This is a genomic window from Pantoea sp. SYBGC1 (assembly GCF_057197005.1).
Genome location: NZ_JBXUNM010000002.1, coordinates 172,302 through 372,607 on the forward strand (window position 1 = coordinate 172,302; position 200,306 = coordinate 372,607).

The 200,306-nt window shown below is 54.5% G+C and carries 195 protein-coding genes, 4 pseudogenes and 1 riboswitch (1 of these 200 only partly in view); of the genes and pseudogenes, 110 read left to right on the forward strand and 89 right to left on the reverse strand.

What is annotated here, in order from left to right; genetic code table 11:
• The 7 genes from AC2CF9_RS06270 to AC2CF9_RS06300 all read right to left on the reverse strand — a co-directional run.
• A protein-coding gene (locus AC2CF9_RS06270; RefSeq protein ID WP_150017069.1) for a HesA/MoeB/ThiF family protein crosses the window boundary here: on the reverse strand, window positions 1-85 show its beginning. Its footprint begins 884 nt before the window's first position; only the first 85 of its 969 coding nucleotides appear in the window; its start codon is at window positions 83-85; the stop codon falls past the left edge of the window.
• A gap of 10 nt (window positions 86-95) precedes the next feature.
• Entirely contained in the window at window positions 96-854 is a 759-nt protein-coding gene (locus AC2CF9_RS06275) for a thiazole synthase (protein ID WP_484556521.1), read from the reverse strand.
• Between the two features lie 3 nt (window positions 855-857).
• Window positions 858-1,055 carry a sulfur carrier protein ThiS gene (gene thiS / locus AC2CF9_RS06280; RefSeq protein ID WP_040113622.1) on the reverse strand — a complete coding sequence of 66 codons (198 nt, stop codon included), beginning with the start codon at window positions 1,053-1,055 and terminating at the stop codon, window positions 858-860.
• The gene (locus tag AC2CF9_RS06285) at window positions 1,039-1,983 is read right to left on the reverse strand and encodes an FAD-dependent oxidoreductase (RefSeq protein ID WP_484556522.1); all 945 of its coding nucleotides are present in this window, start codon (window positions 1,981-1,983) and stop codon (window positions 1,039-1,041) included. Before AC2CF9_RS06285 ends, thiS begins: the two co-directional genes overlap by 17 nt.
• A gap of 122 nt (window positions 1,984-2,105) precedes the next feature.
• Window positions 2,106-2,226, reverse strand: a riboswitch (TPP riboswitch).
• A gap of 261 nt (window positions 2,227-2,487) precedes the next feature.
• A complete protein-coding gene (locus tag AC2CF9_RS06290) occupies window positions 2,488-2,610 on the reverse strand; it encodes a hypothetical protein (protein WP_484556523.1) in 123 nt (40 codons plus the stop codon).
• 45 nt (window positions 2,611-2,655) lie between these two features.
• Window positions 2,656-3,087 (reverse strand): type II toxin-antitoxin system VapC family toxin, encoded by a 432-nt coding sequence (locus tag AC2CF9_RS06295; RefSeq protein WP_484556524.1) that lies wholly within the window; start codon window positions 3,085-3,087, stop codon window positions 2,656-2,658.
• The gene (locus AC2CF9_RS06300) at window positions 3,080-3,325 is read right to left on the reverse strand and encodes a type II toxin-antitoxin system Phd/YefM family antitoxin (protein WP_150017066.1); all 246 of its coding nucleotides are present in this window, start codon (window positions 3,323-3,325) and stop codon (window positions 3,080-3,082) included. The genes AC2CF9_RS06295 and AC2CF9_RS06300 overlap by 8 nt, the downstream gene beginning before the upstream one ends.
• Before the next feature lie 464 nt (window positions 3,326-3,789).
• Here AC2CF9_RS06300 and AC2CF9_RS06305 point away from each other — a divergent pair, with 464 nt between their 5' ends.
• Entirely contained in the window at window positions 3,790-4,227 is a 438-nt protein-coding gene (locus AC2CF9_RS06305; protein ID WP_484556525.1) for a 6,7-dimethyl-8-ribityllumazine synthase, read from the forward strand.
• Between the two features lie 116 nt (window positions 4,228-4,343).
• Here the strand turns inward: AC2CF9_RS06305 and AC2CF9_RS06310 are convergent, their stop codons facing one another.
• Window positions 4,344-4,556 carry a glycine zipper 2TM domain-containing protein gene (locus AC2CF9_RS06310; RefSeq protein WP_040113630.1) on the reverse strand — a complete coding sequence of 71 codons (213 nt, stop codon included), beginning with the start codon at window positions 4,554-4,556 and terminating at the stop codon, window positions 4,344-4,346.
• Window positions 4,557-4,822: 266 nt separating this feature from the next.
• Complete coding sequence (locus tag AC2CF9_RS06315) at window positions 4,823-5,548, reverse strand: pirin family protein (RefSeq protein ID WP_484556526.1); 726 nt, start codon at window positions 5,546-5,548, stop codon at window positions 4,823-4,825.
• A gap of 120 nt (window positions 5,549-5,668) precedes the next feature.
• Here AC2CF9_RS06315 and AC2CF9_RS06320 point away from each other — a divergent pair, with 120 nt between their 5' ends.
• Entirely contained in the window at window positions 5,669-6,550 is an 882-nt protein-coding gene (locus tag AC2CF9_RS06320) for a LysR family transcriptional regulator (RefSeq protein ID WP_484556527.1), read from the forward strand.
• Here AC2CF9_RS06320 and AC2CF9_RS06325 read toward each other — a convergent pair.
• Together AC2CF9_RS06325 and AC2CF9_RS06330 are read right to left on the reverse strand one after the other, a co-directional pair.
• Window positions 6,544-7,479 (reverse strand): ROK family protein, encoded by a 936-nt coding sequence (locus AC2CF9_RS06325; RefSeq protein WP_484556528.1) that lies wholly within the window; start codon window positions 7,477-7,479, stop codon window positions 6,544-6,546. The genes AC2CF9_RS06320 and AC2CF9_RS06325 overlap by 7 nt on opposite strands.
• 162 nt (window positions 7,480-7,641) lie before the next feature.
• Window positions 7,642-8,811, reverse strand: coding sequence for an ROK family transcriptional regulator (locus AC2CF9_RS06330; protein WP_484556529.1), 1,170 nt, complete (start codon window positions 8,809-8,811; stop codon window positions 7,642-7,644).
• A gap of 255 nt (window positions 8,812-9,066) precedes the next feature.
• Here AC2CF9_RS06330 and AC2CF9_RS06335 point away from each other — a divergent pair, with 255 nt between their 5' ends.
• The 5 genes from AC2CF9_RS06335 to AC2CF9_RS06355 are packed head-to-tail and all read left to right on the forward strand — an operon-like array spanning window position 9,067 to window position 14,085.
• Window positions 9,067-10,302: an extracellular solute-binding protein gene (locus tag AC2CF9_RS06335; RefSeq protein WP_484556530.1), complete on the forward strand. Its 1,236-nt coding sequence runs from the start codon at window positions 9,067-9,069 to the stop codon at window positions 10,300-10,302.
• A gap of 9 nt (window positions 10,303-10,311) precedes the next feature.
• Window positions 10,312-11,220, forward strand: a complete 909-nt coding sequence (locus AC2CF9_RS06340) for a carbohydrate ABC transporter permease (RefSeq protein WP_113655311.1) — start codon at window positions 10,312-10,314, stop codon at window positions 11,218-11,220.
• Entirely contained in the window at window positions 11,210-12,049 is an 840-nt protein-coding gene (locus AC2CF9_RS06345) for a carbohydrate ABC transporter permease (protein ID WP_484556531.1), read from the forward strand. Before AC2CF9_RS06340 ends, AC2CF9_RS06345 begins: the two co-directional genes overlap by 11 nt.
• Window positions 12,046-12,993, forward strand: coding sequence for a carbohydrate kinase family protein (locus AC2CF9_RS06350; protein ID WP_484556532.1), 948 nt, complete (start codon window positions 12,046-12,048; stop codon window positions 12,991-12,993). Before AC2CF9_RS06345 ends, AC2CF9_RS06350 begins: the two co-directional genes overlap by 4 nt.
• A 3-nt stretch (window positions 12,994-12,996) precedes the next feature.
• On the forward strand, window positions 12,997-14,085 hold the full coding sequence (locus AC2CF9_RS06355) for an ABC transporter ATP-binding protein (protein WP_484556533.1): 1,089 nt from the start codon (window positions 12,997-12,999) through the stop codon (window positions 14,083-14,085).
• A gap of 3 nt (window positions 14,086-14,088) precedes the next feature.
• On the opposite strand, the gene AC2CF9_RS06360 is transcribed toward AC2CF9_RS06355, so the two are convergent.
• Window positions 14,089-15,498, reverse strand: coding sequence for an MFS transporter (locus AC2CF9_RS06360; RefSeq protein WP_484556641.1), 1,410 nt, complete (start codon window positions 15,496-15,498; stop codon window positions 14,089-14,091).
• 117 nt (window positions 15,499-15,615) lie between these two features.
• Between AC2CF9_RS06360 and AC2CF9_RS06365 the strand changes: the two genes are divergently transcribed.
• The 3 genes from AC2CF9_RS06365 to AC2CF9_RS06375 are packed head-to-tail and all read left to right on the forward strand — an operon-like array spanning window position 15,616 to window position 17,088.
• Window positions 15,616-16,509, forward strand: coding sequence for a helix-turn-helix transcriptional regulator (locus AC2CF9_RS06365; protein ID WP_484556534.1), 894 nt, complete (start codon window positions 15,616-15,618; stop codon window positions 16,507-16,509).
• A gap of 36 nt (window positions 16,510-16,545) precedes the next feature.
• A complete protein-coding gene (locus tag AC2CF9_RS06370; RefSeq protein WP_190314939.1) occupies window positions 16,546-16,719 on the forward strand; it encodes a hypothetical protein in 174 nt (57 codons plus the stop codon).
• A gap of 21 nt (window positions 16,720-16,740) precedes the next feature.
• Window positions 16,741-17,088 (forward strand): hypothetical protein, encoded by a 348-nt coding sequence (locus tag AC2CF9_RS06375; RefSeq protein WP_071668401.1) that lies wholly within the window; start codon window positions 16,741-16,743, stop codon window positions 17,086-17,088.
• 41 nt (window positions 17,089-17,129) lie between these two features.
• Here the strand turns inward: AC2CF9_RS06375 and AC2CF9_RS06380 are convergent, their stop codons facing one another.
• The gene (locus AC2CF9_RS06380; RefSeq protein WP_484556535.1) at window positions 17,130-18,323 is read right to left on the reverse strand and encodes a zinc-dependent alcohol dehydrogenase; all 1,194 of its coding nucleotides are present in this window, start codon (window positions 18,321-18,323) and stop codon (window positions 17,130-17,132) included.
• Window positions 18,324-18,587: 264 nt separating this feature from the next.
• Between AC2CF9_RS06380 and AC2CF9_RS06385 the strand changes: the two genes are divergently transcribed.
• Complete coding sequence (locus AC2CF9_RS06385; RefSeq protein ID WP_071668402.1) at window positions 18,588-19,295, forward strand: phage antirepressor KilAC domain-containing protein; 708 nt, start codon at window positions 18,588-18,590, stop codon at window positions 19,293-19,295.
• Window positions 19,296-19,333: 38 nt separating this feature from the next.
• Here the strand turns inward: AC2CF9_RS06385 and AC2CF9_RS06390 are convergent, their stop codons facing one another.
• The gene (locus tag AC2CF9_RS06390) at window positions 19,334-19,546 is read right to left on the reverse strand and encodes a hypothetical protein (RefSeq protein WP_484556536.1); all 213 of its coding nucleotides are present in this window, start codon (window positions 19,544-19,546) and stop codon (window positions 19,334-19,336) included.
• Window positions 19,547-19,875: 329 nt separating this feature from the next.
• Between AC2CF9_RS06390 and AC2CF9_RS06395 the strand changes: the two genes are divergently transcribed.
• Genes AC2CF9_RS06395 through crtB form a run of 5 tightly spaced genes read left to right on the forward strand, consistent with a single transcriptional unit; the run spans window position 19,876 to window position 25,647 of the window.
• A complete protein-coding gene (locus AC2CF9_RS06395) occupies window positions 19,876-20,781 on the forward strand; it encodes a polyprenyl synthetase family protein (RefSeq protein WP_150017053.1) in 906 nt (301 codons plus the stop codon).
• Between the two features lie 12 nt (window positions 20,782-20,793).
• The gene (locus tag AC2CF9_RS06400; RefSeq protein WP_484556537.1) at window positions 20,794-22,071 is read left to right on the forward strand and encodes a glycosyltransferase; all 1,278 of its coding nucleotides are present in this window, start codon (window positions 20,794-20,796) and stop codon (window positions 22,069-22,071) included.
• Window positions 22,071-23,243 carry a lycopene beta-cyclase CrtY gene (crtY, locus tag AC2CF9_RS06405; RefSeq protein WP_484556538.1) on the forward strand — a complete coding sequence of 391 codons (1,173 nt, stop codon included), beginning with the start codon at window positions 22,071-22,073 and terminating at the stop codon, window positions 23,241-23,243. The genes AC2CF9_RS06400 and crtY overlap by 1 nt, the downstream gene beginning before the upstream one ends.
• Window positions 23,240-24,721: a phytoene desaturase gene (locus tag AC2CF9_RS06410; RefSeq protein ID WP_484556539.1), complete on the forward strand. Its 1,482-nt coding sequence runs from the start codon at window positions 23,240-23,242 to the stop codon at window positions 24,719-24,721. Before crtY ends, AC2CF9_RS06410 begins: the two co-directional genes overlap by 4 nt.
• On the forward strand, window positions 24,718-25,647 hold the full coding sequence (crtB, locus tag AC2CF9_RS06415; RefSeq protein ID WP_484556540.1) for a 15-cis-phytoene synthase CrtB: 930 nt from the start codon (window positions 24,718-24,720) through the stop codon (window positions 25,645-25,647). The genes AC2CF9_RS06410 and crtB overlap by 4 nt, the downstream gene beginning before the upstream one ends.
• Here crtB and AC2CF9_RS06420 read toward each other — a convergent pair.
• Together AC2CF9_RS06420 and clcA are read right to left on the reverse strand one after the other, a co-directional pair.
• Window positions 25,586-26,119: a sterol desaturase family protein gene (locus AC2CF9_RS06420; RefSeq protein WP_065647494.1), complete on the reverse strand. Its 534-nt coding sequence runs from the start codon at window positions 26,117-26,119 to the stop codon at window positions 25,586-25,588. The genes crtB and AC2CF9_RS06420 overlap by 62 nt on opposite strands.
• 113 nt (window positions 26,120-26,232) lie before the next feature.
• Window positions 26,233-27,633 (reverse strand): H(+)/Cl(-) exchange transporter ClcA, encoded by a 1,401-nt coding sequence (gene clcA, locus AC2CF9_RS06425; protein ID WP_484556541.1) that lies wholly within the window; start codon window positions 27,631-27,633, stop codon window positions 26,233-26,235.
• 266 nt (window positions 27,634-27,899) lie between these two features.
• Here clcA and glsB point away from each other — a divergent pair, with 266 nt between their 5' ends.
• Window positions 27,900-28,823, forward strand: coding sequence for a glutaminase B (gene glsB / locus AC2CF9_RS06430; RefSeq protein WP_150017047.1), 924 nt, complete (start codon window positions 27,900-27,902; stop codon window positions 28,821-28,823).
• Window positions 28,824-28,826: 3 nt separating this feature from the next.
• Here the strand turns inward: glsB and AC2CF9_RS06435 are convergent, their stop codons facing one another.
• Complete coding sequence (locus AC2CF9_RS06435) at window positions 28,827-29,768, reverse strand: D-2-hydroxyacid dehydrogenase (protein WP_484556542.1); 942 nt, start codon at window positions 29,766-29,768, stop codon at window positions 28,827-28,829.
• Window positions 29,769-29,954: 186 nt separating this feature from the next.
• Between AC2CF9_RS06435 and AC2CF9_RS06440 the strand changes: the two genes are divergently transcribed.
• Together AC2CF9_RS06440 and AC2CF9_RS06445 are read left to right on the forward strand one after the other, a co-directional pair.
• Window positions 29,955-30,353 carry a DUF2946 domain-containing protein gene (locus tag AC2CF9_RS06440; protein ID WP_484556543.1) on the forward strand — a complete coding sequence of 133 codons (399 nt, stop codon included), beginning with the start codon at window positions 29,955-29,957 and terminating at the stop codon, window positions 30,351-30,353.
• Between the two features lie 74 nt (window positions 30,354-30,427).
• Complete coding sequence (locus tag AC2CF9_RS06445) at window positions 30,428-32,158, forward strand: DUF2534 family protein (protein WP_484556544.1); 1,731 nt, start codon at window positions 30,428-30,430, stop codon at window positions 32,156-32,158.
• Window positions 32,159-32,196: 38 nt separating this feature from the next.
• Here AC2CF9_RS06445 and ahr read toward each other — a convergent pair whose 3' ends face one another.
• The 3 genes from ahr to AC2CF9_RS06460 form a co-directional block, all read right to left on the reverse strand.
• The gene (gene ahr / locus AC2CF9_RS06450) at window positions 32,197-33,213 is read right to left on the reverse strand and encodes an NADPH-dependent aldehyde reductase Ahr (RefSeq protein WP_484556545.1); all 1,017 of its coding nucleotides are present in this window, start codon (window positions 33,211-33,213) and stop codon (window positions 32,197-32,199) included.
• A 186-nt stretch (window positions 33,214-33,399) separates the two neighbouring features.
• The gene (locus AC2CF9_RS06455; protein ID WP_150017042.1) at window positions 33,400-33,786 is read right to left on the reverse strand and encodes a cupin domain-containing protein; all 387 of its coding nucleotides are present in this window, start codon (window positions 33,784-33,786) and stop codon (window positions 33,400-33,402) included.
• A 74-nt stretch (window positions 33,787-33,860) separates the two neighbouring features.
• Window positions 33,861-34,739, reverse strand: a complete 879-nt coding sequence (locus tag AC2CF9_RS06460; protein WP_150017041.1) for a LysR family transcriptional regulator — start codon at window positions 34,737-34,739, stop codon at window positions 33,861-33,863.
• Window positions 34,740-34,870: 131 nt separating this feature from the next.
• Here AC2CF9_RS06460 and AC2CF9_RS06465 point away from each other — a divergent pair, with 131 nt between their 5' ends.
• Window positions 34,871-36,046, forward strand: coding sequence for an MFS transporter (locus AC2CF9_RS06465; RefSeq protein WP_484556546.1), 1,176 nt, complete (start codon window positions 34,871-34,873; stop codon window positions 36,044-36,046).
• Here the strand turns inward: AC2CF9_RS06465 and AC2CF9_RS06470 are convergent.
• A complete protein-coding gene (locus AC2CF9_RS06470) occupies window positions 36,043-36,978 on the reverse strand; it encodes a LysR family transcriptional regulator (protein ID WP_484556642.1) in 936 nt (311 codons plus the stop codon). The genes AC2CF9_RS06465 and AC2CF9_RS06470 overlap by 4 nt on opposite strands.
• A gap of 123 nt (window positions 36,979-37,101) precedes the next feature.
• Between AC2CF9_RS06470 and AC2CF9_RS06475 the strand changes: the two genes are divergently transcribed.
• On the forward strand, window positions 37,102-37,365 hold the full coding sequence (locus AC2CF9_RS06475; protein ID WP_040113687.1) for a DUF2798 domain-containing protein: 264 nt from the start codon (window positions 37,102-37,104) through the stop codon (window positions 37,363-37,365).
• 24 nt (window positions 37,366-37,389) lie between these two features.
• Here the strand turns inward: AC2CF9_RS06475 and AC2CF9_RS06480 are convergent, their stop codons facing one another.
• From AC2CF9_RS06480 to AC2CF9_RS06490, 3 genes are all read right to left on the reverse strand, one after another.
• Window positions 37,390-38,349, reverse strand: a complete 960-nt coding sequence (locus AC2CF9_RS06480) for a sensor domain-containing diguanylate cyclase (RefSeq protein ID WP_484556547.1) — start codon at window positions 38,347-38,349, stop codon at window positions 37,390-37,392.
• 27 nt (window positions 38,350-38,376) lie between these two features.
• Window positions 38,377-39,057 carry a hypothetical protein gene (locus AC2CF9_RS06485; protein ID WP_484556548.1) on the reverse strand — a complete coding sequence of 227 codons (681 nt, stop codon included), beginning with the start codon at window positions 39,055-39,057 and terminating at the stop codon, window positions 38,377-38,379.
• A 154-nt stretch (window positions 39,058-39,211) separates the two neighbouring features.
• Entirely contained in the window at window positions 39,212-39,982 is a 771-nt protein-coding gene (locus AC2CF9_RS06490; protein ID WP_484556549.1) for a DeoR/GlpR family DNA-binding transcription regulator, read from the reverse strand.
• Window positions 39,983-40,114: 132 nt separating this feature from the next.
• Between AC2CF9_RS06490 and AC2CF9_RS06495 the strand changes: the two genes are divergently transcribed.
• Entirely contained in the window at window positions 40,115-41,278 is a 1,164-nt protein-coding gene (locus AC2CF9_RS06495) for an MFS transporter (protein ID WP_484556550.1), read from the forward strand.
• Window positions 41,275-41,658 (forward strand): VOC family protein, encoded by a 384-nt coding sequence (locus AC2CF9_RS06500; protein WP_484556551.1) that lies wholly within the window; start codon window positions 41,275-41,277, stop codon window positions 41,656-41,658. The genes AC2CF9_RS06495 and AC2CF9_RS06500 overlap by 4 nt, the downstream gene beginning before the upstream one ends.
• A 129-nt stretch (window positions 41,659-41,787) precedes the next feature.
• Here AC2CF9_RS06500 and AC2CF9_RS06505 read toward each other — a convergent pair whose 3' ends face one another.
• Window positions 41,788-42,468 (reverse strand): DUF2268 domain-containing putative Zn-dependent protease, encoded by a 681-nt coding sequence (locus AC2CF9_RS06505; protein WP_484556552.1) that lies wholly within the window; start codon window positions 42,466-42,468, stop codon window positions 41,788-41,790.
• A gap of 453 nt (window positions 42,469-42,921) precedes the next feature.
• On the opposite strand from AC2CF9_RS06505, the gene AC2CF9_RS06510 reads away from it, so the two are divergent.
• The 3 genes from AC2CF9_RS06510 (at window position 42,922) to AC2CF9_RS06520 (ending at window position 44,810) form a co-directional block, all read left to right on the forward strand.
• Entirely contained in the window at window positions 42,922-43,464 is a 543-nt protein-coding gene (locus tag AC2CF9_RS06510) for an isochorismatase family protein (RefSeq protein WP_484556643.1), read from the forward strand.
• A 708-nt stretch (window positions 43,465-44,172) separates the two neighbouring features.
• Window positions 44,173-44,445 (forward strand): AbrB/MazE/SpoVT family DNA-binding domain-containing protein, encoded by a 273-nt coding sequence (locus tag AC2CF9_RS06515; protein ID WP_484556553.1) that lies wholly within the window; start codon window positions 44,173-44,175, stop codon window positions 44,443-44,445.
• Window positions 44,445-44,810 (forward strand): type II toxin-antitoxin system PemK/MazF family toxin, encoded by a 366-nt coding sequence (locus AC2CF9_RS06520; RefSeq protein ID WP_150017031.1) that lies wholly within the window; start codon window positions 44,445-44,447, stop codon window positions 44,808-44,810. Before AC2CF9_RS06515 ends, AC2CF9_RS06520 begins: the two co-directional genes overlap by 1 nt.
• A 689-nt stretch (window positions 44,811-45,499) precedes the next feature.
• On the opposite strand, the gene AC2CF9_RS06525 is transcribed toward AC2CF9_RS06520, so the two are convergent.
• Window positions 45,500-46,195 (reverse strand): B3/B4 domain-containing protein, encoded by a 696-nt coding sequence (locus AC2CF9_RS06525; RefSeq protein WP_484556554.1) that lies wholly within the window; start codon window positions 46,193-46,195, stop codon window positions 45,500-45,502.
• 43 nt (window positions 46,196-46,238) lie between these two features.
• On the opposite strand from AC2CF9_RS06525, the gene AC2CF9_RS06530 reads away from it, so the two are divergent.
• The 5 genes from AC2CF9_RS06530 to AC2CF9_RS06550 all read left to right on the forward strand — a co-directional run bounded on the left by AC2CF9_RS06530 (window position 46,239) and on the right by AC2CF9_RS06550 (window position 50,801).
• On the forward strand, window positions 46,239-46,847 hold the full coding sequence (locus tag AC2CF9_RS06530; RefSeq protein ID WP_150017029.1) for a helix-turn-helix domain-containing protein: 609 nt from the start codon (window positions 46,239-46,241) through the stop codon (window positions 46,845-46,847).
• A 79-nt stretch (window positions 46,848-46,926) separates the two neighbouring features.
• A complete protein-coding gene (locus AC2CF9_RS06535) occupies window positions 46,927-47,364 on the forward strand; it encodes a VOC family protein (protein WP_484556555.1) in 438 nt (145 codons plus the stop codon).
• 288 nt (window positions 47,365-47,652) lie between these two features.
• Entirely contained in the window at window positions 47,653-48,573 is a 921-nt protein-coding gene (gene iolE / locus AC2CF9_RS06540; RefSeq protein ID WP_484556644.1) for a myo-inosose-2 dehydratase, read from the forward strand.
• Window positions 48,570-49,757: a Gfo/Idh/MocA family protein gene (locus AC2CF9_RS06545; protein ID WP_150017026.1), complete on the forward strand. Its 1,188-nt coding sequence runs from the start codon at window positions 48,570-48,572 to the stop codon at window positions 49,755-49,757. Before iolE ends, AC2CF9_RS06545 begins: the two co-directional genes overlap by 4 nt.
• A gap of 12 nt (window positions 49,758-49,769) precedes the next feature.
• Window positions 49,770-50,801 carry a Gfo/Idh/MocA family protein gene (locus AC2CF9_RS06550; RefSeq protein WP_484556556.1) on the forward strand — a complete coding sequence of 344 codons (1,032 nt, stop codon included), beginning with the start codon at window positions 49,770-49,772 and terminating at the stop codon, window positions 50,799-50,801.
• A gap of 74 nt (window positions 50,802-50,875) precedes the next feature.
• Here the strand turns inward: AC2CF9_RS06550 and AC2CF9_RS06555 are convergent, their stop codons facing one another.
• Entirely contained in the window at window positions 50,876-51,886 is a 1,011-nt protein-coding gene (locus AC2CF9_RS06555; protein ID WP_150017024.1) for a Gfo/Idh/MocA family oxidoreductase, read from the reverse strand.
• Window positions 51,887-52,662: 776 nt separating this feature from the next.
• Here AC2CF9_RS06555 and AC2CF9_RS06560 point away from each other — a divergent pair.
• Complete coding sequence (locus AC2CF9_RS06560) at window positions 52,663-53,190, forward strand: hypothetical protein (protein WP_484556557.1); 528 nt, start codon at window positions 52,663-52,665, stop codon at window positions 53,188-53,190.
• A complete protein-coding gene (locus tag AC2CF9_RS06565) occupies window positions 53,181-53,597 on the forward strand; it encodes a type II toxin-antitoxin system YafO family toxin (RefSeq protein ID WP_484556558.1) in 417 nt (138 codons plus the stop codon). Before AC2CF9_RS06560 ends, AC2CF9_RS06565 begins: the two co-directional genes overlap by 10 nt.
• 145 nt (window positions 53,598-53,742) lie before the next feature.
• Here the strand turns inward: AC2CF9_RS06565 and AC2CF9_RS06570 are convergent, their stop codons facing one another.
• Complete coding sequence (locus AC2CF9_RS06570) at window positions 53,743-54,195, reverse strand: acyltransferase (RefSeq protein WP_150016764.1); 453 nt, start codon at window positions 54,193-54,195, stop codon at window positions 53,743-53,745.
• A gap of 121 nt (window positions 54,196-54,316) precedes the next feature.
• On the opposite strand from AC2CF9_RS06570, the gene AC2CF9_RS06575 reads away from it, so the two are divergent.
• Window positions 54,317-54,736, forward strand: coding sequence for an ASCH domain-containing protein (locus tag AC2CF9_RS06575; RefSeq protein ID WP_150016763.1), 420 nt, complete (start codon window positions 54,317-54,319; stop codon window positions 54,734-54,736).
• Between the two features lie 253 nt (window positions 54,737-54,989).
• Here AC2CF9_RS06575 and AC2CF9_RS06580 read toward each other — a convergent pair whose 3' ends face one another.
• Window positions 54,990-55,739 carry a class I SAM-dependent methyltransferase gene (locus AC2CF9_RS06580; protein ID WP_484556559.1) on the reverse strand — a complete coding sequence of 250 codons (750 nt, stop codon included), beginning with the start codon at window positions 55,737-55,739 and terminating at the stop codon, window positions 54,990-54,992.
• Window positions 55,740-56,176: 437 nt separating this feature from the next.
• On the opposite strand from AC2CF9_RS06580, the gene AC2CF9_RS06585 reads away from it, so the two are divergent.
• The 3 genes from AC2CF9_RS06585 (at window position 56,177) to AC2CF9_RS06595 (ending at window position 58,437) form a co-directional block, all read left to right on the forward strand.
• The gene (locus AC2CF9_RS06585) at window positions 56,177-57,181 is read left to right on the forward strand and encodes an ABC transporter substrate-binding protein (RefSeq protein ID WP_484556560.1); all 1,005 of its coding nucleotides are present in this window, start codon (window positions 56,177-56,179) and stop codon (window positions 57,179-57,181) included.
• A gap of 171 nt (window positions 57,182-57,352) precedes the next feature.
• A complete protein-coding gene (locus AC2CF9_RS06590) occupies window positions 57,353-57,919 on the forward strand; it encodes a TetR/AcrR family transcriptional regulator (protein WP_150016760.1) in 567 nt (188 codons plus the stop codon).
• A 41-nt stretch (window positions 57,920-57,960) separates the two neighbouring features.
• A complete protein-coding gene (locus AC2CF9_RS06595; protein WP_040113716.1) occupies window positions 57,961-58,437 on the forward strand; it encodes a nuclear transport factor 2 family protein in 477 nt (158 codons plus the stop codon).
• A gap of 44 nt (window positions 58,438-58,481) precedes the next feature.
• On the opposite strand, the gene dsdA is transcribed toward AC2CF9_RS06595, so the two are convergent.
• On the reverse strand, window positions 58,482-59,801 hold the full coding sequence (gene dsdA, locus AC2CF9_RS06600; protein ID WP_484556561.1) for a D-serine ammonia-lyase: 1,320 nt from the start codon (window positions 59,799-59,801) through the stop codon (window positions 58,482-58,484).
• 203 nt (window positions 59,802-60,004) lie between these two features.
• On the opposite strand from dsdA, the gene dsdC reads away from it, so the two are divergent.
• The 3 genes from dsdC to umuC all read left to right on the forward strand — a co-directional run bounded on the left by dsdC (window position 60,005) and on the right by umuC (window position 62,704).
• Entirely contained in the window at window positions 60,005-60,937 is a 933-nt protein-coding gene (gene dsdC, locus AC2CF9_RS06605; protein WP_484556562.1) for a DNA-binding transcriptional regulator DsdC, read from the forward strand.
• A gap of 124 nt (window positions 60,938-61,061) precedes the next feature.
• Entirely contained in the window at window positions 61,062-61,439 is a 378-nt protein-coding gene (locus tag AC2CF9_RS06610) for a S24 family peptidase (RefSeq protein ID WP_150016757.1), read from the forward strand.
• 2 nt (window positions 61,440-61,441) lie between these two features.
• Window positions 61,442-62,704 (forward strand): translesion error-prone DNA polymerase V subunit UmuC, encoded by a 1,263-nt coding sequence (gene umuC, locus AC2CF9_RS06615; RefSeq protein ID WP_484556563.1) that lies wholly within the window; start codon window positions 61,442-61,444, stop codon window positions 62,702-62,704.
• A gap of 50 nt (window positions 62,705-62,754) precedes the next feature.
• On the opposite strand, the gene AC2CF9_RS06620 is transcribed toward umuC, so the two are convergent.
• A complete protein-coding gene (locus AC2CF9_RS06620; RefSeq protein WP_484556564.1) occupies window positions 62,755-63,411 on the reverse strand; it encodes a helix-turn-helix transcriptional regulator in 657 nt (218 codons plus the stop codon).
• Window positions 63,412-63,536: 125 nt separating this feature from the next.
• On the opposite strand from AC2CF9_RS06620, the gene AC2CF9_RS06625 reads away from it, so the two are divergent.
• A complete protein-coding gene (locus tag AC2CF9_RS06625; protein ID WP_484556565.1) occupies window positions 63,537-64,961 on the forward strand; it encodes an MFS transporter in 1,425 nt (474 codons plus the stop codon).
• Window positions 64,962-65,063: 102 nt separating this feature from the next.
• On the opposite strand, the gene AC2CF9_RS06630 is transcribed toward AC2CF9_RS06625, so the two are convergent.
• Together AC2CF9_RS06630 and AC2CF9_RS06635 are read right to left on the reverse strand one after the other, a co-directional pair.
• Complete coding sequence (locus tag AC2CF9_RS06630) at window positions 65,064-65,462, reverse strand: response regulator transcription factor (RefSeq protein WP_484556566.1); 399 nt, start codon at window positions 65,460-65,462, stop codon at window positions 65,064-65,066.
• Window positions 65,463-65,998: 536 nt separating this feature from the next.
• Window positions 65,999-66,916, reverse strand: coding sequence for an AraC family transcriptional regulator (locus tag AC2CF9_RS06635; RefSeq protein ID WP_484556567.1), 918 nt, complete (start codon window positions 66,914-66,916; stop codon window positions 65,999-66,001).
• A 158-nt stretch (window positions 66,917-67,074) separates the two neighbouring features.
• Here AC2CF9_RS06635 and AC2CF9_RS06640 point away from each other — a divergent pair, with 158 nt between their 5' ends.
• Window positions 67,075-67,809 carry an SDR family oxidoreductase gene (locus AC2CF9_RS06640; RefSeq protein ID WP_484556568.1) on the forward strand — a complete coding sequence of 245 codons (735 nt, stop codon included), beginning with the start codon at window positions 67,075-67,077 and terminating at the stop codon, window positions 67,807-67,809.
• Between the two features lie 58 nt (window positions 67,810-67,867).
• Here the strand turns inward: AC2CF9_RS06640 and corA are convergent, their stop codons facing one another.
• The 3 genes from corA to AC2CF9_RS06655 all read right to left on the reverse strand — a co-directional run bounded on the left by corA (window position 67,868) and on the right by AC2CF9_RS06655 (window position 69,978).
• Window positions 67,868-68,872, reverse strand: coding sequence for a magnesium/cobalt transporter CorA (gene corA / locus AC2CF9_RS06645; protein ID WP_484556569.1), 1,005 nt, complete (start codon window positions 68,870-68,872; stop codon window positions 67,868-67,870).
• A 121-nt stretch (window positions 68,873-68,993) separates the two neighbouring features.
• On the reverse strand, window positions 68,994-69,314 hold the full coding sequence (locus AC2CF9_RS06650) for an AzlD domain-containing protein (protein WP_150016749.1): 321 nt from the start codon (window positions 69,312-69,314) through the stop codon (window positions 68,994-68,996).
• Window positions 69,304-69,978 (reverse strand): AzlC family ABC transporter permease, encoded by a 675-nt coding sequence (locus AC2CF9_RS06655; RefSeq protein WP_484556570.1) that lies wholly within the window; start codon window positions 69,976-69,978, stop codon window positions 69,304-69,306. The genes AC2CF9_RS06650 and AC2CF9_RS06655 overlap by 11 nt, the downstream gene beginning before the upstream one ends.
• Before the next feature lie 101 nt (window positions 69,979-70,079).
• Between AC2CF9_RS06655 and AC2CF9_RS06660 the strand changes: the two genes are divergently transcribed.
• Window positions 70,080-70,628, forward strand: coding sequence for a helix-turn-helix domain-containing protein (locus tag AC2CF9_RS06660; RefSeq protein ID WP_150016747.1), 549 nt, complete (start codon window positions 70,080-70,082; stop codon window positions 70,626-70,628).
• 97 nt (window positions 70,629-70,725) lie between these two features.
• Here the strand turns inward: AC2CF9_RS06660 and AC2CF9_RS06665 are convergent, their stop codons facing one another.
• The 3 genes from AC2CF9_RS06665 to AC2CF9_RS06675 form a co-directional block, all read right to left on the reverse strand.
• Window positions 70,726-72,036, reverse strand: a complete 1,311-nt coding sequence (locus tag AC2CF9_RS06665; protein WP_484556571.1) for an MFS transporter — start codon at window positions 72,034-72,036, stop codon at window positions 70,726-70,728.
• Between the two features lie 111 nt (window positions 72,037-72,147).
• Window positions 72,148-72,747 (reverse strand): nucleotidyltransferase family protein, encoded by a 600-nt coding sequence (locus AC2CF9_RS06670; RefSeq protein WP_484556572.1) that lies wholly within the window; start codon window positions 72,745-72,747, stop codon window positions 72,148-72,150.
• A 54-nt stretch (window positions 72,748-72,801) separates the two neighbouring features.
• Complete coding sequence (locus AC2CF9_RS06675; protein ID WP_484556573.1) at window positions 72,802-74,178, reverse strand: aldehyde dehydrogenase family protein; 1,377 nt, start codon at window positions 74,176-74,178, stop codon at window positions 72,802-72,804.
• Between the two features lie 397 nt (window positions 74,179-74,575).
• Between AC2CF9_RS06675 and AC2CF9_RS06680 the strand changes: the two genes are divergently transcribed.
• The 5 genes from AC2CF9_RS06680 (at window position 74,576) to AC2CF9_RS06700 (ending at window position 81,149) form a co-directional block, all read left to right on the forward strand.
• Window positions 74,576-75,505, forward strand: a complete 930-nt coding sequence (locus AC2CF9_RS06680) for a RepB family plasmid replication initiator protein (RefSeq protein WP_484556574.1) — start codon at window positions 74,576-74,578, stop codon at window positions 75,503-75,505.
• A gap of 1,037 nt (window positions 75,506-76,542) precedes the next feature.
• Window positions 76,543-77,742, forward strand: a complete 1,200-nt coding sequence (locus AC2CF9_RS06685) for an AAA family ATPase (RefSeq protein ID WP_071668117.1) — start codon at window positions 76,543-76,545, stop codon at window positions 77,740-77,742.
• A gap of 7 nt (window positions 77,743-77,749) precedes the next feature.
• A complete protein-coding gene (locus AC2CF9_RS06690; RefSeq protein WP_484556575.1) occupies window positions 77,750-78,721 on the forward strand; it encodes a ParB family protein in 972 nt (323 codons plus the stop codon).
• 257 nt (window positions 78,722-78,978) lie between these two features.
• Complete coding sequence (locus AC2CF9_RS06695; protein ID WP_484556576.1) at window positions 78,979-80,085, forward strand: ABC transporter substrate-binding protein; 1,107 nt, start codon at window positions 78,979-78,981, stop codon at window positions 80,083-80,085.
• Between the two features lie 242 nt (window positions 80,086-80,327).
• On the forward strand, window positions 80,328-81,149 hold the full coding sequence (locus AC2CF9_RS06700) for a Cof-type HAD-IIB family hydrolase (RefSeq protein ID WP_150016740.1): 822 nt from the start codon (window positions 80,328-80,330) through the stop codon (window positions 81,147-81,149).
• Between the two features lie 34 nt (window positions 81,150-81,183).
• Here AC2CF9_RS06700 and AC2CF9_RS06705 read toward each other — a convergent pair whose 3' ends face one another.
• Complete coding sequence (locus AC2CF9_RS06705; protein WP_150016739.1) at window positions 81,184-81,585, reverse strand: winged helix-turn-helix transcriptional regulator; 402 nt, start codon at window positions 81,583-81,585, stop codon at window positions 81,184-81,186.
• Window positions 81,586-81,693: 108 nt separating this feature from the next.
• On the opposite strand from AC2CF9_RS06705, the gene AC2CF9_RS06710 reads away from it, so the two are divergent.
• A complete protein-coding gene (locus tag AC2CF9_RS06710) occupies window positions 81,694-82,743 on the forward strand; it encodes an NAD(P)-dependent alcohol dehydrogenase (protein WP_484556577.1) in 1,050 nt (349 codons plus the stop codon).
• Between the two features lie 343 nt (window positions 82,744-83,086).
• Window positions 83,087-84,142, forward strand: a complete 1,056-nt coding sequence (locus tag AC2CF9_RS06715) for a diguanylate cyclase (protein ID WP_150016737.1) — start codon at window positions 83,087-83,089, stop codon at window positions 84,140-84,142.
• Between the two features lie 21 nt (window positions 84,143-84,163).
• Here AC2CF9_RS06715 and AC2CF9_RS06720 read toward each other — a convergent pair whose 3' ends face one another.
• The 4 genes from AC2CF9_RS06720 to hpxD form a co-directional block, all read right to left on the reverse strand.
• On the reverse strand, window positions 84,164-84,430 hold the full coding sequence (locus tag AC2CF9_RS06720) for a DksA/TraR family C4-type zinc finger protein (protein ID WP_040113772.1): 267 nt from the start codon (window positions 84,428-84,430) through the stop codon (window positions 84,164-84,166).
• Between the two features lie 515 nt (window positions 84,431-84,945).
• On the reverse strand, window positions 84,946-85,149 hold the full coding sequence (locus tag AC2CF9_RS06725) for a con-10 family general stress protein (RefSeq protein ID WP_150017188.1): 204 nt from the start codon (window positions 85,147-85,149) through the stop codon (window positions 84,946-84,948).
• 433 nt (window positions 85,150-85,582) lie between these two features.
• The gene (locus AC2CF9_RS06730; RefSeq protein WP_484556578.1) at window positions 85,583-86,551 is read right to left on the reverse strand and encodes a PDR/VanB family oxidoreductase; all 969 of its coding nucleotides are present in this window, start codon (window positions 86,549-86,551) and stop codon (window positions 85,583-85,585) included.
• 9 nt (window positions 86,552-86,560) lie between these two features.
• Window positions 86,561-87,592 (reverse strand): molybdenum cofactor-independent xanthine hydroxylase subunit HpxD, encoded by a 1,032-nt coding sequence (gene hpxD / locus AC2CF9_RS06735; protein WP_190314913.1) that lies wholly within the window; start codon window positions 87,590-87,592, stop codon window positions 86,561-86,563.
• A gap of 133 nt (window positions 87,593-87,725) precedes the next feature.
• On the opposite strand from hpxD, the gene AC2CF9_RS06740 reads away from it, so the two are divergent.
• On the forward strand, window positions 87,726-88,640 hold the full coding sequence (locus AC2CF9_RS06740; RefSeq protein ID WP_484556579.1) for a LysR family transcriptional regulator: 915 nt from the start codon (window positions 87,726-87,728) through the stop codon (window positions 88,638-88,640).
• Here AC2CF9_RS06740 and map read toward each other — a convergent pair.
• On the reverse strand, window positions 88,637-89,419 hold the full coding sequence (map, locus tag AC2CF9_RS06745; RefSeq protein ID WP_370513329.1) for a type I methionyl aminopeptidase: 783 nt from the start codon (window positions 89,417-89,419) through the stop codon (window positions 88,637-88,639). The two genes, AC2CF9_RS06740 and map, sit on opposite strands and share 4 nt — an antisense overlap.
• Window positions 89,416-89,661, reverse strand: coding sequence for a ParD-like family protein (locus AC2CF9_RS06750; protein ID WP_484556580.1), 246 nt, complete (start codon window positions 89,659-89,661; stop codon window positions 89,416-89,418). The genes map and AC2CF9_RS06750 overlap by 4 nt, the downstream gene beginning before the upstream one ends.
• A 349-nt stretch (window positions 89,662-90,010) precedes the next feature.
• Here AC2CF9_RS06750 and AC2CF9_RS06755 point away from each other — a divergent pair, with 349 nt between their 5' ends.
• Window positions 90,011-90,247 (forward strand): hypothetical protein, encoded by a 237-nt coding sequence (locus AC2CF9_RS06755; RefSeq protein WP_104085747.1) that lies wholly within the window; start codon window positions 90,011-90,013, stop codon window positions 90,245-90,247.
• Between the two features lie 28 nt (window positions 90,248-90,275).
• Here AC2CF9_RS06755 and AC2CF9_RS06760 read toward each other — a convergent pair whose 3' ends face one another.
• Window positions 90,276-90,476, reverse strand: a complete 201-nt coding sequence (locus tag AC2CF9_RS06760) for a hypothetical protein (RefSeq protein WP_150016731.1) — start codon at window positions 90,474-90,476, stop codon at window positions 90,276-90,278.
• Window positions 90,477-90,570: 94 nt separating this feature from the next.
• Window positions 90,571-91,059 (reverse strand): MarR family winged helix-turn-helix transcriptional regulator, encoded by a 489-nt coding sequence (locus AC2CF9_RS06765; RefSeq protein WP_150016730.1) that lies wholly within the window; start codon window positions 91,057-91,059, stop codon window positions 90,571-90,573.
• A 163-nt stretch (window positions 91,060-91,222) separates the two neighbouring features.
• Here AC2CF9_RS06765 and AC2CF9_RS06770 point away from each other — a divergent pair, with 163 nt between their 5' ends.
• From AC2CF9_RS06770 to AC2CF9_RS06800, 7 genes are all read left to right on the forward strand, one after another.
• Window positions 91,223-91,900, forward strand: coding sequence for an SOS response-associated peptidase family protein (locus AC2CF9_RS06770; RefSeq protein WP_484556581.1), 678 nt, complete (start codon window positions 91,223-91,225; stop codon window positions 91,898-91,900).
• Window positions 91,901-91,978: 78 nt separating this feature from the next.
• On the forward strand, window positions 91,979-92,239 hold the full coding sequence (locus AC2CF9_RS06775) for a hypothetical protein (protein ID WP_150016729.1): 261 nt from the start codon (window positions 91,979-91,981) through the stop codon (window positions 92,237-92,239).
• A gap of 121 nt (window positions 92,240-92,360) precedes the next feature.
• Window positions 92,361-93,209 carry a glyoxalase III HchA gene (gene hchA / locus AC2CF9_RS06780; RefSeq protein WP_150016728.1) on the forward strand — a complete coding sequence of 283 codons (849 nt, stop codon included), beginning with the start codon at window positions 92,361-92,363 and terminating at the stop codon, window positions 93,207-93,209.
• A 427-nt stretch (window positions 93,210-93,636) separates the two neighbouring features.
• Entirely contained in the window at window positions 93,637-95,565 is a 1,929-nt protein-coding gene (locus AC2CF9_RS06785; RefSeq protein ID WP_484556582.1) for a methyl-accepting chemotaxis protein, read from the forward strand.
• Between the two features lie 307 nt (window positions 95,566-95,872).
• Window positions 95,873-97,027, forward strand: coding sequence for a diguanylate phosphodiesterase (locus tag AC2CF9_RS06790; RefSeq protein WP_150016726.1), 1,155 nt, complete (start codon window positions 95,873-95,875; stop codon window positions 97,025-97,027).
• A gap of 243 nt (window positions 97,028-97,270) precedes the next feature.
• Window positions 97,271-97,534, forward strand: coding sequence for a hypothetical protein (locus tag AC2CF9_RS06795; RefSeq protein WP_150016725.1), 264 nt, complete (start codon window positions 97,271-97,273; stop codon window positions 97,532-97,534).
• Between the two features lie 102 nt (window positions 97,535-97,636).
• Complete coding sequence (locus AC2CF9_RS06800) at window positions 97,637-97,834, forward strand: hypothetical protein (protein ID WP_150016724.1); 198 nt, start codon at window positions 97,637-97,639, stop codon at window positions 97,832-97,834.
• Window positions 97,835-97,851: 17 nt separating this feature from the next.
• Here the strand turns inward: AC2CF9_RS06800 and ycgZ are convergent, their stop codons facing one another.
• The 4 genes from ycgZ to AC2CF9_RS06820 all read right to left on the reverse strand — a co-directional run bounded on the left by ycgZ (window position 97,852) and on the right by AC2CF9_RS06820 (window position 100,275).
• On the reverse strand, window positions 97,852-98,094 hold the full coding sequence (ycgZ, locus tag AC2CF9_RS06805) for a regulatory protein YcgZ (RefSeq protein WP_484556583.1): 243 nt from the start codon (window positions 98,092-98,094) through the stop codon (window positions 97,852-97,854).
• Window positions 98,095-98,322: 228 nt separating this feature from the next.
• A complete protein-coding gene (locus tag AC2CF9_RS06810; protein WP_190314911.1) occupies window positions 98,323-98,631 on the reverse strand; it encodes a hypothetical protein in 309 nt (102 codons plus the stop codon).
• Window positions 98,632-99,129: 498 nt separating this feature from the next.
• Complete coding sequence (locus AC2CF9_RS06815) at window positions 99,130-99,753, reverse strand: hypothetical protein (RefSeq protein ID WP_484556584.1); 624 nt, start codon at window positions 99,751-99,753, stop codon at window positions 99,130-99,132.
• 261 nt (window positions 99,754-100,014) lie between these two features.
• Window positions 100,015-100,275 carry a hypothetical protein gene (locus tag AC2CF9_RS06820; protein WP_484556585.1) on the reverse strand — a complete coding sequence of 87 codons (261 nt, stop codon included), beginning with the start codon at window positions 100,273-100,275 and terminating at the stop codon, window positions 100,015-100,017.
• Between the two features lie 1,053 nt (window positions 100,276-101,328).
• Between AC2CF9_RS06820 and budC the strand changes: the two genes are divergently transcribed.
• Window positions 101,329-102,078: a meso-2,3-butanediol dehydrogenase gene (gene budC / locus AC2CF9_RS06825; RefSeq protein WP_484556586.1), complete on the forward strand. Its 750-nt coding sequence runs from the start codon at window positions 101,329-101,331 to the stop codon at window positions 102,076-102,078.
• A 69-nt stretch (window positions 102,079-102,147) separates the two neighbouring features.
• Here the strand turns inward: budC and AC2CF9_RS06830 are convergent, their stop codons facing one another.
• The 5 genes from AC2CF9_RS06830 to AC2CF9_RS06850 all read right to left on the reverse strand — a co-directional run bounded on the left by AC2CF9_RS06830 (window position 102,148) and on the right by AC2CF9_RS06850 (window position 104,192).
• Entirely contained in the window at window positions 102,148-102,378 is a 231-nt protein-coding gene (locus tag AC2CF9_RS06830) for a YgdI/YgdR family lipoprotein (RefSeq protein WP_040113814.1), read from the reverse strand.
• Between the two features lie 22 nt (window positions 102,379-102,400).
• Window positions 102,401-102,628 (reverse strand): YgdI/YgdR family lipoprotein, encoded by a 228-nt coding sequence (locus tag AC2CF9_RS06835; RefSeq protein WP_175540442.1) that lies wholly within the window; start codon window positions 102,626-102,628, stop codon window positions 102,401-102,403.
• A gap of 313 nt (window positions 102,629-102,941) precedes the next feature.
• Window positions 102,942-103,193, reverse strand: a complete 252-nt coding sequence (locus AC2CF9_RS06840; protein WP_150016720.1) for a biofilm development regulator YmgB/AriR family protein — start codon at window positions 103,191-103,193, stop codon at window positions 102,942-102,944.
• A 50-nt stretch (window positions 103,194-103,243) separates the two neighbouring features.
• Window positions 103,244-103,447 (reverse strand): hypothetical protein, encoded by a 204-nt coding sequence (locus AC2CF9_RS06845; protein WP_150016719.1) that lies wholly within the window; start codon window positions 103,445-103,447, stop codon window positions 103,244-103,246.
• A 127-nt stretch (window positions 103,448-103,574) separates the two neighbouring features.
• The gene (locus tag AC2CF9_RS06850) at window positions 103,575-104,192 is read right to left on the reverse strand and encodes a TetR/AcrR family transcriptional regulator (RefSeq protein ID WP_484556587.1); all 618 of its coding nucleotides are present in this window, start codon (window positions 104,190-104,192) and stop codon (window positions 103,575-103,577) included.
• A gap of 142 nt (window positions 104,193-104,334) precedes the next feature.
• Here AC2CF9_RS06850 and AC2CF9_RS06855 point away from each other — a divergent pair, with 142 nt between their 5' ends.
• On the forward strand, window positions 104,335-104,994 hold the full coding sequence (locus AC2CF9_RS06855) for an NAD(P)H-binding protein (protein WP_484556588.1): 660 nt from the start codon (window positions 104,335-104,337) through the stop codon (window positions 104,992-104,994).
• A 24-nt stretch (window positions 104,995-105,018) separates the two neighbouring features.
• Complete coding sequence (locus AC2CF9_RS06860; protein ID WP_484556589.1) at window positions 105,019-105,594, forward strand: pyridoxamine 5'-phosphate oxidase family protein; 576 nt, start codon at window positions 105,019-105,021, stop codon at window positions 105,592-105,594.
• A gap of 160 nt (window positions 105,595-105,754) precedes the next feature.
• Here the strand turns inward: AC2CF9_RS06860 and AC2CF9_RS06865 are convergent, their stop codons facing one another.
• Window positions 105,755-106,702 (reverse strand): hydroxyacid dehydrogenase, encoded by a 948-nt coding sequence (locus tag AC2CF9_RS06865; protein WP_484556590.1) that lies wholly within the window; start codon window positions 106,700-106,702, stop codon window positions 105,755-105,757.
• Entirely contained in the window at window positions 106,699-107,391 is a 693-nt protein-coding gene (locus tag AC2CF9_RS06870; protein ID WP_484556591.1) for an RraA family protein, read from the reverse strand. Before AC2CF9_RS06870 ends, AC2CF9_RS06865 begins: the two co-directional genes overlap by 4 nt.
• Window positions 107,392-107,555: 164 nt before the next feature.
• Here AC2CF9_RS06870 and AC2CF9_RS06875 point away from each other — a divergent pair, with 164 nt between their 5' ends.
• Window positions 107,556-108,287: an IclR family transcriptional regulator gene (locus AC2CF9_RS06875; RefSeq protein WP_484556592.1), complete on the forward strand. Its 732-nt coding sequence runs from the start codon at window positions 107,556-107,558 to the stop codon at window positions 108,285-108,287.
• 45 nt (window positions 108,288-108,332) lie between these two features.
• Here AC2CF9_RS06875 and AC2CF9_RS06880 read toward each other — a convergent pair whose 3' ends face one another.
• Complete coding sequence (locus AC2CF9_RS06880) at window positions 108,333-109,667, reverse strand: MFS transporter (protein WP_484556593.1); 1,335 nt, start codon at window positions 109,665-109,667, stop codon at window positions 108,333-108,335.
• Between the two features lie 596 nt (window positions 109,668-110,263).
• Here AC2CF9_RS06880 and AC2CF9_RS06885 point away from each other — a divergent pair.
• From AC2CF9_RS06885 to AC2CF9_RS06895, 3 genes are all read left to right on the forward strand, one after another.
• Window positions 110,264-111,247, forward strand: a complete 984-nt coding sequence (locus AC2CF9_RS06885) for a DUF1852 domain-containing protein (RefSeq protein WP_484556594.1) — start codon at window positions 110,264-110,266, stop codon at window positions 111,245-111,247.
• A 23-nt stretch (window positions 111,248-111,270) separates the two neighbouring features.
• A complete protein-coding gene (locus tag AC2CF9_RS06890; RefSeq protein WP_484556595.1) occupies window positions 111,271-112,302 on the forward strand; it encodes a methionine synthase in 1,032 nt (343 codons plus the stop codon).
• Window positions 112,303-112,527: 225 nt separating this feature from the next.
• Entirely contained in the window at window positions 112,528-113,148 is a 621-nt protein-coding gene (locus AC2CF9_RS06895) for a pyridoxamine 5'-phosphate oxidase family protein (RefSeq protein WP_150016709.1), read from the forward strand.
• A 50-nt stretch (window positions 113,149-113,198) separates the two neighbouring features.
• On the opposite strand, the gene AC2CF9_RS06900 is transcribed toward AC2CF9_RS06895, so the two are convergent.
• On the reverse strand, window positions 113,199-113,663 hold the full coding sequence (locus tag AC2CF9_RS06900) for a YlaC family protein (protein ID WP_150016708.1): 465 nt from the start codon (window positions 113,661-113,663) through the stop codon (window positions 113,199-113,201).
• Between the two features lie 67 nt (window positions 113,664-113,730).
• Window positions 113,731-115,134 (reverse strand): aminotransferase-like domain-containing protein, encoded by a 1,404-nt coding sequence (locus tag AC2CF9_RS06905; RefSeq protein ID WP_484556596.1) that lies wholly within the window; start codon window positions 115,132-115,134, stop codon window positions 113,731-113,733.
• Window positions 115,135-115,557: 423 nt separating this feature from the next.
• Between AC2CF9_RS06905 and AC2CF9_RS06910 the strand changes: the two genes are divergently transcribed.
• Both AC2CF9_RS06910 and AC2CF9_RS06915 read left to right on the forward strand, forming a co-directional pair.
• On the forward strand, window positions 115,558-116,808 hold the full coding sequence (locus tag AC2CF9_RS06910) for a diguanylate cyclase domain-containing protein (protein WP_484556597.1): 1,251 nt from the start codon (window positions 115,558-115,560) through the stop codon (window positions 116,806-116,808).
• Between the two features lie 575 nt (window positions 116,809-117,383).
• The gene (locus tag AC2CF9_RS06915; RefSeq protein WP_484556598.1) at window positions 117,384-123,254 is read left to right on the forward strand and encodes an autotransporter outer membrane beta-barrel domain-containing protein; all 5,871 of its coding nucleotides are present in this window, start codon (window positions 117,384-117,386) and stop codon (window positions 123,252-123,254) included.
• A gap of 68 nt (window positions 123,255-123,322) precedes the next feature.
• Here AC2CF9_RS06915 and AC2CF9_RS06920 read toward each other — a convergent pair whose 3' ends face one another.
• On the reverse strand, window positions 123,323-123,943 hold the full coding sequence (locus AC2CF9_RS06920) for a LysE family translocator (RefSeq protein ID WP_484556645.1): 621 nt from the start codon (window positions 123,941-123,943) through the stop codon (window positions 123,323-123,325).
• Window positions 123,944-124,562: 619 nt separating this feature from the next.
• On the opposite strand from AC2CF9_RS06920, the gene AC2CF9_RS06925 reads away from it, so the two are divergent.
• The 3 genes from AC2CF9_RS06925 (at window position 124,563) to AC2CF9_RS06935 (ending at window position 128,078) form a co-directional block, all read left to right on the forward strand.
• Complete coding sequence (locus AC2CF9_RS06925) at window positions 124,563-124,829, forward strand: YdgH/BhsA/McbA-like domain containing protein (protein ID WP_071668142.1); 267 nt, start codon at window positions 124,563-124,565, stop codon at window positions 124,827-124,829.
• Between the two features lie 345 nt (window positions 124,830-125,174).
• Complete coding sequence (fhuE, locus tag AC2CF9_RS06930; RefSeq protein ID WP_150016705.1) at window positions 125,175-127,337, forward strand: ferric-rhodotorulic acid/ferric-coprogen receptor FhuE; 2,163 nt, start codon at window positions 125,175-125,177, stop codon at window positions 127,335-127,337.
• 267 nt (window positions 127,338-127,604) lie between these two features.
• On the forward strand, window positions 127,605-128,078 hold the full coding sequence (locus AC2CF9_RS06935; protein WP_150016704.1) for a hypothetical protein: 474 nt from the start codon (window positions 127,605-127,607) through the stop codon (window positions 128,076-128,078).
• A gap of 199 nt (window positions 128,079-128,277) precedes the next feature.
• Here AC2CF9_RS06935 and AC2CF9_RS06940 read toward each other — a convergent pair whose 3' ends face one another.
• The 3 genes from AC2CF9_RS06940 to AC2CF9_RS06950 all read right to left on the reverse strand — a co-directional run bounded on the left by AC2CF9_RS06940 (window position 128,278) and on the right by AC2CF9_RS06950 (window position 130,320).
• Window positions 128,278-128,544, reverse strand: coding sequence for a hypothetical protein (locus AC2CF9_RS06940; protein WP_150016703.1), 267 nt, complete (start codon window positions 128,542-128,544; stop codon window positions 128,278-128,280).
• 238 nt (window positions 128,545-128,782) lie between these two features.
• Complete coding sequence (locus tag AC2CF9_RS06945) at window positions 128,783-129,283, reverse strand: P-loop NTPase family protein (RefSeq protein ID WP_150016702.1); 501 nt, start codon at window positions 129,281-129,283, stop codon at window positions 128,783-128,785.
• A 242-nt stretch (window positions 129,284-129,525) separates the two neighbouring features.
• The gene (locus tag AC2CF9_RS06950) at window positions 129,526-130,320 is read right to left on the reverse strand and encodes an AraC family transcriptional regulator (protein ID WP_150016701.1); all 795 of its coding nucleotides are present in this window, start codon (window positions 130,318-130,320) and stop codon (window positions 129,526-129,528) included.
• Between the two features lie 87 nt (window positions 130,321-130,407).
• On the opposite strand from AC2CF9_RS06950, the gene AC2CF9_RS06955 reads away from it, so the two are divergent.
• Window positions 130,408-131,598 carry an MFS transporter gene (locus AC2CF9_RS06955; protein ID WP_150016700.1) on the forward strand — a complete coding sequence of 397 codons (1,191 nt, stop codon included), beginning with the start codon at window positions 130,408-130,410 and terminating at the stop codon, window positions 131,596-131,598.
• A 92-nt stretch (window positions 131,599-131,690) separates the two neighbouring features.
• Here AC2CF9_RS06955 and AC2CF9_RS06960 read toward each other — a convergent pair whose 3' ends face one another.
• On the reverse strand, window positions 131,691-132,608 hold the full coding sequence (locus tag AC2CF9_RS06960; RefSeq protein WP_150016699.1) for a LysR family transcriptional regulator: 918 nt from the start codon (window positions 132,606-132,608) through the stop codon (window positions 131,691-131,693).
• Between the two features lie 129 nt (window positions 132,609-132,737).
• Between AC2CF9_RS06960 and AC2CF9_RS06965 the strand changes: the two genes are divergently transcribed.
• The 4 genes and pseudogenes from AC2CF9_RS06965 (at window position 132,738) to AC2CF9_RS06980 (ending at window position 136,332) form a co-directional block, all read left to right on the forward strand.
• Complete coding sequence (locus AC2CF9_RS06965) at window positions 132,738-134,135, forward strand: amidohydrolase family protein (RefSeq protein ID WP_484556599.1); 1,398 nt, start codon at window positions 132,738-132,740, stop codon at window positions 134,133-134,135.
• 14 nt (window positions 134,136-134,149) lie between these two features.
• Complete coding sequence (locus tag AC2CF9_RS06970) at window positions 134,150-134,623, forward strand: DMT family transporter (protein ID WP_150016697.1); 474 nt, start codon at window positions 134,150-134,152, stop codon at window positions 134,621-134,623.
• Between the two features lie 99 nt (window positions 134,624-134,722).
• Window positions 134,723-135,581 (forward strand): annotated as a pseudogene (locus AC2CF9_RS06975) (SMP-30/gluconolactonase/LRE family protein).
• A gap of 190 nt (window positions 135,582-135,771) precedes the next feature.
• Window positions 135,772-136,332, forward strand: a complete 561-nt coding sequence (locus AC2CF9_RS06980; RefSeq protein WP_223810667.1) for a DUF3916 domain-containing protein — start codon at window positions 135,772-135,774, stop codon at window positions 136,330-136,332.
• Between the two features lie 74 nt (window positions 136,333-136,406).
• On the opposite strand, the gene AC2CF9_RS06985 is transcribed toward AC2CF9_RS06980, so the two are convergent.
• Window positions 136,407-137,327, reverse strand: a complete 921-nt coding sequence (locus AC2CF9_RS06985; RefSeq protein ID WP_484556600.1) for a LysR family transcriptional regulator — start codon at window positions 137,325-137,327, stop codon at window positions 136,407-136,409.
• A 104-nt stretch (window positions 137,328-137,431) separates the two neighbouring features.
• On the opposite strand from AC2CF9_RS06985, the gene AC2CF9_RS06990 reads away from it, so the two are divergent.
• On the forward strand, window positions 137,432-138,457 hold the full coding sequence (locus tag AC2CF9_RS06990; protein WP_484556646.1) for a zinc-dependent alcohol dehydrogenase family protein: 1,026 nt from the start codon (window positions 137,432-137,434) through the stop codon (window positions 138,455-138,457).
• Window positions 138,458-138,543: 86 nt separating this feature from the next.
• Here the strand turns inward: AC2CF9_RS06990 and AC2CF9_RS06995 are convergent, their stop codons facing one another.
• Window positions 138,544-140,505: a sigma-54-dependent Fis family transcriptional regulator gene (locus AC2CF9_RS06995; protein ID WP_484556601.1), complete on the reverse strand. Its 1,962-nt coding sequence runs from the start codon at window positions 140,503-140,505 to the stop codon at window positions 138,544-138,546.
• A 188-nt stretch (window positions 140,506-140,693) separates the two neighbouring features.
• Here AC2CF9_RS06995 and AC2CF9_RS07000 point away from each other — a divergent pair, with 188 nt between their 5' ends.
• From AC2CF9_RS07000 to AC2CF9_RS07060, 13 genes and pseudogenes are all read left to right on the forward strand, one after another.
• On the forward strand, window positions 140,694-142,142 hold the full coding sequence (locus tag AC2CF9_RS07000) for a sugar porter family MFS transporter (RefSeq protein WP_484556602.1): 1,449 nt from the start codon (window positions 140,694-140,696) through the stop codon (window positions 142,140-142,142).
• A 12-nt stretch (window positions 142,143-142,154) separates the two neighbouring features.
• Window positions 142,155-143,168: a Gfo/Idh/MocA family oxidoreductase gene (locus AC2CF9_RS07005; RefSeq protein WP_484556603.1), complete on the forward strand. Its 1,014-nt coding sequence runs from the start codon at window positions 142,155-142,157 to the stop codon at window positions 143,166-143,168.
• Window positions 143,168-143,947, forward strand: a complete 780-nt coding sequence (locus AC2CF9_RS07010; protein ID WP_484556604.1) for a TIM barrel protein — start codon at window positions 143,168-143,170, stop codon at window positions 143,945-143,947. The genes AC2CF9_RS07005 and AC2CF9_RS07010 overlap by 1 nt, the downstream gene beginning before the upstream one ends.
• 82 nt (window positions 143,948-144,029) lie before the next feature.
• Window positions 144,030-144,947 carry a substrate-binding domain-containing protein gene (locus AC2CF9_RS07015; RefSeq protein WP_484556605.1) on the forward strand — a complete coding sequence of 306 codons (918 nt, stop codon included), beginning with the start codon at window positions 144,030-144,032 and terminating at the stop codon, window positions 144,945-144,947.
• A 404-nt stretch (window positions 144,948-145,351) separates the two neighbouring features.
• The gene (locus tag AC2CF9_RS07020) at window positions 145,352-145,627 is read left to right on the forward strand and encodes a putative quinol monooxygenase (RefSeq protein WP_484556606.1); all 276 of its coding nucleotides are present in this window, start codon (window positions 145,352-145,354) and stop codon (window positions 145,625-145,627) included.
• 167 nt (window positions 145,628-145,794) lie between these two features.
• Window positions 145,795-146,132, forward strand: a pseudogene (locus AC2CF9_RS07025) (cupin domain-containing protein).
• A gap of 232 nt (window positions 146,133-146,364) precedes the next feature.
• Complete coding sequence (locus tag AC2CF9_RS07030; protein ID WP_484556607.1) at window positions 146,365-146,922, forward strand: histidine phosphatase family protein; 558 nt, start codon at window positions 146,365-146,367, stop codon at window positions 146,920-146,922.
• A gap of 201 nt (window positions 146,923-147,123) precedes the next feature.
• Window positions 147,124-147,390 carry a hypothetical protein gene (locus tag AC2CF9_RS07035; protein WP_484556608.1) on the forward strand — a complete coding sequence of 89 codons (267 nt, stop codon included), beginning with the start codon at window positions 147,124-147,126 and terminating at the stop codon, window positions 147,388-147,390.
• 260 nt (window positions 147,391-147,650) lie between these two features.
• Window positions 147,651-148,133, forward strand: a pseudogene (locus AC2CF9_RS07040) (NUDIX hydrolase).
• A 233-nt stretch (window positions 148,134-148,366) separates the two neighbouring features.
• Window positions 148,367-148,864, forward strand: coding sequence for a GNAT family N-acetyltransferase (locus AC2CF9_RS07045; RefSeq protein WP_484556609.1), 498 nt, complete (start codon window positions 148,367-148,369; stop codon window positions 148,862-148,864).
• A 643-nt stretch (window positions 148,865-149,507) separates the two neighbouring features.
• Window positions 149,508-149,831 carry a hypothetical protein gene (locus AC2CF9_RS07050; RefSeq protein WP_484556610.1) on the forward strand — a complete coding sequence of 108 codons (324 nt, stop codon included), beginning with the start codon at window positions 149,508-149,510 and terminating at the stop codon, window positions 149,829-149,831.
• A gap of 83 nt (window positions 149,832-149,914) precedes the next feature.
• Window positions 149,915-150,064, forward strand: coding sequence for a succinate dehydrogenase flavoprotein subunit (locus AC2CF9_RS07055; protein ID WP_484556611.1), 150 nt, complete (start codon window positions 149,915-149,917; stop codon window positions 150,062-150,064).
• Complete coding sequence (locus AC2CF9_RS07060; RefSeq protein ID WP_484556612.1) at window positions 150,064-150,294, forward strand: hypothetical protein; 231 nt, start codon at window positions 150,064-150,066, stop codon at window positions 150,292-150,294. Before AC2CF9_RS07055 ends, AC2CF9_RS07060 begins: the two co-directional genes overlap by 1 nt.
• A 246-nt stretch (window positions 150,295-150,540) precedes the next feature.
• Here AC2CF9_RS07060 and AC2CF9_RS07065 read toward each other — a convergent pair whose 3' ends face one another.
• The gene (locus AC2CF9_RS07065) at window positions 150,541-150,918 is read right to left on the reverse strand and encodes a transglycosylase SLT domain-containing protein (RefSeq protein ID WP_484556647.1); all 378 of its coding nucleotides are present in this window, start codon (window positions 150,916-150,918) and stop codon (window positions 150,541-150,543) included.
• Between the two features lie 661 nt (window positions 150,919-151,579).
• Between AC2CF9_RS07065 and AC2CF9_RS07070 the strand changes: the two are divergent.
• Both AC2CF9_RS07070 and AC2CF9_RS07075 read left to right on the forward strand, forming a co-directional pair.
• Window positions 151,580-151,747: pseudogene (locus AC2CF9_RS07070) on the forward strand (sugar phosphate isomerase/epimerase); the annotation flags it as partial.
• A 52-nt stretch (window positions 151,748-151,799) separates the two neighbouring features.
• The gene (locus AC2CF9_RS07075; protein ID WP_484556613.1) at window positions 151,800-151,952 is read left to right on the forward strand and encodes a hypothetical protein; all 153 of its coding nucleotides are present in this window, start codon (window positions 151,800-151,802) and stop codon (window positions 151,950-151,952) included.
• Between the two features lie 60 nt (window positions 151,953-152,012).
• On the opposite strand, the gene AC2CF9_RS07080 is transcribed toward AC2CF9_RS07075, so the two are convergent.
• The gene (locus AC2CF9_RS07080) at window positions 152,013-152,528 is read right to left on the reverse strand and encodes a GNAT family N-acetyltransferase (protein WP_484556614.1); all 516 of its coding nucleotides are present in this window, start codon (window positions 152,526-152,528) and stop codon (window positions 152,013-152,015) included.
• Between the two features lie 627 nt (window positions 152,529-153,155).
• On the opposite strand from AC2CF9_RS07080, the gene AC2CF9_RS07085 reads away from it, so the two are divergent.
• Window positions 153,156-153,734 carry a DUF4142 domain-containing protein gene (locus tag AC2CF9_RS07085; RefSeq protein WP_150016685.1) on the forward strand — a complete coding sequence of 193 codons (579 nt, stop codon included), beginning with the start codon at window positions 153,156-153,158 and terminating at the stop codon, window positions 153,732-153,734.
• Between the two features lie 563 nt (window positions 153,735-154,297).
• A complete protein-coding gene (locus AC2CF9_RS07090) occupies window positions 154,298-155,530 on the forward strand; it encodes an MFS transporter (protein WP_484556615.1) in 1,233 nt (410 codons plus the stop codon).
• A gap of 57 nt (window positions 155,531-155,587) precedes the next feature.
• On the opposite strand, the gene AC2CF9_RS07095 is transcribed toward AC2CF9_RS07090, so the two are convergent.
• Window positions 155,588-156,451 carry an oxidoreductase gene (locus AC2CF9_RS07095; protein ID WP_484556648.1) on the reverse strand — a complete coding sequence of 288 codons (864 nt, stop codon included), beginning with the start codon at window positions 156,449-156,451 and terminating at the stop codon, window positions 155,588-155,590.
• Between the two features lie 148 nt (window positions 156,452-156,599).
• On the opposite strand from AC2CF9_RS07095, the gene AC2CF9_RS07100 reads away from it, so the two are divergent.
• From AC2CF9_RS07100 to AC2CF9_RS07110, 3 genes are all read left to right on the forward strand, one after another.
• A complete protein-coding gene (locus AC2CF9_RS07100; protein ID WP_484556616.1) occupies window positions 156,600-157,202 on the forward strand; it encodes a TetR/AcrR family transcriptional regulator in 603 nt (200 codons plus the stop codon).
• A gap of 194 nt (window positions 157,203-157,396) precedes the next feature.
• Window positions 157,397-157,906 (forward strand): hypothetical protein, encoded by a 510-nt coding sequence (locus tag AC2CF9_RS07105; RefSeq protein WP_484556617.1) that lies wholly within the window; start codon window positions 157,397-157,399, stop codon window positions 157,904-157,906.
• A gap of 12 nt (window positions 157,907-157,918) precedes the next feature.
• Entirely contained in the window at window positions 157,919-158,380 is a 462-nt protein-coding gene (locus AC2CF9_RS07110; RefSeq protein WP_145339752.1) for a DUF421 domain-containing protein, read from the forward strand.
• Window positions 158,381-158,543: 163 nt separating this feature from the next.
• Here AC2CF9_RS07110 and AC2CF9_RS07115 read toward each other — a convergent pair whose 3' ends face one another.
• Window positions 158,544-159,434 carry a LysR substrate-binding domain-containing protein gene (locus tag AC2CF9_RS07115; protein ID WP_484556618.1) on the reverse strand — a complete coding sequence of 297 codons (891 nt, stop codon included), beginning with the start codon at window positions 159,432-159,434 and terminating at the stop codon, window positions 158,544-158,546.
• 111 nt (window positions 159,435-159,545) lie between these two features.
• Between AC2CF9_RS07115 and AC2CF9_RS07120 the strand changes: the two genes are divergently transcribed.
• Together AC2CF9_RS07120 and fhuE (AC2CF9_RS07125) are read left to right on the forward strand one after the other, a co-directional pair.
• Window positions 159,546-160,286: a sulfite exporter TauE/SafE family protein gene (locus AC2CF9_RS07120; RefSeq protein ID WP_484556649.1), complete on the forward strand. Its 741-nt coding sequence runs from the start codon at window positions 159,546-159,548 to the stop codon at window positions 160,284-160,286.
• 371 nt (window positions 160,287-160,657) lie between these two features.
• Window positions 160,658-162,814 (forward strand): ferric-rhodotorulic acid/ferric-coprogen receptor FhuE, encoded by a 2,157-nt coding sequence (gene fhuE / locus AC2CF9_RS07125; RefSeq protein WP_484556650.1) that lies wholly within the window; start codon window positions 160,658-160,660, stop codon window positions 162,812-162,814.
• A 106-nt stretch (window positions 162,815-162,920) separates the two neighbouring features.
• Here fhuE (AC2CF9_RS07125) and AC2CF9_RS07130 read toward each other — a convergent pair whose 3' ends face one another.
• Complete coding sequence (locus AC2CF9_RS07130; protein WP_150016672.1) at window positions 162,921-163,397, reverse strand: glutathione peroxidase; 477 nt, start codon at window positions 163,395-163,397, stop codon at window positions 162,921-162,923.
• Between the two features lie 137 nt (window positions 163,398-163,534).
• On the opposite strand from AC2CF9_RS07130, the gene AC2CF9_RS07135 reads away from it, so the two are divergent.
• A complete protein-coding gene (locus AC2CF9_RS07135) occupies window positions 163,535-164,416 on the forward strand; it encodes a LysR family transcriptional regulator (RefSeq protein WP_150016671.1) in 882 nt (293 codons plus the stop codon).
• A 23-nt stretch (window positions 164,417-164,439) separates the two neighbouring features.
• On the opposite strand, the gene AC2CF9_RS07140 is transcribed toward AC2CF9_RS07135, so the two are convergent.
• Window positions 164,440-165,048 carry an NAD(P)-dependent oxidoreductase gene (locus tag AC2CF9_RS07140; protein WP_484556619.1) on the reverse strand — a complete coding sequence of 203 codons (609 nt, stop codon included), beginning with the start codon at window positions 165,046-165,048 and terminating at the stop codon, window positions 164,440-164,442.
• A gap of 317 nt (window positions 165,049-165,365) precedes the next feature.
• Here AC2CF9_RS07140 and AC2CF9_RS07145 point away from each other — a divergent pair, with 317 nt between their 5' ends.
• The gene (locus AC2CF9_RS07145) at window positions 165,366-165,572 is read left to right on the forward strand and encodes a type II toxin-antitoxin system MqsA family antitoxin (protein ID WP_484556620.1); all 207 of its coding nucleotides are present in this window, start codon (window positions 165,366-165,368) and stop codon (window positions 165,570-165,572) included.
• 33 nt (window positions 165,573-165,605) lie between these two features.
• Here the strand turns inward: AC2CF9_RS07145 and AC2CF9_RS07150 are convergent, their stop codons facing one another.
• From AC2CF9_RS07150 to treZ, 5 genes are all read right to left on the reverse strand, one after another.
• On the reverse strand, window positions 165,606-165,935 hold the full coding sequence (locus AC2CF9_RS07150) for a hypothetical protein (RefSeq protein WP_484556621.1): 330 nt from the start codon (window positions 165,933-165,935) through the stop codon (window positions 165,606-165,608).
• 54 nt (window positions 165,936-165,989) lie between these two features.
• On the reverse strand, window positions 165,990-166,346 hold the full coding sequence (locus AC2CF9_RS07155; protein WP_484556622.1) for a hypothetical protein: 357 nt from the start codon (window positions 166,344-166,346) through the stop codon (window positions 165,990-165,992).
• A 515-nt stretch (window positions 166,347-166,861) separates the two neighbouring features.
• Window positions 166,862-168,937: a glycogen debranching protein GlgX gene (glgX, locus tag AC2CF9_RS07160; RefSeq protein ID WP_484556623.1), complete on the reverse strand. Its 2,076-nt coding sequence runs from the start codon at window positions 168,935-168,937 to the stop codon at window positions 166,862-166,864.
• Between the two features lie 60 nt (window positions 168,938-168,997).
• Entirely contained in the window at window positions 168,998-171,493 is a 2,496-nt protein-coding gene (gene treY / locus AC2CF9_RS07165; RefSeq protein ID WP_484556624.1) for a malto-oligosyltrehalose synthase, read from the reverse strand.
• Complete coding sequence (gene treZ, locus AC2CF9_RS07170) at window positions 171,490-173,274, reverse strand: malto-oligosyltrehalose trehalohydrolase (protein WP_484556625.1); 1,785 nt, start codon at window positions 173,272-173,274, stop codon at window positions 171,490-171,492. The genes treY and treZ overlap by 4 nt, the downstream gene beginning before the upstream one ends.
• Window positions 173,275-173,599: 325 nt before the next feature.
• On the opposite strand from treZ, the gene AC2CF9_RS07175 reads away from it, so the two are divergent.
• On the forward strand, window positions 173,600-173,809 hold the full coding sequence (locus tag AC2CF9_RS07175; RefSeq protein ID WP_065647325.1) for a CsbD family protein: 210 nt from the start codon (window positions 173,600-173,602) through the stop codon (window positions 173,807-173,809).
• A gap of 116 nt (window positions 173,810-173,925) precedes the next feature.
• Here AC2CF9_RS07175 and AC2CF9_RS07180 read toward each other — a convergent pair whose 3' ends face one another.
• Window positions 173,926-175,203, reverse strand: coding sequence for an MFS transporter (locus tag AC2CF9_RS07180; RefSeq protein WP_150016663.1), 1,278 nt, complete (start codon window positions 175,201-175,203; stop codon window positions 173,926-173,928).
• 139 nt (window positions 175,204-175,342) lie between these two features.
• Window positions 175,343-176,776, reverse strand: coding sequence for a glycine betaine/L-proline transporter ProP (gene proP, locus AC2CF9_RS07185; RefSeq protein WP_150016662.1), 1,434 nt, complete (start codon window positions 176,774-176,776; stop codon window positions 175,343-175,345).
• Window positions 176,777-177,564: 788 nt separating this feature from the next.
• On the opposite strand from proP, the gene AC2CF9_RS07190 reads away from it, so the two are divergent.
• Window positions 177,565-178,272, forward strand: a complete 708-nt coding sequence (locus AC2CF9_RS07190) for an OBAP family protein (RefSeq protein WP_484556626.1) — start codon at window positions 177,565-177,567, stop codon at window positions 178,270-178,272.
• Window positions 178,273-178,385: 113 nt separating this feature from the next.
• The gene (locus tag AC2CF9_RS07195; RefSeq protein WP_484556627.1) at window positions 178,386-179,018 is read left to right on the forward strand and encodes an alanyl-tRNA editing protein; all 633 of its coding nucleotides are present in this window, start codon (window positions 178,386-178,388) and stop codon (window positions 179,016-179,018) included.
• A 56-nt stretch (window positions 179,019-179,074) separates the two neighbouring features.
• On the opposite strand, the gene AC2CF9_RS07200 is transcribed toward AC2CF9_RS07195, so the two are convergent.
• Together AC2CF9_RS07200 and AC2CF9_RS07205 are read right to left on the reverse strand one after the other, a co-directional pair.
• Entirely contained in the window at window positions 179,075-180,889 is a 1,815-nt protein-coding gene (locus AC2CF9_RS07200; RefSeq protein WP_150017177.1) for a glycoside hydrolase family 15 protein, read from the reverse strand.
• 76 nt (window positions 180,890-180,965) lie between these two features.
• Window positions 180,966-181,859, reverse strand: coding sequence for an SDR family oxidoreductase (locus tag AC2CF9_RS07205; protein WP_484556628.1), 894 nt, complete (start codon window positions 181,857-181,859; stop codon window positions 180,966-180,968).
• A gap of 303 nt (window positions 181,860-182,162) precedes the next feature.
• Between AC2CF9_RS07205 and fdhF the strand changes: the two genes are divergently transcribed.
• From fdhF to AC2CF9_RS07225, 4 genes are read left to right on the forward strand one after another with little or no spacing between them, the layout of a single operon-like run.
• Entirely contained in the window at window positions 182,163-185,135 is a 2,973-nt protein-coding gene (gene fdhF / locus AC2CF9_RS07210) for a formate dehydrogenase subunit alpha (RefSeq protein ID WP_484556651.1), read from the forward strand.
• Window positions 185,135-185,620, forward strand: coding sequence for a DUF1641 domain-containing protein (locus AC2CF9_RS07215; protein WP_040113859.1), 486 nt, complete (start codon window positions 185,135-185,137; stop codon window positions 185,618-185,620). Before fdhF ends, AC2CF9_RS07215 begins: the two co-directional genes overlap by 1 nt.
• The gene (locus AC2CF9_RS07220) at window positions 185,613-186,980 is read left to right on the forward strand and encodes a cytochrome ubiquinol oxidase subunit I (protein ID WP_484556629.1); all 1,368 of its coding nucleotides are present in this window, start codon (window positions 185,613-185,615) and stop codon (window positions 186,978-186,980) included. The genes AC2CF9_RS07215 and AC2CF9_RS07220 overlap by 8 nt, the downstream gene beginning before the upstream one ends.
• Before the next feature lie 7 nt (window positions 186,981-186,987).
• On the forward strand, window positions 186,988-187,935 hold the full coding sequence (locus tag AC2CF9_RS07225; RefSeq protein WP_484556630.1) for a cytochrome d ubiquinol oxidase subunit II: 948 nt from the start codon (window positions 186,988-186,990) through the stop codon (window positions 187,933-187,935).
• A gap of 2 nt (window positions 187,936-187,937) precedes the next feature.
• On the opposite strand, the gene AC2CF9_RS07230 is transcribed toward AC2CF9_RS07225, so the two are convergent.
• Together AC2CF9_RS07230 and AC2CF9_RS07235 are read right to left on the reverse strand one after the other, a co-directional pair.
• The gene (locus tag AC2CF9_RS07230; protein WP_484556631.1) at window positions 187,938-189,065 is read right to left on the reverse strand and encodes an ABC transporter substrate-binding protein; all 1,128 of its coding nucleotides are present in this window, start codon (window positions 189,063-189,065) and stop codon (window positions 187,938-187,940) included.
• Window positions 189,055-191,178, reverse strand: coding sequence for a TonB-dependent siderophore receptor (locus tag AC2CF9_RS07235; RefSeq protein ID WP_484556632.1), 2,124 nt, complete (start codon window positions 191,176-191,178; stop codon window positions 189,055-189,057). Before AC2CF9_RS07235 ends, AC2CF9_RS07230 begins: the two co-directional genes overlap by 11 nt.
• A gap of 363 nt (window positions 191,179-191,541) precedes the next feature.
• On the opposite strand from AC2CF9_RS07235, the gene AC2CF9_RS07240 reads away from it, so the two are divergent.
• Window positions 191,542-192,429 carry a MurR/RpiR family transcriptional regulator gene (locus tag AC2CF9_RS07240; protein ID WP_484556633.1) on the forward strand — a complete coding sequence of 296 codons (888 nt, stop codon included), beginning with the start codon at window positions 191,542-191,544 and terminating at the stop codon, window positions 192,427-192,429.
• 103 nt (window positions 192,430-192,532) lie between these two features.
• A complete protein-coding gene (locus AC2CF9_RS07245) occupies window positions 192,533-193,726 on the forward strand; it encodes a glycoside hydrolase family 5 protein (RefSeq protein WP_484556634.1) in 1,194 nt (397 codons plus the stop codon).
• A gap of 35 nt (window positions 193,727-193,761) precedes the next feature.
• On the opposite strand, the gene AC2CF9_RS07250 is transcribed toward AC2CF9_RS07245, so the two are convergent.
• The 3 genes from AC2CF9_RS07250 to AC2CF9_RS07260 form a co-directional block, all read right to left on the reverse strand.
• On the reverse strand, window positions 193,762-197,490 hold the full coding sequence (locus AC2CF9_RS07250; protein ID WP_484556635.1) for an FAD-dependent oxidoreductase: 3,729 nt from the start codon (window positions 197,488-197,490) through the stop codon (window positions 193,762-193,764).
• Between the two features lie 518 nt (window positions 197,491-198,008).
• Complete coding sequence (locus tag AC2CF9_RS07255) at window positions 198,009-199,157, reverse strand: amidohydrolase (RefSeq protein WP_484556636.1); 1,149 nt, start codon at window positions 199,155-199,157, stop codon at window positions 198,009-198,011.
• A gap of 219 nt (window positions 199,158-199,376) precedes the next feature.
• Window positions 199,377-199,778 carry an H-NS family histone-like protein gene (locus AC2CF9_RS07260; protein WP_040113448.1) on the reverse strand — a complete coding sequence of 134 codons (402 nt, stop codon included), beginning with the start codon at window positions 199,776-199,778 and terminating at the stop codon, window positions 199,377-199,379.
• Between the last annotated feature and the right edge of the window lie 528 nt (window positions 199,779-200,306).

Genomic DNA, 200,306 nt, shown 5'->3' on the forward strand with positions numbered 1-200,306 from the left:
CTACCAGCACGCGCGCCTGCGCCAGCTTACGCTGCCCTGATTCACCGATTTCCGGCAGTATCATCTGTCGCTGATAGCGTTCCATCCTGTTCTCCTCAGCTTAGTGTGGCCAGACCAAATACCGGCGTTGACGCCATCGCCATATCGCGCTTTTCCATCAGCCCTGCCTCACAGGCGCTGCGCCCCGCAGTAATGGCCTGGCTGAACGCCGCTGCCATGCGGATAGGATCGCCCGCTTTCGCGACGGCAGTGTTAAGCAAAATGCCGTCAAAGCCCAGCTCCATCGCCTGCGCCGCCTGGGAGGGTGCACCGATCCCGGCATCGATAATCAGCGGCGTATCCGGAAACCACGCCCGCATGGCGCGCAATCCGTCAATATTACGCAGGCCCTGCCCTGAGCCAATCGGTGCGCCCCAGGGCATCAGTAACTCGCAGCCGGCAGCCAGCAGTTTCTCGCCAACAATCAGATCTTCCGTGGTATAGGGAAACACGCTAAATCCCTCAGCACACAGGATGCGTGCGGCTTCCACCAGCGCAAACGGATCGGGCTGCAGCGTATCGGCATGCCCAATCACCTCAAGTTTGATCCAGGCAGTATTAAACAGCTCGCGCGCCATATGCGCCGTGGTTACCGCCTCTTTCACCGTGTGGCAACCTGCGGTATTGGGCAGTACGCGAACGTTTAGACTGGCCAGCAGCTCGCGAAACGCGGCACCCGCACTGCCCTCACGCCGCAGGCTTACGGTAATAATTTCACTGCCCGCTGCCGCTATCGCCTGCTGCAGAATGGCCGGTGACGGATACCCTGCAGTACCCAGCAGAAAGCGCGATGCGCCCGTAAAGTCATAAAACATGCGTTACCCTCCCTGCATCGGTGAAAGGACTTCCAGCTGGCAGCCTGCTGCAAGCGGCTGACGGGAGTAAGCGCTTCTGGGCACGAAGTTGCCATTCAACGCTGTCGCCACGCAGCTGGCGTCGATTTGCTGCTCCTGCAGCAGTTCGCTCACTGTCTGCGCCTGGGTTTCGACGATCTGTCCGTTAAGCTGGATTTGCATAAGGGGTCTCCTGAATCAGTTGTTGCATCAGCTGCTCTGCCAGCATCGGCGCCAGCAGGAAGCCGTGGCGATACATGCCGTTAAGATAATAAATACCGTTTTCATAACGAATTTCGGGCAGGTTATCCGGCCAGGCGGGCCGCAGACCGCTGGCGCTCTCAATAATGCGCGCTTCAGCCAGCGCCGGATGTATCGCCCAGGCGGCGCTCAGCAACTCCATCATGGCGCGGGCGCTGATCGCGCTGTCATCGTCGCTCTCGATCATGGTGGCACCCAGCATAAAGCAGCCGTTACGCCGCGGAACCAGATAGCAGGGAAAACGCGGATGCAGCAGACGAATCGGCCGCGAAAAGTGCAGATCCTGACTCTGTAAGATGATCATTTCACCGCGCACGGCCCGCAACGAGGGCAGCGCGTCGCGGGCATGAATGCCACGACAATCGATGATCTGGCCGGAAGGCGCAGAGTGATGGAACGTTGCTCCGTGCGCCTCCAGCTTCTGACGCAGCTCAGTGAGCGCCAGCCGGGGATCGAGATGGGCTTCGCCCGCAAACAGCAGCCCCCGTGCGAAGCGATCTTCCAGCGCCGGCTCTGCTTCTGCCGGATTGACCCACTGATGCGCGTGAGTCAGGCGCGCAAAACGGTTCAGCTCCTGACTGTCGCGTGGCGGAGCCAGCACCAGCGTGCCCTGATGCTCAACGCAGCTTACGCGCTGCTGCCACCAGCGCGCGGCATGCTGACCCAGTGAAATTACTTCAGCGGGCGCGCTTTCTGCTTCACACCAGGGCGCCAGCATGCCACCGGCATACCAGGATGCGGGCGGACGCTGCGCGTCATCGATCACTTCAACAGATTCACCGCGTTCCGCCAGCAGGGTTGCCACGCATAGCCCGCTGACGCCTGCGCCTAAGACGCTCCAGCGGCTCATTGTCGGTTTTCCGGATAAAAAAACAGGGTCACATCGGCCTCTCAGTGTTGACTGAGACCCGCGGATACAGGAAGGGAGATAAGGAGATGCAGCCGTTTGCGGCAGCATTCCGGACGGCACCGGTCTGGCGCCCTCAGTCTTCCTACGCCAGTATCAACTGGGTCAGGTTCAAAGGGTCGCTGAACCGCGCGGTTGCGCTATCAGCCTCTCAGTCTCTGTGGCGAGACTCCCCCGACATCTTTAGTTTTATTCAAGCCGCATCACGCCGTCAAGAAGAGCCTTTTAAGGCTCTCTTCATGAGCTTGAATTTTGCGCTGCAAAAAACGGCTGTTTAAGGCTTCTCCTTACTTATAAACAATAATTTAGAATCCGTTCTGAACGCGGTTTTCTGGCTTATCGGCGTCTGAGACCAGAAATGAGATCGCATTGAATTAATATATTTTCCAGGAAAAGCAGAGAATGTAATGCCACGTTTACGTCTGGGATCATAAAAGACTCAAAGCCTTAAATCGTCGCAGCGAGGGCTTTGGCTGCTTCCTGTGTGCGGGTAATGCTGCGGTAATGAACCTTGCCGAAGGTGCGACCAGGCACGCCGCCCCACTCGATCCCGGTCAGTGTTTCAGGCATGAATTTAGACCATAAAAAAACCCGCTCGGGACGGGGGTGTTTTTATCAGAACGTTTTCATCGGAATGTAATCTGAACAATACCGAATAATTTTTTCATCATCCGTGATTAAGGTCAGCGCCTCCATGTTCGCCTGAGCAACGATCAGCCGGTCAAACGGATCGCCGTGCATATCACGAGGCAAACGTTTAAGACTTACGGTGTGATGTGATGAAATGGGAAGTTCGTTATAACCGTTTGCGAGCAAGCCGCGCAAAATCTCTTCTGGATCAACCGTAAAATAAGGTTTCCCTAATGCGAATTTTATGGCGATTTCATGAATAGATGCGGCGGAAAAATAGAGCTCATTTAAGGGATCAACAATCAGATCGAAACAGGCTTGCGGAAGACGCTTAGAGTCTGCGCAAGCCCGGATAAGATAGTGAGTATCAAGAAGATAGCGATTAAAGATGTTCCGCGTTCTTACAGGACTAGTCATTGCCACCTTCAAACATCGACTGAATTTCATCTGACATGAAATCGTTGAAATTCTCAGGAATGGCATACTTTTTGTGATCCAGAAAGCCAACACGGTTTAACAGAGGCGCTGATTTATAAGGAACGATCATGGCTATCGGATCGCCGTGGTTAGCAATGATGAAACTTTCACCGCTACTTGCTGAGCTCAAAACCTGAGAGTAACGAGCTTTCGATTCGGCTACATTCAGGACTTTCATACTAACCTCACTAATTGTGGTCATGAGGTCATATTATCACCTACCTGATAAAAGTGGTCAAGGGGTCAGATTTTAGTTAAGCCCTTGATCGAGTTACTCTTGGGGGATAACCGATGTTTTCTCTATGCAATGGACGAATATTCGGGATCGGAAAATTTGCATCGAACAAAGTTAAACAGCGGGTGAAAATTGCCATTGATATCGCTAACGGGCTAATGGGTGAAAAGCGTTCAATACCGGATGTTCCTGAGCAGCTTTGAGAGCTTAGCAACGACTCAAAATAGTTTTCGTTTTTACCCTATGTCCGGAGTGTGATTTCGGCCCGGAGGTGACATGAAAAACCTGCATCGCAACGAAGTGGATCGCGCAATCAGGCTATGTTATACACACTCATGTTAATGAAAATGATGAAAATTTACGGATAATTATCCGCCTACTCTACTTTGGCAAATGACGGAAGACTTATGGAACAGATTAAAATCGCCTTTATCAAGGCTGGCTGGCATAAAGATATTGTGAACAATGCGCTGGCGGGATTTGTCAGTGAATTCAACGAGCAGGGCACAGACAGCGTGCTGAAAACCTATGATGTGCCCGGTGCTTTTGAGATGCCGCTGCTGGCAAAACGCCTGGCCGAAACCGGTCGTTTTGATGCCATTGTCTGTGCCGCGCTGGTGGTGGATGGCGGGATTTACCGTCACGATTTTGTTGCGCAGGCAGTGGTTGACGGCCTGATGAGCGTGCAGCTCAGTACCAACGTACCGGTGTTTTCTGTTTCACTGACGCCACATAATTTTCAGCCGGTCAATGAACTGGAATCATTTTATACCGAACATTTTATTAAGAAAGGAAAAGAAGCCGCACGGGCCGTGCTGGCTATCCATCAGCTTAATATTGATTAAGGCTGATAAAGCATTACGTTTGTTCCGCCTGTTTAATAATGGCGTGCAATGCAGAAATAAGCTTATTTACAGGACGCGCAATAATACCATTATGCGCGTCCTGTCATATTTACTGTTTAACGACTTGCTTCATGGCCAATCAATCCGCCAATAGCCGCCCCGCCCAGCGTACCGAAGGTACTGCCGCCGGTCAGCACAGCACCGCCCAGGGCGCCGACACCAGCACCAATTGCGGTATTTTTACCACGATGAGACATGCCGCTGCATGCGGTAACAGACAAAGCCAGCACCAGTACGGCGGCAATATTAAAGCTGCGTTTTAAAGTCATCAAAATCCTCATTACCATTTAATAATGGAATGCAATCAGGTTAATGTTGTTAGTTATTTGATCGCCCTTTGCCGGCAGGCAGCATGGGTCTCAGGATGAGAATTTAAAGTGCTGCAGAAATTTAAGAAAGGTAAAAATTCTTATTTAAGCCTGGCCCTGTCCGGGCTCCGAATTAAGCGCTGATAAAACAGCCAATGGTGAAGAAATAATGGAGAAGAGTCATGAATAAAGGGTAGCGCGCCGCAGCACGCTACCCTTTTACGCTATTAACGCTGAGGATGATTCACTTCAAGCGGACGCAGATCAAACACCAGCACCTCGGCATCGTTACCGTTCGCAAAAGTCAGCGCCGTTTCATTACGCACCCGCGCGCCGTCGCCCGCGCTGAAGCGCACGCCATTAACCTCAACACTGCCGCGCGCAACATGAATATAGGCGTAGCGATCGGCTGCCAGCGTCAGCGTCTGCTGCTCATCACCGCTGAACAGGCCGGCATAAATGCGCATATCCTGTCGCACCTGCAGCGAACCGGACTCGCCCTGCGGCGAGACAATCAGGCGCAGTTTGCCGCGCTTATCCTGTTCCGCCACGGAAACCTGCTGATAGCCTGGCGCGGTATTGCGCTCTGCCGGCACAATCCAGATCTGCAGAAAATGCACGTTGTCGCTTTTCGAGTGATTAAACTCGCTGTGCGTCACGCCGCTGCCAGCGCTCATCAGCTGCACATCACCCGGCACGATAACAGAACCGGTACCCATTGAGTCTTTGTGCTCCAGAGCACCTTCCAGCACATAGGAGATGATCTCCATATTGTTGTGCGGATGGGCACCAAAGCCGCGACCGGGTGCAACCTGGTCGTCGTTAATCACCAGCAGATCAGAGAAGCCCACCTGCTGTGGATCGCGGTAGCCTGCAAAGGAAAAAGTGTGGCGTGAATACAGCCAGCCGTGATCGCCGGTACCGCGCTGATTTGAAAGGCGTTGTTCAATCATGATCTGCTCCTGAATAAGTAAGGGAAACGATTTTGCTTCCTGATGTGATTCAGTATACGTAAACTTATTTGCTCAACAATGTACTGAAATGACAATCACTGTCACGATTTAGTGGACACTATGCAGATAGACGATCTTCGTATTTACGTTGCTGTTATCCATGCGGGCAATTTCAGTGCAGCCGCTGAACAGCTGATGCTTTCAAAGCAGTATGTCAGCCGCCGTATGGCGGCACTGGAGGCGGCGCTGGGCACCCGCCTGCTCAACCGTAATACCCGCAAGCTTTCGGTGACAGAAAATGGCCTGCTGTTTGCGCATCACGCACAGCGCATACTGGATGATGTACAGGAAGCGGAACTGGCAGTATCCGGTCGTCATCAGGCTCTGCAGGGTAACTTCCGCCTGAGCGTGCCGATGTCGTTTGGCATTACGCATCTCTCCCCCTACATTGCTGAATTCCTCACGCTGCATCCCGGCCTGCAGTTTCAGGTTGAGCTGGCCGATCGCCATGTTGATATGGTGGGGGAGGGATTTGATATGGCTATTCGTATCGGCACTCTGCCCGACTCCAGCCTGATCGCACGCAGGCTGGGCGAATTCCGGCGGGTGATCTGCGGCAGCCCCGCCTATATTCAGGGTGCCGGAGCGCCGGAGACGCCTTCGGAGCTGTCGCAGCACCGCTGCCTGCGCTACGGCCGCGAAAGTCAGCAGGGTTGGGAGCTGTTCAGGGACGGGCAGCGCAGCGTTGTTGCAGTCCAGGGGCCGATGGTCAGCAATAATGGTGAAATGCTGCGCGATGCGGCGATTGCCGGGCTGGGGCTGATCCTGCTGCCGGAATTTATTGTGGCGCCGGCGCTGGCCAGCGGCGCGTTGATACGCGTGCTGGATGCGTGGCAGCCCGCCTCGCTGCACCTTAATGCACTCTATCCGCAGCATCGCCAGCGCAGCGAGATCCACCGGCAGTTTATTGCGTTTTTACAGCAAAAACTGGCGGCTCAGTGAGCCAGCGCCAGCAGCGCCGCACCCAGCATGCCACCCTGATGAGCATGGCGGCCGGGGATCACCAGCGGCTGCGGGGTACGGCGCAGCACCCGCTGCTGCACCGCCTCGTTAAGGGCAGCTATCAGCGGAACAACGGAGGCGAGCCCGCCGCCGACGGCGACGCAGCTCGCTCCGGTGATGTTAACGGTGTAGGCCAGCGGCTCACTCACCAGCTGGAGCCACGCCTCCAGCGTCTGCTGCGCCAGGTTTTCCTCTGCCTGCCAGCGTGAAACGATCGCTTTGCTGCTGAGCGTTTCATCATGCAGCACGCGGTGCAGGGTTTCCAGACCGCGCGCTCCGCCATAGGTATCAAGACAGCCGCTCTGACCGCACGGGCACGGCTGACGCGGTATGGCAACCGTTTTGCCTGCGATGTCAACTTCGCGCAGCGTGATCGGGCCATGTCCCCACTCACCGGTTAAGCCATTTTGACCGGTGATCAGCCGGCCATCTGCTACCAGTCCGCCACCCACGCCTGAACCGAGGATAGCGCCCAGCACCACTTTATGCCCCTGCCCTGCCCCGGCCAGCGCCTCCGCAACGGCAAAACAGTCAGCATCGTTATGGACCGTGACCGGACGCTGCAAATATGCGCCAAGCTCCTGCGCCATATGACGCCCGTGAAAGGCGGGTATGTTACTGGCAAACATTTCGCCGCTCAGCGGCGCTACAATCCCGGCGGTGGAAACCGCGACCGGGGAGTGCGCGCTGAAATGAGCCTGATGTCTGGCGATTGTATCGCTGACGGCAGTGCAAAACGTGTCCCAGGAGCGGGCGGGCATCGGCTGCTCATCGAGCAGCTGGATCTGTTCAGCCTGCGTCATCACGCCAAGTTTAATAAATGAACCGCCGAGATCGAGGCAGATTACCGGTAAGGCAGGAGTAGTCATTGCAGAGTCCGCTGGGTCAGCAAAAAGTTGCTGGCAATGTAAATAAAATATCGCCGGCAGGAAACGGGCCGCACAGATTTTTTCGCACTGGCGCAATAAACGGCTAAAGCGTATGCAGACGCCGCGCAGAATTACCGGCGCCAGCCTGGCGCATCAGCATGCTCATTTCATTAATACCTGAAACTGCGGATTAAACTCATCAAACAGCGGCAGCGCTGCCGCACCCAGCGCGGCGGTATCACTGCCGCTCATTCCGGTACGTATGCGCGTGGCGGTCAGGTAGCGCCCGCGCACAGACTGGTAAAGCGGCGGCAGGCGCGCAACGATCTTCTCCAGCAGGGCGGCGGGCATCATACCGCCAATGATCACGCTCTCCGCGTCAAAGATGCACTCCAGTATATTGATTGCCTGGCGCAGCGGCGTCAGCGCAGTGGTAATCCACGCGTCAAACAGCTCTGCCGGCACCGCCAGCAGATCGTCCGGCAGCGCGGTCATGGGATCAAGCCCGCAGAACTCATAGGCTGCCTGCAGCGAGACGTAACGCTCCAGACATCCCTGATTGCCGCAGTAGCAGTCGCGCCCGCCGGGATCCACCACCATATGGCCGACTTCACCGGCGTTATGTGCATCACCGCTGCAGACGTGACCATCCACAATGATGCCTGCACCCAGCCCGGTACCAATGTAGAGATAGATAAACGAATTAAGATGACGCGCCACGCCGTGAAAACGTTCGCCAATTGCCGCTACCGTGGCATCATTTTCCAGCGTCACCGGCAGCTGACTGAGTGCCGCCAGCTCGCCTGCAATATCGACATCCTCCCAGCCGTGCAGCGTGGTCGGCCCCAGCGAAGAGAGCCCCTCAACGCCAAAGGGCCCGGGCATCACAACGCCGATACCCAGTACCTTGTGCCAGCGGATATCCGGCTGCGACTTAATCTCGTTCAGTACCGAGGCGATGCGCGCCAGCGTGGCAGCCGGCTCCGGTTTTTGCACCAAAATGAGACGGCGAAAATGGATCTCGCCGGTTAAATCCACCAGCACCATCAGCAGCGTCTGGTGATCAAGATGAATACCGATTGAGAACGCACTGGCCGGATTCAGCGTGACGGGAATAGCGGGCTGTCCGCGTCCCTGACGTCGCGGTCCGTGGCTTATCAGCAGTTCCGCCTGTTCAAGTTCAGCGACGATATTAGATACCGTTTGCGCGGTCAGGGCCGTGAGCCGCGCCAGCTCAGCCCGTGTCAGTTCACCATGCAGGCGAATGGCCTCAATGATCACGCGCCGGTTATGCGCCCGCGCGTGTTCAAGGTTAGTCCCTGATGTTCTCATCGTGCTGTTTCCTTTTCGCGCCTGGCCGCTCTGCCACCGCAACAATATCTATGATCGCTGACACAGTTTACAACCTGTTTACCTGACAGCGGCGGGAAAACGTGCAAAGTAGAAGCAGGACCCGCAGCAGATCGTTTCTGGCACATCGCTTGCTTACCTTTCTGTGGCATGGCAACTGACGCACACTTTTGCGCACGTTATTAAATCAATCAAATTGATTTAATTAATCTCTCACAGCTTTCAGGCGGACATATCATGAAAAAATCGGTTCAGGGTTGTTTGGCACTGTTTCTGCTCGCCAGCGCTGCCAGCGCGTCGGCGGCCACCTCACTCAACGCGCTGTTTATGACTCAGGCAGCCTACAGCGAGAGCGACATTCGCGCTATGACGCAGGCGTTTGAAAAAGCGAATCCGGATGTAAAAGTCAACCTTGAGTTTGTGCCGTATGAAGCGCTGCACGACAAGATTATCGCGGCACGGGGTGCAGGCGGAAATGGCTACGACGTGGTGCTGTTTGATGCGATCTGGCCAGCGGAATTCACAAAGTTTAACCTGCTGCAGGATGTCAGCAGCCGTATCAGTGCCGAAGATAAGGCGCAGATTTTCCCCGGTGCGCTTAAAACCGTAGTGTTCAACGGTAAAACGCTCGGTATGCCGTGGATTCTGGATACCAAATATCTGTACTACAACAAAGCGATGCTGGAGAAAGCGGGCATCCGCGACCTGCCGCAAACCTGGCAGCAGGTAATGGATGACGCGCGCATTATTAAAGAGAAAAAGATCGTGAATTATCCGCTGGTGTGGAGCTGGTCGCAGGCGGAAGCGCTGGTGTGTGACTACACCACGCTGGTCTCCGGCTTTGGCGGGCAGTTCTATCAGAACGGCAAGCTTAATTTCTCCAGCCCCGCTTCCCTGCAGGCGGTCAAACTGATGAAAAGCTCGCTTGATGACGGACTGACTAACCCCGCCTCACGTGAGTATCTGGAAGAAGATGTGCGCAAAGCGTTCTCCAACGGCGACGCCGCGTTCGCGCTGAACTGGACCTACATGTACAACATGGCCAACGATGCAAAACAGAGTAAAGTTGCAGGTCAGGTTGGCATTATGCCTGCACCCGGCGATGCGCCAGGCAAAGCGGGCGCGGTCAACGGATCAATGGGGCTCGGTATCGCCAGCGGCAGCACCCATGCCGATCAGGCGTGGCAGTATATCCGGTACATGACCTCTCAGCCGGTGCAGAACAACTATGCCCGTCTGAGCCTGCCTATCTGGAAAAGCTCTTATCAGGATGCGGCGGTGATGAAAGATCAGGAGAGCCTGATTAAGGCAGCGGATACGTCGCTGAGCGTAATGCTGTCACGCCCTGAAACCGCGGACTATTCGCGTCTCTCCAGCACGCTGCAGCAGCAGCTGCAGCAGGTGCTGACCGGCGGCGCGACCCCGGAAGCCGCCATGCAGGCGGTCGATAAAAGTGCCGCGCGGCTGCGCTAAGGAGCGGGCATGCTGAGTTTGCGTCAACGTGAGCGACGGCAGGCGTGGGTGCTGCTGGCCCCCATGCTGCTGGTCATGCTGCTGCTTACCGCCTGGCCGCTGATGCGGACCATCTGGCTGAGTTTTACCGACGCAGCCCTGATAGGCAGCGGCGATGCGCCCGGCTGGATCGGCGTGGAGAACTACCTGTACGCCTTAAGCGATCCCGATTTCCGGCTTTCGCTGTGGCGCACGCTCTATTTTACGCTGGTGTCGGTTGCTTTCGAGGGCGTCATTGGCGTGCTGGTGGCGCTGCTGCTTAATCAGCGGTTTACCGGCCGCAACGTACTGCGCGTGCTGGTGATCCTGCCGTGGGCGCTGCCGACGATTGTTAACGCGATGATGTGGCGGCTTAATTTTAATCCGGACTACGGCAGCGTGAACGCGCTGCTGACACAGCTCGGTATCCTGGATGGCTATCGCAGCTGGCTGGGTTCACCCGACTCAGCGCTTAACGCCGTGATGTTTGCTGATGTGTGGAAGAACTATCCGCTGGTCACGCTGCTGGTGCTGGCCGCGCTGCAGTCGATTCCGGACGATCTTTTCGAGGCAGCGCGCCTGGACGGCGCCTCAGCCTGGCGACGGTTTCGCGCCATTACCTTTCCGGCCATTGTCGGGGCGCTCAGCGTGGCGCTGGTACTGCGCACTATCGATGCGTTCAAAATATTCGACATCATCTATGTCATGACCCGGGGCGGGCCGGTGGATAGCACCAAAACGCTCAGTTTCTACGTCTATCAGGAGTCGTTCAGTTATCTGCGCGCCGGCAGCGGAGCGGCCTATGCCATCCTGATGACGCTGCTGTGCGCCGTGCTGATCGCGCTCTATATGCTGCTGCTGTGGCGGCAGCGTCGCCGGGGGAGTGCGCATGAAGCGTAAGATGATATCTGTGGCTAAATATGTGGCGGCAGCCGCCGTGGCGTTGTCGGTTCTGGCCCCGATGGGCTGGCTGTTTCTGATGAGCGTCAGCGCCACCAGCGACCTGACGCGCGTGCCGCTGGAGTGGATACCGCGCCAGTGGGATTTCAGCCGCTACGGCCGGCTTTTGTCACTGGCCCCGGGTGAACCGGGAACCCTGTTTCTGCATGCGCTGGGTAACAGTCTGCTGGTAGCCACGGGCGGAACGCTGGTCTGTCTGCTGCTGGCGATCCCGGCCGCTTTCAGCTTTTCGCGCTACCCCGGACGCGACGGCTGGCTGTTTGCGTCACTGGCCATCTATATGGTGCCGCCGGTGGCCTTTGTCCTGCCGCTCTACTTTCTGCTGCAGCAGCTGGATCTGCTGAACACCCGTCCGGGTCTGATTATCGTTTACTGTTCGCTGATCCTGCCGTTTCTGACCTGGATGCTCAAAAACCAGTTTGACACCCTGCCGCGTGATATCGAACAGGCAGCGCGGCTTGATGGCCTGCGGGTGTGGCAGGTGCTGCTGCGCATCACGCTGCCGCTGGCAAAACCGGTTCTGGGCGCCGCAGCGCTGTTTGGCTGGCTGCTGGCGTGGGATGAATTTTTCTATGCCCTGCTGTTCACCAGCAATATTACGGCGCAAACGCTGCCGGTGACCATTGCCGGCTTTACTGCCGGACGCGCAACCGATGATGGGCTGATTGCTGCGGTTGGCATTCTGGCTGCGGTTCCCCCTCTGTTAATTGCTGTCTGGCTACAGAAAACGCTGGTGAGCGGTCTGGCCAGCGGCGGGAGTAAAGGATGACAACTGACTGTAACGCAACGCTCTACGTTGCTGGCAACGTTAACGCCGATTTAATCATGGGCACACTGGATAGCTGGCCACAGCGCGGCACTGAAGTCATGCTCCCTCAGAGTGAACTGCGTCCGGGCGGCTCGGCAGGTAACTGTGCGCTGGCGCTGGAAGCGATGCAGGTCCGCCATCGCGCTGTCGCTAATCAGGGGAATGATGGCCTCAGCGCCTGGCTGGCGGACTACTTTCCCCACAGTGCGGCGCACTGGAGACGCTACGCCTGCGAAACCTCTGTCACCGTTGGCATTACGCACAGCGATCACGAGCGCTCGTTTCTGAGCAATTTTGGTCACGTGGCGCAACTCAGCGTGGATGACGTACTGGATCAAATCCCGCTGCGTGCCTCGCCGGGAGATATTGTCCTGCTGTGCGGCACTTTTCTCTGTCTGGCACTCACTACGCACTATGCCGCGCTGCTGCAGGCGCTGCGCCAGCGCGGCTTTACGATCGCCGTAGATACCGGCTGGCCTCCGCAGGGCTGGAGCACGGCGGTGCGGCAGCAGGTTGCGCAGTGGCTGCCGTTCTGCGACTGGCTGTTACTGAATGAAGCAGAGACGCTGGGCCTCGGCGCGGCGGCAACGCTGCCGGAGAGCGCACGGCAGCTGGCGGGAACCCTGAGCGGACGTGGCGGCTGCGTGGTGAAGCGCGGTAGTGCAGGTGCCGCCTGCTGGCAGGGTGCGCAGTGGCTGGAACAGCCTGCCACTCACGTCACCGTCGTGGATACCATAGGAGCCGGTGACAGTTTCAACGCCGGCTTTCTCACTGCGCTGTTACATCAGCAGCCGCTGAGCCGCGCGCTGCAGTGGGGCATTGCCGTGGCATCACAGGCGATCAGCACGCAGCCACGCCGCTATCCCGGCTGGCAACAGCTGCCATTTTCTGCAGAGGAGAGGTAATTTATGGCCAGTATTGAGCTCGTCAGCGTCGCCAGACGCTACGGCAAACAGACGGTATTGCATCCGCTCAGTCTCAGCATTCCCGATGGCAGTTTTACCGTACTGGTCGGCCCGTCCGGCTGCGGTAAGTCCACGCTGCTGAGGCTGCTGGCCGGGCTGGATAGTCTGTCAGAGGGAACCATTCTGATGAACGATATACCGATTGGCGATCGCGATCCGGCCGATCGCGACATGGCAATGGTGTTTCAGAGCTACGCGCTCTATCCGCACCTTACCGTGGCTGAAAACCTCGCCTTTCATATGCAGGTTAAAAAGGTGGGCCGCGCGGAGCAGCAGAGTAAGATTGCGCGCGTGGCCGCTATTCTGGGTATCGATAAATTGCTGCAGCGCTACCCGCGCGCCCTCTCCGGCGGCCAGCGTCAGCGCGTGGCGATGGGCCGGGCGATGGTGCGAAATCCTCAGGTTTTCCTGTTTGATGAACCGCTTTCTAACCTTGATGCTCAGCTGCGCATGGAGCTGCGGGCTGAGATCAAAGCGCTGCACCAGCGTTTTAAAACCACCATGATTTATGTCACGCACGATCAGGTCGAGGCGATGACGCTGGCCGATCAGATTGTGGTGATGCGCGAAGGTCAGATCGTTCAGCAGGGCGCCCCGCTTAGCATTTACGATCGTCCTGCGGATCTGTTTGTCGCCCGCTTTATCGGCTCGCCTCCGATGAATCTGCTGCCGGCACGTCTGGTGACGCGGGATGGCGTACCCGGCATCGAATGTGAAGATCTCTGGCAGCCGCTTCCGCCACGCTGGCAGCAAGCGGCACAGGACGGGGCCGCGCTGATGATTGGCATCCGCCCCCACGATTTGATACCGGCGACACAGGGCAGCCTGGCTCAGGTCGCCGTTACGGAGATCACCGGAGAATCCACGCTGCTGCACCTGACGTGGCACGGGCACACGCTGCATATGCAGGTATCCGGTCGTCACGCAGCCGGCAGCGGCGATCCGCTGACGATTGCGCTGCGCATGGAAAAAATCCATCTGTTCGATGCGCAGAGCGGCCAGCGTCTGCCGGAAACGCCGCCGTCACCGTGAACGTTATCCCTTTGCGGGTGTGGTTGCCGCGTTGTCATGCTGCATTAAGGCTATCGCCACCAGTACCAGCATGGAGAGCAGTTCAGTCCCCAGCGTACCGCTGATGGCACTCAGCCAGGAGCCGGTCTGGCTGAAATGGCTGAACACGCCGCCCAGCAGCATCGGTCCCAGCCCCATCGCCGACTGCTGCACGGTCGACAACATGGCGCTGCCGGCGCCCGCCTGATGAGGCGGAATATCGCGCATGCCAATACGGTAGAAGGTACTGACGATAAAAGACTGACCAAATCCAATGAGTGCCGTGGCTGGCGCCAGCGCAAGAATACCCGCCTGCGGCCACCGGAGCTGCAGGGTTGCCATCAGAGCCAGCAGGCCGGTGATCTGAATAGCACAGCCCGCCAGCAGCATTGCGCGCGTGCCGAAGCGCGTGACCAGCGCGGTCGAACGCATAGCACCGATAAAATAGGCTACCCCCAGCGCAATAAAGGCATTACCCGAGTCAAGGGCGCTGAAGCCAAGCCCGGACTGCAGCGTCAGAGCCATGACAAACATAAACCCGCTCCAGCAGGAGAAAAAAATAATGGCAAGCGTCAGACTGAAACGCACGCCGGGCAAACGCAGCAGTGACGGGGGCAGCAGCGGTAAACGGCCTGCCGCTTCAGCACGCACAGAGACCCGCCGCAGCTGCAGCAAAAACAGCGGCGCCAGCAGCAGTAACAGCACGCACGGCCAGCGCCAGTTCAGCACTGGTCCCAGCGCCAGGCTCAGCATCAGCGCGCCCGTGGCTCCGCCCAGCAGCAGCGCACTGCTGATATCAACCGATACGCGGGTTGCATTGCGGGTTTCCGGTATAAAGCGGCGCGCAGCCATCAGTACACCCAGACAGATCGGCAGGTTAATCAGAAACACGCTGCGCCAGCCATATCCACCCGGATCGGCTTTGATAAGAAAGCCGCCCAGCACCTGACCAATCACAAACGCCAGCCCGCCCATTCCGCCATAGAGACCAATCGCCCGCGCATGCTCCCTGCCCTGCAGCGTAATATGCAGCGTTGCCAGGATCTGCGGCACGATAAGTGCCGCACCCACCCCCTGCAGCGCGCGGGCAAACATCAGCATCCCGGCTCCGCTTGCCATACCGCACAGCAGCGAAGCCAGGGCAAAGATCGCGACGCCGCTGATAAAAACCCGGCGCCGTCCATAGTTATCTCCCAGCCGTCCCCCCATCGCCAGGCAAACGGCAAAAGTAATACCATAAACAGCAACAATCAGCGCCAGCTCGGTGGGCGTTGCCTGCAGGCTATGTGCCATTGCATCCAGCGCAACGTTAACGATAGAGAAGTCAATCATAGGCAGTAACAGCCCGGCCAGCAGTACCATCAGACCCGCCTGACGAAGTTGCGGAGTGTGCATCAGTTTCACCTTGTTTTCCTGTTCAGTGCGGCATAGCATCTGCTGAAAAATAACCGGGTACCAGTTTTTGATTATCATGGTATTAAAACCACCCGTCTGGCCGGAGAGGTAGCGCTGATGGCAATGCAACCCGCTGTAAACTTTGCTGAAAAAGAGGTTCATACGAATCGCAAACTGCTGGGAGCCTTTTTGCGTTCCCGACGGGAAAACCTCGACCCGGTCAGGCTGGGTCTGCCGCGTATGCGCCAGCGGCGCACGCCGGGCCTGCGCCGCGAAGAGGTCGCCCAGCTGGCTGATGTCGGCGTCACCTGGTACACCTGGCTGGAACAGGGCCGCGATATTAAAGCGTCGCTGAAAACGCTGACGGCGATCGCATCAGCACTGCAGTGTAATGACGTCGAAACGCAGCATCTTTTCTCGCTCGCCGGGCATAAACTGCCCGCCCCCCAGGTTGCCGCCTGCTGCAAACTCGCTGAGCATAATCAGCAGATGCTGGATGCCATTCAGCTGCCGGCCATTATTGAGACACCGCGTTTTGACATCATTGGCTACAACGCTGCGTGGTGTGCGCTGATGGGTATTGATCTGGCAAGCGTAGAGGCTGAGGATCGCAACTGTATCTGGCTGGCGTTTAATCATCCTGGCTGGCGCGGCATGATGCGCGACTGGGATGAGGTCATGCCGCAGATGGTGGCCATGTTTCGCGGCCAGATGGGCGAACACCTTGGCGATCCGCACTGGGAGAGCTTTCTGACCCGCCTGATTAACAGTTCTGATGAATTTGCACAAACCTGGCAGCGTTACGAGCTGGGAAAAGTGGAGAATCGTGTTAAGCGCTTCTGGCGGGCGGAAACCGGGGAGTTTACGCTGCGTCAGAATAACTGGTGGTCCGCTTCACGTAATGGCGACCGCCTGCTGGTTTACGTACCGGCAGACGAAACAAGCGCAGCGGCACTGGAAAAACTCATTGCCGGATATCCGGCGCTGCGCTCCACAAATGCGTTAATCTGACTATGCTTACCTGATGATAAATAATCAGGAGAAAGCATGAAATTTCTTTATTTCGTTGCGCTTATTGCGGCGGCGGGTTATTTGCTGGCATTTCTGCCTAAATTGCGTACCCGGCGTGAACCGGTTGCCTACTGGGGCTGCTGGGCCTGGCTGGGCCTGAACGCGGTTTACTGGTCGGTATATGCTGTACGCAACTATTTCCTGCACTGAAATATTATTCAGGAGTAATGTATGTCTGAAATTAATCGCGATCGGATGCCCTATCTGCTTTATTTTGCCCGCCAGCGTCTGCTATTAGAAAATATCGATGCCAAAGTGGTTGATATTGGCAGCGCAGAAATCGTGGGTAATCATTTTCGCTGGAAACTGGATGGTAAAGATGCTCAGGGTGAAACCGCCAAAGAGGTGGATGAGCTGCTGGAAGAGGTTGAACGGCACCTGAGTTTTCTGTTTGTTGATGGTCAGTTCACCAGCCTGCCTGACGTCAGTGAAGATTACGGCGACAGGCTGGATAACATGCCGTTTGTTGAAGTGTCGCTTTCTGAACTCAGCGACCGTGACGAAGGCAGCGTACGCTGAATTTCTGTTATGCAGGCTGCCACGTGGCAGCCTGCATAGCGTCAGGCTTCAGCTGTAGCGGATTTCATTCCCGGCACCAGAATAATTTTGCGGCAATCCTCTTTGCGTTTATCAAAGATCTCATACCCCTCTGCCGCCGCATCCAGCGGCATATGATGCGTAACGATCTCTTCCGGCGTTAACAATCCCTGTTCAATCAGCGACAGCAGACGTGGCAGATAGGCGTGCACGTGCGTTTGTCCCATTTTAAAGGTCAGCCCTTTGTCGAACGCATCGCCAAACAGGAAGCCATGGATAAAACCGGCATAGACGCCCGGCACGCTGACCACCCCGCCGCGACGCACGGCCGCAATACACTGACGCAGCGCTTTGCCGCTGCTGCCTTCAAGTTTCAGATTGCTGAGGACGGTTTCGGTCAGGCTGCCTTTGGCTTCAAAGCCGACTGCATCAATCACGGCATCGACGCCGCGATTCCCTTTGGTATGGTCAATGATCCAGGCTGCAGGGTCGTCAATCTCATCAAAATTTATCGGCGTAACGCCATAGCGCTGACGGGCAAACTCCAGACGCCAGGCGTTATGATCAATCATAAAAATATCTTCAGCACCCATCAGCCTTGCACAGGCGGCGCTAAGCAGACCTACCGGGCCGGCACCAAAAATCGCAACGCTTGAGCCCTTATCCAGCCCGGCGTTCTGTACCGCCTGCCAGGCGGTCGGGAGGATATCTGACAGGAAAAGCACTTTGTCATCCGGCAGCGCCAGCGGCACTTTAAACGGGCCGGTATTCGCTTTCGGCACGCGAACATATTCTGCCTGTCCGCCAGGTATTCCGCCATATAGATGACTGAACCCAAACAGGGCAGCGGGCGGCGTGATATTTTTTTTATTGAGTATCGCACCGCGGCCCGGATTTGTGGTTTCACAGGCAGCATACTGATGCAGATGGCAGAAGAAGCAGTCGCCGCAGGCGACCACAAACGGCACCACCACGCGATCGCCAATCGCCACATTGGTTACGGCGCTGCCTGCTTCCACCACTTCACCCATAAATTCATGACCAAATATATCGCCATGTTCAGTTTTCGGGATTTTGCCGCGATATAAATGCAAATCAGAACCGCAAATAGCGGTTGCGGTGACACGCAGAATAATATCATCCGCTTCCTGCAATACCGGATCGGGAACCGTTTCAACGCGTACTTTGTGCGGGCCATGATAGGTTAACGCTTTCATTCTTAACTCCTCATTAATAAGCGCAGCAGGTGCCTGACATTATTGAAGGCGAATTGCCTGAGCCTGGCATCAATTGCTGATTAGGCAAGCGCATCGGCAGTTCTGCCCGCGTTGTGTAACCGGGTTGCAGCTGCGACGGAACGTGGCGCACAGCAGCAGAAACACTACCGAATTGATTAAAAAAAACACTGGATATAACCACAGTAAGTTGTATACTTATCCAGCAGTCTTGATGACTGAATGACGTATTAAGAGGTGATACGAATGATGATCTCAACGGAAATTCTTGCTGCTCAAACCGCGTCTCTGCTGATGAGCAGCCGTGACCTTGCCAGACTGACTGGCATCACGCACGGCGAAGTGAAGCGCCTGATTAAAAGCCTGGAAACCGCACAGCGCCTTTCCCAGCCTGTTACGGTCAGTCTTTACGAGCATGAAGGTGAGAGCCGTCAGGAGTTTCTGCTCAATAAACGTGACTCGTTACTCGCCGTAGCCCGACTTTCGCCCGGCTTTACCGCCGATCTGCTCGATCGCTGGCAGGAGAAAGAAAAGATCGCTCAGCTGCCGGACTTCACGGATCCGGCCGAAGCAGCCCGTGCCTGGGCGGAGCAATTTGAACAGCGGCGGCGCGCAGAGCAGCAGCTGGCACTCTCTGCACCAAAAGCGGAGTTTTTTGACCGTTTTACTGAGGTCAATGAGGCGCTGGGATTTCGTCAGCTCTGTAAAATGCTGAAGGTCAAAGAGACTGACTTCCGGCAGTTCCTGCTTGAACGCAATATTATGTACCGGGAGAAAAATACGCTGGCGCCACAGAAACATCATGTGCAGGCGGGCTATTTCTCTTTCCGCACCGGTACGGGTGAAAACCAGCACGCTTTCTCACAGGCCCGCTTTACCGCAAAAGGCGTCAAATGGGTTGCCAGCCTGTGGGCGGGTCACCTGGCCTCTCATCCTGCAGGCGTCGCCGCCTGATACAGCAGAGCCGATGAACAGACATCGGCTCTGCCTGTTTACTTGTGCCGCTGGCGCTGTAGCTGATGGCGAAACTGACTGACCTCCTGTGGTAACCAGCGCCGGCTGGAGAGCGGCAGCTCTTCATCGATTGCAGAGGGGAGCGGCACTTTCTCCAGCGTGCCACGATTACAGATAGCGCGGATCAGCACGGCAGGTGAGACGCCCAGATAGCGCGCCATATCCGATAAACGCATTAGTGATTTGCTCATTGCTGCCTCCGGTTATTTTCTGACTACAGGTATCTTCCTGCAATGCTGATGGCTGAAATTTGATCGCGATCGGCAAGTTCGTTTTTTCAGGTCAAAAAATAACCTTTCCTGCTTCTCTTTCCTGCTCTGCGCGCTGCTGTTTCTGAAACTGCTGACAGCAATGTCTTCCGATCTGCCCGGCCTGATGCAAGACCAGCCAGCCGGGACGGTAAATTAATATAAATAATTGGTTTCTGAGACTTAACGAGTCGTCATCGCTGGCATTCTTTCCCTGCGCAGTCTACGGTTAATAAAAAAAGCGCCACGTTTATTAACCATGGATAGCCGCTATGACCGCCCATGCCGAAATTGCAGCAAATCAGGAAAACGATCTTCGCCAGCTTTGCCATGCTCTGCAGGAGAATCTTGAGCTGCTGCTGCCAGCCGGACAGCCCTCCGATCGCGTGCGGGCCGCTATGCGCGCTGGCACGCTGCCGAGCGGTAAGCGCATACGTCCGTTGCTGCTGTTGCTGGCGGCGCGTGACATGGGCTATGACCTGACAAAGCGTGGCATTCTCGATCTCGCCTGCGCGGTTGAGATGGTGCATGCGGCCTCGCTGATCCTGGATGATATCCCCTGTATGGACGATGCGCTGATGCGACGCGGTCGTCCCACTGTGCATCGCGAGTTTGGCGAAAACGTGGCTATCCTGGCAGCAGTCGCGCTGCTCAGCCGCGCGTATGAAGTCATTGCGCTCGCGCCGGATTTGCTCCCCCAGCATAAAACAGATGCCATTGCTGAACTCTCTGCGGCGGTAGGCTTGCAGGGGCTGGTTCAGGGACAGTTTCAGGATCTGCATGAAGGTAGTCAGAGCCGCAGCCCGGAAGCGATTGCCATGACTAACGAACTTAAAACCAGCGTACTCTTTCGCGCTGCGCTGCAGATGGCAGCCATTGTGACCGATGCTGCGCCGGTAATGCGTCAGAAACTTAGCTACTTTGCACAGGATCTGGGCCAGGCTTTTCAGCTCCTGGACGATCTTGCTGATGGATGTAAACATACCGGCAAAGATATTCATAAAGATCAGGGCAAATCGACGCTGGTTCAGATGCTGGGGGCTGACGGTGCGGAGCGCCGTTTGCGCGAGCATCTGCGCAGCGCTGATGAACATCTTGCATGCGTCTGTCATCGCGGCGTTGCAACCCGTCAATATATGCATGCCCTGTTTAATCAGCAGCTGGCAATGTTCAACTAACGCGGATCATTTATGGGGCATTTTGCCGTTATTGCGCCGCCACTCTATAGCCATTTTCACGCGCTGCAGTCACTGGCACAGACCCTTATCAGCCGCGGGCATCGCATTACCTTTATCCAGCAGGCCGACGCACGTACGCTGTTGACGGATGAGCGCATCGCCTTTTCTCCGGTGGGTGAACAAACTCATCCGGCCGGATCTCTGGCGGCGGCTCTGCAGCGGCTGGCCGCACCGGGCGGCTTTTCCCTGTTTCGCGTAATCAACGATATGGCTGAAACCACCGATATGCTATGTCGTGAATTACCGGCGGTATTGAAAAAACTGCAGGTAGATGGCGTGATTGCCGATCAGATGGAAGCCGCGGGCGGGCTGGTGGCTGAGGCGCTGGGCCTGCCGTTTATTTCCGTTGCCTGCGCGCTGCCGGTTAATCGCGAAGCGGGCATTCCGCTGGCGGTGATGTCGTTTCGCTATGGTCAGGATGAGAAGGCGCTGAAGCGTTTTGCGGCCAGCAGCCGCATGTATGACCGCATCATGCGCCGTCATCGCCAGGTGATCGCTTATCATGCGCGCGCGTTTGGTTTATCGCCACGTTCAGGCCTGCAGGATTGCCTCTCATCGCTGGCCCAAATCAGCCAGCTGGTGCCGGCATTTGATTTTCCGCGCCATCAGCTTCCCGCCTGCTATCACGCTGTAGGGCCGCTGCGTCAGCAGAGTATCACTACTCATCTGCCGCCGCCGTGGCCCGCGCTGCGTCAGCCGGTGGTCTACGCTTCGCTGGGTACGCTTCAGGGACGTCGCTTTCGGCTGTTTCTGCGCCTGGCGCGCGCCTGCTGCAATCTCGGATTATCACTGGTTGTTGCCCACTGTGGCGGACTGACCGCGCATCAGGTACGCAAGCTGGAGCTGGCCGGGGCGGCCTGGGTGACCGATTTTCTCGACCAGCACGCTGCCCTGCAGCATGCTCAGGTATTTATAACGCACGCCGGACTGAATAGCGCGCTGGAAGCGCTGGCGCAGGGCATTCCAATGCTGGCGCTGCCTATCGCGTTTGACCAGCCCGGTGTGGCATCGCGTATCGAATGGCATGGCGTGGGGCGCCGCGCCTCACGGTTCAGCCGCACTCATCAGCTGGAGACGCATTTGCAATTGCTGCTGTCCGATTCTCACTATCGTCTGCGCATGTCCGCGATCCAGGCGCAGCTGCAGCGCGCTGGCGGCTGTCAGCGCGCGGCGGATATCGCTGAACAGGCGCTGTGCCGGCAACAAATTGTGCTGGCGGAGGCGACCTGATGTCAGAAACGCATGCCGATCTTATTCTGGTGGGGGCCGGGCTGGCAAACGGGCTGATCGCCCTGCGGCTGATGCAGCTGCAGCCGGCCCCTGACATTCTGCTGCTGGAGGGTGCCGCTCAGCCGGCAGGCAATCACACCTGGTCTTTTCACCGCGACGATGTCAGTGACGCACAGTTCGCCTGGCTGGAGCCGCTGCTTTCCGCGCGCTGGCCGGGCTATCAGGTCCGCTTTCCGGCGCTGCGGCGTAATCTGCGCGGGGAGTACTGTTCCGTCGCCTCACAGGACTTTGCCCGCCATCTGCGTGAAACGCTGGGAGACAGACTACGTACCGCAGCGCCCGTGCGCAGCGTAAAACCGCAAAGCGTAACGCTGGAGAACGGCGACGTGCTGCACGCCCGCGCTGTGATTGACGGACGCGGCCTGCAGCCTACGCCGCACCTGCGGCTGGGTTATCAGTCGTTTGTCGGTCAGGAGTGGCATCTGGCACGTCCGCACGGTCTGCAACAGCCGGTTCTGATGGATGCCACGGTCGATCAGCACAGCGGCTATCGCTTTGTGTATACCCTGCCGCTCAGCGCTGAACGTCTGCTGATTGAAGATACCCACTATATCAATCACGCCACGCTCGATAGCGAACAGGCGCGACAAAACATCATGCACTATGCAGAGCAGCAGGGCTGGCAGCTGAGCCGCCTGTTACGTGAAGAACAGGGATCCCTGCCGATCACGCTTGATGGCGATATTGAACGCTTCTGGCAGCAGCAGCAGGGTCAGCCCTGCAGCGGACTGCGCGCCGGACTGTTTCATGCGACCACGGGCTATTCGCTGCCCTCTGCCGTTGCGCTGGCGGATGAGATCGCGTCTGCCCTGCCCTGTGATGCAGAAAAGCTTAGCCAGCGTATCGAACGCTTTGCCCGGCGCCAGTGGCGCGAGCAGCATTTTTTCCGCCTGCTCAATCGTATGCTGTTCCTCGCCGGACGACCGGAAAAACGCTGGCAGGTTATGCAACGTTTTTACCGGCTTGATGCCGGTCTTATCAGTCGCTTTTACGCCGGAGAGCTCTTTCTCAGGGATAAAGCACGCATATTATGTGGCAAACCACCGGTGCCGGTGGGAGAAGCGCTGCGCGCACTGTTGATGACTCCTTCGCTACCAGAGAAGAAAGAATGAAACGTACTTATGTGATTGGCGCGGGCTTTGGCGGCCTTGCTCTGGCTATTCGTCTGCAGGCGGCGGGTATTCCGACCACGCTGCTGGAGCAGCGTGATAAACCCGGCGGACGCGCCTACGTATGGCAGGATGAGGGCTTTACCTTTGATGCCGGTCCGACGGTGATCACCGATCCCAGCGCCATTGAAGCGCTTTTTACGCTGGCGGGAAAAAAACTCAGCGACTACGTTGAGCTGATGCCGGTGACGCCCTTTTATCGTCTCTGCTGGGAAGATGGCAAGGTGCTTGATTATGACAATAATCAGACCCTGCTGGAGCAGCAGATTGCCGCGTTTAATCCGCAGGATGTTGAAGGCTATCGCCGGTTTCTTGCCTATTCACAGGCGGTATTTAAAGAGGGGTATCTCAAACTCGGTACGGTGCCGTTCCTGAATTTCCGCGATATGCTACGCGCCGGTCCGCAGCTGGGCCGCCTGCAGGCGTGGCGCAGCGTATACGATATGGTGGCGAAATTTATTCAGGACGATCATCTGCGCCAGGCCTTTTCGTTCCACTCTTTACTGGTGGGCGGTAATCCATTTGCAACATCCTCTATCTACACTTTGATTCATGCGCTGGAACGGGAATGGGGCGTCTGGTTTCCGCGAGGCGGGACCGGCGCGCTGGTCGACGGCATGGCGCGGCTGTTTCGCGACCTGGGCGGCGAGCTGCTGCTTAATGCCGAGGTGAGCCAGCTGGAAACGCAGGGTAATCGCATCAGCGGCGTGCAGCTAAAAGATGGACGTCGCTTTGACGCTGCTGCCGTGGCCTCCAATGCTGATGTGGTGCATACCTATGACCGGCTGCTGCAGCACCATGCGGTCGCCCGTAAGCGCGCCGCCACGCTGAAGCGGAAGCGAATGAGTAATTCGCTGTTTGTGCTCTATTTTGGCCTTAATCAGCCGCACGCTCAGCTGGCGCACCATACGGTCTGTTTCGGCCCGCGTTATCGCGAGCTGATCAATGAAATATTTAACAGCAATCAGCTGGCGGACGATTTCTCGCTCTACCTGCATGCGCCCTGCACCACCGATCCGTCGCTGGCACCGGCAGGCTGCGGTAGCTTTTATGTGCTGGCGCCGGTTCCGCACCTTGGCACTGCCGCAATCGACTGGCAGCAGGAAGGGCCGCTTTTCCGCGACCGTATTTTTGCTTATCTTGAGGAGCACTACATGCCAGGCCTGCGCAATCAGATAGTGACACAGCGTATGTTCACGCCGGAAGATTTCCGCGACACGCTGCACGCACATCAGGGCTCCGCGTTTTCGCTAGAGCCAATTCTTACCCAAAGCGCCTGGTTCCGGCCGCATAACCGCGACGCTGATATCAGCAACCTCTATCTGGTCGGTGCAGGTACCCATCCCGGCGCGGGCGTGCCAGGTGTCGTCGGTTCAGCTAAAGCTACCGCGCAGCTGATGGTCGAGGATCTTGCCGGATGAACCAGCCTCCCCTGATTGAGCAGGTCACGCAGACTATGGCAGTGGGCTCGAAAAGCTTCGCTACCGCAGCAAAGCTTTTTGATCCGGCTACGCGCCGCAGTACGCTGATGCTCTATGCCTGGTGCCGTCACTGTGATGATGTGATTGATGGCCAGACGCTGGGCGAAGGTGGCACGCAACATCAGGTGACAGATGCGCAAACGCGCATGCAGCATCTGCAGATTGAGACCCGCCGCGCATACAGCGGCGCGCATATGGATGAACTCGCCTTTCGTGCGTTTCAGGAAGTGGCGCTGACGCATGAACTTCCGCCCCAGCTGGCGTTTGATCATCTGGAAGGGTTCGCTATGGACGCGCGTGAAGAGCGCTACATCACGTTTGATGACACGCTGCGTTACTGCTATCACGTGGCGGGCGTCGTGGGTCTGATGATGGCACGCGTAATGGGCGTACGCGATGAGAACGTACTCGATCACGCCTGCGATCTCGGCCTGGCGTTTCAGCTGACGAATATTGCACGTGATATTGTTGAAGATGCGCAAAACGGGCGCTGCTATCTGCCGCAAAGCTGGCTGACGGAAACCGGGTTACGTGCCAGTCAGCTGGCCGATCCGCACTACCGTGCGGCGATAGCGCCGCTGGCTGCACGCCTGGTAGCAGCGGCAGAGCCTTACTACCATTCGGCCCGCAGCGGGCTGCCCGATCTGCCGTTGCGCTCGGCATGGGCTATCGCGACGGCCCACGGGGTGTATCGCGAAATCGGGGTAAAAGTGCAGGATGCAGGTATGCGGGCCTGGGATGCCCGGCAGCGCACCAGCAAAGGGGAGAAGCTGGCGCTGCTGCTCAAAGGCGCGGGGATTGCGCTTACTTCTCGCGTGGCGCGTCCGCAGCCGCGTCCTGCTGGTCTGTGGCAGCGGCCGCGTTAGGTTTGCGGCCGTGACGTTCACGCAGCGTAGCCTGCAGCTTATGCAGCGGCGGCGCATAGAGAAAACCAAACGAGACGCATCCTTCACGCCCGCGCACCGCATGGTGCATCCGGTGCGCCATATATAACCGCTTCAGATAGCCTTTGCGCGGAATATAGCGAAACGGCCAGCGCTGATGCACCAGCCCGTCATGCACCATAAAATAGAGTGCGCCGTAGGTGGTCATCCCGGCGCCGATCCACTGCAGTGGCCACATGCCCTGCACGCCATAATAAATCAGCCCGACTGAGAGCACGGCAAACACAACGGCGTAAAGGTCGTTCAGTTCAAACCTGCTGGTATGCGGTTCATGATGAGAGAGATGCCAGCCCCATCCCCAGCCGTGCATAATATATTTGTGCGAGAGCGCCGCCACCGCTTCCATCAGTGCAACGGTTGCCAGCAAAATAAGCGTGTTCCATAACCAGAGCATGGTGCGTCCATATTAAAAGGTCAAAGAGTAAAGGTGGACTGCGATACGGGATGCCGCAAGTCAGCATAGGTGAAATAAGCGTGAGGGTCACGCTTATCTCTGCCACAGGCAGGTCAGCTGGCATGGCGGGACAGCGGTTCTTTCAGCGGGGTTTTCGCCAGCGTGCGCGCCAGCAGTGATGAATAGAGCGGCTTGCCGCCAAAAAATTGTGCCGCCAGCGTAGCGCCCAGACAGGTGATGATCATCGGCAGAATCAGCTGATAATTGCTGGTCATCTCCAGCACCAGCACAATCCCCGTCAGCGGTGCGCGAACCGACGCAGCAAACAGCGCGCCCATACCGGCAACCGCAAAGGTGCCCGCTTCCAGATGCCACGCCGGAAACCAGGCTATAGCGATCTGACCAAAACAGGTGCCCAGCAGCGTGCCCAGCGTCAGCATGGGCGCAAAAATGCCGCCCGGTGCGCCGGAGGCGAAACAGCAGAGCGTCACCAGCGTGCGCAGAATAAAAAGTCCGAACAGCATAAGCGCGCTATATTCGCCGCCAGAGAATGCCGGGATCAGCGTTATCCCGCCACCGGCCGCCTGCGGCAGCAGCATACCCAGTAAACCGCAGAGTCCGGCCAGCACGCTACCCCACAGTACCCACGCCGCGGTACGCCCGCGATGCAGACGCTGAAAGCGATCCTGCATAGTGAAGATCAGCCGGTTAAACGCGACGCCGACAGCGCCAAACACAATCCCCAGCAGCAGATAGAGCCATAACGTATCAGTCGGCGCATCTCTGAGCTGGCCGATATCGATGATAGCGCTGTTACCCTCGCAGAGCCGGTAGACGATGCTGGCCATGATGACGCCAACAAATACCGCTTTGATTGAAACCAGACTGTAGCGAAACTGCGGACGCATCTCTTCAATAATAAATAGAATTCCCGCCAGCGGTGCGTTGAAGGCCGCCGCAAGACCGGCTGCCGCACCGGTTGCGAGCAGCGTGTGGCGCGATTCAGCGCTGCGCAGGCGAAACAGATCGCTGCACATGCCGCCGATATTCCCGCCCAGCTGCACCGTCGGTCCTTCACGGCCCAGCACCATCCCGGAACCGAGTGCGCCCATGCCGCCAAAAAATTTTACCGGTAATACGCGCCACCAGCGCACCGGACGCAGCTCTTCCAGCGCACCTTCAATTTCCGGAATACCCGAGCCTCCCGCCTCAGGCGCAAAGCGGCGCACCAGAAAATAGCCCACGCCCCCCATGATGGCAGAGGCGGCAAAGGCAGAGATTGCTCCGGTCATGAAACCGCTATGCTGTGCAGCGAGCGTATCGATACGCAGCTGCAGCATCAGGTTGACCGCCCGGTTAAATGCCACCCCCACCAGGCCGGTCAGGGTGCCGACCAGAGCCGCCAGCAGCAGCAGCTTTACCGGCGTGGTGTCCCGGCGCAGCAGCGTTTGCAGCCGCATAAACCGGCCAGGGCGACGCATAGCCTCTTCAGCGTCAGAAGGTGTAACAGGCATCAGTTTCTCCTAATCAGAAATCCATGTGCAGCGTCCCGGCGCCCTGCACCGTTCCAGCATAGTCAAAAGCAGGCAGCCCGTAACCTGGTCATTCGCAACAGAATTTTACGCTGCGGTTAAATCATATACAGTGCGCAACCGCGCCGGCACCGCGCGCGACAGAATGTGTCACAGAATTGCGGCTGGCGGATTGACGCGGCGCCTGTAAATCACCATCATCCTGGCCATCGCCCTTGTGGCCAGATTCATTACTATCGGAGCGGGATGTGTCAGAACTCAGTAACGCATTGCTTGAAGAGATTATCAGCGAAGTCCGGCCGCTGACGCGGCAGGGAAAGGTGGCGGATTATATTCCGGCGCTGGCGGACGTGGAGCCTGACCAGCTGGGGATCGCGATCTGTACCCCGTCTGGCGAGTGCTATCAGGCGGGTGATGCCGCTACGCGCTTTTCGGTGCAATCCATCTCTAAGGTGCTGTCGCTGACGGTGGCCCTGACGCTGTATGAAGACGCTGAAATCTGGCAGCGCGTAGGTAAAGAGCCCTCCGGACAGGCGTTTAATTCGCTGGTCCAGCTGGAACTGGAACAGGGCAAACCGCGTAACCCCTTTATTAACGCCGGCGCGCTGGTGATGTGCGATTTGCTGGAGAGCCGCCTCACGGCTCCGCGCCAGCGCATGCTGGAATTTGTCCGTGGCCTGGCGCAGCAGGAGGATATTCTGTATGACCGCGGCGTCGCGCGCTCTGAGTATGAGCACTCTGCCCGTAACGCTGCCATTGCCTGGCTGATGAAATCGTTTGGCAATTTTAATAACGATGTCAGTAAGGTGATGGAGACCTATTTTCACTACTGTTCGCTGGCCATGAGCTGCAACGAGCTGGCGCGTACATTTCTCTATCTGGCCAACCAGGGACGCACACAGGATAACCGCCGGGCGGTGATCTCGCCGCGTCAGGCGCGTCAGGTGAACGCGCTGATGATGACCAGCGGCATGTATGATGGCGCCGGCGAATTTGCCTGGCGGGTAGGCATGCCGGCTAAATCCGGCGTGGGCGGCGGGATTATTGCGGTGATCCCGGGAGAGATGAGCATTGCCGTCTGGTCTCCGGCGCTGGATCGCTCAGGCAATTCACTGGCCGGCACCGCGCTGCTGGAGAAGCTGAGCGACCGGCTGGGCCGCTCGGTGTTCTGATCCTTAGCTCACCTGATTGCGCGGTTTATCCTGCGCAAACGCCTCCAGGTTGGCTTCAATGCCGCGCAGCAGATTCGCCACGCCCTGTCGGGTTGCCCAGGCGATATGCGGCGTCAGCAGCAGCCGGGGCAGGCCGGGTTGCAGCAGCGGATGCGTAGCGGGTGGCGGCTCACTGCTCAGCACGTCCAGCGCCGCGCCGCCGAGGGTTCCCTGACGCAGCGCGGCCGCCAGATCCTCCTCCTCAATCAGTCCGCCGCGCGCGGTGTTGATCAGTAACGCGCCCGGTTTCATCGCGGCCAGCGTTTGCCGGTTGATCATCTGCTGCGTCTGCGGCGTCAGCGGGCAGTGCAGCGTCAGTACGTCGCTGCGCGCCAGTACCTCATCAAAGGCGGTATAGCCCGCGCGGATGGCTGCCGCCCCCGGCCGTTCAGCATAAAGCACCGTCATGCCCAGCGCCTGCGCCATCTCACCGGCTGCGCTGCCAATATCGCCTTTGCCGACCACGCCCATCACCGCACCCTGAACATCCTGCAGCGGCTCGCGATGAATACAGAAATGCGGCGAAGCGGGCCACGCGTCGCGGCTGCTGATGGCGTAATCTATCAGGTGTCGCCGCAGCGCAAACAGCGCAGCGATTACCCCCTCCGCCACGCTGCGGGTGGAGTAGCCGGGTACGTTGCTGACCACAATGCCCTGCGCCCGGCAGGCGTCAAGGTCGATACAGTCATAGCCGGTAGCCGTGACGCAGATATAGCGCAGTTCAGGCAGCTGCCGCAGCGTTTCGGCGCGCAGCGGGACTTTATTTGTCATGGCTATCATCGCCCCCTGCAGGGCAGACACAATCTCCGCGGGTGCGGTCTGTCCGCGCCAGACCCATGCACTGCACCATTCTGGCTGCACCGGCCGTTCGGGCAGCGTATCACCATCCAGCATGACTATTTTCATCTTCGCTCCGCTTTGTTGTTTCTGCACTGTTCTCATCAGGTTGCATTAAGGTTAACAAAAACTGTGTCCGGGGTGAGCTTTTTCAAAAAATGCGAATTATTTCCCTCTCCGGCGGCGTTTGTTTAACGCGGCAGCGGCAATCGCGTTACAATTCCGCCTCTTCTCTGACGTGACCTGCTATCTGTTATGACGGTTTTACCTGCACTTCGCCAGCGCCTCACTGCCTGCCTCGCCATTCTGGCGGTGCTGCTGCTGTTTGTTGCGCCGGTGGTGTCAAAAAGCCTGATTGAGCAGCAGCGCGTTTCGCAGCCTGCCCCGGCCATGATGGAGATGGATCATCATCAGATGATGGAGCACGCCATGCCGGGCATGATGCATCATGACGCGGACGACGGCGAGCTTGCCTGCGGCTACTGCGATCTGCTGGTGCATGTGCCGCTGATGATTTGGGTGTTTATTCCCTTTATCTGGCTGATGCTGCTTCACTCCCGTGCGCCACCGCTGCCGCGGCGCGCGGCACCCGTAGTGCGCAGGCGGGTGGCCATTCCCCATCCGCGCGGACCGCCTTCCCTGCTTCTTAACTGAATCCGCTTTAACGTGGCGCGGGCGCAGCATGCTGCCCGTCGCCCCGGTTGTTTACTTTCAGAAGGAAGACGCTTTTGTCTGCTGTTAATTCTGCAGCACCGCGCGGCGCGGTGCTCAATCTGCTTCGCCGCCTGCATTTTTATATCGGCCTGTTCGTTGCGCCGTTTATCTTTATTGCTGCGCTGAGCGGCACGCTCTATGTGCTCACGCCTCAGCTCGAACAGCTGGTCTATCACGATGCGCTGACGGTAACACCCGCTGGCGAACCGCAGCCGCTGTCGGCTCAGATCGGTGCAGCGCGGGCCAGAGCTGGCGCAGATGCGCATATTTACGCGGTGCGACCGGCACCGGGTGCAGAGGAGACCACCCGCGTGCAGTTCAGCGATCCGGCGCTGGGCGCCTCGACCTCGCGCGCGCTGTTTATCGATCCCTATACCCTGCAGATAAAGGGAGATATGCCGGTCTACGGGACGAGCGGCATACTGCCGCTGCGCACCACGCTCGATTTGCTGCACAGCAGCCTGCTGCTGGGCGATGCCGGACGCAACTACAGCGAGCTGGCGGCAAGCTGGCTCTGGGTCGCCGCGCTGGGTGGCGTGGTGCTGTGGCTGGCAACCCGGCCGAAGCGCCGGCTTAAACCGGCACGCAGCGGGTTAGCTTTCAGCCGCCACTGGCACGCCACCCTGGGACTGGTGCTGCTGCTCGGTTTGCTGTTCTTCTCTGCGACCGGCCTCACCTGGTCACAGTGGGCAGGCGCGAACATCGATAAAATGCGCAGTGAGCTGAACTGGCTGACGCCACAGGTCAGGACGGTACTCGATCCGGATGCAGAGGTCGCCCCCGCCGATCCGCACGCCGATCATCACAGTATGTCAGTGACCGATATGGCGGCGATGCGCAAACCCGGCATGCCGATTATGAAACCGGCGCCCGCCAATATGCCCGATGCTGACTGGGATCAGGCGCTGAATGCCGCGCGCGCGAACGGGATTGATGCAGCGAAAGTGGAGCTGCGCCAGCCAAAAAACAGCGGCAGCGCCTGGACCGTTACGGAAATCGATCGCCGCTGGCCCACTCAGGTGGATGCGGTGTCGGTAGATCCACACAGTTTCGCGATTGTAGACCGCGCTGAATTTGCCCGCTTTCCGCTGGTGGCAAAACTGACCCGCTGGGGCGTGGATGCTCATATGGGCGTGCTGTTTGGTCTGCCCAATCAGCTGCTGCTGGCTCTCTTTGGTCTCGGCCTCTGCACTATGATTGTGCTGGGCTACCGCATGTGGTGGCTGCGCCGTCCCGCCTCGGCTGCCGCCAGCCCGCTTGAGACGCTGACGGCAAGCTGGCTGGCGCTGCCGCTCACGGCGCGCCTGCTGTGCCTGCTGCTGGCCGTAGCGCTGGGGTATGCGCTGCCGGTGATGGGTGTCAGCCTGTTGCTGTTCTTAGCCATCGATTATCTGCGCTGGCGCAGGCAGCAGCGTACGCCAATGACGGAAGCGGAGATTCTTGCTGCACAACAGTCACCGCTGGGCATTATTCGCGCCCGCTTTACGGTCAAACGCAAAGAGATGCGCTATTTTCTGCGCGGCCTGTTCATTCTGGCGCTGATTGTCGGCACGGTAATGAGTAATGCGATTATCGGTGGCGTGATCGATCAATATGGTATTCCGTTCAGTCACTGGTCGCTGACCATGTATCTGACGCAGGGCTTTATGATTACGCTCTACACGCTGGTATTTACCGGACTGATGTCGATTCCGCTCTGGTACTTCTTCCTCGGAGAGCAGGACGATTCAGCAAACAAAGGGTAAAAAAAGAGGTGGCTCAGCCACCTCTTTTCATCTCAGCATCAGAAATCAGCTTTCAGCACGACGCGGTAGTTCGCTTTACCGGCGCGCACATGCTCCAGCGCATCGTTGATTTTTGACATCGGGAACTCTTCTACCTGCGGCGCGATATCGGTACGCGCGGCGAGACGCATCAGCGTACGCAGCTGACCCGGCGAGCCGGTAGAGGAGCCGGTTACCGCGCGATCGCCCATGATCAGGGTAAATGCCGGAACCGGGAACGGCTTCATTACTGCGCCGACGGTATGGAACTTACCGTGCGGGGCCAGCGCCTGGAAATAGGGCTGCCAGTCGAGATCGACCGCAACCGTACTGATAATCAGGTCAAACTGACCTGCCAGCGCTTTCAGCGCTTTTGGATCGCGGCTATTGACCACGCGATCGGCGCCCATCGCTTTAACAGACTCAGTTTTGCTGGCGTTAGAACTAAACGCGGTCACCTCTGCACCCATAGCGCGCAGCAGTTTGATGGCCATATGGCCCAGGCCGCCAATCCCGATAACGCCGACGCGGCTGTTAACGTTGATGTTGTGCATCAGCAGCGGTTTGAATACGGTAATACCACCGCAGAGCAGCGGGCCGGCTGACGTGATATCAATCGATTCCGGTAACGGGATCACCCACTGCCAGTCTGCACGCAGATGGCTGGCGAAGCCGCCTTTGTTCATAATGGTCGGGACAGAGCCTTTTTCGCAGTTTACCTGCTCGCCGTTAATACAGGCATCGCAGTGCTGACAGCTTTTCGCCGTCCAGCCGATGCCCACGCGCTGGCCCACTTTCAGCCCTTTGTTTTGCGCTGCCTCGCCCAGCTCGCTGATGCGGCCGATAACTTCATGCCCGGCAATGACCGGAAAAGAGGAGATGCCCCACTCATTGTCAATCATAGAGAGATCGGAGTGGCAGACGCCACAGTAGTCCACTTCGACCATCACCTCTTCCGCGCTCAGCGGACCAGCTTCATATTCGTGCGGCACCAGTGCTTCGCCCGCTTTCATCGCGGCATAGCTTTTGATTTTCATTCCAGTCCTCTGTTTTTTAGTTGCGACCCGGCAAGTTTAGCAGAGGCGCCGTGATGATTTAGGCGAGCAACCAGGCAACCAGCCCGATCAAAAACGCTGCGGGGCGCAAAAAGCATTAAGGGTTAAAGCGAACCGGGTGCAGTGCGGCGCTGTTACGCCTCCGGTCACTCTCCACCCGAATTTATGCTAAAACTCCGGCTCTTCACCCGGCAGCGACTCGGAGAGCGACTGCCCCTCTGCCCCGGCATAAAAAATAATCAGCTCGGTCGCCTGCTCAGCGGTATAGCCGCGATGCGCACTGTTAACCGTCTCATTCAGCGCTTCACCGGCATTGAAATGCTGACGCCTGCCGCTCTCTTTATCTTCAATAATCAGCTGGCCGGACAGCACGTAAGCCGTGTTGGGCATGGGATGCGTATGCCACGGCAGTTCACTGTGGGGCGGCAGCGACATGCGCATAACGGAAATCTGTGGTTTGCCTGACGGATAGCAGTCGTAAGCCTGACCGTTCCATGCGGTGCCGCTCTCGGACACCAGTTCATGCACGATTTCGCTGTTTTTTGAGTTCGTCATCTTTTCTCCTGTTACTTTGCGCGTTACCGGAGTGTAGAACATTGCTGCGCTTACCGACGCGCGCTGCACGTTGCTCAGCGTTCAAGCTGCTCCCGGCATTCGCTGAAGAGTCCGATAAGATGATCGGCCACCGCGCGTACCCGACCAGAGGTTGCCAGATCGGCATGCATTACCAGCCACAGCGGCTGATCGGCACTGCTGTCACGCTGCAGGCAATGCAAACCGCTGGCTCTGGCCATAAAGTGCGGCAACACGCCAACGCCCAGTCCGGCCGTCACCGCCGCAACCTGCGCGGTCAGCGTGTTGGCTTCCAGCCGGCAGGGCCTGCCGCGCAGCACGCGCCTGATCCAGCGGGCGGCGGGCAGATGCTGGTGTGATTCAGACCAGCCGATACAGGGCGCTTCATTAAGGGTAAACGGTGCTGAAGCGTGCAGTAATGACGGGGCCGTATACAGGCCGAATCCCAGGGTTCCCAGCCGTCTGATAGTCAGATTGCCCGCCTCAGGGCGAACCAGACGAATCGCCAGATCGGCCTCTCTGCGATGCAGATTGACCGACTGCACCCCGCTCAGCACCTCCAGCCGAAGCGCCGGATGCGTCTGCAGCAGAGAAGGCAGTGATGGCAGAATGAAATGGGTGGCCAGATTATCCGACGTTGCCAGCCGTACCAGTCCGGCCACCGCTCCCTGCAGCTGCGCTTTTTCCGTCACCGCCCGCCCCGCCTCTTCCAGCGCCTCCGCCCGCTCCAGCAGCGCTTCGCCATCATCCGTCAGCCGGTATCCGCTCTGATGCCGGCTGAACAGCGGCAGCCCCAGCGACTGCTCAAGCCGGTCCAGCTTTCTGGAGACGGTCGCGATGCCGGTTTCCAGCGCACTGGCAGCGCCGCTCAGCGTTCCGGCGCGGGCGATTGCCAGAAAGATCCTGATGTCATCCCAGTAGAATTCACTTTTCATAGTTTCCATTTATGGAAAATAGCCTTCCATTCTCCGCACTGTTTTCCCGCTTTCGATCAGATGATACTGCGCATCCCCGGGAAGTTAAACCGGATAAGAATTCCGGAATCTGAACATAAGGAGATTGCACCATGAATGACACCGTTATTGCTCCGCACGCTGTGCCGGCACGTAACTGGATTGCTATTGCCGCGCTCGGCCTCAGCGCTTTTACTATCGTCACCAGCGAGCTGGCGCCGGTAGGGATGCTGAATGCCCTGGCAAACGATCTGCACCAGCCTGCTGCCACTACCGGACTGATCGTTACCGCCTATGGCTGGGTCGCTGCGCTGGCTGCACTCTGCTCCGGCATGCTGCCGGCACGTACGCCGCGCAAGGCGCTGCTGGTGGGATTAATGGTGATTCTGGCGGCTTCCTGTCTGATGGCGATACGTGCTTACGCTCTGCCCGCGCTAATGAGCGCCCGCATTACCGGTGCGCTGGCCCATGGCGTATTCTGGGCGCTGATTGGCACCGTTGCCGCCCGGCTGGTACCGGCCAGCAGGCTGGGACTGGCGACATCAGTGATATTTGGCGGCGTCTCAGCCGCCAGCGTGCTGGGCGTGCCGCTTGCCAGTTTTATGGCTGCTGCTGCCGGCTGGCGCAGCGCGTTCAGTGCCATTGCGCTGCTTGCACTGGCCGCCGCCGTGGTTCTCTGGCGCACGCTTCCGGCTCTGACGCCGCCTGCCCCCTTAAAACTGAACGACTATCTGGCTATTTTTCGTCATCGCACGCTACTGACGCTGTTTGGCGCAACGGCGGCCATCATCACCGCGCACTTTGCCGCGTTCACCTATATCGATCCGATGCTGACGTTAAAACAGGGTATTGCCCCTGCTGCGGTTTCCGCTCTGCTGCTGGTGGCTGGCATCGCCAGCGTAGCGGGCAATATCATCGCCGGAAAGCTAATCGATCGGCATCTCAGGAGCCTGATTCTTTCAGCGCTGCTGTTAAGCGCGCTGGCGCTGGGCGCACTCAGCATCGCCGCGTTGCCGCACGGCCTGACCGTGCTGCTGCTGGCACTCTGGAGCACCGGGATCGCGGTGATATTCGTCGGGCTGCAGACCTGGCTGTTGCGCAGCGCCGGTACGGCCGCGCAGCCCGCTTCTGCGCTCTATGTCGCGATATTTAACGCCGCCATCGGCAGCGGTGCGCTGGCGGGAGGGCACCTGGCTGAGCTTATCGGCCTGCAGAAGATGGTGCTGATGGCAGCAGCAGTGATGCTCGTCAGCAGCCTGTTTCTGCTGCGGCTGCGCGCTCCGCGCTAATCACCCCGGAGCGGCGCGGATAACATCTTTTCATCTGTGGCAACCGCCGCCGCAATGTAATCAATAAACGCCCTGACTTTTGCGCTCAGGGCGGAACGCTCACTGACACAGGCGTAAATGATCATCGGCAGCGACTGAATCGCCTGCTTGTCGTCAGTAAACAGCGGGATTAGCTGGCCGCTGGCGATCAGCGGCCGGGCGACAAAGCTTGCCAGCCGTGCGATTCCGCCACCGCTGACGGCAATTCTGGCAATAATATCGATATCGTCACTGATAAAACGGGGATTCAGCCGGGCGGTAACCATCTCCCCGTCTGCGCTAAAACTCCAGGGAAGAAACCGGCCATCTGTCGGATAACGAAACACCAGACAGGCGTGCTCGCTCAGCTCATCAATGCGTTGCGGAGTACCTGCACGGGAGAGATAAGCGGGCGCCGCACAGAAAATAAACGGCAGGGATGCAATTTTTCGCGCCACCAGCCGATCGTTCAGCTGCGCCTCGATGCGCAGGCTGACGTCGATGTTTTCCAGCCGGTGATCGACATCACGATCGGTAGCGATCAGTTCTATGTCGATTCCAGGGAACATCTCATTAAAAGCCGGCATAAGAGGGGCAACCACGTAGCGGCCAAACGCCGCGGTGGTGGCGATGCGCAGCGGGCCCTGCGGTCCGATTTCCACAGCGGCAGCCTGCGCAGCAAGCGCAATATCAACCGGAATATGGCGGACTTTGGCGTAATAACGCTGACCGCTTTCCGTCAGAACCATACTGCGCGTGGTGCGCGAAAGCAGGCGCACGCCGAGGTGCGTTTCGAGCCGGGCAAGGCTCTGGCTTACGGCTGCAGCACTCATTCCTCTGGCGCGGGCAGCAGCGGCAATAGTGCCGTTTTCCACTACGCGAACAAAATTGTCGATCAACCCCAGCATATCCATCAGCGGCCCGCTCTTTTCGTAAATATTACTTAGCAATGATTAAAGCACAGCTGTGCTGTTTTTGTCCGGCACAGACCCGTAAGGTAGCCGCTGTTTCTTAACTTACCGGTCAGGAGAGATCTTATGATTAAAGCCATTGCGTCAGCTGGCGTGCGCTTACGGCTGCCACATCGGGTTACCCCTTATATATTTTCTCTGTACATGGCGACCATTATGGCGTTTCTGATGAGCCTGGTTATTACGCTGGCAGAGTCTGGTCCAGGCCCGCATTATATGACAAATGTGATGAATGCCTATCAGGTGGCGATGCCAGCTGCCTTTGTCTGCATTCTGCTTGTACGTCCGGTGGTTATCCGGCTGGTGGCGCTAACCGTGCACGGCCATTGAGATCCGGCACAACTGGCCGCGTGTTTATCGCGGCCTTTTGCGACGCTTTTCGGCATACATCACGCTGTCGCTCTCGCCGATCATTTCCGCGAGCGAGGCATATCTGCCTGCCTCACTGGCAATCATGCCGAAGGAGTAGTTGATATTGTAGGGTTTAGCCGCCTGCTGATTCCACGCTGACAGCGCCTCATGCAGCCGGCACAGGTAAGCTTTGGCATCGCTTTGCCGGGCCAGCAATACAGCGAACTCATCGCCGCCGAGACGGCCTGCAATGTCATCCGGTCCGAGCTGCTGATAAAGTAGTGCAGCGAAGATTTTCAGCACGTTGTCGCCTTCTGCATGCCCCCACAGGTCATTGATAGGCTTAAATTTGTCGAGGTCAAAATAGAGAATGGCAAAGTCGTGATCCTGCTGCTGCAGTCGCTGAAACCGCTTTTCTCCCATCGCATAAAACCCGCGCCGGTTGGGAATATCCGTCAGGCTGTCTACCATCGCGATCTGCGTGACCTGAAATTCATCTTCGACAATTGCCGCCACATCTTTCATCGCGGCAATGTCGTCACCGGTAAAACGGCGCGGTTCGCTGTTGGCCAGACACAAAGTACCGGCAACGGCACCATCGGGCAGCCGCACCGGATACCCCACATAAAAACGGATAAATGGCGTGCCGGTAACCAGCGGATTATCATAAAACCGCGCATCTTCGCGCGCGTCTGTGATAATCAGCGGCTCATCCAGCATAATGGCATGCGCACACAGAGAGATGTCGCGTTTCATCTCGCGACCGTTAATCCCCTGACACGCCAGCGTCCACTGACGATCGCGATCGATAAGGTTGATCAGCGCTATCGGTACCTGGAACAGCCGGCGGGAAATGCGAGTCAGTCGTTCAAAGCGCTCATCGTCCTGCGTATCCAGCAGGCCAAGTTTGTGGAGCGACTTCAGCCGCACAGCTTCATTTTCCGGCATTCCCGGCAATTTCATAGCAACCTCTTCTCTTTTCGCCCTGGACTATTTTAAGGGATAGCACTCTGTCCAGTTGTAGTTAGTTTTCACCAGCGTCAGTTCCCCGGCTACATCGCCGAACGTGGCGGCCTGATGCTTAAAGAAAAACGCGCGCACAGGTTCAGGTAAAAACGCCGCCCCGTAGCGCAGCAGCGTGCTGTGCCAGAAAGGAGCCGGCAGCGCTCTGCCGGCATGGCGCATCAGGAGTTCATTTTTCCACTGAGAATCGAGCACCTTTGCACAGAACTGCTCGCGCAGCGCCAGCGCAGGATGTGCCGGGATCCCCGCCAGCAAAAGCTGATCGGGTAACGCGACCAGCCGCAGATGCGTAATCACCACTTTTTCCGCTGCAAATTCACGCCAGATAGCCATTAACTGATCCACTTTCGCTGGCAGTGGCTCATCTGCGTGATAGAGCGGCAGAGTCAGAGGTAAGAAAGTAAAATGCAAACCACAGGCGGGCAACGTATCGGCAAGCCGGTCACCTGCGGTGAGCTGAGTGAATTGCGTAATAAGACGTGAAATATCTGAGGTCACAGAGGGCCGTATGCCCGTTGCCAGCGCGAGCCGGATCGGATCGTAGTAGTTTTCCTTCCTGACCTTCCCGATACCTGCATTTTCCGCCCACACTGCCGCAGTATTGTTATTTACAGCGTGATATCTGTTTTGCAGACTTATTGTGTTCATGGCAACCCTTCAGGCATTAATTTAAGCATCGGCTTGTGGTCATATATTTGTCAGAAACAACGACTAATGACCTGGGCCTGGCGGATTGCTGACTTTGTATACTCAGACATCACCTTTGTCGGTTCTTATAGCACGCAGAATAAATGCACTAAAATCAGACAGATAAAATTTTCATATGTTCCGACAGGAGGTTTATACCGGTCGCTTCAGCGCTTTCCCCCTCAATAACCAAAATATCTATCTCCTCACAGCTGGCAACTAAAAATCTTGCAACGCCAGGTATCTTTTCTGCTGTCAGTCCGACGATAATCTGCTCACTCCGGGCTATTGCTGCTTTTTTAAATTCGCAATCTTCATACTCAAAACCAGTCAATCCGGCTTCCGCGCTCATTGCACACCCGCCGATAAAGGCCTGGTCGAACATGATGTTTTTCAATTGCGCTATTGCCGTATTTCCTGCACAACCGCCGCTTACTTTTTGAATACGCCCGCCCAGCATAATGACTTCTGCATTAGGGTGCTTCAATAGCGCTGCTGCGACATCAGGTGCATTCGTAACTATCGTTATGGCTAACTCTATAGGTATAAACTTAGTTATTGCCAGATTAGTACTGCCTGCATCGATAAAAATACAGCTGCCCTCAACAATCAGACTTGCACATTTCTGCGCGATTATGTCTTTTCTTGACAGGTGTTGCTCTTTTCGCAGGGAGAGGCTTCCTGCATCAGGGAGCAGCAGCACCGCTCCCCCATAAACCTTTTTGCAAACCCCTTCTTTACTTAATTCATGAAGATCACGCCGGATAGTATGCTCTGAAACCCCGATTTCCCGGGCGAGTTCAGCACACACGACTCTTCCGTTATCGCGCAATATTTGCCTGATAAAGTCTTGTCGCCGATCGGGAAAAGCTGCATAATCGAGCAATAATCACCTCTGTAATTCTCAATAAAGAGCCACATTGAGCATGATCGTGCAGACGCTGTACATTGTCAATGTATGTCCTGCCGGCAGCATGCCATGTATCTGACACCATCAGATTTCACAATGAGGAACATAATGAATCAAAAGTTATACCGAATCTCTCCCAGCCGGGCTACCCGGCTAACTTTTTTCATTGCCGGGTTTATTACAGCGACATGGGCTGTTCTGGTGCCCTATGCACGTATTAATACCGGTGTAAATGAAGCGACGCTAGGCTCTTTGCTGTTGTGTCTTGGGTTGGGTGCTTTGATTGCCATGCCAGTAACAGGCTTACTGACCAGCCGCTTTGGTTGTCGCAGCGTTATTGTGGCGGCTATCGCATTAGTTATTGTCAGCACACCTCTGCTGGCTATGATTAACAATCCGTTGCTTCTGGGCGTTGTGCTGCTGTTTTTTGGCACAGGCCTGGGCGTGACAGACTGCGCCATGAATATTCAGGCGATCCTGGTGGAAAAAGAGGCGCCTGCTCCGCTGATGTCCGGTTTTCACGGCATGTACAGTTTTGGCGGTATTGCTGGTGCAGGTTTGATGACCTTGCTTCTGTCTGCGGATCTTAGTGTTGTTACTGCTACCCTCTTCATCGTACTCATTGTGATTGTTTTAGCTTTACTGAGCTATCCGGGTTTGCTGACTTTTGCTAACCCTAAAGAAGGACCGGCATTTGCTGTACCTCACGGCGTTGTTCTGACGCTGGGAATGGTCTGTTTATTAGTGTTCCTGACTGAAGGCACTGTTCTTGACTGGAGCGCAATCTATCTGACACAGGTAAGAGACATGCCTGAATCATTGGGTGGGCTTGGATATACCTGCTTTGCTATTGCCATGACAGCGGTCCGGCTCACAGGGGATCGGGTGGTAAAATATCTTGGTCAATTAGCTGTCGTTGTGGGCGGATCGCTGACTGCGGCTATTGGGCTGGCTCTGATTACGTTCATACCATCATGGTACCTGTCGCTATTTGGCTATGTTCTAATCGGCGCAGGGTGTGCAAATATTGTCCCGGTGATGTTTTCGGCCGTGGGTCAGCAGAGCGTTATTCCTCAATCCGTAGCTGTTCCGGCAATAACGACGATGGGTTATATGGGCGTATTAAGTGGGCCTGCTATTATCGGTTTTGTCGCTCATTTTAGTTCTCTTGCGCTGGCTTTCTCAGTAATTACAGCTTTAATGCTGTTTGTTAGTGCAATATCATTCACACTCAACCTTAGCCGGAAAAATTCCCCAGGAGCGAATAAATGAAAATTTCACATTTAGCTTTATGGACGGGAGATATTGAAGCACAAAAAATATTCTGGCGAGACTATTTTGGCGGAACGCCTAATGAGTTATATATCAGCAAAAACCGGCCCGGTTTTTCTTCTTATTTTATCAGCTTAAGTGAAGGACCCACTATTGAGCTAATGAACCTGAAGGGTATAGCAGAGGGACAACACGGTGCAGAGCTTACCGGCTGGGCTCATGTTGCTATCGACGTTGGCTCCCGCCATCGGGTGGATGAAATGGTTATTAAAGCATCTGAAAATGGAATTTTAGTGAGTCCGGCTCGCCTCACAGGTGATGGTTATTATGAAGCTATCATCAGGGATCCTGATAGCAACCTTATTGAAATTTTGGGTTAAATTTATTGAATTTTTGTGAGTAATAACCGGCTTATACTTCAGCCGCATTACCTTTTTTATTGTCAAAACCAGAACGTCCGTTTTTCCCTGCAAAGCGGACGTTCTGAATAAACAGGACACGGATATTTTTTAAATGTACATCCTTAACTCCTCAACGCTAATATCTGCCAGCGCTGAAGCTTTCAGATGCGGAGAGGCTGCCAGATATCTGGAAATCAGCTCAAAGCCTGCGGTGTATCCCAGCCACTTTGGTAAATCGCCGGTTCCGTAAAACCAGGCATTGTGATCGTAATCGGTGCGATGCCAGCTGTCATGCAGTTGCCGGACAAAGGATTGCATAATATCTGAGTTGAGGCTTTCCCAGAGTTCAGGTTTACCGCCTAAAAGCTCGAGAGAAAAGTGTCCGGCAAGCCCTTCAGAAACGATAGCTTCCCCTAACGTTGAGCCATATCCAGGCCCTGCCCATCTGGCCGCATGGTGCAGTTCATGAGCAAACATTCGCTCAAGCGAGTGCGCTTCATTTTTACAGAATGCCGGGTTTTCAGGATCGACCGTTAAATAGATAACGCCTGGCTCAGGACAAAAACCCGTATGCCCTTTTTCAGGGATCACAAACTTTCCGGCTTTAACCACCACATCCAGCGAAGGAACCGGCATCAGCCGCTGAGCTTTTTCATAGGTAGCGGTCAGGCTGGCCTGAAGCCATTCACGGTGAGCGGTGAGTTTTTTCTGGGCATTCAGAATATGCAGGGTTATGTGAGGCATGTCAGCACCATCCAAAAACGAGAGTATATATCCGCCTGCCAGCAAACATACAGCGAATATCCTGATGCACCATTGCAGATCGCGCTGTCTGCTTCTGACGCAAAGCCCGCCTTTTACGCAGTGATGCTATATCAGACATTATCAGGTGGCCTTATGTGAAAAACGGAAGTCATATTACCGTGCATTATCTGGCCTGGATTTCACAGGAAAAAAACGATATCAGTCAACGGACATATCTGTTGTAACAGGTGAGTTATGGTGTTGAAACCAGAAAACAGCTTTTTTAAGTTATTATGTTTCCTCTTACTGCCACCAACTTATAAGCGAAAACCAGGCGATGATTAAGTCAGTTCAGTCAACAACCACCGTCACAACCACCGGCACCTTCGGCGGCGTGAGCGCATCTGTGACTGGCACCTGACAAAACAGACTTTGACTCCCCGCCAGACCGGACGGGGAAAACGATCTCTCCGTTCATAACTTACCGAATGGAGATATATTATGATTTCTGAAAATGCGCTTTTAATTATCGATATGCAGCACGGGCTTTTTCGCGGGCCGGTTTCCCCCTATTCCGCGGCGTCTGTACTCTCGAATATCTGTCTGCTGATTGAAAAAGCCAGCCGGGCTCAGGTACCCATCTTTTTTGCGCGCCATACCGGACCTGATGACTCCCCTTTCTCAGAGCAGGGGCCGTTAACCCGGCTTATACCTGAAATGAACGTGCACGCCGAACGTGATGTCGTGTTTATTAAAAAGCATCCCAGCTGTTTTCAGAATATGGACCTGCAGCATCAGCTCAGCCAGCGAGGTATCAGGGAACTGGTTATCGCCGGGATGAAAACAGAATTTTGTGTGGACACGACCTGCCGTGCAGCGTCGGAACGCGGATTCAGGACAGTGCTGATTTCAGATGCGCATACAACAATGGATAACTGCTGCCTGTCAGCTAAAGAGATCGTCAGCCATCATAATGTCACGCTGGCTGGCCCGTTTGTTACGCTATCCACTGCGGCCGACTGGAACGTTATCGGGAAATGAGTATTAACTGTAGCCGCCCGCAGGGCGGCTGAAGACACTACGCTTAACGTATAGAATAATCCGATCTATCGGCCAGTGTCCGCTATGAGCGAAAAGCGGACGTCAGTATCAAAAAGCTGATAGCTCCCTCCGGCTCCCCGGCGCTGCCGGGTTGTCAGCCCCACTCCGCTAACCGGCTGTGCCGGTAAGTTCCGTCGAATCCCTCCTGAGTTCGGGCCTGCCGGCCAGGGTCTGATGGCTTACGGCCAGGTCAATCCCTGGAGCGGGCTTTCGCCCGCGCATTCACTGGCCACAAAAAGACGTGGCCGCTGAGGACCGGCCCGGCACCGTGGTGTGCCGTTCCGGGGTTCAAGGGCAAAAAACATTTTCAGATCCTGTTCAGACGCTTCAGCGCCGAAATGTCGGCCGAAGCCACAGGCGTCAGCGCCACGCTGGCAGTGTTGAAATGCCTGGCCTGGCAGACGTGGAGTGAAAACGGCAATGATCCGCTGAGCGGTAAGCCTAACCCGCTTGAAAGCGCCCGATACTTGATGAAAAGGGCGTTATCTGTCTGGCTGTGGCCTGAATTACTGTGGTACAGGCAGCAGATCGCCCTTTATGAAAGTCTAAATTGCGAACGAAGAAATGATTAAAAAAACAGCTGCAAGGTGTGATTTAGTATCACTCTGTGGTAAAGTGTGTGTTACTAAGTCACACACCGGAGGACATATGGCATCAACAAGACTTCGTCAGCAGGGCGGGGCCGTCGTGGTGACTATTCCAAGCGACATCGCGGCAAGAGCGGGCTGGACGGTTGGCATTGAGCTGGACGTAACCGCAGAGGGCGAATCAGTGAACATTGTGCCGGTTGCGCGTGTGCCGCGCGGTCGTCGCACCGTGGCGCAACTGCTGGCCGGTATCGATCAGCAGGAAATTCAGGATTACAACGAAGAAACCGCTGACGGCCTGAACGATGTGCCGCAGGGCAGGGAACTTATCTGATGGTTTCAAGGAGAGTACCGCAGAAAGGAGAAATCTGGCACGTTAATGGCGATCCGGTGGAAGGGCGCGAATTTAAAGGGCCGCATTACTATCTGGTTATCTCGCAGCGCGTGCTGGTTGCGGCGCTGGGAACGGCAGTTTGTGTCCCAGTGACAAGCGGCGGCGGCGCGTCACGCTCGCAGGGCGTGACTGTGTACCTGGATGGCAATAGCACGGATACAGGGAAAGTGACTGGCGTGGCATTGTGTTACCAGTTGCGCTCACTCGATCTGACAGCGCGGAGGGCAAGCTATGCCGCCACGGTTGAGCCACATGTAATGGATGAGATACTGTCCCTGGTGGTTGATCTTATTGATCCACGTTAAATATCGCTGAGCTAGCCAGCCCCGGAAGGGGCTTTTTTATGAACGCATATTATACCTGCCCGCCTGAAAAGCGGGCGGCCCTGCGGGCCGGGAAAAGACGGTGCTGACGCACCATCTCTCTCCCTTCGGCTGCGCTTTTTCTCTCCGGGACGCTGCCTTACGGTCTTCTCTCTCTGCTTACTGCTACTGTTAGTCCCTTTTCTGTGCTGCAGCTGTTTCTCCGACTTCTGCTCTCTGAAGGTCAACGGCATTAACAGCCTGATGGCTCTCCCGGCTCCCCGGCGCTGCCGGGTCGTCAGCCCCACTCCGCTAACCGGCTGAGCCGGTAAGCTCCGCCGGATCGCGAAGCGTTCCGGGCCTGCCGGCCAGGGTCTGATGGCAACGGCAAAGTTAGCCTCAGCAGCCTGCTTAGCGTCCGCTATGAGCGAGAAGCGTGCTTTATACGTTTATCGTAAAGTTTTTCATTCAGGCAGAGCGTTGCCTCTGACTGGTCTGCGGCATGAGAGGCAAGCGTGTAGTTTATCCGTAAAGGTGAAATGGGTAGTGCCGGAATTATCATAAATGCAAACCGATACAGACATGTGGAAAAAGGAGGCGCCTGCCCTCTTTTCATCCACGTTGCTGGTGGTAGACGGGGTTAATGAAAACGTCGTCAGGCCGGTAAACATACATGCCTCTCCTGAAGGGTGTTACTGATGTACTTCCTGGATGAGAGAGGCCTCGAACTCTACACCGGGCATCATTTTTTCCAGGCCGTCTGTCAGCATCTTCCCGGCTTCGTGAAGCATCACCAGCGGCATCTGGGGAAGACTCTCAAGGATGAACCACATCTGCTGTGCTTCGACACCCAGGCGAGTTCTGATCCCCTGGCGCCAGTTCCAGCGTCGGCAGGTCACACCGACCTCATCACACCATATCACCTCACCCTGCGAAGGATATTCAATGGTGGTCTCGCCTTCTTTAAGCGTATCAAAAGGTTCTGTTCCTTTTGCCACAGTCAGGCATGGTGCTCCCTGATAGGCAGAGATATTTTCGCCACCCACCGGCACAGCATAACGAAGACTGACAGCATTATAGAGATCAACAATGGGGTCGAGCGCCGGCATTGTACCGTCGCGCAATACGCGCTTACGCAAGGCATCAGCTGAACACGGCGTACGCTTGGGCTTAGCGCCAAATTTCTGGAAAACTTCCCCCCAGGCGGCCAGATGAGATTCCGCCCATTCTGGCTGACCCGCCAGAACTGCTTTACATGCATCCTGTAGCGCAGCTTCTCCTGCACCAGGATTTATCACCGGTGCGGCTTGCACGACGATACTCAATGCCCGAAATCCAGGTGCAATGCGATAAATATCGGGAGCAATTGACGGAGATACTTTTAACACGGGATAATCCTTTAATGACCAATTTACATCATGATAATGACCGATGACCGAAAAAGTCAATTTACTGACCGACGCTAATGCTATCGCCGATACCGTTAATGGAGCCGTATCTCAGCGGATTAAGGTGTATCGTCAGCAAAAAAAAATGTCTCTTGATGAACTCTCCCGCCGGGCCGGTGTGAGCAAGGGAACGCTGGTTGAGATAGAGGGATGCAGAGCCAATCCCAGTATCGCCCTGCTATGCCGGCTGTCTGCCGCGATGGGCGTTTCAGTGGCTGACTTTGTGGATGTCAGCTCAAAACCGGCAGTCCGCCTGATTTCATCAGATGAAATACCGGAACTGTGGAAAGGAGAAAAAGGCGGCAGCGCAAAATTGCTCGCTGGATCTGGCGGCCCTGATATGACAGAACTCTGGATGTGGGAAATGCAACCGGGTGAAAGGTTTGACTCCTCCGGCCATACAGCAGGAACGCTTGAACTTTTTTATGTTCAGGCGGGTTCACTCACGCTTGGGGTACAGGACCATCAATATCTTTTAAGAGCCGGTTGTTCGGCGACTGCCAGAACAGATGTTCCTCATTTTTATGAAAACCGGGAGGAAGATCCCCTGGTTTTTATCATGACTGTACACGAAAAGCAGTCTGCCAGATGATGTCCGCTTTTGCCGTGGAGTCCCAAAGTGAGATTTCAGATAGTTTGGTCCTTATTATTAAAATTCAGCAGGTACTTTCATGATAAAAAGAGCGGATCACGTCGGTTTTTCAGTCAGAAACATTGAAGAGTCCCTGTTCTTCTGGACTCAGATTCTCGGCGGGGAGTTGTTACGCCAGGGGAAAATGTCCGGGCCGATCATTGATGAAGTGACAGGCGCAAGGGGCGCTGATGTACGAATGGCGTTGCTTGAACTGGCCGGTTTCAAAATTGAATTACTGCAATACGATAACATCAAACAGCCAGAAGAACCTTCAGCACCCTATATCCCTGGCTATGCTCACCTTGCATTTATAGTTGATGACCTTGATACGCTTTTGCGGAGAGTTTCGGAGTATGGCTGGAAAACACCCGGTAAACCGCAGACAATCTTATCAGGCCCCATGCAGGGAACCAGAGTAGTATATCTACAAAGCCCCGATGGACAGACGCTGGAGTTGATGGATCACGGTCACTGAAAGGCATATTCCGGACCATGCGCGCGGCATTAACCGTTATTGCGGCCAGCTTCCGAACAATTCTTGTGCATCGCCTGTCATCTCTGGAGTGCTTGATGTGCCGGGTCTGTCAGTCTGAAAATTAATCCGCAGGATGGGTTATTTATAAAGTTAATTCTGGCAATCACACGCTGAAACAGAGAGATTCACTATTTTCTTCAGTTGAGGGTTTTACCTCATTGAACCGATATCGGTTTTGCTTACGCCTTCCTTATAGTGCTCACAGACTGACCTGTAAGGAGGTGTGTCCTGATGAGTTCTCGTATTCGATTAGGTGTAAGCCCGTTAAGCTGGACCAACGATGTTCTGCCCGATCTGGGCAACGCTATTTCACTTGAAACCTGCCTGACACAGGCTGCCTCTGCCGGTTATCAGGGGATTGAGCTGGGCAGAAAATTTCCCCGAACCCACACGGAGTTAGCCCCGCTACTGCATGAGGCGGGGCTTGAGCTCGCTTCGGGCTGGCACAGCGGCTTCCTCGCCGAGCGCAGCGTTGCTGATGAAATCGCGGCCGTAGAATCACACGCCGGGCTTCTCAAAGCATCAGGAGCAGACGTTATGGTTTACGGCGAATGCGGCTGTATGCCTGGCAGCTATCCGCTGGACGAGCCTCTTTCTCTTTCTCCGGCTCTGTGCTGCCTGGATACTGATGAATATGCCCGCAAAGTCAGCGAGTTTGCCAATGTTCTGATGGACAGATTTGGCCTGAAACTGGCCTACCATCATCATCTGATGATGCTGGTTGAACAGCATCATGAACTGGATGAGTTTCTGACAAAAACCACTGACAGCGTTGGTCTTGTTCTTGATTCCGGGCACGCTTTTGCCGCAGGTGTTGACCTGGCTCAGATAACAGAACGGTTTGGCCATCGTATCGTGCATATCCACCTGAAGGATGTCCGCGCGGAGGTGCTACATCGCGTCCGGAAAAACGACCTCAGCTTCAATGATGCAGTACGCGCGGGACTCTTCACGGTGCCGGGCGAGGGATGCATTGATTACTCTCCGCTGACTGATTTTATTGCGCGTTCAGATTATCAGGGCTGGCTGATAGTAGAGGCCGAACAGGATCCGCAAAAAGAAGAGCCGTTTGCTGCCGTTTCCCGGGCGTTTCACTGGGTAAAAAGCACTTTTTCACAGTCCCTCTCAACAGAGGAAATTGCTCAATGAAAGACAGACTCAACATTGGTTTAATCGGCTCGGGCTTCATGGGGCAGGCGCATGCTGATGCTTACCGCCGTGCGGCAATGATCTATCCCGGCCTGCCAAAGCGCCCTCATCTCTATGCACTGGCCGATCAAAACCAGGCTTTAGCTGATGCTAATGCCGTGCGCTTTGGGGCTGATAAGGCATACGGAGACTGGCACAATCTGATTAACGATCCGCAGGTTGACGTGGTCGATATCACCTCCCCCAATCATCTGCACTATGAGATGGCGCTGGCCGCAATTGCGGCAGGTAAGCACGTTTACTGCGAAAAACCACTGGCCGTCAGCACTGAAGAGGCGCTGCAGATGACTCTTGCAGCAGAGCAGGCAGGCGTCAAAACGATGGTGGCCTTCAATAATATCAAAACGCCCGCGGCGCTGCTGGCGAAACAGATTATCGAGCGCGGCGATATCGGCACGCCAATCCGCTTTCGAGGCACCTTTGATCAGGGTTTTTATAATGACCCGGAACTGCCCTGGTCGTGGCGCTGTTCTAAAAAGCTGGGCGGCAGCGGATCCCTGGGCGATCTGGGGGCCCACACCCTTTCCGTCGCGCAGTTTCTCATGGGTGAGATCAGCGAGGTAACGGCCAGCGCACAGACCTGGCTGCGGCAGCGTCCGGTTCCGCAGGTAGACGCCGGTTACGCCAGCCGGATTGATGACCAGGCAGAATGGCGAGAGGTTGAAAACGACGACCAGGTTCAGTGTCTCGTCAGCTTTGAAAGCGGGGCCAGCGGCGTGATTGAAGCTTCACGCCTCGCTGCCGGTCGCATTTTTGGGGTGTTCTGGGAAATCTCCGGTACAGAGGGCACCCTTTATATGGACGGCGAACGTTTCAATGAGCTGCAGGTTTATCGCTTCAGCGATGATAAACATGACAGGGGCTTCAAGACTCTCTATGCCGGCAGCCAGATCCCGGCCTATTCAGGCTTTTTCGGATTCGATTTTGGCGGCGGCGGGCTCGGCTATTTTGATGTCAAAGTGATTGAGGTTCATGACCTGGTGCAGGGGATCTGCGGCGACGGCGACTGTTATCCGAACTTTGCATTTGGCCTGCAGAATCAGCAGGTTCTGACCGCTATCGAGCAATCTATCATCTCCCGTCAGTGGGTTGCTGTAGCAGGCAACCGCCAGGACCATACTTAAAAAGGAATCACTATGTTTCCCTCTTCCCTGCCCGCTCCGCGGCTGCCCGCTGAAAAGTCGATACCCGTATTGCGCTGGGGCATTATTGGCCCAGGCTGGATCGCTGAACACTTTGCCCGCGCGCTGAAGGAGCACACCGGACAGCAGCTGGTTGCTGTAGCAGCAAGAAACAGAGCCAAAGCACAAACATTCGCCGATCGCTGGGCCATTCCGGCAGCCTTCAGCAGTGCTGATGAAATGCTGGCAATGAATGATCTGGATGCCATCTACATCGCCACCCCGCATAACCATCACTATCCGGATGGCATGAAAGCACTGAATGCGGGCAAACATGTGCTGATTGAAAAACCTCTGGCGCTGAATGCCAGGGAAGCAGAAGCCCTGCAGACGCGCGCCCGTCAAAAAGGCCTGCTGTGTATGGAGGGCATGTGGTGTGATTTCGCACCAAAATATGATGTGCTGCGGCAGCTTTTAACCGACGGCATTCTGGGTGATCTTCATACCCTGACTGCCGATCACGGTGAGTTTTTTACGCAGGATCACCGCATCTTCAATGCCGATCTGGCCGGCGGTCCGATGCTGGATCTGGGCAGCTATCTGGTTTCGCTGAGCGTGATGGTGGCAGGTGCGCCTGTCCGCATCCAGTCCAGCGGACAGCCAGCAGAAGGAAATGTTAACGGACAGGCTTCTATGTTGTTCGAACATGCCCGCGGCATGCATTCGGTACTGAACACAACTCTGTTCAGTAATACGCCTGGAAGTGCGGTGATTGCCGGCCGCGATGCCACTCTGGTTCTGGCGGGACAGTTTTATGCGCCCGGCGGTTTTGTCCTGACCTCAAGCCAGGGCGGCCATACGCTGTGCTGGGAAGAACCCGCCAACCGCTACACGCAGCTCTGTCATGAGATCCGGCATTTTGCATGGTGCGTGGGACAGGGATTAAACGACTCCCCTGTTCGCCCTTTGTCCGCCGTACTTATGACTCTGACCGCGATGGATACGGTGAGGAAGCAGCTGGGTATCGTTTTCAACGAAGAGCGCTAATATCTGTGAAATAAGGACCTGAGTATCCGTAGCTTCCGGGGCCAAACCCTCACGGAACTGGCCCCGGAGCGTTGTCAGAATACGTTATCGACCGGGCAGAACATCCCGGTAGCCAGGGATTTCGTCGCGGCTTCTGCGATCGCCTGCGCCTGGATCCCATCCAGCAGTCCGGGTAAATCAGCCACCGCTTCCCCGTTAAGAGAGCGCACAAAAGCGTCAAGATGCTGATAATAAGTACCCTGCACCCGACTGAACCAGTCCGCATAAAGTCCCTGCCTGATAATCGCCTTTCCCTGAAAAAGCGTCATACCCGGCGGGCTCTGAGAACCTGACTCTGCCAGTCCTTTTGCACCCATAACGCTGATCCTTTCGTCATAACCGTAGCCCGTGCGACGCGTATTATCGAGCTGCGCAAACGATCCCTGCTGCATCTGCATAATCAGCACCGACGTATCCACATCGTCAAACTCGCTGATAGCCGGCATGGCCAGCGCTGCACCCATTGCACCTACTGAAATAACGTCGTCGGCCGTCAGCCAGCGCAGCAGGTCGAAAAAATGAATTGCCTGGTCACGCATCTGACCGCCGGAAGATCTGAGATAGCTGAGCGGTGGAAGCTCTGACGCACGGCAGACCATCTGAATTAACTCAGGACGTCCGACAGCACCCTGTTCCAGCTGACGCTTTAACTGCTGGTGGCTGATGTCAAAACGGCGATTGAAACCTATCGTAATGTTTGTCTTCAGAGGCAGCACGTTTTCAGCAACGCGGATCGCTCTTGCCAGCGACAAATCGATCGGCTTTTCACAATAGACGGCCTTACCTGCCCGCGCAGCCGCTTCAAGCAGTTCAGCGTGTGACGGCGTTGCGCTGGCAATCAGCACGGCATCTATATTGTCACTGTTAATGGCGGCGCTGACTTCGCCCGCCGTGCATTTCATCTGCCCGGCCAGTGCGGCGGCCCGATCCGTGTCAATGTCGGCCAGCATCGCAAGCTCAACCTCCGGATGAGCCACGAGATTTGCAGCATGTACCTGTCCGATAAAACCACAGCCAATCAGGGCAAAGCGTTTTTTCTGCGTCATGGTGATTTCCTGTCTGAAGGTCTACGTTCAGCGATAAAGACGTTGCCAAATTAGCCTGCCCGCCTATCCTGAGAAATACATGTTTTGAGGGAATTACCTCAGCGGGAACCCTGATGAAAATACTGACTCTTGAGATGAACGTGGTGAAACACCTGAGGAATATACCAGTGGCAAAGTTTCCTTTATGCTCTATACGCAGGAGAGTTTTTATTAGCGTCTGGTAGATTATTTTTATGCAGGCAGTTTGCGGTAAATATTCACTTCTGGCACAAAGCGGAATAACTGGATGTAAGGTCCGCTGTGAGTGAGAAGCGGACCTTTCATTCATAAGCGTCAGAGTTTTTAAGTCGCTGAACATTACATTCCTGCTAAGCGCCTGGGCCAGAATTTGAAAGTGATTATCAAAAATGACAGAAAACTCATTCCATCTTACCTACTATGGCTCATGTCAGTGCTCAGCTGCCTGGAGGCTACCCCGGAATCAGCGTAATCGAAAAGTTTGACTGGCTGGAGTATGACATTCAGCCAGATAACATCTGTAATCTGACATCGCCAAATGGCGTTCAGATAAGTCTACGCCCGAGGGGGCGTTATGCCACAAATGACCCGCTCGCGCTCATTGACTGGCTGCAGGCCGGACGGGTAGCAGGTCAGTCCTTCTGTCTGTCTCGCTTTGACTAACGTAGCGCATATGCAACAAACTATTTTTAGCTTATAGTCAGGTTCAGTAGTAGAATACCGCGCCTCGTCGTGAACTGACGATAATGGAGTCTGTCGTGAAATTTAAAATCCAGCATTTACAAGCAGCGGTGGCACTGGTACTTGCCAGTATCCAGCCGCAACCTAAAGCGGTTGCGTGCCAGCCTACGATTGTGGAGCGGGTTTTCGAGATGGGTGCCAGAGTCAATAAAACCGACATCGAAGATCTGACCGTCGTGCTTAATGCCCTGGCCAGTGAACTGCGCGAGAGCCGCGTCGAACTTTCCCGTTATGCTGATAACGATTTTGAAGGCGCAGTTAAAACAGCTAAAGGAATCCAGAGTCAGACTGTTCATGTCGCCGGTATTGCTGAATCCTTCGTCCTGATGCTGCCCGAAAAAGACATTATCCTATCTTACGACAAAGACTCTGCAGAGCTTGCGTTTGTTAAGGCCATCAAAATGGTCAGCATTGCGACCAAAAATTACCTCGGCCTTATAGACCAGCTTATTCGCACAACCGATGTGCGTAATTCAGACGTCAGCCTGTTAGCCATGAACCATCTGCTGGACTCGGGCAATAAGGCCGCTGCTAAATGGCATTAACGGCTGAATACAGCCAGATTACATGGGATGAATTTTTTCAGCCCACGTTCGCCGTTTACCCTGACCTTGAAGAGCAGTTTAAGGCCGAATTCATTACTTATAAATCAACTGGCGCGCCTTCAAACATGCTTGGTCGGGATGCACCTTTTGACTTTCCACCGTTCGCGGTTAATGCGAACGTTCAGCATATCCACGTCAACCTGCACTATCGGCTGACCTGGAATGCCAGGCAGGAAAACTATAACCGAACCTCTGATCACTATCTCGTTTATACCGAGCATATGTGGGATAGCGGCCGGTTTTTACTTATGGGCCTGATTACACCCGCTCATGCACGTATGCCTGCCAGAGACACTCGATTGCTCAAATACTTTTCAGATGTTGCTGAAGGATTTCATGCCTCCTGAACAAGCTTGAATTTTCTGAATCAGAACAAATCCGCTTCTGGCACTAAGCGGAATAACCGGATGTAAGGTCCGCTATGAGCGAAAAGCGGACTTTAACGGTCTCAGATTGCCAGGATTTCAGGCTGGCAACTTGCAGAGTATCTGATTAGAGCTTTCTTAAAAGTCTGGCGGGATTACCCGCATACACGCCTTTTACCAGCACAGGCTTTGTAACCACGCTACCGGCACCAATCACTGCACCACTGCAAATGTCCGTAGTTAAGATCGTTGCCCCGCTCCCCACGGTTACCGCGTTACCTAATACGATATGTATCCAGCTTTCTGCTGAAGCATCAGGAGCGCCACTCTTAAACAAGTCGTTAGCAAAGGTTACGCCATGACCTATAAAACAATCCTTACCCAGGGTAACGTTCTCACAGATAAACGTGTGTGACTGTACCCGGGTTCTGTCGCCTATAACGCATCCCTTTTGTATCTCTACAAATGGCCCTACAAAAACATCATCGCCCAGTTCACACTCATAGATGTTTACCGGCGTGATGACTTTCACATTTTCGCCTTGTTTTACGTCACGAATGCCACTTTCAATAACCTTCATATAAACTGTGTCCTTACCTGAGATGATTCGGCTAAAAGCTTGCACAATTTTTATCGTCACCATGTAACTTGAAGGGAAATAGGTAACTTCTTTAAGCGTATTAAATTAATAAAGGCTGAAAATGACAAAGCTCGAAGAATTAAAAAAAATTTACCCCGGTGCACTAGCGTGGCAATTTGGCGACAGCCCGGAACTTGCTGACGAACTCGTACAACTGGTTTTGAGTGGCAGTAAAACAGCGACATGCTCTTCGATAGCATCTTTTCAGCATGAACATGAACGAGGCGAAGCTCCCTGCGTAGGAAGTTATAATATCATTCTTAACGGAGCCGGACAGCCAATGTGCGTGATCAGAACGCTCAGGATGCAGGTTATCCGCTTCAATGAAGTGACGAGTGAGCTCGCCAGTAAGGAAGGTGAAGGTGATTTAAGTCTGGAGTACTGGAATGAAGGTCATAAGCGTTATTTTGAGCGTGAAGGCACTTATTCTGAAGAAATGGAGCTTGTCTTTGAGGAATTTGAACTTACAGAGATTTTGTAACTGTCCGCTCCTGACACAAAGCGGAGTGACGCAGAGTCAGGGCCCGCTATAAAAGAGAGGCTGACGTCAACAAGAGAGCGACCGGAAAGTTCCGCCATATCAGACATAGCATCCTGGCTACGAACCCGCAAAAGTCATCGGGTGGATGCTGCGGCAGTTAAAAAGAATGAAGAAAATGCCTGACATGAACACACCCAGAAGCATTTGATCTGCTCCTGGCACAAAGCAGACGTCAACCGCAAAGCGGTCAGCATTAACGTTTTGCTTCGATCAAATGTCGGGTGGAATACGCAACAAATGGCTGACCCAGGCGCATTTTCTGGTCCATCGCCTGCAATTCTTTGGAGTATTTCTCCACGGAGAAGCCGGGGACCCACCAGACGCATTTTCGCAAAATCCAGACAACGGCACTGATATCAAAAAACGTCATCCGGCAGCGTGCTGTGCGTAAGTCCACGACCTTCAGACCCGCCCTCTCAGCATCCTCTTTTTCTTTGCCAGGATCTCTGTACATTCTCTCTTTAGAAAGTGGTCCTAAAAAATACTCAATTAATTCAAATGCAGATGCAGGCCCGACATGCTGTGCCAGATAGCTTCCTCCGGGTTTTAGAACCCGATATATTTCCGGCCAGTCCGGAGCTACCGGATGCCTGGATGTGACCAGGTCAAAAGATTGGTCGCTAAAAGGAAGCTTTTTGGTAACGGAAGTATCAACAATATTCACCCCCCGGGGCGAAAGATGCTGTCGGGCTTTTTCCAGGTTTGGGGGCCACGCTTCTGTTGCGGCCATATATGCAGGAAACCTGGTAACTTCATTCAATACTTCTCCTCCACCGGTATCGATGTCCAGTGCTGACGTTACCCGACTTAAGCGTTCTCCGATTAACCTCGCGTAACCCCAGGAGGGCCTTTCCTCTGTCGCTTTCCCGTCCAGCCAGCCAAATCCCCAGCCCTCTGTATCGGCCTCCATAGCTTCCATTAATAGTTCATCAAAAGATTTCACCTGAATTCTCTCCGTAGATATTTGGTTCAGGGCACATTTTAGAGTATTGGTTCAGGCAATGCGATCCACGCCTGAGGCTATCATTAGCACTGTGAAAGCACCGCTGGTTTAATCACATTCGATATAATTCAATGTACCGGGCAGGTTTTGATTTAAGTCGATTAACTCACATAAGTCGTTATATACTCACTAATATAGCGGTAAGTAATGATGCCTGCCCTTTCGACAGTTTTTGGAAATTTCATGTTTGTTAAACGTTTGATCCTGGTGAAGACAACGTTCACCAGCGCAGTGTTATTGTCTGCTATGCCGGTATATGCCGTAAATGAACAACCTGCGAAGGTCGTTAATGCTTCACCAGACAACGCGCTTTCTGCAACCGGCAGGAAAGCTACTTTGTTTCCATGTAACTCAGCTTCTGACAGGAATATTTACTCATGAAAAGCCTGCAATGGGCACTACCGCTACTGGTCGTGAGCGCTCTGGCGTCGGCGCAGACAGTCACTGACGACAGCGGGAATAAGATTGAATTGAGCCGGCCGGTGCTGCACATAGCCGATGCCTGGTTTGCCCACCACTCTCTGCTTATGACGCTGGGCGCCGGCGATCGGATTGTGGCAACCGTAAACCATCCGGCGGACCGGCCGTGGATGTTTAAGGTACAGCCATCGTTAAATCAGGCGCTTCAGGCGCACGGTAAAACCTTTAACAGTGAAGCGCTGGTGGCACGCAACGTTGATGCGATTTTTGTACCCGCTAACGATCCTGATGCAGAGTCTTATCGTCTGGCCGGTATTCCCGTACTGGCAATGAATTTTGATGATTTTGACTCGATGAAACGCTCACTCACTACCACGGCTCAGGTGGTCGGCACACCGGCAGCGGCCACGCGTGCCCGGGCGTATAATCGCTATCTGGATACGCAAATTGCTGCTATTCAGGCCAAAACGGCCGCGCTTGCGGAGAGTGAACGCCCGCGCGTGCTGCATATTCAGTCGCTGCATCCGCTGAAGGTAGATGGCCGGAATACCCTGATTGATACCTGGATCAGGCTCGCGGGTGGCCGGAATGTCGCCGTCTCAGTGGATGGCAATATGCGCCCTGTTTCGCCGGAGAAGGTGATACGCTGGGATCCGGATGTAATTATTATCGGCGCCGGCGCGGGCCCCCTGGCTGACTCTGACTACAAATCGCTGTTCGCCAGCGTAAAAGCCGTGAAGCAGCAGCAGGTGTGGCAGAACCCATCGGGTGTCTTTCCCTGGGATCGCTACGGCACTGAAGTCGCACTGCAAATCCAGTGGGCTGCCAAAAAACTGCATCCGGCGCTGTTTGCAACGCGCGATCTGATTGACGCCACTCAGAAATTTTACCGGACATTTTACGATTATCCGCTGAGCAAACAGGATGCGCAGCGTATTTTGCAGGCCTTACCTCCCGGTTGAGGCAGCGTTTTCCAGCCAGCTTCAATAAGCCATTCATTGCAGGGAGAACCGGCTTACGGCTCTCCCTTTTTGATCTGCTCAGTCAGCATTGCATTACTACCTCGCGCTCTGAAAATACCCTCCTGCTAAAAAAACGTTGACGAGGTAGAACGATCGTTCTACCTTAACGCCATGAACAAAACATCAGGCAGTACCCGGGAAAAAATTCTCAGGAGCGCTGAGCAGCTGATTTATCAGAACGGTATCCACGCCATGGGCATGGAGCTTCTGGTCAAAACCTCAGGCGTCGCCAGAAAGAGTATTTATCATCACTTCGCCAGTAAGGAGGAGGTGGCATCAGCCGCGCTGAGCGTGCGCGATGAGCAGTGGATGGCGTGGTTCAGAAGCGCGTCCGATCAGGGCAATACGCCGCAGGATCGCATTCTGAATATGTTTACCGCGCTCAAAAGCTGGTTCGGGTCAGAGGATTTCCGCGGCTGCGCATTTATCAACACCGCCGGTGAGACAGGCAACCCTGACGATACCGTTCGCCAGATAGCGAAAATCCATAAACAGAAGTTACTGGATTACACCCTGGAGCTCAGCAAAGAGATGAACGTTGCGCATCCCGGGGCGCTGGCCAGACAGCTGCTGATTCTGATTGAGGGCGCCATTACCGCGTCCTATGTTATGGGGAGCGGGAGCGCGGCCGACGACGCACGGGATATTGCGAAAATGCTACTGGAGCAGGTTTCCTGAAGCCTGCGCACTCATCAAACTGAATTTAGAGGGGTTTTACCGTGTCTGATTCTTACCAACGTCCGCCGCTTCCTCCTTTTACCCGCGAAACGGCCATCGAAAAGGTACGCCTGGCTGAAGATGGCTGGAACAGCCGCGATGCGGCCAAAGTCGCACTGGCTTACTCAGCGGACACACAATGGCGCAACCGCACCGAGTTTGCTCATAATCGTGAAGAAGCGGAGGCGTTTCTGGCCCGTAAATGGAAAAAAGAGCTTGAGTATCGTCTTATCAAAGAGCTCTGGGCGTTTGATGGTAACCGCATTGCCGTCCGTTACGCCTATGAATGGCGTGATGATTCAGGTAACTGGTTCCGCTCTTACGGCAATGAAAACTGGGAGTTTGAAGGCGATGGCCTGATGAAGCGCCGTTTTGCCTGTATCAACGATATGCCTATCAAAGAGAGCGAACGCAAATTTTTCTGGCCGCTGGGACGTCGTCCGGACGATCATCCGGGGCTGACTGCGCTGGGGTTGTAATGGCGGCAGGGCAGCTCGCGTGGCTGCCCTGCTGCATGCGTTTATCAGCACCTGGCTTTAGCGAGGTAGCGCTGCATTTCATCGGCGGGCACCATCCCGCCACCGGTCGCCCAGACAAGCTGCGTGGCCTGCTGCAGCTGCTGAGGAGTGATACCCTGCTGTGCCAGATAAGCGGGGCTTGCCGCGATGCGCTGCGGTCCATGCATGCCCGCCAGCGCGGAAGGTTCCAGCTGAATACCTTCAGTCTCATCCAGCATAGCAAGCAGCGTAAACAGGGTGCGATCGCTGAGCGTATAGCAGCCGTCGATCAGCTGCGCCATCGCCCGGCCGACAAAGCCGGAGGCGCGGCCCACCGCCAGTCCATCCGCAGCGGTTTTATTGTCGATACCGATATCCTGTACCGCAATACGATCATGCAGGCCGGTGCTCATTCCCAGCAGCATACAGGGTGAATGGGTTGGCTCCGCAAAAAAGCAGTGGACGTTATCGCCAAAAGCCAGCTTCAGGCCAAAGGCGACGCCTCCCGGGCCGCCACCCACGCCACAGGGCAGATACACAAAAAGCGGATGGGAGGCATCCACAGTAATGCCTTTCTCCTTCAGCTGCTCTGGCAGGCGCAGGCCGGCAACGGCATAGCCCAGAAACAGCGTGCGTGAATTTTCATCATCAATAAAAAAGCAGTCGGGATCGGACTCCGCCGCTTTGCGGCCCTGCTCCACGGCGACGCCGTAATCCTGCTCATACTCAATCACGTGTGCTCCGTGCCTGCGCAGCAGCGCTTTCTTCCACTGACGCGCATCTGCCGACATATGCACGGTAACGTGAAACCCGAGACGGGCACTCATTATGCCAATCGACAGGCCCAGGTTACCCGTTGAACCTACCGCTATTTTGTGCTGGCTGAAAAACCGGCGGTGCGCCGGAGAAAGCAGCTGGCTGTAGTCATCGGCTGGCGTGATAAGCCCCGCCTCCAGCGCCAGCTTCTCTGCGTGCGCGAGAACTTCGTAAATGCCGCCGCGCGCTTTGATGGAACCTGAAACGGGCAGATGACTATCTTTTTTCAGCCAGAGTCTGCCTGGCAGCGGCGCACTCTGCTCCAGCCGCATTTGCATCGCGGGTAGAGGCACCATATCTGACTCAATAATACCGCCGCTTTCAGCCGTTTCCGGGAAGGCGGCGGCGATCAGCGGAGCGAAACGGCGCAGGCGGGCTTCGGCATCTTCAGCTTCTTCACGCGTCAGTCCCGTATGGAGAAGCCCCCTCTCTGCCGTCGTCACCTGGTCGTTAAGCCAGAGGGTTTCACGTAGCGCCATCAGGTCGCTTACCGCCGGTACAGACCGGAGTTTTTCAGTTAAATCAGTCATGGTTACTCTCACTCAGCCCGACGCACCAAAATAAAACAGAGCGTTATTTATAGGCACGCGGCTGCGCGGTGACAAACGATGGTTTTTCAACTTAACATGAGCTCAGCTAACTCAACAGGCGAGCACGCGTTGTGAATCTTTATCTGCAACCAACACGCCAGTCTGATAAACCAACCACCAAATCAGCAACTTAAACAACAAGGATGAAAAAAGTGTTCTCTGAGATGCGTGAAATAGAGGGTAGCCAGCTGGGACGTCTTTTCACTTTTGAAGCCGCTGCCCGCCACGGCTCGTTTGCCGGCGCGGCGGCGGCGCTGGCGCTCACGCCCAGCGCTGTCAGCCACCGTATCAGCCAGCTGGAAAGAGAACTCGGTATCTCTCTGTTCACCCGTTTACACCGCAGGGTGCTGCTGACCGAAGAGGGTGAGCGGATCTTCAATGCAATGAGTACCTCACTCGACTACCTCAACCGGGAAATTCAGGGCATCAGAAATCAGGGATCGAGCGGTAGGCTTACGGTTTACAGTCGCCCGTCGTTTGCACACGCCTGGCTCGCACCGGCGGTAGCCTCTTTTCTGGAACAAAACCCCGCTATCGATCTCGTCATTAATACCGGAAACGAACCGGTCGACCTGCATAAAATGGGTGCCGATCTGGCCATCTGTTTTGATGCTGACGTGCCGGACAGATTTCATCTCGACCCGCTGATGGATGAACATATTATTCCGGTATGCAGCCCGCACTACGCTGCACAATTCAGGCTGACGGACTGCCCGGAAAATCTTCGGAGCTGTCGCCTGCTGCACGATCGTCAGGCGTGGAGTGTCGATTCCGGAGAAAATGAGTGGCTGTTGTGGGCAGCGCATTTTGACGTGGATATCACGGCAGCGCGCCGTGCCGAATTTGATCAGGCAGAGCTTGCGGTTGCTGCAGCGACAAACCATGCCGGCGTTGCGATGGGACGTAGGGCGCTGGTAAAACAGCGCATCGCCTCTGGCGAACTGGTAACGCCTTTCCCCCGGCTGGCGCTGCGGTGCAGCGAACGGTATTACATCGCTACCCGCGCAGACAGACGCTGGCCAAAAACAGAAACTTTTATCCGCTGGCTGCAGGAAACCGTGTCGAAAGAGAGATAATTACGCTCATAGCATTGTCACGCCGGCAGAGCAGGATCCCGGCGTAAACCGCGCTTTTTTTAAGCAATTCGGGTATAATAGCCTGACGCTCGCACACCCTTTTTATCCTCACCAAAGCAGGCATATGGCATTTCAGAATCCGGCTCAAAACTTTATCGAAGCGCGCCTGAACCTGGGTGATATCGTCTCGCTGTCGCCCTGGTCCACCTACCTAATGCGTAGTGATACAGCCTGCCCGGAGGCGGGTATTGTTAAAGGCTCAGTTCTGGCAGTTGATCGGGCACTGACGCCACGGCACGGTCAGATTATTGTGGCGGAATATGAGGGTGAGCTGGTGCTGCGCAGGTTGCTGCTGAAACCCGTTCCGGCGCTGCAGTCGCTGGAGCCGTCCAATGCTGTCGTTCTGCTCGACGAGAATCAGCCGCTGCCGGTGTGGGGCGTGGTGGCTTATGCGCTCAATGATATCGCGGGCCAGGGTTTCACCGGACCTGCTGGAGAATAGCTATGTTTGCGCTTGCTGATGCCAACAATTTTTACGCCTCCTGTGAAACCATTTTCAGACCCGATCTGCGCGGCAAACCCGTTTGCGTGGTATCAAATAATGATGGCTGCGTGATTGCCCGTTCTGCTGAAGCAAAGCGCATGGGTATAAAGATGGCCGCCCCCTGGTTTAAGCATGAGCGCTATTTTCGTGACAATGGCGTACACGTTTTCAGCTCTAACTATGAGCTTTATGGCGATATGTCGGCGCGGATGATGGCAATACTCGATGAGATGGCTGCCGGGCAGGAAGTCTACTCTATCGATGAAAGCTTTCTTGATGTCACGGGCATCAGCAGTTATATGCCGCTGGAGCGCTTTGGTCAGCAGATGCGCGATCGCGTTCGCCAGGAAACCGGCCTGACCATAGGCGTGGGCTTTGGCCCGACCAAAACGCTGGCCAAACTGGCGAATCAGGCGGCCAAGCAGTGGACGAAAACAAACGGCGTGGTCGATCTCTCCGATCCCCGGCGCCAGCAAAAATTGCTGCAGCTGACGCGCATTGGCGATATCTGGGGTATTGGCTGGCGAATTGCCCAGCGTCTGGAAGAGATGGGGATCACTACTGGGCTGCATCTGGCAGAAAGTAATGCCAGTACGATCCGCAAAAAATTTGATGTGATTGTTGAGCGCATTGCACGCGAGCTGCGCGGCGAATCCTGTCTGGCACTGGAGGATGCGCCGCCGCCAAAGCAGCAGATCGTCAATTCACGCTCTTTCGGGCAGCGCATCACGACGCTGGATGAAATGCAGCAGGCGGTTATGGCCTATGCGACCCGGGCTGCTGAAAAACTGCGCCAGCAGGGCTCCCGCTGCCGTCATATCACCGTCTCTGTGACGACCGGCCGCTATGGCGACGATCCCAGATACTCAGCTACCGCGCCCGTCAGCTGGCAATATCCTACGGCGGACACGCGTGACATCGTCGCCTTTGCCCTCCAGGGGCTGAACGCTATCTGGCGCGACGGTTTTCGCTATGCCAAAGCGGGCGTGACGCTGAGCGACTTCTGGCAGTCTGGCAGCACGCAGTTTGATATGTTCAGCCAGCAGCAGCCGCGTGCCAATGCGGATGCACTGATGACCGCTCTCGACGCCATAAACCGTTCAGGTAAAGGCAAAATCGGTTTCGCCAGCCAGACGACAGGAAGTCAGGCGTGGCAGATGAAGCGCAACATGCTCTCGCCCCGTTATACCACTCGCCTGGCCGATATCCCTGTGATCCGATAGCAGGCTCTCGCCTCCGGCGAGCCACTCCGCTCCTGCGCATCAAAGGCGCCTTACTCTGCCGCGTGCTCTGTGAATGGCGTGATGCGGTAGGCGCAGCGTCGCGCCTGCTGCAGAATATGTTCAACGCGCTCTACTTTCGCCTCCAGCACTTCGCTGAACAGCATCAGTTCAGCGCGGCAAAATCCCTGACAGGCGGCAGCAGCGACGCAGATAGGACAGTGATTCTCAATCAGCAAGAGCGTTCCGTCAGTCTGCTCCTCATACTCTGCCATATAGCCCTCCAGCGACCGCAGTGCCGCCAGCCGCGCCACCCGCTCCCGCAGATCGACAGCATCCTGCAGCTCACGCTGGTAAGCGGCGCGGCTACTCTGTTCGCGCAAATCTATCAGGCGATCAATCGCCTGTTCACCAAAAGCGTGCCGTACCGTATCCAGCAGCTGCACCGTCAGCGTCGCATGGGAATCCGGAAACCGGCCGTGGCCCGCCTGCGTCAGCGTCCAGAACTGCCCCGGACGTCCTACTCCTTTGCTGCGGGAGAACGACTCTACCAGCCCTGATGACGCAAGTTTGCTGAGTTGCTGGCGTGCCGCTTCAGCCGTCATGCCCAGCGTCTCTCCCGCCTCAGCAGACTGCAGCGGCCCGCGCGTTTTCAGCAGATAAAGCAGGCGCTCTGGTGTTGCCTGTGCTTTATCTTCCGAGTTTAACAAGCGATTGCTTGACAAAATATTTTACCCTCTTTAATAATCCAAGCGTTGTCTTGTTTTATTAATGTAATGGATCCCGCTGCGCTCAGCAACGGGGCATATGACGCAACGCATGCCGGGAGGCTTATATGTCGTCAGGACAGGAAGGAAGCTGGAGTGAATTACTGGGAGGCAAAAACCTGTTTTTTGCCATTGCACTTTCAGGCGGCGTTGCACTGCACGCCATTAATGTTTACATCGCCACTACGGTGCTTCCCTCTGTTATCAGGGAGATAGGCGGACTGCACCTCTACGCATGGAACACAACGCTGTTTGTCGTCGCCTCCATACTGGGTTCAGCGCTGACTGCGCGGCTGCTGGCGGTGACGGGCGCACGACAGGCCTATCTGGTGGCGGCACTGCTTTTTATCGCGGGCAGCCTGGTCTGCGCACTGGCGCCCGCTATGCCGGTAATGCTAGCGGGTCGGGCGCTACAGGGGCTGGGCGGTGGTTTTCTGTTCGCGCTCTGCTATGCCATGATCTATGCCGTTTTTGAGGAAAAGCTCTGGCCGCGCGCGATGGCGCTGATCTCCGGCATGTGGGGCGTAGCAACGCTTCTGGGCCCGGCTGCCGGGGGAATATTTGCCGAAATGGACGCCTGGCGCATGGCTTTTGGCATACTGATCCCCGTCACGCTGAGTTATATGCTGCTGGTGTGGCTGATTTTCCCTGCGCGCAAAAATACAGAAGCCTCCCACACCGGAAAGCTCCCCTGGATGCAGCTGCTGTTACTGGTTGCGGCCGTTATGACCGTGAGCGCAGCGAGCATGTCCTCTGACATTGCGGTGAATATCGCCGGGATATCTGCGGCGGTTATTCTGCTGCTGCTGTTAATCCGCCAGGAGTTTATCAGTGAAACCCGCCTGCTGCCGCGTAATGCGCTGCGCCTCAGCTCGCCGCTGCTGGCGCTCTATATCACCATGGCACTGCTCATTATCGGTATGACCAGTGAAACCTTCGTGCCCTATTTTCTTCAAATCCTGCATGGACAGACGCCGCTGATCTCGGGCTACCTGGCGGCGCTGATGGCCGCAGGCTGGACGGTATCGGAGATCTGGAGCTCCGGCTGGCAGACGCGGGGCATTAAGCGCGCAATTGCTGCAGGACCGGCGCTGGTTCTGGCTGGCATGGTGCTGCTGGCTATTGTGACGCCGCGCTCAGCCAGCAGCAGCGGGCAGACACTTACACTGATCGGGACAGGACTGGCGCTGATTGGCTTTGGTATCGGGCTGGGCTGGCCCCATTTACTGACGCGCATCCTGCAGGTGGCTCCCACAGACGATCAGGATGCAGCTGCCACCTCCATCACTACGGTTCAGCTGTTTGCTACCGCTCTGGGTTCTGCCATCGCCGGTATGCTCGCCAACGCTGGTGGCCTGTCGGCGCCGGGGGGAATCGCTGGCGCCTCCTCTGCGGCCTGGCTGCTTTTTGCCGTTATGGCAGCCGCTCCGCTGCTCTCTCTGCTGAGTGCTAAAAAAGTGCTCACCGGATTTAAGCAGCAGAAAACCAGCTGAAGCCGGAGCGCCTCTGACAGTTGTCAGAGGCGCTTTATCTGGCGCAGAACGTTATGCGGAATATAGACGTTACCGACGGGCTGAGCGAGATAACAGAGCGTATCAGCCCTGCTGCACCGCACGCTGTTCGCTCTCATTCATCGCGCGATGCAGGGTTGCAAGCAGCGGTTCAATGTCGAGCGGCTTGGTAAAAATATCAAACGCTCCCTCCTGGAACGTGCTGCGGCAGACGTCAAGCGTGCCATACGCGGTCATCAGAATAACCGGCAGCAGCGGATGACGGGCGCGCTGTTCGGTCAGCCAGTTAAGCCCGTCGATACCGGGCAGCCGCACATCCACCAGCAGACAGCCGCGCAGCGGCAGCGCTTCTGCACCGGCAACAGCGTCGAACGTCGCCAGATCGCCGAAGTCAGCCACCTCGTAATCTACGGTTTTCAGCAGAAATCCCAGCGACTCCCTTACTGACAAATCATCATCCACCAACCACACTTTCGCGCTCATTCCATTACTCCGCCACCGGGAAAATTAACGTTATCTCTGCACCATATCTGGCGCGATTTATCAGCACCCGCTGACCGTTCAGGTACAGCGCCGGGCGCATCTGCAGAAAAATCTGGTACTGACTGGCGAAGGCAGATTACGGCTGCCAGCCTCTATTTCAGAAAAGTTCGTAGCCTGCCTCAGGGGTGATCTTGCGGTATCGTGCAGCAGAGGCGGTATGTTGCCGTGAGGCTGCAGTGCAAAAAGCGTGGTCAGCCTGAACGATAAAAAGTGCCTGCAGCATGGCTGACAACAGCCTGCATCACGGCTGCCGGAAGCCTGTCGCGCGCAGCGCAATGCGCTGTTCCTGAGGCGGCAGCGGTGCTCCACTTAAAGATGCGCGATCTTTTCATATCTCTTCCCGGAACGCTATCGGCACAAGTCTGGATAACGCAGCCGCCAATACCACGCTTAACTAGGGGATTCGCTTAAAAACGTTCAGGCCTCTTTCTGTGGCAGGGGTAATACTCAGTCAGGCGTTACCCGCGTGCAGGGTGCTAAAACAGGTGGTATGGTTCGGCTGGCAGCAGCGTAAATGCCCGCTTCATTATGCGCGCCTCCTCTGCCGGACTGCGGCCAAACAGGCGTTTAAATTCGCGGCTGAACTGTGAATTACTTTCGTAGCCTGTACGCGCAGCTGCCCCGGCTGCGGTCAGGTTCTGCTGGATCAGCATCAGTCGTGCACGATGTAAGCGCAGTGATTTAAGATACTGAATGGGTGAAGTCTGCGTAACGGTTTTGAAATGCAGATGAAAACGCGGCACGCTCATGCCCGCCTCACGGGCAAGTTGCGTAACGTTTACAGGCTGCTGCCAGTTATCATGGATTTGCTGTAGCGCCCGGGCAATGCGGCCAAAATGGCCCTGATACGCCAGCGCGGCGCGTACAGCGGCACCCTGCTGCCCCATCAGAATGCGAAAGCAGATCTCTTCCACACGGGCCGGCCCCAGTATCCGCGCTTCAAGCGGATCCCGTAAGACCTGAAGCAGTGCCAGCGTACTCTGTAGCAGTGCGCTATCCAGCGGCGTGGAGATAATAGCGGCCGTCGCCCTCTCTTCACCTGCAGGCTTTGCCGGCACCTGCGCGATGAGCTTCGCCAGTACGTTAACGTCAAAACGGATCGCCAGGCCCAGCAGCGGCTCAGCGGACGTCGCTTCAGTCTCCGCTGAGAATGGCAGAGGCACAGACAACACCAGATAGTGTTGCGCGTCATACCGGTAGACATTATCCGCCAGAAAGGCACGCTTGGCACCCTGGCAGATAATGATAATGCCCGGCTCATAAAGTACCGGCGTGCGCGCCCACTGCTGATTAGCCCGCATAAATAACACGCTATCCAGCAGGGATTTTGTATACCCCTCCTGCCGTGCCAGCTGGTTAAGCAAAGTGCAAATCTGCTGTTGCACATCATTCATCACAGGTTCTCCCGGATAGTTTAATTCCTGCTTAGTTACAAAGCGCGGCGCGCGACACGCTCCGCGAGAGGATCAGGCAAAGATGCGCAGTGAATAGGTCTGTTGACGATTGCGGCATTTTTCAACAATAGCAGGGTACTTCACGCGAGGAAAACAAGATGACTGATACAAAAGCGAAAGTAATTATTTTGACCGGCGCCAGCAGCGGTATCGGTGAAGCCATCGCCCGCTATCTGGCCAGGCAGGGTCACAGGCTGATCCTTGGTGCACGCCGGGCCACACGTCTGGCATCGCTGTGTGATGAGCTGCAGCAGCAGGGTGCCCGGGTAGATTATCTGACGACAGATGTGACGCAGCGCGCTGATGCACAGGCATTAGCCCGTCTGGCCATTGAAAAATATGGGCGGATTGATGTGATGATTAACAATGCGGGCGTGATGCCGCTCTCTCCGATGGCTTCACTGAAAGTTGAAGAGTGGGACCAGATGCTCGATGTTAATGTGCGCGGCGTGCTGTATGGCATCGCTGCAGTATTGCCCGCAATGCAGCAGCAGCAGGCGGGTCACATTATCAATATCGCGTCAATCGGGGCGCTTACGGTCTCACCCACCGCGGCGGTTTACTGCGCCACTAAATTTGCCGTCCGCGCTATTTCTGAAGGATTACGGCAGGAGTCGTCCGCTCTGCGCGTTACCGTTATCAATCCAGGCGTAGTGGAATCTGAGCTGGCTGACAGCATTACTGACGATGTGGCCCGGGAGGCGATGCGCAGCTTTCGGGCTATCGCCCTTAAACCGGAATCGATAGCGCAGGCGGTCAGCTGGGCTATCGATCAGCCTGGCGAGGTTGACGTCAGTGAAATCACGCTGCGCCCTACTGCCAGCCCGTTTTAAGCCATAAAAATTCTGGCGATTTCAGGCTGAAATTTCAGGCATTGACGCGCGGGCGCCATTATAACCAGCCCGCGCGCTTCAGCCGCCACCACATAATGCAGCAGATAAGCAGCGTTGATCCCAGCGCCACCGGATAACCAAAATGGCTGTGCAGCTCCGGCATGTCAGAGAAGTTCATGCCATACATACTGAATACAATCGTCGGCACAATCAAAATGGCGCCCCAGCCCGCCAGCTTTTTATTCACTTCACTCTGCTGCACAGAGACCAGCGCGAGGTTGACCTGCATCGCACTGGCCAGCGTTTCACGCATATCCTCTGCATCGATCATGACGTGATGTGCGTGATCCTGCACATCGCGCAGATAGGCGCGCAGATTTTTTGGAATAATATCTTCATGGAAACGAACCAGCTGCGGACAGATTTCAGTAACCGGCATCGCGGCGTTGCGCAGCGCCAGCAGCTGGCGTCGCAGATGGTAGACCTGCTCCAGCGCATGGTTATCGAAGCGTGTGGAGAACATCCCATCTTCAAGATTACCGATACGCTCGCTGAGCGTTTGCGTGATTTTACTGTAGTTGTCCACAATAAAGTCGAGGATGCAGTAGAGTGCATAGCCTGGTCCCTGGCACAGCATGGCGTGATTTTTTTCCGCTTTCTCCCGGATTGCCGCATAGCCTTCCCGCGAGCCGTGGCGTACCGTGATCAGGAAATTTTTGCCCAGAAAGAAGTGCGTTTCACCAAACGTAATGTGCTGCTGCTCATGCATATACGCTGTCTTAACCACGATAAATACCGATTCGCCATACTGCTCAATCTTAGGACGCTGATGCGCCAGCAGAGCATCTTCAATCGCCAGCTCGTGCAGCCCAAACTCCTCCTGCAGCTTTTGCATAAAAGCGGGTTCAGGCTGATATAACCCGAGCCAGACGAACGAATTATCTTCTTTCAGGATATCGCTGATCTCTGCGACATCGACATGCTCTTCCCGCTCGCCATGACGATAGACCACGCAGTTGACGATCTCATCTGCGTGGTTGTCGGTTCGTTCCTGCTTTTCCATTTTTGCCTCAATCCTGCTCTGGCTTACTCTGTCGCTCTCTGACGGGGTCCGGGAGCGACGCCTTATACTGTTAGGGTAGCAAAAGCCGTGACAGGCGGATATTGCCAGCCAGATAAAGTCGTTACGGCACGCCCAGATAACGCAGTAATCCCGTCATCGCTGCAGCTCCCACGATAACCAGAATCAACGGCGTCCGTCGCCATGCCAGAAAAACAGCAAACAGAACGCCTGCTACCCGTGCGATGCCGGCAAAGTGCGTTCCTTCAAACAGTGCGGTTGTTACCGCCACCGCCAGCAGCAGAACCGTGGCAGCATCTGACAGCATATTGCGCGTTTTTTCTGACATCGGCAGCCGGCTGCCGAGGCGGTATCCGGCAAAACGGATAGCGTACGTTCCGGCTGCCAGCAGCGCGATACCGGCAATGACCAGACTATTGTCCATCTTTACGCTCCCGCCAGCTCAGCAACCCCAGCAGGGAAAACAGCACCGGCATTCCTGCCGGTACAAAAGGCGTGACTGCGACAGAGAGTGCGGTCCCGGCCAGCGCCGGAATGCGTGTCCGCCGCTTGCGCAGCGCCGGAAAAATCAGCGCAATCAGGATCGCCGGGAAAACCGCATCCAGCCCGATGGCGGAAACGTCAGGGATAAAACGACCAATCATGGCGCCACCGATAACGGTAAGTGGCCAGATTGCAAAAATACCGAGCCCGCACAGCCAGTAGGCAACCCGACGCTGCTGCAGTCCCGGTTGCGAGATACCAAATACCACGCTTTCATCGTTCATGATATGGCAGCCAAGCAGGCTGCGGCCTCCCTGCCCCACCAGATCTTTTACCGCGATGCCAAACGGCAGATGGCGCGCATTGACCAGCAGCCCGGCGGCGGCGGCAGTGAGCGGGCTTCCGCCACCGGCAACAATGCCAATAAACAGAAACTCCGAAGCGCCCGCCAGCACCAGCGTAGAGAGCGCTATCGGCACCCAGAGCGGAAAACCCTGTGCAGCGGCCAGCGAGCCATAGGAGAGGCCCACAATGCCGTCAGCCAGACAAACCAGAACAATCGCTTTTATCACGCCGCGATCAAGCACGTTAATCCCCGCACGCATCACATATTGATCTCATATCGAACAGTAAAGACAGTATAATGAACGTTCAGAAATTGTTTTACAAGATGAACAATCGTTCGATAAAAAGAACAGGAGCTGCTGTGACACCACCGATTGATACTATTGCCGCCGGGCTGATCCGCGAGCGGCAGCGTGCCGGACTTTCACTGACTGAAGTGGCTCGCCGTGCGGGTGTGGCAAAATCAACGCTCTCACAACTGGAAGCGGGCAACGGCAATCCCAGTATCGAAACCCTCTGGGCGCTCTGTGTCGCGTTAAATATTCCTTTCGCCCGCCTGCTGGAGCCAGAGGTAAAACGTCTGCAGGTTATTCGTAAAGGTGAAGGGATGGTTGTTTCGGCTGAACTGGCTGATTATCAGGCGGCTCTGCTCGCCAGCTGCCCGCCAGGCGGGCGACGCGATCTCTATCTGGTGACCAGTCAGCCAGGCGCGCCGCGCGCTTCAAAGCCGCATCCGCCTGGTTCGGTTGAGCACGTTATCATTGCCCGCGGGCGGGCCAGGGTAGGACCCAGCGATGCGCCGGTAGAGCTGAATCCTGGCGATTACATCTGCTATCCCGCTGATGAACCTCACGTGTTTGAAGCACTGGAAGCCGATACCATGGCGGTACAGCTCTCTGAGCAGAACTGATATCGCCTGAGTCTCAATAAACGCATCTGGCCTGACGTGTACGCAACGTTCACTGTAATCAGTAAAGCGCGCCCGCAACAGGCGCGCTTTATGGCGATCAGCGATTGACCAGTTTTGCCGGCAGTGCCAGCACCAGCAGGCAGCTAAGCAATAAACAGGCAGCAAACAGCCACAGCGCCCCGTCGCTGCTGCCGGTCATATCCAGCGCCATTCCCATAACAGAATTGCTGACCAGGCCTGCAATATTGGCAATTGAGCAGGCGAGCGCAAAACCTGCGGCGGCGGCAGTACCGGTCAGGAAGGTTGCGGGCAGGCTGAAGAACACCGGCACGGCACCAATAATCATCGCCTGCGCAATGGAAAACAGCAGCACGGTTACAGCCACATTACCGCTCCAGAAGGGCGCGCAGGCCATTGCGGCTGCACCGATGATAAAAGGGACAATGATATGCCAGCGGCGTTCGCGCAGCCTGTCTGAGCTGGCGCCAATCAGCAGCATGCCAGCCAGGGCGGCCAGGCTCGGGATCGCCGTAAGATAACCAATCGTGGTGAGATCGGTTGAGCCTGCTTTTTTCAGCAGCGTCGGTAACCAGAAGCCCATTGCGTAAGCGCTGAGCAGTATGGAGAAATCGATCCCGCCCAGCATGATCACCCGCAGATTAAGCAGACCATCCCGCAGCCGGTGTTTCGCTTCAGCAGCTTCGCCCGCATCGCTGCGGAGTTCATCAGCAATCACCTGTTTTTCCTGAACGCTCAGCCAGGATGCCTCTGCCGGGCCATCCGGCAGCAGTCGCAGCGTCATCAGCCCCAGCAGAATACTCGGCAGGCCCTCCAGCAGAAACAGCCACTGCCAGCCATGCATTCCGTGCAGTTTGTCGAAGTGCGTCATGATCCAGCCAGAGAGAGGGCCGCCGATGATGCTGGAAAGTGGCAGACCCAGCATAAACAGCGCAATAATGCGGCCGCGTCGCCATGAGGGAAACCAGCGGGTCAGATAAAAGAGCACGCCCGGCAGAAACCCTGCTTCTGCCACGCCCAGTAAAAAGCGGATCGTATAGAACTGACCGGGGGTTTTGACCAGCAGGGTTAATGCCGAGAGCACTCCCCAGCTGATCATGATCCGCGCGATCCAGATCCGTGCGCCGGTGCGTTGCAGAAACAAATTACTTGGCACTTCAAACAGAATGTAACCCACAAAAAACAGACCCGCACCCAGACCAAACGCCGTTTCGCTTAGCGCTAAGTCGCTTGCCATCTGCAGCTTGGCAAAACCAATATTAATGCGATCCAGGTAGGCTGCCAGATAACACAGGCAGAGAAACGGGATCAGTTTTAACGTTATTTTTCGATAGATGGCGGCACTTTCCCGCCGCGACTGGATTACTGAAGGATCGGCTACTGCGCTCATCACTCTCTCCGCGTACCATGACTCTGAACAGGGACGGTCAACCGGGTAGTGTGTCACCCGTTCGCATAAATATGACCGCGCGAGAGTAGCGGTAATTATCACCCTGCGCCACTACTTCCTGCGGCAGGCGAGCGGCGTGACGGTAACGGGGAGATCGGCGTCGCGGATCACGCCAGCGTGTCCCTGCAAACGCAGCAGGCGGGCAGGATCAAGCAGCGAGCGGGCGCCGTTGTCCCCTTTTAACTCACTAAGCGCCGGGCCATATTCTGCCGTAAAGCCTACCGGATGGCCGGGTTTATCCTGCCAGCAAAAACGGGCCTGGGAGGCCCCTTCGGAGAGTGCGCCAGCGATACGCTGATGATCTTCTGCAGTAACCCATGCCATATCGCCGGGCTGAATCAGCCAGCCAGACCAGTGCGGCACAGCGCGGACGGCAGCAGCAATCGTCTCACCGCTGCCTGCACTGCTGACACACAGCACCGGTATCGCCTGCGCGGCAGCCAGCGCCCGTATTGCGGTATACTCAGGCCGCGTTACCAGCAGAAGCGGCAGGCCGCTGCGTTGTGCGGCATGCAGCGTCATACTGAGCACGGGATGGGGTGTTCCGGTACTGTCAGGCAAAAGGGCAAGCAGCTTATTGCCTTTTCCGCCCGCCTGCAGAAAACGTGTTCCCTGCCCGGCTGCAAGGATGATAATGCCCGGACTTTTCATGTTGCTGGCTACCTGAAAATCGTGAGGCGCACAGTATTGCGCGCCTCAGGACAGTTAGCGACGGTTTTTCCATACTGTCTGGATATTGCAGAACTCGTGCACGCCAAAACTGGAGAGCTCACGGCCATAGCCGCTCTTTTTAACGCCACCAATGGCGACGCGCGGATCGGATGCGCCGTTGCCGTTGATAAACACCGCTCCCGTTTCCAGCCGCTCTGCCAGCCAGCCGGCCATTGCCTCATCGCGGCTCCAGACGGTGGCACTCAGACCGAAATCGCTGTTGTTAGCCAGCGCAAGGGCGTGTTCTGCATCACGCGCCGTGGTAATTGCCGCAACCGGGCCAAATATTTCCTGCTGAAATGCTGTCATCTCCGGCGTCACATCAGCCAGAATGGTAGGGGCATAGTAATTCCCTTCCCCCTCAATTTTATGACCGCCCAGCACCAGACGCGCGCCCTCTTTGAGCGTTTGCTGCACCTGCGTATCCAGTTCATCACGCAGATCGTAGCGTGCCATCGGACCAATAAAGGTCTGCTCATCAAGCGGATCGCCAATTTTCAGCGCGGCTACGGCCTGGCTGAAACGCGCTTCAAATTCGGCGGCGATACTCTCTTCAATGATAAAACGCTTGGCTGCCATGCAAACCTGTCCGGTATTCTGATAACGGCCCACCACGGCTGAAGCGACAGCAGCGTCAAGATCTGCGTCGGCCAGTACGATGAAAGGATCGGCACCGCCCAGCTCCAGTACTGTTTTCTTAAGTACCGCACCGGCCTGTGCTGCAATAGCGGCACCAGCGCGTACGCTTCCGGTAACTGCAACGGCTGCAACGCGCGGATCGTTGATTGCTGCTGAAACGCCGGCGTTGTCCGTATTGATAACGGTAAAAGCACCGTGCGGCAGCTCTGTTGCATCAAAGAGTTCAGCCATAAGATAAGCCGATCCCATCACGCTGGGTGCATGTTTTAACAGATAGGTATTACCGGCAAGCAGCATGCTGACAGCGCCACGCAGTACCTGCCAGTAAGGAAAATTCCACGGCATCACGGCCAGTATGACGCCCAGTGGTCTGAATGACTGCCACGCCTGCTGACCCTCTACCGGAGCCGGTTTATCAGCAATCATGGCCGGGCCATGTTCGGCATACCAGTCACATAAGCTGGCGCATTTCAGGACTTCTGCACGTGCCTGGGCAACAGGTTTACCCATTTCCTGTGTTGCCATAATGGCCAGTTCATCCTGACGCTGACGCAGCTGTTCACCCAGCTGACGCAGTACCTTCACACGCTGTTCAATCGTTGTATTACGCCACAGCTCAGCGGCTTCTGCGCTCTGTGCAAGGGAGCGATCAAGTTCCTCAGCGGTCTGAAGTGGATATGTTGCGAGAATGGCACCCGTTGCAGGATTACGTGAAATCACATGGTCAGTCATCAGAATTCCTCAGTACATTGCTGTTGATCAGGCCTGTCACGATACGCCCGATTACTATTGATATAAAATGAATAATATTGAGCAAGTTGTTCTCTGATTGAAAGCAATTAAGAGAGAGTGTCTGCAGCGGGATCCTGAGTTATCCACTTATACATAAACCAGATCCCAATAAGAGATCATAAAGAGATCAAAGATAGATCCTAAGAGATCCCCGATCGTCGCAGGCCGCACCACACAAGGCCTCAAAGGGTGTTCATGTTCACTATAATCAGTAAACCATTCACTGTAATCAGTACTATATTCACTATACTCTGTGGAATGTTCACTATAATCAGTGCTAATGTTCACTGTAGTCAGAAAACGATCCCTTTCATCCACAAAATGAAGATCTCATGCCATGGCAGACAAAGAGAGTAAAAACAAAGCGTTACTGGAACCTTTTCTGTCGGTGACAAAAAACAGTGGCGAAGTTATTCAGCTCCATCCTAACAAGAATAATACCGTCCAGCCTGTGGCACTGATGCGTCTGGGATTGTTTGTTCCCACCCTTAAATCCACTGCTCGTGGCAAATCAGGGGCTATGGCCTCCACTGATGCGACCAAAGAGCTGAAAAACCTCTCGCTGGTGAAAGCGGAAGGGTATGAGAAGATCACCATAACCGGTGCCAGACTGGATATGGATAACGATTTCAAAACCTGGGCGGGGATTATTCAATCCTTCTCCCGTTATCCGACCAAAGGCGACACGGTGACGCTGCCTTTTATCGATTTCGTTAAGATGTGCGGTATTCCGTCAGCTAACTCTTCTGCAGCCCTGCGCAGGCGCCTGGATGCCTCATTACGGCGCATTGCAACCAATACGCTCTCTTTTGAAGGTAACGGCAAGGCTTATCATACTCACCTTGTACAATCTGCCTATTACGATCGGGAAAAAGATCTGGTGCGTATTCAGGCCGATCCCAAGCTGTTTGAGTTGTATAACTTTGATCACAAGGTTCTGCTTCAGCTGCGGGCCATTTCGCGCCTGAAACGTAAAGAGTCTGCTCAGGCGCTTTATACCTATCTGGAAAGCCTTCCTGTTAATCCTGCCCCTATCTCGCTGGCGCGACTGCGTATGCGCCTCAATCTGGGCTCAAAAACCACCACGCAGAACCATGTGGTGCGGCGTGCTATGGAGCAGCTGAAAGAGATAGGCTATCTCGACTACTCTGAGATTAAGCGCGGACGTTCAGTGTTTTTCATTATTCACAGCAGGACGCCCAAGCTTGATGGTATCGGAAATCTGGAAAGCATTGACGTGCTGGATGAGATCGAATTTGACGATTAATCATGACATTCACTGTAATCAGTAAAACATCTTCTCACGCCGCTGTACCGCATCAGTCGTGCAGCGCTCATCTGCCTCTCTTTACACTCTCCTGCAATCGGCTGTTCACTATAATCAGTAGCGTTCACTGTAAACAGTAAGCTTCGTTTGTCAGGTCTGAAACCACCAGCCACACAATCTCTCTGATACAGGCTATATTGATAGTAAGTACTAACATACTTACTTATACAGCTTAATTCGGCCGTGTTTACTGATTACAGTGAATGCCTGACAACCCCCTGCCCTGCTTAGATTACTGAATAACAGTATGCCGCTAGTGTTCACTGTAATCAGCAGATGATCAGATCGCGTTACGACAGCTGGAAGCAACTGCTCTTACGGCCAGTGCTATGATGCAGGCCGCTTCCGCGCCTGTCTGCTGATTACAGTGAACGCCACCCGCGATAAAACAGGAAATTACTGACTACAGTGAATATGGCCGGATCTGCTGCAGTAAAAGCGGGCATCCGCTACTGATTACAGTGAATGTGCTGCGTATAGACGTTCCAGGCGCCGGTGACGCTAAATGACCGCGCCCTGTAGCTCTCCTGATTACAGTGAACGTTTCAGCCAGGGAGGGCTTATTCACCGGAGAATGCTGATTACAGTGAATGCTGCCGGAGAGACGCTCCTCGGTTTTAACAGTTAACTACTGACTACAGTGAACGTACAGAGAGATACCCGCTCGCTGAGGCGACAGAGCATGCTTCATACAGCGTCTTTGCAGCAGCCTGCATTGAATCTTTTACTGATTACAGTGAACGCTGCGCCCTCATTTACTGATTACAGTGAATCTTTGGACTTCCGACTTATATCTGAGCGCCTGCAACTTTACGTTTACTGATTACAGTGAACGTTTAGCGGCTGCTGATTACAGTGAATGCTGCGGGCAATACACTCTGCAGGCATAATTAAGCATTCCGGTTTACAGGATAAGTAATTGCCTTATGTGCAGGATTTAAGTATAAAGTCATAAATCCTACATGTGTGGAGCAGGTATGGCTAATGATGAGAAGCAGATTCTGAAAGTTGCTCAACGTTCAGAAAGAATGCTGATGAGTCTCACCGAGCAGATTCAGGCACAAAAAGAAGAACTCAAAGAAAATACGTTTTATCAGGTCTATGCGAAAGCCGCGCTGGCTAAACTGCCAAAACTGACGCGCGCCAGCGTTGATTATGCGGTCAATGAGATGGAAGAAAACGGCTACGTGTTTGATAAACGCGCCGCCGGCAGCTCCACCAAGTATGCGATGTCGATTGAAAACATTGTCGATATCTACCATCACCGGGGCGTACCTAAATATCGCGATCGCCACGCTGAAGCCTATACCCTCTTCGTGGGCAATCTGAAAGGTGGCGTCTCCAAAACGGTTTCAACCGTCTCACTGGCACACGCGCTGCGGGCGCATCCGCATCTGCTGTTTGAAGATTTACGTATTCTGGTTATCGATCTGGACCCGCAATCTTCGGCCACCATGTTTCTGAATCACGAACGTTCAGTGGGTCTGGTAGAAGCCACTGCCGCTCAGGCGATGCTGCAGAATGTCAGCGGCGAAGAGCTGAAAAGCGACTTTATCGTGCCCTCTATCATTCCGGGCGTGGATGTACTGCCAGCCTCGATTGATGATGCGTTTATCGCCTCACGCTGGGAGGAGCTTTGTCATGAACATCTGCCAGGGCAGAACGTGCACGCTGTGCTGTATGAAAACGTTGTGGCAAAGCTTAAAAAAGATTATGACTTCATTTTCATTGATAGCGGCCCGCATCTGGACGCGTTTCTCAAAAATGCGATTGCTGCGTCTGATTTGCTGATGACGCCCGTTCCGCCTGCGCAGGTCGATTTCCATTCAACGCTCAAGTACCTTACCCGACTGCCTGAGCTGGTAGAGATTATTGAAGCGTCAGGGGCTGAATGCCGGCTGCAGGGCAATATTGGCTTTATGTCGAAACTCTCCAACAAAGCCGATCATAAGATGTGTCACAGCCTGGCTAAAGAGATTTTCGGTGGCGATATGCTGGACGCTGCGCTGCCGCGGCTTGACGGATTTGAGCGCTGCGGTGAGTCGTTTGATACGGTAATTTCAGCTAACCCTTCTACCTATGTGGGTAGCAGTGAGGCACTGAAAAATGCGCGATCGGCTGCGGAGGATTTTGCCAAAGCCGTATTTGACCGTATTGAATTTATTCGTTTGAACTGAGGTTAAGATGAGCGCAAAACGCATTACTATTGGCCGTACTTTCAGCCAGTCACCTCTGCAAAATGAACACACTGCTGCGGAACATACGCAGACGTTTGTGCTGAATACCGGCAAACGCGCGTTGTTCTCGCTTCAGCACGTCTCTGCGCGCGATGTGGAGGCAAAGACATTTGTCGTACAGGAGACCAATGGTCGTGACCAGTCTGGCCTGACGCCAGAGTCGCTGCGTGACATCATCCGTACGATTAAACTGCAGCAGTTTTTTCCCGCCATCGGGGTAAAGCGCGGCGAGCGAATTGAAGTACTTGATGGATCCCGCCGTCGCGCTGCTGCGCTGTTCTGCAAAACAGGTCTGAGCATACTGGTGACTGATGAGGATATCTCTGCTGAAGAAGCACGTCGTCTGGCTCAGGATATTCAGACTGCGCGTGAGCATAATTTGCGTGAAGTAGGTTTGCGCCTGCTGGCTCTAAAGCAGAGTGGCCTGTCGCAAAAAGAGATTGCTGAGCAACAGGGACTGTCACAGGCGAAAGTGACACGCGCCTTACAGGCGGCGAGTGTGCCGGCTGAACTGATCATGCTGTTTCCAAACCATGCTGAACTCGCCTATCCGGACTATAAGCTGCTGCTGCAGGCGTGTGAACGACTTCAGGAGAAGCAACAGAGCATAACCACGCTGGTCGAGACTATCAGCGCGGATATCGATGAGATTGCCTCTGAAGATAGCCTGGCTGAAGATGAAGTGAAGAATGCCATTTTGCGTCTGGTGCGCAATGGCAGTAACGCACTGCTTGAGACGTCGGGAAAAGAGAAAGTCGTGACGACGTCGCTCTGGGACTTTGCTGACAAAGATCGTTTTGCCCGGAAAAAATCCAAAGGGCGAACCTTCAGTTATGAATTTAATCGCCAGCCCAAAGAGCTTCAGGACGAGCTGGATAGGGTCATTAGCAGAACGCTTGCTAAATATCTGGAGCAGTAACCATGCCGCCTGCGGGCGGTTTTTTTTGCTTTCGCCACCTCATTTTCACGCCTAAGTGATTGTCAGTTATAGAGTTACGCTAAAAATTTCAGCCTGAAATCGCCACTGTTTCATGCTGTTTTGCGTAACAAGAGAGTTTTTACCCGGCAGAATGACGCATTCCGTTACAACCGCACCCGCACGGAGCCTGCTCCGGCTTTACCCGTTATGATAAATTAGATGATAATAATTACTATTCAGTAACGAAGGGAGTTCAAATGAAAGTTATCTGCGGTGTGGCGCTGAGCCTGGGTGTGGCTTTATCAGCGTCAGCCACCACCTATCCACTGACCATTACCGATTTGGATGGACAGCAACATACGTTTTCTAAAGAGCCTCGCCATATTATTTTGCAGGATGGGCGTGATGTACTGACGCTGGCGCTGCTCGATCGTGATAATCCTTTCGAACGCGTTGTAGCCTGGAATAACCTGCCTAAAAAGCAGGATACGCAAACCTGGGAAATGCTGAAAGCACGCTGGCCACAGGCGGAAAAAATTGTTGATATGGGCTTTAACGATCAGGGTCAGGTCAACCTTGAGAGCGTGCTGGCGCAGCAGCCAGATGTGATGATTGCGCAGTTACGTGCAAAACCGGCGTTGATCCAGTCTGGTGTGGTCAAAACGCTTGAGAATCTGCACATCCCGGTTGTATTTGTAGACTATGAACTGCATCCGGCCCAGAACACCGCTAAAAGCGTCTCTCTGCTTGGGCAGATCCTTAATCGCGAAGAGCAGGCCCGGGACTATACGACGTTCTATCAGCAAAAAATGTCGGCCATTACGAACGCAGTCAGCGGCATTGAGAAAAAGCCCACCGTGTTTATTGAGCCTATTGCCGGTAACAGCGATAACTGCTGCTTTACGCATAGCCATAACGGCTGGGGCGGACTGGTCGAAGCGGTAGGGGGCAAAAATATCGGTTCTGCACTTTTACCGGGCAACTCAGGTTTTGTTTCGCTGGAAAAAATCATCGCGATGAAGCCTGATGTCTATATCATGACCGGTTCTAAACGGCCTAACAGCAACGTGTTACCGTTTGGCTATGGCGTTAAGCCGCAGGAGGTTACCGCAACCTTCCAGACCCTGACGCACCGTACCGGCGTGGCACAGATTGAACCGGTGAAGCAGAACCGGGCTTATGGTATCTATCACCATTTCTATAACCATCCGTGGAATATCATCGGCATGGAAATCCTGGCGAAAGATCTCTATCCGCAGCAGTTCGCCGCGCTAAATCCGGTTGCCGATTATCATCAGCTGGTTAAAACCTTCACGCATCTGCCAGATGAGGCTATTACCCTGAGCTATCCTGACAATAACTGATCGAGCCCGGCGGCCTCAATATGCCGCCGGCACCTTTCTCTGTCTGTCGTCTTCCACTGGGTGACTTATCTTATTCACTGTAATCAGTAACCCGCGCAGGTGCTTCGCGTCTGCCAGCGAGAAAGCTCTGAAAGCAGTGAACATCGTCACTATTAACATTCTCATTAATCCACGTCGCGAGTAAGCTTATACTCTATAACAGGCCGGACGGGCTGACGGCAGATTCTATACGGGAGAGAGTAATGGCAGTTAAGATGATTGCAGTAGATATGGATGGCACCTTCCTTGATGATAACAAGCACTATAATCAGCAGCGTTTTGCCCGCCAGTACGCACTGCTCAAAGAGAAAGGGATCCGTTTTGTTGTTGCCAGCGGCAATCAGTACTATCAGCTGCAACACTATTTTCCTGATATCAAAGATGAGATTGCGTTTGTTGCTGAGAACGGTGCCTGGGTCTCAGACTGCAATGAGGAACTGTTTTGCGGAGAGCTGGCGCCTGAGCGGGTTCAGCAGATTCTGACTATTCTGGCGAAAGAGCCTGACATCAGCGTCGTGGTCTGCGGTCGTAACAGCGCCTATGTACACACCTCCATGCCTGAACATGTGGTGAATAAACTCAGCAATCACTATCGCCGGCTGGAAAAGCGTGACGATCTGAGCAGCATCGACGACACCATCTTTAAGTTCTCACTGAATCTGGAGCACGAAGGCGTTGAGGCACTGATGGCGAGATTGCATCATGAGCTGAGCGCAATTGAGAACATTATGCATCCGGTCTCCAGCGGATTCGGCTTTATCGACCTGATTATTCCCGGCTGTCATAAAGCGCACGGCATTGCCCTGCTGCAGCAAAAATGGGGCATTGATGATTGTGAAGTGCTGGCAATTGGCGACAGCGCAAATGATATTGAGATGTTGCGACAGGCCTGCTACAGCTTTGCTATGGATAATGCAGCCCCGTCGGTTGCGGCAGTCGCCCGCTATCGTACGCAGAACAACAATGAAGAGGGCGCACTTAACGTCATTGCACGCCTGCTGGCCCGGGAAACGCCGTTTAACTAAGTCTGATCTGACAGAGCCGCCAGCGGCGGCTCTGTTACTCCTCTGACTCAGCTTTAAGCCGGGCAGCGTGCAGATTGGCCTCCATACTATCCAGCGCGGCCTGGTTCTCAAGCCCCCACGTATACATCTCCTCCACCGGTCGGGCAAATGTCATTCCCAGCGGGGTGAGCCGGTAATCGACTTTAGCGGGCGTAACGTCATATTCCCGTCGTTCAACCAGGCCGCGCTGTTCCAGCGCTTTTAGCGTCTGAAACAGCATTTTTTTCGATATGCCCTGCAGGCTGCGCTGCAGTTCGCCGGTTCTGGCACAGTGATCTGGCCAGTGATAAAGCGCATGCAGCACCATTGTGCTCCATTTAACAGAAAACAGCTCCAGCAGTCTGCGCGGAGGTGAGTCCGCATAAAAGACCAGTTTACCCTCTTCCCAGGCTGGCATGCCTGACTCCTTATAAGGTCACCGTTTGGTGCCTACTGTTAATTTTTTTTCGCATTCACTATAGTCTGCCGCCTCTCAGCTTATTAAGCCATCTTTGCCGGAGGCACCATGAAAATCAATGCACTGGTTGCACATAATGCAACCGCACCCCTGACGTCTGATAGCGTCGCTCTGCGCCCGCTGCAAAATCAGGATGTCAAAATTGAGATCCTCTATTGTGGCGTCTGCCATTCTGATCTGCACATGGCGCGTAATGAATGGGGCGTCAGCCGCTATCCGCTGGTACCGGGACATGAGATTGTTGGCCGGGTAACGGAGGCGGGCAGTGAAGTCAGCAAATTCAGGCCGGGCGATCTGGTTGGCGTGGGCGTGATGGTGGATTCCTGCCGGACCTGCCATTTCTGTCAGCAGCATGAAGAGCAATATTGTGAAGCGGGTTTTACCGCAACCTATAATGGGACCGACAAGTATACCGGCGGCACCACCTGGGGAGGATACGCTGAGAGCGTCATCGTCGATGAGCACTTTGTGGTCGCCGTTCCGCAAAATCTGCCACCAGCCGGGGTAGCACCGCTTCTCTGCGCCGGGGTTACGGTCTGGTCGCCATTACGCCATTTTAATGTCAAAGCAGGCGACCGTGTAGGCGTGGTTGGGCTGGGCGGGCTTGGACACATGGCGGTTAAGCTGGCCAGCGCAATGGGAGCAGAGGTCACTCTGTTTACCACCTCTGCCGCCAAGCGCGACGATGCACTGCGCCTGGGGGCCAGTCGGGTAGTGGTATCACGCAACGCGGAGGAGATGGCAGCCTGCCAGAGCTCGCTGGATATTATCATCAACTGCGTGGCAGCTCCGCATGACCTTAATCCCTACCTGGCTACGCTGAAAACCAACGGACGTATGGTACTGGTAGGTATTCCGGATCGGCCACATACCTCGCCGGATATTACGCCAATGGTTTTCCGCAGGCTGAGCATTACTGGCTCTTCAATCGGCAGCATACAGGAAACGCAGGAGATGCTCGATTTCTGCGGCCAGCATAATATTGTGGCGGATATTGAAACCATCACCGGGGATGGCATAGAACAGGCATTTGAGCGTATGCTGCGCGGCGATGTGCACTATCGCTTTGTCATCGACATGCAAGCGACTCAATGGTAAGTCTATGATTAGCAGCGATTTCAGCCTGAAATCGCCAACAGAGACTCTTCAGGTGACATGTTAAACAGTGCCATCTAAATAAAATAATCTCTTAAGCCGGGCTTTACTGGCAGTCTGAATAATGCAGTTTTTATTTCAGGCTGTCAGATTTATCCGGTTTATCTGTTTGATAAATAACATTATTTTTTCATTAAAAGGATGGTAGTAAAAACAGCAGTTGTATACCAGCACAATTACATAAGCACGGTAACTTCAATCGTTAAAGTAAAGACGTCAAAATAATTCGCTGTCTGCGCCTTTTTCCCGATAAACTGCGGTTCCTGTTGATCAGATTTATCTTAGAATGAACTATTACACCCCCGATGATGATCATCTGAAAAAACGATCGAGACGTTTCGTCCGGCGCATGTTTTTTATGCGTCAGCTCGGTACTGTGCTCTGTTTCTTCCCAATCCTTTCCGTGCTGCTCGATATGCAGCGTGAGCTGTTTTACAGCGGCTTGCTGTTCGTTAATGCCTTTTTCTGGCCGTGGCTTGCCTGTCAGCGTGCACTGCGCGCTGAAGACCCGACCAGCGCTGAACGTAACAACCTCACGCTTGATGCCGCTTTTGGCGGGATCTGGGTGGCGCTGATGTCGCTTACTCCGGTGCCCTCTGTGATTATCATGGCCGTACTGGCCTCAGATCGCTATGCGGCAGGAGGCAGTACGCTGCTCATCTCCGCCGTTAAAGCGTTCATAGTGGCTTTCCTGTCGGTGTGGATACTCGATGGCGCACGATTAGAGAGTACATTTACGACGCAGACGGTGTGGCTGACGCTGCCGCTCGCCAGCTGTTACATGCTGGCGCTGAGTATCGCTTCCTACAACCTGACCTGGCAGCTGCGCAAGCGTAATCGCGAGCTGGAGCGCGTAGCCCTGATGGACCCGGGCCTGCAGATCCCTAACCGGCGGCTCTTTGAACGACGGCTGGAGAGTGAGTTTTTGAGTACGCGGCGCGGTGACAGTAACGGCTATCTGCTGCTGCTGGATCTGGACCATTTCAAGGCCGTCAATGACACCTGGGGGCATGAAGCCGGAGACTTTCTGCTGGCAGAAATTTCCGCTCTGCTGCGCAATTATGTCGGTATTCAGGATATACCTGCGCGTCTGGGAGGGGATGAGCTGAGCGTTATTGTTCACCATGCCAGTGATGAAACCGTGGTGGCCCTCGCCAGGCGATTGCGTGAAAAAATCGCGCAGGTCGCTTTGCCTGCCGCGCCTGATTTTCACTGCACGGTTAGCATCGGTATCGCGCCGGCAAGCAGCGCCGATTCTCTGCGCGACTGGCTGCGCCATGCGGATGAGGCCCTCTATCAGGTAAAGCGGGCAGGGCGTAACGACGTTCTGCTCTGGAGCTGATTAACACGATTCCGCGCCAGGCTAACGCAGCTGGCTATCTTTACTGCCCCGGCGATTATAACCGCTACTGCTGGCTTCTTTCTTATCCAGTTCAGACTGACACTGGATACAGTAGCGTACGCCGGGCAGTGCCGCGCGACGCGCTTCGGGTATAGGTTCTCCACACTCATCGCAGAAACGTGCACTGTCACCCTGCTTAAGATGACTTCGCGCCCGGGCGATAGCATCATCAACCGTCGCATCAATCTGTTTCTGGACTGCGCCATCTTCCGACCAGCCACCCGCCATAAAGCCCCCTTATCATTGCTGAACATTAACTATAGTCAGCGGTGATGCACGCGTCGCACTTTGCGTGCGGTTGCAGTCATCCCTCATTGCTGCCTCCTCAGACGAAATGCCTGCCATTTGCGCAGGCAACGATAAGATGCATCATCAATGCAATTTTTCTTTAATAAATATAGAGTTAGGGCGTTTCTTATTTTAAATGCGTTGTAATATGGATTTATATTTTTAATAAAAGTGTACAAAGGGTTGTGCGTTGTACAAATATATCCAGTCATATTGCTGGTTAATAAAAAAGCCAATTATAAATCAGCCAGAAAATATAGATCGCTTGTTTTGTTAATAAAGCGAAGCGGTAAGGAAAGGGTATCGATCAAGTTTTAATCGAAAATTCTTCTCCGAATGAAAAAATAACTCTCCTGACAGGTCGATTCTTTCGCGTAAGCGAAGCGTAAACGATGTCAGGAGAGTGTTATCTTAGGAATTAAATGAAGTGCAGAGATATCGGATTCTGTATAAGTTTACTTACGACGGCTGATCTTTCCTCCTTTTCTGCCCGCTTCAATAGCCCGTTCAGGATCGTTTTTGAAGTTGCCTCCACTGACCTGGCCGCCCTTGCGGCCTGCTTCGGCAGCGCGCTCTTTGTTAGCAGCAAAGTTACCTGCACCACCGCGGCGTGGTTTAGTTTTTTCAGCTTCTTCCGGGTTATTGCTGGAATCCTGCATTTTTTCCTCTCTGTTCATGCTGACTTGTGGCAAAAATAAATGTAGCGCTGTTTTTACCATGTTCAAGACAGAATTTATCCTGACTTTTAATTTACGACGGGTCGTTTGTTTAAGTAAGAATCGATTTTAAGCGATTCGGTTATCTTAATCTTACGCAGGTGAATAGTTAGCATTTTACTTTGATAAAGGAAAGCGTTCTTTGCGTCCTGAAAAGGTTTGATGAAAAGTTGTGACAATTAGCCGGGCGCAGCATTACGTCATGCAATAAAAGAGTGCAGGCATTCATTTGCGCTTCGTTTATTTTTTCGTGGCAGAGTATTGAGGACCGGAACATAAGCCAGGACTAACAGTAGTCAGAAAATGATGGGTTATAGCAGGCGTGTTTATCGGGGCAGGAGAGGCCAGGCTGCTGGCCGGGTCAGCAGCCTGCTGTTCAGAGATCGATGGTCAGGCTGGCGGTATGGCTGCGGGAGCAGCAGAGGGCAATACACTGGGAGGGCGCCGCTTTTTCTTTGTCAGACTGAACCGTATCGCGATGGTCCGGCTGGCCTTCAGTAACAGGCGTCAGACAGGCTCCGCACATACCCATTTCACACGACAGCGCAACCTCCACACCCTGTTCAGTCAGCACGGCTGCAATGGAACGATCCGGCGGAACCAGCCAGCTTCTGCCCGAGCGCGCCAGGGTTATGGTGAACGCTGCGCCTTGCTCAGTTACCTGCTGCGGTGCAGCGGCTTTAAATGCTTCTGTATGAATCGCTTCAGGAGGCCAGCCGCAGGTTTCAGCCTGAAGCTGCAGATGGGACATAAAAGGCAGCGGACCACAGAGATAGATATGTGCGCCGGGCTGATAGCGAGCGATACCCTCAGGCTGATGAGTGCGGGCGCTGACACCCTCACTGCTGTACCAGATATGACAAACGCCGTGCGCAAAACTCTGGTTCAGAAGTGCTGCAAACGCCTCATCGCCCCGCTCGCTGAGATAATAGTGCAGTTCAAACGCCTGGCCCGCCGCTTCAAGCGCCTGCGCCATCACAGAAAGCGGAGTAATGCCGATGCCGGCGGCCAGCAGGATAACTTTACTGGCAGTGACCAGCGGGAAAAGGTTACGTGGTGGAGAAATAGCAAGCTGCATGCCCGGGCGCAGCGTTTCATGTATGTGGCGCGACCCCCCGCGTGATTCAGCCTCCAGCGCCACGCAAATTTCGTAGCAGTCTCGTCTGTTTTCCGCTCCGGTCAGTGAATATTGCCGGATCATTCCGGGCTGCAGATGCACATCAATGTGCGCACCTGCCTGCCATGGGGGCAGCAATTGCCCGTCTGTTGCCATCAGCCTGACGCTCAGGTTACGGCGACCCTGACGCCAGATGCCGTCGGTCACCACATTAATCAGTTCGTTCATTGCCGCCCCTTACACCAGAAAAAATTCACCAAAGCCCATACGTTTCAGTCCGCGCCGGTACGCCACCGAACTGCGATCGGCCGGAATATGCGCCTCCAGCGTCAGATCCAGCGGCAGACGTTCAGGGCGCTGGGTCTCCACCATCAGTCGATCCTCTTCAAAAACGCGCAGGTTAAAGGCGTGCACCTCTTCCGGAGGAATGTGCAGATCAAAGTTGCGTGCGATAGGCGCAAACATGCGCGTCTGGCGGGCTGAAACCGGAGAGGCCGCATTCATGATCGTCAGGCGGGCGTCGCCAGGGAAGAAAATGGTCAGCGTGGCCGTAAAGGGCAGATGCATTTCAAAGCGTCGCAGCCACTCAAAGCCGTCGGGCGCCTGCTGCGGGCTGCCGGCAGCAAAATTGCTGACGGAACTCCAGTAGTCCACGCTAAAACCGTAGTCGGTTTCAACCGGGTTATACGCCGGCACCAGCTGGTTAGCCGGATCGGCAAAGGTATCCGTATGCACCCAGGCAAAATGCGCGACGTCCAGAAAGCCCTCTACCTGCCGGCCGGCAAAACCTGCGACATCGAATCCAGGGCAGTTGATTTGCTGAAACCCGCTGTCATCCCAGTGCGGCATCGTCGGCAGTTTTGCAGGCTGTTCACTGTCGGGTGCCAGACAAACCCAGATCAGCCCAAAACGTTCCGCCACGGCATAAGAGGTCAGATGCAGTTTGGCAGGCACCGGCTGGTCCGGACTCGACGGAATACGGTTACACCGGCCGTTTTCCCCAAAACGCAGGCCGTGATAGGGACAGATAATGCCCTCATCATCATGGAAACCCAGCGTCAGCGGTACGCCACGATGTGGACAGATATCACGTGCGGCCACAACGTCCCCCTTAATCCGGTAGAGCACCAGCTGCTCATCCAGCAGGGTCGCCTTCACCGGCGCGCTGCTGATATCGCCGCTGCGCGCAACAGGATGCCAGTGGCGCGCAAGGCGCAGCCAGTCCTCGGGATCAAAAGTGCAATGGGCGGGCGGTGTCGGACCGGACATAGTTATCTCCTGATAATCAGTTCACAGAGCGTGATAAACATAATGTTTGTCAGGACATTGTTATTACGCTTCTGTGTTACGATCCATCGCTAAGATTACAGTCAGCTGTTGCAAAAAAGTGTACAGGTGCACGATGAGCCCATTTTCCCGTTTCGCTCTCTACTTTACCGAAGTCGCCCGCAGCGGCAGCCTGCGCAAAGCGGCAGAAAAGCTGCACGTGTCGGCCTCCGCGATTAACCGGCAAATTTTGCAGGCAGAGGCCGCCTTTAATACGCCACTGTTTGAGCGTCTCCCTGAGGGCCTGCGTATGACCACCGCCGGGGAACTGCTCTACAGCGATCTCACGCGCTGGCAGCGCGAATTTCGCGTTACACGTCAGCGGTTCGATGACATCCAGGGGCTAAAACGCGGCAATGTCACTCTGGGAATGGTGCAGTCTCTGACCCGGGGCCGGATAGCTGAACGGATAGCGGCAATGGCGCAGACGCATCTCTGGCTGAATCTGACGCTTACCGTTGATAACAGCCAGCGCATCAGCCAGCTTATCCGGCAGTCTGAAATCGATTTTGGTCTGATCCTCGACCCGGATGGGCAAAGCGGCCTTAATGTACTGGCTTTTGCCGAACTGGAAATGGGCGTGGTGATGAACAATCAGCATCCGCTCAGCACCCGTGACGCTGTCTCGCTCAGTGAACTGAGTCACGAGCGGCATATTCTGCCGGGCGACTCACTGGTTGTTCATGAACGCGTCGCTGCGCTCTATCACCGGCAGGGATTCCAGCCTGAAAATGTCATCGGCTGTAATGATATACGGCTAATTCACACGCTGGTGGCGCAGAACAGCGGTATCTGTGTGCTGAGCCTGCTGGATGTGATGACCGAGGTTGAACAGGGTGAGTTAAGCTTCGTGCCGCTCCGGCACAGCGTTATGCGCCCCCTGACGCTGGCATTATGCACTGCGCCGTCGCGGCAGCTTTCGCGCGCGGCGCAGATGCTGATTCAGCAGATGACAGAGGTGATTGACGCAATGAGCGTCACTTCGCGCTAAACCGGAGAGTAGCTGCCGGTGCCATCCGGCCAGGGTGTGAGAAGATCAAAGCCGTTATCCGTAACGGCAACGGTATGCTCCCATTGCGCGGAGAGGGAGCGATCTTTGGTCACTACCGTCCAGCCATCACTCAATACGCTGGTTGCTGCTTTCCCGGCGTTGATCATGGGCTCAATAGTAAAGATCATGCCGGGCTCCAGCGCCAGGCCTTTACCGGGCGTACCATAATGAAGCACCTGTGGTTCATCATGATAGATCCGTCCGGTGCCATGACCGCAATACTCGCGCACAACCGAGAACCCTGCGCCTTCAGCTACCCGCTGGATGGCTGCACCGATGTCGCCCAGCGTGGCGCCGGGTTTAACCACGTTGATACCCGCTACCATGGCATCGTATGTGATATCCACCAGTCGTCTGGCACGAACCGAAGGCTGGCCCACAAAGTACATGCGACTGGTATCGCCATACCAGCCCTCTTTGATGACCGCGACATCAATATTAATGATATCGCCCTCTTTCAGTCGCTTCGGGCCGGGGATACCGTGGCAGACTACATGATTAACTGACGTGCAGACCGTGCGGGTATAGCCGTGATAGCCAATATTCGCCGGCGTGATGTTTAAAACATCAACAATATAATCGTGACAGAGACGATCCAGTTCGTCGGTGCTGATACCCGGCTTTACATAAGGTCCTATCATCGCCAGTACGGCAGCAGCGGCCTGACCCGCGGCGCGCGCCTGTTCAATTTCAGCGGCATTATGGAGCGTGATATTCACGATACCTGCTCCTGAGTCAGAAAGAGAGGATGGTTTAAGAGTGCGGCCAGCTCGCTGCCCCCGTCGCGCTCTATGCGCATCAGCAGCCGGACCAGCGCCTGGTGGTTTTTGTCAGGATAGAGTTCCGCCAGCATGCCCATTTTCATCCAGTGCTCCGCCTGTGCGTTGACTGAACGGCTCAATGCGCCGCTGGCGATACGCAGATTTTCGTGCATCAGATTGGAAATTTTCACAATGCCCATGGCTGTGCCTTATATGTTGTGTATATGAAACATATACTACCCGCGATAAAGAAAGAAACAAGGTGCCCGCAGCGAATGCAACAGAGCCGCAGCCGTTAAGGCAGCGGTAAAACGCACATCAGGCCCGATAGTTGTTTACTCTTTACCCTGAAGCGAGCCTCTCATATATGCAGTAGAAAATTTCAAGTATCAGGTTAACGTATTATTATTCATGTGGTTAGAGAGAGGGGAAGGCTCTGGTCCGATGTTACTGACGGATTGTTTCTGAATGGACATAAATTTTGTAGTATCTTTTTAGCGGTATTGAAAGGCTTTTCTCCAGATGTAAACTGACCCGGCGATCGCAAATATGAACAAAGCAGATGATAGTGAATGGGTAGACATAGTAATAGGCGAGGCGGTCATGGCCCTGTTCAATGAGGAGTTGCCCGTGTCTTATGATGCTTTGCTCAGCAAACTGCAGGAGATGCTGGCAGCAGAGAAGAGCGCAGCTAAAACCCGTTCACTGTTTTTTGCCATCCGGGAAATTCAGGGGGCAGAGCACCCGGCGATCAACGTGGCATCAAATGAACAGACTTTGCACTAAACGTTGAGGCGTGCCGCTCCGACGTAACTTATTGCTTTTTAGCTGTCAGGGCGCGCGCAGCGCTCGCGTAGATCGCTTTCATTCCATCCTGCGCCTCTCCTTCCTGCTGCCGCAGCCGCGTCAGAATGTTATCCGTACTCAAAGGCTGCCCGGATTTACGTAAAAACGAAACGGCGCGTCCGATGACGGCATGAATAGCACTGTTGTTATCCAAAACGCTGAGTTTCACGCTCTATCCCTCTGCATATTGCTCTGATATTCATGGCTGCCGCTTGCATACTCTGCACAGATTAATACCTGAGCAGAACGCGTCTTATTTACGCTCAGGGCAGTGCCCGATGCAGCTTCTCCCGCAGGGCTGTCACCCTTAGGGTAAGGTCGTGCAACTCTTCATAGGGGGTATCCATCACCGATATCATATCGGCGGGCACACCGGCGGCTTTGCTTTTAAGCTGCAGCCCTTGATGCGTCAGAAAAATGCGTACCCGGCGTTCGTCTCCACCCGCATCACGTTTGCGCACAATAAGACCGGCCGCTTCAAGTCTCTTCAGTAACTGGCTGAGCGTGCCGGAGTCCAGCCGCACGCGCGCGCCAACCTCCGATACTGTCACCTCATCTTTTTCCCACAGCGCCAGTAAAACCAGATACTGAGGATAGGTAAGCCCAAGCGGTTTAAGTCTGGACTGATAGAGCTTGGTCATCGCCAGCGATGCAGAGTAGAGCGCAAAACAGAGAAACTGGTCGACGGTAACCGGCGCATCAGAAAGCGCACCATCATGCTTACCGCTTTGATCATTTATATCAGTACACATTCACAATCCATTTTAGTGAGCTGGCCGGCAGGGAAAACGCACGCTGCGTCCGGGCAGCCACAAGTATTGAATCAAATTAAATTGATGTCAATGTAACCTGGCACAAACGCCATCGTCGTCGCGGGTCTGGCAAACTGGCCTATGCTTACAGCCGGAGTCCGATATGTGTGGACGATTCGCGCAGTACAGCAGCAGAGATGACTATTTTATGGCGCTGGGTATTGCGCCGGACGAAATCCAGTACGATCCGTTGCCTATCGGGCGATACAACGTTGCGCCTGGTACCCGGGTATTACTGCTCAGCGAGCGCGAAGAGTCGCTGCAGCTGGATCCGGTCTACTGGGGATATGGGCCAGAGTGGTGGCATAAACAGCCTTTGATTAATGCCCGCAGCGAAACCGCGGCAAGCGGCCGGATGTTTAAGCCTCTCTGGGAAGAGGGCCGGGCGATAGTGCCGGCTGATGGCTGGTTCGAGTGGAAAAGAGAGAAGGGGAGAAAACAGCCGTTTTTCATTTATCACCAGCGTAAGACGCCGCTATTTTTTGCTGCCATCGGCAGGGCGCCGTTTAATCATGTCCAGGGGCATGAAGGCTTTGTCATTGTGACCGCTGCCAGTAATAAAGGCATGGTCGATATCCACGATCGCCGCCCGCTGGTTCTGACCGCAGAAGGTGTTCATGAATGGCTGAGCAGCAGCACTTCTGCGCGTCGCGCGCAGGAAATTGCTCATGAAGCTGCTGAGCCGGAAGAGGCATTCTGCTGGCATGCGGTGACCACGCGGGTAGGCAGCGTTCGTCAGCAGGATGCTGAGTTAATTGAAGAGATCGAGCCGGAAAAGTAGCGGCTGATACATTTTATCTATTGAAATGAAAACCGGTGTCCGGTTGCAGACAGGGTTATGCCATTTAATAATCGGAGCATGACAACTTATCGCGTTAGAGTCGGGTATCACAACCCGTCAGCCCTGACTTTCAGGCAACTTGATGAACTGCTGGAGCCGCAGCGTTTCTGGCGTACTGCTACTCACACCAGCCGCTTTCGGTACTATATGGAGTATGAGTATGAATCTGACGTACGCGATCTGTGCGCAGTCTGCGCGCTGGCCTACTCACAGGCCTGCCGCGTGAGGCGGTGTCCGCTGGTATTAGTTGAGGAAGTGTCTGCCGCTGTGAGGCAATAAGTTGTGTGCGCGGATGTTACCTGCGACATAACAGGCGCAGCGGCATTCAGAATTGGCTCAGTGAGCCAGGCCGGTTTTTCACCTACGCTTTTTTCTGTATTTACTTACAGAGGAAGCACAAATGACGAACGAACTCAGCAGGAAACCCGTTGCCGATCGTGCCGAGGCAGACGCATTTTTCCCCTCCGATTACTCGCTCGATCGGTTTACCACTCCTCTATCCGATCTGAAGGACGCTGACTATCCGGCGCCCGGCGACGGAAGCAAAAAAATTCTGGTCCTTTGTGCTGATGAACGCTATCTGCCGCTGGATAACGATACGCTGTTTTCAACCGGCAATCATCCGGTGGAAACGCTGCTGCCGATGTATCACCTGCATCAGGCGGGCTTCGGTATCGACATTGCAACGCTCTCTGGTCAGATGGCAAAGTTTGAACACTGGGCCATGCCCGGACAGGATGAAACGGTAATACAATTCTATCAGCGCTATCAGTCAGCCTTCCGCTCTCCGCTCAGGCTGACAGATGTATTAGCGTCCCTCTCTCCTCATAGCGACTACGCGGCGGTGTTTATTCCTGGCGGGCATGGCGCACTGATCGGCTTACCGGAGAGTAAAGAGGTGGCAACATTGCTTCGCTGGACGCTGGAAAACGACCGCTATCTGATCTCACTCTGTCACGGCCCGGCGGCATTTCTTTCACTGGCCGGGTCCGGTCATCCGCTGGCTGGCTATGAAATCTGCGCTTTCCCTGATGCCATTGATAAGCAGACGCCGGACATGGGGTATATGCCAGGCCATCTTACCTGGTACTTCGGTGAGAAGCTGCGCGCAATGGGTCTTCATATTATCAATGAAGATATTAAAGGCACGGTACATCGCGATCGCAATGTTATAACGGGCGACAGCCCTTACGCTGCAAATGCGTTAGGCAAACTTGCTGCAGAAACGTTGCTGAAAGCTTACGGTTAAAGCGTCTGATTTTTCCCGGCCCTGACAAGCATCTTTGTCAGGGCTGATATTTACCAGCTTTGATTTTTTATAAAAATAATATGCTTATCGGCGAATCTGGTTAAAACTTTAACGTTTTATTCTGATATAAGTTTTTCCGATAGATAACGGAGCGATGTGTTTTTTACATGCACGCTTTTTTTGGTATGTGATTGTTATTAAATGATTTTTATCTATTTGGCTTTGGCGGTTACGCAAGAATATATCGTCAATTCACTTCCTGTAAAATAACCCTGATCAATCTATAATTTTTTTCACTTTGACCGTGCCTGTAATAACTGACAGGCCCGAGTGCGGAGTGGCTTTCTCACGGACGAACAGATTGCACCGTTTAATAAGAATAATTTCTATTCAGAATTGCTCACTTAAGGCTCACCAGGAATATTGCATGAAAAAGATACTTAACAAGATTAATTTGCCAGCGAAATTTATTTTTCTGGGCTTATTTGCTCTCGGGCTGTTTATATTTCCAACCTGCCTGTTTATTCAAAGCGGGAACCAGGCCATTGATGCTAAAAAGCTTGAGCTTACCGGCATACCGGTTGAAAAGAAGATGCTGTCACTGATTAACCTGGTACAGCGCCATCGGGCAGAAAGCGCTATTGCTATTGCGGGTGACGATCCAGCGCGTGCGTCACGTGTGGCGCTGGCAGAGGAGGTCGATACGCTCTATAGCGGTGTAGTAGCTGTACTGGGCGATAACGCGGAAGCTGCGCAACCGCTGGCGCGTTTAAATAAAGCTGACGGCGAGTGGAAAAAACTGCAGGCAGAGTTGGGTAATAAACAGCTTTCGCTGGAGGAGAGTCTCAGCCAGCACGCCAGTCTGATCCAGACACTGTTAATAGCCAATCAGGACATCCTGGATTTTTACGGCTTGTCACTGGACAGCGACTTAAATACTTATCAGCTGATTGTCAGTATTTTCAACCGGCTGCCGCTATTAACAGAAACCCTCGGGCAGATCAGAGCAAGCGGTACATCACTGATTGCGTCTGGCACGGGCGCATCAGAGGCAACGCTCAGCCAGATGGACTTCCGGCTGCAAAACGGCAGCGTAGCGCTGGAGCAGTTCAGCAATAATATGGATAAAGTTTTTACTATTGAACCAGCGTTAAAAGCGCTGTTTGCCAGTGCGGATACTACCGCCGTGCAGCAGGCGCAGGATGCACTGGCGCTGGCCAATACGGTTTTTGTATCCAAAACTAAAACCGTCACGCCGGCAGAATATGTCCGGGTATTCACTGAGGCGATCAATCAATTTTCCACACTGGGAAAGCAGAGTGCCGATCAGCTGTCGGTCATGCTGAGCCAGCAGATTGATGCGCGCCGTCATGCGCAATATAGCCTGCTGGGCGTACTGTTCGCGGTGGCGTTACTGGCTGTCTGGGTTGCCGTTATGATATCCCGCTCGATTACGCGTCCCGTGGAAGAAGCCGTTAATGCTGCCCGTCGCGTGGCAGCGGGCGACCTGACGTGTCCGGTTAACATCACCGGCAGCAATGAAATGGGGCAGCTGCTGCAATCATTGCAGTATATGCAGCAGCATCTTGCCGAGCTGGTCTCAGATATTAAGGAGAGCGCGCTGACGATCGCTTCATCCTCTGAAGAGATCGCAAACGGCAATGGAAATCTCTCCGCCCGGACTGAAGAGCAGGCCGCATCGCTGGCAGAGACCGCCGCCAGCATGGAGCAGATGGCATCTATTATCAGTCAGAATGCTGAAAATACCCATCACGCCACGACCATGGCAGAAGCGGCAACGCAGGCTTCATCGCTTAGCGGACAGGCGATGTCGTCAGTGATGGACACTATGGGGCGTATCCGGGGCAGCTCGGCGAAAATCGAAGAGATAACCAGCGTTATCGACAGTATTGCTTTCCAGACAAACATTCTGGCCCTCAATGCGGCAGTAGAGGCAGCCAGGGCAGGGGAATTGGGTAAAGGCTTTGCCGTCGTCGCAGCAGAAGTACGCTCGCTGGCGCAGCGTTCCGCTTCTGCTGCCAAAGAGATTAAAGAGCTGATTGCGCAATCGGTCAGCCACGCTGAAGAGGGAATAGTCATGGCCAGAAATGCCGGTGACAAAGTGAAACAGAGCGTAGACGCTATCGGGCAGACAGCGCAGCTTATCCGCGATATCTCTGCCTCCTCTCAGGAGCAGAGCAGCGGGATTTCGCAAATTAATATCGCAGTAAACCAGATGGATCAGGTGACACAGCAGAACGCAGCGCTGGTTGAAGAGTCAGCCTCTTCAGCAGGCGATCTTGCAGAACGCGCCTCACGTCTGCGTCAGCTGGTGGCTGTTTTCCACACGGCGTAATCTTTTCGACGATGCGGGCGCGTCCCGCATCTGCTCGTACAGTAAAAAGGCAGAGAATCGTTGCGAACCGACACAATTTGCCAAAAAAATTGCCTGCATCAGATTACAATTCAACCCCGTTTCGCTTATTTACTGCGCTTCTGTATGATTCTGAAAAAAGGCGATTTTATGCACTTTTTGCTGGTTTTTACTGGAAACGTAGCTTTAATATTGACAGTAATTCAGCCAGATTATTTCAGACAGGGTTATACGTAGCTGCCGCCGGCTGATAAAGTAGACAGGTACACTCACGTAAACTGGAGTATTTATGCTAACCACAATCATTTACCGTAGCCACATCTCTGCGGATGTGCCTGTGAAAATTTTGCCGGGTATGGTTGAGAAAGCGAGCCTCCTGAATGCGTCGCACCAGGTTACCGGTATTCTGCTCTTTAACGGTACACATTTCTTTCAGATCCTTGAGGGACCTGAAGAGGGTGTTTTGACGATCTACAATCGCATCTGTGCTGACCGTCGTCATCATAATGTGGTTGAACTTATGCGTGACTACTCCCCTTATCGCCGTTTCGGTAATTCCGGAATGGAGCTGTTTGACCTGCGCGAACATGATCAGTCAACCGTACTGCAGGCGGTACTGGATCGCGGTACTTCACGCTTCCAGCTGACCTATGATGACCGGGGCCTGCAGTTCCTGCGCACGTTTGTTGAATCGCGGGAAAAAGAAAACTATTTCGAAGTGCTGCCTGCCGATCTATGGGATTTTATTCCCGACATGACGGGATCGCTTCAGGAAGAGCACGGCATTCATTTCCGCCCGGTTGTGGATCCACTTGGCCGTGAGATCACCGCACTGGAGGCTATTTCCGATAGTCCGGAGAGCGCAGGTGAAGATAAGTATATTGCTAATCTGAACGCCGTACGCATGGCACTGATGAAGGCGGGCAAAGCCTGCCCGGATGGCATGACGCTCTATCTGACTATTCTGCCTATGACGCTGGTTGCGGTGCCGAACGCGGTTGCCACCATCACGGACGCCATTAAAAACGCCGGACTGGTGCCGGAACAGATTATTCTGGGCGTCAGCGAAACGGAAGTGATCCCGGGCCTGAATGATTTTACCGAAGCGGTTAAGCAGCTAAAACAGGCTGGCATCAGCCTGTCGATTGATAACTTCGGGGACGGCTCTGCCGGGCTTTCACTGCTGACTCACGTGCAGCCCGATCGCGTGCGCATTGCTTCCGGGATTATTCGCGATGTTCATCGCAGTGGTCCAAAGCAGGCTGTCGTGCAGGCTATTATCAAATGCTGTTCAGCGCTCGAAATTAACGTCATCGCCTCTGGCATTGAACAGCCGGAAGAGTGGATGTGGCTTGAGGCGGCAGGCGTAATCGATTTTCAGGGTTCGCTCTTCACACCGCAGGGTACTTCGGTGTCATGGCCGGAATATCGCGCGGCGATGTAACCCTGACTCTTTCTGTATCAATATCAGTCTGACCGACCGGCACATCACAAGCCGGTCGGTTATTTTTTTGTCACACTCTTTCCGGTTCTGCTCTTTTTTCATCCAGAAAAGATGTTTTCTGGCAGCGCTGATGCGTCAACCATGTGAAATTTATGAGAAACGCTCAGGCTCGCTGCGGTACAGGGTTACACACTAAAATTCTGTGGTAAACTTTGCGCCCCCGAACCTGCAGGCGGACACATCATGAAAAAAGAATTTGAAGAAAAGATGACGGAAATTTTAATCGGTGAGGCAGTTACTGACTTACTTGATGCTAATGCAGCGATTTCATGGACCGCTTTACTCGATCGTCTGCGCGCTGGTCTTGATAAAGAGACCGATGAGCACCGCATCCGTGCCGGATTACGTGCTATCGATGAAGTCAGACGTGAAATGCAGGTAAAGGCGTCTGAAAAAGCGACTGTGGCTGAATCTGATATGCGGCCTGCACGCGGCAAAATGCATTAAAATTGATTTAAATCAAACTTTTTCTGAGGTCTGACGCTAAATTGTTTCCCGGGAACAATTTCTGTTAGACTGTATGCTTATCCACCTACGGACGGAGGTCATGTGAAAAATGACGCAGCCGCCGAAGATATCTACGCCGTTATTGGAACGGTTGTGGCGCGCCTTCTTAAGCCGGACCAGCATCTGACTCTGCACGAGATTACTACTGCACTGCATCACATGGGTGAGACAGCGACAGGGCAGGATGTTCGTGAGGCCTGCCGCAAAGCTGTAATTATGCTTGCCCGTCAGATGCACTAGCTGATGCTCACGCAATATTAACGATCAAACAACAGTCCAATCAGTGCCTGATAATGCTGCTCTTCTTCGGCGCTGGTTGCTGCTTCAAGCCGACCAAGCAGTTTTGTGCATAACGCCTTACGGTTAAGGTTTTTGCCTGAGGTCAGAATTTCAACTACCAGCTGTCCCAGCGTTTCCTGCTGACTCAGGGTGGAAGCTTTGTTAAAGTAGTTAGCGATGTCACTAGCGGATGATGGATGCTGTACCATATACTGACGCATAGTTAGCCTCGTTTATATAAGTAAGTTGTACTGACAGGAGTAAAGTTATACAACTAACTTTTAATTGTACAGCTTTTTCTGCCGTTAATTTACTGCCTGCGATCTTTTCACTGTTATTTTTCTTTTATATCAGATAGTTAAGCAAAATTTTTTTGAGTGAAGATTTTACTTCTTCTTTGTACAGCTTCTGCATTGAGACCTGTACAACGTGGTTGCGCTGACATTCTGCTAACTCTCTTCATCGTCACCTGAGGTAAAACGGATCGGTTTAGCCGATAACGCTGCCTGCTCATGACGTTGTGCCTGGGCCTGCCACTCGGTCTGAGTCTGGTGAATTCGCTCAGGCTGTACAAAATTTTTCAGCCAGCTTCTGGCATCGGCAATTTGTGCCAGACGTTCATCGTTCTCTTCTGTCTCCGCCATGCGACCCAGCTCTGCGATGAGAGCCTCAACGCTGATATCCCGATCGCCCAGTGCCAGATTGAGTGTCGCTTCGCCAATAATGACGTGACCTACTACCTTTTCATGAAATAACACTTCTGCTCTCCTCATCATAGTTTTGTAATGATTTTAAAGTGTAATGAGCAGCAATACTTCTACAATACGCTGTAAACAATCAGCTAAGCCCCAGTGCAAAAAAAATTTGATGATTCTGAAATACAGGTTTGTAACGTACTGATAGCGTGCAACATCATCTGTTCACGCAGTGTAAACCGGTTAAAGACAGAATAATCTTAAAAAATTTGAATGTTATTTAACGCTGGCGCTTTTCAGGCGTTGCACGCCGCCTGCAGAACGCGCTGATAGCCAATGATCACAGTCAGACCGCAAAGGTCAAACCTGAACCCTGTTAACAAAAGCCACGCTTCAGAACAATTGCCCGCTGTTTACTCAGGCCCGGGGTCTGCATTTAATCTGATAACTGCAACTCTGACTGGCGTGCTCTGCTTTCACTCTTAAGTGTTAAGCATGGCACGCGCATACCTTATTGGCTCTATATCAACAGAGTAAATTTTACGCATGCAGGGGGAGAGGTTACTGCCCCGGATTTTCAGGCGCGAGGGGAAGGGTACTGATGATCACTCTGCGCAGCAGATGGCTATCAGGCTGGCTGCCCCAGCAAAAGGTGATCCAGTGTTCACAAAATGCGTGCCAGTCAGAAACCGGTATCAGCGGCCTGTCGCTACGTGTACCGTCCCATATATAGACATAGTGATCGCGATCGCGCAGTGCCCAGGCAATCATACTTTCCCACATCACTTTTGCCGCATTGGTCTGAGCGCTATCGGTAACAATAATCGAACGCGTACGCAGGAAATAACAAAAAAAGCGACGTGCCAGGCCATGCACTGCCTGTTCATGCTGCGGCTGACGCGTGCGCCAGACCATAATCTGAATGCAGGCGCGTAACGGCGAAGTAAAATCCTCTGTTTCTTCCAGCCTTACTGCATAAACCGTTTCAGGTCTCGGTTCCTCTGTAACCAGCCGGTATTGTTTATCCTCAGGACAGACATAGAGCGCATAGCCAAATGGAACAATAAAGCCTGGCAGCGTAAATACGCGCGTCTCGCCTGCAAGGAAAGCGCTGGTATCATCCCGGTTTGGCACTTCACGACTCAGAATCTGATTAAAGTGCGTATCAGGTAAAGTGATTGGCATGTGGTTATCCGATGTCGTACGTTCCAAAAGACCTCCCTGAAAACCGGAGTGGATTTGATCATCAATCTGAATGAGTAATAAGCTGGTATAGCAGGAAAAAGTGTAGCCGGAGATAATATCTTGCGCGTTCGTCCAGATGCGCGGTAGCAGAGCGGAGGTGTCGTCCATGACAGTTTCTCCGGCCGGTAAACGCTTGCGCGTAACCGATAAGGTTATCTTTATCGTCGTCTTCCAGCCGGAGCCGGATTACGTCCATAGGCGTCAGTTCTTTTCGTCGTTCAGGCTTGTCAGTGTCTGCAAATAGGGCACGTGCGGAACAACGTGCTCGGGTTTATCGAAACTTTTCAGCCAGCTTCTGGCCTCTGAGATCTCAATAAGGCGGGCATCGCTGCCACCCGCACTGGCCATTGATTCAAGCTCATTAATCAGTGAACGAACGCTGATTTTTTTTTCGCTCAATGCAAGGCTGAGTGCCGCTTCGCCGATAATGACATGACCTATCTCGTCGTGTTGAATAGACAAACAAACCTCCTTTACGATTGCATGATAACCTCACCACTTACTGTAGGCGTAACGGCAGAATTTGCCGGATATATTTTGAAATTTCCCAAATCAGCTAGCAGAATTTTTCGATCGAACGCTTTTTAGCCAATAAAAATCCTGCGGGCTTTCACAGATTCACTCTTCTGTAAGGCTGCAAAAAAAAAGCCCGCGCAGGGCGGGCTAACAAAATGTTGAAGAGGATTTCTCTCGCTGAAAACGCATCCTGTGTGTTGTTTGCCAGAAAAGGCTGGCTCATACACTATAGATGACAAACCACTTTAAAATCGGTTTTAGCTGTAAACCCGATGAAAATCTGTGTTGCTCATCGGACCAGCATAAAATAGGGCGGTAAGCCATTCAGGCAGGTTATAAGCGGTTTACAGAAATGGATAACCGGACCAGACGTTAGCGGATAGCAATAGCCCGGGAAAGCGATAAAAAAATGCCTCCGCAAGGAGGCAAGGTAGGAGTTACTCAGATCAGTGCTTAGTTGGATTTCTCACTGAACACTTTAAGGATAGAGAAATTTGTCAGTTTTTCCGGCTCGCTTAGTAAAGAAATACACTTATAAAACTTATAGTTAGCATGGTAATCATTTAAATACATGAATAATATAACTTTAGTTTGTAATGAAATCGTTTTCTAAGAATTTACTTATATTTTCACTAACCTGCTTATATCACCCTTTTTAATCTTATTTATCAGGCAGCGTCTGTTCTGCGGATGAATTTTCAACCAGACTCAGCACCGTAAACCTTTTGCTTTCATATCTGAAGTGCGCCACCGGCTGCAAACCAATACGAATATGCGCCTTAAGAGAAGCGTGACTGGCATGATTAATAAAAAAACAGGGTGGCGCGTGCCTGCTGACTGTTCATATTCCGCTCCGGCTCTGTAGATGAGAATCAAATAGTGTTGTCTGTTGCCGGCGTGTGCTCCGTTGAGAGTCATCCTAAAACTTACGTTCCGCTTGATGACTGGCGAGAGCTTGCCAGGCTTAGGAGTGTCATTTCCATCAGATAAGGAGAAATCATGTCACGGTTTGCAGATAAAGTTGTCGTTATTACTGGTGCAGGCTCAGGTATCGGCGCTGCGTCAGCACAACGTTTTGCTGCTGAAGGGGCATCAGTGGTACTGGTGGGAAGAACTGAAGAGAAGCTGCAGAAAGTCAAAGAGGCTCTGCCTGCCGGCAAACACCTTGTCGTTCCCTGTGATGTCTCAGATGCAGAGCAGGTCAAACAGCTTAGTGAAAAGGTCAACCAGCACTACGGGCGTGCGGATGTACTGGTCAACAATGCGGGCAGTATTGTTCAGGGCAAGATCCATGAGGTCTCGCCTGATGACTGGAAAACGCTGATGGGCACCGATCTGGATGGCGTCTATTACTGCACGCACTACTTTATGCCAGCCCTGCTGAAAACCAAAGGCAACGTTGTCAACATCTCTTCCGTATCCGGACTTGGCGGCGACTGGGGGATGAGCGTCTATAACGCGGCCAAAGGCGCTGTGACCAACTTCACGCGCGCGCTGGCGATGGATTATGGTTCAGACGGCGTCAGGGTCAATGCTATCTGTCCGGGATTTACGTTTACCGATTTAACGGAAAACGCAAAACAGGATGAGGAGCTGCTGGCACGCTTTTACGATCGTATCCCGCTGCGCCGGGCGGGAGAAGCTGATGATATCGCGGGCGCGATTGTTTTTATTGCCAGCGACGATGCCCGCTATATCACGGGCGCTAACCTGCCGGTTGATGGCGGTTTAACGGCATCAAACGGCTAGCCAAAACAGGCCTGATAGCAATAAAAAAGCCCGCGCAACTGCGCGGGCTTATCTTTGACGTCACACAAACTATGAGCGTGGGATCTCAGACACTTCTTTCACATCAGCTTTATTGATCTGCTGTTTAACGCCGTTGGCATCAACATAGCCCAGCAGTCCTGATTCCGCTTCTTTCGGCTTACCGTCGCTGACAATGGTACGACCATCGTTGGTATGAATTGCATAGGTGGTACGGGTGCAGCCGGTAAGGGCGGACAGGGCAATGATTGCTGCCACTGGAAGTAAAATAACTTTCTTCATTGTACTCTCCTTGATAGATGGATCAGTTATTCAGTTCACTCATGTTCGTGATTTGATCACGATTGATCTGCTCAGTTTTGCCGGTTTGCGCGTTTTCATACGATACCAGCCCGGTATCGCTATCTACCTGTGGTTTACCACTGGTAATAATGGTGCGGCCATCAGTCGTTTTAATCGCCTGGTTCGACGAGCAGCCGGTTACGGCTAAAAGAGATGTCAGGACAGCGGCAGCAACAACCATTTTTTTCATCATATTTCCCTATTTTCTGGACACGTTATAAGAGGAGCATAGTCCATAATTTTCGGTGGTGGTCTGACCTTGATGATTTTTTTGTGCAATTGATGCGGTGAACAGCAGGAGGTGTGTAGCCAGGCCGGAGAGGCTATTTTGCTATCTGTCTGATGCCTGAGAAGCAGATAAAGGCAGGCGCACCAGCAGAAAAAAGGACAGGTTTGTTAAGATATCTTTGGTTAAAGAGAGGACACACCACAGAGGCGCACTCTATAGCCCGCAGGAAAACGAGTATGCAGCGAGCTGATACAGATAAAGTAAATGAATATTATCAGGCTGCTTCTGTACGCCCTAAAAGCAGATTAAAAAGGTTCTCATAATGCGTCTTTTCATTGGGGTCTGTACAGTGATCCAGCCGCGAAAGTAGCGCGATACAGAGCGCTTTGCGATTAAGGATTTTATCGGAACATAAAATCTCTTTAACCATTTCACCCAGCAATTCAAATTCTGCAGACTGCCATATTCTGGCCTGCTCTTCAGCACTGAGTTTATCCGTTACGGGAAGATATTGATTCTGGCACATAATTCTCTCTTATTAATTTCACCGGCGGAAGGATCGGCACTGAAGCGCTATTAGTTCATTTTCCTGGCCAGCAGCCGAATAACTTTTTCGCACGCCTGCTGCGTTTCAGGGCTGTCCGCTCGTAACCCTGTGCGGTATAACGCGCCAATAACTTCCTGCAAAGAAAGTGTTTCACCCGGTTTTAAAATCTGTGTAATTACGTCACCCAGTAAAGCGTACATCGCTTCCGCATCTTCTGAATCGTCTTGCTGCACATAACCCCCATCCATTTTTAAAATTGCTTAATGTTTGTAATATGTCAGGGACGCCTGTTACTGAAAATCGCAACGACAGCAAAATAGCTGAATTAGGAAATGCGTATTTCCTAATAGCGCAGCAGCGTTAGTTCAGCAGGCGCAGCGCCATCTTAATAGTTTCTTCGCCATTAGTCACATCCTGAATTTTGCCCACCACGCGCATCCCAAACGCAATACAGAGCAGTAAACCGGCGGTTGTATCGGCATCAAGATGACTTGCTATTGAGCCATCAGCCTGGCCCTGCTGAATCAGCGACATGAGGAAAGCCCGGTTGCGCAGTACGGCCTGACGTACCAGATGAGATAACTCCTCATCAAGCGTCTGCAGCTCCACGGTGCTGCCCACCACCAGACAGCCGCGCCGTCCCTCTATCTCGCTGGCGGAATCGAGATAGAACTGGAGCAGCTCAGCAACGCGTTCGCGGCCCGTAGGGAATGCGCTCAGACGTTCGCGCAAATCAGCATTGCGAACGGCAATGTAGCGCTCGAACACGCGCAGAAAAAGTGAGCGCTTGTCCTGGAAAGCTTTGTAGATACTCCCCGCAGTAAGCTGCATGGCAACACCAAGATCGGCAATAGAGGCAGCGTGAAATCCTTTCTGGCGGAAAACTATCATCGCACTATCAAGCGCAACATCAATATCAAAATTGCGCGGCCTGCCGCGTTCGCGGGGAGCTGCGGCAGAGGATTTTACTGGTGGCATTCTCAGCCCTTCTGTAGCGATTATTTCCAAATTATCCCGGTTGCGTCCGGGCCGGTCAACGCCGGAGATTTGCGCTAGAGTTAAGTGATTAAATTACATCGTATTGCGATAAATATTTCAGCCTTTGCGACAGGGGAACAGCATGAAAGATGTCTTTATTGTGGGTGGTGCCGGAAAGATTGGTCGTGAGCTGGGTCAGCAGCTGACCCGTACCGGCGTGACGGCACGGGCGTTGTGCCGTACTGCTGAGCAGGAAGCCAGCCTGCAGCAGCAGGGTATTCAGGCTGTCAGAGGCGACCTGGTTGCCCTCAATGAACAGCAGCTTACCGGGCTGATGCAGGGATGCGGGGTGGTAGTCTTTACCGCTGGCGCCGGCGGGAAAGGCGGAGAGGCGATGACTAATGCCGTTGATGGTGACGGGCTGGCTAAGTCTGTTGCAGCCGCGCAACAGGCCGGTATTGAACGCTTTATTCTGGTCTCCGCCTTTCCGGAAGCGGGGCGCAGCAGGCAGCTTTCTGACACTTTCGAAAACTATATGCGCGTAAAAAAACAGGCCGACGTTGTTCTTGCCGCAAGCGCGCTTGACTGGGTTATCGTGCGTCCCGGCACGTTAACAGATGAGCCGGCAACCGGCAAAATCAGCGCCGGACCGGCGATCGCCTATGGCACGATTTCCCGCACCGATGTCGCAGCCACTCTGGCGGCGCTGATTCAACAGCCTGCCGTATCCCGCGTCATTATTGAACTTACGGCGGGAGAAACACCCGTTTCAGAGGCGATAGACGCGCAGGTTTCACGCTAACCGGTTCAGCAGCGAGGAGACGTTATGACACATTCACCGGATGCGCATCTGCAGGTAATCTGGCAAAAGCTGACTCATGCGGTGAGCGCGCGCTCACCTTTTACTCTGATGCAGCTGGCCAGCGTGGCAGAGAATGCGCAGCCTAAGCTCAGAACCATAGTGCTGCGCGATTTCAGCCTGACACCCGCTTCATTACTGTTTACCACTGACGTGCGCAGCGCCAAAGTGCGGGAGATGAGAGATAATCCGCAAGTTTCGCTGCTGGGCTGGGATGCGCAGAACAGCTTTCAGCTGCGTCTTGAGGGCGAGGCGGTCTGCGTGGATGAGCGCGAACTGCGTTGTACCGTCTGGCAGAAGCTGCGGCCTGCTGCGCAGCAGCTATTTTACTCGCCTGATTCACCCGGTGACATCCTTGATGATCCGGACACGCGGCGCAGCGGACACGCCTCCGTTTCGTTCGCTGAACCTCCGCAAAATTTTGCGCTGATACGCGTCATGATAGAGCGTGTTGAATCGCTTGATGTCGGTAGCGAGCCGCATCAGCGCTGCGAGTTCCTGCTGCAGCAGCAGGGCTGGAGAGGGCGATGGCTGGCGCCTTAGCGTCTCTGCCGCGCAGACGGCAGGATCGGGTTCCGGCAGATACAGGCGATGGCGGGCCGTGGCGGCAGGCAGGGAGTGATTGCATTAAGTACTGCCGTAGTCACGGCGGTACTTAACGGTGTATTTAACTAATTAGCCCGGCTGAGCGGGCTAAAAACTGTTATGCCAGCGTTCGCTGTTTTGTTTCACTCAGTACGCTGACAATATTTGCAGCAGAGACCGTGCCCATTTTAATGTAAGAGGCGTCGCTGACACCGCCAATATGTGGTGAAAGAATGATGTTCGGCAGCGACTGCCAGCGGTGAGGTGCAGTCAGCGGTTCTGCGCAAAAACTGTCCAGCGCGGCGGCGCGCAGTTTGCCGTCAGCAAGTGCCGCGGCAAGCGCTGACTCATCGACCAGACCGCCGCGCGCGGTATTAATAAAAATGGCGCCGCGTCTGAAATAGCCTAGCGCGGCATCATCGATCATCGCGCGATTGTCCTCAGTGAGCGGGCAGTGAAGGGATACTACGTCAGCCTGTTGATAAAGCGCTTCCAGCGTGCTGACCTGTTCGCATCCTTCAGGGCAGAAAGTCGCATAGGGATCGTAAGCCAGCACGCGCATGCCAAACGCGTAGCCAGTTCTTGCGACCCGGCGACCGATTTCGCCCAGCCCGACCAGACCCAGCGTACGGCCTTCAAGCTCAAAAGATTTATGCAACGATTTGTCCCAGTGTCCGGCGCGCATACGTGCATCGAGCGGCACAACAGATTTTGCGCAGGCCAGCAGCAGCGCCCAGGTATGTTCTGCTACGGCCGCTGCGTTAGCGCCGGGTGCAGAGCAAACGCGTATATTTCTTTTTGCTGCTGCTTTTTGGTCAATAACATCGATCCCACTGCCATGTTTCGAAATGACCCGTAAAGCCGGAGCGGCGTCCATTACCGCTGCCGGAATCTTTCCATAGCGCACCAGAATAGCGACCGGATTATGCTGGTGGCAGAGCGCAATGAGCTGCGTCTCCGATGGCTGTTTACCGGCAAAAATAACCTCGTAGCCGGTCAAAAGCTGCAGGGCTTCCTCCGCCAAATCGCAGCCGGTTACCAGGATAACGCTGCGTGCTTCGCTCATAGCGTCTCCTCCGCAGCAAGCATTCCAGCCTGGCGCAGCGCCTGCTCCAGCCACGGTGCCCGCGTGTCGCCCGCTGCGATAGCCTCAATACGCTGGGTTTCGGCCGCCAGTTTCTTTTTCGCCAGCGCAATGACCGTTTTTACCTCCTCTCGCGGGATCACCACCACGCCATCAACATCACCCACAATCAGGTCACCGGCCTGCACCTGCGCACCTGCAATAGAGACCGGATAGTTAACCCGGCCTGGAAGCAGTTTTGTGGGCCCGCAGGGATTGAGGCCGGCAGCAAAAATCGGGTAAGGCTGGCTGGCAAGCGCATCGGCATCACGTACAGCCCCATCAATGATGATACCGGCAATACCTGAGGCTCTGGCCTGGGTGGCCATAATTTCTCCCAGCAGCGCGCAACTGATATCACCTTTGCCATCCACAACGATGACGTCACCAGGCTGTGCAATAGCCAGCGCAGCATGAATCGCCAGATTGTCACCCGGTCTGACCTCAACGGTAATTGCAGGCCCCGCAACTCTCATACCCGGCGCCAGCGGCTTAATTCTGCCATGCAACGTGCCGCGGCGGCCGGCAACATCGGCAAGGATAGCCGCCTGATACTCTGCGGCCTGACGCGTATCTTCATCAGATACGCGGGTGATATTGCGGTTAATCATCGGAAGTGTCAGAGAATTCATACGGCCTCGCTGTTTTACCAGGTGAAATGAGAATGTATAATATAAAACTACTATAGCGAGCTTGCCGGAAGATTAGCCAGTGTAGAAAGGGAGTTTGTGACGTAAATACGAGGTGACTCACAAATATTCAGGTACACTCGTAGTCGTCATAAAAGGAGAAAACAATGGGTAATGAAGGCGTTATTGCGGTTGAAAAGGCGCTGGCGCTGCTTGACTGTTTCCGTCCGGGCGATAACAGCCTGACGCTGACGGCGCTGGCGCAGGCATCGGGCTACCATAAAACCACGGTATACCGCCTGATGAATTCACTGGAACGCATGCACTACGCTGTGCGACATGACGACGGGACTTATGGACTTGGACCGCGCCTGCTTTATCTCGGAAAGCTTTATGAGCAGTCATTCCATCTTGCAAGCGTAGTGCAGCCGGAATTGCATCAGCTGGCACAGGAGACGGGTGAGAGCGCCAGCTGGTATGTCATTGAGGGCGGACAGCGGCTCTGTCTGTTCCGTGCGGAGGCCACAGAGGGTTTGCGCCACAGCCGGCTACCGGGAACAACCTATCCGCTGGATCACTCTGCTATTGGTCAGGTTTTACGCTACTGGGGACTGAACGAGCCCCTGTTTAGTGAAGAGCCACTGCTGCCTCTTTATACCTCCGGTGCGCGCGACCCGCACACCGCAGCCTATGCTCTGCCGGTATTTGGTGTGAGCGACAAGCTTGTCGCCGCGCTGGCGCTGACCGGCCCCTCATCACGGCTCACAGAAGCGCGTCGTCAAGAAGGCGTAGCCAGCGCAATGTATCATGCTGCCGCGCGACTTTCGGTCCGGCTGGGGGCTTCACCACAGTTTTGCACCGCTCGTTATGGCGAGGTAATTACAACCGCTGGCGAATAACAGGGCGCCGGTCTGCAGCACCGGCTCCCTCAGTAAAGCCCACTGTTAGTGTGTTGTCGCGCGCGCTTTATTTTCTGTGTGGCGTGCCATCTTTCTGCCCATGATCACAACAGCGATACCTCCTGCCAGACAGAGTACAGCAAGCGGCAGCAGCGCCAGTGTATGGCTGCCGGTTTTCTGATTAATGATGCCGTAAACGTTTACCATCAGGCCGCCGCCAATCAGGTTAGCGATAGCACCAATCGCGGCCAGCCCGGCCGCTGCAGAAGAGCTACTCATCCACCCGGATGCCAGCGCCCAGAACGGACCTTTCATTGAGTAAGCGCCTACCAGAATCAGACTCAGAATAATAATGGTCGCCGGCAGAGAGAGGTTAATAAAGGCAGCGGCAATACCGCCTGCAATCATGAATAACGTCAGCGCAGTGTGCCAGCGCCGTTCGCCGGTGCGATCGGAGTTCCGGCCCCAGACAATCATCAAAACAGAAGCCAGGCCATAAGGAATGGCATTAAGCAGGCCGGTCGTGAGGTTATCCAGCTGGAAAGACTTCAGTAGCTGCGGTGACCAGACGCTGAGCGTCGTACCGGCTGCCGACGCGCCGGAATAGATCAGGGCAAAAAGCCAGATCTGACGATGTTTCAGCAACTGCCAGGTAGAGATGTGGCCAATATTTTTGCGTTCACTGCGCTCTTTCTCCAGCGTCTCTTCCAGCCACTGTTTCTGCTCGTGGTTTAGCCAGCGCGCCTCATGCGGGCGATTACTCAGGACAAAGTAAGCCGCGATGCCCAGCAATACAGCAGGCAGCCCTTCAATAATAAACAGCAGGTGCCAGCCGCGCAGGCCAAACCAGCCATCCAGCGTCAGGATCAGTCCCGACAGGGGGGAGCCGATAAAATTGGCCAGCGGGATCGCCACCATGAACGAGGCGATGATGCGTGCACGGTAGCGGGAAGGGATCCACCAGGTCAGATACAGTACTACCCCGGGAAAAAAGCCCGCTTCTGCTGCACCCAGCAAAAAACGCAGCACGTAGAGTGAGGCAGAGGTTTCAACCAGCGCCATGCACATACTTACGATCCCCCAGCTGATCATAATGCGCGGGATCCAGAGCCGTGCTCCTACTTTCTGCATAGCGAGATTGCTTGGAACCTCAAACAGAAAATAGGCCACAAAATAGAGGCTGCTGGCAAAGCCAAATGCCGCTTTTGTCAGGCCTAAATCCTCGTTCATCTGCAAAGCCGCCATGCCGATGTTTCCGCGGTCAATAATGGAGACCAGATAGCTTACGACGAGGAAGGGCAGAATTCGCCAGATCACCCGGCGCATCGTTTCACGCTCCAGCGCGGTCACAGGCGCCTGGTTAAGTAGAGATTGAGTCATTGTATCCTCGCAGAGTTCAGATTGAATAACACCACTGATGTTTCACTCTATACAACTTTGTTGTACAAAATAAACTATCAGACTCTCTGCCTGCGTCGTATGCAGGATAGTGGGATTGCGGTTCAGCTCACAGATTAAGCGCGGCCCGGATGCGGATTTGTGATCGCTAACGCTGCAGAATGCTCATCTCTGACATCTGTAGCTTCAGCGCTGGCGCTCTATCCCCTTTTAACCGGACATTGTGCGCTGGTGCCTTAAATATTTTCAGGTAGGTGAAAAAATCGATGTTGAGATTTATTCATTCTGGTCAGGTGCATAGCAGTTAAATCATGCTATCAAAAACAGAAGCTTATGCGCTTTCCGGTTCATGTTTTGCCTCATTTCAATTCAGCCAGGCGCCTGATAGAGCGTCTGTCCGCTGCAACATGAAAAAGCTTCAGGTTCGGTGAAATTTAATCACTTTTTTTCAGCAGGGGAGTAAGGCATAAAAGAGTCAGCCCATTGAGGAAATGGTTATATCAAATCAGCATTCAGCGTCGGTTGTACGGGCAGACAGAGAAGCAGGTTTACATCAGAAATTGAGGTGAGAAATTACGATGAACAAAGAATTTACCTTTTCAATTAAAAGCCTTCGTTTTGACGAAAACTATAATCCTTCTGCAAACACGCGTATCACGACTAACTTTGCCAATCTGGCAAGGGGTGAAATGCGTCAGGAAAACCTGCGCAACGCACTGAAGATGATTGATAACCGCTTTAACTCGCTGGCGCACTGGGACAACCCGAAAGCGGACCGTTATGCCGTTGAGCTGGATATCATCTCTGTTGAGCTGAATATCGATCCGGCGGGAAATGAAAAGCCGTTTCCGGTCATTGAAGTCCTGAAGACAACCGTCGTTGATAAAACAAGCGGGCAGCGCTTCGAAGGCGTCGTCGGGAATAATTTCTCTTCCTGGGTGCGCGATTACGATTTCAGCGTCGTGTTATCCGAGCACAACAAAAACCAGGCTGGTTTCAGTACGCCGAAAAACTTCGGTGATCTGCACGGCAATATCTTCAAAGGCTTCGTCAGCTCAGATATTTATAAAGCCAGTTTCAGCAAGCGTCCGATTATCTGCCTGAGCGTCTCCAGTAAAAATACCTACTATCGTACCGGTAACCATCATCCGGTGCTGGGGATTGAATACCGGCAGGACGCAGATTCGCTGACCGATCACTACTTTGCCAAAATGGGCCTGCAGGCGCGCTACTTTATGCCGCAGGGCAGCGTTGCGCCGCTGGCTTTCTATTTTGCCGGCGATCTGCTGCGCGATTACAGCGATCTGGAGCTTATCAGCACCATCAGTACGATGGAGACGTTTCAGAAAATTTATCGTCCGGAGATCTACAACGCGAATTCAGCGGCCGGACAGGAGTATCAGCCGAGCCTGTCACATAAAGATTATTCACTGACACGCATCGTTTATGACCGTGAAGAGCGTACGCATCTGGCGGTTGAGCAGGGTAAATTTACCGAACAGCATTTTATCAAACCTTACCAGACTCGTCTGGAGCAATGGTCTGCTGAGTTTGCGCACTGATTAATGGAAAAAGGTTATCTATAGTGAAAAAGTTATTACCGACATCGACGTCTGGCAGTTTACCGAAACCTTCATGGCTGGCGCAGCCGGAAACATTATGGTCCCCGTGGAAACCGGCGGGTGACGATCTGGCCGATGCCAAACGCGATGCGCTGCGTCTCTGCCTTGACGACCAGCTGCGGGCCGGTATTGATATCGTCAGCGATGGTGAGCAGACGCGTCAGCATTTTGTGACGACGTTTATTGAGCATCTCAACGGCGTGGATTTTGAAAAGCGCGAAACGGTGCGGATCCGCAATCGCTACGATGCGAGCGTACCGTCGGTGGTAGGCGAAGTTTCACGTACCAGGCCTGTATTTGTTGATGATGCAAAATTCCTGCGTCAGCTGACCACACAGCCGATCAAATGGGCGCTGCCTGGCCCGATGACAATGATCGACACGCTGTATGACGGTCACTACAAGAGCCGCGAAAAACTCGCCTGGGAGTTTGCCAAAATCCTCAATCAGGAAGCCAAAGAGCTGGAAGCTGCAGGCGTGAATATCATCCAGTTTGACGAGCCTGCCTTCAACGTTTTCTTTGATGAGGTTAATGACTGGGGTATTGCGGCACTGGAGCGTGCCATTGAGGGATTACAGTGCGAAACCGCTGTACATATCTGCTATGGCTACGGCATCAAAGCCAATACTGACTGGAAGAAAACGCTGGGTTCTGAGTGGCGCCAGTATGAAGAAATTTTCCCACGCCTGCAGCAGTCAAACATCGATATCGTCTCACTGGAGTGTCAGAACTCCCGCGTACCGATGGAGCTGATTGAACTGATCCGCGGGAAAAAAGTGATGGTCGGTGCCATCGACGTGGCAACCAACACTGTCGAAACGCCGGAGCAGGTAGCGGAGACGCTGCGTAAAGCGCTGCAGTTTGTCGATGCGGATAAGCTCTATCCCTGCACCAACTGCGGTATGACACCGCTGTCGCGTCAGGTTGCCCGCGGCAAGCTGGATGCGCTGAGCGCCGGCGCTGATATCGTGCGCCGCGAACTGCTGGGCCAGTAATACGCCTGAGGCTGTATCAGGGCTGACGTCTGACGTCGGCCCTTTTTTTATTATTCTTAACTGCGCCGTACGTTTTTGCGGCTATCCCGATCAGGCAAAAAATATGTTGATACGCAGGAACGGAAAAAACTGTGCGGCGGCGCAGCAATATGTCATTCGCGCGTTGCGTCCGGCGTAATGCATCCCTTACGTTAGCGGCAGGCCCGTTAAACACAGGAATCCGGCATGGCGGATGGAAGCAATACGATTACCGATTTAAGCGCGCTTGAAGCGTGCTACGGCCCGGTGGCGAAACCGTCGCTGACCAAAGTCACCGATCATATTCACCCGGCGTATCGTCCCTTTATCGCCGCTTCACCCTTTGTCGCGCTGGCCACCAGCGGGCCGGATGGGCTGGACGTTTCACCCAGAGGCGATCCGGCAGGTTTTGTGCATATTGAGGATGAGCGCACGCTCTTGCTGCCGGACAGACGCGGCAATAACCGTATCGATAGCCTGCGCAACATCTTGCATGATAATCGGGTAGCGCTGCTGTTTCTGATCCCGGGTATCGGGGAAACACTGCGCGTAAACGGAACCGCCACCATCAGCGTCGATCCCGCCTTGCTTGCCCGGTTTGCGATGAATAATCAGCTGCCAAAAACGGTGTTAATCATTACCGTTGAGAGCGTCTTTTTTCAGTGCAGCCGGGCCATCATTCGCTCCCGGCTCTGGGATCCGGCGACGCAAATTAAGCGCGAGGCGCTGCCGAGCACCGGTTCCATACTGAACAGTATTTCGCAGGATATTGACGCCCGCGCCTACGATGCGGCGTTACCCGGTCGCCTGAAAGAGACGCTCTATTAATCCGGTCTGATGCCTGCAGCCTGCCAGCAGGCTGTTTTCAGTTTCGCCGACTACCGGGTTCTCAGACGGTAAATATCGGCGAAATAAAGATGGCCTTTACGGGCATACTGCGCCTGCAGGGTAGCTTTTTCGCTTTCGGTGAGTACATCTCCCTTGAGCAGATCATGAATAAACGCTTCGCGGACGTAAACTTCCATGTACCAGTCCCCGGTATAGCAGTTCTTCCATGCGCCTTTATCGATATCTTTTACCCGGTAAGAGGGATTCACGTGAAAAAAGAAAAAGAAATTACAGACAGCAAAAATGGCACAGCAGACGACATATTCAATTGTGCCGAAGGAGTCGGAGTAGAGTAAAAGTGCCATGGTCAGCACAAACAGAAAACACATCAGGCCATACAGGCCCGGATACTGGCGGATAAACGACACGTCGAAATAGGGTCGATCGTTACGTTTTTCCGCGCGGTTGATGCTGTCCAGCTCCTGCTGCAGAAGCGCATTAAGTTGATTACTCATGTTTTAAACCTTATCTGTCCATAATGATGGAGTTAACGTTTTACTGACTGTTTTTTGCGTCACGCTGCTAAATCGCCATACCGGAAAAGTGGATGGGATCGGCCAGCATGGCGGCCAGAATTTTCAGGCCCTCTTCACACTGCTGCCGCGACTGAGAACCGCCCAGGCAGATGCGCAGCGCGTCAGCAGGAAGATTACCGGTGCAAAACGCGGCGCCGGAGACGGCGCTGATCCCTTTTTCACGCAGCTTTGCCGCAATGTCGGAGGCGTTGGCGTTGACCAGACCGGGCAGCGGCAGCCAGAGGTGGTAGCCTGCGCTGTCAGCCTGAAACGGGTATCCGGTCAGGCAGGCTGCTGCAATCTGCTGGCGGGTGCCCGCCTCCTGTCTGATAGCGATCAGCATGCGCTCTGCCGTCCCGTCATTGATCCACTGCCGCGCCAGCGCATTAGTGAGCGGGCTGGACATCACCGTCAGCGCCCGCAGCACGCCGGAAAGCAGCTGCGTCATCTGTCTGTCCGGGCCCTTCACAAACGCAATCCGCAATCCGGGGCCAAAGCACTTAGAGAGGCCGGTAAGATACCAGGTCAGCTCCGGTATCAGCGCGGCAAACGCCGGCACTGGCGCATCGCTGAGCGCCGCATAAGCATCATCTTCAATGACCGTAATGTTATAGCGCTGGCAGCACTCAGCCAGCGCCCGCCGGCGCGCTTCCGGAATCGTCATCGTGGTCGGATTTTGCAGCGTCGGGTTGATATAAAATGCGCCGATCTCGCCGCTGCGACACAGCGCCTCAAATGCCAGCGGATCGGGTCCCTGCGCGTCACAGAGCACCGGCTGCAGCCGCACGCCAAGGTGACTGGCAATTGCTTTCATGCCAGGATAAATCAGGCTGCTGACACAGACCGCACTTTTCCTGCGCTTCAGCAGCGTCATGATGCCCATCAGAGCGCTGTGAATGCCCGGACAAACCAGCACATCAGCCTCGCTCTCTACGTGAAGTTTGCGCCCGATCCAGCGCATCGCTGCCGCTTTATCCTCTGCCGTGCCGCCAAAATCCTGATAGCGCAGCAGACTCAGCATGTCGGTCTGGTTAAAAAGGTTGATGGCTCCTGCGCGCAGTGCTTCCTCAACGGCGGCACCGGCAGGCTCTGTCGGCGCATTCATGGTCATTTCATAAGTGCTGGCAGGCAGCGCTGAAGAGGCTGATGCCCGCGCACGAATAAAACTGCCAAGTCCGGGGCGGGAGTCAATTAAGCCCCTGCGCCGCGCTTCCGCATAACCGCGCGTTACCGTGGTGTAATTCAGACCCAGCGTTTCAGCCAGTTCACGCAGCGGCGGCAGGCGGTAGCGTGAGGGCAATTCGCCTGTACTGATGCCCTCTGCAATAAAATCCGCGATGCGCAGATAGGCCGGACGTTGCGTCGGCTGCTGAAGCAGGGCTGCCCAGCGCGTAAAAAGCGGCGTAATCATATTGAATCCTGTCTCAGGACGTTACGCAGACAGGTATATCACAGCCATAATCAAGGCGTAACTTGATTGCATGGTTGATTGCATCAGTTTTTTTCTTTGTCCCGTTCTGTGTGCTATCTGTACAGGGTCAGGACGGAGCAGATTGCAGTAAAAAGAGGCCTTCGCTGTCCGCTGCGGGGAATAACGCTTTACCGATTAAAGATTGCAGGCGGGTCAGCCGATAACGCTTCTGTGCTGCGTCAGTTTTTGTATCGGATCAGAGGAACAGCGACGTTTTGCCTAATCAGACAGGCGTAAAATGATCCTCTCACTCTCATTGTTCTCTTACTCGCGTGCAGGATAGCAAGCCAGGCAATCGGGATATCTGCCACACTACGTTTTATGCTCTTTGAGTATCGTCAGAATAAACCAGGTCCAGCTATCATGAGCACAACGATCAAACCTATCTTATCCGCCGTTTGGTCCACCAACGCCCTGGGGATCTGCGTCACCAGTCAGGAGTGCCCTGCCGGCCTGATGCCTGCGCTCAAAGGCGTCACGCTACGGGAGTGGCTGAGCATCGCCCAGGCTGATGAGGATGCAAAAATTGCGCTGCTGCTGACTGCGGCTCTGGAGCGCGTACAGCCTTTTCATATTGAGGTGCCGATCAACTGCCTGGACGGCACCCTGCGCCATGTCATCGTGTCAGGATTGCCGGGCGAGCGGGCGGAAGCGCAACACCAGCAGTACAGCGGTTTTGTACTGGATGTCACCGGACAGCGTAAGGCGCTGGAGGAGGCGCTGCGCACGGCCGCTGAATATCGTTTGCTGATTGAAAACAGCACGGATCTCATCGCTCACTGCGATGCCGAAGGGCGGTATGTCTCAATTTCACCCTCCTACAGCGAAATGATCGGCTGGTCCGCTGAAGAGATGCTGGGCCAGCGGGTGACGGACTTTCTGCATCCTGACGATCGCGCGCCTGCAGCCGCGGTGCTGAGTGCTATTTTCGCCGGGGGGGAGCAGCCGGACGTGGTGGAGGTGCACAAACGTCATCGCAATGGCCACTATATTACGCTTGGCACAAAAGCCTGCGGCGTGACCGATCCCTCCACGGGAAAGAACATCGGTGCGGTACTGGTATCGCGCGATATCACCCGTGACAAAGAGAGAATGCTGCAGCTGGAGCAGCAGGCGATGCGCGACGCGCTGACCGGCCTGCCAAACCGCTCCTGGTTTTTTAAGCAGGTTGACGCCCTGCTCGCACAGCAACAGGAGCAGCATTTGGTCACGGTGCTGTTTCTCGATCTGAACGGATTTAAAGCGGTTAACGATTCAATGGGCCATGCGGCAGGTGATACGCTGCTGTTGCAGATAAGCGAGCGGCTGCAGAGCTGCCTGATGCCGGATGAGTCGGTTGCACGACTCGGCGGCGATGAGTTTGTAGTGGCAGCCCGATGCCGCGATCGCCGGGAGGCCTCTGCGCTTGCTGAACGTCTGATTGCCAGCTTCAATGCCCCTTTCAGCATCAGCAGCAGGAGGGTAAGCATCGGCGCCGCCATCGGCATCAGCCAGGCGCGCCCTGCGACATTATCCGCTAAATTACTGATTCAGCAGGCTGACACCGCCATGTACCAGGCAAAAGCCCGGCGTGACGTCGCCTACCAGTTTTTCTGCCTGCCCTCGCATCTGTGACGGGCATCAGGATTAAATCGCGATTCCTTCCTCCCTGACCTGGTGGCTGAAACAGGTTATGCGCACAACAAAGCAGATCGCAGCTTTCACTGGTTTACGCATTTGGCTAATCGGTATGGCTGTGATTTTTCTGAATGGCGCGTTAATATTTTATGTTAATAAACGGTGCTTTTATTCTTTTCATTCTTTTTAATAACTAAATGGTTAATGAATTTTTCAGCGCCGCTGAAATAAATCCAGGAGAAAGGCTTTTATCTTAATTTCTGATTTATGCGCTAACGAAGCGTAAGCCAGGCTGGACAATGCATTAGTAACGTGATGTTATTGTCTGCGCATTGATTACTTTTATCTGACATTTCCAAAATAAATACGCTCTGCCGATGCCTGAAAGCCGTGTTCTGTTTTCAGGTTTTGCTTTTTTCTCAGCTGAGGAAAATATCGTGTTTAAATTAAATCCTGTACTTCTGGCCCTTATTGCAGCACAAGGTATGATGTTTCCGGTTTTAAATGCATCGGCGGAGATATTAAAGCCCTATACGCCTGAAAATAATGATTATAAAGCGGGTGCATTGTATTTGCGTGATGGTTCAGTGCGGACGCTGACCGGGCTGCCGCAGTTTACGCCAGGCGTGAGTGGCGTAACCCGCACCACGCTGGGTGAGCTACAGCGTGAGGGCCGGATCGTTACCGATACGCTCACGGGGCAACCCCGTATTAATGTCGGGCAGCAAAATCTGAATATCGTTATTCCCGATCCCGGGAACAACAGCTATAAATCCTTTCACGTTTATGACAGCTTAGCCTTTACAGATTTACCAGAGATCAATACAGAGACGCAGGCAGAGGACTTTTATGCTGTAAACGATCGGCAATATATAGATGCCCGCATCGCTACAGTTACGCGCGGCACGCTTAATATTAATATCGGGCGACCTGACAAAATTGCAGATTCGGACACAAACCGCTGGTCAATGGCGGCCAGACAAAGCCAGCTTTTTACCACGGCACAGCGCGGCCATCTGAACTGGAACAGTAATAATCGTATTACGTTCACCGCCGTTGAGGCACCTCCCGCAAATAATCAACTGACGCTGAGCAGAGATAGCGTGGTGAGATATACCGGGACTTTCAGCGTAAACACGCGTGATGGCGGAGTCACCACATTCACGGTAGCCTCCCTTGCGGAATTAAGAAATTATAATGACTGGTTAATTAACCAGCTGCTGAATGACAATATTACGCAGGAAGAGTATGGCAACGCGTTTAATAAAGCGTTTTCGCTTAATGAAGGGCGCGTGGTTTATCGCACCGGCGCCGGCAACCGCCGCGATGAAGTCAGGCTGCCGGCGGGCGACCGGGTGGTGCTAAGTGCGAATGGTCGTGACGCCAGCGTGAAAATTTCTGCACGGCGTACGCTTGAGGTTATCAACGCCAGCACGGCGATGCAGGCCAGCAACGGCGCGACCGCAATCATTGATGGCAAGCTCGCCGTTACCGCCAGCGGGATTGCTGAGAGCAGGGCGCTGGCACTTCTCTCAGGCAGTACCGGGATAAACAATGGCACGCTGAACGCCGGCTTCCTGAATAACGCCAGCGGCACGGGCGTCGACCGCAGCACGCTGGGCTATATCGGTAAGGCCGTTGCGGTAAAAAGCGGCAGCCGTTTTACCAATAATGGCGTGATTAATCTTGCCCCCGGCGACGCGCCTGAAAGCCAGGAGAGCAGCGCGATCTGGATTGGTCAGGGCAGTGCGATTAACCGCGGCAGCATCAACGTCGGCGTCACGGATGTGGTTAATAACAGCTCAGCGGCAGGGGTTACGTTAGGCGCTGCAGGGCACTTTATTAACACGGCACAAGGCACCATCGCCATCGGGCGCTCGCCGCAAAACCGCAAAACGGACAGAACGCAGGATGTCGCTGTTACGCTGAGCGGCGGCGTCAGCGCTATTGAGCAACGCCATAACAGCAGCGCGATCAATAATGGCCGTATTGTCATCGGCTCCCGCGTGCAGAGTGCCGTGGGTATGCGCGTGGAAAATGCACCCTCTGCGCTGACGCTGAATAACGGCGTTATCGATATCAACGGACGGGCACAGTCTCAGCCGCTGGAAAACATCGGCATGCTGGTGCTGAATGCCGGGCAGTACGGGCGGGTGGGCAACGCAGGCACAATCAATCTCAACGGTGATAACAGTACCGGCCTGCGTATTCTTGCCACGCAGAACCATCGCGCCAGCGCCTGGTCCACCGGCACCATCAATGTCAGAGGTGATGCTGACCTTCCCGGCGGCACGCAGAATACCGCCGTCTGGGTAACCGGCGAACAGGGCGGTCAGGCGCGCGCCGTGCTGGGCGGACGGATCAATCTACAGGGCGATGCGGCTATCGGTGTGCGTGCAGACGGAAACGCCCGGGTGGAGGTGGCCGCCCGCGCGGTGCCGCGCGCCGGGGAGGGCCGTAATCAGGTCAGTTTCTTCATCAGTGGTCCGGACGCACGTCTCAGGCTGCCCGCCAGCGGCCGCTACGCCACCTCCAGCCCCGACGGTACGCTATTTCGCTTTGCAGATGGCGCAGACTTCAGCGCCAGCGGTACTACGCTCTCGCTCAATGCGCCGGGTGCCACCGGCATCGTGGGCAGCGGCAGGGGCAGCGATATTGTGACGCGTGATGCAACATTCAATGTGGGTGCCAGCGCCAGCGCCCTGCGGATTGAAGGCGGCGCACAGGGCACCCTCAGTGCTGCTACCCGGCTGCGCCTGACGGGCAAAGGTGCCAGTGCCGCAACGGTTGACGGGTATAAATATGATCTGAGCGGCCGCAATATCAGCGCGGATTATCTGCCGGATAGCCGTACGCTGCTGACCAGCCATGCCGCTATCAGCGGACTGGCGGATGCACAGGTAGGGCTGGCGGCATTGAATCAGGCGCAGCTGGTGAATACCGGTCGCATTACCTCAGGGGGAGAAGGATCGGTGGGGATCCTCGCGCGCCTGGGGGCGAAAGTCATCAACCAGGGCGATATCAGCGTGACGCGCGGGGGAACCGGCTTATACGCCGGGGGATTCACTACGCCCGGTGAGAACCTGCCGACCACAGAAATAACCACCCGCGGCGTGTTAAATGTGTATGGCGGATCGGGTAGCCAGCAGACAACGCTGGGCGCGATCGCCAGCGGCGAGCAGGCGGTGCTGAACCAGAACGGCATTATTAATCTGTATGGGGCTAATGTGGTTGGTGCCCGCGCTGAAAAGAACGCCATTATCAACAGCGGGGCAGCAAGTCGCGTGGTGTTTCATCATGCTAACCAGGTTGGCTATCAGGCGACGGACACGGACAGTATTATTTTCAGCAGCGGAGGCAGCACAGACGTCAGTACCGCCGGCTCAACGCTTTACCAGGCCAGTAACGGAGGCGATGTCTATGCGCGTGAGCCCGGTACGGTAACGCTGAGCGGGGCTGATACGACCGGCGTGTCGGTCTCCGGCAGTACGTCCTATGCCTACCGCACTGACCGGTATAACGTGAACGGCAGAGGGGCTGCGGCGCTGCGCGTCTATGAGCGGGGTGAGGGGATTGTCACCAGCCCCATTGCACTCAACGGCAACAATACCAGCGGCGTAATAGCGGCGGGCGATCAGGCAACCGTCTATGCCGCTTCTGACATCACCGGCCGCGGCCGGCAGATCGCCGCTTTCGACGCGGGTTACTATTCAGCGATATTCAATCAGTATCAGGGCGTGGTGAATTTAACCGGCCCTGAGAGTACGGGCGCGCGCGTGCATGACAACGCGTCATTTCTTAACTTTGGCAGCGTGCGCATCGCTTCAGGCATCGGCATTGATGCCAGCAGTGGTTATGGTTACTACTATCCGCGCGAGAGCAGTCGTCTGCAGGTAGATGACGGGATCGCCGCGCTGCGGGTCGGCAACAGTGGTGGTCTGGCGGTTCAGGGTGATGGTCAGGGCTACAGCACCATTACCGCCAGCGGACGCGCCGACGGCGTGCTGCTGGAAAACGGCGCGCAGTTTTTCCAGGCCAGCGATATCACGCTGGGCGCTTATGGCCGTGGCAGCGTCATCAATAACCGTGCCGGAATTACCGCTATTTCCCTGCAAAATGTGCGGCTGGAAACCGGTCGCGGCGCCGGTATCCGTTCAGCCGTCTCTTTTGACGGCGAAGGGAGTGCGCAGATTGTCACAGGCGAAGGCGGAACCGGCTATCTGTTTGCGAATGAAGATGGTTCAGCAACGCGTAACGATCTGTTTATCGGGCAGGGCTATTCCATCAGGGTGCCCGGTAAGGGCACCGCCATACGAGCCAATACAACCGGAGACGTTGTCACCGCAGGAACGATTACCATTGAGTCCGCTAACGGCGGATCCGCCGTAGTGACCCGCACCGCCAGGCGGGTGATTAACCAGGGCAGTATCACGTCACAGAGCCTGGTGGCACCCATCATCGATTTGCGCGGCGGTGCGTCGGTGTTTATCAATGAAGGCACCGTGACGGCACCCAATCCGCAAACTGTGGTGGTGGCGGGTGGCGCGGCCCGCGATGTTGTTGTCCTGCTGGGCGGCAGGGTAACTGGCGATGTGCATACCGGTAACGGAGAGGATACGCTGATTGTCACCGGCGGCACGCTGAAGGGCAGTCTGACAATGGGCAGCGGCGTAAATAACCGCGCCACCGTACAGAATATCAGTCTGGAAAATACCCGGCACATCACCACGGCCGGCGGCGCGGGCAGCACCCTCAATTTGCACGACATCACGGCGCGCGGCGGATCTTTTGCCGGTGACGATCCGGTAAAAGGCACCAATATCGGCGCCGGCTGGAGTACGCTGAATTTTTCCGGCACCCGCTGGACGCTGACGGACAACCTTCGGCTGGCGCACAGCACCATCAATATCGACGCGGATTCGACCCTGCTGGCGGGAGAGGGTATTCAGCCGCTGCTGCAGGGCGGTAGCGCCACCTCGCTGCAGGTGAACAACGCCGGTACGCTGGATTTGACCAATGGCAGCAGCCAGGCCGGTAACTCGCTAACGCTTAACGGCGATCTGGCTTCGGCAAACGGCACGCTGCGGCTTAACTCTGCGGCTACCCGCAGCGATATATTGCGCGTTAACGGTAACGTCAGCGGCACGACGCTGATTGATGATGTTCTGCACGGCGCGCCGCAGCTGGATCGCAACGCTGACGGAGTTATCGGGCCGGCGGAGGGGGTTTCGCTTGCGCAGGTGTCAGGCAGAGCTGCTCCGCAGAGTTTTGTTTTGAAGCGGGGGTATGTCGCTTCAGGTCCGTGGCAATACAGCCTGTATAGTTTTTCCCCAGGCAGCAGCGCCGCCAGCGAGCGTCAGCTCAGCGGCAGCGGTAATGATTTCCGCGACTACCGCCTGGCTAACACATTTGTCTGCGCAGATGGCGAGCTTTGTCAGCCGCAGCCAGGCAATGGCATAACCGGCCTGCGCAGGGCGGTAACGCCGCAGCTTCCGTCATATATCTCAGCGCCGGTTGGCCTGGCACTGTATACGCTGGCGATCACGGACGATCTGCACAAGCGGCTGGGCGAGCTGCGCCAGCAGCGCGATCCCGATGCAGCGGGCGCTGAGATGTTTGTGCGCTACCTGGGAGCCAACCTGCACTATCAGAGCAACCTTGGCCTGAGTAACTACGGCTACGACGCCGATCTTGACTACAGCGCGGTACAGCTCGGCGGTAACGTCATCCGTCTGGATGGCGCAGACGATAGCCTGCGCGGCGGTATCGCCTGGACGCGCGGCAACACGCGTATTCGTCCGCACGCGGTGGATGGCTACAGCTCAACCGCGTTCGACAGCGACAGCGTGGCGCTGTATGGCACCTGGCAGCATAGCAGCGGCCTCTATGTTGACAGCTCGCTGTCATGGAACCGCTATCGTGGTGAAACTGACATCCTGCGGCAAAAAGCGGTGGCTTCGCCAGAAGGCAGCGGCTGGGCGGCTTCACTGGAGTCAGGCTACGCCATTGAGCTGACGCAGGGATGGCGTATTGAACCCCAGGCGCAGCTGACCTGGCAGCGTCTCGACATGGACAGCCTGACCGATCGCGACCAGACGCGGGTCTCCTGGGATCGTTATGAGCAGACCGTTGGCCGGCTCGGGGCGCGGCTGGACCGCACGTGGCAGGATGAGAGCCTGCGGCAGTACACGCCTTATCTGCGCGCAAACTACTATCGCGGCTGGGGCGGAACGGCGAAGATCCGGGCCGGCACCGCTGACGGCACGGACAGCCAGCGTTTTGACAGCGGTAAGTTTGGTCAGATGTGGGATGTCGGCCTTGGCGGCACCGCGACGCTCACCCGGGATGTCTCACTCTATGCCGAAACTGATTATCGCAAAGAGGTTGACGGGAACGGCGCGCACGGCTGGCATTACAATGCCGGCGTTCGCTGGTCGTTTTAAGCGGCGGCCATTGCCGGCCTGAGCAGCGTTTCAGGCCGGCAGCGGCAGGTTTACCGTAGCCGTGCTGTTCAGCGACGGCTCAGGGCCAGACGGGCCGCAAAGGCCAGAAAAATGGCGCCGGTGGTACGATCCATCCAGCGAATGACCTTCTCTTTTCGCAGTATCGTTGCCAGCGGGCGCGTGGCGCTTATCAGTGCCATCGACCAGCTCGTCCCAATCGCAATATGGATACCGACCAGAATAAAGGTCCACAGTACCGGTGAGTGACCCTGCGGAATAAACTGCGGTAAAAAGGAGACATAGAAAATGCCAATCTTAGGGTTGAGTGCATTGCCGAGCACGCCTTTCAAAAACCAGTTTGAGCCTTTTTTAGCGGTATTATCCGCCAGCGTCAGCTGCTTTCTCGGACGCAGCAGCATGTTAATGCCCAGCCAGCTCAGGTAGAGCGCGCCACAATACTTCAGGATGTCGTAAGCCAGTTCCGACACTGCGATGAGCGCCCCCAGCCCGAATGCCACGGCGGCTCCCCAGACCAGACAGCCGGTGCTGATACCCAGCGCCGCGTGAACCGCCTGTTTTCGTCCCTCAACCGTTGCCGTTCTCAATACCAGCGCGGTATCCAAGCCCGGCGTCAGAGTCAGTAACAGCGCGGCAAAGCTGAATGCCAGCAGCGCATCCATTATGGTCATCATATCTCTTCTTCAGGCAACAGGTTGTTCTGGTCGCAGGCATCCATCTGAGGCAAACCTTTACTCAGGCTAATCCGGGCTGCTGAGCAACGGACGAGTGCAGCAGCAGCTTTTCGGCCGACGGGCGAACGGCTTATACAGCATATAGCGTTTACGATAAACGCTCAATTATCGCCAAAGAGCAATACGCACCTGCTGCGTTATCCGACCCGGAAAAATAAATATCATCCTGGCAACGGCCGTCATACAGAAATAAATATCAGATGCAGCGATCTGCTGTGAAAAAGTAGAAATGCTGCCTGTGATAATAAAACCGGCGGGTGGTTTGAAGGCAGTAAATATATTTACGCGCGGCGACGCCTGCCGCTGGCTATAACGTACGGCCGCTTCGCAGGAAGCGCTCGCGCTACCGTGAATCGCCCGGCAGGCCGTTGTATTCAGGTAGAAAGTGACAGTGTCGACATCACACCTGTATCACCGGATCGGACAGCCGGCTGCGGGTAAAAGCTGTCTGACCGCATAATTAAAAAATCCCCTGAAATGACGTTGCTTTATTTTTATTCTGAACTATCTGTTTATAGGGATATCCGGTTATTTTTTATTTCACGAGGACTAATGTATGAAACGTAAAATAATGGTCGCTGCTGCTCTGTTTCTGGGAACACTCGCCTCTGGCTCCGTTTTAGCCGCGCAGGAGATCACTAAAGAACAGGCCAGCCAGTATCAGGAAGTGGGCAAGATAAGCTCGATGAAAGAGCAGACTGCACCTTCAGATGCCAAAGCTGACCTCTCTAAAAAGGCAGATGAACTGGGCGGTAAATATTACGTCATTACCTCTGCAAAAGAGGGTTCAAAGATGTCAGCTACCGCTACCGTCTATAAATAACAGCGGGTCTGTTATATGCAAACGGCAGGCTATGGATAGCCTGCCTGAATGGTGCCGTGACTCTTCCTGTAATCACCGCTCATAACCTTCTGCTCTCTGCCTTTCTCTGCATCGACATAACATAAATCACAGCTATTTCCAGGTTTTATCCCTCCATCTATCTGAATTTTATGATTTTTACATAAAGTTACATTTGTAATGGAATCTTTTAGAGAATTGCTAAAGCAAATGATTATCATTGTCTTTCTCAGGTGGGGCGGGCCTCTGCCTGCCTGGCGCTGAACGGATAAATATAAAAACTGCGCATCACTGCTTAACCTAATACCAATGTTTAAGAGAGAATTTATGGCTTTTTGTAGCAGGGAATCAGGGTTCAATAACCTCTTCAGCATCTCATTACTGGCACTGACCGTGCATTCTCTTCTTACTCCCGCCCGGGCGGCAGAGGAGGATACGCAGGAGATGATCGTCAGCACTGATTCAGCCGATAACAGTGCACTCAGTAACCAGAACTATGCGGTGCAGACCACCCGCGCGGGCACTAAGCTGATGCTGACACCGCGCGATGTACCGCAGTCTCTTAGCGTGGTGACACAGCAGCGGATGCAGGATCAGGATTTACAGTCGGTTAATGATGTATTAACCAACGTTACCGGCATATCCACTAATCTTGTCGACAGTGAACGCTCTGAGTACTATTCGCGCGGCTTCAAAGTCAGCAACTTTACGTTTGATGGTATTCCGGCTCTGGTCAACGACGCATGGAATTATGGCGATGCGGCATCCGACTCCGCTATTTATGACCGTATTGAGATCGTGCGCGGTGCAACCGGCCTGATGACCGGCGCGGGCAGCCCGGCTGCTTCAATCAACATGGTGCGCAAACATGCCGACAGCAAAATCGCTACCGGAACGCTGAGTGCCAGCTATGGCAGCTGGGATAAGCAGCGTTATGTGGCCGATCTCTCTTCTCCGCTGAACACAGATGGCAGCCTGCGTGGCCGCATTGTAAGTGGCTACACTGATCAGCAAAGCTGGCTGGATCGCTATCAGAAGACCAAAAAGTTTATCTACGGCGTCATTGATGCCGATCTCTCTGAGAGCACCACCGTGTCGCTGGGATATGACTACGAAGATAACAATACCGGCAACCCAACCTGGGGCGGTTTGCCGATGTTTTACAGTAATAATGCCACCACCCATTACGATCGCAGCCTGAATTCAGCAGCCAGCTGGGCGCGCTACAATACTAACTCCCGTAAAGTCTTTGCCGATATTGAACATAACTTTGATAACGGCTGGAATGTTCATATTAACGGCACGCACGCCGAAAACACATTCAGCGATAAGCTGCTCTATGTAATGGGCAATCCCGATCGTGAGAGCGGTGAGGGTACGACCGGCTACGGCAGTATGGATCGCGGCAAGCGTAAACTGGACTCTGTCGATGGCTTCGCCAGCGGCCCGTTTGAGCTGGCTGGTCGTCAGCATCTGTTAATGGCGGGCGCCAGTTACAGCCGGCAGCACAATGCAACGTATAGCCAGGATGGTTTCAGCGATGCAGAAGCGCGTGAGATCACGGCAGCCGATATGGGTATTTTTGATAACCACTGGAGCGGTAATGTAGCGGAGCCGGCGTGGCAGGGCTGGTATCGCAACGCCAATGACACGGTGCGGCAGAAATCCGTTTACAGCGCAGCACGTCTGTCGCTGGCCGATCCGCTGTCACTGATTGTTGGCGCGCGCTATACCCAGTGGAGCACCACCGGCAGCAGCGGAGAGGTGACTAAAAACAACACCACGCCTTATGCAGGGCTGGTGTATGACATCAACGATACCTGGTCCGCCTATGGCAGTTACACCGCTATTTTCCTGCCGCAGACCTATCGTGATACCCGAGGCGGCTACCTGTCACCCGTAACCGGAAAAAGCTATGAAACCGGGCTGAAATCTGCCTGGAACGATGGCCTGCTCACCGCCACCGTGGCGATATTCCGTATTGAAGAGGATGATGTCGGTCAGGCGCTTGATGGTGTCTACCTGAATGGCAGCGAGCAGGCTTATGTCGCCGCTAAAGGTGCCGTGAGTAAAGGCGCAGAGTTTGAACTGAATGGTGCAGTGACTGATAATCTGCAACTGACATTTGGTGCCACCCGCTATGTTGCGCGTGACAAAAGTGGCCGCTTTAACAGTTACCAGCCGCAGACCTCCTTTAAGCTGTTCACCCGTTATCAGCTGGCCGCTATTCCTGACCTGACCATTGGCGGCGGCGTGAACTGGCAGAATCGGGTATTTAAGGATGTGACCAACGCCAGCGGTGAGAGTGTACGGGTGTATCAGGGCAGCTATCCGCTGGCTTCGCTGTTTGCGCGCTATCAGGTGAATAAACAGATTGCGGTGCAGGCCAACCTCGATAATCTCTTTGATCGCCACTACTACAGCTATATGAACAGTTACGTCTATGGTGAGCCACGCAATATGAACGTCAGCGTTTCCTGGCAGTTCTGACAGATCGGATAGTCGATATCCGCATTCAGGCATGCAATACGCTGACATGCCTGAATGCTTCCATATCACCCGCCCGCTTCTCTTCTTTCTGCACGCTCCGGCCACTCATCTATACTGATTATTCCAGCAGGCATGCCGCTGGCAGTATAGATCCCAGCACTCAGATAATGTGCTCCTGTAAATGTGCTTATTAACTAGCGCGTTCCCGCCTTATATCCCGGCGGAGCGTAAGAGCAAATAGATCTCTCACTATCGGGAAAATCAATAATGAAAATAACGCGTTTTGTTTATTCTGCCCTGATTGGCGTGGTCGCCAGCTGCCGTTCAATGACGCCGATGGCGGCTCTTGCTGCGGCACGCCTTGCGAAGCGCGATACGTCAGGCGCTCTGCTGCTGCTGGATCGGCCGCTCTTTAAATATGGTGCGTTAGCGATGGGGGCAGGGGAGTTGTATGGCGACAAAATGAAGTCAGCGCCGGACCGCACTGTGTTTCTGGGACTTTCGGCGCGCGTGGCCAGTGCCGGGATTGCCGGTGCCGCGCTGGCACCTCGTGGCGAAGAGAAAACCGGGGCCGCGGTGGCTATTTCTGCCGCGGTGCCACTGGCTTATGCCACGCTTGCAGCACGCAAAAAGGCGATAACAAAAATCGGACAGACCCGAAGCGGCCTGATTGAAGATACGCTGGTTGTTGCTCTCGGAGCCGCTGTGGTCTTCTTCGCCACGCGTTCCGATCATCACTAAACGCCTCCCCCGGCCTGACAGAACAGGAGGTTTATAATGGGGCAGGGCAGATTTTTTATCTGTTATCCGTTCTGGCTGGTGTTGCCTGAGTTAACAACCGGGTGTCATCCCTGACAGTTTCTCCGGCCGGTACGCGTCGGACGCGCCCGTTATGAGGTTGGCTTATCTTCGTCGTTTTCCGGCCGGGGCCGGGCAACGGTTAGTGATGTTTTCCGTCGTCGTCCGGATCTGCTTTCATCTTTAAGTGCAGCCCAGCCTTGTCGCGCATATCAGTTTGAGGAAAACCATTAAGCCAGTGTCTGGCTTTTCTGATTTTCTCCGCCCTGACCGCGTTAGTGGCGTTATCAGCCATCAAATCCAGCTCCGCCGTTAAGGTTCGCTGGTTGATTTCCTGTCCCGCCATTGCAAGGTTGAGTGCTGCCTCTCCGATGACAGGTTTCTCCTGATCGTCGTCGTGATCAAACACTGAATACACCTCCTGATACGAGTCAATGACAACCTCATCGGTAACTGTAGTCCCAAAATGAATGCGATGCCTGCCCGGACACGCGACCGCTTAAGGCCGCAGGCCTGATAAGTATCTTTCACGTCGCTTAAAAGCCGTAATGCTTAAGCGTCATTTAATCTGCGGCAGGTCTGAATCACAGAGAAAGGCTTATGACGTCCGCTATGAGCGAGAAGCGGACGTTTAATGAACTGCATTATCAAAGTTGAGTGAGGAACTGATTGATATCTTCGCGACTAGCTAGCTTTATTTGGTTCTCGGGACTGACTTTTGAAAAGACAGAAAGATGTCCCTCATAACTACTCGACCCGGTTCGTATTTCATACAAGGAAGCCCATTCCAGCAAGGCTTTATAATCTTCAACAGATCCATTGTTTCTTATCCCCCTGACTTCAATGTTTTCAACACATTCGCTTGGCTTAGGCGTCAGCCATATGACATGAGAAGCGTAATAAGAGACTTGATCAGCGATCCAGCCATATACGCCCTCAATAATCCAGCGTTCTTTATTTGCTATTGCAAGAACATCTTTAATCACTTCTGTCTTTTCCCTGGCTCTCCCGTAACCATCTTGTTCCCAGTAAAGAGTATCTAAATCTGTAACAGGTAATGTTTTGAATTCAGAGATACGTGCAGCAAGCCAACTTTTGCCTGAACCGCTATTTCCCATAATCAGCACACGCTGTAAGTCATTGCACATGTTTATACTCTTATTATTAATCACTTCTGAAAACGTATGATATATAAAACAAAATATAGTAAAAACCCGTTTCTGCAGAATTGGCACTTTATAAATTGATGATCATCTCATTTCTTTCTGATTGAGAGAAAAAATGTCCGCTTCTGGCACTAAGCGGACAAACTGACTGAGTTGAAGGGCCGCTATGAGCGAGAAGCGGACGTTGGCGTTGTTTATAAAATTCCGGTTGGTGTCTTTCTGCATTAGTTTAGAGATGAAAAATATTGAGTCGGTGATTTACCCAGCGCTTTCCTGAACATCGTAATAAATGCACTGACCGAATCGTATCCCAGCGTTCCGGCTACGCGCTGCACGGGCTGACCTTCTGCCAGATGGCTAAGCGCAATCATTAAATGCAGTTGCTGACGCCAGCGACCAAAGCTCAGTCCTGTAGCCTTTTTTATCAGCCTGGCCAGCGATCGCTCGCTGGTTGCCAGGTGTGCAGCCCAATCTTTTAACGTCTTCCGGTCATCAGGATCCTTAAAAAGTCTCTCAGCCATAGCACGGATTTTAGGATGGCCGGATACCGGCAGATGGAGCGCTTTAACCGGCACGTCCGGTATATGTTCAAGCAGCACCGCTGCCAGCCTCGCGGTTTTACTGTCAGGTAAATAAGCATGTTCCTGCTCTGCCAGATACAGAACAAGCTCGCGGACCAGAGGACTAATCGCCAGGGTACAGCAGGTTTCCGGCATCGCTGCCGCGCCGGGTTCAATAAACAGAAAGCAGGTCTCTGCATTCTTTGTGACCCGGCAGCTGTGAGGGATTCCCCCCGGTACCCAGACAGCATGTCCCGGTGGAACAAGCCACAGCGCATCTTCAACCTCACAGCTCACTGCACCGCGCCACGAGAGAATAAGCTGGCCTTTACGGTGGTCGTGCGGACTTTGCCCGGCATACTCGCCAGACGAAGATACATGCAGGGCGATAGCAGCCTGACTGAATGCATCGGCTGTAAATTCTTCCGGCGAGGTCACCGGTTTCTTTTGAGATGGCATGATTTAGTTATATGTTGTCAGGTTATCTGTATTCTGTAACTCATGTGTACTTTAAAGTCTTTCTTTTTTTCAGAGAAAGCACAGTTTATGCCCCACACTACGAACAAGTGGTCTTCAGTCATACTTGTGACCGGTATCCTCTTTATCGCCATTAACCTGCGTGTTCCTTTTACCGCTGTTGCACCCGTTTTAGAGTCAATTCGCCATGATTTTGGGCTAAGTATTACTGCCGTTGGGTTGCTTAATTCACTACCTTTACTGGCTTTTGCCGCTTTTTCACCCCTGAGCGCCTCCATCTCAAGGAAGTATGGTCTGGAACGCACCCTTTTTAGTGCGCTCGCCGTGATTTCAGCCGGCATTCTGCTTCGCTCCACGGGCAGTGTCTGGGCGCTTTATGGCGGAACCATATTGATAGGTATCGGGATTGCCCTATGCAATGTTCTTCTGCCTGGCCTAATAAAACGCGATTTTTCCGGCAACGTGGCTTCCGTGACGGGGGCATATTCCATCACCATGGGCGCGGCTGGTGCTATTGGTTCAGCCATTGTTATTCCTCTGACGCAGAGCTGGGGCTGGAACATCGCGTTAGCCATGCTGGTGATTGCGCCTCTGCTGGCGCTGCTTTTATGGTTGCCCCAGTTGAAGGAAACGCATCAGCTTCCAGCTGTGGGGGAGAAAAAAGCGGCTACCGTTGCGGTCTGGCGCTCGCCTCTGGCCTGGCAGGTCACTTTGTTTATGGGCCTGAATGCGATGCCGTTTTATGTTGCGGTCGGCTGGCTGCCAGCCATTCTTACGGACAGTGGATTCTCCTCAGCTCAGGCTGGTGAGGTACACGGGATCCTCCAGCTGACCACCGCCATTCCCGGCCTGATTCTGGCCGCCACGCTGCGCCGTCTTAACGATCAGAAATTAGCTGCTGCTGGCGTCAGCCTGGTAACCGCGGTGTCCTTTATCGGCATCCTGTATTTGCCGAATCTGGCGATGCTGTGGGCGGCGCTTCTCGGCTTCGGCTCTGGCGCCAGTATGATGCTGGGGCTGACCTTCATCGGGCTACGTACTAAAAACGCCGGTGATGCTGCCGCGCTGTCAGGCATGGCACAGAGTGTCGGTTATCTGATGGCGGCAATGGGACCACTGTTGCTGGGTAAAGTACAGGAGCTGTCCGGAGGCTGGACGGTACCGCTACTGATGACCGCAGCAATCGCGGTCGCAGGTGCCTGCACCGGAATGGCTGCCGGACGAAATGCGCACCTGGAACCTGCGCAGCAGTCGGGCTGACATTTCTGCCACAGCAGGGGGACAGCAGGTTCTTCTGCTGTGGGTGCTATTAAATATCATGCTGAGGCATCTTCCTGCTATCGGAGCATATTTTACCGGGCAGACCGATTTTCCGCCGCGCTATGATCAAAAAGCCCGGCGACCCAGTCAGCAAAAGCACGCACGACAGGAGAGAGAAAACGCTGATGCGGATAGAGCATCGTCACTGGCACTGAAGGAGGCTGCCAGTCCGCCAGGACCTCAATCAGTTTGCCTTGCTGCAGGTCCGCCGAAATCACATTTTCAGCAAGCTGCGCCAGCCCAAAGCCCTCCAGACACAATCTGATATAGAGTCCCGTTTCGTTAACGGCCGCATTTCCCCCGACCTGAACGGAGAATGCCTCCGTGCCTTGTGTAAAGCGCAGTTCATTAGTGCGTCTTCCGGAACCGGAAAAATAATGGATCGCTCTGTGCTGCGATAACGCTTCCGGCGTCTCAGGCATACCGTATTCCCTGAGATAGTCCGGCGAGGCGCAGGTCACCCAGCGAAACCGGCCAAGCGGACGCGCAACCAGCGTGGAGTCGGTTAATTCACCGGTTCTGATAACGCAGTCCACGCCTTCCTGAACAAGATCGACCTGTCGGTCGCTGACCCCAATCATCAGATAGATTTCCGGATAGAGCCGGTAAAAATCTTTCAAATGGGGCATAACGATAAAATGGGCGATACCCCCGGGCATATCAACACGCAGCCGTCCCCGCGGGCGCCGTACGGAGTCGGTCAGGCTGGACTCAGTGTGTTCAATCAGCGACAGGATCTCCCGGCACTGCGCCAGATACTGAAGGCCTTCAGGCGTGAGGCTGACCCGCCTTGTCGTCCGGTTAAGCAGGCGAACCTGCAGATATTTTTCAAGATTTTTAATTGTGCTGGTGACGGTGGATGAGGGTAGTGACAGTGTTTCGGCCGCGCGCACAAAACTTCCGGCTTCAGCAACCCGCATGAAAACCTGCATAGCCTGAATCCTGTCCATGGTTCTGTTCCGTAATAAATGTGAGTCCGATTATTCGCGAATTATGAATTATGAAAACGTTTTAAGCATCTTTTTCAGGTTAATAGCATGGCGTATCGTTTCTCCATTAATCAGGAAAGAGACAAGTCAATGAGCGGTTACATTAGAAATATTGTTAAAAATCAGAATGTTAAATCAAAGGTTGCGCTGATTCGTGGCGCGACGATACTGAGCATGGACGAGAACGTCGGTAACATTGAACGGGGTGATATTCTCATCAGCGGCTCCACGATCACCGCTATAGGCCAAAACCTTGACGCGCCGGGTGCGCAGGTGATTGATGCCAACAACATGATTGCCATGCCAGGGATGGTCGATTCTCATCGTCACGCCTGGGAAGGTCAGCTGCGCCGCATCAACCCCAACGCCACCTGTCTGGACGACTACAGCAATACCACGCATTTCTCGTTCGCAAAATATTACCGGCCTGCCGATATCTATGTTGGTAACCTGCTGACGGCGCTGGGCGCGATAGATGCGGGTATCACTACCATGATTGATAATTCGCACAACAGCCGTACCGCAGCGCATTCAGACGCCGCCGTCGAGGCCCTGCTTGATGCCGGTATTCGCGCTATTCATGCGTCCGGTGCGCCGGTAGCAGGCGAATGGGATAGAGCGCACTGGCCGGGAAACTGGCAGCGCCTGCAGGAGAAGTATTTCACCAACAACCCTGAAAGTCTGGTCTCCCTCGCCGTCATGGCGCAGCTGGAGCCGGAATTGTGGGCCGAGGCCCGCAGGCTGGGGCTGCCGATTGTCACGGAGTTCTTTGGGGCTGAGATGGGGTCTGAACTTGAGTCGCTGCATCAGCAGGGGCTGCTGGGTCCGGACAATATTTTCAATCATTGCACGGCGCTGCTTGACCGGGGATGGGAAATTCTGCGGGAAGCGGGTGTCCGGGTGAACGTCTGTCCACGCTCAGATTCGCACTATGGCATTGAAAGTGGAATGTTCGCTATTGAGGCCGCGCAGCGTCATGGCATAACACCGGGTCTGAGCGTGGATAACGAAACATCTTACAGCACCGACATGTTTATGGAAATGCGCGTGGCGTTTTATCTGCAGCGCGTAATGGGTATGCATAAGCAGCACGGGTGTGATTCAGAGCATTCATTGACAACAATCCCGGCAGCGCAGCTGCTTAAGTCGGCAACTTTAGATGGCGCGGTTTGTGCCGGACTGCAGGATAAAATCGGGAGCCTGGCACCAGGCAAACAGGCAGATTTGATTCTGATTAACGCGGCTGACCTTAACCTTTATCCCAACGGAAATGCATTCGGGACGGTGGTGCATGCGACTGAACGCAGCAATATCGATACCGTGATGATCGGCGGGCGCATCGTCAAGCAGAACGGCAAAGTGCTGGGTGTGGACAGTGAGCGCCTACGCGCCGCCATTGATGAATCACGCGAGCGGCTATTTACGGCAGCAGGGTATGAGCCAGACATCTTTGCGGAAAAATTCCTGCCGCTGGTCCAGGCAAACTGACAGGGAATAACAGCATGAGCGCGATTTATTACGTAATAGCTTTTGCAGCGGGCCTGGGCATTACTCTTCAGACGACGTTGAACAGTCAGCTTGCAAAAGGGCTCGGTGGGGATCCGGTTACCGCCGCGTTGTTTTCCTTTACGGCCGGGGCGTTCGGCCTTGGAATTTACTCGCTGCTGCGTGGAGGGTTATTCACCTCCCTTGCTGCTATTCCTTCGCAGCCTGTATGGAGTCTGGCGGGCGGACTGATTGGTGCCTGTGCGTTATTCAGCTACGTTGTACTCGCTCCCAAAATCGGTTTTTCAGCCCTGCTCGGTCTGGCAATTGTCGGACAGCTACTTTCCTCACAGGTGATCGACAATTTTGGCCTGCTGGGCGCGATCAGGCGGCCAGTCTCGTTGCCGAAGCTGGGAGGAATGCTGGTCATGCTGACTGGACTCGCCATCATGCTTTTTGGCGATCGGTTTACTGAGCGTTTTATGCATTAATAAGGCAACACTGCCGGTTGCGGACATATGCCCGAATGCAGGCGTCCGTGACCTTCAGTTCAGCCAGAATGATAATTTTATCTCTTCCGGAGAAATAACATGTTTTCATCAGCGGCCAATGTCAGAAATTTGCTGGGCGAGTGTCCCCTCTGGTGCGAAAGAACACGCAGGCTTTACTGGACTGACATTGAAGGCAGTGAGTTGCTCGTTTTAGAAGAAGGTACAGGTATCGTCATGCGATAGGCACTTCCTGAACGTCTTGGTTCATTTGCACTGACTGAAAAAGAGAACGTCCTGCTGATGGCCCTGGCCTCCCGGCTGGCCTTTTGTAACATCGATACCGGTGAATTCATCCCGTTAGCAGACTCGCCGGGAGAGTCGGGAACGCGTACAGGAGACGGGCGATGCGACCGAGCCGGTAATTTTGTCTTCGGGACAATGGATGACGGTTTTCCAGCGAAAGTCATCGATAAATTTCACAGGCTTAACGCGGTGACGCTCAGCATTGAAACGCTTCCTCTACCAGAGGTAGCCATCCCGAACAGTATCTGTTTCAGCCCGGACGGCGGAACGATGTATTACTGCGACTCCATGCAGAACCGTATAATGTGCTGCGATTATCCTTCTCTCGATCATCAGCGAGTGTTCACTGAAACAGGAGGTGATGGTGCGCCTGATGGTTCCTGCGTGGATGCCATGGGCTATTTGTGGAATGCTGAATGGGGGGAACCGTGTTGTCCGATACCACCCGGATGGGACCACCTACGCTACTCTGACTTCACCCTGAATCCAGAGCACCTGCCCGACACTTGGCAGTGAGGGGTTTACCCGTCTCTATTGCACCACGGCTTCTGTGGGACTTACTACACTGTTTGAATATGACGGTGCACTGCTAAAAGCTCAATCTGATGTCAGCCCCGGATTGCCTGAGAACCGCTTTGCAGTACACACTATTTAACGGTTTTGATACTGGCAGAACGTTGCCCGTTCAGACTCAAAGAAAATGTCCGCTTTTGGCACAAAGCGGACTGATACTGGAGCAACGTCCGCTATGAGCGAGAAACGGCCACAAGGCGTTTCAACTGGATAAAGATGAGTTATATTAATGCTTAACGATTAGCTGCACACAGCCTGAATCATTTGAAAGGGTGAAAATTAAAATACTCATGAGCAGACGGCTTAACAGAGATCATCGAACCAAAGTCAGAAATATTCCACGCCGCTTGAAAGCTCTTAAACGTTGGGCTGATACATTTCATAACCCTCAACGAAGCGTGTTTTCAGAAAATGAGCATTACTGGAATTTCAAAATCCCGGTAGAGATTAATCTTGTTCAGGGAAAGTACAGCACACTTAAAACTAAAGCAGATTGCGCGCAAGCCATGATTAGTGCTTGTTCAAATCTTATAACGGCAACTGCTGGTATGAACTACAGCCCCCGGATTACTGCGGTTATATGCCTTCCGGATATGTTTACAAGCGAAATCTGTCTCTATCGTTCAGAAGCCTATTACCAAAGCTTTATTACTGAAGACCGTTCTGAAAATGGTGCCTCCGCTTTGATTAAAGAGCGCAGCCTGGCTGCTGAGTGGGGGCTCACTCTTCCAGCTAATGTGCAGGAATTGGGTATTACGCTCGAATACTATGGGAGTGAGGATCGTGATGAATGGTTCACCGGAGAGCGTTGGTATTATGGTCAGGTCATGTAATAGCGCTGTGATTAATATCTAAATGAACGTCCGCTTCTGCCAAAAACCAGCCATACAGACGGCGTGAGCGAACATCAGATCGGATCTTCAGCACCAGAGAGCATAGCGGGCAGTTCGCTCACCAGTTTATCTACCGCCAGCCTGACCTTAAGAGCAAGATAAGGCATTTGCGGCCATACGGCATAGACCGGCTGTCTTTCAGAAGAGCAGTTTTTTAACACCTGTACCAGATTGCCATTGATAAGCTGCTCCCGCACAAGCCAGTCAGGCAGCCAGGCGATTCCTCCTCCTGCAACGGCACTATCTCTTATCCCCTGCATGTCATCCATTATCAGCCGGGCGGATGGCGTCATTTCATAAATCCCTTTATCACTATTTTTTATACGCCATTTAAGAATACGTCCTGCACTGAGGTAGGCAATCGCGGCATGCTGCTGCAGATCCTCCGGAAAGGCAGGTTCTCCCGCTTCACGTAAATATGCGGGTGATGCACATAAAACCATGGCGTGAGAGGTCAGCTGGCGGGCTATCAGGCTAACGCTGTTATCCAGCATGCCAATCCTGACAGCCATATCAAAACCCTCTGCCGACAGGTCGACCTGCCGATCGCTGAAAGATATTTCCAGTGCCAGCCCGGGATGCTCTTTTGCCAGCGCGGCTAAAAGCGGTGCCACACAAAAATGTCCGAACAAAACCGGCACGGAAACTCGTAACTTTCCGCTTGCCTGCAGTTTGCCGCCTTCCAGCATCTCCTCTGCCATTCTGATTTCATCCAGCGCCCGACGGCAGAATTCATAGTAGAGCGTGCCTTCATCCGTCAGCGTCTGACGACGGGTTGTGCGGCTGAAAAGCGTCACGCCCAGCCTGCCCTCCAGCCGGCCGATGGTTTTTGCTACGGCCGAACGCGTGAGGTGCAATTTTTCGGCGGCCTGAGAAAAACTTGCTGACTCAGCAGCAGCCACAAAAACCGGAATGCCGCTCATTTCACTTTTCATATTGTCGCCTGACAGGAATCAATAGAGGGAAATATTATCGCCACTGTCAATGCACAGGCAATGTAAGAATGATGCTCTATCGTTCCAACCCAAAAGGAGTCGCAATGAAACGCTTGATGAAACGCTGGAGCCTGGACAAAACAGGGCGTCAGAACCTGAAGCTCACGCACACAGATATTCCTCAGCCAGGCCCGTATGAAGTGCTGGTCCGTGTACAGGCCCTCTCTTTGAATTTCCGCGATAACGCCATTATCGAAGGAAAAATGGGTAATGAGATGACGATGCCGCTCACACCAGGCTCTGATATGGCGGGTGTGGTTGAAGCCGTGGGGACGGGGGCTACCCGTTTCAGCGCAGGCGATCGAGTTATTTCATCTTTCAATGCAGAGTGGATCGAGGGTCGCCCAGTCAATAATGCTAAAAACCCTGAATACAACTCGCTCGGTTACGCTCTCCAGGGCGTAATGGCTGAGTATGTGGTCATGAATGAGGCGTGGCTTGTTCGCGCGCCCCGGACGCTTACTGATGCTGAAGCCAGCACATTGGTTTGTGCAGGCCTGACGGCATGGGTTGCCCTGGTTGAACGTGGCGGCCTGCGCGCCGGTGAAAGCGTGCTGGTTCAGGGGACGGGTGGCGTATCGCTGTTTGCACTGCAGATTGCAAAAGCCATGGGGGCGCAGGTGTTTGTCACCTCATCCAGCGATGAGAAGCTTGCAGCCGCAAACAGGCTGGGCGCGGATCACGGCATTAACCGGAAGAAAGAGGACTGGGTGGAGGCCGTATACCGCCTGACCAGTGAAAGGGGAATAGATCACGTTATCGATACGGTCGGAGGGCGCAATGTTGCCGATTCAGTTCGCGCAGTGGCTTCGCACGGTCGTATCTCGCTGATTGGCATGATGGACACGCACGATGTTTCTGCATCCGGCGCTCTGCTTCTGCTGAAATCTCCGACGCTGCAGGGCATTGGGGTAGGGCATCGTCGGGCTCTTGAGGATTTTGTCAGAGCCATTGATGAGATTAACTTAAAGCCGGTTATCGATAAGAGTTATTCATTCGACCAGCTGCCGGAGGCGCTGGAACATCTGGAACAGGGTGCATTCGGGAAAGTTGTGATTAGCGTGATTTAAAAACCGCGCTTCGTTAAAGATGAATTCAGGGCCTGCAATGCATCCTGCAGGCCTGACGGAAACGAAAATTTTCCCGTTCGCTGCGCTCAGTGAGGACGTTTTCTGAGTGCGCGATAATCAACCTGCCACGCATTAAGCTTGTTATAAAGCGCTGTCCGGGAGATCCCGAGCTGTTGTGCAGACTGACGCAGGTTTCCCTTCTGCTCTTCTAACACCTGAATAATGTGCGTGCGTTCCAGATTCTGTAGCGAGGAAAGCTCCTCCCCACTCACATAAGCGGCGGTCATCTCCTGCAGCGAGTCGGGTAGATCTGCACAGGTAATCTCTAAACCTTCACATAAGTTGACCAGGCGTTCGACGACATTTTCCAGCTCACGCACATTGCCTGGCCACTCCCGGGACTGCAGGTTCGTCATCGCGTCAGGCATGACCACAGGAGGCGTGCGTTTCAGACGCGCGCACAGTGCCCGAATGAATGCGTTAACGAGTTCCGGAATGTCTTCACGACGCTCACGCAGCGGTGGAATATTTAATGAGATCACGTTCAGGCGATAATAAAGATCGCGCCGGAAAGCGCCTTTCTCTGCGGCTTCGAGCAGATTGCAATGTGTTGCCGCAATAATCCGCACGTTGACTTTTACTGGCTGCGCCGCCCCGATACGCTGAACTTCGTTCTCCTGCAGCACGCGCAGCAGACTGGTTTGTGCCTCAAGCGGCATCTCGCCGATCTCATCCAGAAACAGAGTGCCACCGTCCGCCAGTTCAAACTTGCCTGCAGAACCACCACGACGTGAACCTGTAAAGGCGCCATCTGCGTAACCAAACAGTTCACTCTGTACCAGATCGCGCGGCAGGGCGCCGCAGTTGATAGCAATAAATGCCTCCTGCCGCCGCGGGCTGGCGTTGTGAATGGCCTGAGCAAACAGCTCTTTGCCGGTCCCGCTTTCACCGCTGAGCAGCACCGTACTGTCAGTGCGGCTGCTGGTACGCGCTTTCTGAATTGCCTGCTGCAGGCGAGGGGCGTGCCCGCGGATCATCTCAAAGGTGTAACTGGCACTTACGCCCATCATCCGGCGGGTGATAGCGCGGATGCGCTGATTTTCACGCAGAGATAACACGCGTCCGCCATCCGGTGCCGGCATCAGGGAAATCAGGCAGGAGAAGGGGGGAACGCCTTCCGGCATAAACTGCAGTTCACGGTCATTACAGAAAGGCATGGTCAGCAGCGATCCACCCTGCGGCTTTAGCAGAGCATCAATTGGCGTATCCTGCGGGTCAGGATCGCTGAAAATCTGGCGTGCATAACGGTTAAGCGTCTTAATACGGCCCTGCTTATCGCAGACAATCACCCCCTCATTCAGCGTTTCCAGAATGGACTGCTGTTCTGCCAGCAGACGGCGCAGCGTCAGCTGTTGCCCGACAGCGTCCGCTGCCGCCTGCACTGTACCAAGCGTATGCGCGTTGAAGTTATCTGGCGTAGCGGTGAGAGTGAGCACACCGATCAGTTGCCCGCCGGCATCGCGGACTGGTGCTGCCGCACACTGTCGGCTGCGTCTGCGCAGATCGAGTTTCCAGTTCTCTCCGCTCAGTACGTAGACCAGCCGTTGTTCGATCAGGCATCGCGCAGTGCAGTTAGTTCCTAATACCTCTTCGCGCAGAATGCTGCCAACCGGGGTCAGATCGGCGCCGCAATAATGCAGCGTGACGCCCTGCGCATCAGTGAGGTTGATATGGCCGTCCGGATTATAAGCCAGCAGATTTTCCATAATACTGCGCGCGACCAGAATCAGTTCGGCATTATGTTCAAGAATGGCGTTCAGCTCACTCGCTGGCGGAGCAGTATAGATAAAGCTGCAGGGATCGATAGCCCGCTGTTGCGAACGCTGCCATGACTGCAGAATGCTACGCCGTACCGCTGGCGGTTGTTCACCCTGAATAAAACGTTGCCAGCTCTGCCATAACAATGCGTCCCAACTATCAGCGTCTGCTCTGTCTGGCAGGCTGAAAATTGCATCGCTCTCATCTCTTAATAACCGCTGCTGTTTCACGCACATCCCCCTCGCTAAATGGAATGTCCATTTTATTGACATGTTAAGTTGACATGTAAATTTTGTTTCCACTTTGTGAGCTATAGCTGTGCGGATCCTCACAAAATCAGGCGGGTTTTTGTTGGCATCGGCTTTGCAATAGGAGATTCAACGTCATGATCCCGACTGCAGAAGGAAATTAAGCCGCTATGCGCAAACATAATTTACGCCTGATTTTGTATATCTGTTCCATTGCCTCGCTCAGCGGTGTGATTCTAAGTTATGACGCTTCGGTAATCTCCGGCGTGATCGATCCGCTGACCGAGCATCTGGCATTAACGCCGTGGGAAAGCGGCTGGGCGGTGTCAAATGTCATTATCGGGTGTATCGCTGGTGCATGGGGTGTAGGTTTTATTTCCGATCGTATCGGGCGCAAATCCACGCTAATCGTGACCGCCATCCTCTTCGTGCTCTCAGCAATAGGCTCAGCGCTGGCCAGTTCTCTGACCGGATTTGTTGTCTGGCGGCTGCTGGGCGGTCTGGCGGTAGGAATGGCGTCGGCCATTACGCCCTTATACATTGCAGAGGTATCACCCAAAGATTTACGCGGGCGCATGCTCGGCCTGCAGCAGATGCTGATGGTTGGCGGACAGGTAGCGGTCTATATCGTTAACTACCTGATTGCGCGCGGTATGCCGCATCAGTGGATTGTCAGTGAAGGCTGGCGCTGGATGCTGGCCTCCGGCGTAATACCCTGCGCCCTGTTCCTGCTGCTGGTGCCCTTTATGCCGGAGTCGCCGCGCTGGCTGGCGCTTAATGGCAAAACAGAGCGCGCCCGTGAGGTGCTGACCCGCCTGTCAAATGCGCAGCATGCTGAACGACTGCTGCAGGAGATCCTGGCGGCCAGCCAGCACGATAGTGCCTCCCCCGGCCAGCGCAGCATCCTGCGTGATGCACGCGTCCGCTACATTCTGTTGATTGGTTGCGCCATTGCCGTGTTGCAACAGATATCCGGTATCAACATCCTTCTCTATTACGCACCGTCGCTGCTGCAAAATATTACTGCAAGTACGCAGGCCTCCCTGTTTCAGAGTATTTTTCTTGGGCTGGCGCTTCTTGCAGGCGTGGCGATTTGCCTGAGCACCATTGACCGCACAGGACGGACGCCGCTGCTGCGCTGGGGAGCGCTCGGATGTGCATTCTGTCTGATCTTTACAGCCTGGGCATTTATCACTGAGGCGGGCGGGCTCCTGCCGATAGCGGGTCTTGTCGCTTTCATCCTTATTTTTGGCATGTCATGGAGCCTCGGCGCCTGGCTGCTTATCTCTGAAATCTTTCCAAACCGTATCCGTGCAGTGGCGATGGGCTTTGCGTTTGCCTCCATGTATCTCGCAAATTTCATCGTTACCCAGAGCTTTCCCATGATGAACCGCAGTCGGGTGCTGATGGATAACTTCCACGGCGCTTTCCCGCTGATGTTGTGCGCGGTGGGATGCCTGGTGGCGTTCTGGTTTGTTCGCCGGTTTTTACCGGAAACCCGGGGTGTTTCTCTTGAGCATATCGAGCCGCTGATGCTCTCCAAATCCCGTCGTTTCGCCGGACAGGCGCAGCGACACGATCAAAAACCTTCTTCGCCCGCGTGGGCAAAAGCGAAATAACAAGGAGTCTTTATGAACCAGCAAACAGTCCGTGTAGGGTTAATTGGCGCAGGGCGCATGGGCAGCTTCCATGCTGAAAACCTGGCGTATCGTGTACCCGGCGCCACTCTTGCGGCCGTTGCCGATCCCTTTGCGGGCGCCGCAGAAAAACTGGCAAGTCGTCTGGGCGTCAGCAAAGCGTACAGCGATCTGCATGCGCTTCTGCAGGATACAGAGATTGATGCCATCGCTATCGCCGCGCCGGCACGCACTCATGCCGAATGGGTGATTGCTGCGGCGAATGCCGGTAAGCATGTTTTTTGTGAAAAACCCATGGCCGTTACGCTGGAAGAGGCGGACCGCGCGATTGCCGCGGCGAAGCAGGCAGGTGTGGTGTTACAGGTGGGCTTCAACCGTCGCTTTGACTCCGGGTTTGCGGCGGCAATTGCAGCCGTAAAAAACGGTGAGAACGGCACCACTCAACTCAGCCGCTCGGTTACGCGTGATCCTGGTCTGCACGATCCGGCACCGATCCCGCAATGGACCATTTTCCTTGAAACGCTTATTCACGACTTTGACACGCTGCTGTATTTCAATCACGGCGCAAAGCCAGTTGAAGTGTACGCGCTGGCTGATGCGCTGGTGCGTCCGGATTTCAAAGATAAGGGGCTGCTGGATACCTCGGTGGTAACGATTCGCTTCGATAATGGCGCTATTGCCATCGCTGAGGCTAACTTTCAGGCGGTGTATGGCTATGACGTACGCGGTGAGGTGTTTGGCAGTAAAGGCATGCTGCAGGCGGGTCATATTAATGCCAATCACTGCGTACGCTACACCGCCAGTGGTATTGAAGTTGATACATCGCGTCTGGACTCGGACCTGTTGCGGGAGGCATACGTTGCGGAAATGACTGAGTTTGCCCGCTGCATCCGCAGCGGTGAGACGCCCCGTGCCACCGGTGAAGATGCACGCAATGCGCTGGAGATTGCGCTGGCCTGTATTGAGTCGGTTCAGCGTAATCAGCCCGTCAGGCTGGGAGAACGCTGATGGCCGGTTATCAGCTTTCCGTCTGCGCTGAAATGGTGTTTCCTGAGCTGTCATTTATTGAGCGCGTAAAACGTATTCACGAGCTCGGTTTCGGTGTCGAAATCTGGGGATGGGCGAATAAGGACATTGAGGCGCTGGCAGCGACCGGCGCGCGTTTTACCTCAATGACCGGCTATCTGAGCGGTAATTTAACTGATGAAGCAGAAATCCAGCAGCTGCTTCAGAGCGCTGAACTCTCGCTGGCAGTGGCTGAACGGCTCAACTGCCCGGTACTCAATCTGCACGGTACCGGCCTTGATGAGCGAGGTCTGCCGGTTAAACCTGTAACCACAGTGACCGGCGCAATGTGGCTGCAGGCCGCAGATACGCTGCGGCGCGTGGCGCAACTCGGTGAGCGTGCCGGACGGGTATTCACACTCGAAAACCTCAATTTACCGGTTGACCATCCGGGCACGCCGTTTGCCCTTGCGGCCGATACGCTGGCGCTGGTGGAAGCGATCAGCAGCCCGGCGCTGAAAATGAATCTGGATCTCTACCATGCACAAATCGGTGAAGGCAATCTGATCGCGCTGCTGCGGCGCTGTGGTCCGGCAATCGGCGAGATTCAGGTGGCTGATGTACCGGGTCGTCAGCAGCCTGGTACAGGTGAAATCAACTATCGCGCCATCGCTCGCACGCTGCAGGAGATGAATTATCACGGAACCGTTGCGCTGGAGGGCTGGGCAAGCGGTGACAGCACAACGGCGCTTCAGCAGTTCCGGGACCACTTTATGTTGTAAGCGTTGTCCGTCGGGTATTTGCCTGTTACCCGACGGTAACTATTTCCTAAAAAAACGACCCTAATCCCTACAGGAATAGATTATGAATATCAGAAACTTTCTGCTTTGCCTGTTTTCGCTGGCGCTCAGCGTGAGCGTGAACGCCAAAACTTTCACCGTGGGAGTGGCGCTGGCTAACTTTGACCTTAATTTTGTCTCTATCCTGCGTACCCGGATGCAGCAGGAGCTTAAAGCAAACCAGCTTAACGGACAGTTTGTTGATGCAAAAGGGGATGTGGCGCTGCAGGTTCAGCAGGTGGATGATTTTATCAATCAGGGTGTGGACGCCATCATCCTGAATCCGGTCGATACCCAGGGTGTATTGCCGATGATCAACGCGGCAAAAAGCGCCGGTATTCCGCTGGTCTTCGTTAACCGTAAGCCTGAAGTGAAACTGCCTGCCGGTATGGCCTATGTTGGTTCAGATTCGGCGCTGGGCGGCGAAATGCAGATGGAGGCCCTGGCTAAAAAAATGAATTACAAAGGTAACGTAGCTATTCTGATGGGGGCGCTGTCAAATGAAGAAGCGCGCGAACGGACCCGTGCCGCAGAAGCAGTCATAGCCAAATATAAGGATATGAAAGTCACTGAAAAGCAGACGGCAAAATGGCAGCGCAATGAAGCCGTAGACGTTGTTTCAGGCTGGCTGCTGAACCAGCGTCCGATTGACGCTATCGCCGCCAATAATGATGAAATGGCCATAGGCGCCATCATGGCTCTGAGTCAGGCAAAGAACGAAAAAATTCTTGTTGCCGGCATTGACGGAACACCTGATGGTCAGCAGTTCATCAAAAACGGCAAAATGGCGCTGACTATATTTCAGGATGCCAGAGGGCAGGCCACCGGCTCAGTTCAGGTGGTAAAAGCATTGCTGAATAAGCAGAAAGCAGAGACGCTTAACTGGGTGCCTTACCAGCTTATCACACCTGAAAACTACCCTGCATTTTCTGCTGCTAACTGAGATCCTATTCTGTCAGGTACGGCACAGCACGGCCTGGCAAAATCCTTCACGCCCGTTAAGACCACAGCTGCATCGGTTTTCTGGGGAGTGCTCGCCTACACGCTGATTGGCGGAACCTTTGCCGGAACCCTTATTACGCTGGTTTTCATGCCTGCTATGTATGCCATCTGGTTCAGGATACATCCGGAAAAAAAATACGCAGAAGTTAAAGCCGCAGAATAACGGTTATCCGCAGGGGATTCCCTGCGTATCAGTCTCAAACTACCGTATCAGGGCTCAGAGATGACTACCAGGCAAGCACGGCGCGGTGCTGCTGATACTGACCGGTTTCTTTTTCTCAACGGTTTGGTGTAGCTTCATCGCTGGGATACTCGATAAAACCGCATGAAAATAACGGGATGATAATGATTAAACTGACGGGTCGTTTAGTGTGTAAAAGTGCAGAAGAAGCGGATCTTGTTCGCCAGTACCTTCCTGAACACAAGCAACTGACCAGGCAAGAAATCGGATGCGTATCATTTGAGGTTACTGAAACAGCAGACCCCCTGATATGGACCGTCGAAGAGCTATTCACAAACCGGGCTACTTTTGGCGCCCATCAGAAAAGAACCAGGGCTTCGGTCTGGGGAAGAAAAACCAGCGCGATCGCCAGAGAGTATGAAATCTCAGAAATTGAGTAACCTTACCGAATCACGATACATTCATAAAAGGCCGCTACTCAGCGGCTTTTTCACATTTGCAGATACAGCTATATTCGAAACAACAACCCTGTTACGAATCCAAGAGTTCTCAAAGTATAACAGTACATCAGGCTCAAAATTCTTAAGCAATTAACAGGTAAAAACGAATGATCTCTAAGGATAAGCTGAGCATTATGTTTGGGGTGATAAGTGCGATGGCTGGTATCTGGTAAACCGGCAAGACATGCTGATTATTCACGAAAAGATGCCGCCGGAAACATGTGAAAAGCGACACTACCATTCGGTATCCAGACAGTTTTTTTTCGTTCTGGATGGTGTGTTGACCATGGAGCTGGAAGGAAAAGCGCATCGAATTGTCGCTCAGCAGGGCATCGAGATCCCCCCTGGGTCAAAGCATCAGGCCAGAAATGACACGGATTCCGCAATCGAATTTATCGTCATTTCACATCCAACACCGCGCGGAGATCGAACAGACCTTACCTGACTGTGTCTTAAAAAACATTTCTGGTTGCGCTACTCAAAACGCCCCGGAGCCTTTTAAAGGCGTAAAGGGCATTTCCGGCACCTTTGCCATCCGATGAAAAACAGCCTGAAGATTTCGATGGAGTGCATGGCTATGCACTGTCAACGGCTCGCCATTGATGAGTGCATTCAGGTTTAGTCATCTCCGCTTTGAGTGAGAAGCGGACATTAGGACAATAAATAAGAAGTTCTGTATGGAAATTATTTTAATGCGTCATGGAAAGCCCGCTTTTACAGCTTCTGCGAAAGTAACGAGCCGTGAAATGTGCAACTGGATTGCAGAATATGACCGTTCTGATACAGGAGAAGATACACCGCCCGATTCCAGCAAATCATTAGCGGTCAGCGCATCGCGAATCATAAGTAGCCCTCTTCCCAGAGCACTTTCTTCCCTGAAAGCATTAGGGCTTGAACCGGAGGTTATTGATGAGGTGTTCAGGGAAGCAGATTTGCCGGTATTTCACCTGCCCGGTTTCAGGTTATCTCCAGCCGTGTGGGCTGCTTTTTTTCGCGTTATGTGGCTAAGCGGCCTGTCCCGTAATGTGGAGCGTGTGGGAAAAGCTAAGCAACGTGCTGCTCAGGCTGCGAATAGCCTCGTCGGGTTGGCAAAAGCATCCGACGGGCCTGTGCTTCTTATGGGACATGGGGTGATGAATCAGCTAATTGCAAGGGAACTGATGGCGCTGGGTTTTAAAGAATCTCGTTGTCAGGGTAATGGTTACTGGAACGCGAGTATCTACAGACTTCAGTAATTAATGATATCGGGTTGAGTGCACATCCAGAGCTTCCAGACATTGAAAATCAGTAGTTTCGCTTTCTGCATAAAGCGGACATGCTCGCTGAGTTGAAGAGCCGCTTAGAGCGAGAGCGAGAAGCAGACGTTCTTGATGTTGGTAAAGCTTTTTTCGCCATGTAAGGGGTAACATTCACTGAGGCACTAAAGGAGCACATTAATGAAAGTAGAACTTAAAGATGCTAACGGAGAATATCAGTCTCAGGAAGTCGCATCTCTGGTTATCACGTTAAGTAATGGTGAAACGGTAGAAATCAGTGAAGAGAAACAGAGTCGGCCTGCACATCTTGCGGAAGGAATAACCATATGGGGTGGGCGTATACCCCGGGAGGATGGCAGCGTGGAGGAATGGAAGGCGTCAACCCGCATGCTGGGAATATACCCTCTGGCTGCCAACACCCTGCATCTTTATCCTTTGAAGAAATAATCGGGTGATGTTGCAAAACACTGTCCTGTTGTATGAAAAGATAATTAGAACTCAAAGTCCGATTTTGGCACTCAGCGGACGAACTGACTGAACTAAAGGTTCTCTATGAGCGAGAAGCGCATTCTGTCATACCAGGGTGAATGTTTAACGAACTAAACGTCTTATAAATTTTAAGGGCTCATTCTGAACGATTCAGGCGGCTGTTTATGGTTGAATATGGAAACGGAAGTCCGCTTTTAACAGCATTAGAAGGATGCTTCATGCGTACTCGGCAGTCATCTCGATTAATTATTGTTTCACCTGATAAAAATGTTTTACTCTTTAATTTTTTCCATAAAAATGACGCATTAAGCGGCATGTCCTACTAGGCGACGCCTGGCGGTGGGCTTGAACATAATGAATCCTTCGAACAGGCAGCGCTCAGGGAGCTGCAGGAAGAGACCGGATTAACAAGAGATTCCGCTGGATCGGTGGTGGCATCCCGAAATTTCCCTATGCAGCTGCCTGATGGAGAGACCGTTCTTACTGAAGAGAGTTTCTTTATCATCCATGCTGAAAAGCGTGATATCGACGACTCAGGATGGAGTGAAAATGAAAATCGAGTTATTAAAAAGCATCACTGGTGGACATTAAAGGAGCTTAAAGATACCAGCGAAACTATCTTTCCCCACGATTTAATTATCGACATACTCTGCAGAGATTCATTCAGCCCTGCTGAATTCAGTGCATTGAAAGGCGCTTAATTCTGGTAAAAAACCAATGTCCGCATTTGGTACAAAGGGGACAAGCTGACTGAGCTTAAGGGCCGCTTTGTACGAGGTACGGAAGTTAGACCTGCAGAAAGCGTCGTAGGAAAGTTCTGACTGCATCACCGCAGGCGTTCTCGGCTAGGCGTTTCAGAATTACAAGTCGTTGAAAATAAAATTATTAAAGTATATTTATCCAGACTGAATAAACTACAAATATGGGGGTTTTAATGGCAATAAAAATACGAAGCGTTGAAGCTGAGGATGCGGAGCATTTTCAGAAAATAGCTTCTCAGGATAGCATACAGGAAAACACTCTCGGTATGCCATTACCATCCCTGAAGCACTGGAATGAACATCTCGCTCGCAATGGAAAAGACGGAATTTATCATTTTGCCGCCTTACTGGATGGCTCTGTTGCTGGGATCTTAACTATAGAAAATCCTCAACACCCACGATTAAGACATAAAACAATTTTTGGCATTTTTACAGATCAAACCCTCTCAGGCAGAGGCATTGGCTCTGCGCTAATAGCCTTTTGCGTCAAATATTCATTCGACTGGCTTGCTGCCAGAAAAATTGAGCTGGAAGTCTTTTCAGATAACGAAGCTGCGATTGCTTTATACAAAAAGTTTGGTTTCAAAGAGGAAGGCCTCAAAAGAGAGTCCGCACTAAGAAAAGGAAAATACGAGGACGTTTTGCTTATGGGACTGCGTGCTCCTTATTAGCATATGAGCACTAAGGCACACTTTGTTATGCCTCAAAGATTAACATCCGCTTCTGGCATAAAGCGGACGTTAGTATCAAAAACCCTTTGGCCCTCTCCGGCTCCTCGGCGCTGCCGGGTCGTCAGCCCCACTGCGCTAACCGGCTGAACCGGTTAGCTCCGCCGAATCCCTCCGGGGTTCGGCCCTGCCGGCCAGGGTCTGATGGCAACGGCCAGGTCAACCCCTGCAGCGGGCTTTCTCCCGCGCGTTCACTGACCACAAAAGATGTGGCCGCTTAGGACCGGCAAAGGGCCGCCGTCCGGGGTGTGTTCATGCCCGCTTCACCTTCAGGTGAAGCTGTTCCTATCATTTCAGGCGCGGAGGGCCGGTCGTAGCACCGTCATTCATCAGACACAAGGGTGAAATGCACGCCTGTGGCGCTCTTATGTCCGCTGCCTGCCGTTGCTCGTTTGCCCTTCGCCGCGACCGGAGCGCCCGAAACATGAAACCTCCCACGCACAGGAGAACTGCCATGAACACACAAAACGTCAACGTCAACACCGCCACGCCAGAATCTCCCAAAACATAGGTTAAAACCCCGGGCTCCGTCTACTTCACGGAAAAGTTGCGCGCGCTGACAGAGCTTGCACACAGCGAGGGCGAGATGCTGTTTTACCGAGCCCTGTCGCGTCTGGGGCTGGCACCCGCGGACCCGGACGCGGAGATGGAGGCGCCGGTTATCGCGCTGGACAACATGGAGCGGCTCGCAGAAACAGGCGGCATTGACTCCCCGGCGGCGTATGACCTGGTGCAGAGCCTGGACGCACTGATTAAAACCGCGGCCCCTGACCTGTCGCGCTGGGCGCTGGCTCCGCTGAAGGAGATGCAGGCCGAAGCCGCGGAGATAAAAGCGCAGTACCTGAACGGGATTACGGAGAGTTTTACATCAGACGACACTGAAAACGGGAGGGGAAAAACGCAGGCGTAAAAAAGGCAGACCGGAGTCTGCCCTTATCACGGTCGCCAGAGGCAACTGGCGGCCACATCAATCTCATAAATGAGGAACAAATAATGAAAACTGACCCGCAGATTTTTGCACAGGCGGCTGAGTTTGTAAAATGCTTAAAATGGGGCGCACGCGTTCGCGTGCCCGCAATGGTATTCCGACTGTGGCTGCAGTTTATGCGCACGGTGCATCAGCTCATGGAGGAGAATAACTAATGGACGTAATAGAAAATCACATCGTGCGGGTGTCAGTTGTGGTAACAGGGTGCGTGACGGCGCAGAGCAGGGGCATTCATTTCTGCGGGCACAAACTTCTCAGCGGGAATAACTGCAACCTCTGGTTTCCGGTTGCAAATGAAGAAAGCTGGTTTGAAGGCATTGAACGCGTACTGATTATAAATGGTCTGGCGGAAAATATGGTCAGACTTGAGGGGCTCAGCGAATAGTCAGAATACAGCGACTGGCGGGCGGTATTTAACGTCAGCGCAGTGTAAATAAAAGCGGGGCCGTTACGGCCACGCTTTTATTTATGCAAACAGCGAACGACGTCTGTGCGCACAGAAACCCTCCGTATCGATGAACGATTGCGCATTAACAGTTTTTTCGCATCGCCGGAAATATTGCAGGCACGGGTATCAGCAGGTATTAATATTTATACCGTGTGACAGCAGGAAAGGTGTTTAATCTGCCCGCTACTGGCTTCCTTCTTTTTTCTGCGCACGAGAACGTATCGCGGAATACGCCCGAGAACCTTTTTCTGCATAAATACGCCGCCTGTTTTCCTTCCGGGTCGTATCCGCGAACACTGCATTATAGGCTCCTACCGCCCGCCACGTTATTCTCAACCGCTTTACCGCAATCGCCGGAAAATAGGCGCCGGTATAAATATTCATACGTGGATCGGCGCGTAGCATCTGAGGCGTAATGCGGAACTGCCGGAGATGCGGAAAATTCTGCGAATCTATCTGCATCAGACTCAGCTCAAAGCCGGAGGCGGGATTAATACCGACAGCCTCTGTGCGAAATTCCGATTCCGTCCAGGCAACTGCGCGCAGTAAATCCGGGTCAATTTTTTAGTCGCGTTCTGCCATATCGAAACAGTCCGCCCGGCATATTGACGTAATCAGCATGGCAGAAACAAAAATCAGGTTTCGGAGCAAACGGTATTTCCTGTCTGTTAAATGTATGTGCGCAGATTTTACTTATGATCCTCTATGGCGGGAATAACGCAATATACGGGAACGGAGTATGCGTCAGGATCCCTGCCTCTTATGGTTTCACCACCACACATCACGCAAGAAGTTTCCTTGCAAAAAAACATATATGGAACATAGAATTATACATTAATTTCTGTGTGATTTTTCAGTTCTTCAATAGAAAATACTCTACACGGAGTACAAGTAAACTGAATGCATGCTATTTCTTTTGAATTCAGTGCATTAACTAGAGTGTACTCTAGAGTCTCCTCTATCAAACAGGAAGTGCAAAGTATATCCTGTACTCGCCTGGAAAAAGCAAGCAGCATATATAATCGTTCGTAAAACACACAGTCCTGTCATGAACAGATAATGGGATGATTATGCCAAGAACCCAGAATTTTTTAATTTAATAACACTCTTGCCATAATAGTGCTCTTCCATCTCTGTAAAAATTTCTACCATGGAATTCTATTCGTCTGGCGGACACAGCTCTATTCTTACCTTCATATCAACTCTTTTTAACCAACTAAATGCCGTAGGTTGCGGGCAGGATCTGGAATGGTGGAAAGAGTTCTTTTCAGTACTGCGTATGGGTGGTTATGACGGTGATGTCTCACTTGAAATGGAAGACCTTACAATGAGCGTTGAAGCGGGTCTGCAGACGTCCATTGATGCCTTACTCGCCACCCTGAGTCGCTAAAAGCGCAGTGCCTGTCATCAGAGGCTGGCTCGTGCTCTCTGTGGAGGGCCGTATGCCCCAGAAGATTGCCAGCCTTGAGGAGCTGCAAGCGTCTGCCCGCATGCCAGGAATCTATCCGCTGGCGGCTAATACCTTGCATTTTTTTCTTCTGAGAAAACATTCTGATGATGTTTTAAAACTCTGTTTGCTGTTTCCGGAAAGATGACAGCTACTGATATGTCCGCTCATGGCGCAAAGCGGATCTTGTATCATCGCTTCATTACAACTAACCAGCGTTACTCACGTGAAGTTCATAAACAACGCAGATCTCATTGTAATGCTGCTCTTCTGCTTTATAGGTCATGCCAGACCGCTGCATCACTCTGTGAGAGGGAATATTGTCAGGATCGGCGACAGCCACTAAATACGTTGCACCCACCTGTTTAACCGCGAAATCGATGATCGCTTTAGCCGCTTCCGTTGCATAGCCTTTACCGTTATGTTCAGGAATAAGCCGCCAGCCAATCTCCAGGGGGGCATTTTCAACGTTTGCCAGGTGCTGAAGACAGGCTGCGCCAACGAAAACGCCGGAACGCTTTTGCCTGATAGCCCACCATGAAAACCTATATTTATCCCAGCGCGCCTGTACACGCCTGATACTCTCCATGGTCTCTTCCGGTGTTTTAACTATCCCTTTGTTGATATAACGCATCACACTGGCATCATTATCCATCGCCTTGAGCCCCTCATAGTGAGAGTCATTAAAGGGTTCCAGCCTGAGGCGTGCAGTCTCAATTTCCATTTAACACTCCTTTTACGTGACGATGTGAACCTGAAGTTTCGCTTTTCACCAGATAATCTGGCATGCAGTAAACAACGTCCGATGCTGAAAAATCGGGCATTATGTCCTGGATATATTTTATTAAAATGGGGCCAGAGCCAAACACCTGACCATTTTCGACTGTAAATATATTAAATCAAACTTTAAAGATAGTCTTAGTTTCTGTTAAAAAATCAGGTGAGAAGAGGGCGTTATCCTGCACGAGTGGGCTGGATAGTAAATTGATATGGAGTAAAACGGTAATGACACACTTATCAGCTGCCTGAGTCTGCTGAATGAGTAAGCGTGCTGGCTGAAAAGGCCGGGTATTATTAATAGTGAGATCATCATTAATATTAAATCTGCCTGTTTTTATGATCAATCTCAAAAAGCATCATTTTATTTTTTAATGCGAGCTGGTTTTTTACGGTTCGCTTTAAATGAGCTTGCTGTGACCTCTCCTCAATAGATCTTGCGGAATTTAGCGCGGTAAAACTCTCTTCTCTTTATCACTGACTATACTGGCTAATGCACTTCCGATTTCCCTGTAAGGCTGCCTGCGGTTAATAGCCAGAGGTCAGCCACCTCATCGATATTCTGGAGAATAATATGCATAAGAATAAAACGTTGAAAAGAGTACTGGTTCTGTCAGCAGTTGTCGCCATGTTTAGCACAGCTGGCGTATATGCTCAGACGCCAGCCAGCACCGTGCAGGATGGTGCTGCAGGGCAGAGCGCAGCGGGCGGCAAACTGAGCGCCAGCGATGAAAAAGCGCTGAAGGATATGGCGCAGGCCAATATCAATGAAGTCGCTGCCGGCAAAATGGCACTGACGAAAGCGGAAAGCAGCGAAGTGAAAGCGTATGCGCAAAAAATGGTAGACGATCACAGCGCTGCGCTGACCAAAGTCCAGACGGTCGCCGGGCAAAAAGGCGTAACGCTGCCGACTGAGCCGGATGCAAAACACAAAACGATGGCCGCTCAGCTGGAAAAACAGAGCGGTGCCGAATTTGACAAGATGTATATGACTAACGCGGGCACGAAGGATCACAAGATGGTGCTGTCGACCCTGCAGAGTGACGCCAAAATGATTAAGGATCCCGATGTCAAAGCATTGGCTGACGCACATACGCCGGTTGTCGAAGAGCATCTGAAGTCTGCCGAACAGATGTCACAAGCCGGTAAGTAAACAGGTTGCGCGCTTCCGCAGCCTGCGTTGATGGCGTTGCGGAAAAAAGCGCTGATGAGTGTCAGTCATGAAAAGCAGGCGCGGCGCTAATTCGTTAAGTCGCCGCCTGATGTCCGCCGGGCTGCAGTCCCATGCTGACACTCATCTGCAGGCTATCTGCCTGAATATATCCATTGCCTGCATATCATACAGCTCCGCTTCATACCGATGCCGGCGAATGAAAGTATGATATAAGCGAAGAGCGGACGCGCTATTCGACTACCTGATGCTCTGCTTTACTGAGCATCACCCCCCTGATTTTCATACAGCAGCTGTCCCTCAGCGTGTTAATGAGGCGGATCGATATCTCCCCGCTGGTAGCGTTTGGCAAGCGCAGACCACCCGATTGTCTCATCGTGTCCTGGCTTTTTATCTATATTGTTTGGCATTTCAGATTAAAGCCCTGCATTTATGATTATCCGTCTGACAGCATCCAGACTGGTTAAACGCCGCTATTACGGCAAACTGTAGTAAAAATCAGACAATTAAAACTGACTTACCTTCACCCGCAAAGAGACATGAATATGGCTTCACACTCTACAGAATCTGAACATTCTCCGGCGATCCCTGCCGCGGAAACAGCCAGTCCCGCTCAGGGGTTCCTTGTCAGTATCGTAGGCGCTACCGCGCTCGCGCACGGCTGTAATGATATGATTCAGGCCGTACTGCCTTCAATCTACCCCATGCTTAAGGCGAACTTTACGCTTACCTACGCGCAGATTGGCCTGATATCTCTCGTCTATCAGATAACGGCGTCCCTGCTTCAGCCCTGGGTCGGGCTTTACACGGATAAACACCCCAGACCCTTTCTGCTGCCTGCGGGCATGGGCGTCACCTTCCTGGGGATCGGGCTGCTCGCGGTTGCCGGCAATTTTATAGTGATTTTAGTTGCCGCTGCGCTGATTGGCGTTGGATCGTCTGTCTTTCATCCGGAAGCCTCGCGCATCGCCCGCATGGCGTCGGGAGGGCGGTTCGGTACCGCGCAGTCCGCTTTTCAGGTTGGCGGAAATGCGGGATCGGCATTTGGCCCTCTGCTGGCCGCGCTGCTGATTATTCCTCATGGCCAGCTCTCTGTCGCCTGGTTAATGCTGTGCGCGCTGGTCGCGATTGTTATTCTGACCCGGCTTAGCCAGTGGTCCGCCCGCCACGGTCAGGCGCACATGAAGCGCCACGGCAGCGCCCCGCTGCAGACATTTTCCCGGGCAAAAGTCTTTCAGGCGCTGGCCGTAGTCAGCGTTCTGATGTTCGCGAAATTTACCTATATCGCTTCGCTGAGTAACTATTTTACGTTTTATCTCGTCCACCGCTTCAGCATGCCGCTGGAGCACGCGCAGTTCTGCCTGTTTGCGTTTCTTGCTGCGGTGGCGGTCGGAACGTTTGCCGGCGGACCTATAGGCGATCGCATCGGTCGTAAGGCGGTGGTCTGGATCTCGTTTTTAGGCGTTATCCCGTTTTCACTGTTACTGCCACACGTTGGCCTGGTCTGGACAATTGTGTTCACCATCTTTATCGGCCTGATCCTCTCTTCAGCTTTCTCTGCGCTGGTGGTTTACGCTCAGGAAATTGTTCCGGGTCGTGCAGGGATGGTCGCCGGGATCATGTTTGGTACCATGTTTGGCGTCAGCGGGCTCGCCGCCGCCGGTCTTGGCAAGATGGCAGATATATACGGCATTGAGTGGGTTTATGGCCTGTGTGCTTTCCTGCCGCTGCTGGGCTTCGCTACGCTGTTTATGCCAGATACAAAACAACGCCGGTAAACAGCGTGATAGCGCCACACAGACCATAAAGTTAAAGCCACCTGTCGATGGCTTCTCCTATTTTTCCGCCTCTATTGCATTAAGGCGACGCACCTGGTCTGCGGTGAGTGACAAACTGGCCGCTGCCAGATTTTCGCGCAGATGCGTAACCGAAGAGGTGCCTGCTATGACCAGAATATTGGGCGAGCGCTGAAGCAGCCAAGCCAGCGCTATCTGCTTTGGCGTGGCGCCAGCTTCATCTGCAACCTGATTAAGCAGCGAAGACTGGAGCGGCGTAAATCCGCCCAGCGGGAAAAAGGGAACCCAGGCGACGCCCTCTGCAGCCAGCGCGTCAATAAACGCGTCATCCTTCCGGTTGACCAGGTTGTACTGATTCTGCACACAGACAATATTCGCGACGGTTTTAGCCTCCGCAAACTGTGCAGGCGTGACATTGCTCAGGCCGATATGACGAATCAGTCCCTGCTGCTGTAACCGGACAAGCGTCTCCAGAGGCTCAGTCACTGGCTCTTCATCAGGGGCGCCTGCCTTTCCCAGCCTCAGGTTGACGATATCAAGGGTTTCAAGACCCAGCGTATCGAGGTTTTCATGTACCGCGCGCTCCAGCCCGGCCGGAGTGCGATCAATCTGCCAGGAGGCGTCTGCTCCGCGGACAAAGCCGACCTTCGTCACCAGCGTCAGGTCGTCCGGATAAGGTGACAGCGCTTCGCGTATCAGCTGGTTAGCCACCCCCGGTCCGTAAAACTGCGCGGTATCGATATGGTTGACCCCATGCGCGACCGCCTCTCTGAGCACGGCGACTGCCGCCTGCCTGTCACGTGGCGGCCCCCAGACGTGCGGGCCGGGTAACTGCATGGTGCCATATCCCATCCGCCGGAGGCTAAGATGGGTTCCGGCTGGGGTAAAATTGTCGTTAGTCAGGTTGATTTTCATTGCGTGATCCTGAGCAGGGAGGGGAATGCAGGTTTTACAACTTGTGAACACCTGTCCGCTCGGGCTAAAATTGCACCGAGTGCAAATAAATATATTGCACTGAGTGCATAATTTCAATAGTGACGGAAAAGTTATCGTGCCAGAAGCGTTACCACAGCATGAAGGTCTGCGTGAAAGAAAGCGCCGGGAGATGTACCAGAACCTGACTGAGACAGGACTGAAACTGTTTGCAGAACAAGGGTTCGAGGCTACCACCCTTGATGATATAGCTCGCGCCGCGGGGATCTCGCGGCGCACCTTTTTTAACTATTTCAGCGCCAAAGAGGAGATTATTCTGGCGTGGCAGAATGGCCTGCCTGATGCGCTCTATGCTGAAATGCTCAGGCGGGGCAAAACGGCAACGCCGTTCGGGCTGGTCAGTGAAGCCCTGATGGCAATGACAATTAATATGTCTCCGGATATTGCGATGCTGATCGCACGCATCACGCAGTCGACCGAACAGCTGCGTCTGGGAAATCAGATGAAGTTTCTCCGCATGGAGGAGGCCGCGCATGCCGCTCTCTGCGTGCTCTGGCCAGAAAAAGAACGCGCGCAGGCACTCAAAATTGCGGCGATGGCGGGGACGGGAGCGATGCGGATTGCAGTTGAAGCATGGCTGCACGAAGGGTGCAGCAGGCCTCTCCGGGAATATCTCGAGAGTAATATCTCTGTTTTGCACTCTGCTGCCATTCATCTCTGACAACCCCGGCCTGCAGGCCGGGCGTTTGGCAATTAAAATAACTGTGACAATACTTATTAATGAATGCTAATCAGGAAGTAGGGTGACTCTATCGCTGGCGACTTGAAGCACAATATCTGGCTGTCGCTGCGTTTAATTCTGTTTACCCGGCCAGGGTATTAACCAGATGGTGAAAGACAGGAAGAGCTGAAATCATGAAAAAAGAGGAATCAGAAAGCCGGGCGTTTCCGGTAAAAGAAGATATGGTCTGGCAGTTACGGGAAGCCCGTATTCAGAATGCAGGAAAATATATACTCTGCCTAATTGTTATTTTGGGAGCGTGTGGACTCTTCTCGAAAGGCTTTCTGAGTAATGGACACGTCGAATCGCAGGATGGCTCGCTTGAGGTGAGGTACGAACGGTTCGGGCGTATGCAGAGTAATATGAATATGAGTATTCATATTCCTGCCCGTCATGGAGAGCGTTTTACCGTGACCATAGGAAACGGAGCGCCAGATAAACTTGAGATACAAACGCTTCAGCCTCAGCCTATTGAGGCAGTGGCACGTGCAAATGATTTACAGCTGACTTTTTTAACGCGCGATGCACAGGCTGGCCACACCATCTGGATTGGAATGCAGCCTCAGGCGATGGGTTCCATACCCATGAGTATCAGCGTTCAGGATGGGCTGCCGGCCCTGTTTTCACTCTGGATTTACTCCTGAGAGGAAAAAATAATGGAAACTGTCCTACGTGCAGCAGGAATATATCTGCTCCTGATGATTGTATTCAAAATTGCAGGACGGCGCGCCCTGTTGCAAATGACCTCTTTTGACCTGATTTTACTGTTGATAATCAGTGAAGCCACTCAGCAGGCACTGCTGGGTGATGATTTCTCAGTAACCGGAGCGAGTCTGACCATTATCACACTTATCGTTATCGATATTTTGCTGGGTAAGCTGAAAACGCGATTTCCATTTGTTGAGCAGCTGGTGGAGGGCGGTCCGGTTATTCTGGTGGAAAATGGCAATGAACTGCATAAACGCATGAAAATGGCCGGAATAAGCCGTGAAGATATTCTGGAAGCGGCACGATCGTCGCAGGGGCTTATGCGCATGGAGCAGATAAAATATGCCGTGCTGGAAGTTAACGGCCATATCTCAATTATTCCCGAAAGCGAAGGCGCAAAATCATCATAGCGTTAACACGCATTTTTCGGGCGCTGGATCCTGAATCAGGATGACCGCTGAGGCTCTTTCGGAGATCCTTCTGTCCGCTGCAGATAAAGCGTGCATGATTTACCTTCATTTCATAGCGAAGCGCTAAGCATGCAGCTCTGGTCAAAACGGCCTGACAAGAGAATTACACCTCCCTTATCCTGAGAAAAGCAAGCAGTCTGGCCATGCCGGGACTAAGCGATTGCGGTGTTTTATAACAAATGCAGATCCGCCGCTGCGCCCACGGGTCGGTGAGGGGCACTATGCGGTAAAGGAATTTGCTACTGAAACGTTCAGCAGTCAATAAAGGAAGAACCCCTGCGCCGATACCGTTACTGACCATTTCGCACATTCCCTCAAAATCGCTCATTCTGATGCAATAGTTCAGTGAGTGGCCAGACGCTCTGGCATGTCCGCTGATATGATCCTGCAACGCATTACCGGGGTATAAACCAATAAAAGGCTCATCATAGACGTCGGCGAGAGAGACATGCTCTCTCGAACCAAGCGCATGAGAGGATGGAACAATCAGAACAAGATTGTCATCTGCTACGGGTTCAAGCGTGAGGTTGCGCGCATCAACCGCATCTGAGACGAGGCCTGCTTCAGCGGTGCCATTATGTATGCTGTTAATGGTATCTGCGCTGCTCCGCTCTTCCAGCTCAATAGTCACATCCGGATATTCTGCCAGCCATCGCGCAAGCCTGCCGGGCAGAAACCCGGTCATGGCTGAGGTGTTGGCATACAACCCTATTTTTCCGGTTACGCCAGTAATGTAAGCGCCCAGCTCAGCTTTCAGCTTCTCCTGGCGGAAGAGTAGCTCACGTGCATGACAGATCAGGATTTCGCCAGCCTCAGTAAGAATGATCCCTCTCGGATGGCGGGTAAACAGCTTTGCCCCGATATCGGCTTCTATGGATCTGAGTCTTTCACTGGCTGAGCCGATTGCCAGGCAGGCATGCCGCGCCCCCTGGGTAATACTGCCTGCATCAGCAATGGAGACGACAAGTTTCAGGTCAGAAAAATCCAGCTTCATAGTGACCTCATTTTCAGCCTTCGGATTATCCGAAGCATGATGCGCTTAAACCAGATTGTCCACCGATCGCCGGGATGGTTGAATCACTGCATCATCAGGCGGGGCATTTTTATGAGCGAACAACTTTATCTCACTTTTTTTATCATTTTTATACTCGCCGGCTTTGTTAAAGGCGTAACCGGAATGGGCTTACCAACGGTGGCTATGGGATTACTTGGCCTGCTTATGTCTCCGCCAGCCGCAGCGGCTCTGCTGGTTATTCCTTCTTTTGTCACCAATGTGCTGCAGCTCTTTACCGGCCCTTCAGCGCTGCCGATTATCCGCCGTCTGTGGCTGATGATGCTGCTTAGTTTAACGGGCACAATCGCAGCTTCTTCGCTGCTTGTCAGCGTTGATCCCATCTGGTCAGCCTGCGGTCTGGGCGGGATGTTAATTATCTATGCTCTCTTTGCGCTGGCTTCACCTGCTTTTGCGGTTTCACTGACCACAGAGAAATGGCTGTCACCCATTATTGGTGGCATAACCGGCGTGATTACCGGCGCAACAGGCGTATTTGTTATGCCGGCCGTGCCATTTCTTCAGTCGCTTCACTTTAGTAAAGATGAGCTTATCCAGGCGCTGGGCCTCTCATTCACCGTTTTGACGATAGGGCTCTCTGCAGGGCTTTATTTGCACAACACCTTTACAACGGAGCAGCTCTCACTCTCATTGACATCCGTATTACCTGCGCTGGCGGGTATGTGGCTGGGACAGCAACTGCGGATGCATATCAGTGCACGGCTTTTCAGACGCTGTTTTCTCCTGCTCCTGATAGTGTTGGGAGCAGAGCTTATCTCCCGTTCCCTGGTCTGATTTACCACAAAGCAGACCCCCATCAACATGATGACACCGCGCCGGCTATTTGCAGCATCCTCGTCACGTTCACCCGGCAGGGATCTGAAGGTAAACGGCTCTGATAGCTGTCCATTTTTAGACGTCACCGTTTTGTCATTGCCGTTGCACATCAGCGTGCGCGTATTGCAGCAGAAGAGGGAGAGTTTTGATGATAAACTAAATGGCAATCAGTATCATTTGCATTTACTATAGCGTATGCATGACCTGTGTCTGGCATATATATGCACTTAATGAATGGCATATAAGGCTGGCAAGTCAAAAGCATTAACTATAATAAATGAGGTATTTAAGTGTTTTTCAAAGAGATTTCTACTGTTCGCGCCATTGCCATGCCAGGCATGACCAAAACGTTTTGTTATTCACTATTGACGCTCGCTATTATCGAAGCCGTGACTCTCCAAAGCGCGTTTGCAGCAGAGAGCGATCACCGCAGCGAGCAGTCGCTGGTGGTCACCGCTGATACCGATGATGACAGCACATCTGATCCCGCACGCGCTTATACCGTTCCGGCCACGCGCGCCGGAACCAAACTGAATCTGACTCAGCGTGATATACCGCAGTCGGTCAGCGTGCTGACCCGGCAGCGCATCAAAGATCAGAACCTGCAAAACGTGGGCGATGCGCTGGCGAACGTGACCGGTATTTCGGCGTCACAGAATGACTCCGAGCGCGTGGATTTTTACTCCCGTGGCTTCTACATCAACAACTACACCTACGATGATATTCCTTCCACGCAGACCGGCGCGTGGAACTTTGGTGAAACCGACAGCGACACCGCGATCTATGAGCGTATCGATATCGTACGCGGCTCCACCGGATTAATGACCGGCACCGGCAATCCGGGGGCTGCCATAAACATGATCCGCAAGAAAGCTGACAGCAAAACCTTTGCCGGCGATCTCTCCGCAAGTTACGGGAGCTGGGACAATCAGCGCTATGTAGCCGACCTCTCCGGACCGCTGAATGATTCCGGCACGTTGCGCGGCCGCGTGGTGACAGGGTATCAGGATCAGGATAGCTGGGTTGACCGCTACCACAAGCGTAAGAAGTTTCTGTATGCCACCGTGGCGGCAGATCTCACTGACAACACCACTCTGGACTTGGGGTATGACTATCAGTCACGCAATACGGATGGCCCGACCTGGGGCGGCCTGCCTCTCTGGTACAGCAACGGCAGCAAAATTCACTACGATCGGTCAGATAACCCATCTGCCGACTGGACCCACTACAACATTTTGTCCCGTAAGGTCTTTGCAAACCTGACGACGAATTTTGATAACGGCTGGCAGGTGCGGGTGAACGGCACGCATACCGAATCCGATTTTGACAGCAAGCTGCTCTACATGACGGGATATCCGGACCAGACCACCGGCATATTTAACAGCAATGGTTACGGTTATGCGGGATGGTATAAAGGGCTTCGCACACAGACGGCGGTAGACGCTTATGTTACCGGGCCGTTTGAAATGTTGGGTCGTCAACACCAGCTGGTGGCAGGGGTGGATTACAGCCGCCAGCGCAACCGCTATCTCTACTCAACATCCATTCTCTCCCCTGCGGAAATTGGTGACTGGAACAGCTGGAGTGGCGATGTGGCTGAGCCCGACTGGCCAGCATGGGCGCTCTCCTCTGAGGATACCATCCGGCAGAAGGCGGGCTATGCTGCAGCGCGATTCTCGCTGACCGATCCGCTCTCGCTGATCGCAGGCGCACGCTACACTCAATACAGCGCGCACGGCACCCTGGCGGATACGGAGAAGAATAACATCACGCCTTACGGCGGCCTGGTTTATGACATCAATGAAAATTACTCTGCTTTCGCCAGCTATACCTCCATTTTCCAGCCGCAGACGTATCGTGACCAGCAGGGAAATTATCTGAAGCCCGTTACGGGTAAGGATTACGAAGCGGGCATCAAAGGCGACTGGAATAACGGCGATATTACGGCGAGCCTGTCGGTGTTTCGTATTGAGCAGGAGAATCTCGGACAGGTACAGAGCAACAGATACGTAAATAATAGTAATGAAAACGCCTATAAATCGTCCAAAGGCGTGGTCAGCCGCGGCGTGGACTTTGAGATCAATGGTGCGGTCACAGACAACCTGAAGTTAACGTTTGGTGCCACACGCTATGTGGCTAAGGATGCGGACGGCGATCGCACTAATCCCTATATGCCGCAGACAAGCCTGAAGCTGTTCACCAGCTACACTCTGCCAATGCTATCTGACCTGACCGTCGGCGGGGGAATTAACTGGCAGAATCGTACCTATAAGGAAGCGATTAATCCTGCCGGCGAGACTGAGCGTGTCTATCAGGGAAGCTATCCGCTGGTTAACCTGTTTGCACGCTATCAGGTTACCCGCGAACTCTCTGTGCAGGGTAACGTTAAAAACCTGTTCGATCGTGAATACAACACCAACCCGGCGGGCGGTGTGGCGTTCAACGAACCGGCAAATTATTCAGTCAGCTTTAATTACAGCTTCTGATTTCGGCTGGCCCTGCCGGGGCCAGCTTTTCTTATCATCACGCCTGTCTCAGACGCCATGCGTTCTGCCTGACGCTGCTGATACCCTGCGCACCCGCCGCGTGATGTCACAAAGCCGCAACGATTGCCGGCTCCATCTTTTCCGGTGAGGTGATGGGGGCAAAGCGTCTCAACGGCTGGCCGTCGCGTCCGATGAGAAACTTCGTAAAGTTCCACTTAATTCGCCTGCCCGCGAGGCCAGGTAATTCCGTTTTAAGATAATCAAACAGCGGATGTGCTGCGGCTCCGTTAACCTCAGTTTTTTCAAACATCGGGAAGCTTACCCCGTAGTTAATATGGCACGTCTGCGCAATCTCACCGGCAGTGCCGGGCTCCTGCTTGCCAAACTGGTTGCAGGGGAAACCGAGTATCACCAGCCCCTGTGCCGAATACTTCTGCCAGAGCGCTTCAAGGCCGGCATACTGGCGCGTAAACCCGCAGTGGCTGGCGGTATTCACCACCAGAACCAGCTTACCGGCGTAGTCAGACATTGAAACCGGCTCACCCTGCAGGCGGGTCGCGGAGAATTGATAAAAAGCTGTCATGCGGGAGGCCTCAGATCTCAACAGATTCTGCGATGATATCATCAACATCCTGCAGGGTTTACCGTGGTTGATGATAATCAGACAGCGCAACAGTAAAAGAGGCATACTTCAGGTGCATTGTTGCACGAGGTGAGTGAATGGACAGGATCACAGCGCTTATCGTCTTTGCAGAGACGGCAAAGCGAGGAAGCATAACGGCGGCGGCAGAGCATCTGGGCCTGTCGCGGGCGATGGCATCGCGCTACATTGCGCTGATGGAGGAGTGGACAGGTTCGCGTCTGCTGCACCGCACGACACGTAAACTGAGCCTGACCGTCGCCGGCGAGCAGGCGCTGCTGCTGTGTCAGGAGATCAGGACGCTCGCCGACGGACTGACCGCGATGGGGCCGGGGACCACTGCCGTACCGAGAGGTAAGCTGAAAGTCACCGCTGACGCCCTGCTGGCCGAGTGCTGCCTGACGGGCATGCTGATCGATTTTCTGCAAATCTACCCGGAAATAGAGGTTAATCTGCAGATTACAGGCAGGTCGCTTGATCTGGCAGAAGAGGGCATCGATCTGGCTATCCGCATCGCCGCCACACTCGCCCCGGCGCTTTACGCGCGTCACCTTGGATACTGCTCCTCAGTGCTGTGCGCCAGCAAAACCTATCTCGATAAACATGGCGCTCCCGGCAGCCTGCGCGAGCTGCAGGATCATAACTGCCTGACCTATAGCTGTTTTGGTCATGCGTGGCGGTTTCATCATGAAAATGAAGTCATTGACCTGCCCGTAACAGGCAGTATCAGCACCAATGAAGCAGCGATTTTGCTGAAAGCGGTAAAAATGGGGGGCGGAATGGCTGTGCTCCCGCTGTTTGCCGTGCAGGAGGAGATTGCCGCGGGCAGATTAGTCAGGCTGCTGCCGGAATATGAACCCGATCGGCTGGCGGTCAGCGCAGTCTATCTCACGCAGAAAAAGATGCCGCAGGCGCAGCGCGTACTGATTGATTATCTGGTAAAGCACCTCAGGCTGCCCTGAGGTGCGTCTCTGCGCTTCGATCATTAATAACCCACGGTAAAACGCTGGTTAGCGTGCACCGGTGTTTCAATCTCATCAGCCATCGCAATGGCGTAATCTTCAAACGAAATGCTGCTGCCCTGCTCATTGGTCAGCAGCGTATCTTTCCCCAGGCGAAATTTACCGGTGCGTTCGCCCGCCGTGAACAGGGCGGATGGCGAAAGAAAGGTCCAGGTAAGGTCATGCTGCGCACGCAGTTTTTCCAGAAAGCGCACGCCCGCCTCAGCTTCCGTTCTGTATATTTCCGGGAAGGTGGGGGTATCGATCACTTTTACGCCTGGCGCAACCTCCAGGCTGCCCGCGCCGCCCACAACGTAATAGCGTTTCACACCTGACGCTTTTACCACGCCGATGAGTTTATCGGGATCGCTGGCGCTGAAGTGCACTGAGCTGATCACGGCATCGTGCCCGGCCAGCACGCCTGCCAGCGCCTGTGGATCGTTGATATCACCCGCGGCCGGGATAACCCCTTCGGCTGGTGCAATCTTATCCGCATTGCGCGCAATAGCCGTTACGGTATGACCGCGTGCAGTGAGTTCGTGAAGAATGCGGGAACCCGCCTGTCCGGTTGCGCCAATCAATGCAATTTTCATTTTGCTGCTCCTGAGTTTTATCAGGCCTCTGCGGCCGTTGCTGATAACACACACTCTATCTGTACGCTGCAAAGTGATAAACAGCACCAGAGGAGACAAACTGTTGCATAAAATGAGCGAATCACCTGTTTACGCTTAAGTCGGGGCAGGGCGTTGCGGGCGATTAAACGAGAGTGTGAAATATCTGAAATTATCGAATCTGGTGACGATATCTCAGGATAGTGGTGCTGACGCCGCATAATTTGGTCAGGCGCTGCCAGCCGGGTTCAGGGCTGTCAGCTATGATTGTTTCTCCGGTTTAAAAAGGGAGAAATAGCATGAAATGTCCGGCATGTGGCTCAGAAGCTTTTGTTTACGACACGCGAGATGTACCGCTTAATACGGGTAATCCCAATGATATCGTACCCGATGTAAAAGGCAGTCATTGCATGGCCTGCGCCCAGGTGATTATGGATAAGGCTGAGGCTGATTCATATCTGGAAAAGGTTAATGCGCTGGAAGCTGCGGCAGCTGATACAAAGTGACAGGAGAGCCCGCACGCTGCGGGCGCTTTTACGTTATATCCACACCAGCTTAAATTCCTCAATATCACTAAGCGCAGCGCGGAAGGCCGCTTTCAGGTTTTTAGGCTGTGCCGGATGAGTCCAGAACGATGTTACGTGATACCGATCATTCTGGTCTCTTACACGCTCTACCTGTACCGTTGCGATGACTTTATGCCGCATAAATCCTTCAATATTGGACGTTCTGGCTTCCATTAGCGCAATGCGTCGTGTCCTTGCGTCATAAATAACATGGCAGGGCGTGCCGGCTGCGTTAAACGATGCAACCCGTTTAAAGCAGCGCGCTATTGTATCGGGACTGTATGAGAAGGGTATTACGGTCATAAGTCGCTCCTTATTACCCGCGCCTGACAGATTCATTCAGCATAAGCTATCTGTCTACAGCCCTACCAGCGTGATCCGTTTCTTTGTCGCAAGTGCATTATAAAGTGCCGTTGCCAGACAGGACGGCTCAACAAAACCAATGCCTGATAGCCCTTCGTCCGGCTCAGACCAAAACGACTTGATGCGAAGCACTGTGTTGATTCCGGCTACGCGCTCAAGCTCCAGCGCCGCCAGGGTACGGCAGCTCGCCTCATTTTCAGACGGCGCACTCTCCATCGTAATGACGCTGGCGCTGGGTGCCACGCTGTTATAGATGATGTGGCAGCGTAAGCCGTTCAGGTGAACGGTATCAATGAGCTCATGATGTAACGGCATAACTTCTTTAGTGCAGGGTACGGAGGCAGCTAACATAACAGATCCCTCTAACGTGGAATTTTATTGTGCAGCCAGCATAGGCTATCTCTCCGGTGCGTAAAGCTACTGTTTTTGCAGGCAAAAAAAGCGTGCAGGCGTGATGATAACCGCCGTTATCGCTGTTTACAGGTTAGAGTGGTACTGATAAAAAGCGAAGCGTGATGCCTTTGTCCGGGATTAGTGCAAATTTGACTTAAAAAAATCCGCACAGGGCGGGCAAATTATTCCAGAAATTACCATCTTAGTACGCGCATGCATCGCACGTGCAGTGCGCACGCAACAGATTACGGCTTTAGTCTTAAGCTAACTTTAAGATTATTCTTTGCCCGAAACGATCGTGACCTTTATTGAAGGAATAGCATTGTCCAGGATGAATTCAAAGCGATCCTGAAAGCCTGAGGGCAGGGAGATAGCCAGAAGAGCCTGTAACATAATCGTGCCGAAGAGCATTGAAACGTGAGCAGCAGGCGGGTAAAAATGCGGAGCCGGCGAGCGGCTCCGCGGGGGATGGGTTACGGACGGCGGAACAGCGCCAGGCTGCGCCCTTCCAGTTCAAAATCCTGCTCCTGAGTGATGACCAGGCCTTCATTCGCGGTCTCTGACGTGGTCAGCTCCAGCACCCAGCCGCCTTCACCAAACTGCGGAATACGGAACGGCACATTCCCTTCAAACGGGTTAAACAGCATCAGCACGTCGTGCCAGATACCTTCTTCCGGCTGCAGATCGGGACGACCAATATAGACGCCAAGCGTAGAGCCTTCTTCCCACTGCTCCGACTGCTGGAAGCCACCGCCGGCGTTAAACCATTTGATGTCCATGCCGTCACGCCAGCTTTCGCGGCGCAGCAGCGGCTGTTTAGCACGCAGGGCAATGACGCGTTTGGTAAATTCACGCAGCGCGTCAGCCGACGGCGGCAGGTTTTCCCAGTGGAGCCAGGAGATATCACTATCCTGACAGTAGCCATTGTTATTGCCCATCTGGCTGCGACCAAACTCATCGCCCGCCAGCAGCATCGGCGTACCGTGGGAGAAGAGCAGCGTGGCGAGGAAGTTGCGTTTCTGGCGTTCGCGCACGGCGATAATTCCCTCATCTTCGGTTGCGCCTTCAGCACCGTAGTTATATGAGCGGTTATCGTTATGACCGTCGTTATTATCCTCGCCGTTATCGTCGTTGTGTTTCTCATTATAGGAAACCAGGTCATTCAGCGTAAACCCGTCATGGGCGGTAATGAAGTTGACGCTGGCCCACGGACGACGACCGCGCTGATCGTAGAGATCGCCGGAACCGAGCAGGCGCGCGGCGAAATCCGTCGAGACGTTGTCACCTTTCCAGTATTCACGCACCGTGTCGCGATATTTATCGTTCCACTCCGCCCAGCCCGGCGGGAAGCCACCAACCTGATAGCCGCCAGGGCCGATATCCCACGGCTCGCCAATCAGTTTGAGTTTAGAGAGCACCGGATCCTGCGTCACCGCGTCAAAGAAACCGCCGCGCTGATCGAAGCCCTCCGGCTCACGGCCAAGGATGGTGCCGAGATCGAAGCGGAAGCCATCAATATGCATCGATTCTGCCCAGTAGCGCAGCGAATCAGTCACCAGCTGTAGTACCCGCGGATGCGAGGTATTAACCGTGTTTCCGGTACCGGTGTCATTAATGTAGTAGCGATGCTGATCCGGCAGGGTGCGGTAGTAGGAGAAGTTATCGATCCCCTTGAATGAGAGCGTCGGGCCAAGCTCATTGCCCTCGGCGGTGTGGTTATAGACCACATCGAGGATCACTTCGATACCGGCATCGTGGAAGCCGCGCACCATATCGCGAAAGCCCTGAATGCCGCGCGGGCCAAAATAGCGCGTGGCGGGTGCAAAAAACGCCAGTGAATTGTAGCCCCAGAAATTTTTCAGGCCTCTGTCCAGCAGATGCTGATCGTCCGGGAACCAGTGCACCGGCAGCAGTTCTACCGATGTGACCCCCAGGCTTTTAATGTAATCCACCGTGGCTTTATTGCTCATGCCATCGTAGGTGCCGCGCATATTTTCCGGGATCAGCGGATTAAGCTGGGTAAAGCCTTTTACGTGCGTCTCATAAATAAGCGTCTGAGACCAGGGAATGGATGGCCGGTTCTGATCCTGCCAGTCAAACTCATTCGGGTTTACCACCCGGCATTTCGGCGTAAACGGACCGCTGTCGCGCGTGTCAAAGGTCAGATCTTTATCTTCATGCAGCAGTTCGTAGGCAAAGTGCGCTTCGTTCCAGTCGATGTCGCCCTGCAGCTCCCGCGCATACGGGTCGATCAGCAGTTTGTTCGGGTTGAAACGATGCCCGTTTTCCGGGTCATAAGGTCCATGCACGCGATAGCCATACAGCGCGCCGGGCTGCAGGCCGGGCACATAACCGTGCCACACTTCGTGCGTATATTCCGGCAGATCAAAGCGGGCGATCTCATGCTGACCGCTCGGATCGTACAGGCAGAGTTCAACCCGCTCAGCGTGTGCGGAAAACAGGGCGAAGTTAACGCCCTCACCATCAAAGTTAGCACCGAGCTGATACCCTGTACCAGCTGTGATCTCAACAGGCTTACCGTTTGACATTTAATCCTCTCCATTCAGTGAACAGATATGCAGGCATAACTTCAGTTCCATCAGTCAGGGTTAGCTGCTGAGCAGGACCAGCGGTGCGCTGTAGTTCAGGTTTTCCAGCGCGATACTGTCGGTGATAGCGTAAGTTTCTCCATTCAGAGCGTTCAGCCACGTGCGGTGCGACAGCGTCTCGCTCAGTGCAACCGAGACATCTGCCCACTGGGCGTCAGCAAAGATCAGGCGCGGAGCAATCACAATCAGTGCGCCCGCTTCGGACTGGCGGGCGTAAGCCACCACTTTCTCTGCGTGTTCACCGCTGGCGTGCAGCGCCTGATAGTCGCCGAAACGGAAGAGCGCTGCGTGATCGCGGCGCAGATGAAGCAGGCGCATAACCATCTGCTGTTTCAGGCTGCCGCTCAGCCAGCCCTGCTGACTGGTAAAGTCAGGGAAGGCGTCAGCATCAAGCTGACTGACGAGAGTAGTAAAATCGGGTTCACGGCGGTTATCCGGATCGACCAGGCTGAAATCCAGCGCTTCGCAGCCCTGATAGATATCAGGCACGCCGGGCGCGGTAAGTTTAATCACCGTCTGGGTAAAGCTGTTCACCAGTCCGGCGCGGATAAACGGCTGCAGCGCCTGGGCAAAGTCCGTGAGAAACGCAACGTTTTCCGCAGCGAACAGATGACGCACGTAATTCAGTACGGCGTTTTCATAGGCTTCGTTACTGTCTGCCCAGTCGGTGCGCAGCTTCGCTTCACGCAGCGCCTTTTCCACAAACGGAATAAAACGTTCGCACAGCGCGTCCAGTCCGGTGCGATCGTCCGGCTGCAGCGTGGCGGGCCAGACGCCAGCCAGCGCCTGATAGAGCATCCACTCAACGGCAGGCTCCGGAGCCGGGCCGTCCGCCAGCTCCTGTACGCGCTCCTGATTAAGCTGCTGCCAGCGCGTCACGTTCTCTGCCCACTCATCCGGCGCTTCGCTCAGGGTATAGAGCCGCGCGCGCGCATCCTCGCCGCGTTTGGTATCGTGCGTGGAGGTGCTGGAGATAGCGTCAGGCTGGTGCTGCAGACGGGTCTGCATCTCCTGATGAAAATGCGCCAGTGAGAACGCGTGCGGCAGCGGCTCTGCACCCACTTCGTTGATCGCAAGCGCCACGTGATTACGGAAAAACAGCGTATCTTCAACCGATTTTGCCATCAGCGGTCCGGTCAGCTGCTGGAAACGGGCGCGAAACTCCGCCGCCAGCGCTTCACCCTCTTCACTGACTGCACCCAGCAGCAGTGCCTGCAGAAAGCTCAGGGTAGCAGGGGATGCGCTATGTTTTACGCCCTCAAGCACGCTGAGCAGACGCTCTTCGCCCGCCAGCGGCATACCCGCTGCCTGACCATAGGTGCGATAGACCGGGAAGGCAATCAGCAGCTCGCGCAGCGCCACGTGCAGCTCCGCTTCACCAAAGTTGCGGTGCTCCAGTCCGGCAGTATCGGTTGCCAGTGAGAGCAGCCGGCTGAATTCGCCGGCAAAATTGCGATCCACCATCAGCTCGCGCGCCGCGCGCAGGCCCGCTTCCACATCATTGCGCTCACGCGTGGCTGACTCATAGGCGAGTCGCAGCGTGTCGATTTTTGTATCGTCAATCAGCACATGTGAGAGTGCCGCAATAAACTCATAGCCGGTTGTACCGGAGACGGGCCACTCTTCCGGCAGCTGTTCGCCGTCGGCGAGAATTTTCTCTACGGTGATATAACACTCTTCGCCGGCCGCGGTGCGGAGCTGCTGCAGATAACCCAGCGGATCGGCGAGGCCATCAACGTGATCGACACGCAGGCCGCTGACCGCGCCGCTGCGCACCAGCGACAGAATAAGGCGGTGCGAATCCTCAAAGACCACCGGATCTTCGACGCGTACGCCTGCCAGCCCGGTGATCTCAAAAAAGCGACGATAGGAGAGTGCGCTACGCGCTTCACGCCAGTTCATAAGCTGCCACGGCTGCTCCTCATGCAGCTGAGCAATGGCGGCGGGGTCCGTCAGCGCCAGCAGCTCTGCTTCACGTCCCTGCCAGCTCGCAGGCGTCAGCGGATAGTAGCTGTCGAAATACGCCAGCGCCGGTTTACCGCTCTGCGGATCGGCTTTAATCGTGATATCACCTTTTTCCACTGCGCGATCGAAATCGTCACCCAGAAACGGCAGCGTCAGCCTGCGCGACCAGTCGATATCAAAATAGCGCGCGTACTGGCTCTCCTGCCCATGTTCAATCACATCACGCCACCAGGCATTCTCCAGTGAAGCCGCCATATGATTAGGCACAATATCCAGGATCAGCTCCATGCCGGCGGCCTGCAGGGCTGCGCTCAGTCGATCAAAGCCCGCTCGGCCACCGATAGCCGGATCGATTTCATTGGCATCGGTGACGTCGTAGCCGTGCGTTGACTCTTTCGTCGCGGTAAAAATGGGTGAAGCATACAGATGGCTGATGCCCAGCTTCTGCAGGTAAGGCACCAGTTCCGTGGCACGATCAAAGGTCATGCCGTTGCGAAACTGAATGCGATAAGTGGAGGTCGGGATAGTCATGCTGCTGCTCCTGGTGCCAGACGGACGATAATGGCGTTCTGCGCGAGTTCATGTTGCTCCTGCGGCCAGGCAAACAGCGTTTCGCCTGGCATATCAGGAAGTGCCTGAGCGGTATTGCCCAGATTAAAAGCCATAGAGAGCGTGCCCTGCGGGAAGCGCCACTGCACGGCAACGTAGCCATCACCAGTCGCCAGTACCTGACCACTGTGGCCCCCGGCCGTCGCCAGCAGCGGAACCAGATGCTGCTGACGCAGCGACAGCAGCGTGCGCGTCAGCGCCAGCCAGGCTTTGCCCTCGCTGCTGGTCGTCTTCGCCCAGTCGAGCTTTGAACGCCGGAATGTCTCTTCCGCGTTGGGATCCGGCACCTCATCGTCATGTCCGGCATGGCCGGTAAACTCGCGTGCACGTCCTTCACGCACCGCTTTCGCCAGATCGCCGTGAAAGTCGGTAAAAAACAGAAACGGGTTAGTTTCACCATACTCTTCGCCCATAAACAGCAGCGGGATATGCGGTGACAGCAGCAGAGCCGAGTAGAGCACTTTGGTGCGCGCCTCTCCGGCCAGCGTGATCAGGCGATCGCCCTGTGCCCGGTTACCCACCTGATCGTGATTCTGAATAAAATCAACAAACGCCACCGGGGGCTGGCCTGCACTCGGTACGCCGCGCGTCTCACCGCTCTGGGCCGAGACCTCACCCTGATAGGCAAACCCCTCGGTCAGAATGCGCGCGACTTTTTTCTCCGGCGCATCGGCAAAATCCTGGTAGTAGGCGTGAGTTTCACCGGTTGCCAGCACATGAATAGCGTTATGGAAATCGTCGTTCCACTCTCCGCTGAAGAGCGGAGTATTGCCCTGTTCATCGCGCGGATGCAGGAAGATCACGTTACGTGAATCTTCCGTAGTGAGATGTGCCGGACGGTCCGGAATTTCATGACGAATGCGCTCTGCAATTTCAATCAGCACATGCTTATCTGAGCTGTCTTCAATCTGATCGATAGCGTCAAAACGCAGGCCGTCGAGGCGATACTCTTTCAGCCAGTAGAGCGGCGCCTCAGAGATGTAGCGGCGTGCCGCATCCACATCGTAGGCGATACCGGCTCCCCAGGGGGTCTGGCGCTCTTCATGGAAAAACTGCGGGGCCAGCAGCGGCAGATAGTTGCCTTCAGGACCAAAGTGATTCAGCACAATGTCCAGCACCACGGAGAGGTTAAGCGCATGCGCCGCGTCAACAAACGCTTTGAAATCATCCGGGCTGCCGTAAGCGGTGTGTGGCGCATAGAGCAGGACGCCGTCATAGCCCCAGCCGCGATTACCGCCAAACTGCGACACCGGCAGCACCTCAATCATGGTGATACCCAGCTCAGCCAGCTGCGGCAGTTTTTCAATAGCTGCACGAAAGGTCCCTTCAGGCGTAAAGGTGCCGATATGCAGCTCATACACCACCGTCTCCTGCCACGGACGTCCGCGCCACTCAGTATGCTGCCAGCGGTAACTTTGCGGATCGATGACCAGTGACGGACCGTTAACCTCTGCTTTTTGCGCCCGCGAAGCCGGGTCAGGCACCACGCTGCCATCGGCCAGCGCGTAGTGATATTCTGCACCTGGCGTCACCCCTGACTGTGACAGGGTAAACCAGCCATCCTTTTCCGCCTGCATAGGATAATCGGTGCCGTTCAGGCGCAGGGCTACCTGCTGCTGACCCGGTGCCCAGAGACGAAAACGCACGGTGCCGTCAGCAAGGATTTCAGCACCCCAGGATTTTTCCAACGTTGTGGATTCCATTTTATTGCCTCGTTAAGCCCCGCGCGGGGCAATGGACGACATCAAGCGATTCGCATTCCCGAAATCATTTACTCTATGAAATAAAAGACTAATCACCCCGGTAATGAAGAAAGGTCTCAGGTAAAGTGCTGAGTACCCTGAAAATCATAGCCTATATTTGGAAATATAAGTCCTGACGCGCCGTAAAGTCGTTGCAGAAGTAAATTTTCCGATTTGTGCGGCAAAACATTTATTTTTTGCCGTCATAGGCTACGGTTATGGTTACGCATGTAAGCGATGCGCCAATAAAGCCAGACGGCTTTCACCGTCAAACAGGAGAGCACTTATGAACGAAGATCGCATCAGTGGAAACTGGAAGCAGTTCAAAGGAAAAGTGAAAGAGAAATGGGGTCAGCTGACTGACGACGATATGGACGTTGCCGACGGCAAACGCGATCAGCTGCTGGGCCGCATTCAGGAACGCTACGGCTACGGTAAAGACCAGGCAGAAAAAGAGCTGAAAGACTGGGAAGATAGCAACAAGTATCACTGGTAAGTCTCAGCTTCCCGGCACGTCCGTGCCGGGATATTTTGTTTCAGCTCATCGCCCTTTTCCCGCTACGTTTATTTCTCTTCCGCTGTTATTTCTGCGCCGGCGCTCGTCAGTCGTTATTATAATGGCCGCTTATGGTCGTCTTTATTTAAACTCAGCAGCGCGACAAAGCTAATCAGTGCGGTAATCATCACATACCACGCCGGAATATCCGGATTTCCGGTCTGTTTAATCAGCCCTGAAATAATCAGCCCGGCGCAGCCGGAAAATAACGCGTTTGAGAGGGCATAGGCGAAACCCAGGCCGGTGTACCGCACCCGCGTGGGAAACATCTCTGCCAGCATGGCGGGTCCCGGGCCTGCCAGCATGCCGACCAGCGCACCAGCCACAAAGACCACCAGCGCTTTCGTCAATAATCCGGAAGCGGGATTTTGCAACACCCCAAGCAGCGGAAGGGCGAAGATCAGCAGCATAAAGGTGGCAACCAGCATAAGGGTACGCCTGCCGATACGATCGCTCAGCCAGCCGGCGGGCAGAATAGTGGCGGCAAAACCGAGGTTTGAGATCACGGCAATCAGCAGCGCCTGATTAAAGCCGGTATGCAGCGTGGTTTGCAGATAGGTTGGCATGATCACCAGATAGGTGTAGCCCGCGGCTGACCAGACCATCAGGCGGCTGATGGCAAGCGCGATGGCGCGTAATGTGGCGGTGAAAGAAGCGCGTTCCGGCGCCGGAGCCTGCCGCGCAGCGTTAAACTGCGGCGACTCATCCAGCCCGGCCCGCAGCCAGAGTGCAGCGCCTCCCAGCGGCAGCGCCAGCAAAAACGGCAGTCGCCATCCCCAGGCGAACATCGCCTCTTCACCGATAAGCAGCGGAATCAGCGCGACGGTCGCCGCACCGGCCAGCAGGCCGCACGCCACCGTTAGCGACTGCCATGCTCCATACAGGCCCCGTTTGCCTGGCGGGGCGGCTTCCGTCATCAGCGACACCGCGCCGCCATACTCGCCACCGGCAAACAGGCCCTGCAGAATCCGCAACAGCGTCAGCATTAACGGCGCGGCAAGACCGATAGCCGCATAGTCCGGCACCAGCCCGATAGCAGCCGTCACCAGCGTCATCATGATCAGTACGCCGATAAGCACCGGTTTACGTCCGTGACGATCGCCCAGCCGGCCAAAAATAATCGCGCCGAGCGGACGGAAAAAGAACGCCACGGCAAAGGCGGCCCAGGTCAGGATGATACTGGTGCCGGCACGCTCATCCGGCAGCTGGAAAAAGTGCCTGGCAATAATCGGGGCCATAAAGCCATAAACGGCAAATTCATACCATTCGATAAAATTGCCAACCGAACCGGCGACGATAATACGTCGATGCGCTGGCATCATCTGAGCAGGCATAGCCTATCCTTATAGATAAAAGCGTGGAGAAGAGAGCCGTAAAGCGGCATTAAGGCATAGATTTCAACGCGGTGTCTGTGAGGCGCACGCAATTGCAGGCAAAAAAAGGCCACCCGAAGGTGGCCAGCGTGACAGCGTATCAGGCAGGTTTTTGCTGCTTTTTGTGTTTGCGCTGCCGGCGCAGTTTGTCAATCAGGCGATGCGCTTCCGCACGGGTGGCGACCGCAGGTGATGACCCTTTCAGCGGTTTACGCGCCGTTTCGCTCAGCGTCAGCACCGTCAGCAGGCCGATAATCCCGGCGCCCATCATGTAGTAAGCAGGCATCATTTTGTTGTGCGTGGTATCCACCAGCCAGGCTGTGATTAATGGCGTGGTGCCACCAAACAGTGAGACCGAAAGGTTGAAGCCAATCGCCAGCGCGCTGTAACGGATATCGGTGACAAAGAGTGCCGGCAGGGTGGCAGGCATGGTGCCGCTGAAGCAGGTATGCAGCAGACCAAGGATCGCCAGTCCGGCAAAAACCCAGTACATATTACCGGTACCCAGCAGCATAAACGCAGGGATAGCCAGCACAATCAGGCCCAGCGCGCCAAAGCCGATAACCGGTTTACGGCCGAGACGATCGGTAAAGTAACCCCACATCAGCGTCAGTGGCATCATGATAAACATCACCACCATCACCAGCAGCAGGCCGGAGAGTTCGCTCAGGCCGAGGATCCCGGTAAGGTAGCTCGGCATATACGCGGTCAGCATATAGTTGGAGACGTTGAACAGCAGCACCAGCCCGATACACTTCAGCAGCGGTTTGCTCTGGGTACGCAGCATCTGCCAGAGCGTCAGCGGCGGCTTGTTATGCTCCATCTCTTCACGCTGATCCATATGGTCTTTAAATGCCGGCGTCTCTTCCAGCTTCAGGCGAATATAGAGACCAAACAGACCAAGTGGTGCCGCGAGAAAGAACGGTATACGCCAGCCCCACGACATCATCTCATCATGCGGCAGGTACGCAATCATCCCGGTTACCAGGCTGGCACCCAGCAGATAGCCCGCCAGCGTACCAAACTCCAGGAAGCTGCCCATAAACCCGCGGCGCTTATCGGTTGAATATTCGGCAATAAAGGTTGCCGCACCACCATATTCGCCGCCGGTTGAGAATCCCTGAACCAGACGGGCTACCAGCAGCAGGATCGGCGCCGCAATGCCGATACTGGCGTAGCTCGGGATCAGGCCAATGCAGAAGGTGCCGATGGACATCATCACCATGGTAAAGGCGAGGACTTTCTGACGGCCGAAGCGATCGCCCAGCGGTCCGAACACCATACCGCCAATCGGGCGCACGAGGAATGCGGCGGCAAAGGTACCGAATGAAGCGATAAGCTGCGCGGTGTTACTGGCATCGGGGAAGAAAACCTGACCAATAATCACGGCCAGATAGCTGTAAACACCAAAATCGAACCACTCCATGGTATTTCCGAGAGCAGCAGCGCCGACGGCGCGTTTTAAAAGTTTATTGTCGATGACGGTAATATCATCAACGGTCAGATCGGGTTTATTTACTGTTTCAGTGCTCATAGGCTTCCTTTGACAATGAAATAAAAGCGATCTTATAGCTTTCGCAGCCGGTTATTGCGGAGTGGAAAAGAAAGCTATAAGAGGCCGAAAGGCGGACACCTTAGGAGATAATTTTTCTTTACGCAACTTTGCGACCTATATCACTGGCGATAAGCGTAGCGCTGAAGTAAAGAACTGTCAAAAAGCCAGCCGGCGGGATAACAGCTTATCGTGTTAATGCCGAATATCCGTCGGGTTAACGCAATATTATGCTGGACAGGGAAAATACCCAGGCAGATATATCGTAAACAGTGGTTATCACTCTGCGATATACCAGAGTATAAAAAAACGCCGCTTACGGTCGCTATGTCAATTTCTGTCAGAACTCCGCTACTGTTTCAGATGTGACGTTGTCACTTAAGTGATTTTGACCGCAACAAACAGTCACGTAACCGCATAGCGAATAGCGGCAGGATTGGCCAGCACCGGACCCGGCACCCCGATTACTCCGTCGTCATGACGCAGCGTCAGGCATGCATGAGGCGTACGGCCACAGAGGAGTCATCTGACATATAAAAATTCCGGTTCAGGCTGATATCCTGCTGATAACAGAAGAGGGAAGTGCTAAGTATTATTCACGCCTGCGTAGTTGGCCGCCTGAGGCGTAATAAAACAGGTTTCTGGTTAATTCTCTGCGGCGGTGGCTGTTTTTTTGTCAGGCAATCAGTAACGTAATAGTTTGCGCCGCTGCGCTGGCATCCTGATTCATATTAACTATGGTTATGACTCAAAGAATAAAAGGATGCTCTATGCGTAATCTTATAGTGAGTGGATTCACCGTATTATTGCTGTCAGGATGCGGCGCAAATAACAGTGCGTCACCGGTCAACGCTCCCGGTGCGCCCGTGGCGAGTAAAACCGCGCTGCTGGAGAGCGGCGCGGCCGCACTGCAGTCGCGCCCGCCGATTGATGCCATTAACACCTATCTGGATGGATTTCACTACTACTGTGGTGATAAACAGGGACAGATGGAAGCGCATCACTATGTCACGATCCTCAACGATGATGTGATGCAGGCGGTGATCTTCGACGGCAATAAAAAAGATGCCAAGCTGATGGGCGTTGAATATATCATCAGCGAGCGGCTGTTTAAGCAGCTTCCGGCGGGCGAGAAGAAGTACTGGCACAGCCACCGCTATGAAGTGAAATCAGGCTCTCTGATTGCGCCGGGCATCCCGGACGCCGCTGAACATGCGCTGATGGGCAAAATCGTCAATACCTACGGAAAAACCTGGCACACCTGGCATACTGACCGCGACAAAACCCTGCCGCTGGGCGAGCCAGCGCTGATGATGGGCTTTACCGCCGACGGAGAGATGAACCCGGCGCTGCTGCGCGATCGCGACCAGCGCTTTGGCGTCGACACGCAGAAAATTCGTGCGGCGCGTGCCGATCTCGACGCGCATCCGGTGGCCGCAGGCGCTGATAACTGCCAGCGCGTACATCAGGCGCACTGATCGCCATAAAATCTGTCCGCAGCGTCAGCGCTGCGGATTTTTTTCGCCTGCCGCCCCCGAACCAGGTTAAAAAGAGAGATCGTTTTTCTCTGCCGTAAGGAACCAGACGCATTATGACGCTCAAACGTTATTTCACCAGCGACCAGCTGACGCTTACCACCCGTGTATTACGCTGTGAACCGCAGGATGATGGCCGCTTTCGTCTCATACTCAGTGAAACGCTGTTTCATCCGCAGGGTGGCGGACAGCCCTCCGATCGCGGAACCCTTGCCGGCGCAGCGATGCTGCAGGCGCTGCAGGAGGGCGACGATGTCGCACACTATACCGATCGGCCGGTTGAACCGGGCGAGGCGGAGCTGGTGGTGGATGGCGAGCTGCGCGCGCTGCACTCGCGTTACCACTCCGCGGGTCATTTGATCGCTTATGCGGGAGAGTCATTGGGCTGGCGTGGATATAAAGCCAACCACCGGCCAGGGGAAGGGCGCATTGTTTTTACGGCGCTGGATCAGACTCAGCCGGTTACAGCAGAGGTGCTGATGCAGCGGGCTGCCGCGCTGGTGGCGGGCAACTATCCCCGCGTGCTGGGTGAAGAGGCGGGAAAACGTATGGTGAGCTGGGGTGAGCTGACTCCCTATGCCTGCGGCGGCACGCATGTGCTCAGCACCGGAGAGATCGGTGAGATTGTGATTGGCAAAGTGAAAGAAAAGAAGGGTGAGCTCACGGTACAGTATAGCCTGAGCCACTAAGCGGCATCAGGGGGGGACTCCGTTCCCGCCCTCATGCCTGCGGCGTTAGCCGTTTCTCAGCCGTGATCCGTCAGCGACTGCGCCGCGCAAATCAGCGCCAGATGGCTCAGCCCCTGCGGCATGTTGCCGCGCCACTCATCAGTGCGGACATCGAACATCTCATTAAAGGTTTCAACGTTGCCACGCTGACAAAGTTTGTCGAGGATCTCCTCCATCGCCTGCTCTGCCTGTGGAATATCACCCAGCGCGGCCAGCGCTTCTACCAGCCAGAAAGAGCAGGCAATAAAGGTACTCTCCTCCTGTTCCACACCGGAGTAGCGATAAACCATTGCGCTGTTGTGTCCCAGATCCTGACGGATAGCGCGATAGGTCGCGCGCATGCGTTCAGGATTCACCTGGTTGCCGTAACGGTGCATCAGCGCCAGCGCCGCATCCAGTTTATCTTCGCTGTCCGGGTAGAAGAGATAAGCCTGTCTGGCTTCGCTCCAGCAGTGCGCCTCCACCCACTCGCTGATGCGATCGCGTTCGCGCTGCCAGCGCTCAAGCCAGGTCGGCTCAATATGTTTCGCCTCTGCCAGCGCCACGGCGCGATCCAGCGCCAGCCAGCAGGCCATTTTGGAATGCGTATAGTGATGCTGGTCGGGCAGCTCCCAGATCCCGCAATCCTGCTGACGCCATGAATCAGCGCAGTGATTCGCCAGCTCACCCAGCATGCGCGAGGTAGAGAGATCGAGAATGTGACCAGCCTGTATAAACAGATCGGCGGTGGCGAGCATGTCGCCATACATACTGAGCTGAAGCTGATCGCGCGCGTTATTGCCGATGCGTACCGGCTGTGAATGATGGTAACCCCGCAGCGGCGGATAAGATTCAGCCGGAACTTCATCCCCTTCAAGCGTATAGCAGGCGCGCAGCGCGGTGCCGTGACGGATAATCGTTTTCGACAGCCATGAGAAAGCGGCCTTACAATCTTCCAGCGCGCCCAGAAACACAAACGACTTAATAATCAGGCAGGCGTCGCGTACCCACGCATAGCGATAGTCATAATTTTTTTCGCCGCCGATACCTTCCGGCAGGGAAGTCGTGGCCGCCGCCGCCAGCGCGCCGGTAGGAGAGTACCAGAGAAATTTCAGCGACAGCGCCGAACGCCGCACGTGCTTTTCATAGCGCCCCTGATAACTCAGGCTGCGCGTCCAGTCGCACCAGGCGGTGTGGCTGGTTTCAATACGGGTATCGATAGCGCGTAAATCCGGCACCGCCAGCGGTTCGCGCTCGGTGACCAGCAGGGCAACCAGCGCATGACTGCCGGGCGAGGTTTTGAGCGTGGCAGCGATACGTTCATCGTCCCGCTGCGTAATATGCCACGCGTCACTGGTGCGCAGCATCGCCATCAGATCGGCAATATGATAAACATCGCCCTGTTCAGTGCAGTCCCGCCACGGCGAGCAGGTCTCAGCCAGCGTGCCAAAGCGTAACGTCAGCGTCAGCTCAACGTGGCCTTCAATCCCTTCAACGCGCCGCGCCAGCTCACTCCACGGCAGACGACCGGCCAGGGTGCTGTTTAATGATTCAGTCAGCAGGACTGAACCCTCTGCGGTGATAAAGGTGGTTTCCAGCACGTTACTGTCCGCGCGATAAGCGCGTTCGGTGCGGAAGGGGGCGGCAGGCACAATCTGGAAAAACCCGCCAATCTCCGGATCGAGCAGGCGGTCAAACAGCGGGGCGGAGTCAAGATTAGGTGCACACCACCAGTCGATTGCTCCATCCGGTGCGATAAGCGCAACGGAACGGCCTTCCCCGATGGCAGCGTAATCTCCGAGGCGCGCAAACCCTTCCTCGCGCATCGGCGACTGCAAAATCTGATTATTCATCGTGCTTCCCTGTCAGCTGAAACGACAGCGTGGCTGCCACAGGGGCAGCCACGCTGATATCGGGCAGAATGTGCTATTACAGCGTGCCGGTACCGCCGTCTGAGCACCATACCTGGCCGGAAGTAAAGCCGTTCAGGTTTTCAGCAAAGGTGACATAGAGCGGCGCGATTTCCACCGGCTGACCCGGACGCCCCATCGGTGCACCGGAACCAAACTGCTGCAGTTTCTCTTCCGGCTGACCACCGCATGCCTGAAGCGGCGTCCAGTATGGACCCGGTGCCACAGCGTTAACGCGAATCTTCTGTTCCGCCAGCTGTTTAGCCAGCGCTTTAGTAAAGGCGGCAATTGAGGCTTTGGTCTGCGCATAATCAAGCAGAATAGCGCTTGGCTCATAAGCCTGAACGGAAGAGGTATTTATAATAGAGGCGCCCTCTGGCAGATATTCCAGCGCGGCTTTAGTGATCCAGAACATCGCATAAACGTTGGTCTTAAATGTTGCGTCAAAGTCTTCCGTTGAGAGCGTGCGAATAGATTCATTAAACTGCTGACGTCCAGCGTTATTAACCAAAATATCCAGGCCATCGAGTTTTTCAGCGGCTTCTTTTACCAGCTGCTGGCAAAACGACTCAGAACGGATGTCGCCCGGAATCGCAACAGCTTTGCGTCCTTCGGCTTCAATCATTTTAACCACTTCCTGTGCGTCTGATTCTTCAGCAGGCAGGTAGTTAATGGCAACGTCCGCACCTTCACGAGCGTAAGCGATAGCCACGGCGCGGCCAATACCTGAATCGCCGCCGGTGATTAGCGCTTTACGTCCGGTCAGGCGGCCTGAACCGCGATAGCTTGTTTCACCGTGGTCGGGACGCGGATCCATCTTACTGGCTAAGCCGGGGAAATCCTGCGACGGCGTGTTAAACGGCGGTTGCGGATATTCATTAGCGATTAGCGTTTTGTTAGTGAACGAATTCATAACGGGCTCCTTGTACAGTGAACGTGTAGAAAATAAGCCTGGCAGAGATGTGATATTTGTCACGTAAAAAAATTACGAATGAATTTTATTTGTGCAATATCCACGCAGTAGAGAAAGTTATTTTTCCTTACAATTTCACTAACGTAATGATTATTTACCCCCTCTTAGTCCACATTTAGAAAATAAGCGAGTCGGCAACATTGCAGAGCAGAAAATTAGCTCTAAGCTCATTGAATAACTTTAATAAATTCCCGGCTTTTTTCCGGGATAAACATAATGAGCACTGTCGTCAACGAGGCGAAAATGAGCGAAGCACTCTGTACCATTATTTATAACGGGGAACGGCTGAGTGGCGCAGCGGATCAACCGCTGATCGATTTTCTGCAGCAGCAGGGAAAAAAACTGCCGCACGTCTGCTATCACCCGGCGCTGCCGCCGCTGCAAAGCTGCGATGTCTGCTGGGTCAGGGCTGACGGAGAGCAGGTGCGTGGCTGTACCCTGCGGACGTATGAAGGCTTGCAGGTGGTCAGTGAAGGCGCAGAGCTGGCTACTGCACAACAGGAAGGCATGGATCGTATTCTGAATCGCCATGAACTTTACTGCACGGTGTGCGAGCACAATACCGGCGACTGCACGCTGCATAACGCGGTAGCCGACATGCACATGCCGATTCAGTTCTATCCCTACGAACGTAAACCCTACAATAAAGATCACAGCAATCCGTTTTATACCTACGATCCCGACCAGTGCATTCTCTGCGGTCGCTGCGTTGAGGCGTGCCAGAACATAGAGGTCAATGAGACACTCTCAATTGACTACAGCGCAGAACACCCGCGCGTATTGTGGGATGGCGGCACGGAGATTGCCGGATCGAGCTGTGTCAGCTGCGGTCACTGCGTCACGGTTTGCCCGTGTAACGCGCTTTTAGAAAAAACCATGCAGCCCGATGCCGGTCCCTTTACCCGCATGGATGAGGATTTAAAGCGACCGTTTATTGATGCCATCAAAAAAATGGAGAAGAGCATCGGCATGGAGCCGATAACCGGCATCTCACTGATTGATGATGCTTTGCGCAAAACGGAAATAAAAAAAACCAAAACGGTCTGCACCTACTGCGGCGTTGGCTGCAGCTTTGAGGTCTGGACGCGCGATCGCCATATCCTGAAAGTCCAGCCGGTCGCTGAGGCGCCGGTAAACGGCATCTCCACCTGCGTAAAAGGCAAATTTGGCTGGGATTTTGTTAACAGCCCGAACCGCCTGACCACGCCACTTATCCGGGAAAACGGAGCATTCCGGCCTGCCAGCTGGGAAGAGGCGCTGAACCGGGTGGCGGAAGGGCTGCGTGCCGTGGCGCATCAGCACGGCGGCGCTGCGATTGGGTTTATTGGCTCCAGTAAAGCCAGCAATGAAGAGGCCTATCTGACACAAAAGATCGCGCGCCTGATTTTTGGCACTAACAATGTCGATAACTCTTCACGCTATTGCCAGAACCCGGCTACCCAGGGGCTGTTCCGCACCGTGGGCTATGGCGGTGATGCCGGCACGCTGCGCGATCTGCAGCAGACCGATCTGATTATCACCGTGGGCAGTAATCTGGCAGAAAACCATCCGGTATTCGCCTCGCACATTAAACAGAGCCATAAACACCGCGGGCAGAAACTGCTGGTGGTGGACCCGCGTAAGCATGAGATGGCGGAGCGCGCCGACTGCTATCTGCGTATCCGGCCTGGTACGGATATGGTCTGGGCCTCTGCGATGGCGAAATATATGTTCGATCATCACTACGCAGATGAGACTTTTCTCTCTGAGCGGGTCAATGATGTTGACGCCTACCGCGCCTCGCTCGCGCCGTTTACGCTTGAGATGGCGAGTGACGTAACCGGTCTGAGCGTAGAGGCCCTCACCGAGGCAGCAGAGATGATCGGCCAGGCAAACAGCGCCTGTATTCTCTGGGCGATGGGGATCACGCAGCACAGCCACGGCGCCGATGCCAGCACGGCACTCTCTAACCTGCTGCTGGTAACCGGCAACTATGGCCGCCCCGGCACCGGTGGCTACCCGATGCGCGGCCATAATAACGTGCAGGGGGCCAGCGACTTTGGCTGTCTGAGCAATGTTTACCCCGGCTATGAAAGCGTAACGGACGATGCGGTGCGCGAGAAGTGGGCGCGCGCCTGGCAGGTTGCGCCGGAAGCGCTCTCTGACGAAGAGGGGCTGGATAACTTCCTGATGATTGAGCACGCCCACGATAAGCGGCTGCGCGCAATGTACATCATCGGCGAAGATACCGCCTTTTCAGACGCTAACTCCACCAAAGTGGATGAAGCGTTCAGCCAGCTCGATTTTATGGTGGTGCAGGACATTTTTATGAGTAAAACCGCGCGCTACGCCGACGTGGTGCTGCCCGGCTGTCCGAGCCTGGAAAAAGAGGGCACATTCGTCAATACCGAGCGCCGTATACAGCATTTTTCCCCGGCGTTTGCTCCGCTGGGTGAAAGCCGGCCTGACTGGCAGATTCTGACCGATCTCGCCGCGCGTCTCGGGCATCACTGGCGCTATCCAAACCCCGGCGCCATCATGGCGGAGGCGGCGGGCATTGCGGATCTGTTTGCCGGTGTGAGCTATGAACAGCTGGTGGGCTGGCAGTCACAGCTCTGGCCGGTGAAAGCCGATGGCAGCAGCACGCCGCTGCTCTATACCGACGCATTTGCGTTTCCGGATGGTAAAGCGCGTCTTTATGCGCTTGAGTGGCAGCCACCAGAAGAGCAGCCGGACGCAGAGTACGATCTGTTGCTGAATAATGGCCGCATGCTGGAGCATTTCCAGTCCACAAATCAGACCGGGCAGGGCGGACGGATCATGTCGCTGTCACCCAACTGGTTTGTGGAGATTTCGCCGCAGCTGGCGGAAGCGCGCCAGCTGCAGGAGGGTGACTGGGTTGAGATCCGCTCGCGGCGCGGCGCGCTGGAAGTGCCCGTGGTAGTGACCGATCGTGCCGCAGGCAACGTGCTGTTTATCCCGATTCACTATGGCAAACCCGGCGTCAATGGTCTGACCGGTAACCACCACGACCCGGATGTAAATACCCCGGCTTACAAAGAGATTGCCGTTAGCCTGCGCAAACTGGCGCGTCAGCCTCAGCCGCATCCGCTGCCGTTACATAACTTCCGTCACGGTCAGCGCACGCCGCTGGATCATCTGCCGGTGGAGGTGAAATGGCAGCAGCCGGAGTACCGTTTGCCCCCTGAACATGTTTCGCACCCGGAGAAAAGCTAATGGCCGAACCGCTGGACTACCAGCCTGAACCTGCGCGCACTGAACCCACCGCGCAGGAGTCACTCAATACGCTACTGGAGAATCTGCATCAGCACGGCTTTCTGCGTCTCGCTAATGACGTGGTTAAAGCGAACAACGACATCGGTAAAATCCTTGCTGGCGGGCTGAATCGCCCCGGTACTCAGAACGCCATCCAGAACATTTCGCTGCTGTTTATGATGCTGAGTACTATCCCGCCCGAACGGTTTAATCATGTGCTGCTGGCGCTGCGCGATGCGCTGGTCGCGATGAAGCCGGCGAGCGAGTCTGTTCAGCAGGAGAAAGCTGCGCCCGGCATCAGAGGCGTGATGAAACTGCTGAATGATGAAGACCTGTGGCAGGGTGTGCGTCCGCTGCTGTCGGCGCTGGAAGTTTTTTCGCGCGAGATGCAGAAAGAGGAAGAGACCCCGATTACCCGCTATAGCGGTAAGCCGACCCGTGAATAGTCAGGAGTGGGTGCTGCTGATTGCCCGTGGTCAGTTTGCGCTGACCATGGGCATGCACATTACGCTGGCAGCACTGACGCTGGGCCTGGCGCCTTTCCTGGTCTGGTTTGAAGCGCGCTGGCTATGGGGGAAGCGCCCTGAAGCGCGGCAGGCGCTGCAGTTCTGGATCAAAATTTTTGCCCTGACGGTGGCTATCGGCACTGTCTCTGGCGTCGTTATGGAATTTCAGTTCGGTACGCACTGGTCCGGGCTGGCGTCACGCGCGGGCGGGGTGATAGGCCCGCTGATGCTGTATGAAGTACTTATCGCCTTTTTTCTGGAGTCCGCGCTGACCGGCGTGATGCTGTTTGGCTTTGATCGGGTTAAGCCTGGCGTCCATTTCACCGTGACCTGTTTTGTGGCGCTGGGCGCCGTGCTGAGCGCGTTCTGGATCCTTGCGGCTAACTCCTGGATGCAGACGCCGGTTGATTTTCATCTGACCGATGATGGTCGTCTGCTGCCCGACAGCGCGTGGACGCTGCTCGCCGCTCCCTCCTTTGGCTGGCGTCTGGCTCATATGCTGCTCGCCTCGGCAATAAGCGTCAGTTTCCTGCTGGGCGGCGTAGCGGCATGGCGCTTACGCCGTCAGCCGGATGAAGCGGCCAGCCGTCTGATGCTGCGCAGCGCGCTGACGGTAGCGCTACTGGCGGTACCGGCGCAGATTGTAGTGGGCGATCTGCACGGTGAAAATACGCGCACCTGGCAACCGGCCAAGCTGGCTGCCATCGAGGGAAGCTGGCACGCCCCGCCGCCGGGTGAAGGAGAGCCGCTGCGGCTGTTTGCCATTCCGGATCAGCAGGCGCAGCGCAATCACGCTGAACTGGCGATCCCGGCGATCGGCTCCCTCTACCTGCGTCACAACCTCAGCGGGCATATTAAAAGCCTGAGCGAGTTTCCGGCAGAGGCGCTGCCGCCCGTATTACCGGTATTTTTTGCGTTTCGCCTGATGGTGGGATGCGGCGTGCTGATGCTGGTGGTCAGCCTGGCAGCCAACCTGCAGTGCTGGCGCGGCCGTTTATATCATTCGCCGCGGCTGCTGCGTCTGCTGACGCTGATGTCGCCTGCCGGGTTTCTGGCGCTACTGGCTGGCTGGGTGGTTACTGAAATGGGACGTCAGCCCTGGACAGTTTATGGCGTACTGCGTACTGCTGACAGCCTGTCGCCGCTGTCGCTCAGCAGTACGCTGGTCATTTTTATCGCTATCGTGCTGGTCTATACGCTGGGTTTTGCGGCTGGCCTGCTCTATTTGGTGCGTCAGATCAACGCACCGCTGCCTGACGATCCCGACGTGGCCGCCGAACGCGTCGAAACACCAGCCTGAGGAGCCGATGATGCTTGCCGATCTCTCTGCCGCCGTGCTGATTTTTTCACTGCTGATGTATCTGGCGCTGGATGGCACCGATCTTGGCGTGGGCATGCTGTTTTACGCTTTTGACACGCCACAGCAGCGGCAGTGGATGGCACACAGTCTGCTGCCGCTATGGGATGCTAACGAGACCTGGCTGGTGCTGATGGCCGGGGGGATGCTGGCGCTATTTCCTGCGCTCTATAGTCTGCTGCTGCAGACGATGATGGTGCCGGTATTTCTGCTGCTGCTGGCGCTGTTTCTGCGCGCGCTGGCGCTGGCGTATCGCGCACAGGTGAGTACGGCATGGCGCGCCTGGCTTGACCGTCTGATGATAGCCAGTTCGCTGGTGGCAGCCTTTCTGCCCGGCTGGATAAGCGGTCTGATTCTGGTTTCGCGTCCGCCCGCCGGAATTATTATCGATCTCTCGCTGGCACCGCTGCTGTGTGGCGCCGGCGTGGTAGCGGTCGATCTGCTGATGGGCTGCTGCTGGGTCTGCTGGCGTCTGGGTGAGGCGGCGGGAGAACGCGCCCGGTCACTTGCCGTGCTGGTATGGACCTGCACGGTGATATGTCTGACAGGCGTGATACTGCTGGAGCCGACGCTATGGCAGTTAAGCTGGCAGCGCGAACCTGGCCGGCTTATTCTGATCGCGATCCCGCTGCTGATTGTGCTTCAGGCCATATTACTCTGGCGCGAAGCGATGGTGGCGCTGCTGATGACAACGCTGCTGCTTATCGGCGCAGTGGTCACCGCTCTGGCGTTCGGCCTCTATCCGTGGCTGCTGCCGTTTCAGCTGCGTATTCAGGAAGAGGCCTCGTCGCCGGTGACGCAGGGCGTGGTGCTGACCGGCATGCTGATTTTCCTGCCGCTGACGCTGGCCTACCACAGCTGGTCCTTTTGGGTATTCAAACGCCGCCATCAGCGCTAAGTTTACGGCTGGTCTGCGGGTATACGCATAAACCAGGTTCCCTGCAGCGGCATGCGTAAAAAATCGCGAAACAGCGTTTCCAGCGTCTGCTGAGGATCGACGTCAGCGAAACGCTGCGGATAGAGCGTTTTAGCCATAAATTCTGCTGCAACGACGTGCCACGGGCTGAGATAAAAATTCATCCACAGCGCGCCCGCCTGACCATTATGCAGCGCTTTCAGCCCGCGCAGCCCTTTTTGCTGTCCGGTCAGCTGCTGAAAACTCTGCAGCGCAACGTCAGGCGCGATCTCTGGCCCAAGCTTCAGCCGGCCGCTGCTCTGATTGTCGCTAAAACCGGTAGCAAAGTAGTAGTCAGGCTGCGCGGCAATCACGCTCTCTTCACTCAGGCGGGCAAACACGCCCTGCCGGGTACGGGCGGCGATGTTGTCGCCTCCGGCCAGGCGCAGAAGTTCGCCCAGACTGCCGTTGATTGCCGTCACGCAGCACTCATTGCGGCGTCCCAGATGGAGGTGCAGCAGTACTTCAGGGCGCGCACCGTGAAAATCAGCAAGCCGCTCCTCAATGACCCGCATATGAGCGGCATAAAACCGGTTAAATGCGGCTGCCCGCGCCTGCTGGTTAATAACCTCACCCAGGATCTCCACGCTGCGTCGGGTATTCTTCAGCAGCTGAACGCGCAGATCGATCTTCACGACCGGAATATGTGCCGCCTGCAGTACCGCGAGCAGACGCGCATCAGCATCATCATAGCGTGCCAGGCTGGGTAAAATGACGACGTCGGGACGCAGCGCAATAATCTGCTCCGGGTTAATCGCCGCCGGGCCACCGCTGCCCAGTGACGGAACCGCCTCAATTTGCGGAAAACGCCGCGCAAAGCTGCGCCACATCTGCGCATCATATTTCTGCAGATCGCGTGGCCAGCCCACAATGTGCTGCAGCGGATTATCAGGCGCCAGCAGCGCCAGCGTGTAAAGCATACGGCTCTCGCCGAGCACAATGCGCTGCGGGCTGTCGGGTATTGTCACCGAATGGCCGTCAATATCGGTGAGCGTTTTTGCCTGCGCCAGCGGGCTTAGCAACAGCCCGGCTAACAGCAACAGGCTGGCGAAAAAGAGTGAATCAGAACGCAATGCTCGCCTCCGCCACCAGATTACGGGTCTCGCCTTCACGTACGCGCAGGTTGCCACCGCTGGAGGTGTAGTAGTGTTTATCAAACAGGTTGTTCAGGTTCAGCTGAAGCCGGGTTTTTTGCCCGGAAAGGGTACTGTTCCAGGCAATAAAGGTGTCGGCTACCGTATAGTCAGGCAAAGTAAAGCTGTTCTCCGGATCGCCTGCACGTGCACCGACATAGCGGGCGCCACCCCCGATGCGGAAATCACCCGGAATGCCGGGCAGCGCCAGCGTGTGGGTTAACCAAAGCGCTCCGGCGTGACGGGGAGCGTTCTGCAGCCGGTTGCCGTTATTGGCCCTGTTTACGCCATCGTCAGTGATCTCCGCTTTATCATAGCTATAACTGGCGCTGATCTCCCAGCCGGCAGCCACTTCCCCGTTCAGCTCCGCTTCTGCGCCTGTGGATCGCGCCCGATTGATGGTGCGCGTGGTGCCATTGATGCTGAGTGACATATCGCGCTCATCAATGCGGTAAAGCGCCAGGCTGGCAAACAGCGTTGGCGTGATTTGCCACTTGCTGCCCGCTTCCCAGCTGGTGCCCTGTTCAGGTTTGCCCACCCGTCCCGCATCATCCACCTCGGTTGAGGGGGTGAACGATTTGCTGACGCTGGTATAGAGCGAGATATCCGGCGTGAGTTTGTAGATCGCGCCTGCCTGCGGCAAAAATTTGTTGCCGCTGCTCTCCAGCGTCTGCACGATAGGGTCGGATCCCTTTGAGGCGCGCTGTTCATAATGCTGATAGCGGCCGCCTGCGACCAGGGTCCAGCGATCGTTGATCGCTACGCTATCTTTGGCGTAAAGCGAACGGCTGTGAATGCGGTTCAGCAGCCGGGCATTTGCGCGGCGCTCGGTAGTGGCATCCGTGACCGGCGCAAGCAGATCGTAATGCGGCCCGGCAAGCGTAAACCCGCGATTCGCTTTGCCCTGATACTGCCGCGCCCGCAAGGTCTGATTCATCTCATAATCGGTGCCCGCTACCAGCGTGTGCGTCATGCCGGCAAGCTGCTGCGTACCGGTCAGATCCCAGGCGATATATTTTGTCTGATGGTTAAAACCGCGATTGGCGTCAGCGCGACGCGTCACAACCCCGCTGTCCGGATCGATGGCGGTAACGCGCACTTCATTATTATCATACTGACGCTGGTTCCAGCCCAGCGTCACACGCGTGCTCCAGTCGTCACTGAACTGCCAGTCGTAGTGGGTGTTAAGCGTTTTATTATGGCCCCAGGCGTGGCCAGCTTTATCATCCAGCCGATCTCTGTAGCCGATATCAACCGGGCGGTTATGGATAAACGCCGTACCGCGATCGTAAGGAATATCATACTGGTAATCTTCGTAACTCAGCAGAAAGCTGGCTTTCTCGCCATACCACTGCAGCGAGGGTGCGATCAGCCGGTGTTTATCACGGCCAAAATTACGCCAGTAATCCCGGTTCTGCTGCTCTGCGACCAGACGGAAAGCAAAACCGTTATCCAGTGGTCCGGTGATATCGAACGTACCGCTGCCGCCGCCGCTGCTGGCGGTCCGGCCGCTCAGCGCGGTACGCCACTCATAAAGCGGTTTTTTGCTGATGATATTGATGACGCCGCCCGGATTCTGGATGCCGTAGAGCAGTGAAGCGGATCCTTTCAGTACTTCAACCCGCTCCGTTGCTGCGTTGACATTGAGGCCCTGACTGCTGCGTATGCCATCGCGATAGACAGAGCCGTCGCTGTTGCCGCCAAACCCGCGGCGCACAAAGCCATCTTCTGTGCCTGCCAGCGTATTACCTTCGCTTACGCCGCTGACAAAGCGCATCGCCTCCGCCAGGCGGCTTACCTGGTAATCCTCCAGCTGTTGCGGCGTTACGATGCTGACTGACTGGACCTCATCAAGCCGCGCAACGGGCAGTTTGCTGCTAACGGTGCTGCTGCCGGCGCTGTAGCCGGACGCGGTTTCACTATCAGCCTGAACCATCAGCGTGGTTTCCTGCTCTGCGGCATTTGCCGTAACGGAGACGGGGATAAGCCCCTGCAGCGCAACATATAAGGCAGGGCGTAATGCCTTTGGCACAAAAGTAGAAGAAATAAGCATGTCAGCAAACCTGGTAAAGACGGAATGTTCCGTCATAAAGCCATCAGCAAAACCTGCCGCGTGCGGGCAGGCAGAATAATCATTCAGAGGCCATAATGCAGGCTTGAATGTAATTGAGAATCATTCAAACATGAAAGGATGTAGTAGTAAACGGATATAATGCAGGTAATACTACAGTTAACCGGAATCTGCTTAATTATTGATTCCTGGAAAATATTTATTATTATCAATGTTTTAACTAATTGTTGATAAAGAGATTACGTTTTCTGTGAGTAAAGTGAATATGGCATGCTTCATTATCATGTGGCTATCCACTACAAAAAATCCGCCTTTCACAGCGGGTAATGCTATGAGGCTCAGGACATGGCGCTGAAAAAAAATGGTGTCCGGACAGATATTTTTGGCGATCGCTGCCGGGCACGTATCGCCAGCCTCTCTCCCCGTTTGCAGACGGTAGCCCGCTATATTGATGCGCATCGTGAGAGCGTGGCGGAAGCGACGGCTATCGATATTGCCACCGCAACGGGTACGTCTGATGCCACGGTGATCCGTGCCGTACAGGCGCTGGGCTTTACGGGCCTGCGCGATCTTAAGCTCACGCTGGCGGAGTGGGCGGGGCCGGCCATTAACTCTGCGGCAAAGATGAGCGCGACCGTTAGCGAACTGGCCTGCGATATTAATGCCAGCATCGATTTTGTTCTGCTGGGACACCAGCAGGCGTGTCACGCGCTGGCACAGCCCGAAAACCGTCAGGCGGTGGCACAGGCGGTAGCGCTGCTGAGCGAAGCGCGTCAGGTTACCCTCTTTGGCATCAACGCCTCAGGTATTCTTGCAGACTACAGCGCCCGTATGTTCAGCCGTATCGGGCTGCCCGCCACAACCCTGAACCGCACCGGTATTGCGCTGGCAGAGCAGTTGCTGAGCCTGCAGCGTGGTGATGTGCTGCTAATGATGGCGCAGAAATCGGCGCATCGTGAAGGGATCACGGCGCTGAAGGAGGCGAGAAGGCTGGGTATTCCTGTCATTCTGCTGACGCACGCGATGGAGTCTGCCTTTGCGCGCGAGGCAGATATCGTGATCAATGTACCCCGCGGCGGGGAGGGAGGCCGTATGCCGCTGCACGGGACCGTACTGGTCTGTCTTGAAATGCTTATCCTGTCGGTTGCCTCAGTCAATGCCGGACGCACGGTGAAAACCATGAAGCGGATTCAGGAGCTAAACCGATCGCTTAAGCCCGGCACTAAACGCTAAGTGTGAACCGATCGTGAACGTCTGGCGCGCGCAAAATTCACGAAAAATAACACCCGGCGGTGCGGTTTTATCGCTATAAATGCAGGCAAAAGAAGGGGTTTTTATGCGTGCATTTCTGACAACTATTATCCTGTTTTCAACACTCGTTCTGACCAGCCCGGTTAGCAGAGCGGCTGACGCCATGGCGTTCTGGTCAGCATCGCGGCACGGGGCCAACAGTTTTAACCGGCTGCCACCTGACAGCGCATATTTTAAAGCCCTGCATGACTACGGTGCCAGCTGGGTACGCCTCTCCTGGGATAAGTGGCCCACGCAGCAACGCGATTTTTTGCTGGGTAACGCAGATGAGTATCGCGGACTGGACGCCGGCGATCTGCAGACGCTTATCCTCACCCTCGACCGCGCCTGGGCGGCGGGCCTGCGCGTGGTGATTACGCCTCTCTCTCTGCCCGGCATGCGCTGGGCGCAGAATAACGAGGGGACATTTGACGATCGGCTCTGGCAGGATAAAGCCTGGTGGGATGCCAGCGTGCGCTACTGGCGCGACCTGGCTGCTGCTCTGCGCCATCATCCCGCTATCGCCGCCTATAACCTGATCAATGAGCCCGCGCCGGAAAAAAATGGCGGGCTGGCAGAGCACGCCAGCAGCGAGGCGATGGCGCGCTGGTATCAGCAGCAGCGTGGCGGAAGCCGCGATCTGCCGGCGTTTTATGCCGCGCTGATAGCCGCTATTCGTGAAGCAGATGCCGTCACACCGATAATGGTCGACAGCGGCTGGTATGCAGCCGCCGATGCATTTGACTACTGGCCTGAGGCGCTGCACGACACGCGCATACTTTACAGCGTGCACATGTATGAACCCTATGCTGCGACCAGCGCACCCAACGCCCGGCGTAAAAAACCCTGGCCCTATCCGGGTTACGTCCCTTTCGGCGAGGATATGCAGCAGTGGGATGCGGCGCGTATCGCGGACTATCTGGCACGCCCTTTTGACTGGGCCGCACGTAACGGAATCGATAAGCGGCAGCTGGTGATTAGCGAGTTTGGCTGCGTGCGCACGCTGGCCGGTTGCACCCGCTACCTGGAAGATGTGCTGACGGTGCTCGACAGCCATGACGCGCACTGGGCGTTCTACAGCTTTCGTGAAGATAGCTGGGACGGCATGGATTATGAGCTGGGTCGTCAGAAGGTGCCGTGGCGTTACTGGCAGGCGGCAGAGAAAAATCTGCCCGATACCCTGCCGCGCAGCGCCACAAAAGAGTTTGAGCCGATACGCAAGCGTCTGGCCGCTCAGTAAGGTGTGCCGGGCCATGCGGCCCGGCACGCCCCGCCTCAGGCGATAGTTTTGCGATTGCTGAGCAGATCTTTCACGCTCTCTGCTACCCGCTTGCCCGCCAGGAAAGCGTGATCCGAATTGTAATACTCCCATTCGCTGTAGCGCCCGGCCAGATGGATACTTTGCGTAGCCAGCCAGCTACGGATCAGCGCCACGTTGGCACTGCGCGCGTGATCGTAAACAACATAGGCGTACGGCATGTTTACGATGCTGCTGGTAAGGATCACATCATCCTCATTGATAATGCCTACCCGGATACAGTCATCGATACAGCGCTGGATCAGCGCTTCACCCTCACAGGGCAGCGGCTGATCGTCACGCCAGGTGATTTCACAAGTCAGACCGAATCCGCCCGGAGGATTACAGTGCGGGCTGGCATTACCCTGCAGGAAGATGCGGTGGAACAGCGTGTCTCCCGGATAGTAGATCCAGTGCTTTTCACTGATCGCCGGACGTCCGATACCAAGATTAACGCAGCACACAGAGGTATGACGTAGCTGAGAAGCGGCCTGCTGTACCGCCTGCGGCGCGCGGGCGCCCATCAGACGCACCAGTTCCGGTAAGGGCAGCGTGCTGATGAGCTGGTCATACTGCAGATGCCGGCCGTCGCTGAGCGTAACGCTGCGCGACTGTGGCTGAATCTCCGCTACCGCCGTTCCGGTCTCCAGCGTACAGCTAAGATGAGGCAGGAAACCGTTCATCAGCGCCTGAAAGCCGCCGCGCAGCGGATAGCCGAAGCGCGCATTGGGTCCAACCGGTTTCTCCAGCGGTGCAAGTGCACCACTGACGATTTGTGCCAGATCCGGCAGAGGTACGCGACCGCCCAGCCATGAGGTCTCCATACTGGCAAGCGGCGTTTTCCATAGCTTACGGTTATAGGGAACGGCAAAATGACGGGCGATGCCTTTGCCCCAGACGCGATAGATAAAATGTTCAAAATCTTCACTGTCGCGCTGTTCAGTAATGCAGCTCTCATCCGCTACCACGCCGTCAGCACAGCAGTCGCGCGATGCGTCTGCGCCGGGCAGTATGGCGGTATCGTTTTCTGCGGCACCGTAGCGCGCTTCAATCGCGCCCAGCACACATTCACTAATCACCTCCGCCGGCAGGCCGTGCAGCGCTGACTGGAACGGATAGCGCGTATAGACATCGTGGCTATAGACCCAGGCTTCCCGCATCTGCCAGTGCTGATTCTCACCCAGCAGCAGATCGTACAACTCCAGCACGTAGGGATCGTTGGAGAACATGATGTGACCGGCATAGTCGAAGGTAAAGCCCTTGTCTTCTATTGACCGGCACCAGCCGCCTGGCGATTCATTTTTTTCCAGTACGACGGCTCCTTTGCCGTAATGATAACCGGCACTCAGGCCGGTAGGTCCTGCGCCGAGGATCAGGCACTCAACCGGATGCAGCGTGACCGGCTGCGTGCGTTCAGCAGGTGCAGCGGCCTGCGTCGCAGGCTGCGCGGGCTGACGCTTAATGGCGCTGAGGTGCTGCTGCATCTGCGCCACCGTATTATCCCAGGACGTCGCGGCCACCACGGCAGCCATCGCTTCAGCCTGCATATGACGCCGTTCAGCTGTCTGGCGCAGAGCGTGTTCGCAGCCCTGAATAAAGGCTTCCTGCGAATCTGCTATTGTCACGACGTCAGCATACTGGCGCGCCACGTCAGCGATCGCTGTGCTGACAATCGGCAGCTGCGCGGCCATATACTCCAGAACCTTTGTCGGGCTGATAAAGCGCGTGGAGGCATTCAGTGCGAACGGCATCAGGCAGACATCCCAGCCCGCCAGAAACTGCGGCAGGGCGGCATAAGGCTGCTGTCCGAACCAGTGCAGGTTTTTGCGCTGCGGCAGCGACGCAGGATCGATCTTGACCACCGGTCCCACCATAATGATCTGCCAGTCAGGGTGCGCGTCAGCCAGCGCGGTGACCAGCGGCAGATCCATGCGCTCATCAATCACACCGTAGTAGCCCAGGCGCGGTTTAGGCAGAAACTGCTGCAGCGGATGACCGTTGCTGCGGTCGAGCGCCTGTGCAAAATGCCCGGCATCCACGCTGCTGGGAAAACAGTGAACGCGGGCGTGCCGATCTTTTTTCGCTTCATACAGGCTGCGTCCGCCGGTAAAGACCAGGTCAGCACGGCTCAGAAGGGCCGATTCGCGCTGCTGCAGCTGACGCGGCGCCTGGTCAAACGCGGAGAGCTCATCCATACAGTCATAAATGATCCCACGGCTGTTAAACGCGCTAAGCAGCGGCAGCGCCATTGGCGTGTAGAACCAGACCAGCGGTTCAGTGCCAGGCTCCAGCAGGTTGCTGAGCAGTGGCTGCAGTAGCGCAATCTGATCGTCATGAAAACCGGGGGCGTGTATCGGCGTATGCGGCTCGACCACGGTGACATTGGCCGCCGGCTGCGAGGTGCGTAATCCCGCTTCACCCGTCTGATAAACCGGCTCTTCAATAAAAATAATCCGGTGGTGCTGTGCCAGGCGTGAAAGCACATGCTGCGGCCGCTGAAACACAAATCCCCAGCGCAGATGACTAAATACCACCAGTACAGATTGATTCATGACGAACTCCTTTGGCCCAGCGGCCGGTGTGAGAAACCCCTGAAAACGCGCGAGTGCGCGTTGTGATTGCCGCAGTGCGGCAGCATAAGCGTGGTTAAGCAGGCGAACGTTTTGCGAATCGCTATCCCACAGGCCGCTATGCGGCCAGTGCGTAAGATCTTCCCAGAGAGGCCGATCGATAATCGGGTAGAGGCAAATGCCGCGGATATCACAGCCCGCCAGCTGCGCCTGCGCGACCTGGCTGGTGATATGGGTCATCCAGGCCGCGCGGCCACTGCCGACGTGGCTGGTTTCTGCCAGCAGCAGGGGGCGCTGATAGCGCGCCGTGAGACGGGCAAGCATATCGGATAACGGAATACGCCGGGCATCGTCCAGATGCCACTCCAGCCGCTGGCCGGTCTGCGCCAGCCACTGGTTATCGTGATAATAGTTGGCTCCGATCAGATCCAGATAGCGCGGCGACCCGCCCAGCTCCGGTTCACGCAGCCCTGCCAGCATATCCCACGCCTGATACTGCGCGGCTGTCAGAGCGGCGGCATGCTGCTGCGCGTGTTCGCTTTCATCCTCCGGCACCACGTGGATAATAGGATCGCAGTGCAGAAAACGTGCGCGCGGATCGACGGCCAGGATGGCATCACAGCCCGCCAGGGCAGCGCGTACCAGCTGACGCTTAATGGCGTCGGGGTCGCTATCGGCGCTGTCACCAAAGAGTCCCACTGAAATGCCCCAGGCAAAAAAAGAGAGCTCATTAACCGGTGAGTAAACCGGGGGCACGTCACGGTAAAACCCGGCCAGACAGGTCGCAACCTGATGGCAGAACCGCGCAAAACGCGGCACGAACTCAGGCGAGAACAGCGTGAGATCGTCCGGCCAGCCATAGTGGCTCAGCGTCCAGTTCACCTGAATACCCTGCTCTCTGGCCGACTGCATGCAGCGGGTCAGACGGGCAAAGGTACGCTGTGGGTCGGCCTCAGCCAGCCGCCAGCCCACGCTTTCACGCACTGAACGAATATTAAATGCAGCGAGCGCGGCATAATCCGTTGCAATATGCACGTCGTGTGCATTGATTGCATTCATATCTAGAGCAATTCCGGCGGGATTAATATGATCGGCACCTTCAAAACCGGCCTGCCAGAAGCTGGAAAATGGCAACATTTAATTCTCCTGGAAAACAGGACAAAACAGCAGCCCTGTAAAGTAAATTACAGGACCAGCTTTAATTGAAATTAATCAGGGCTGTGACTGGATAAATAAAAAGGCTGCCAGCGGGTTACACGACAACGTCAGGGCAGCGGTAAAAACTTATAAATGTTGTTTGTGGAAATTATAGTCAGCTGACGGATTTCAGCAACCCTGTGAAGTTGCTGGAAAAAAAGCAAAGCGGCAGCGAATGCCTGGCTTTATTGACCGCTGCTAATCTTTTTTTTCGGGGAATAACGCTATTTATCAACGGGTACAGTAAAAAAATGAAAAAAGTAATGTCTCAGCGAAGGATAATTTGTTCGCAACGATTTTTGATTTCCGCTTCACGTTTTTAATCCGAAAAAAAGCTGCCGCTATGTTCAACATGTTGAATGGTATAATAATTGCGCCTGTGGGTTTTATACACAGCACTTTTGGGTTTAATTTTTTGCGGCTCTGATTATGCTTCAGAGAAAAAATTGCGTTACGCATTAAACCGGCCGCTGAGCAAAAGCCGCATCGGCCAGCGCTGCAAGATAGTGCGCTGCAGGCAACAGCACATCATCGTTAATGCGAAACGCAGGGTGATGCAAAGGCCAGGCTTCACCGGTGCCAATCATGATAAATGCGCCGGGTATGTGCTGCTGATAGTAAGCAAAATCTTCGCCAATCGGGGTGGCAGCAATTTCACGTGCGTCCAGCCCGTTTAGCGCTGCCTGCTGCAGGGCGAACGCTGTCCAGTGCGCATCATTTACCACTGCGGGTGGCCCGGCCTGCCAAGTGATTGCTATTTCAGCCGCAAACGCTGCGCTGATACCTTTTACCAGTTCACGAAATCGCTGTTCAATGCGTTCGCGTGCTGCGGCGGAAAAGGTGCGCACGGTGCCTTCCAGCCATGCGCTTTCCGGAATAACATTCCACGTGCTGCCGCTGTGAAGCTGGGTAATCGAGAACACAGCATTCTCTGCTGAAGGGGTGTTACGGCTGATCAGCGTCTGGACTGCAGAGACAATTTGCGCGGCAATCACAACAGGATCGTTACCCTGATGCGGGTGTGCGGCATGGCTGCCGGTGCCGGTAATCTGTAGCGCAAAGCGGTCAACGGCGGCGGTCAGGGCGCCCGCCCGGCTGCCCGCCACACCTGCCGGCAAAGAGGGATCGTTATGGAGACCAAATATGGCAAACGCATCCTGCAGAGCACCGCTGGCAAGCACCGCGGGTGCGCCTTCACCCGTCTCCTCTGCTGCCTGAAAAATAAAGCGCACCCGGCCGGCCAGCTGCGCTTCGCGGGATTTGAGCAGAATGGCTGCGCCCAGTATGGCCGCACTGTGAAAATCGTGACCGCAGGCGTGCATGATGCCGGGATGCGCTGAAGTAAAATCTACCCCGGAGTGCTCTTCAATCGGTAAGGCATCAATATCGCCCCGCAGCACGACCAGCGGGCCGGTTTCGGGACCCACTTCAGCGACCAGTCCGGTTGTCAGCGCCAGAGGCAGAATGCGGATATTATGCGCTTCCAGCTGCTGACGAATGCGTTGTGTGGTGGCAAATTCCTGGTTTGACAGTTCCGGGAAACGGTGCAGCTCTTGCCGGAAAGCGACCAGCTGTTCTGTTAACTGCGTTAATTCTGACGGCGACATAGTCTGTTCCTTTCTCACGAATACGCTGCGCGGCGTGCAGCACGTTATTCGGGGGAGGGTAACAGCAGAATGAGGGACGCTATATCTCAATACCCGCAATGATATTGCAATAGGTAAATAACAGCAGCGGCTTATCAGTTCAGGTTTATAAAACAGGGCAGGAAGAGTGGCGAAACCAGCCCCGGAGAAATGAGGCTGGGAAATATGCGTATCAGCTAATCAGATTAAAAAATCATCCAGCGATGCGCCGGCATCAATAGCGGTCTTAATCGGAGAAGGCGTACGACCCTGACCGGTCCACTGCTTTTCATTACCTTCTTCATCGGTGTATTTATACTTGGCCGGACGCGGCGCGCGTTTAGCTTTAGGTTTAGTTTCTGCCTGGTTTAATTGCGCAAGTTCACTAATGTCAATGCCATCATTCATCAGCATCTCTTTGTATAACGCCAGTTTTTCTGCTTTTTCGCGCTGAGCAGCATTATCTGCTTCAGCTTCTTCACGGCGTTCTGCAACGACCACAGCGAGCTTTTCCAGCATCTCATTTAATACCGCTACTTCAATATCACGCGTCTGAGCACGCAGTGTACGAAGATTATTCAATGCCTTGAGTGCATCGCTCATGAATATAACCCTTATTACTGATGTGAAAATTTGAAAGCGCGCATTCTACGATATTTTTTCTCAAATTAAAATATGCATCAGGGCGTTAAATCCGCTGTATCGCGTAATTATCAGGCTCATTGAGTTATCACCGGCGTCGAAAATTTATTAGCCGCAAACTGAATATTTAACGGACATCAGACTTTATAAAGTGGTCACGCTACAGGCAGTACCCCAGGGTCGCATTAATGCGACCCCTACGGGGGTATCTGTAGGGGCGGCATTTATGCCGCCCTGGTCACGTTCCGCACCTAACCCCAGGGTCGCATTAATGCGACTCCTGCGGGGGCATCTGTAGGGGCGGCATTTATGCCGCCCTGGTCACGTTCCGCCCCTAACCCCAGGGTCGCATAAATACGCCAGGGTCGCATTAATGCGACCCCTACGGGGGGCATCTGTAGGGGCGGCATTTATGCCGCCCTGGTCACGTTCCGCACCTAACCCCAGGGTCGCATAAATACGCCAGGGTCGCATTAATGCGACCCCTAC

Bases quoted from the DNA above. Each gene is read 5' to 3' on its own strand.
- clcA (WP_484556541.1), bottom strand. From the start codon at position 27,633: ATGCCTGTTACACCTTCTGACGCTGAAGAGGCTATGCGTCGCCCTGGC.
- AC2CF9_RS06895 (WP_150016709.1), top strand. From the start codon at position 112,528: ATGGCGGATGGAAGCAATACGATTACCGATTTAAGCGCGCTTGAAGCG.
- AC2CF9_RS06455 (WP_150017042.1), bottom strand. From the start codon at position 33,786: ATGACGAACTCAAAAAACAGCGAAATCGTGCATGAACTGGTGTCCGAG.
- AC2CF9_RS06885 (WP_484556594.1), top strand. From the start codon at position 110,264: ATGAACAAAGAATTTACCTTTTCAATTAAAAGCCTTCGTTTTGACGAA.
- AC2CF9_RS06380 (WP_484556535.1), bottom strand. From the start codon at position 18,323: ATGAAAGCGTTAACCTATCATGGCCCGCACAAAGTACGCGTTGAAACG.
- AC2CF9_RS06650 (WP_150016749.1), bottom strand. From the start codon at position 69,314: ATGGACAATAGTCTGGTCATTGCCGGTATCGCGCTGCTGGCAGCCGGA.
- AC2CF9_RS07215 (WP_040113859.1), top strand. From the start codon at position 185,135: ATGGCCGAACCGCTGGACTACCAGCCTGAACCTGCGCGCACTGAACCC.
- AC2CF9_RS06790 (WP_150016726.1), top strand. From the start codon at position 95,873: ATGCTAACCACAATCATTTACCGTAGCCACATCTCTGCGGATGTGCCT.
- AC2CF9_RS07090 (WP_484556615.1), top strand. From the start codon at position 154,298: ATGGCTTCACACTCTACAGAATCTGAACATTCTCCGGCGATCCCTGCC.
- AC2CF9_RS06750 (WP_484556580.1), bottom strand. From the start codon at position 89,661: ATGGGCATTGTGAAAATTTCCAATCTGATGCACGAAAATCTGCGTATC.
- AC2CF9_RS06950 (WP_150016701.1), bottom strand. From the start codon at position 130,320: ATGCCATCTCAAAAGAAACCGGTGACCTCGCCGGAAGAATTTACAGCC.
- AC2CF9_RS07010 (WP_484556604.1), top strand. From the start codon at position 143,168: ATGGCCGGTTATCAGCTTTCCGTCTGCGCTGAAATGGTGTTTCCTGAG.
- AC2CF9_RS07105 (WP_484556617.1), top strand. From the start codon at position 157,397: ATGAAAAAAGAGGAATCAGAAAGCCGGGCGTTTCCGGTAAAAGAAGAT.
- AC2CF9_RS06705 (WP_150016739.1), bottom strand. From the start codon at position 81,585: ATGCCAGCCTGGGAAGAGGGTAAACTGGTCTTTTATGCGGACTCACCT.
- AC2CF9_RS07085 (WP_150016685.1), top strand. From the start codon at position 153,156: ATGCATAAGAATAAAACGTTGAAAAGAGTACTGGTTCTGTCAGCAGTT.
- AC2CF9_RS07055 (WP_484556611.1), top strand. From the start codon at position 149,915: ATGAAAACTGACCCGCAGATTTTTGCACAGGCGGCTGAGTTTGTAAAA.
- AC2CF9_RS06435 (WP_484556542.1), bottom strand. From the start codon at position 29,768: ATGAAAATAGTCATGCTGGATGGTGATACGCTGCCCGAACGGCCGGTG.
- AC2CF9_RS06725 (WP_150017188.1), bottom strand. From the start codon at position 85,149: ATGCAGGATTCCAGCAATAACCCGGAAGAAGCTGAAAAAACTAAACCA.
- AC2CF9_RS07110 (WP_145339752.1), top strand. From the start codon at position 157,919: ATGGAAACTGTCCTACGTGCAGCAGGAATATATCTGCTCCTGATGATT.
- AC2CF9_RS06695 (WP_484556576.1), top strand. From the start codon at position 78,979: ATGAAAGTTATCTGCGGTGTGGCGCTGAGCCTGGGTGTGGCTTTATCA.
- AC2CF9_RS06990 (WP_484556646.1), top strand. From the start codon at position 137,432: ATGAAACGCTTGATGAAACGCTGGAGCCTGGACAAAACAGGGCGTCAG.
- AC2CF9_RS06520 (WP_150017031.1), top strand. From the start codon at position 44,445: ATGGTTTCAAGGAGAGTACCGCAGAAAGGAGAAATCTGGCACGTTAAT.
- AC2CF9_RS06350 (WP_484556532.1), top strand. From the start codon at position 12,046: ATGACAACTGACTGTAACGCAACGCTCTACGTTGCTGGCAACGTTAAC.
- AC2CF9_RS06955 (WP_150016700.1), top strand. From the start codon at position 130,408: ATGCCCCACACTACGAACAAGTGGTCTTCAGTCATACTTGTGACCGGT.
- thiS (WP_040113622.1), bottom strand. From the start codon at position 1,055: ATGCAAATCCAGCTTAACGGACAGATCGTCGAAACCCAGGCGCAGACA.
- AC2CF9_RS06910 (WP_484556597.1), top strand. From the start codon at position 115,558: ATGAGCACAACGATCAAACCTATCTTATCCGCCGTTTGGTCCACCAAC.
- AC2CF9_RS06875 (WP_484556592.1), top strand. From the start codon at position 107,556: ATGGGTAATGAAGGCGTTATTGCGGTTGAAAAGGCGCTGGCGCTGCTT.
- AC2CF9_RS07045 (WP_484556609.1), top strand. From the start codon at position 148,367: ATGGCAATAAAAATACGAAGCGTTGAAGCTGAGGATGCGGAGCATTTT.
- AC2CF9_RS07255 (WP_484556636.1), bottom strand. From the start codon at position 199,157: ATGTCGCCGTCAGAATTAACGCAGTTAACAGAACAGCTGGTCGCTTTC.
- AC2CF9_RS06860 (WP_484556589.1), top strand. From the start codon at position 105,019: ATGACACATTCACCGGATGCGCATCTGCAGGTAATCTGGCAAAAGCTG.
- AC2CF9_RS07060 (WP_484556612.1), top strand. From the start codon at position 150,064: ATGGACGTAATAGAAAATCACATCGTGCGGGTGTCAGTTGTGGTAACA.
- AC2CF9_RS06590 (WP_150016760.1), top strand. From the start codon at position 57,353: ATGAACAAAACATCAGGCAGTACCCGGGAAAAAATTCTCAGGAGCGCT.
- AC2CF9_RS06340 (WP_113655311.1), top strand. From the start codon at position 10,312: ATGCTGAGTTTGCGTCAACGTGAGCGACGGCAGGCGTGGGTGCTGCTG.
- AC2CF9_RS06690 (WP_484556575.1), top strand. From the start codon at position 77,750: ATGAGCGCAAAACGCATTACTATTGGCCGTACTTTCAGCCAGTCACCT.
- AC2CF9_RS06440 (WP_484556543.1), top strand. From the start codon at position 29,955: ATGACGGTTTTACCTGCACTTCGCCAGCGCCTCACTGCCTGCCTCGCC.
- AC2CF9_RS06475 (WP_040113687.1), top strand. From the start codon at position 37,102: ATGATTAAAGCCATTGCGTCAGCTGGCGTGCGCTTACGGCTGCCACAT.
- AC2CF9_RS06900 (WP_150016708.1), bottom strand. From the start codon at position 113,663: ATGAGTAATCAACTTAATGCGCTTCTGCAGCAGGAGCTGGACAGCATC.
- AC2CF9_RS06965 (WP_484556599.1), top strand. From the start codon at position 132,738: ATGAGCGGTTACATTAGAAATATTGTTAAAAATCAGAATGTTAAATCA.
- AC2CF9_RS07120 (WP_484556649.1), top strand. From the start codon at position 159,546: ATGAGCGAACAACTTTATCTCACTTTTTTTATCATTTTTATACTCGCC.
- AC2CF9_RS07225 (WP_484556630.1), top strand. From the start codon at position 186,988: ATGATGCTTGCCGATCTCTCTGCCGCCGTGCTGATTTTTTCACTGCTG.
- AC2CF9_RS06795 (WP_150016725.1), top strand. From the start codon at position 97,271: ATGAAAAAAGAATTTGAAGAAAAGATGACGGAAATTTTAATCGGTGAG.
- AC2CF9_RS06670 (WP_484556572.1), bottom strand. From the start codon at position 72,747: ATGAAAAGTCCGGGCATTATCATCCTTGCAGCCGGGCAGGGAACACGT.
- AC2CF9_RS06290 (WP_484556523.1), bottom strand. From the start codon at position 2,610: ATGCCTGAAACACTGACCGGGATCGAGTGGGGCGGCGTGCCTGGTCGC.
- AC2CF9_RS06855 (WP_484556588.1), top strand. From the start codon at position 104,335: ATGAAAGATGTCTTTATTGTGGGTGGTGCCGGAAAGATTGGTCGTGAG.
- AC2CF9_RS06700 (WP_150016740.1), top strand. From the start codon at position 80,328: ATGGCAGTTAAGATGATTGCAGTAGATATGGATGGCACCTTCCTTGAT.
- AC2CF9_RS06275 (WP_484556521.1), bottom strand. From the start codon at position 854: ATGTTTTATGACTTTACGGGCGCATCGCGCTTTCTGCTGGGTACTGCA.
- AC2CF9_RS06870 (WP_484556591.1), bottom strand. From the start codon at position 107,391: ATGAATTCTCTGACACTTCCGATGATTAACCGCAATATCACCCGCGTA.
- AC2CF9_RS06985 (WP_484556600.1), bottom strand. From the start codon at position 137,327: ATGAAAAGTGAAATGAGCGGCATTCCGGTTTTTGTGGCTGCTGCTGAG.
- AC2CF9_RS06840 (WP_150016720.1), bottom strand. From the start codon at position 103,193: ATGTGCCAGAATCAATATCTTCCCGTAACGGATAAACTCAGTGCTGAA.
- AC2CF9_RS07205 (WP_484556628.1), bottom strand. From the start codon at position 181,859: ATGAATTCGTTCACTAACAAAACGCTAATCGCTAATGAATATCCGCAA.
- AC2CF9_RS06675 (WP_484556573.1), bottom strand. From the start codon at position 74,178: ATGACTGACCATGTGATTTCACGTAATCCTGCAACGGGTGCCATTCTC.
- AC2CF9_RS06635 (WP_484556567.1), bottom strand. From the start codon at position 66,916: ATGAATGATGTGCAACAGCAGATTTGCACTTTGCTTAACCAGCTGGCA.
- AC2CF9_RS07150 (WP_484556621.1), bottom strand. From the start codon at position 165,935: ATGACCGTAATACCCTTCTCATACAGTCCCGATACAATAGCGCGCTGC.
- AC2CF9_RS06325 (WP_484556528.1), bottom strand. From the start codon at position 7,479: ATGACTACTCCTGCCTTACCGGTAATCTGCCTCGATCTCGGCGGTTCA.
- AC2CF9_RS06545 (WP_150017026.1), top strand. From the start codon at position 48,570: ATGAAAGACAGACTCAACATTGGTTTAATCGGCTCGGGCTTCATGGGG.
- AC2CF9_RS06385 (WP_071668402.1), top strand. From the start codon at position 18,588: ATGATGATCTCAACGGAAATTCTTGCTGCTCAAACCGCGTCTCTGCTG.
- umuC (WP_484556563.1), top strand. From the start codon at position 61,442: ATGTTTGCGCTTGCTGATGCCAACAATTTTTACGCCTCCTGTGAAACC.
- AC2CF9_RS06710 (WP_484556577.1), top strand. From the start codon at position 81,694: ATGAAAATCAATGCACTGGTTGCACATAATGCAACCGCACCCCTGACG.
- AC2CF9_RS06830 (WP_040113814.1), bottom strand. From the start codon at position 102,378: ATGAAGAAAGTTATTTTACTTCCAGTGGCAGCAATCATTGCCCTGTCC.
- AC2CF9_RS07235 (WP_484556632.1), bottom strand. From the start codon at position 191,178: ATGCTTATTTCTTCTACTTTTGTGCCAAAGGCATTACGCCCTGCCTTA.
- AC2CF9_RS06300 (WP_150017066.1), bottom strand. From the start codon at position 3,325: ATGAAAGTCCTGAATGTAGCCGAATCGAAAGCTCGTTACTCTCAGGTT.
- AC2CF9_RS07140 (WP_484556619.1), bottom strand. From the start codon at position 165,048: ATGAAAATTGCATTGATTGGCGCAACCGGACAGGCGGGTTCCCGCATT.
- AC2CF9_RS06465 (WP_484556546.1), top strand. From the start codon at position 34,871: ATGAATGACACCGTTATTGCTCCGCACGCTGTGCCGGCACGTAACTGG.
- hchA (WP_150016728.1), top strand. From the start codon at position 92,361: ATGACGAACGAACTCAGCAGGAAACCCGTTGCCGATCGTGCCGAGGCA.
- AC2CF9_RS07080 (WP_484556614.1), bottom strand. From the start codon at position 152,528: ATGGAAATTGAGACTGCACGCCTCAGGCTGGAACCCTTTAATGACTCT.
- AC2CF9_RS06375 (WP_071668401.1), top strand. From the start codon at position 16,741: ATGTCTGAAATTAATCGCGATCGGATGCCCTATCTGCTTTATTTTGCC.
- fdhF (WP_484556651.1), top strand. From the start codon at position 182,163: ATGAGCGAAGCACTCTGTACCATTATTTATAACGGGGAACGGCTGAGT.
- AC2CF9_RS06880 (WP_484556593.1), bottom strand. From the start codon at position 109,667: ATGACTCAATCTCTACTTAACCAGGCGCCTGTGACCGCGCTGGAGCGT.
- AC2CF9_RS07030 (WP_484556607.1), top strand. From the start codon at position 146,365: ATGGAAATTATTTTAATGCGTCATGGAAAGCCCGCTTTTACAGCTTCT.
- crtB (WP_484556540.1), top strand. From the start codon at position 24,718: ATGAACCAGCCTCCCCTGATTGAGCAGGTCACGCAGACTATGGCAGTG.
- AC2CF9_RS06360 (WP_484556641.1), bottom strand. From the start codon at position 15,498: ATGCACACTCCGCAACTTCGTCAGGCGGGTCTGATGGTACTGCTGGCC.
- AC2CF9_RS06480 (WP_484556547.1), bottom strand. From the start codon at position 38,349: ATGAAATTGCCGGGAATGCCGGAAAATGAAGCTGTGCGGCTGAAGTCG.
- AC2CF9_RS06785 (WP_484556582.1), top strand. From the start codon at position 93,637: ATGAAAAAGATACTTAACAAGATTAATTTGCCAGCGAAATTTATTTTT.
- AC2CF9_RS07200 (WP_150017177.1), bottom strand. From the start codon at position 180,889: ATGAATAATCAGATTTTGCAGTCGCCGATGCGCGAGGAAGGGTTTGCG.
- AC2CF9_RS06365 (WP_484556534.1), top strand. From the start codon at position 15,616: ATGGCAATGCAACCCGCTGTAAACTTTGCTGAAAAAGAGGTTCATACG.
- AC2CF9_RS06390 (WP_484556536.1), bottom strand. From the start codon at position 19,546: ATGAGCAAATCACTAATGCGTTTATCGGATATGGCGCGCTATCTGGGC.
- AC2CF9_RS07015 (WP_484556605.1), top strand. From the start codon at position 144,030: ATGAATATCAGAAACTTTCTGCTTTGCCTGTTTTCGCTGGCGCTCAGC.
- AC2CF9_RS06370 (WP_190314939.1), top strand. From the start codon at position 16,546: ATGAAATTTCTTTATTTCGTTGCGCTTATTGCGGCGGCGGGTTATTTG.
- AC2CF9_RS06665 (WP_484556571.1), bottom strand. From the start codon at position 72,036: ATGAGCGCAGTAGCCGATCCTTCAGTAATCCAGTCGCGGCGGGAAAGT.
- AC2CF9_RS07020 (WP_484556606.1), top strand. From the start codon at position 145,352: ATGATTAAACTGACGGGTCGTTTAGTGTGTAAAAGTGCAGAAGAAGCG.
- AC2CF9_RS06550 (WP_484556556.1), top strand. From the start codon at position 49,770: ATGTTTCCCTCTTCCCTGCCCGCTCCGCGGCTGCCCGCTGAAAAGTCG.
- AC2CF9_RS06355 (WP_484556533.1), top strand. From the start codon at position 12,997: ATGGCCAGTATTGAGCTCGTCAGCGTCGCCAGACGCTACGGCAAACAG.
- ycgZ (WP_484556583.1), bottom strand. From the start codon at position 98,094: ATGCGTCAGTATATGGTACAGCATCCATCATCCGCTAGTGACATCGCT.
- AC2CF9_RS07190 (WP_484556626.1), top strand. From the start codon at position 177,565: ATGCGTAATCTTATAGTGAGTGGATTCACCGTATTATTGCTGTCAGGA.
- AC2CF9_RS06400 (WP_484556537.1), top strand. From the start codon at position 20,794: ATGGGGCATTTTGCCGTTATTGCGCCGCCACTCTATAGCCATTTTCAC.
- AC2CF9_RS06770 (WP_484556581.1), top strand. From the start codon at position 91,223: ATGTGTGGACGATTCGCGCAGTACAGCAGCAGAGATGACTATTTTATG.
- AC2CF9_RS06610 (WP_150016757.1), top strand. From the start codon at position 61,062: ATGGCATTTCAGAATCCGGCTCAAAACTTTATCGAAGCGCGCCTGAAC.
- AC2CF9_RS06815 (WP_484556584.1), bottom strand. From the start codon at position 99,753: ATGCCAATCACTTTACCTGATACGCACTTTAATCAGATTCTGAGTCGT.
- AC2CF9_RS06775 (WP_150016729.1), top strand. From the start codon at position 91,979: ATGACAACTTATCGCGTTAGAGTCGGGTATCACAACCCGTCAGCCCTG.
- AC2CF9_RS07050 (WP_484556610.1), top strand. From the start codon at position 149,508: ATGCTGTTTTACCGAGCCCTGTCGCGTCTGGGGCTGGCACCCGCGGAC.
- AC2CF9_RS06535 (WP_484556555.1), top strand. From the start codon at position 46,927: ATGATAAAAAGAGCGGATCACGTCGGTTTTTCAGTCAGAAACATTGAA.
- AC2CF9_RS06920 (WP_484556645.1), bottom strand. From the start codon at position 123,943: ATGACCATAATGGATGCGCTGCTGGCATTCAGCTTTGCCGCGCTGTTA.
- AC2CF9_RS06640 (WP_484556568.1), top strand. From the start codon at position 67,075: ATGACTGATACAAAAGCGAAAGTAATTATTTTGACCGGCGCCAGCAGC.
- AC2CF9_RS06575 (WP_150016763.1), top strand. From the start codon at position 54,317: ATGACAAAGCTCGAAGAATTAAAAAAAATTTACCCCGGTGCACTAGCG.
- crtY (WP_484556538.1), top strand. From the start codon at position 22,071: ATGTCAGAAACGCATGCCGATCTTATTCTGGTGGGGGCCGGGCTGGCA.
- AC2CF9_RS06960 (WP_150016699.1), bottom strand. From the start codon at position 132,608: ATGGACAGGATTCAGGCTATGCAGGTTTTCATGCGGGTTGCTGAAGCC.
- AC2CF9_RS06570 (WP_150016764.1), bottom strand. From the start codon at position 54,195: ATGAAGGTTATTGAAAGTGGCATTCGTGACGTAAAACAAGGCGAAAAT.
- AC2CF9_RS06420 (WP_065647494.1), bottom strand. From the start codon at position 26,119: ATGCTCTGGTTATGGAACACGCTTATTTTGCTGGCAACCGTTGCACTG.
- AC2CF9_RS06515 (WP_484556553.1), top strand. From the start codon at position 44,173: ATGGCATCAACAAGACTTCGTCAGCAGGGCGGGGCCGTCGTGGTGACT.
- AC2CF9_RS06410 (WP_484556539.1), top strand. From the start codon at position 23,240: ATGAAACGTACTTATGTGATTGGCGCGGGCTTTGGCGGCCTTGCTCTG.
- AC2CF9_RS06500 (WP_484556551.1), top strand. From the start codon at position 41,275: ATGAAAATTTCACATTTAGCTTTATGGACGGGAGATATTGAAGCACAA.
- AC2CF9_RS06905 (WP_484556596.1), bottom strand. From the start codon at position 115,134: ATGATTACGCCGCTTTTTACGCGCTGGGCAGCCCTGCTTCAGCAGCCG.
- AC2CF9_RS06970 (WP_150016697.1), top strand. From the start codon at position 134,150: ATGAGCGCGATTTATTACGTAATAGCTTTTGCAGCGGGCCTGGGCATT.
- glgX (WP_484556623.1), bottom strand. From the start codon at position 168,937: ATGTCAAACGGTAAGCCTGTTGAGATCACAGCTGGTACAGGGTATCAG.
- AC2CF9_RS06335 (WP_484556530.1), top strand. From the start codon at position 9,067: ATGAAAAAATCGGTTCAGGGTTGTTTGGCACTGTTTCTGCTCGCCAGC.
- AC2CF9_RS06315 (WP_484556526.1), bottom strand. From the start codon at position 5,548: ATGATTGAACAACGCCTTTCAAATCAGCGCGGTACCGGCGATCACGGC.
- AC2CF9_RS07250 (WP_484556635.1), bottom strand. From the start codon at position 197,490: ATGTTGCCATTTTCCAGCTTCTGGCAGGCCGGTTTTGAAGGTGCCGAT.
- AC2CF9_RS07180 (WP_150016663.1), bottom strand. From the start codon at position 175,203: ATGCCTGCTCAGATGATGCCAGCGCATCGACGTATTATCGTCGCCGGT.
- AC2CF9_RS07075 (WP_484556613.1), top strand. From the start codon at position 151,800: ATGCCCCAGAAGATTGCCAGCCTTGAGGAGCTGCAAGCGTCTGCCCGC.
- AC2CF9_RS06755 (WP_104085747.1), top strand. From the start codon at position 90,011: ATGAACAAAGCAGATGATAGTGAATGGGTAGACATAGTAATAGGCGAG.
- AC2CF9_RS06935 (WP_150016704.1), top strand. From the start codon at position 127,605: ATGAAAATAACGCGTTTTGTTTATTCTGCCCTGATTGGCGTGGTCGCC.
- treZ (WP_484556625.1), bottom strand. From the start codon at position 173,274: ATGGAATCCACAACGTTGGAAAAATCCTGGGGTGCTGAAATCCTTGCT.
- AC2CF9_RS06485 (WP_484556548.1), bottom strand. From the start codon at position 39,057: ATGAACACAATAAGTCTGCAAAACAGATATCACGCTGTAAATAACAAT.
- AC2CF9_RS06555 (WP_150017024.1), bottom strand. From the start codon at position 51,886: ATGACGCAGAAAAAACGCTTTGCCCTGATTGGCTGTGGTTTTATCGGA.
- AC2CF9_RS07130 (WP_150016672.1), bottom strand. From the start codon at position 163,397: ATGACAGCTTTTTATCAATTCTCCGCGACCCGCCTGCAGGGTGAGCCG.
- AC2CF9_RS07145 (WP_484556620.1), top strand. From the start codon at position 165,366: ATGAAATGTCCGGCATGTGGCTCAGAAGCTTTTGTTTACGACACGCGA.
- AC2CF9_RS06715 (WP_150016737.1), top strand. From the start codon at position 83,087: ATGAACTATTACACCCCCGATGATGATCATCTGAAAAAACGATCGAGA.
- AC2CF9_RS07155 (WP_484556622.1), bottom strand. From the start codon at position 166,346: ATGTTAGCTGCCTCCGTACCCTGCACTAAAGAAGTTATGCCGTTACAT.
- AC2CF9_RS06470 (WP_484556642.1), bottom strand. From the start codon at position 36,978: ATGGATATGCTGGGGTTGATCGACAATTTTGTTCGCGTAGTGGAAAAC.
- AC2CF9_RS07000 (WP_484556602.1), top strand. From the start codon at position 140,694: ATGCGCAAACATAATTTACGCCTGATTTTGTATATCTGTTCCATTGCC.
- AC2CF9_RS06565 (WP_484556558.1), top strand. From the start codon at position 53,181: ATGGCATTAACGGCTGAATACAGCCAGATTACATGGGATGAATTTTTT.
- AC2CF9_RS07240 (WP_484556633.1), top strand. From the start codon at position 191,542: ATGGCGCTGAAAAAAAATGGTGTCCGGACAGATATTTTTGGCGATCGC.
- fhuE (WP_484556650.1), top strand. From the start codon at position 160,658: ATGCCAGGCATGACCAAAACGTTTTGTTATTCACTATTGACGCTCGCT.
- AC2CF9_RS06320 (WP_484556527.1), top strand. From the start codon at position 5,669: ATGCAGATAGACGATCTTCGTATTTACGTTGCTGTTATCCATGCGGGC.
- AC2CF9_RS06585 (WP_484556560.1), top strand. From the start codon at position 56,177: ATGAAAAGCCTGCAATGGGCACTACCGCTACTGGTCGTGAGCGCTCTG.
- AC2CF9_RS06925 (WP_071668142.1), top strand. From the start codon at position 124,563: ATGAAACGTAAAATAATGGTCGCTGCTGCTCTGTTTCTGGGAACACTC.
- AC2CF9_RS06305 (WP_484556525.1), top strand. From the start codon at position 3,790: ATGGAACAGATTAAAATCGCCTTTATCAAGGCTGGCTGGCATAAAGAT.
- AC2CF9_RS06495 (WP_484556550.1), top strand. From the start codon at position 40,115: ATGAATCAAAAGTTATACCGAATCTCTCCCAGCCGGGCTACCCGGCTA.
- AC2CF9_RS06740 (WP_484556579.1), top strand. From the start codon at position 87,726: ATGAGCCCATTTTCCCGTTTCGCTCTCTACTTTACCGAAGTCGCCCGC.
- AC2CF9_RS06720 (WP_040113772.1), bottom strand. From the start codon at position 84,430: ATGGCGGGTGGCTGGTCGGAAGATGGCGCAGTCCAGAAACAGATTGAT.
- proP (WP_150016662.1), bottom strand. From the start codon at position 176,776: ATGAGCACTGAAACAGTAAATAAACCCGATCTGACCGTTGATGATATT.
- treY (WP_484556624.1), bottom strand. From the start codon at position 171,493: ATGACTATCCCGACCTCCACTTATCGCATTCAGTTTCGCAACGGCATG.
- AC2CF9_RS07115 (WP_484556618.1), bottom strand. From the start codon at position 159,434: ATGAAGCTGGATTTTTCTGACCTGAAACTTGTCGTCTCCATTGCTGAT.
- AC2CF9_RS07035 (WP_484556608.1), top strand. From the start codon at position 147,124: ATGAAAGTAGAACTTAAAGATGCTAACGGAGAATATCAGTCTCAGGAA.
- AC2CF9_RS06395 (WP_150017053.1), top strand. From the start codon at position 19,876: ATGACCGCCCATGCCGAAATTGCAGCAAATCAGGAAAACGATCTTCGC.
- AC2CF9_RS07260 (WP_040113448.1), bottom strand. From the start codon at position 199,778: ATGAGCGATGCACTCAAGGCATTGAATAATCTTCGTACACTGCGTGCT.
- AC2CF9_RS06835 (WP_175540442.1), bottom strand. From the start codon at position 102,628: ATGAAAAAAATGGTTGTTGCTGCCGCTGTCCTGACATCTCTTTTAGCC.
- AC2CF9_RS06530 (WP_150017029.1), top strand. From the start codon at position 46,239: ATGACCGAAAAAGTCAATTTACTGACCGACGCTAATGCTATCGCCGAT.
- AC2CF9_RS07175 (WP_065647325.1), top strand. From the start codon at position 173,600: ATGAACGAAGATCGCATCAGTGGAAACTGGAAGCAGTTCAAAGGAAAA.
- AC2CF9_RS06330 (WP_484556529.1), bottom strand. From the start codon at position 8,811: ATGAGAACATCAGGGACTAACCTTGAACACGCGCGGGCGCATAACCGG.
- AC2CF9_RS06625 (WP_484556565.1), top strand. From the start codon at position 63,537: ATGTCGTCAGGACAGGAAGGAAGCTGGAGTGAATTACTGGGAGGCAAA.
- AC2CF9_RS07195 (WP_484556627.1), top strand. From the start codon at position 178,386: ATGACGCTCAAACGTTATTTCACCAGCGACCAGCTGACGCTTACCACC.
- budC (WP_484556586.1), top strand. From the start codon at position 101,329: ATGTCACGGTTTGCAGATAAAGTTGTCGTTATTACTGGTGCAGGCTCA.
- AC2CF9_RS06945 (WP_150016702.1), bottom strand. From the start codon at position 129,283: ATGTGCAATGACTTACAGCGTGTGCTGATTATGGGAAATAGCGGTTCA.
- AC2CF9_RS06295 (WP_484556524.1), bottom strand. From the start codon at position 3,087: ATGACTAGTCCTGTAAGAACGCGGAACATCTTTAATCGCTATCTTCTT.
- corA (WP_484556569.1), bottom strand. From the start codon at position 68,872: ATGGAAAAGCAGGAACGAACCGACAACCACGCAGATGAGATCGTCAAC.
- AC2CF9_RS06730 (WP_484556578.1), bottom strand. From the start codon at position 86,551: ATGAACGAACTGATTAATGTGGTGACCGACGGCATCTGGCGTCAGGGT.
- AC2CF9_RS06655 (WP_484556570.1), bottom strand. From the start codon at position 69,978: ATGCGTGCGGGGATTAACGTGCTTGATCGCGGCGTGATAAAAGCGATT.
- AC2CF9_RS07245 (WP_484556634.1), top strand. From the start codon at position 192,533: ATGCGTGCATTTCTGACAACTATTATCCTGTTTTCAACACTCGTTCTG.
- AC2CF9_RS06630 (WP_484556566.1), bottom strand. From the start codon at position 65,462: ATGAGCGCGAAAGTGTGGTTGGTGGATGATGATTTGTCAGTAAGGGAG.
- AC2CF9_RS06345 (WP_484556531.1), top strand. From the start codon at position 11,210: ATGAAGCGTAAGATGATATCTGTGGCTAAATATGTGGCGGCAGCCGCC.
- AC2CF9_RS06680 (WP_484556574.1), top strand. From the start codon at position 74,576: ATGGCAGACAAAGAGAGTAAAAACAAAGCGTTACTGGAACCTTTTCTG.
- hpxD (WP_190314913.1), bottom strand. From the start codon at position 87,592: ATGTCCGGTCCGACACCGCCCGCCCATTGCACTTTTGATCCCGAGGAC.
- AC2CF9_RS06765 (WP_150016730.1), bottom strand. From the start codon at position 91,059: ATGTGTACTGATATAAATGATCAAAGCGGTAAGCATGATGGTGCGCTT.
- AC2CF9_RS06850 (WP_484556587.1), bottom strand. From the start codon at position 104,192: ATGCCACCAGTAAAATCCTCTGCCGCAGCTCCCCGCGAACGCGGCAGG.
- fhuE (WP_150016705.1), top strand. From the start codon at position 125,175: ATGGCTTTTTGTAGCAGGGAATCAGGGTTCAATAACCTCTTCAGCATC.
- AC2CF9_RS06310 (WP_040113630.1), bottom strand. From the start codon at position 4,556: ATGACTTTAAAACGCAGCTTTAATATTGCCGCCGTACTGGTGCTGGCT.
- AC2CF9_RS06460 (WP_150017041.1), bottom strand. From the start codon at position 34,739: ATGAAAAGTGAATTCTACTGGGATGACATCAGGATCTTTCTGGCAATC.
- AC2CF9_RS07135 (WP_150016671.1), top strand. From the start codon at position 163,535: ATGGACAGGATCACAGCGCTTATCGTCTTTGCAGAGACGGCAAAGCGA.
- AC2CF9_RS07005 (WP_484556603.1), top strand. From the start codon at position 142,155: ATGAACCAGCAAACAGTCCGTGTAGGGTTAATTGGCGCAGGGCGCATG.
- AC2CF9_RS06865 (WP_484556590.1), bottom strand. From the start codon at position 106,702: ATGAGCGAAGCACGCAGCGTTATCCTGGTAACCGGCTGCGATTTGGCG.
- ahr (WP_484556545.1), bottom strand. From the start codon at position 33,213: ATGAAAATCAAAAGCTATGCCGCGATGAAAGCGGGCGAAGCACTGGTG.
- dsdC (WP_484556562.1), top strand. From the start codon at position 60,005: ATGAAAAAAGTGTTCTCTGAGATGCGTGAAATAGAGGGTAGCCAGCTG.
- AC2CF9_RS06685 (WP_071668117.1), top strand. From the start codon at position 76,543: ATGGCTAATGATGAGAAGCAGATTCTGAAAGTTGCTCAACGTTCAGAA.
- AC2CF9_RS06285 (WP_484556522.1), bottom strand. From the start codon at position 1,983: ATGAGCCGCTGGAGCGTCTTAGGCGCAGGCGTCAGCGGGCTATGCGTG.
- dsdA (WP_484556561.1), bottom strand. From the start codon at position 59,801: ATGACTGATTTAACTGAAAAACTCCGGTCTGTACCGGCGGTAAGCGAC.